We start from the raw sequence: 226,152 nt of genomic DNA, 5'->3' as shown, positions 1-226,152 counted from the left end.
ATATTTTATGAATTGCTTGGAGTTGAGCATTTGCCGTATTATGAGCATAAATTTGATACTTTGTTTTGTCTTGGTGTAATTTATCATAGAAGCGATCCTGTTAAGATGCTAAAAGATCTTAAAGTGTCTCTAAATTATGGCGGAGAGTTGTTTTTAGATACGATGTATTTAGATATGGATGGAGATTTTGCGCTTACTCCAAAGCAGACATATTCTAAAATTTCAAATATATATTTCGTTCCTACGATTAGTGCGCTCATAAACTGGTGCGAGCGTGCAAAATTTAAGGATATTGAAATTTTAGCCACTAAAGAGACTGACTTTAATGAGCAGAGAAAAACAGAGTGGATACTAGGGCAAAGTCTTGAAAATTTTCTTGATCCAAACAATCCACAATTAACCGTGGAGGGCTATCCTGCGCCAAGGCGTGTCTATTTGAAACTAAAAATTTGAGGGATTATATGAGCGATAATATTTTTGATGATAGTGTGCAAGAGAGTGTAATTTTACCGGAGGATGAAAATCCGTTTCGCAATGAACTCAAAACCTCTCCGCATATTAATTTAAATTTTAGTGGCACTGTAGTGGCTCTTGGGCCAAATCACGCTAAGACCAATTTTTTCGCAACTAGCGAGATGGTGTGTGATGCACAGGGGCTTATACATGGAGGATTTGTTTTTTCTGCTGCTAGCTATGCCGCCCTTGCATCTATAAATGAGACACACAGTGTAATAATAGGGGCTAAAATTCACTTTTATGCACCTACTATGATTAATGAGATGATCGAATTTGAGGCGCATGCGCACTTTGGAGAGAGTAAAAAAAGAGAAGTTAGAGTAGTTGGAAAAACTAAAGATATAAAGGTTTTTGAAGGAACTTTTCAAGTTGTTGTTTTGGAGGATCATATATTAAAAATTTACAAAGAAAATGTACAAAAGCAAGCTGCAGTAAGACGTGCCGAAGAGAGAGCCAAAGAATCTGGCATGAAAAATTAATATTGATATTTTATATAAATATTAATTTTTTGCTTGGTTTATAATTTAGCCAACCAATACCCCATCAATCATATCAATCCAATAGCCCATATTCTTTTGTTCGTTTTTTAGAGTAGTTTTCTCACCATGGCCAGGGTATAATATAAAATCTCCATCTATTTTCATACATCTTTCAAGACTTAACTTCATACTATGTTTTTCTGAAAAAGGAAAATCATATCTTCCTATTGAATCCATAAATAAAAAATCGCCACTAAAGATCACATCATCTACTTTTATCATACAAGTTCCCGGGGTGTGTCCTGGAAAGTGTAAAAAAGTAACATCAAAGTCCCCTAATTTAAAATGCACATCTTCAAATTTTGCTCCACCTATACCTACGGCATCATCTACAGTTTTGTATCCATACCTAAAAACGTCATTTTCTAACATAAATTTATCTTCTTTGTGAATGAAAACATCAATATTAAAAAATTTTTTTAAGCCAAAATTTGAAAAAATATGATCAAAATGGCCGTGAGTGTTAAGAATCGCAACAGGGTTAGCTGCATTTTTAATAACAAATTCATATGCTGATTCACCAGGGTCTATAATAAGGTCAATTCCGTTTTTTGACACTATATAGCAGTTTGTTTGATATTTACCACAAGTGTTACATATTATTTTCATATAGTTCTCTTTAAGAAAAATTATGACCCATATTTTATAATTTTTAACCTTAAAAGAAATTTTTCTTCAAAATTTAGTATAATGTTAATTGAAAAATTAAAGTTAAAGTGTTTAAAAAATAAAAATGGTCGCGGATTATAGCAGAATTATTCTTAAATTACAAGACTTTTTAAATAATTATTTAAAAATAAGTGGAGCAAGTAACTTTTTGGTAGGTGTCAGCGGAGGGCTTGACTCGGCTGCTGTATTAACTATTTGTGCATTATCAAAACCAATCAATACTTATGCTCTTATCATGCCAACTAAATTTTCAAATAAAAAAAATCTAGATGACGCTTTAAAACTTTGTAAAAAGCTTGATGTAAGATATAAAATAATAGATATAGAACCGATACTTCAGAGCTTCAAAAATCAAATTTCAGATGATTTGTCAAAGATGAGAATCGGAAATTTAGCAGCAAGAGTTAGGATGTGCCTCCTTTATGATTATTCCGCTAGTATTAATGCGCTAGTAATAGGTACCAGTAATAAAAGTGAGCGAATGCTTGGATATGGGACGATATATGGAGATATGGCATATGCTCTTAATCCTATTGGTGAGCTTTTTAAGACTGAAATTTTTGAATTGGCTAAATTTTTAAATATAGATGATAGTATAATAAATAAAGCTCCTTCTGCTGATCTTTGGGAAAATCAAAGCGACGAAGCTGACATAGGGTATAGTTATAATCAGATTGATATGGTATTAAAAGAGATATGTTTAAATAAAAATAAGGAAGATTTGCGTAAAATTTTTGATGAACAGCTAGTTGATACTGTATTTTCTAGAATGAGAGCAAACGAATTTAAACTTAAAATGCCGCCAATTGCGGACTTGAATATTAACTAAGGAGTTATATATGGAGGAGATTACTTTTTATAAGCCGTCAATAGATGAACATGAAATAGAAGCTATTAAAGAAGCATTAAGAGATAGTGGTGTTTCTATAGTTAAAAAACTTGAAGATAAGATAAAAAACTATTTTAATATTAAACATGCTATTGCTACAAACAACTCAGCCGCCGCTCATCACCTTGCTCTGTGTTCTATAGATTTAAAAAGGGGCGATAAAGTAATATGCTCTGTAAACTCCATACCAAGTGTCGCTCAGGCTGTTAGACATTTTGATGCCGAACCTATATTTGTAGATATTAACGAAGATGATTTTAATATAAATCCAAATTCTTTAAGAGAGGTATTAAAAGTCCATAACCATAAAAAACTAAAAGGAATCTTTGTAAACCATGTGGCGGGTCAAGCGTCTGATATGGATGAGATATATAAGATTGCCGAAGAGTATGATGTGAAAGTTTTTGATGATGTAGGGAAGGGGGCAGGGTTAAAGTATAATGATCAAAAAATAGGCTCTATAGAAAAATCTACAATATCTTGCTTTTGCGTTTATTCTAGATTATCAAATCCTATAGGAACTGCTGGATTTTTATTAACAAACGATGACGATATAGCTAGCCGCGCCAGACTTCTTAGAAACCATGCTATAGTAAACGGTATAGACAAGGATGGAAACTTAGGATATATATATGATGTTGTGGATATCGGCGTAAAATATGATTTAACGGGGCTTTGTGCCGCATATTCTATGGCTCAACTTGAAAAAAACGATAAATTTATAAAAAGACGCCAAGAAATAGCCGCAATATACGATAAAGAATTGGCCGACTGCCCTCACATCAAGACACCTATTAAAAAGCGAGATCATGTATATGTACAATATATAATAAAGGTTGATAAAAATCGCGACAGTTTCGCTAAAGAGATGCTAGAAAATGGCATTCATACCGCACTACACTATGTACCTATACATCTTTTGAGTTATTACAAAAATAAATACGGACTTAAAGTCAACGCTTATCCAAACGCCTTGAAATCTTATCAGCAGATACTCTCTCTGCCTATTTATAATGCATTAAAGGATGAAGAGGTTTATAGGGTTTGCGAGACTATAAGAGAGATAGCTAAACACCGTGTTTAAACGGTATCTGTATAGCTTTGCAGAGCGGTATTTTTATCGTCCAAATTTAGTTCAAAAGATTTTATCGATACTACTTTTGCCGATTAGTTGTCTATATTTTTTAATTATCTTTCTAAAATTTAAGCTATCGTCAAAAATAAATTTTGATATTCCTATTATTAGTGTAGGAAATTTAACTCTCGGAGGAAGTGGCAAAACACCTCTTGGTATAGCTATTGCCAATGAATTTGAAGGCGGATTTATAATTTTGCGCGGATATAAACGATCTTCAAAAGGACTTGTTAAAATTTGCATAAACGGTGAAATTTTAACAGATGTAAAAACAAGTGGCGATGAGGCTATGGAGTATTCAAAAAGTGTTCAAAATGCAAATGTAATAGTAAGTGAAAATCGTGATGAGGCTATAAAACTAGCCAAACAAATGGGCGCAAGATACATACTGCTTGATGATGGATTTTCTAAATTTTATATTAAAAAATTTGATATTTTGCTACGTCCTAAGATTGAGCCTTTTTTTAAATTTACTATTCCAAGCGGAGCCTATAGATATCCTCCAAGCTTTTATAAATTTGCTGATTTTATCGCTATTGAAGGCAGAGATTTTATCCGTCAAAGTGAAATTTTAAACTCTACAGAAAGAATGGTTTTGGTTACTGCTATAGCAAATCCTATGAGGCTTAAGCCATTTTTAAATCATTGCGTAGGGCATGAATTTTTCCCTGATCACCATAGTTTTAGCAAGATAGAACTTGAGAAAATTTTAAATAATTATAATGCAAACTCTCTTCTTGTGACCAAAAAAGATCTCGTTAAAATTGAGGACTTTAATCTTCCTTTATCAGTCATTAATCTCAAAGTCACCCTCTCTAAAGAGCTAAAAGATATTATAAAAACTTGCTTATAAGCAAGTTTTGCTATAATCCATCTAAAAAAGGATGTTTATGCAAAAAAGTATTAAAACAGCCGAGATAATCGTATCCGCACTTCCTTATATACAAAAATTTAGAGATAAAATTTTTGTCATTAAATATGGTGGCGCAGCTCAGATAGATGAAAATTTAAAAAACGACTTCGCAAGAGATGTTGTATTGTTAAGTCTTGTTGGTATAAAGGTCGTTATAGTGCATGGTGGTGGCAAAAAAATAAACTCTATCCTTGATAAGCTTGAGATAAAAAGCGAATTTGTTGATGGGCTTAGAGTAACTGATGAAGATGCCATGGAAGTCGTTGAAATGGTTTTAAGTGGGCTTATAAACAAAGAGATCACGGCACTTTTGAATAAGCACGGGGCAAAGGCTATCGGCATAAGTGGCAAAGATGCCAGCATGCTAAAGGCTAAAAAGCTTGATGATGGCAAATATGGCTTTGTCGGAGATATAACTGATGTCAAAGAAGATGTAATAACTAAGCTTTTAAGTGATAATTTTATCCCCGTGATAGCACCTATTGCGACTGACGATAACGCGAATAGTTACAATATAAACGCCGATCTTTGCGCAAGTGCAGTTGCTTCTAAGCTAAAAGCAGAAAAAATCATGTTTTTAACCGACACCAAAGGAATTTTAGATTCAGACAAAAATCTTATAAGCAAGCTCAGTGAAAATAGCATAAATGAGTTAAAAAGTTCAGGCGTCATAAGTGGAGGTATGATACCAAAGGTCGATGCTGCGCTAGAATGCGTAAAAAGCGGAGTTAAAAATGCCCACATAATTGATGGAAGGCTTCCTCACTCGATACTTTTAGAGCTATTTACAGATGAAGGCATAGGAACGATGATAAGATGAAATTTGTTCTAACTTCAACAAGTGATAAAAAGAGTGCAAAAAAGCTCGTTAAAAAACTAATAAAGCCTAAAATTGCGGCCTGTGTGAGTCTATTTAAGGCAAATAGCATATATTTTTGGAACAGTAAAATTTGTGATGAAAAAGAAAGAATCCTGCTAATAAAAACTGCTGTTAAATTTAAAAAAATAGCTAAATTTATAAAAGCTAATCATAACTATGAATTTCCTGAAATTGTAGCGTTTGATGCTGACAATGCATTCAAAAAATATAAAATTTGGATAGAAAAATCAACGAGAGGAAAGAGATGAAACTATATCAAACTAGAGCAAATAATAACGAAAATTTAAATTCAGTCGATTTTAGCGATGCTTTATTAAATCCAAGCTCGGCTTATGGCGGACTTTATGCGCCTATTGAGCTACCTAAACTGGATCAAAAATTTTTTAGTCAAGCTTGTGAGCTTAGTTATGAGCAAATAGCCCTTGAGATTATTAAAAAATTTGGTTTTGACCTTGATATTTGTGTGTTTGAAAGAGCTGTAAAGAGATATCAAAAATTTGATAAGGCGAATGAGCCTGTTGAGGTTAAAAAAATCGGAGAAAATTTATATATAAACGAGCTTTATCATGGACCTACACGCGCTTTTAAGGATATGGCTCTTCAGCCTTTTGGTCTTATTTTAAGCGAGCTGGCTAAGAGTAGAAGTGAAAACTATCTGATAATGTGTGCTACGAGTGGAGATACCGGTCCTGCAACGCTTGAAACTTTTAGTGATATGGATAATATTAAAGTGGTTTGTCTGTATCCAAAAGATGGAACCAGTGAAGTTCAAAGACTTCAGATGGTAAATTCGGCTGCAAAAAATCTAAAAGTAATAGGCATAAACGGTAATTTTGATGACGCTCAAAGAGCTCTAAAAACGCTTCTTGCAAGTCAAAATTTCAAAAACGAGCTTAAAAAATCAAATATCTCTTTAAGTGCTGCAAATTCAGTAAATTTTGGAAGAATTTTATTTCAGATTATCTACCACATTTACGCTTATGTGTATCTTTTAAAAACTAATGCGCTTAAGGATAGCGACAGCTTTGATATTATCGTTCCAAGTGGAAATTTTGGTAATGCACTAGGAGCTTACTATGCTAAAAAGATGGGTGCTAAAATTGATAAAATTAAGATAGTCTCAAACGCTAATAATATCTTAACAGAGTTTTTTACTGGTGGTGTTTATGATCTTCGAGGCAAAAGTCTCATTAAGACAATAAGCCCTGCTATGGATATTTTGATCTCCTCAAACGTTGAGCGCTTGCTTTTTGATAAATTTGGAGCAGTTAGAACAAAAGAGCTTATGCAAAATTTAGCTCAAAACGGATTTTATGAGCTAAAAGATAGTGAATTAAGCGCTTTGAAAGAGGATTTTGAAGCTGATTTTTGCAGTGATGAGACGTGTGAAAAATTTATAAAAGAGCAGACTCAAAAAGGAATCATTATAGATCCTCACACGGCGACTTGTTTCAAGATGAGTTTGAATTTAACCAGACCGACAGTGATAACTTCGACTGCTCATTGGGTTAAATTTGCACCAAGTATGTTTAAAGCTTGCAAAAATAAAGAACTAGATGATGAAAAAGAGGGGCTTGAAATCCTAGCAAATGAATTTAAGGATCTCGTTCCAGACTCTATAAAATCGTTATTTGTAAGTAAATCTACCCATAATGACATTGTAAATCAAGACGAAATAGAGAGTAAAATTTTAGACTGGATAAGAAAATGATAGTGATACCTGCCCGCCTTGCTTCTACTAGATTTCATAATAAAATTTTATGTGATATCGGTGGCGTACCGATGTTTGTGGCCACGGCAAAAAGAGTTCAAAATATTGATGAGGTAGTAATCGCAGTAGATGATGAAAGTGTGTTAAAGATAGCAAAAGATTATGGGTTTAAGGCGGTTATGACAAGCAAAGATCATCAAAGCGGAACAGACCGCATAAACGAGGCGGTTAAAATTTTAAAGCTTAGTGAAGATGAAATCATCATAAACGTTCAAGCTGACGAGCCTTTTATAGAGCCTGAAAATATCGCTAAATTTAAGAAATTTTGCCAAGAAAATAGCCAAAAAGCTTTTATGTTTTCGTGCTACAAGACGGTAAACGATGAAAATGCGGATGATAAAAATTTGGTTAAAGTTGTAACCGATAAAGACTGCTTTGCGCTGTATTTTTCTCGCTCAAGAATACCGTTTAACCGCTCGGAGTGCAAAACATATAAAGCTCATCTTGGAATTTATGGATATAGTGTTAAGGCTCTTGATGAGTTTTGCTTATTTGAAACTTCATTTTTGGAGATTGTAGAAAAGCTTGAGCAGCTAAGAGCCCTTGAAAATGGTAAAAAGATAGCCATGCTTGAGATCGAGAGCGAAAGTATAGGTATTGACTGCGAGGATGATTTAAAAAGGGCCTTGGATAAATTTTGCAAATAGCCTTTGGTGTTGATCTGAATTAACGATTTTTATTATGAAATTTGCTAAATTTTTCAAAAGGATCGTTAATGACAAATGAAAAATTTATAGAGCAGGTGAGCACCTTGGCTAAATTTTTAAAGACTCACTGCAATGATAAACACTTAGACGAAGCTAAAAAAGAGATAGGTATAGACCTGTTTTATAAGGGCGAAAATTTAAATTTCATGGTTAGCACAACGCTTTGCAAGGAGTGCGAAGAGCTCTTTAGATACACTCATCAAAGACTGCTTGAGTGTTCGCACGAGATCAAGCCAAGCTGTAGAAAATGCCCACATCCGTGTTACGAGAGGGATAGATGGAAGCAGATGGCTAAAATCATGCGGTATAGCGGAATTAAATTGGGATTGATTAAAATAAAAAATTTACTAAAATTTTGATTTGAAAATATTTTTACTGCCTAAATGTGTTTTTGAAATCTTGGTTACCCCGAGAGAAACCAAAGCATAATTTACGGCTGTTTATTTTTATTTATACTACTTTTCTAAAAAGCCATAAATACGTTACTTTAACAAAATATTAGTTTATGTTAATTTACAACTATGTATAATTATTGATAATTTTATTGTGCTACTTATTGTGCTACTTTTAGGAGTATTACTATGAAAATCAATAATTTAACTGCAACTCAAGTTAAAAAATTAAGCTACAACGGGAATGGTAAGTTCACGGCGCATTCGGTGGATAGTTCTTGCAAGCTTTATTTGTTTTGTTATCCAAGCGGCGCCAAAACATTTAAATTTAGAAAAAACAACTCTGGATATATAACAATCGATATTTACTCTCATACAACTTTGGCTGAAGCAAGAGAAAAAGCCATAGAGCTTTATAAGCAAGAATTAAAAGGGGAGCTGGATGCGCCTAAATCACAACACAAGATAAGCGAGATATTTTTTAAATGGCTAGATATTAAAATGCCTCCGCTTAAAGAGGAGGATAAAAATTACAAAAAATACATTGAGCGACGTAGAAAAATGCTCAACAAAACTACTAAATGGATATTGCGACCCTTTGGCGATAAGCCTATTTCTGAGCTTACCAAACAGGATATTATAAAACAGACTACGCAAAAAGAGCGGATGAACTACCCAACCGCTTCAAAAGTAATACCTATTTTTAGAGACTTACTGAAGTATTCAAGGGCTCAAGGGTATATTAAAGAGTATAGTTTTATTCTTGAAATTATAGACGATATGGATGCGCTCTATCCAAGAGCTAAGACGTGTCATAGGAAAGCCCCTAATGACAAAGAACGCCTAAGGCAAATCATGCAAGAGGTCAAAAAATCACAAATAAAGCCAATGATAAAAAATTTATTTTTTCTAAGTCTAATTATGGGGCAGCGACCGCACCAATTTAGAGAGCTTGAATGGAGCAGGGTAGATTTAAAAAATGGATTTTTGTTTTTTGGAGAAGATGATAATAAAACAGGATTAGACAACGTAAGAATACCTTTACCAAAGCAGGCAATCGAAATTTTAAAAACCCAAAGGAGCATTTGTGAGCCAAAAAGCGATCTTGTCTTCCAATCTAATACATTTAGCAAAAAGAGTGGCTGGCAAATTTCGTCTAATACATTAATGAAAAATATTAAAAACTTGGGTATAAACGACTTGCATGCTCACGGCTTTAGAAGTATATTATCAACATTTGCAATAAGGGCATCTGAAATAAAAAATGGAGTAAGTTGTGGTAAATTTGAAAAAAGAATAATTGATGAAGTTACGCTACATACAAAAGGTAGCGATGTAGATAGGGCATATTTTAGAGATTTCAATACAGCTGAACATTTGAGATTGTTGCAGTGGTGGGCGGATTATTTAGATGAGCTTGAAAAAATAGAAGCCTACAAGGAGTGTTAAGCCCCTTGTAGTTTTTCTGTGTCTTCCTTTAGCCATGCCAGTGGGTATCTTATGCGCCCATTAATTGTGATGTAGCGCGGTGTAAATTCCCATTTGCCAGCATTCTTTTTCATTCTCATTTTTGCTAGAATATTGCTCTTAGGGCTAAATCCTAAAAACTCTAAAGCTTCTTTTTCGGTTAAATTTCTATCATTCATAACACCTCCTTTAACTGCTCGGCATATTCTTTAGCTTCCGTAAGAGATACGGAGTTAATTATGTTCTCACATAGCCCTTTTGCTGTTTTAGCTTGTATTTTCGCTTGCTCGATAAATTCCTCAAGGGTTAAATTCTCACTACCCCAAATAAGCCCTAGTTTAGAATTGGTGCGGACTACGGCTTTGCGCTTAGGCAGTCTTGCGCTTTCTTTGGGGCGAGGGTAGTCGGTTTTCCATTGCCCGCCTTTTAAAACCATACTATCTTTATATAAAGTTGTTTGCTCGCCATAGCTTAAACCTCTCGGGTATCGTTTCATCGCTCGCCTTTTAGTGCTTTGTCGAGCTTTAGGTTTAAAAGCTCTAATGACTTAGTAAATATTTCCGAATTTTGTAGTTTTTCTATACCAATATCGGCGGCTTCTACCCCAACAATCGCGTAAATAGTGTTAGGTCGCGGGATAAGAACCGCTAAAGTTACCAAAAATATTCCAACTATTGATGCTTTCTCAAGCATCGGGACATAGGCGACTTGCTTTTCATTAAGAGGTATTTCAGAGCACATTACATGGAGCAGCCCTCCAGCTATTGTCAAAATAGCTCCAACCATTCCAATTATTTCAGCCTTTGCCGACAAATCAGAGAGTATAAGCATAAAAATTATCCAATTCATTTTAATTCCTCCAATAATTCAGGGTTTTCATAGATATTACCGATGACTTCAGTAACACAGTCGCATAAATGATATACGCCAAAGTCAAACTCGATGACATAAGCTCCTACTCGCTCGTCGAACAATACTTTGCCCGCAGTGCCGCGCATTCCTCCTATCACGATGTCACCCTCGTAAATTTCAACTCCGTTTTTGTCTTTTAAGCCGGTGTATTGCATAAGCTCTATTTTGTCAAAGGGAATGTAAAGAATATTACTTTCTTCCTCATCCCACGACATAATCTCTTCTTCTACAATATCTAAAGACATAACCTCAAAAATCTTATTATCAGTTTTTCTAATAGCTCTAAATTTAATCTCTCTCATCGCCAATCCTTATACTAATTTTGGCTGCTCGGAATCATCAGATTTAATGATTTTTCCTTTTTCATCAACCTTGCTGCCTTTTAAGTCGTTCGCATCCATAACCCGATTTAATATGTCATCAGGAGTTAGTAGCGACCCCATTTCGTGAAGCTTCTTAGCCATTGCGCCCGTAGCAAAGACAATCAGATCAGCAAGACCGTCTAAAATGTCTTGGTCGGTAGGCTTTTGTTTTCTTATATTCTTGTAAATACTGCCTGCTCTCCAGTGAAAGCTATCTGCTATAAGCCAATTTGTTGCCATACGCCTAGCATAACCTTTAACGTCGCCCTTAAACCCTAAGAGTTCATAAAGCTCCTCTAAAATAAAAGCACTTTCTCTCTCTGAATTGTAGCCTTGCTCTAGCAGTCCTCTTTCTCTATTCCATTCTACTATACGTTGTGTTGATGTCATTATTGTTCCTTTGGTAATCTAAAGCCTAAAGCGTAAAGTGGCGCTAGGGTTTTTTGTTGTGATAAAGTCATCACTGCCTGCGCCTGTTCTGTTGCGTATCTGTAATCTAGCTTGCGCCAATCGCCGTCTATGGTTTGATATTCCCAATACCAAAGGCAATCATCTACTCTTATTAATTCTTTTTCCAAGTTGTCTTCATCCATTATTACAACAGCGTTTTTATCAGTAGTTTTTATGCCTGTAAGTATGTATATTGCCTCATCTTGTTCGTATGGTTTTTTATTTGCCTTTATAACAGGTGTTTCGACAGATGTAATAACTAGTATTTTTGGATTAGATATGCCTGCTTCACGTCGGTATACAAAACTAACCCCCTCTGGATGTCTTTTTTTGCGTTTTGGCTTAATCCTGTAGTCGTAATCATCCCAATGCCACATACCAGTGTGAAGCACAAACCAGTCTTCACTTCCTTTGCGCGCATATTGTATCTCCTCGCCTCTCTCAAAGGCTTCCATTACTTCTATCATTTCTCTAGTTGTCATTTTTTGTCCTTGTGTTTTAAAAAGTAGGGCAGTGCCAAAAGACACTGCATAATTTAAGTTGTGTTGTGTATAATTAAAGTCTTGTTTTTTGTAGCCTTTTTCTGGCGGATTAGGCTACATTAAATATCTGCTTTAAAATTTCCGTGCTGTAAGTGTTTATTCTTCCATAGCGAGGGTCTATTACCGCGCCCATAAAAGCTCCTTGTTCATCGCTCAACTTTTTGGCTTTCTTGCCCAAGCTTGGGATATGATAGCCTTTTTGCGAAATACCATTTAAATTCATAAAAGCAATAAGTGTCATATAATTTTCGTTATTCAAAAGGCGATTAATATTGTGCTTAGCTTTTAATTGCTCTTTTCGTATCTCTTCGGTCTTATTCTCTAACGCTATCGTTCGCTTTTCGTGTTCAACTAATAGTGCCGCACTCTGAGCTAAAATTTCAGCTTGGGTTAGAGGGATAGTCTTTTGTTGATGAGCTTTTTGAACCTCGATAAAATATCGCCTCACCTTTTTGCCGATTTCGTTTCGCTCTAGCATAGCGATTTCTTTGCCGATGTCAATAGTTAAGATGTATTCTATTTGAGGACGACCGCCGTCTGGGTTTTCCATTTTTTTGTGGAAAACCATATAATCCACGTTTTCAACGGCATCCGTCTCATCAAGTCGCCTTTTTATCCATGTTGAAAAATCTTGTTTGCTTTCCAAAGCTTTATGTAAATCTCTAGCATTAACTGAATTAATTTCAGCACCATTAAACTCTGTTTGTAAAATCGGGATTAATTCCGTCATTTATTCTCCTTTCGGGTTTAAGATATTTAAAATTTTAGCTTTCATAGCATTATGATTTTTCGCAAATGCGTCCAAAGCGCAAAACAAATCGTAAGCGCAATCAAGCACTTTAAAACTAACCTCTTCATCGCTGTTTGTAGGCTCTATTTTATAAAGCTCCAAATACTGAAGAAACTTTTGTTGGGTGTCAGGTGTAGCACTCATAGTGTGTCCTTTTGTATTTATTTGTATTCTATTGAAATACATAGTGAAATATTACTATTTTATTTATGTATTGTCAAGTATTCTTTTGTATGCTTCTAAACTTTTTTTGTTTTTGATATACTTCTACAAAAATACAAAAGGATATTATGTGGGCATTCCTGGTGATACAAAAAAGAATAGCGAGCAAGAGCAAGACACAACCGCTAATAAAACAGAGATAATTTCTATAAGACTTGACCCTTTTACAAAAGAAAAACTTGCTTATATTTGTGATTTAGAATATCGCCCAATGGCACTACAAATTCGCAAGCTTGTTGAGGATTTTATCCGAGCTTATGAAGCACAACATGATTTGATGCCGTCTAGTAGTAGTCATGGAGATAAAAATTATCCGGGACACCCATATAATCAAGAGATCACTTTTTAGCCAAATAATCCATTAAAATCTTTCTTATGTGCATAGCCAGAGGTCTATACTCTCTGCCTGCATCCGCCTTTAATTTTTCTAGCAATTCGTCATCTAGCCTTAGACTGATTATGTTTGTCTTTTTATCTTTCATCATATCTCCTTATTTAACATCTTTCTATTAAACTCAATCGCTTTTAAAACGTCGTCTATCCTTGTAAAATCACGCTCTGGATAAGGCGCTTCAAGCAACTCTCTAACCAGCTTTTCGCCAGCTTTGATCTTTGCCTTAAAATGCTCGTCAGCGTTTGGTATTTCATCAAGCGATATGCCGTATAGGTATTCGGTTCGTTTCATTTGTAGCCCTTAAAATGGTATCGTTTCATCGCTATCGTATTTGTCTACGTCAATATCAGCGATTTTATCTTGATAAACCTCTTTCGAGGCATTATGAAAATTTTGATTTCCATACCCTCCGCTGTAGCCTTGATTGCTGTTTCCTTGCTGTTGTGGGCTGCCTAGCATTTCCATATTTTCAACTGATACGGAGTGTTTGCTTCTATTTTGACCGTTATTATCGGTCCATTGCTCTTGTCTTAATCTACCCTCAATTAGCAGCTTTGAGCCTTTGCTTAGGTATTGATTAGCTATCTCGGCAGATTTACCAAAAAACGTTATATCAATAAAGCACGTTTCCTCTCGCTTCTCGCCATTTAGCGTATATTTGCGAGTTACGGCAATAGCGGAAGAGCCTATCGCTGATCCGCTTGTAGTGTATCTTAACTCAATGTCGCGAACCAAATTCCCAACTAGAATTATTTTGTTAAACATCGCTTTCCTCCTTATGTTTATTGTAAAAATTTATTAATGCAATGCTCTCTGGTCCAAAGTTTAGTTTTGGTACATATGATTTAAAGTCAAATTGTTCCTGTAATTCTCTTTTTATTTTTGGGTGTTTTAGCATAGTGATCGTGCTATGGTCTACTTGCACAACACGCTGGGCACTCCGCCCATACATCTGCGCTATGTCTTTAAAAGGGTGAGGTTTGCATTTGTAGCCATACCTTAATGCCAAGATGTTTTCTCGATGTTCAGTAAGTGTTCCTTTTTTGCCGTATTTGCCGTTTGCAAATACTCTAGTTTCTAGTGCTTTTTCTATCAAAAAATATAATTCTTTTCGCCTTTTACCGGCACCAAGCAGTTCGTTTTTTATATCTGTGTATTCATTCTCGTTCAAAAAACTCTTTTTTGTTATATTTTGTGCCCTTAATGCCCATTTTGCGTGATATAAAACACAATCTACAGGCAGGCTAAATTCTTCCGCTATTTGTGCAATGGATTTTTTCATCTTAATATCCTTTTTGAAGTTCTTGTAGATATTTTGGCTCGTAGCCATTTTCAGCCATTATCGTTTCTAAAAAAGCGATATGGCTTAAGAAATCCACCTCTCTAAGCTTTGTATAGCTTAGTGGCGTTCCGTCTTTTTGGCGCGGGTAGTCAAAATCAAGGTGTTTTAATATCAGCTTTAGCATCTCATCGGATAAATAAAAGGGCTTAATAACCACATTTCGCTCTCTTATTGCAAGATACCTTAGCTTGTGGATTTCGGCTAATACCACACCGTGCATAAAGCGGTTAAATTGACTAGAGATTAACACACTCTAACACCCCAGCTTACAGAGCCAGCCTTTAAGTATTCATCAGGGATTATTGCTCCGCTATGTTCGCAGTAAGACTTATAGTCATAGCTTGGCTTGCGTTCGGTTTTATAGATAGTTAGCCCATAAGCTTTCATCTCTACTTCGCCCGCCTTTTCTAATACTCTTGCTTTTAGTTGCTCGATTTTGTCCTCTAGCTCTCGTTTGCGCTCCATAGCTTCAACCAACTCATCGCTCAACTCTAGCCACTCATTATCAAGATCATTGTTTTTATATGTGGCTTCAAACTCATTCCAAGCTTTTATTAGTTTTTTGATAGCCTTATCGTCACGCTCTACCTCTATGACCTCGACTTCAATCTCAAACATATCGCCGATAAAGCCGACCGCATATAAGCATTTTTTGGCTTCACTTACGTAGAATTGATGTTGTATTTGCCAAAAGTATTTCTCGCTAGGCTTGCCGTGTTCTTTGAAGTATTCATATTCGTTTCTTGAGAATTTAATCTCGCAAAAAGCGTCCGTGAATATGTCGTATCCATCTAAACTCGCACTAAATCTGCTATCTCTATCGGAGCAGATAACCACGGGCGACAAGCTAAGGTTATATTTTTGATTAACGTAATCCCTTATTTGCCCCTCGTATTCCTTACCTTGCCTCATAGCTTCATTTTGATAAACTTGCTTGCCTTGATATTTAATTTGGGCTAGTTGGTAGGGCTTATTAAACCCCACACCCATAACATCGCCCGCCTCACTAGCGTTAAATTTAGTCTTTCTATACTCTAGCCATTCAGGGCTATCTTGTTCTAGTCGTATTATCATCATCCTGCCTTTTTCATTCCGTCTAGTTTTTTAAGCAGCATACCCTTAGCCTTATCATAAGGCACAAATCTAAGCTCATAAGCCTTAAAGTAGCTCAAAAACTCGCCCATATTGGTATTGGTAGCCTCTATTAGTCCGCTAAGGTCGTTAAGCTGCTCTATCGTTAGCTCTGGGCGTTTGTTTGTGTTAGGTTGCTTGACTTCTTGTTTAGGCTCGTCTTTATCGTGTGTATTAGTGGCGTCTGCGTCTTTTGTATCATCTATGGCAAAAAGTCCGTTTAGGGCGTATTTCCTAGCGTAAGAGCTTGCCGCACCCGTAATCTGCGCCTCATCCATCCCTTTCTTGGTGTCGGCTTCTCTTGCATAAGCCGTTACGCTTGTTTCGCCGTCTTTAGTCTTTATTGTGGCGGTAGCTTTTACATAAAACCGATTGCCGATATTGACTATCTCATCGCTTACCGTCACTACTGCTTCATATTTTTCTAGTAAGGTTTTTAAGGCTTCTAAAATATCCTCACATGATCTATAAGCATAACCGCCAAACTTATTAAACTGCCCTCTTGGAGCTTTTAGCTCACATTGTATTTTACTTAGTGTGCTTATCATTTTTTACCCTCTCTATCCTAAAATTAAACCTATTGCCCGTTACTATGTAGCCCCTGCTTATCCATAGGGCTTGAAACTCTAGCCAGCTCATTACTGCCTCCTTAAATTAAACTCTTCTATCACGCTATCTCTTACGTAGTCGTCTAAGTCATCGTAAGATACATATTCTTCATAATCGCTCTTGAGCTGTCCGAGATAAAAAACCATATCCCCGACTATCTCATCTGCTTTTACTTTAAACTCTTCAAACTTAGCGTCTGCCCTAGCTTGCGTTTTGTTGTATTTCATTAAGTCGTAATCAACTCTGTCCATGTGACTCATTGGTTATCCTTTCAATAATCCTTTTTCTTTCATAAAATATTCATCGCCGTCATTTATAAAGCTTTTTACCGCACCTATCGCCGTAAAAATATGCTCCATTTGCCTTTGTATCGCGTCAAGAGCTTTAACGGATTTGCTTTCCAGCTCCTCGTTTTGTTTTTTAAGCTCTCTATACTTTCTCATATAAAACTCCATATCAAGTTTGTAGTTATGCGCGCTAGCTTTAGCATTTTTTAGCTCCTGTTGTAGCTTTTCTGTTTCGGGAAAAGTGGTGGCTTTAAATTCGTATGCTCTTAGTTGATTTTTTGCCATAGTGAGCTTGCCTTTATATGTGGCTATCTCTCTTTTATGGCGTTTTGTTTTGTTTATAAGCTCTAAATTTAATGCGTTATTTTCATCAATAAGCCTTAAATTTCGTTCTTTGGTTTCTTTAGCGGTTTTAAGTTCGGCAAGTATTGACTTTTCAAGCTCTTGCTCTGCCCATAGCCTGAATGATTTAGCTTGCGGACTGCGGATAAACATACCAAGTTTAATAATGCCTCGAAGTGTCCATTTAATCTCATTTGTGCCGAATTTGTTTGTTTCGGTAATAAAGTGGATATTTTCGACTAGCTCGTCAGCGTGTAGTTTTTTGTGGCTTCTAATGGTTGCCTCGCTAATTCCATAACGATTTGCAACATATTCATTAGTAAAAGTTTGGAAATTTAAAATTTCAACTTGTGTCGGTTGTGAAAACAAAGAATTCATCTTAAACCTTTCATTATTGAAAATATTTAAGTGAATTGTATATTATTTATGAAAGTTTGTCAAGAGTTTTTATTCGTTTTTGAAAAATTATATAAATTATACTTTCAAAAATGGTAAGATAGCGTGTTTATATTTTCAACACGCTATAACTTAGATACGATTTCGTGGGCTTTCTTTATAGCTTCTAGTTTTTCTTTTAACGACACATTTTCGAGTAAGGCGTTCAGATAAAGCTCTGCTAATCTTGGTATATCTCCGCTTTTCCATCTAGCTATTGTGCTTTCAGGTATATCCATCCTCTCCGCCAGCTCTCTTTGCGTTATTTTGAGTTCGGCGCATACGCGTTTAACTATGTTTTCTTTATCTGTCATTTTGTTTCCTTTGTTAAATTTAAAAAAAAAGAAGTTTTTGTAGTAGCGGTTATTTTCCGTTATTTGCTTGTCTTGTTTTATTTGTGAAGTATATCACCAAGCTCGGCAGTGCAGAACCTACAAGGAAAGAGAAGCCTGCCAAATCCTTGTCATTCATAAGCAGATATGCTCCAAGCCCCATAGCCGTAAGGGTAATAGTTGTGGCACTAAACCAGCCCAAAAATTGCAAAACATCCATTTTATTTTGGTGCCTGTATTGGTGCTGCATATTATCTTCCGTTAGCTTGAAAATTCTATCGGGGAAGCTAGGGTCAATTTCTGCGTAGCTTTGCATAAATTCAGGCGAAGGAATTGGTCCTTGATAGCCTTTATGCATAGCCACAAGCTGTTGCTTCTGATGTAGTGTAGGGCTTTGTTCGTCTTTATTATGCGCAGGCGGTTTGTTTGTCTTGCTTTTTTGTATCTTGCTTGACATCTTCGCTTATAACCTTTTTAAAAGCTTCACCTACGTTTTCAAAACCACTTTGTATAGTAATTTGTTTTTTTTCATCTCTATCAAAAGAGCCAAAAAGGTCGTAAGCTTTAACAACGCCAGTCGCAAAGGCGATGATTTTTTCTCCCATTTTTGTATCCTTTTGTAGTTTTAGCACATAATGATACACTAAAAACTCTTAAAAAATTACTTAAAGTATAGTTTAATGTATCTTTATTCATAGTTTTATCAAATATTCGCTAAATAAAAATAGACTAGCCTTTGGCTATCTATCGCCTGTTTTGTGTATATTTTTTTTGAGATTTTTAATACACAAGCGTTTTTGTGTATTAAAATTAATCCACTAAGCTTTTAGACTTAGAAATCTAATATTTGAAATAATGTATTTTTTGGCTTTAAAGCCTAGTAGTAGTTTTAGGAATTTCATTTTTCAACTCCTATAAATTCTGCTATTCTGATGTCAAAATGATTGACTTCGTAAAACTCTGCAAAGCCGTTTTTTATGGCTAATTCTAAATATTGCTTTGCTTGTTCCTCGTTTGTAAAAACAGCCAAAGCCTGATAGTCTTCGCTATCTTTGTCTTTAAAGCCTGCAATTATCCAGCATGTTTTCATTGTTTATCCTTTGTTTGATTTACCCATAAAGAAGCCTTTATGCAGATCACGAATTAGCTTCACCATAAAGCAGAACATAAAGGCTTTTGTATGGGTAATTGCACGGATTTTTCTACCCCTGAACGTGCGCTATCAGGGCTTAAACCGAATATGTATTTATCGCCTACATACTGACGCTTCCCGTAGCTTTTGCCTTACGTAGGCTAGGAGTGGGTCTCCTTTGTTTGGATAGTGAAAGTGTATATTAAGAACACTTAAAAACCACTTAAAAAAGTGTTTAATAAAAACACTTTTTATGTTTTTTGTTTTCTGCTATAATTTCATTAACTTTTTATTTATTAGTCCTACCGAAACAGATTTTTAACTTTAAATGATATAATTTAATTAACCTAGACTAAGGAGCGTACCTATGCAGGTAATACTTAAAAACGTAGATAGCTCATTTTTGCCTATCTTGGAAAGCTTTAAATCCATAATGCCGAATTTGCAGATAGAAAAAAGCGAGGACTGGGAAGATGAAAGAACACAAGATCAGATAAGAGTTGAGCTTGAAACGGCGGTCAATGATTATAAAAGCGGCGATATTTCTAAATTTCAAGGCTTTGATGAAGCTAAAAAACACGGCGAAGATACCCTAAGAAGACTAGGCGCGGACGTATGAAAATTATCTTTAGGCAAGAGTTTTTAACTGCGCTTGATAGTATCTTAGAATTTATCGCTAAGGATAGCTTGAATAGAGCGGTAAAATTTCATGATGAGCTTTATGGCAAGATTTACGAATTGGGCTTTATGCCTTATAAATTCAGGCAGTCGTTAAGCTTTGATGATGAAAATATCCGTGATTTTATATTTAACGGTTACGTTATCCCGTATCTTGTCGATAAGCAAAACGACACTATTGCCGTGCTCGGCGTATTTAAAGAAAATACGTTTAAAACACTTCAAATTTAACGCTTCCTCCACTCCCACGGGGCAACAGGCTCTTTATCAGCCCACAGTCCAAATTTCTTTGACACTGCGTATTCTTGGTGCTTTACATAGTCTTTTGAGTATTTAATGAAAGCCCAAGCATAGCCGTTTGATACCATCTGGGCGTTTATATCTTGTCCTTTATGAAAGACTACACCTAAAACACGCTTATATTTGTCTTTGCCTTTTTCTCTAACTTCTATGATTTGCCCTGCGATTAAATTTGCTAAGAATTTGCGTGATTTTTCGCCGTAAGCTTGTTTCTTTTCGGGTGCGTCAATGCCAAATAGTCTTACTTTAATTTGCTGTTTGTTTTGAAGTATTGTGATCGTATCGCCGTCTGATACTTTGATGACTTTACCTGAGAGGGCTAAAGCTAATGTTGGCAGTATTAACGTTAATAGTAGAATTGCTTTCACTTGCTACTCTCACTCTTTCATCGTAGTTAAAAGACTTGATAAGGCATATTGTAGCGATTAAAACCATAATAATATTAAATAGCCATATTTTAGAGCAACATCCATTTTGTGGTTTTTGCCCAAAATGAATTTCTCGAATAAGGTTAAATAGTAAGTTTAGGATATTTATTATAAAAATACCCAAGAAGCATATAATAGATACAAGCCTAAACGTGTTTGGCTTGTCTATATTTTGTAAGACCGATGATGAAAACGCAAGACCTGACACAAAAGCGAGAATAATAGCAGCAAAAATACCAAGTATGGTTATGTAGTTAGTTTGGGCTGCTTTCAACTCTTTATTGGTCTTGTTGATTTCCCCTTTCGTACTATTTATTCTCTGTTCAAATCTATTAATATTCTTTTCGGCGCGTTCAAAATCCCCTTTAAAATCAAGAATATCATTTAGTCTTATTCGTTCCAATGATATATGGTCTAGTAGTTTAAAAATATTGTCTTTTAAATAATCGCAGTCGCCATTATAGTTTTTTAAGCTTTTGCTTTCGTATATATGTCTTATATTTTCAGCTATAGTGTCTAGGCACTCTCTTTTTGTGCGACTTTGTGTTGTTAGGTATGCAGTAATCTCTGAATATTGATGTCTTTTATTCTCTTGATATATTTTTTCTAACTCTTTAACAACAGTGTCGTATTCGCTTTCTTTGAATATATATTGTGAGGCTTTAATTAAGAAGTATTTAAAGCTTGTTTCTTCAGAGTGCTCGTCGCTGGTGTGTACTGAAGTTTTGATTTGTTCGTTGTTTTCAGCTAGAAAACGAGAGAGGTCTATTCCTTTATCAGAGTTATTCATTGCCTCTCTCTAATGCTACGTGCTTCCTCTTCAATAAACACATTAGGGATTATCTCGTGAGCCCCCACCCCATCTCTATACACTCTATCCCAGGCGCCGCCTCTAGCGTGACTAAATTCGACTAATTGCCAAGATGGAACATTGGCTGCCTTGTCTATAAAATTATAAAGCATATTAGCGTCATCTTGTGGGAAATGCTCGATGTTTGCCCTAATATCCCTCACTTTTATTGGGTTAGCCACAAAAACAGCATATTTGTTATAAACCTCCTCTATGACTGGTCCATACTGCCACGCTTCAAAAAGCTCCCCATCTATTAGGTGTTTTTGCCTATTAACAAGGTAGTGCATATTGATAAAATATAAAATCTTTTGGAGCTTTAAATTACTAATAGGATTATTCATATCAATACAACGGTTTATAATGCGTGCTGCCACATCCATCGCTTTCATTTTTTTGCTCCTTTCGATAAAAATTAATAAAACTATATTAAATTTTTTGAGACATTTTGTGTCCAAAAAACACTCATTATAAAGAAATAAATTATAAAAATTTTGAAATTGTATCAAAAATTTACTGTTTTATATTGAAATTTTACCAAATTTCAGCAAAATGTTCTATAAATTCCCTGAATCCTCTTTGAATATGGAGTAGCTAGCTATTTAAAGCCCAATGCTCTCAATCTTTCTTTTCTGTTATTTTTGAGTGATTTTCTAACATCCATTACTTTTACCATTCTGATATTTGTATTCTCATCAAATTCTTTGGTTTTAAAGCTTTTGTTTATTGGTATAAATAATATTTTTTTATTTTTTGAATCTATTTTGTATGTTTTTATTGCACACTCACCGTTTATCTCATAATGAACTATATCGCCATCTAATATTTCTGCTCTAGGATCACACATCACTTCATCGCCTTCTTCAATAGTTGGCGCCATACTATCACCATTGGCAATAACCGCATACACTTCTTCATTCCAGTCTTGCTCATTACAATAAGTATATTTATTTGCTTCTTGGAGAGCATTATTTTCGGGTATGCCACAACTAGCAGAGCCGACTATCGGTATTTGTCGTAAAGGAAAGATGTTTTCAGCCCAAGAACCTATTATTAGCTCATCTATGCTAACCATAAAAAATTCTGCAAGAAGTTTTATTGTGTTCATTTCAGGATCTCTTCTTTGAGTTTCATCGGTTCTGAACCAATTTTTAATGCCATCATCGGAGTATATGACCCCTTTCTCTGCCAAATAAAACATAATATGTTTTTGTTGAATCTTCTTTTCCCTCATTAGCTCCTTGAGTCTTTTGTAGTTAAAAATCTTAGCCATAGTTAGCTCCTTTTGTAAAAAGTGTTCTATGCAAGCACTATTATAACAAAACAGCTCTAAAAAAATATGTTCTATAAAAACACTTTTTAATATCTTTTTAAGTGTTCTTAATATACACTTATGCCATGACTTATAAAGAATTACAGTTAATTTTATGGAAATACTTTAGCAAAAGTTGGACTAAGCATTTGCTTGCAAAGAACAGCAAAAAGCGTCCATCAGATGAAAAAAAATATCTCATTCAAGATAATGATGGAATTCCTGTGGAGGCGTGGAGAAACATTAGAAAATGGCTTGAAGAGCAGCAAAAACTCAAAGGAGAGTAGATGAAAGTTGCAACCATCTTTAGCGGCATAGGCGCTCCCGAGTTTGCAGTAAAAAACATCTATGGAGCAGGAGGCTTTAAAACAGTATTCGCTTGTGAGATAGATAAATTTGCACGACAAAGCTACTTAGCCAATCACGAGATAGACGAGGCTAATTTTTATCAAGACATTAACGATCTTGACGCAAAACCCTATCTAGGTAAAGTTGATATTTTAATAGGCGGCAGCCCTTGTCAAGACTTTAGCATTGCAGGACTTAGACAAGGCATAAGCGGTAAGCGAGGCTCTTTGATTTGGCAATACTACCGAATTATAAGCGAGTGTATGCCTAAGGTATTTATTTATGAAAACGTAAAAGGAATGCTAAGCGATAGAGGCGGTAGAACCTTAAAAGAGTTTTTGGAAGTTTTTAGAAATTTGGGTTACTCTTGCCATGCCGAAGTGGTTAATACTAAAAACTACGGCATCCCTCAAAACAGAGAGAGAATTTATATAACCGGCTTTTTAGATAACAAGGCGTATTACGCGTTTGCTTACGCACCGAAACAGCCATTGAGGCTAAATTTGGGCGATATGCTTGAAACTAACACGGATCATAAATATGTGTTAAGCGAAAAAACCATTCAAGGCTTTAAGAAAAAGGATAACGGCTTTCAAGGAAGCTTTACGGTTAAAAACCGCAAAGATACGGCTAATTGCATAATGTCTACCGCAGGAAGTAGAAGGACGGATAATTTTGTATGCGCAAACGAAATTAAAATAAAAGTTGTGGGCGTTCTTGATATAAAAGGCAATGATAGTAACAAAAGAGTTTATGCGGATAGCGGATTATCTCCTACGCTTACGACATCACAAGGCGGGCAAAGAACGCCAAAAATACTAGAAAAAACACAAGATTTTTGCATACGAAAACTAACGCCTAGAGAGTGTTTCAGGCTTCAAGGATTTCCAGATAGCTTTAAAATAGTTGTAAGCGATACACAAGCATATAAGCAGGCGGGTAATGCTATGAGCGTTAATGTGGTCGAGATGATAGTTAGGCAGGTTTCATCTGCCGTTAAAGGGCTTGTATGAATGTCAAATTCATTGTAACGGCTCCTTTCGGTGAATTTTTGTGAGGACTTCTATTTTGCCAAAAGGAGCTTTTAGAGTGAATATAACAAGAGGTACAAAATGATAGCTGAAACATCAAGAAAAGCATACCGAGAAATAAAGCCTTTTTTAAGTGGCAAACGTAAAGAAATTTACGAGCTGTTTAAACAACATCCAAACGGAGCTACTAGGCAAGAGATAGCACGCTGGTATCACTTAAAAGAGTGTGGCATCTGCGGTCGTGTTAATGAGCTTTTAGGAGAGGGTTATTTGAGAGTTTGTGGAGTTAAAAAAGACAAATATTCGAATAAAGACACGCAAGTTTTAAAAGCTGTTGAGAGGGTAGCCTAATGCCTAACTTCACAATATTTATAACTTGCTTTTTAATAGGCTATTTGATTTTTGAGATTATTTCATATTTTAAATTCAGGGGGTGAGTGATGAAAAAATACTACTGGTTAAAACTACAAAAAGACTTCTTTAAAGACCCGAGAATTAAAAAATTAAGACGTATAGCTGGTGGAGATACCTACACGTTGATTTATCTTGAGCTTATGCTTTTATCGCTTGAAACGGATGGAATTTTAACTTATGAGGGCATAGAGCCGACATTTGAAGCCGAGTTAAGTTTGATAATTGACGAGGATGAAACTAACATAAAAGTTGTATTAAATTTTCTTACATCACAAGGCTTAATGGAACAGTTTGAGAATAAGTTTTCTTTAAGACAAGTTTTAACACTAATAGGTTCCGAAGCCGATAGCACCGAGAGAATGAGAAGATTAAGAGCTAAGAGAAAAGAAATAGAAAACGTCACATGTGACGCTAATGTGACAAGCTGTGACGAAAACGTGACGACAGAGATAAGAGATAAGAGTAAAGAAAAAATATATAAAAAAGAAAATCCGCAAATTGAAATTTGCGAAGAAAAAAATTCTGATGAGAAATTAACCCCTAAAAAGAAATTCATAAAACCTACACTAGAAGATTTAATTTCTTACAAGCAAGAAAAAAAATTAAACGTAGATTGTGAAAGCTTTTATGACTACTATGAAGCTAAAGGCTGGATGATAGGCAGATCGCCTATGAAAGATTGGCAAGCCACTATGAGAAATTGGAGCAGAAATCAAGAAGCTTTTAAGCCACCTAAACAACAAACAGAAAAAAACTACGAAGATGACTACGAATGGAGATAGATATGAGAATGGGTGAAAAAATTTGCTTAGAGCGTCATGTTTTAGCAAGCGCTTTATTTTGTCAATGCCTAAAAGAAAATAGCGAGATTTATTACGAAGCTAAAGATGGGCTTGATGTAAATCTCTTTAGCGGCATAAGAATTCGCATAGCGGAGTTTATAAACAAGAACTTAGTCGCAGGGCAAAACTACGAGACGATAAGAGCTTTTTTAATAGCTAAGACTTATGAGGACAAAACCTTGCATGAGGAGATGTGCCAGATTTTAGCCACAAATACACTTTTAAGAGCCGGTAGTTATCAATCGGTAATCAAAGAAATAGAGGCAATTATATCCATCCAAAACATCCAAAAAGGCTTAGTATGAAAGGGCTTGATTTTTCACATTGCAGAACACCCGAAGAGTTGCAAGACGCACTAAAAGAAACCATAACACTTTTGGGGTCACACCTTGACAAGCTAACAAACTTTAACAAAAAAGACGAGTTTGAAACCCTTGAGGGCTGTTTTAAAAGACTAGATGCCACACCACCTTTAAAATTTATCCCTACAGGGCTTTATTGGCTAGATGAAAAGCTGGGAGGAGCAGGATTGGCAGAGGGTAGCTTTATCAACGTAGCAGGCGAAAGCTTTGCAGGGAAAACAACCTTTGTGCTAGAGCTACTTCAAAAACTAGGCGAAAACGACAAAGTGGCATTTTTTAGCTACGAGATGTACGAAAAGGTCTTATATCGCAAGCTTAGATTTTCAAAAACAAGCTTTAGGCGGAATCTATTCCTAATCCAAGACGAACCATATCTTGACGTGATAGAACGCAGAATAAAAGAGTTAATCAAGCAAGGCGTAAAGTTTGTTGCTATCGATAGCCGTATGAAAATTCAAACGAAAGAGAAGATGGATGATTATGTAAAAAACGTGTTTATATCTGCCACACTAAGCAGAATATGCAGAGAAACTGGCGTAATTATAATGCTAATCAACCAAATGAACGAAGCCGACCTAAAGAGTGGCAGACTTAGCCTAAAGGGCGGTAACGACCAAGTCTATGATAGCGATATGATTTTTTACTTGAAATACGATGACAAAGAAGACACTAGAGTTCTTTATTGTGCCAAAGACAGACTAACAGATAGTGGCAAGAAATGGAAAACCACGATACCAAATTTTCTAAAGAAAGAACACGGGGCAGATGATGTCGTAGAGTTTAGTGAGGAAATAGCATGATCAAAGAACTAGACGAAATTAGGCTAAAGAAAATCAACGGCTATCAATACGAAGTGAGTTTTTATAACCCTGACGGACAAAAGGCGCAAAGCACAATGCTAGTCAAAGAATATGAAGTAGGACTATTAAATAACCAGCTAAAGAAACTCAACAAGAAAATCAAGGAAGCGAATTTAAATAGCAAGCAAGGAAGTTTATTGTGATACCAAACTACGAAAATACGGTAGCTCACATGCAAGCTATAGGGCAAATACCATACGAAGAGCAAGAGCAAAAGGCTTTTGTCAAATGGCTAAGAGTTCAACGCATAAGACATATACACGTGGCAAATGAAAGAATGGCAAGCGTGCAATACAAAAAGAAACTAAAAGCTCTCGGCACTTATGCAGGCTTTCCTGATCTGATGATATTTCTACCTCACAGAATTTTATATGTCGAGATGAAACGTGCCGACAAGAAAGTAAGCAAAGTAAGCCTGGAACAAAAAGAGTGGATAGAGTTTTTAAATATGCTTGATGAGGGTTCCGCGAGGGTTTGCTACGGCTCAGGCGAAGCGATAGATTTTGTAATGAGTGAGTTGAAATAGATGGCAAGGATAACAGACGAAGCAAAAGAAAAAATTTTGGCTGATTTTCACACGGGCAAATTTAGCCAAAGAGAGCTAGCTAAAAAATATAATATTTCAAATGGATCTGTGGCTAATTTACTTAAAGGCTTAACACCAGAAAATGAGCATTTGGTCGAAGCTCAAATATCGTTATTGTCGGCTCAAAATGAAAAATCGGAAGTAGAAATGAGCAGTATTTTGAGCGCTGCAAAAGATGAAGCTTTTAATCGGGGGCTTATATTCAATGCTACTCACAAGCTAATAAAAAGAGCCACTGAAATGATAGACAAAAACACCAAGATGGACAAAGTGAATATTGGCGACGGCACACAAATTTTTGAGCCTGTAGAACTAAACCCTCTTGATTTAAAAAATTTACAAGAAGCAATTCACAAAGGTGGCGAAACGTTGGGCGTAGTTACGAAAGCGCCTACAACTCAAATCACGAATACAAACGCTCAGCAATCCACAAAGATAGTCATAGAACGCAAGGAGCTAAAGAGTGAGTGATATAAATTTAAAGCTTTCCTACACTCCACAGCAAAGAGAAGTATTTTTCGTTAATCAAAAGAGATTTACCACGATAGAAAAAGGGCGCAGGTTTGGTTTTACCAAAGGTATTGCTAATGCCTGCATTGAGTGGCTTTTGGAGGATAAAAAAATCCTTTGGGTGGATACTATCAATTCAAACCTAAAAAGATATTACGAGAGATATTTTAGACCCGAACTCAAGCAGCTCCCAAAAGAGATGTGGAGCTTTAACGCCCAAGATAAACAACTTAATATTAATACCGCTTGGCTTGATATGAGATCAGCCGAAAGACCTGAAAACATTGAGGGGTTTGGGTATGACATCGTTATTTTAAACGAGGCAGGTATTATTTTAAAAGACCCTTACCTCTGGGATAATGCTATAAGACCTATGCTACTAGACAATCCAAACTCAAGAGCTTTTATAGGAGGCGTGCCAAAAGGCAAAAATAAATTTTATGAGCTTGCAAGTCGCGGGATGAAGGACGATAAGGAATGGATTAACTATCAATTTAGCAGTTACGATAACCCTCTGCTAAAAAGAGAGGAAATCGACAAAATGATTGATGAGCTTGGCGGTATTGGTTCAGATGTAGTCAGACAAGAAATTTATGGGGAGTTTTTAGACACTACAACAAACTCACTATTTCCTCTATCGATTATCGAAAATTCTTTTAGTTTAGAATGGCAATACAACCCATCCGCTTTTGGGATTTGGGGGCTTGATGTGGCAAGAGATGGCGATGATGAAAGCGTATTATGTATTCGTGAGGGTTATCGCGTCAAGAGCTTTGATGGTTTTAGAATACAAAGCACTACAGAGCTTGCAAGAGAAATATACGGCAGATATGAGCGAGCAGAAATCAAACCGATTGCGATATTTATCGACACAATAGGGGTCGGTGCAGGAGTTTATGATCTGCTTTGTGATTTAGGACTTAGAAGCGTAGTCAGAGAAGCAAAGGCAAGTTTCAAAGCTGCAGACGAAAGGCAGTATGCTAACAAAAGAGCCGAAATGTTTTTCACACTTAAAAACAAGTTTCATCTGCTCTCAATGGACGCAAATGAAAAAATCAAAAAACAACTTCAAATGATTGAGTTTAGCTACGACAACAAAGAGCGGTATTTGATTATCCCAAAAGAAACAATCAAAAAAAACTATGGTGTGTCACCTGACTATGCCGATGCTTTAGCCTTGACGTTTTTTGATATTATCAACCCTGCTTTTGTGCGTGAAGTAGAGAGGGACTATGAAACAAACTCAGGCTGGTAATTCCCAAAATAGGGTAGATTTGGGACAACAAATCGATTATATTTATGAGCGAATAGACCCAATGCTTGTTAGGCGACTTGCGACCTTGAATGATGAAGCTATCAAAATAACAGTATCGGCTTTGATTTGCGAATTGGTGGGAGGGCTCAAAATGGTACCAACCAAGCAACATAAAATCAAAATAGCCGAAGCCTTAATCAGCCAAGGCGTATGTATGGATAGGGTGCGAGAGCTGACAGGCATAGGGAAAACAACCTTTTATCGGATAAGGAAGAAAAATGAACAAAGATGATCGTGGCACATATCTGCAAGAGCTAATTAGCCAAGCCAAGAGCGGATATGAACACTACAAAAAAATATTTGACAAGCTTAACGATGCTTATTTGCTATTACTAGAGCCGGAGCAGCTTAAAAGCCTAAAAGATAGAAACAAAAGCAAAAACTACATACCGAAGTTAAACGCTAAAGCCAAGAGAATTTATGACGGATTAACCGAAACATACTTTAATAATGATACTTTTGCCAAATTAGAGCCTTATATAAACTCAACCAATGACGTGATAGACAAATGGCAAAGCGCAATAGACCATTATTGTGAGCAAGTAAATTTATATAAGATTTTTGCACCTATCTTTTTAAAGTCCTCGTTTGTAGCTTCGAGCATCGTCAAGGTCTATTGGCAAAATAATAACTTAGCGATAGACGAGATAGACATAAATGACATTTATTTTGACCCTAACGCAAGAAATTTAAGCGATATTCGCTTCATAGCACACAAAATTTATCTTACCGCAGAGGACATAAAAGAACTAATTGACAAAAGGATATTCAAAGCCGATTATAAGCTTCTAAGTGACAAAAAGCCTTACGAAAGAATTGAATTATACGAAGTTTATGAACTCTTAAAAGGCAAATGGCAAGTTAGCACTATTTACGAAACAACTATTTTAAGGGATGGTGTGGCGTTAAAAGACGGCAACCCGTTTGTTTATGGCTATATGCTCCCACAAGTTAGAAGTACCAAAGAAGAAACCTATGTTTGTGCTTATGGCGAGCCTGCATTAGCTTCTATGATACCACTACAAGATGAATTAAACGTTACTCGCAATTCAATGACGGATGTAATCAGACAACAAACAGCACCAAAAATCCTTATGAATAAGACCGCCAACGTTTCAAGAAGCGATTTAGAGAGAGTAGGCTCGCCTGTTTATGTTGATAATCCTACGGCGGTGCAAGTGTTGCCAACTGGCGATATTGGCGGAGCTATGGCAGCCTTACAAAACATCGAAAACGAAATGAGTGAGGTAAGCGGTGTAAGCCCTCAACAAAATGGAGCTGCTACTACTAGACGAGAAACTGCGACTATGGCTTCAATAATGGCTAACGAGGGAAGCGTAAGGCTACAAGGCTACATAAGAACTTACAACGAAACTTTTTTTGAGCCGTTATTTGAGCGTATAGCTTTTCTGGTTTGGAAGTATGGCGACCCGATATTTTTTGCAGGGTTTAATCGTGGCGAAGTGCCGAGCTTTCACGTAAATTTAAATACAGGAATTGGGGCTTTAAACAAAGAGGTGCAAAAACAAAGCCTAATGGATGCAAGCCAAATCATAGGCGCGCAATTTGGTCTTTGTTTGCAAACTGGTGATCAACAAGGCGCAGAGAGGATGAAAATAGCTAATGAAAAAATCTTACTAGAGTTATTACCGCTTTATGGAATTAAAAATCCTGATGATTTTATTGGAAAGGAGAGTGAATTGAATGCTAAATTCAATCAGATTGAGCCTGCTATCCCATCTATGGGACAAGTTGCAGAGCAACCAATCCCTACAGGGTTTATGTGAGAAAAAGCCTTTTAAGGACTTTATGGGATATGTGGCAGCGCATTACACAGAGAGTATGGAAATTTGCGAAAACAAAACAAACACTGACGAGCAGAGGCTAAGGGCTCTTGATAGGCTAAAGCTGATCGAGGACTTTTTAAATTATTTAGACGACTATAAGGAGGAACAAGATGACAGAGAATGAGGCAATACTATCACTAGTAAATGAGATAAACGGCGAGGAGGAAGTCAAGGAAACACCGATAGAGCCACAAGTAGAGCAGACGCAACCTGAAACCAAAGAGCCTGCTAATGAAAATCCTTTTGATGCGGAAAAGCTAAAGGCATTAATGGCTGACGCTATGCGAAGTGTAGAGGCTCAAAAGGCAGAGCAAGCAAAAGCGGAGCAGGAAGCGCAAAAGCCTAACTTGCCACCTGAACAACAAGCGTTTTTAGATAGCTTGGGTATAGGAAACATCGGGCAAATACAAGAACAACTAAAGGCTTTTCAAGAGGCACAGGAGGCACAACTTGAAGCAAAAAGACAACAAGAGGTTTTTGATAAGAATTCTGTTGAGTTTAAAAAAGATTTTCCCACCATAAAACTTGAGGAGCTTGGGGAGTTTGCCGAGAAAAACGGCTTTTTGCCACTACTAAGTGAGGATTATTTGGGCTGGAAAGCCGTAGCTACCGCTATGATTAATCTTGCCAAATCTAACGAGAGGCCCGATGAGATAATCGGCAACAACAGGACAGGGAATGATGTAGGCGCATTTGAGCGTCAAAAAAGAGGCGAAGAAGTGAGCGATATTGAATTAGGTGCAGAGCTTCTTAAAAGCGTGGGGATGATGTATAAGGAGTAAGAAATGGACTTTTACAGTGTAGGAAAATCATTAGGTCTTATGGGGGCGCCATCTTACCAACCTACTTTTATGGATAGATTAAAAAGTGCTAGTAATTCGGCTCTTAATTGGTTAGGTGGAAGCGATAAAGCAGGCACGCCTAATATCTTGTCGGCTTTAGGCACGGCAGGGGCGATTTATGATGGTTATCAAAAACAAAAAATAGCAAATAAAGCACTTAAATATCAAAAAGAGGCGTTTGACTTTAACAAAATGCTATCAAAGAGGCAGATTGACAGAGAAAACCGAGCTAATCAAAATTTAATTAATGCTTGGAACGCTTCAAACTTCCAAAAGAGCCGTGAAGAGGAGCAGTGATGATAGAAAACATTACTTACGCTAGAGGTAGAATGGAAGCTATCAAACAACAATGGGGGCTTAAATAATGGCTTATGGAAGTGTTGCATTATGGTCTGTGCTTGTTGTTGTATTTAAATCTACATTAACAGCCTCATCGTCACTGCTATTAACTTTTTTTGCAATAAAATCAGCAGCATCACTTAGCAAATTTATGCCCAAAAGAATACTTCCAGCAATTAAGCCGTTTTGTGCGTTGTTTTCGCCTGAGAAGTCACGGTCAAGAGTGTTTAGTGATGTTCTTAAAAAGTCTTCTTGCTCATGCGCAGCACAGCCAGTCAGATATAAACACAATGCAATAGAAAGAAAATATTTCATAAACAAATCCTTTATGAAAGTATATCACATTTACAAAAAAGAGGAGCGATAATGGCATATTTTAATCCAAACAGGGTAGATTTTAACTACAACACAAATATGATTGATGCAGTTGGAGAGGTTGGGCGCTCCCTTTGGGATATTTACAAAGACAATGTAACAAAAAACCAAAATCAGATGAAGATTGATGAGGCAAAGAGGAGTAATTTGGCGAATGAGGGGATCAATCAAAACAAGTTAAATGAGACAATCAACTATCATAATAAAGATTTAGAATTGCGTGAAAAAAGTCTGCAAGCCACTAATGATTTTAGAGTCGATCAGAGAAATTTTTGGGAATGGCAAAAAAAAGAGGCTGCAAGAGCAAAAAGAGACAGCACAATTCAAAGACAAAATGAAGTTGCCGAAAGACAAAGAATAGCCGACCAAAAAGCTTATCAACAAGACTTAGAGCAAGACCAACTATTCACAATGCTTGGAGGGCAATACCCTCAAGAGTCTCAAAATTGGTCGCCATTTCAATTTAGAGCATATCGAAATGCCTATTTAAGCCCACAAGCCATTAAGAATAGGGAAGCGGCAGGGAAAGAAAGCGGCGAGACGACTGCTCTTAAGAACGCAATAGCAAAAACTCAAAGTTCTTTTAATAAGGGCTTAAACGAACTTGCTGCGCTGGATAGATTGGTTTATGCAGCAAATAGTGCTGGTGGTGGCGATGGTATATCAACTCTTGGTGGTGGATGGGACACGATTGCTTACCACAACCCTAATCTTAGCGAAAGTAGCAGAAACTACAGAGCTGCACTTAGTACGTATCAAGGGGCTTATGCAGACAATCAAAAAGGGCAAGGAAAATTCAACTATGAGAATATGGGGGAAAGGCTAACTCCTGGCTTGTTGGGTGCAGACACTGCAGCTGCTGAAATAGTATCAAGACGCAACCAAATTTTAAGCGAAATGTATCAAACTGCCATTCAGGCAAAAGAGCAGGGGTATAGAGGCGCTGATGAAATGTTGGAGCAGGTCAGAAGCTTGGCAGTTGACCCATCGAAGCTAGAAAAAATCCTTTATGGCAAAGAGCGCATAAATAGTAATTTTGGCGCAGGGATGCTTTTCAACAACTTGCAAAACGTCAGCCCAGAAAATGACATAGCAAATATGTTTTTAGAGAAGAAAAAAACACAATCCAAACAAAACAATGATGACCCATACGGACAAGCTGATGAATACGGCATCATTTATTTAAATTGAAAGGGTTAATATGAGGTTTGATTTTAACGGACAAGATGAAATAACAATAGGGTATAAGGACAGGCAACCAATAAGACTAAGAGCTAGCGGGCAAAATGTTTTTAAAAATGAAAATGGCGGACTTAGTATTGATATTGATGAGGACAAGCTACAAGGCATTAAATTAAGTGATAAATTTTCTAAAACTAGTAATTCGATAACACCATATCCATCTGCACCAAAAGCTCCTGCATGGCAAGAGCCACAAAAAAAAGACGAGAGTTTTTTGGATGGGCTTGTATATGAAGCAAAACGCTTAGGAAACGACATTAAGCGCACTGCTTCTTCCGTTTGGGAGGATAGTATATTTGGCGACTACGGCACAGGAGCAAGCACAGAGGATAAGGCGCGAAGTGACATAGCAAGGGCACAAAACACTCAAGGCTTAATAAAGAGCATTGTGCAAAGCGATGAAAGTAAGCAGGCTAATAACGAAAGGCTAGCCGACACTTACGAGAAGCTAGCACAAGAGAGAGGGTTTGATCTGGGTGCTATTGTCCGTGATGGAAAGATTTATTTTGGTAAAACAGGCGACAATGGAAAGCCTTTAGTAACCGATGTAACCCCAAACTTTACAAATCAAATCAGTGCTAATAAGGGCGAGATAGTGGGTGCTACTATAGGTGCATTTTTGCCTGGAGGAATACCTCTAAAAATAGCTGGTAGTGCGCTAGGAAGTGCAGGTGGCGCAGGTGTTGATTATGCCAATAGAGCTGAAAATTTAGGCGAAAATATAGATACACAAGCCCTTTTAATGCGTATGGGTGAAGCTGCGGTTGATGATTTAGCGGCTGGAGCTTTGGTCGGAGCTGGAGCTAAAGTAGCTAAACCTACTATTGATTTTACTGCTAAATATGGTGGCAAAGCTCTTGATTTAGCTGGCAAAGCAAGCGATTTTGGTATTTTAGGAGTTATGAAAGACACTCTTAAAGGTGTGCCAAGTGCTAATGTTGGTGGTGCTAAAAAAGTGATGCAAACAATAGCTGGCGACGAAGCAGACTTGATGTTGCAAAACTCCCAAAAAGTTGGCGGCTATAAAGTCGATAACAATAATTTTACGGATATACAAGTATTAAATAAGCCTGTAAATTTTATGAGAAAACATCTTGCGGGAACAGCTGATAAGCTAAAACTAGACAAAGTATCAGATTTTATAAACAATGCAAAAGGTGTTAATGATATTCAAAAAGAAATTGTCGATTTATCCTTAGCTGATAGTAAAGCCACAGGCAGAGTAATCAATGCTTTAAGGGGCGATACTACAGGTAAAGCGGCTCAAAATTTAGCTGAATTAGCTCAATCGGATGTTAATGCTATCAGGGAAATTTTGCCTGATGCCGGCAAGGGCGATTTAGGGCAAACTATCAAAAGTTACTATGCAAGAGTTGGCGATGACTTCAAGAAAATGGAAGAGGATATTGGGGAATTTTTAGGAGGCAAAACATCAACCTTAGATAGCAACGCAATAGACGAAGCAAAGCAGGCTATGATTAGAGGGCTTAATAAATTCGATGCAAAAACTCCAGAGGCGGCTCAACTACTAGATGTTTTGGATGGTCTCAAAAATACACCTATGACGTTTCAAGATTTGAGGGCGCTAAAAGTTGATTTTAACGAATACGCTCAAAAGATTTTCAATAAAAACCCGGCCTACAATACGATAATTGACACGTCGTCTGTTGGTAGGGTTATAGACAATGCGATTGACAATCTTATAAGTGGAACGCCTACAAAGGAATATTACAAAAATACTCTAGCCAAATATTCGGCCATGAAAGCATTACAAGACAATCCGCTCTTTAAAACAACAATAGACGGCAATGCAAGCACAAAAGAGGTTTTGGATGCAATTTTTAGCGCTGAGAAAGCTCAAGGCGACATACTTAAAGCCTTTACAAAAGAGCTTAACAAAAAAGAGTTGGCAAAATTTGAAACAGATCTGTTGTCGTCATTGTTTCAGTCTCAAATAGCAAAACGTGGCAAATTGAAACAGACTGAATTAATAGACGGAATAGGACTAAAAGAGGATTTGGAAAAAATACAGCTAAGAAGCCCGGAAGCGCAAGAGATAAAAGAGGCCATGATAAATTTGGCAAATGCTAGAGGCGATTTTGCAGTTATCTTTAGAAACCTTGAAAAAGAGTTTATCGACCCGATAAGACCAAGAGCAGGCATAGCTCAAAAAGTAGAGGGTGTTTTGCGTTCAGTGCTTATGAATAGGCTTAAACAGTCAATATTTAAATATATCGGCAAGATAGGAAACGACAGCGCCTTTGAATATCATCTACGAGAGGGATTAAAAGCCCTTAAAGTAGAGCATACTTTGGAAGCCTTTGAAAAAGCCGTTAAAGCTAGTGGTGCTAGTGACGAGATAACTGATGGCTTTGTTAAAGGACTACAAGATGTGATAAAAGAGAGGCAAAAAGAAGCCCTGCATAGCGCAAAAGGCATGCGATGGAGTAGCGTAGCACCCGAAAACTCAAAACAAACCGCAATAAAGCCAAAAGAGCCTGAATTCGTCAAAGGCGATAATTTCACAATGTCGAAAGAGGGGGAGTTAAAAACTCAAAATACTAAAACTCAAAATACTAAAACTCAAAATACTAAAACTCAAAAAAACGAAAACAAAGAAAAACGAGGCATATACAATGTTATGATTAACGGCAAAGTAAGTTCGGCTATTAGTTATGATTTAGATGCACTAGATAGGGCAATTCAGCTTCACCGTGGAAGTCGTAAAATGGGAGCAAAGCATATAGAAATAAGGCACGGGACTGACCCGAATAAAGAGGGGTATGTAAGCACTCAAGAGGTCGTAAATCTAGGGAGGAAAATACGTGAATTTCTAGCAAAACATAAAAAACCTTTTGCCGATAATAAAGGGCGACATCTTTATGAGTGGAGTGAATATGGTGTGAATTTTAGGGCTGTAATTAGCAATAAAAACACCGGCAAGCCTGACAACAACGGTCTAGCCCACTTGCCGGATAATGATATTATAACCTTTTATTCTGATAGGAATTTTAAAGAGCCTATGAAATTTAAAAACCCGGACATTGGAAGCTCAGACGACAAAAAGGGACACTTGGCAGTCGGCGGAGCCGTAGGAGCAGGTGCATTGTCAGACACGGAGGAGTTAAACCTAACCGACCTTGACAAGAAATTTATCAAAGCCTACCCAAGTGTCAAAGAGAGCTTTTTAAGGAATAAGCTAAAAGCTCAAAGAGTTGAAAAACTAAAAAAAGAGCTTTTAAATCCAAAGACTTCTTGGAAAAGAAAGACAGAAATTGTTAATCAGATTAAGAAAGAATTAGTATAGCCCCGATTAAGGGGCTATTGTCATCTTAATATCTCATTCCTTTCCATAAAGAAACGATCATTATCACTAGCGTAAGCCATAACGGCACCAAGGGCAGTATATACAGGGTCTAAGTGTTTTTGTATCTTGTCAAGAGCTAGGATTGTTTCTGTAATTTTGTCTTGATTATATTTGCGTTTGTCGATCTCTTTTTTAAGCTCATTTCTTTCTTTGCATACTGCCATATACTCGCTTGTTAGTCCGTTCCAGTCTTTAGCTAGTCCGTCCCAATCTCTTTTTAGCCTGTCATAGGCTCTTTGTAAATCTTGGGAAGCTTGAGGATTGGCTCTAGCTAATGCCAAGTCTTTACGCAAAGAAGTTATCAAAGTATTATGTTGCGTAATCTGCCCTTTATACCCCGCTATCTCTCTTTGGTGTCTTTTCGCTTTATCAATCAAGCAAGCGTTAAGATTTGCTACTTCATTGATGTATTTTTCAAATTTGAGCCTTTTTATCTCTTCCGCCATAGCGTTGAAAGCTTTTATATACTCAACTTTGAATTTGTAAGCCTTTTCGCCTGTGAAGCCCATAGCAAGTAAGACTAACCCGTCTTTTGTGATTTGATACATTGGAAGTTTGCGACCTGATTTGTCTTTGTATTCACTCACCCGAAAATTTGGGGCAGTAAAATCATCTTGTGGCAATTCCCTTATTTTCGCTATAATGTGGTCGTGTCTTTTGTTAAATACACTAGCGACACTTAAAGAGGTGGTATAAGCTTGGTCGGCTACCACCTCCAACTCTACTTCTACTTCGTTGATAACAACTAAGTTGCACATGTTTGATCCTTTGCTTGTGGTGAATTAACTAAAATAGTTATTTTGTATTGTAATTTTATCTTATTTTAATTAAATTGTCAATAGCTTTATAATTATTTTAGTTAAAATATAGTAATATTCTAATTATTTTAATTAAAAGACTACAAATGAAAAATACAGACTTTGAAAAAAAAATAGATGAATTGGGGTTAAGCAAAAAAGAATTTGTAGAGCTAGTAGGCATGCCATATCAAACGCTTATGAATTGGAAGCAAAAAGATGAAACTCCTTACTGGGTTGAGCCCTTTCTGTATCACTACGAAAAGGGCAAAAATTTAGATGAGATACTTACGATAATTAAGAAGTATTCTGAAATTATTTAATTAAACTTTCTATATCATCCGCTCTTTTGTCAATATGTTTATATACATACTCTAATGTGTCGTTTATTTCGTAGGTAATTGCTTTTTCAGCATTATCTAGCCTAAAATAAATCATTACAAGCATAACACACACAAACACTCTATAAATCCAAACCATAATAACTCCTTTTTGCTATCTTGTGTATAGCTCGTAAATATTCCCCTCTACGTCAATAGCCTCAACAACCCCTTTGTTTGTCCACATAACCTCTACTGCTTTTAAGTTGCCGTTTGTGCCCATTATTGTTCCGACCCCTGTTCTGCCACGAGTTTGAATAAGACCGTCTATTACTATTTCTCCATTTAAAGTATTAAACCCCTCTACGTTGTAATAATAGCTTCTTTCTTCAGTACTGCTACTCCAGTCATCATCATAGGTGTTTTTTCTTTGTCTATATTCATCATCTGACATCTTGGGGGTATTAAAATTAAAATAGTTTTTTGGTAACTGAAAATTTGGGGCTTCTAGTGGGGCTGGATTAAAAAAATGATCCCCCGCAAACACTATGCTAACAAGGCACAACAACGCTAATATTTTTTTCATATCCTCTCCTTTTCACAACAATAATCAAAATTCTACCACAACCAAACTTTATACTTTGATTAGTCCCAAAAGTAGGTAGATTTGGAACTTAGCTTTGCGCGAAAATCCTCTAAAAATCGCAATAGGAGGAGCACATGGCAATCACTACTACGGGCTATCAAAGCCCCGCAACCAAAAGAGAGGGGCTAAAACCCTCGATTTACGAAAAGATACTTTTAATCGGAGCAGACGAGACACCTATTCTTAGTTTAATAGGCACTTCAATGGTTAAAGGTATCGAACACAGTTGGCTAACAGATACACTGGCAGCCCCAAAGAAAAACGCACAGCTTGAGATTAGCGACTTTGAAGACACTAGAAAATCTACACTTCAAAAGACTTCAAACGCAGTGCAAATTTTCACATCAAACGTAAGTGTTTCTCGCTCAATGCAGGCGGTAGCTACTTATGGTGGTAAAGAGCTTGAAAGAGAAACGGCAAAGAGAGCAAAAGAGCATAAACTTGATATGGAATATGCCCTTTTTGGTCTTGGCAGAGGCTCGGCGCCGACAAATGCCAAGAAGTCGGTTTTTGAAGCTCCAAAAGTAAGAACAGATGGTGCAGCAGGCGAGATGGCGGGCATATTCCACTTCTTAGCAAAAGGCAAAGCTTCTTTTGATACAAACGGAGCTATCGGCATGAGAGGTAACGTTATGGCTTTTGACGCCAGTAAAAATTGGGAGGGCGCTGCGACACTATTAACAGAGGAAGTCTTGGCGCAAATCTTACAGCAAATTTGGGATAGTGGTGCAAAACCTAAAGATGTGTTTTTAGGGGCAGCCCTAAAGCCTGCTATTAATAAATTTGCTCAAAGACAATTCGGAAACGAAAAAGCTATAAATTCAAGCGTTGTTAGTCTTGATACAGACTTTGGAAAGGTCAATTTTAGACTACATAGATTTTTAAGCCCACAATACGGCTTAGGTGACTGTTTGATAGCTGGCGACTTTGAGTATATGAAAAACGGACTTTTGGTTCCAACAGAGCTAAAAGACGTAACTACATCAAAAACAGCTATCCAAAAGAGATACTACACTGAGGGATGCCTTGAGGTGCGAAATGCAGATGCATTTGCTATCGGAGTTGGCTTAAAGGCTAAATAATGTTAGTTAAAAATGCAAAGGAGATACTAGCATTTAAAACAGCGGGAGGCATTAAGCTTCCCCCTGATGAGATGTTGAGTGAGCTATTTTTTGAAGCGATTCTATATGTGTCGAACAAATGTGTTCCTAGCGAACTTTTGAGAAGCACAGATAGTACGGATAGGGTATATCGCCTTGTGGAAGGGGGGCATTTCATCTGCTACCCAGACAAGCCGAATTTCAAGTCGGAAAACGAACATTTGATGATAGATGAAGACCTGACCTACGCTGTCATCAATTACGTGGCGTTCATAATCAATCAAGACCCATTCTATCGCACTCTATCGCTTGAAACAATAGCTGATTTCAACGCAAACGAGGGGAGAGTTTTCGACTATGAATAGAGATATGGAAAAAGCTGCCGAAAACGCGAAAAAAATAAGCAAAATTGATATTTTAAAAATGTTTCAAACAATATCTGATTTTTTCAAGAGCGTGCAAAAAACTATAGAAAAAAGTGAGCTAAAGAGGTAAAAATGATAAGTATACACGAACTCAAACTAGGAAACGAAAAATTAGAGGCATTGAATTTTCTACTACAAAATATATCAGAGCTAGAAAACACACTGAAAACAATAGACGTTTCAGAGATAAGAAGCATAAATTCAAACGTGACAACGCTTTCGGACCATATAGACGAAGCAAAAAGCGATATAGACACAAAAAAAGCGGACTTTGACGAGAAATATCCTATATTAGAAAGGCTAGAATCGCAAATAGAGCCTACAACCCAAAAGATAGACGAATTCAACCAAAACAAGAGTAGTTTTGATAGTGATTTTTCTAGTTTTAGCACAAAAAATAGCGAATTTTTAGAAAAGATAGGCGACTTCAACAAAAAATACACACAAATAGACACAAAACATAGCGAGACACTGCAAAAAGCGGACGAAATAGCTAAAAATAAAAAGCTTTTTGACGTTGATTTCACAAAATTTAAGAGCGATTTTGAGGGGCTAAATACTCTTTTAAAATCGCTTGAAAAGCTAAAAACGGATGTTCAAAGTGTGCTTGATAGCGGTGTAGTGAATGACGCAAGCACTTCAAGTACGCAAACATACTCAAGCCAAAAGATAGCCGAGGTTTTAAGCGAGAAACAAAGAGAATTTGATCAAATAATACAAAGCATAAATCAAAAAATATCAAACGTATCTAATACTGCGGATAACGAAAAATCGGTTCTTGAAGCTACAAAGCTAAGCACTCCTAGAAATATAAACAAAGTAAGCTTTGACGGAACGGAGGACATAACGATCACGGACGATACAAAGCTTGGCAAAGACGAACAAGCCAAAGATAGTGCATTGCTTGAGGGCAGAGCCGCAAGCGAGTTTGCTGCTAGTACGCATAATCACGATGAAGTATATCTAGGTAAAACCGCAACCGCAGCCGATAGTGCTAAGCTTGGCGGAAGTCCTGCGGAGGACTTCATAAAAAAAGAGACAATCCCAAGTGAAATAAAGAGCTTTAGTTATCCGAGCGAGGAAGCAAGCCTTTATAGTCAGGTTAGTAAGCTTATACCATACCTAAATATCCACCATAAAAACACTGACGGAGAATACCTAGCTAACGTAACTAGCAATGAAATAGACTTTGATCTAGGTATCAATTTCATCTGCACTAAAGAAAGCTTTAACGAGGACAACATTACTTTTACTTGCTCTAATGAAAATCAAATAAGAAATCTCGGTAAGAGCGGTTTAATCTTTGTAGAAAACATTATTACAGGCTTTGATGCTAAGTTTAAGATGCTTAATCCGGAAGATTTTGAGACTAAGGGGAAGTCTTTATTTAGTTACTTTATAAGCCCTATTGATAATAAGGTTTATCTACAATTTGCGGGGAATTTAAAATGATTTACGGAAGTTCATTTAGAAAAACTTCATCGGGCTTAAAAGACTATGAGTTTTTATCCCAAGATAAAGGAGAAGGATTATACCATCAAGATAGTTCCGGGGCTATAACTCTTTTGGAGAGAGGAAATATTGTCTCGGGCGGAAGATATGCTCATTCTAGTTCTTATAAAAATATGTTTGGTAAAAGGATAAAAAGTATTTCAGGAGATGCTTTTTATGGCAGTGGTATTCAGAAAGCCGCTTTTCCCAAAGTTAAAGAGATTGGTAAAAGGGCTTTTCAGCAATGCAGGAAATTAACTAAGGTGAAGTTTCCGCTAGTGAAAGAACTTAAGGAGGATACATTTTATATGTGCAAATCATTAACTTCTGCCATATTCCCGGAAGTAACTTCCATCGGTAAAAAGTGCTTTAACAATTGTAACGTTTTGTCGGAAATATCATTCCCAAAAGTAACAACAGTAGGATTCAATGTTTTCCGAGATTCCCTAATTAGAGAGATAGATTTTCCTTTATTAACTTCAGTTGGAGGAGAAGGTTTTTATTCATGTAAAAGACTGGAAAAAGTAAAGTTACCAAACATTGAAACTATAAGCGAGAGTTGTTTTTCTTCTTGTGATAGGTTAGTTGATGTTTATCTTCCTAAAGTAAGAAGTACTGAAGATAATGCATTTTGGGGTTGTAGTGCTTTATCATCGATAACTTTGCCGGAAGTTATATCCGTTGGGAGAGCATCTTTTGTACATTGCAGGGGGTTAACTACTGTATCTCTTCCAAAAGCCAATATAATAAAGGAGTATGCTTTCCATAATTGCAATCGATTAACAGAAATCAATATCCCACTAGTTACCCTTATTGAGCAGGGAGCTTTTTTACAATGTTCTAGCCTTAGAGAACTTACATTACCAAATATTACTCAGATTAATACTAATGCTTTTTCTTCTTGTGACAACTTAAGATTAATAACTTGTAAAAAGGGAATGAGAGACATGGTTAGAACGGCTATAAGAAGCTCAAGCTTATCACAATATATTGAAATTAGGGAAATATAAAATGAAATACTACAACACAAAAACTAAAGAGACTATCTGGGAAAACCATATAGAAACAAAAAAAGGTATATTCTTCTTAGATAGCCTTACAAAAGAGCAAAGAGAAGAGTTTAGCCTTATTCCGATTGTAGAGAATAAGGCTTTAGAGCAGCCTAAAGATAAGTATCAATACATTAAAACAACCACTGAGGAGACTGAAGAAGCTTACATTATTACTGAAGAGATAGCCGATGTTGATATTGAAATGGCTAAGAGCATTAAGCTAGAGGAGCTTAAAAAGATCAGAGAATCTAAGATAGCAGAACCTCTTAACAACGTAGATGTTAGAAATGAGAAGGATATAGACAACCTAGATGGCTCTATTCGATATTTTGAAAGCTTGACAACTACAGGCAAGATTAAATGGACTATGTCAGACGATACTGACAAGGAAATGACTAAGGCTGAGCTAGAGGAAATACTTAAAAATTACGCCCTTAGAAAAGCTTTGATATTTTCACAGTATCAAGCCTATAAAACTCAAGTATCTTCAGCTTCTAGTATAGATGCTATTAAAGCTATAGTGTGGGGGTAGGATATGTTTAGAAACGATTTAGTAGTTACACATCTTGTCGGCACGGGTTCATACAGATTGAAAGAAGCTTTAATATATGTAGGTTCTGACCTTGTCGTGATACCTGCGGGCTTTATTTTTGATGGGGCAAGCGTGCCAAAGCTTTTTACAAACATATTTCCAAAATCAGGAGCTAGATACGATAGGGCGGCTTGTTTGCATGATTGGCTTTATGCTACACAAACCACCAGCAGAAAAGAAGCTGATGATTTGTTTTTGCAGGCAATGAAAGCAGACGGCGTGAATTGGATTACTCGCAAGACTATTTATAGGGCTGTGAGAATGTTTGGGTGGAGTGCGTGGAGAAAGGTGAATAGAGATGAGGCTGATAAGCTTGTTGACAGCTTGTCTTATGCTTAGCGGTTGTGTAGGTATTATCACAAAACATCAATACACATACGAAGAAGTGCGCAATATTGGCAAAGTTGCCTTTTACGGGCTGGGATTTGTTTATAGATTTTATAGAGGTCAAGATGAAAAAAATAATATTTATGGTATTGGTGGTGGTGGTGATGTCAGGATGCAAAGGGATAATAACAGGACATCAATACACCAGTGAGGAAATTTCGGATATTGCTAAATTTAGTAGCGAAAGTGCAAAGCGTGTTAGATTTGCCCTTAAGAAACCAAAAGACATAAATTCAACAGAAGTTGCAAAGTCGTTTGAGAGAATTAAAAAAATCAAAGAAAAAGTAAAAGGCTTAAAAAGTGAATGATAAAATCTGGGATTTTCTAATAAATTGGAGTGTGCCTATCTATGTATTAATACTCTCTGTTTGGGCTGGCACGGCTCACACAGTTAGAAGAATAAGACGAAAAGAAATTCCTTATTTTTCTATTCGTGAATGGGTTGGCGACATAGTCATTAGCTCATTTATAGGGATGGTAACCTTTCATCTGTGTAGATATGCAGGACTTGATGATATGCTGATGGCTTGCTGTGTAGGTATAGCCTCTCACATGGGTACAAGGGCTTTGTCATTGTTTGAAAAAGTGCTTTTAGACAAAGTTAAAGCCAAAGGCATAGACATAAAGGAGGATATGAATGCAAACTACAAAAAAATCGAATAGCGTGCTTGAAGACGTGCAGGATAAACGCACTAAGTGCGTCGTCTATACGAGGGTAATGGGCTATCACAGACCCGTAGAGAGCTTTAACGTCGGTAAAAAAGGCGAGCATAAAGAAAGAGTGAAATTTAAGGAAAGACATGAAACTAACAATACGAAGATTTAAAAATATTTTTGATGGCACGATTGGTAAATTTAGGTTAGAAAATGATGGGCAAATTTTGCTTGATGGATACTCTCTTGAGCCAAAGGGTGCAGACACTACCGAGCCAAATAGAGATAGAAGAGTTCCGCAAGGACTGTATCACATCTCTTGGCATCAAAGCGCAAGATTTAAGCGAACATTGCCACTTTTATATAACGAAGTGGTGCCAAAGAAAAGATATATCCTAATTCATGCCGGCAACTTCCCAAAAGACACTGATGGATGCATACTTTTAGGCAATAGATACGACGAAAAAGGAGTTTATCAAAGCATGAATACGCTTGAAGCCTTTATGTCTCATACAAAAGGCAAACTCTTTGAAGTAGAAATCATAAACGATGGTGTGTAAAAAATGACTCTTGATGAAGCAAAACAAAAAATTGAGGCTCTTGAAAACAAAACAAGCATTCTTAATAGTGAAATAGAGACTCTAAAATCGCTGATTAACTCTTTGACAGGAAGAGTTGTTACGATAGAAACCAATGGGTTAGGGATGCAGGTGCGAGGCATTGAGGAAAATTTAACTTTACAAAAAATAAAAGTCGCAAGGCTGGAGAGGAACAAACGAGATGGCAGATTTTAAAGAAAAACACAAAGAATGCACAATAGAGTTGCTTGGATTGAGTGTCGGAGAAAACACTCCATATAAAATAATGGTAGATTTTTTTGACCAAAAATTCGATGAATATAAAATTCCAGAGGAAAAACGTATTCAGTTTTTTGCAAATATGTTGCCAAGTATGATTATGTCTTTTACTACCTCTGCTATGCAGTTAGCATTAGACTTAGCATACAAACATCTAACTTTTGAAACAGAGCTTCAAGGGCTTCAAAAACAAAACCAAGCCTTAGATGAAAACATCAAAGGCATACAAGAGCAAACCAGAAACACAAGGCTAAAAAATGATGAGCTTGAAGAGCAAAAAGAGCTAAGAAGACAAGGACTTGAAAAACAAAATTTGCTTTTGGACGCCCAAATCCAGAAATTAAAAGATGAAACCGCTCTTGCAAAAAGCCAACAAAAGGCTATCGATAGGCAGGTTGTAGATAATAGGCTTATTAAGGTTTCAAGCATCTTAAAGGACTCCGTATCAGAAAACCACGCAGGCGGTATGGTTGTACCGGCAGAGATGATTAAATATTTCCTTGACGTGCTTCACTACACAATTAAAGACGACGTGCAAAACATCAATAAGCCTTCAAATTACACTATGACAAAGAAATGAACTACATAGGATTTGAAAACTCCTTAAACATAACTAACCCGTCAACAGCAGACGTATATGACTTTATGGCGGGTGGGCTTTTTGACGGGTATTATGCGGGCAGTTACGCATATAACGCCTTAAATTTACCCACTCCAGACTTACGAAGCTTTTTTATAAATCAATCTTTTTCACTTACGGCGGGGCTTTTAGAACTTAACGAGGATTTTTGCGAGTTTGTTTTAATGCCTATGCAGATTATGATTTTAAGAGATGAAAAGGATTATAGCTTTAATGCGTTAGTGCAGACAATAGAAAAGATTATAGAGCATAAAGATAGTTTTGGAGCAAAAAGCCAGAGAGATAAAACAGGCTTTAGCAGGTCAATAGATGGCAACGGCTACATAAAGCAAGGCAGTTTTAAAAACTTTGCTATGGAGCTAATGCACGATAGCTTTATGGAAAACCAAGTTGAAGAGCTTGGATATTCTATGTTTGGACCAATGGGCGGCGCAATAGCTGGAATGATTTATGATGGGCTGGTAAATCATAAATTTGAAGGTGCAAACATAGCTGAAGCTGTTTATGGAGAGTTTAAAAGCTTAGCCTTAAATACAGCCATAAAGTCAGGATTTAAGGCTCTAGGCACTTCAACGGGGTTAGTTGGTAGCTTTGGTTTAACGGTGGCGATAAACGCTCTTGTAAATGAGCTTTTTGAAACGGTTACAGGGCTTGATAACAGCTTTGGTTTTGGTGGGGATTTGGTAGGATTTATGAAAGATAAAGGAGTTTATCAAGAGAAGCTGGGGTTTGTAGACGGGGTTAAAAATTTGTTTGGTGCGCTTGATTTTTATAGAACGGTTGATTATACCGGAAACACGGTCGGGTATGTAGAAAATAACCGAATGTATGAATACACAAACTATCCAACCGTATCTGATGTGATAAAGGGGCGACAGTTTGAAAAGCTAGAGAGCGTTAAAGCGGAGGGCTTTAAGGAGCTTGGCACTCAAAGAGGCAAATACAACTCTAAATTTTCTACTGGTGTTAGTTTGGATAGATATGGAAACATGAGTTTTGATCTAAGTATGAGAAGAGATGTGGATGTAGGCTTTGTAGGTAAATTTCAAGATGTGCTAGACGATATTACAAGAACTAGTGTTTTTGGCGTAGCTCCTAGTCTAGATATAAAAAGTATTACTGAATCAACCGTAGTCACTCAAATAGCTATCTCTATTAGTGTCACTACAGCTACAACATCCATACAAGGCAGTGATAAAAAAATATCAAGTGCAAAAGAAAGTTTTTCGAGAAACAAAGATGGTGGGTTTAGTTTTTCAAATACACAGGCCGGTAATCTTGTAGAGGCTATGGGCAAAGTAGGCTTTGGTAAAGGGTCTTTATCAATAGCAGATATGGCTAAGGCTATGCGTTTGGCAGATAAAATAGGTAAAGAAAAGAGTGGGAGCAACAGAAGCAAAGAAAAAAGCAAGCCTGCAAGAGATAGAACCCCAACAGAGCATTCAAGAGCTCAAAGGGGGAGATCGTATAGGGCAAGACAAAGCATGAGAGAAAAAAATAAACAAAAATAGTTAGTATACAAAAATTCTATTGTGTTACTAATAGTGCTACCACATATACAAAGTGCCGAAACAAACAATATTTTAGCAAAATATCTTGTTACCCCGAGAGGATTCGAACCTCTGTTAGCTGATCCAGAGTTAGCAGTTCTACCGCTAAACTACAGGGTATTCAAAGATAGAATTATACATTAAAATTAATAAAAAAAGATTTTAAATGTATAAATTTTATGATAAATTTACAATTTAATTTTATCAAGATGAGCTATGAATTTCTTAGGTTCATAAAACCCTATAACTCTTGCGCTTTTTAGCTCATCTTCGTCTTTGTAAAATATCAGAGCAGGAGGTCCTATGAGTCCAAATTTTTTCATTAGCTCGTTATCTTCACTCGTGCCTTTTGTCACATCGACTCTTAAAAGAGTAAAATTTTCAAGCCTTTTAAGCACTGCCTCGTCTTTGAATGTTATTTCGTCAAGCTCGTTGCAGCTTACGCACCAAGTAGCATAAAAATCAATCATCACCGGCTTGTTTGAGCTTTTTATAGCGTTTTCAAGCTCATTTATGTTTGATACGCTGATAAATTTTGCCTCTTTGCCAGCAACGCTACTTGAAATTTCAAAATTTGCTAGCGGATTTAGCAGCGACTTTGCTCCCGTAAAAGAGCCGATAATGAGTATAAAAGCGTAGATAAAAAGCGTTAAAAAAGCCGCTTTTATCATCTTTTTACCTGCGCTTGTATTTTCGCTTGTGCTATCAAATGCTCCGAAAAATACGCTCATAAACACAGCCGTAACACCATACAGCAAAAACTCCACACGAGAGCCAAGTACGCGCGCACTAAGCCATATCGCCATAAATATCATGATAAAGCCAAAGAGTCTTTTTATATTATCCATCCAAATTCCCGGGCGCGGAAGCAGCTTGCCGGAACTTGCACCGATGATTAGAAGCGGTACGCCCATACCAAGCCCCATGATAAATAGAGCCGATCCGCCAAATAGCACATTTCCGCTTTGCGCTATGTAAAGTAGCACGCCTGCAAGCGGAGCTGCGACACATGGACTTGCTATGAGCGCCGATAAAAATCCCATGATAAAAATTCCGGCGACCCCGTCCTTGCTTTCAGCCTTTTTGTTAAGTAAATTTTGTATTTTTAACGGCATTTGAAACTCGTAAAGTTCAAACATCGATAAAGCAAGAGCGACAAAGACCAAGCTAAAGCCGATAAGCACGGCAGGAGTTTGAAGCATGCCGCTAAGCCCCGCGCCAAAGACGCTTGCGATGATGCCCACCACCGCGTAAGCTAGCGCCATGGCAAGCACGTATATGAGCGAGAACCAAAATCCTCGTTTTGCGCTTAATTTTTCTCCTGATTTGGATACGATAATGCTTGAAAGTATCGGTATCATAGGAAATATACAAGGGGTAAGTGAAAGTAAAATTCCATAACCAAAAAACGTAATAAGCGATAAAACAAACCCTTTGTCGCTTAAATTTTTAGCGATGCTGTCTTGCTCGGATAAGTCGCTTTCGCCAGGCAGGCTAGAGGCTACGGTCGTATCGCCATCTTTTGGAATTAACGCTATTTTGTATCCGCTTAAGCCGCTTGATACGCTGTAGTTATTTACTTGCGGTTGGTAGCAAATGCCGTTTTTGGCGCAACCTTGATACTCAAGCGCTATATTAAAGCTGTCGCTTTGATTTATCTCTTTAAGCAAACTTATAGGCACAAATAAGCTAAATTTTTCAGGATATACGTCAAAACTGCCGTCGTTTATAAAATTTGGCAAATTTAGCTGATCGTTTAGGAGTTTACCACCGCTAAGAACCTTTACAGTGTCCTTATATACGTAAATATCTTTGGCGAGATCAAATCTAAATTCGACATTTTGGCTATCGGTTTTTGCGCTCAGTCCAAAAGCTTCAGCGACCGAAAGCGGATCGCCAAATGCTGATACGATAAGTAAAAATATAGAAAAAATCGCTTTTTTAAACATATTTGTCCTTAAAAATTTCTAGTCGTATTTTACAAGAATAATATAAAGCCAGTGTTAAATATGCACTCATGCAGTGCGCTTAATTTAAATTTAAGAATCTAAAAAGTAGCATTTGATATATGAAATTTTTAAAAGGAAGCCTTATGTCAAAACACAAAAAAGAAGATAAGCATAACCACAATAAATTCGACTACGAATACGAGCTTAGAAAGCTTCAGATCGAGCTTTTGAAATTTCAAAACTATGTAAAAGAGCAGGGCTTAAGAGTGCTTATTATCGTTGAGGGGCGTGATGCGGCGGGCAAGGGCGGAAGTATAAAGCGCCTAACCGAGCATCTAAACCCGCGCGGATGTCGTATAGTCGCACTTGAAAAGCCAAGCGATGTAGAGCGCTCGCAGTGGTACTTTCAGCGGTATGTGGCGCACCTTCCAAGCGCCGGAGAGATCGTGATATTTGACCGCTCTTGGTACAATAGAGCAGGAGTTGAGCCTGTGATGGGATTTTGCACGCAAGAAGAGCATAAAGAATTCTTGCGCGAGGTGCCTAAATTTGAAGAGATGATAAAAAACTCGGGCATAATTTTCTTTAAATTTTACCTGTCGGTTTCAAAAGAGGAACAGAAAAAACGCTTCAAAGAGCGCCTTACCGATCCGCTTAAGCAGTTTAAAATTTCGCCGGTAGATGCTAAAAGCCAGGAGCTTTGGGATCAATACACTATCGCTAAATACTCCATGCTGCTTGCTTCAAACACGCCTGCTTGCCCATGGACGATAGTAGCGTCTGATAGCAAAAAGCACGCGCGGATAAATATATTTAGGCATATTTTGGCAAATGTCGAATATCCAAAAAAGATAGACGCGAAAAATTTTGAATGCGACCCTGATATCGTAAGAAGCGGCGAAGAGGAGATAAGGCTAATGGAAGTAAATTTAAAGAATGAAAATTTATCAAAAATGAATGGGTGATAAATTTACTTTTGTGTGCTAAAAATTTGCGTTATGCTTGGTATTTGCTTGCTGCCTATATCAAATTTAACCCCTCTTACATCTACATCATAAAGCGAGCTTAAATTCTCTTCGTTTAGTACTTCGCTGCTTTTGCCAAAGACGTAGCTAAGGTCGTTTTTAAGGATGAGAGTGCTGTCAGCTACGGCTAGAGCGTGGTTTGGTTGATGAGTGGTAAAGACGATGCTTGCATTGCATTGCTCTTTTAGACTGCGAATCAGCGTTAAAACCCTATCTTGATTTTTTAGATCAAGCGCGCTTGCGGGCTCATCTAAAAACATCACTTCGCTTCTGCTGGCAATCGCTCTAGCGAAGAGGACAAGCTGCTTTTGTCCGCCTGAAAGGGAGTTGAAGCTTTTATTTTTAAGATATGAAATTTCTAAGCTACAAAGTGCATCTTCGCAAATTTTGATATCCTCTTTGCTCGGCTTTGAAAAAAGCGAAATTTCACGAATCCGCCCCATCAAAACTATATCAAGCACGCTATAGTCAAACGCAACGCTAAAATTTTGCGGTAAAAAGGCAAATTTAGCCTGCGTTTTTACTTCGCCCTCTTTGAGCTTTAAAACTCCCATCATGCAAAACATAAGCGTGCTTTTGCCTTGCCCGTTTAGTCCAAGTATCGCTAGTGTTTCGCCTTTGGCAAGGGCGAAATTTAGCCTGCGAAAGAGAAATTTTTGCTCCTCGTAGTAAAATCTCGCATCTTTTATCTCAAGCAGATTTTGCATTTGACACGCTCCTTTTTAAGAGTATCGCAAAAACCGGGCTTCCGATGAGTGCTAAAAGTATGCTAAGAGGCACTTCTGCGCTGCTTATGCTTCTAGCTAAGTCATCAACAAAGAGCATAAATATCGCGCCTATGACGAAGCAAGCGGGCATCGAGCGAGTGTGGTCGCTTCCGCATATAAGCCTTGCGATGTGAGGCACGACAAAGAAAATCCCTCTTGATCTATTAAAAGAAGAAAAAGCATTTTTGTTACCTATACAAAAAGTATACCAAGGAATACACCCTGGTGTTATAATTAATAATTTGAATAATACTTCTAAAAATAAGAATGGATTAAGTTTTTTAAGTGAAATTTATCAAATACCTCAAAGAGATATGAGGTGTTATGATGAATTTATACCAAAAATTAGCCAAACAATAATGACAAAAGGCAATTGATGCAGTTAGAAAAAACTATTAAAAAACTTTGTGGGGAGTTAAAACTATCAAGTATTGAGGAAAATTTTTATGAAATATCAGTGATTGCAGCTAAGGAAAACTGGAGACATTTACAATTTCTAGAGGAGCTACTCAAAAAAGAAGTTGAGGTTAAAACGAATCGTTCAAAAGCAGTTTTAACAAAAATGGCAGGATTTCCATCTATTAAGACTTTGGAGCAATTTGACTTTACAGGTATTTTAATATGAGTAAAGAAGATACCAATCATCTTTTTCAAATTATTTCTAGAAGATACGAAAAAGGATCTATTATATTTACGTCAAATTTGGTTTTTAGTGAATGGGAAAACCTGTCTATTAATAGCAACAAAGTTATGTCGGCTATACTAGATAGAGTTATACATCATTCACATATAGTAAATATACTAGGTAATAGCTATAGGGCTAAAGAAAAAAGAGAGGAGGGGTTATTGGGCTTAGATATTTATAAGTCCAGTAAGAAAAAGTTAGATACAATTAGCAAAGTAGATTGATTTTAAGTTGCTAAATTTGTTGCCTAGTTTTAGAGTTCGTTTAATACCAAATAACGCTTTTAGCCGTTTCGTTATCGCTGCTACCAATTAAAATGCTTAAAACTTCGCTAAATTCGATGTGATACTGCCCCATCCCAAGTGAGACGAGGCAAGTTATAACCCAAATGGCAATGAGAGTGGAAAGTCTCATTTAGAGTATGATGTGCGGTAGAATTTTTGATAAAACTCCTCAATTTTCTTATCAAAATCCACACCTTTAAAATGCTCAGGATAAAGCCTTATAGCCAGCCATTCCTCGCCAAGCGCCATGGCTTCTGCCGTAGGATAGCCCCAAGCTTTGGCAAATTCAGGCATCATGTAAATTTTATCCATCTTGATAGCCGCTACGTTTGCAAGCTGAGGGTTTGACTTAAGCTCGTTTGGGACCTTCGGATAGCGCTCTTGGACAAATATCATGTCGGGATTATAAGCGATTAAATTTTCGGCTGAAATTTGCTTATATCCTTTGATATCTTTTGCAGCCACGTTTTCTCCGCCCGCTCTTGCAAACAGCACTCCCGTGTATTTGCCGCTTCCGTAAGTGGTAAGATCTGGATTTGCCATGTAAATTCTAACTTTTTTATCTATCTTTAGATTGTCCATTTTGCTTTTTAAGAAGGCTTGTTGATCTTTTACAAATTTAATGAGCTTGGCCGCTTCTTTTTCACGGTTTGCCACTTTGCCAAGTATCTCAACACCTTCATAGTAGCCCTCTGTGTAAGCTTTGGCTTTGTCTTCAAGAGTAGGATTTAGCTTGTCTTTTTCTTTATCCTCTCTTTTTGAAAAGCTGATGCCAACAACCGGTATCTTAAGCTCTTCCATTTTTGCGATATATTCGCTTGGGATGTAATTGGTTACGATAACGACATCGGGTTTTAGCTTAAGAACCGATTCGTAGTTTATGACCTTTAAGTCGCCATATCCTTAAGGCTTGGAGCAAGGCGAGCATAGTTTTTGTCAAGTGTCTTTTCCCAAGTTTCAAGCACGCCAACGACCTTATCCATGGCGTTTATTTGATTAAGCACGTTTAGGCTTTGGTGCTGAAGTACGATTGTTCGCTTAACCTCATCAGGAAGAGTCACATCTCTGCCCAGTTGATCGGTGATGATGCGATCTGCAAATAAAGATGAAGCGCAAAGCGCAAGACTTAATATAAGAGTTGAAAATTTACTCATGTTCTCTCCTTTAAATTATTAGAATATATTTTGTAAAGCTTTAAATTTAAGGGGTTAAAACTAAAAAATATAAAACTATATATTATAAATCATAATGAGTAAATTTTATATAAAAACTGAAATTTAGAAAAATTTTTGGGTTAAAAACACAAGAATGAAATTTGTATGTATCTGAGTGGAATTTTAAATTTATTGATATCTGAGTGGTGAATTTTGATGTGTAAATTCGTATAAATGCAGAGCGTGAGAGGCTAGTATAAACTAGCCCTCGATGTAGTTTTTAAGCTTTCTTCCGACTTTTGGATGTTTTAGCTTTTTGATCGCCGAGCTTTCTATCTGGCGGACACGCTCGCGAGTGACATTTAGCTCCTTGCCGATCTCTTCAAGTGTGCGATCGCTTTCATCTTCAAGTAGGCCAAATCTCATCCTAATAACTGCTTTTTCGCGCTCGTTTAACTGATCAAGAACTTCGTCGATTTGCTCCTTAAGGTCGTTTTTAAGGATGTGATCCATCGGGCTTAGCGAGCTTCTATCCTCGACAAAATCACCAAATTTGCCATCTTCTTCGTTACCGATAGGTGCTTCAAGACTGATAGGCTCTTTTGTTATCTTAATAACTTGTTTAACTTTATCCACACTTAAACCAACCTCTTTGGCGATGATGCTTACATCAGGCTCTTTTCCCTCTTCTTGTAGGTATTTGCGGTTGATTTTGTTTATCCTGTTTATAGTCTCTATCATGTGGATAGGTATGCGGATAGTGCGCGCCTGATCGGCTATCGCGCGGCTTATGGCTTGGCGTATCCACCATGTGGCGTAGGTTGAAAATTTATAGCCTTTTTTATACTCAAATTTATCAACCGCCTTCATAAGACCGATATTTCCTTCTTGGATGAGGTCTAAAAACGGCAAACCGCGGTTTGTGTAGCGCTTGGCGATACTTACGACAAGACGCAAGTTTGACTTGGCCATTCTGGTTTTTGCCTCGTCTGAAATTTTCTTACCGCGTTTTATCTGCTCTAAAATTTCTTTTAACTGGACAGGATCAAGGTCAAATCCTTGCTTGCTCGCCTCTTTTGTTTGAAATAGCTTTTTGATCTCGACATAGGTTGAAACCATCGTAGCCTCAGGCACGCGAGCGATGATATCTTCTTTGCTGAGTTTAATGATGTCTTTTAGGATGCTTTTGTGATTTTTCTTAAGCTCGTCACTAAACATCGGCAGTTTATACTCAAGTCTTTTAAGCTCTCTATCAAACTCATCATCACTCTTTAGAGCCGTTTCCATCGACTTTACGATCTCACTTATGAGCTTGCTTGTAGGACCTAGATCCATTAGCTTGTCTTTTAAAATTTTCTTTTTAAAAGCTAGTGTTAATTTAGCCAAAAGCTCGTCTTCTTGCTCGACGTCGTTTTGCTTGTTAGCCATTTTCATCCAGTCTTTTTTCGCTTTTTCAAGCGCCTTAAAGCTTTCTATAACTTTTTCGGCTCTTTTGTCCTCTTTTTTAGAAGGTTTTTTATGGGCTTCGTTTTCTTCGGACTCTTCTGCATACTCCTCTTCTTCATCCTCTTCGGCCTCATCGCTATTTTCTTCGTCATCAAAGCTTTTAAACAGCTCTTTAACGCGTCTTTCGCGGTTTATAAGAGGCTCTTTATAGTCAAGTATAAAATCAATCAAGTATGGCACCGAACAAAACGCATCGATAATGATATCTTCGCCTAGTTCGATCTTTTTGCTTATTTCAACTTCTTCGTCTTTTGTAAGAAGTGAAATTTGACCCATTTCGCGCAGATACATCCTGACAGGACTATCAGAGCGTGACCATTCAAGTAGATCATTTTCGCTTGCCAGATCAAATTCGTCCTCTAAGCTTTCGTCTTGAAGCCTCTCTCTCTCTTCGCGGCGTTTTTTAGCATCTTCGATATTTTTTAGTTTGGCGATTTCTGCTGCAGTTATGAGTTTAATTTTGTGGGTCTTGGCTAAGGCTTCTATTTTTTTTGCTATTGCACCAGTGGGTGCTTTTTCAAAAAATTTGATAAGTTTTTCGTAAGTTACATAGCCTTTGGCGTTTTCTTGAAACAGTTCTTCTATAAGTGACAACATCTCTTTTTTTGCGCTCATCAGTGGATTCCTTTGCCGCTATTTTTTACTAAAAGGAACTTATTATACTCAGATTTATTTAAATATGTCTGAAAGGTAATCTGGAACGTATCTTGCTTTATCTTGTTTTAAATATCAAATTTTAGGAAAATTTATAATGCAAAACGGATATTATCAAGCAACGGGTGCGATGGTTACGCAGTTTAACCGCCTTGATGTAATCTCAAACAATCTTGCAAACATAAACACAATCGGCTTTAAGCGTGATGATGTGGTTGTGGGGGATTTTGAGAGAATTTTTCAAGAGTTTAGAGATGTTTTACCGCTTGAAAATCACACAAAGCAGGCTGCTAAATTTTTAAACCGAACTATCGATAGAGTGCCTCAAATTTCAGAGCAGTATGTTGATTTTAGCAATAGCGGCATGAAATTTACGGGCAATACGCTTGACTTTGCTATAAAGCGAGAGGATCTGTTTTTCTTGGTTGAAACTAAAACCGGAGAGGTTAGACTTACTAAAAACGGAGCTTTTAGCCTTGATAATGAGGGTTTTTTAGTAACAAAAGAGGGCTTTAGAGTGCTTCCAAGTAATTATTTTGAAGGCGGGGCAAACGGGATACAAATCCCGCAAGAAGAGAGACTAAGTGTCGATAAAAACGGAAATATCTATGCAAATGACGAGCAGATAGCAAGATTTTACTTAGCGCAGCCAAAAGAGATAAGAAACCTTACGAAAGAGGGTGATAATCTATACGTTTTGCCTGATTTAAAGGAGCTAAGAGATCTTGGCGATGATGTAGATGCCGTCTCTCAAGGATATACTCAAATTTCAAACGTAAATGCCGTAACCGAGATGTTGGGGCTTATAGAGACAAACCGAATGGTAGATATGTATCAAAAAGTGATGAGAAGCCATATGGACGATCTTAATCAAGATGCTGTTAGTAAACTAGCTAATATTAAGGCTTAGTTTGTTTATGGTTTTTTGGAACGTATTTTGCTATTAATAAATTTTGTAAAAAACTAAAATAAGGAATTAAAGCCATGATGAGATCAATTTATTCTGCCGCTACAGGCATGATAGCGCAGCAAACCCAAATCGATGTCACTTCACATAATATTTCAAACGTAAATACAATGGGTTATAAAAAAAATAGAGCCGAATTTGCCGATCTTATGTATCAGGTTATGGAGTATGCGGGCACTTCAACCAGCTCTACGACAAAAAGCCCGACAGGTATAGAGGTTGGTCTTGGAGTGCGCCCTACTGCTATAACTAAAATTTTTTCACAAGGACATTTTAAAGAGACAAGTAACAATCTGGATATGGTAATAGCTGGTAATGGTTTTTTTCAAGTCCAACTTCCAGATGGAACTACTGCATATACAAGAAATGGAGCTTTTAAGCTTGATAGTGAAGGCACTATAGTAAATTCTGATGGATATATTTTGCTTCCTCAAATGAGTGTTCCTGCTAATGCGACACAAATTTCAGTTGGAGTCGACGGTACAATATCTGTACTTCAGCCTGGAAATACTGAAATGGTGCAAATAGGACAAATAGAGCTTGCAAATTTTATAAATCCAAGTGGACTTCATGCGCTTGGAGACAATAACTATTTGCCTACAGGATCAAGCGGTGATGTAGTGACTGGAATTGGCGGTATTGATGGATTTGGAACTATAAGACAAGGATTTGTAGAGATGAGTAATGTCCAGCTGGTTGAGGAGATGACTGATCTAATTACTGGTCAGCGTGCATACGAAGCAAATTCAAAGGCAATCACAACAAGCGATGATATGCTTCAAATCGTAAATAATCTTAAAAGGTAGATAACATAATATATTTAATCTTGATAATCGCTATAATTTTGGCTATTTGGATATTTGATGCGATATACTTCGGATCAGAAGATTATAATTCGTAAATTTAGGTATTTTAGCAATTTTTATTTTTATTAAATTAAAAAAAAATAAAGTATCAATATTAATAAAATTTTTAAGATACAAACGCTATAATTTTCTTGACAATTTTATTACAAGGAGTTAAATATGCGTTTTATCACAAAGGTGGTATTTTTCATGTTTGTTTCTGTAGTTGTGGCTTTTGCTAAGCCAACGATTTACATATTAGCAACCGGTGGAACGATAGCTGGAAGCGGTTCAGGTGCTCTTGATACGAGCTATACATCAGGAACTGTTACTGTTGATAAGCTAATTGCTGCGGTGCCTGAAATAAACAAGATTGCTACAATCAAAGGCGAGCAAATTTCAAATATCGGCTCTCAAGAGATGAATAATGAGGTTTGGTTCAAGCTTGCTAATAGAGTAAATGAGCTTTTAACTAGTGGCAAAGCTGATGGTGTAGTTATCACTCACGGAACAGACACTATGGAAGAGACTGCATACTTCTTAAATTTGGTCGTAAAAAGTGACAAGCCTATCGTAATGGTTGGTGCTATGAGAAGTAGTAGTTCACTTAGTGCAGACGGTCCTCTTAATATCTTTAACGCTGTAAATGTTGCTATCAATAAAGAAACAGCAGGCAAAGGCGTAGTGGTAACTATGAATGATGAAATTCACGCAGCTCGCGAAGTTACTAAGACAAACACTACAGGTGTTGAGACATTTAAATCTCCAAATGCAGGTAAAATAGGAACAGTATTTTATGGCAATGTAAAATACTATATGAGTCCGGTTCGCAAACACACTGTAAATTCAGCTTTTGATATCACAAAAATCAAAGAACTTCCTAGGGTAGATATCATCTATAGTCATTCAAACGACAATCCTGACTTTGCTAATATTGCTATCAAAAATGGAGCAAAAGGTATAATAAGCGCCGGTATGGGTAACGGAAATCCATTCCCTACAGTTATTGAAGTTCTTGGCGAAGGCGTTAAAAAAGGTGTAGTTGTAGTTCGTGATTCACGTGTAGGAAGTGGTGAGACTACTTTAAACGGAGAAGTTGATGACACAAAATACGGCTTTTTGGCAAGTGATAACCTAAACGCTCAAAAAGCTAGAGTATTGTTAATGCTAGCCCTTACACAAACAAACGATAAAGCAAAAATTCAAGAGTTCTTCTATACTCATTAAAATTTAGAAAAAGGCGGCGAATTTATTTTGCCGCTTTTAAATTTTTATCTTAAATTTATCCACTTTCTTTTAAAATTTTGCCAATTTTTAAACCACAAGGCTGTTTGTGAACTATCTTTTGTTTATAGCCACATTTTTTCCTATTAGTTTTATGCCTGGTATTAATATGACTTTAGCTTTAAGCATAGGTCTTAGCGTAGGCTACTTTAGGGCATTACCTATGATTTTGGGTCAGCTCTTATCTGTTGGCATTGTGGCTTTTTTATGTATTTTAGGCGCTGCTGCTATTATGATAAAGTATGAGTTTATATTTATGATTATAAAAATTTGCGGTGCTATTTATATTATCTATATTGGTACAATGCTGTTTTTTAGTAGAGGCAAACTGACTTTGCATCGATACAATGGAGAGATGAGTAAGATTTCTTTATTTATGCACGGAATGATTATTAGCATATCAAATCCTAAAGCTTGGATATTTTTTGCCGCTATTTTACCGCCGTTCATTGATAGGCAAGATCCTTTTGGAGACGGAACTTATCTGATTGTGGTATTGCTTTTGGTTATAGAATTTATATCTCTTAGTATATATGCTATTGGTGGAGCAGTCCTGAAAAGACTGCTCTTAAATCATCTTAGAATTTTAGAAGTTTTTACGGCTTTGCTAATGTGTAGTATTGGAATTTTGATGATTGCAGGCTGAATTATTCAGCTACGCAAATTTCACTATTTTTGATTGCTTTTACTGTGAAATATCCAACTATTCCTATAAAAAACAGCAAGAATATAAAAGCTAAAATTCCAAAACATAAGAAAATATCGCCTTTATTAAGCTCGTAAGCTCTTATAAACGCTATACTAGCGGCAGCGGTAGGGAAGGTAAACGCCCACCATGATAGGAAAAATTTAAGCTTCATAAAATTTTTATACATAAAAAATATAAGACCTACGAAAAATAGTGTCAAATTTAAGAGTATATGTGCAAATGCATCAAAGCTCCCGGTTAGCTTCATATAGCCTAAAAATGCCACAGCCGGAGGAGCGATAAATATAAATAGAGTAGGCATAAATTTCTGAGCTAACTGATCATGAAAGATAATTCTATAAAATATAATAGTAAATAAGACTATCCAGAAAAAGACTCCTATGGAGAAGTAATACCATAAAAATTCGCTTTTGCTTTCGCTTGCTATCACAACTATTAAATTCCCTACTATAGGTATGAACCAAGCTGGATTTGAGTGGTTGATGAGCATATTTTTGTTTATCCAAAAAGCTATCACGTAAAACGTAAAAAATGTTTGAAATATCAGCGCTATATAGAATAAAACAGAGTGTAAGGTGCCAATATCTCGCCATAAAGCTGCTAGCAAAAACAGTGATATTGCAAATGCAGCAAAGAAATTAATCTTAATTGGATGGTTTATTTCAGCCTTGATCTCTTCTTTGTATTTTATTATTTTAATGCTATAAATTATTGTGATAATGACAAATACGAGACTTGTTATTAAGCGTAAAATTTCAAATAAAAAATCGGATATTTGAACTGCTAAATTTAGTTTTTCATATGCTAATGTAAGTCCTCCGAGTCCCATTACAACGGCATATAGCATAATTGGAAAATTGGATATTTTAGAAATTTGATTTTTTGTTATGTCTACTTGATCCATACAAAATCCCTTTAATTTTTTTCGCAATATTATCCTTAATAAATCTATTTCTCAGTGATAATATCACGCTATTTAATCTTTTTAATATAGATAAAGCCTGTTTCAAATAAGAATCTTTTTAATATTTTTATATACAATACTACATTACACTCTGAAAAAGGAGAAAATATGCTAAATGAAGAAGATATTAAATTTTTAGATGATAATTTTCTTTCTCAGTTTGAAATTTGTGAAGAAGACAAAAAAATTATATTTCAAAGGAGCATGGTAAAAGTCTTTAAAAAAGATGAAATTATATACACCAAAGATGGATGCAAAGGCTTTATAATGCTAAAAAACGGAAATCTAAGAGCATATATAGCATCAAGCAACTTTAAAGAGATAACCGTTTTTAGCTTAAATAAAAATGAGTGTTGTATATTGTGTTCATCTTGTGTTAAAAATTCTTTTGAAGTAGAGATAAATTTACAGGCCTACGAAGATACTGATATTATCCTGATTCCAGTAGATGCTTATAAAATTTTAAGAGATAAATATCCAGATGTAATGAATTATACTTTAAGTCTCGTATCAACTAGATTTGCAAGTGTCATAAATGTGATGGAACAGGCTTTGTTTTTGCCTCTGGTTGAACGCATTAGAAATTTTTTAAGCCAAAATGCCAAAAATTCAAATATAAAAATCACTCACGAGCAACTTGCAAATCATATAGGAAGTGCTAGAGAGGCCGTATCAAGAGTGCTAAAAGAGATGGAAAGAGAAGGTGAAATAGTTCAAAAAAGAGGCGTAATTACTTTTAAAAATAATTAAAGTGTAACTTTGTTGCAATTCTAAATCTCTATTTTTTGATATAATTTCAATATTAAATTTGCTGAAAGCTATATGCTTTTGGTCTTTGAAAGGAATAAAATGCTAAGTAAAAAAAATAGAATCATGAGAGTTATTTTGGGTGTTTTGCTGATGGCTGGTATTTGGATTTTCTTTAAAAGCTATTGGGCTTTAATAGGATTGATACCTATCATAGTTGGCATTACAGGTTTTTGTCCTGCTTGCGCACTTCTTGGCAGATGCTCTTTGAAAAGATAAATTTAGGCTAGTTTTAGCCTAAATTTTGATATCCGCATACTTCTATAATACACTCTTTTAAAAATTTATTTGATAAATTATTTAGCTTTATTTTGCTAGAATCCATAAAATTTAAATAGGATAAGATATGAATAAAGTTTGGAAATTTGGCGACAATATCGATACAGATATAATTATTGCCGCAAGATATTTAAATACATCTGACGAGAAAGAATTAGCAAAACATATCATGGAAGATGCCGATCCTTGTTTTAGCACAAAAATTTCAAAAGGCGATATTGTAGTGGCTGGTGAAAATTTTGGTTGTGGAAGCTCCAGGGAACATGCTCCTATTGCCCTTAAAGCAGCTGGAATAGGCGCTGTAATAGCTAAGTCTTATGCGAGAATTTTTTATAGAAATAGCTTTAATACAGGTCTTTTAATCCTAGAGGTAAAAGAAACCGATGAGATAGATGAGGGTGATGAGCTTAAGATAGATGTTGATAGCGGCGTTATCTTAAACTTAACTACAAGCAAAGAGTATAAATTTAGCCCGATTCCGCCATTTATGCAAGAACTTTTAAAAAGTGGCGGATTAATAGAATATGCAAAAACGAGGATATAAAATGGCAAAAATTTATAATATAGCGGTAATAAAAGGCGATGGAATAGGTTCTGAGATAGTAGATGAAGCTCTTAAAGTTTTAGACGCTACTAGTGTAAAACATGGATTTGAGCTAAATTATAATTTTTATCTTATGGGCGGGGCTGCTATAGATATATTTGGCGAGCCTCTGCCAAGTGAGACTTTAAATGGAGCTTTATCAAGTGATGCTGTACTTTTTGGAGCAATAGGCGGTTCAAAGTGGGATAATCTTCCTAGATATAAGCGTCCGGAAAGCGGTCTGCTTAAACTACGCAAAGGACTTGGAGCCTATGCGAATTTACGCCCCGCAATGATATTTGACGAGCTTGTAGATGCTAGCACTTTAAAGCCACAAGTTCTTCAAGATGTCGATTTTATTGTAGTTCGTGAGTTAACAGGCGGTATATATTTTGGTCAACCAAGAGAAAAAAGAGATGATAGTGCATTCAATACTATGGTATATTATAAATTTGAGATTGAACGCATAGCCAAAGTTGCTTTTGATACGGCAATGCTACGTAAAAAACAGGTTTGTCTTGTAGATAAAGCAAATGTGCTTGAGACAAGCCAGCTATGGCGTGAAGTTGTAAACGAAGTATCCAAAAGTTATCCTGAGGTAAAAGTTGATTTTATGTATGTAGATAATGCCGCAATGCAGATAGTAAGAAATCCGCGCCAATTTGACGTTATTTTGACTGAGAATTTATTCGGAGATATTCTAAGTGATGAAGCCAGTATGGTATGCGGATCTATAGGACTTCTTCCAAGCGCTAGCATAGGAGGCAAGGTCGGAATTTATGAGCCTATTCATGGTTCCGCTCCTGATATTGCAGGGCAAGGAATTGCTAATCCTATTGCTACTATTTTAAGTGCCGCTATGCTTTTAAGATACTCTTTGGGTGAAAAAGAGGCTGCAAACAGTATAGAAAATGCAGTTAAAATGGCTTTGGCTGAAGGCTATAGGACAAAAGATATAGCTGATTTTGGTGCTAAAGAGATATGTACCACAAGCGAGATGGGCGGAATAATAGCTAAATTTATAGGAAAACAGTGAAAAATACTATCACAGAAGCTTTGATTTATGAAGCGCAAGGGCTTCAAGATGATGCGCTTTTAGTCTATAGAAATATTTTAAAAATTGAGCCCGGTAACAAAGAAGCTGTAAGCGCGATTAGAAGGCTTAGTGGGCTTAGAAAAAGAGATCCTAATTTAAACGAGCAGATGCGTGATTTTTTTATAAATATGAAAAGCGATGAAGAGATAATAGAATTTAAAAGGTGGCTGATAAGATTATGAAGTTAGAAGATATTGCAAAAATGGCCATAGACGAGGTTGCAGCAGAACTTAAAGAGATAAGCTCTATCGAACATCATGTGGCTAAAAATGAGCAGATTAAAGATGAGCTGGAAGTAGAAAAATTTAATATAAATGGTGAAGAGATATTTTTAAAAAATTTAAAAGAGCGAATTTCAGTACTTTTTGAAGGATTAAATGCCGTAAGTAGAGAAAATTTGGAGGATAGGTTGGAACTTACTTTGAAATTTTTAGAATTTGTACTTGCCAATGTTGAAAACAGGCTTGATAATCTCAAAACTAAATGAACTAAACTGGGCAAGAAATTTACTACGACCCTATACTAAACGTGCTTATATCGTGGGCGGTTCGGTCCGCGATATCTTTCTTGGAAAAAAAATAACTGATTTTGATATAGAAATTTACGATATCTCTCCTGATAAATTCGATGAATTAATGAGTCAATATGGAGCAAGCGGAGTTGGTAAGAGCTATTTTGTTTATAAATTAAGCGGCTTTGATCTTAGCTTGCCTCGCATGGAAAATAAAGTAGGAGAAGGACATAAAGCCTTTGATGTAAGTTATTGCAACGATGAAAAGAGCGCATCCATGAGGCGTGATTTTACTGTAAATTCTATCATGATAAATATCTTTGATGATAAAATACTTGATTTTTGGGGTGGATTAGACGATATTAAAAAAGGTGTTTTAAGGCATATTGATGACGAGAAGTTTTTCGAAGACTCACTAAGGGTTTTACGAGGAATTCAGTTTAGTGCCAGGTTTGATTTTAAAATTTCACAAAAAACACTAAATTTGATGAAAACAATAAACTTAAAAGATCTAAGCAAAGACAGAATAAGCGGTGAAATGCTAAAACTTTTTAATGCTAAATTTCAAAGTACAGGAGCTAAATACCTTTATAAGCTTGGACTTTTTAAAGAGTTGTTTGGCTTAAATTTAAATAAAAATCAGCTGATTAAGTTTCAAAAAAAACTTACAAGCGTTAGAAAATTTAAAAAAGATCAAAAAGAGTTTTTATATCTGCTTAGAGAATTTGGGTTGCAAGAGAGAGTGGTGAAGGATCTAAATTTACCAAATAGCTTTATCTCTGTTTTTAGGGAACCATTTTTTAAAGGAAGAGTGAGCGATAAAGATCTTTTACGTATCGCAATTAAGATGCCTTTAAGAGATTGGCTTGGGTTAAATTCAGCAAGCCTTGTAAGAAGAGCTAAAAAATTTGGAATATACGATAGCAGGTTTGAGCCACTTATAAATATCGATGAGATATTAAGAGCAGGCTTTAAAAATGAGGCTATAGGGGCTGAAATTTTAAGGCGACAAAATTTAGCCATAGATGAGTTTTTGAAAAATAAATTTTAATTATTATAAAAGTCCAAATTGGCTAAAATAAGAGCTTTTTAAAAGACAAAAGGCAATGAAAATGAAAAAATATATTCTTAAAATTGAGTGCCAGGATGAGAAGGGACTCATTTATAGAATTTGTGATGTGGTATTTAAATATCATCTAAATATCGAGACAAATAATGAATTTGTAGATGAAGATAATAATAGGTTTTTTATGCGAGCCTCGCTTGTAGGTAATATAAATACAGCCGAATTTATAGGCACACTTGAAGCTTTCTTGCCAAAAGGTGCGATTATAGAATGTGTGGAGGCTGCCAAAAAAGATATTATTATTTTAGCCACTAAAGAGGCGCACTGCCTTGGAGATTTATTAATAAAGCATCACAGCGGAGAGTTAAATGCCAATATCTTAGCGGTTATTGCAAATCGTGAAATTTTAAGAGAGCTGGTTGAGAAATTTAATATCCCTTTTCACTACGTCAATTCTGATGACATCGAGAGACAAGAGCATGAAAAAAGAGTGCTTGAAGCAATGAGTCAGTATAAATTTGATTACGCAGTACTTGCAAAATACATGAGAATTCTATCGCCAAATTTTGTAAAACACTATCCAAAAAAGATTATAAATATACACCACTCGTTTTTACCTGCATTTATCGGAGCTAATCCATATAAACAAGCCTATGAGCGCGGAGTAAAAATCATAGGAGCAACGGCTCACTTTGTAAATGATGATTTGGATGAAGGGCCGATTATCTCTCAAGATGTAATAAACGTAAATCATGAGATGAGTTGGCAGCAGATGCAAAAAGCCGGTAGAAACTGTGAAAAAAGCGTTCTTGCGGCAGCACTTGATCTGGCTCTTGAAGATAGGTTGTTTGTGTATAAAAACAGAGTAGTTGTCTTTTAATGTTTAATATAGTTCTGCTTAGCCCTCAAATTCCCCAAAATACAGGCTCTATAGGTAGAATGTGCGTAAATGCTAATTTAACTTTGCATATTATTAAGCCTACCGTTTTTGATTTAAGCGAGAAGGCAGTAAGGCGTGCAGGGCTTGATTATTGGAAGATTTTAAACCCTAAAATTTGGGAAAATTTAGATCAATTTTTAGAAGAGAATGCAAAATTTGAGGATAGATTTTTTTACGCTACTACAAAGTCTAAAAAATTTTACTTTGATGTTAAATTCCAGTCTGGAGATTTTTTGTTTTTTGGAGGCGAGAGTACCGGGCTTCCGATGCAGTTTATGCAAAAAAATTTCGCCAATGCCATTACTATACCGATGGGAAAGCAGGGTAGAAGCCTAAATTTGGCCACTAGCGTAGGCATAATCGCGTATGAGGCAATTAGGCAAAATATTGATAAATTTGAGTTTTAAAGAGGATTGATGAGAAAAATAATTTTGCTATGCTTTAGCTTTATCTTGGCAATCGCAGCTGAACTTAGCATAGCTACTTTTAATGTTGAAAATCTATTCGATGCTAAAAATAACGGCACTGAATATCAAGACTTTGTGATAGGAAAATCGCAGTGGAATGAAAAAACAGCTAAAGTAAAATTTGGAAATATAAAAAATATAATTAAAGAGCTTAATGCCGACATAATCGCACTTCAAGAGATAGAAAACGAGGAAATTTTAAAAGAGCTTATGCGGGCTACAGGATATCAATATTTTGCCTTTTCAAAGGACAAAAGATCTCCTATCGGACTTGGATTGATATCTAAAATAAGGCCTATTGAGACTAAAATTTTTAAAGTTCCAAACGTAAAGACAAGAGATATTGTAAAAGTCAAATTTGAGCTTGATGGACATGAATTTAGTCTATTTGTAAATCATATGCCAGCTCAAAAAAATAGCCTAAAGAGTAGAGAGAGCGCTTTTAGGTCTTTAAAAAGCGCTATACAAAATGACGAAAATGTAATATTGCTTGGGGATTTTAACACACCTTACGGTAAAGAATCACTGCTAAATGATATTTTGATAAGTAGAAACATGGTTGATCTTTGGCAGTTTATGGCAAGCGATAAGAGGTATTCGCATATAAATTTAAGGCCTATTGATCATGCAGTTGTTTCAAAGCAAATGGTTGATGGCAGTGGAATAAGTTATGTAAATGGAAGTTTTGAGGTGTATAAACAGGGTAAAAATGTTTATTCGGATCACTTTCCTTTGAAATTTAAAATAAGCACTGCCACTAAGGCTAAAATTCAAGAAAAGAATATAGACGATATATTTAAAAATCCAAAAAATACACCTTTTGTTATAAGCGGAGTGACGGTGGTTTATAAGGATAAAAAAGGTTTTGTGATAGCTAAAGACGGGCGTGGAATTTACGTATATGAGCCAAAAAACGACGATCTAGTCGGCAGTGTAATGGATGTGGTTATAAATGATGTGGGCGAATATAAGGGTATGCTCGAGGTAAAATCTCTCTACGTCTCAAAGATATATGATAAGCTTATGGATCCTAAGCTTCAAATGCTAGGCGAGGAGCGTATAAACGAGGCTAGGGCGGGAGACGTTATAAGAAGTGTGAGTGGAGAGATTAAAAGAGGCAGGCTATATACCAAATATGGAGATATTAGGATTTATAGCTCTAAGGGCAAGATGGAAGATGTAAAAAAGGCTAAATTTGAAGCGGTTAAAGTAGTGCTTTATCACAATGAGCCTCAAATTTGGATAGAGAAATGAAGATATTAGACTTTGCAATACTTTCCGCTTTTGTGCTTTTTATGATATTTTTAGTGCGTGGATTTGTTTTGCAGATGAAAGAGAGAAATGATGAGAGAAATTCAAAGAAAAAAAGTTAAAATAACAAAAAATCAAAAAAAGAGTTGGCTATGACAAAAGAGTTAATAATAGAAATTGGAGTTGAGGAGTTACCGGCCATTCCGTTTTTAAAAGAGTCTGGTAATGTCAAGGAAAAGTGGCAGGATGTTCTTAGAGAAAACAGTCTTTTTAGTGAGTGTGAATTTTACTATACGCCTCGTAGAATAGTTTTTTATCATCCTGATTTTAAGGTCAAACAAGATGATGGATTTAGTGAGTTTATAGGTGCCCCTAAACAAGTTGCCATTAAAGACGGCAAATTTACTCAGGCTGCGGTTAGCTTTGCCAATAAATGTGGGATAACCGAGAGCGAGCTCAAATTTGAAACAATAAACGGTAAAGAGGTTTTATACTATAAAAAACCTGTTGCCGGAAGACCTAGTCAAGAGCTTTTAGGTGATATGATAGAGAAATTTTTACTTAGTCTAAATTTTGGTAAGTCTATGCGCTGGGGAGATGGAAAATTTGACTTTATTCGTCCGATAAGATCTTTTCTTGTGATTTTAGGAGATGAGGTAGTTAAATTTAATAAATTTGACGTAGATAGCGGTAATTCTATATATCAACACAGAAGCATAAGCTATGACAAATTTAGCGTTAAAAACGCCAAAGACTATTTTGGTTCAATGTCAAAAATAGGCGTTATTTTGGATCAAGAAAAAAGACGCGAGAAAATTTTAAAAGAGTTTAAAGATATAGAGCAAAAAAGCGGATTTGATATAGAGATAGATGAGGATCTACTAGATGAGGTTGTGGCTATTACAGAGTATCCCACCGCTTTGATGGGTGAATTTGAGGCCGAGTTTTTGGACGTGCCAAGCGAGGCTATTATAACTTCAATGAAGGAAAATCAGCGCTATTTCCCTGTGTTTAAAAATAAAAAGCTAAGCAATCATTTTGTGGTAGTAAGCAATGCTATTGCGGATGATTACAACCTTATAATAAAAGGAAACGAAAAGGTTCTGCGCGCTCGTTTAAGTGATGCAATGTTCTTTTGGCAGAGTGATTTAAAGGCTGATTTTGGTCCTGAAAAACTAAAAAATATAACATATTTAAAAGAGCTTGGAAGTATCTATGAAAAAGAGCTAAGAGAGCTAAAAGTAGTAAAAGCATTAGCTAAAATTTACTCTAATCGCTTAAATAGTGAAGTAGGGGCTAGGTATGAGGAATTGCTTGAAATAGCGGTAATGCTAAGCAAAGCAGACCTCACAACTCAGATGGTATATGAGTTTACGGAGCTTCAAGGAGTAATGGGGTATTACTACGCAAAGGCTAAGGGTGAGAGCGAATTTATAGCAAATGCAATTAAAGAGCAGTATTTGCCAAGTGGTGAAAAGAGCGAATGTCCAAATGGTATTTTTAGCTCGGTAGTAGCGCTTGCAACCAAGATAGATACTCTAATGGGACTATTTAGCGTAGGTAAAATTCCAAGTGGCAACAAAGATCCATACGCATTAAGAAGAGCTGCGAACGGAATAATTAAAATCATACTAAATGAGAAGCTAAATTTTAATCTAAAAGAGGTTTTATCAAGTCTTGCAAATGGTTACGCAAAATTTGATCTAAAACAGCTTGAAAATTTTATATTTGACAGGCTTTACACCTTCTTTGATGCCAATGCCTCTATAATAAAAGCCTGCTTAGCAAGTGAAAAAGGCGATATTTTAGCTCAATGCGAGGCTATAAAAGCGCTTTATGAGATTAGCGAGAAGAGTGATTTTAGAGAGAATTTTAGTACATTTAAACGTCTTGCAAATATTATCAAAGATGAGAATATCGGTGTAGTAAATGAATCTCTTTTTGAAAGCGAGAAAGAAAGAAATTTAAATAGCGAATTTAAAAAAGTGGTTGCTAAAGATAGCGATTTTAAAGAGAGACTAGATGATCTGTTTGCATTAAAATCTGTTATTGATAGCTTTTTTGATAAGGTAATGATAAATGTGGATGATGCTAAAATCCGCAGCAACCGTATAGCTCTAATAGGTCAAATTTATAAAGAGTTCCTAAAAATCGCAGATATCAAAGAGATAAGTTTATAATTTTATGAGCAGATATTTATATTTAATGTAAATATCTGCTTAAATAACTTTTAGAGTTGAAGTTAGATTCGCCATTCCTTGAGCATACATTGCGGATGTTACAATAGCATCTACTCCGGTATTTGCATACTCTTTGACGTTTTTTAGATTTATCCCGCCGCTTGCCACTATGGTGATTGTTGGATTTTTTTGATTTATTAAATTTACAGCCTCTTGCAACATTGATATATCAAATTTATCACATTGCACTATATCAACATTGGCGTCTAAAAGCTTATTAAGTGTTTTTAAGTCTTCGCACTCTACGGATATTTTTTTCTCTGGCATCTTGGCTTTAAAAATTGGAATTTGAGTTAAAAACTCATCAAAATTTTTGTAAGCTTTTATATGATTTTCAAAAAACAATACACTATCGCTTAGATTGAGCCTATGTATTCCGCCTCCACCATCAAGAACAGCTTTTATGCATATTTTTTTGGCAAAAGGAAAACTTTTTCTAGTTGCTAAAATTTCACATTTTTTATTGACGCTTTTGGCAGAATTTAGCATCAAATTTGTATATGTAGAAATTTTACAAGTGTATTCAAGCAATATTTGACAAAGCTTCCAAGCCTTGTGAACATCATTATATGAACCCATGATTTTTAAAATCACGCTTTGAGATTTGGCTAGACTTTGGTTATTGTAATAAATTGTAGTTTCGCAACCTAGTAAATTCGCAATTCTAGAGGAGATATCGATGCAACTTACTACGATATCGTCTCTTGTTTTTATCTCTAAAATCGCATTTTTACCAATATTTTGAAGCGATGTAGTTAGATCAAAATACGGTATATCTTCATTGATATAGCTTAAAATTTCACTATCGCTAAAAAACATCTCTTAACTCTTTTTTGATTTGCTAAGACGTTTTTTAACTGATTGGTCTTTTTGAGCCTTTATAATCATGTTTTTAAATATTCCGTTATCGTAAAGTCCGGCATGGTACAGAGCAAAACCGACAAAGGCTATGCTTGAGGCTACATGTAGTTGTTTCATGGGTTTATTTTTCATATTTAAAGCCGTAAGGCAAGCAGTGGCCAAGGTAACGCTCATGCCAACTTTTGCTGCTTTTCTATGAGTGTTTAGATTTAAAAGTTCTCCGCTTAGCATTGTTTTATTTTCACACCTTTCATCGAATTGGCAAGCAGACCTATAGTAGTGCCGTTATGCAAAACAGCTGTCGCAATAGGATTAAATAGTCCAAATGTCGCACCTGCTAGTATAAGCGAATTTATGCCAACTGTCGCATTAAAATTCGTATTAATAAGCTTCATTGTTTTATTTGCCATATCTTTTGCTGTTACGACAGAGTAGATGTCGTCTTTTAGTAGGCTTATGTCCGCTGTAGCCTTGGCTATATCGGCTCCTTTTTGCATACTTATGCCGACATTTGCTCTCATTAGGCTTGGAGCGTCATTGATGCCGTCTCCTACAAAGGCTACTTTTTTACCCTCTTGTTTGAGTCGTTCTATTATCGTCGCTTTATCGGTAGGCAAGCAGTTGGCAAACACTCTATCTATGCCTAGCTCTTTGGCTACTTGATTTGCCTTGCTCTCGATATCACCGGTTAGCATTACCAGCTCTTTTACGCCCAGTTTTTTTAGAGCATTAAGCGCATCTTTTGCGTTTTCTCTCATTGTGTCTTTCATCGAGATAACGCCTAAAAGCTCTTTATTGTAGCCTACGTAAAGTAGAGTAAATCCATTGTCTATGGCATCTCTTATAATGTCTTCATGCTCTATAAATGATATATTTTCGTCATCTTCTAAAAAATGCCTGCTGCCTATTACGACCTCTTTGCCGTTTACATGTGTTTTGACACCGTGAGCTACTATAAATTCCACCTCATCGTGATGTATATGGTGGAATCCTACCTCGCGAGCCGCTTTTACAATAGCTTCTGCCACAGGGTGGAAGTAGTGCTCCTCTGCGCTTGCGGTTAAATTTAAAAGCTCTGCCTTGCTAAATTCTTTTTTAAAAGAATGAACTTCTACTACGCTGAGGCTTCCGTGAGTTAGCGTTCCTGTCTTATCAAATACAAATGTATCTGCACCTGCAAGAGCCTCTATAGCTTTTGCGCCCTTTATAAGCACTCCGTTTCTGCCAGCCTTTGATATACTTGATTTAAAGGCTACCGGAGTTGCTAGTTTGAGTGCGCATGAGTAATCAGCCTGTAACACCGATGCAACTCTTGTCATATCTCTGCTTAAAAGATAGGATACTCCGGCCAGAGAGAGGGTGACTGGAACTAGCTTGTCCGCTAGTTTTGTAGCTCTTAATCCGATGCTTGATTTTTCGTTTAGAGAGCTTTGAATATATTGTTTGATGCGTGCCGTAGCGGTCTCTTCTCCTACTCCTTCGGCCCAAATTTTTATTCTTCCATCCTCTACGACAGTTCCGCTCATAACGCGGTCACCACGCTCTTTTTTTACGGGTTCGGCTTCTCCTGTCATTGAAACTTGATTGACGCTAGCCTCTCCCTCTACGATATATCCATCTATACCTATACTCTCTCCAGCTCCTACTACTACGATATCACCTATCTTTACACTTTCTGTAGCTACTTTGTTAAGGGTCTTTTTGCCATCTTTTATAGTCTCTACCCATATCTCTTCTATGTTTGGTCTAGCAAGCTCTTTTATTAAATCATCGCTTCTATGAACGGCGCTTTCTTCCATATATTCGCCGATTGCGAGCATTAAATTTGTACTATTTGCTGCCATATAGTCGTGTCTAGCCAGACTTACTCCTACAGCCATGCTCTCAAGCACTTTTGAGGTCACGCCTTCGTTAATTAGCTCACTTACGCCCTCTTTAAGAAGCGGAGCGCAAGCGTACAAGCTTGTTGCAGTTTTTAGCATATTGCCGTTTATTAGCGGAGTTATAGCCATGCTTGTAACGGCTTTATATATGCCTGCTTTGCTTGGACTATTTTTTTGTTTGTTTAAATTTTTAATCTTTATGGTTTCTAAAAATTTATAAATTTCGTCAAAATTTGAATCAAACTCTACAATTATGCTTTTGGCTTTTTTGTTTAACCTGACGCTTTTTACATATTTAAATTCTGAAATTTGAGCTTCCAAAAAGCTCTCATCGCACTCTGAGGTTATATCTTCGCATATAAATCTTACGCGATTTTTACTCTTGTGCGCGATATAAATTTTATTTTTGTGACTCAATTTCAGCCTTTACGTCTTCAAATCGCTCTTTAAGCTCTTCAAATCCGGCTTGAAGCAAATTTGAACCCTTCACTATAGCTGAAAAAACTGCTTGTTGAGCCTTTTCATTTGTCAATATATAAGCTACAGCTCCGCCTATTAAAGCGCCCTTTAAAAATCCTGCAGCATTGAAATTTTCAGGAACGAAGTCTTTTAAAGCCTCGTTTATACCCTTGTCAAAAGCACTTGGAGCACCAGTTGTTTTAACTGTAGTAGTTGTTGTAGTAGTGCTTCCATCGTTGTTTATCTTATTGACGGTTTGGGTTGAATTTATATATGGGTTATTCATTTTTATTCCTCTGGATTTATTAGTTTCTCGGTTAGTATTATACCGCCAATTCCTACAGCTGCGCTTAGAGCCGCACCGATATAGTTGCCCATAACGAGTCTATTTGATGCGCTAATTGCGCAAGCCGTAGCTAAACCACCTTGAATGCTTAGTTTGATTGTCTTTTTAGTCGCTTGTTTAGAGCTTATATTGCCTTTTTTATATTCGTTATAGCTAAGCCCACCAATTGTAATTCCGGCTATTAGAGCACCGCTTATAAGGTGATCCATAGGAAGTCTTGCTGTTGAAGTTATGGCTCTCATTATTCAGCTCCGCCTGCTACTTCAGGAGTTTGAGCTGGAACTTTTTTGGCTCTTGGCGCTCTTTTTTTCTTTGTAGTCTCTTTAGCTTTTTTATCAGCCTCTATCTCTTCAGGCGCTCTTCTTGTGCGTCTTTTTTTTACCTCTTGTTTTACTTCGCTTGAGATTTTTTCAAATTTTTCTGTCGCAAATTCCTTGACGTCTTTGGCTGCTTCTTTGCCTTTTTCTAATCCACACTCTAAAGCAGATTTAACTTTTTTTCTATTATTAAAAGCAACAACAACTAATCCGCCTACTGCAAGTCCTGCTAAAAATGGTAGTGCCATCTTAAATCCTTTATTATTGGTATTGTTAAACATCTTCTTTTTCATCCTCTTTGTTGATCATTTTATTAATTAAAATTCCAGCCATTCCGCCTATCGCAAGTCCGCTAAAAAATGAGAAATGAGGGCTGTTAAGAAGCTCCACGATATCTTCTTGACTGCCTCTTCCCGAGGCTATGCGTTCAACTCTTTTACTCATCTCGGCAAATGCATTTTGGTTAAAGCCGTTAAATCCATTAAAACCAAAATTATTATTTTTTGGCTGATCGTATGCATGCTCTTGTTCGTCATTATCGTGATCATCTTCTTTTTTGTATTCTTGATCTGCTGCGTTTATCTGTCTTGTTGTACCAAGCTCTTCGTAAAGCCTCATTTTAAGTGCTGCAATATATTCGTTATGAGAGGTCGCCCATAGTCTAAAGCAGATATCTCTTAAATTTTCATCTTCTACTTTATCCGTCATCATCTCATAAAAAGCATTTAATTCTATCTCGTAATTTAATGCTTTTATAAGGCAGTTTTCAAGGCTTTGATTGCTTAAACCATCAAAATAACACTCTACCGGTTCGTTTGATTCATAACCGCTTAAAAGCATTAAGCCACTATTTTTGATAGCTAAAATTTGAGCAAAAATCGGATCTTTATCTTTTAAATTCTCATAAAGTCTAATTCCTCTAAGCTCAAATATATATGCTGCATTTATGATGCCTTTTAAATTTTTATCCTGCATATGCGCTCCTTGCAAGCTCATTTATAGTTTGAGATATTTTATCTAAATTTCTACCTGCCAATAGATCATCCCAGATATCCTTTGGAAAAATCGCTGAATCATATTCTATTGTTACAGAGCCTATTAGCTGGTTAAATTTTACATTTTTTATACCATCTATTTTTTTTATTATCTGATCTATCTTGTCTAAATTTAGATTGCTGGCTTCATCTTTTATCTTCGCACTGACTCTTACTCTAAGACGTCCAGGAGTATGATGAATCAGTGTAAAGTATGAAGTTATCTTTACAATAAGATCTGGCAATATTAAATTTGGTGCTACGCTCAAATTTTCTCCTTTTTCTTTGGCGTTATTATCGGCTTCGTATACTTAATCGTAACTTAAAGTTTTTTGCATATCGTTATCATTTTTTAATGCTAATTCTGCTTGAATTTGCGATGATTCCGGCTGTGTGAGCTATATGTATTAGCCCTGCGCCGGCAGGATTTAATACTCCAAGAGCGCCAAGTGCGGCTCCTAGCATATTTGTACTTGTTCCTATATTGTAGTTTTGTTTTACTATCTGCAGTGCAAAAGCGCTTAAATCGTGAAGTTTGACTATATCAAGAGGGCGAGAATTTGTAATGGCTATATTTGAAATCTCTATGGCAGCCTCGCTTCCTCCGCTGGCAAAAGATATTCCTATATCGGCCTTACTCATAGCCAAGGTATCATTTACACCGTCTCCTATCATCACTACTTTACCGTAGTTTTTAAGCTTCTGAATGATTTTTGCCTTATCGTCAGGCATCAAAGAGAAGTATATATCGTCAAAATCAAATTTTTTTGCAAACTCTTTAGCTACTTTTTCATCATCTCCAGTTAACAGCACAACCTTTTTACCTCGCTCTTTGAGCTCTTTTACAGTTTCTATACTGCCTGTTCTAATTTCATGCTCATATATGATAGCGCCTAAAATTTCGCCATCTTTCGCAAGATATACGATTGTGTTTTCGCTTGTAAATTTAGGAGTTTTAAATTTTTGTATTTTTACTTTATATTTTCTCATTAGATTGAGATTACCTAATAAGAACTCGCTATCTTCAAATTTAGCTTTAACTCCAAGACCTGGCAAAATTTCGCTTTTAAAATTGACATTTGCAAAGATGTTTAAGCTCTTTGCATATTCGTTAATAGAGACGGCAAGAGGATGTGTGTTGTGATGCTCTATGCTTGAAGCTATTTTAAAAAACTCCTCTTTTGTCATCTTGCCTACTAGTTTAAAGTCTGCTATCTTTGGTTTGCCTGTAGTAAGAGTTCCTGTTTTATCAAAGCAAAATATTTCGCTTTGACTGACATTTTCTAAGTACTCTCCACCTTTTATCAATATTCCGTCTTTGGCGGCTCTTGCTATTGCCGCACTTACGGCAGAACTTGCAGCAAGCACGGTAGAGCAAGGACAGCTCATTACTATCATGACGCTAAAAGCTCTTAAAAATGAACCTGTAACAAAAAATGTCCCGACACTTAAAGCCGAGCCGATTTTTAGCACTTTTTGAGCTAGTCTATCAGCGCTTAGTTCGCTTTGGCTTTTGTTTGAAAGATTTTTTTCTACTTCGCTTATAATTCTGGCTATATATGTTTCATTTCCTGTTGCGCTTACTTTTATATAAATTCTGCCTTTTTCTACCAAAGTATTAGCAAATACGCTATCGTTTTTCTTTTTGTATACGCTCTCGCTTCGTCCGTTGATTATAGCCTCGTTTACCTCCGCGCTTCCGTTGATTATAACTCCGTCGGCTACGATCTTTTCTCCGCTTCTGCATACTATTATATCGCCATCTTTTACATCTTCTAAGGAGACTTCAACTTCTAAATCGCCTTGCAATACATATGCTTTTTTGACATCCAGGCTAATTAGCTTATGAATTTCCGCACGTGACTTATTGGCAGTATATTCTTCAAAAAGCATACTTCCTCTAAGAATATAGATGATCTCAAATGCAGCCGTTACCTCACCGCCTAAAATTGCTATAAGAAGTGCAAAAGCGATAAAGCTTTGTAGGCTTATTTTTTTCTCTTTTAGTTCTTCTAGCCCCTCTTTTATAAGAGGAATTGCGGAGTATATGCTAATAGCCCCTATTGCAAGTTTAGCAAGCAGCCCAAGAGGCGTAGCCATGATATGCTCTTTTACAAAAACACCTACGGCTATCAGACTAAGAGCGCCGAAATTTAATATCTTTTTTCTCCAGCTAGATTCTGATACTAAATTTGTAGAGCAGTGCGAGCAGGCACTGCATGCTGGAACTGAAATTGCTAAAGATTTTGATTTTTCTATCTTTTTTGGGATTTTTGGGCTCTCTTTTTGCCTGGCAACCGAAAAATTTTTCTCCAGTTTTGTTAATATCTCATCTAAATTTATGATATTTTGATCAAAGTGTATTATTAACGAGTTGCAGTATTGGTTTAGTCTTATATTTTTTACTTTTTTTGATAGAATTTTATTAATTTTTTCAAAATTTTTTGGATTAAATTCCGGAGATTTGAGCCTAATTCGCCCATTTATGTGGGCTTTTATAACTATTTGTGTCATCTTTGACACTCTTTACAAATTCCATATAAGATCATCGTATGGCCTTCTATTTTAAATTTTTTATTTTCGCAGATTATATCCTGTCTATTTTCTATGGTTTCATCGTAAAAACTTACTATTTTACCGCATTTTGTGCAGATTAAGTGGTCGTGATGTGAATTTAGATTTAGCTCAAATTTTCTAATTCCACTCTTTTCAAAAGATATCCCCAGTCCAATCTCTTCTAAGAAATTTAAAAATTGATATATTGCTGTGAGGCTAATATTTTCTTTAAATTCTTGATAAAATTTCTCTTGTATATCACTAGCGCTTAAATGATCTTCGCTAGTATATAAGATTTTTAAAATTCCCTCTTTTTGCCTGGAATTCTTATGGTTAAAATCTTTTAAAAAGGTAGAAAATTTTGAGTAAAAATTTTCAAAATTTTGCATACAACTACCACTCTTTATTATAAATTTATAATCGCTATCATGATTATAATGAAATAAGCTGATTTGCGAATAAAATTACAATTTTTATATAAAATTTTTAAAAATTTTAAGAAAATTTGATAAGCGAATATAAAGGTTTTTTTGGCATAATTCCGCAAAAAAACTTTCAAAGGTAGGATAATGACATACGACGAGCTTGAGTTAGACGCCGTTTTACTTGAAGTTCTGGAGAATAGAGGTAGCTTTGAGTCTATGGATGACGAAGAGCTTTTTGAGCTTATTGAAGAGGTTGCAAAGTATACAGATGGAGATTATGAAGAGGCTTTTGAGTATATGACACAATTTTCTCCAATTAATAAAAAAAGATTTGTATCACTTTATATGGTTTAGCTTAAAGCTAAACCATAATTTTTAATTATTCAAAATATTTATTTAATATCTCTTTTAGTTTTTGAGTATATCTGCTGTCTTTAGGTGAATTGTGATAAATATCAGCGATATCGTATATTCTCTCATAGTAGTCATTTGTGTCTTGATTATTTACTACCATCATAGATGTGTTTATACTAACCCCTAAAAATACTCCCTTTGCCTTTCCTCTTTCTAATACCCATGCGGAAATTTCAGGAAGATCTGTTGAGACCCCTGTTTTTTGTCCTATCCCAAATAATGCTACATCGGCGCTAATGTCTATTGAGCCTTTACCATCAATTAAGCCAGCCCAAGATCTGCTTGATTTAAAAAGTAAAATAAGATCAACTGATTTATATCCTGCCTGTGCTCCGAGTCCAGCGCCTTTATAATCTATAAAAATAGGCGAACTCCATTCATTATCATCATTTTTGGCTACAAAAACTCCTTTACCTTCATGTCCAGATATTACAAATCCGCTTTTTACTACGCTTGGAATTATTGCTATACCTGTAATGTCTTTGAATTTCTTATTTTTGCTTACTCCAAAGTCGTTAAGTATATTTAATGATGTTTTTACCTTTTGACTTTGTGTGAAGTCAGCAAATGCAAAAGTAGAGAGCGTTAAGATGCAAAGCACAAGTTTAAATATTTTATTCATAAGCTTTTCCTTTTTTAATAATTTTTTGTTTCCTATTATATTATTTTTTTACTAAATTTAAAAAATATTTTTGAATTTTTAATATAAATATTTTTATGAAAAGTATATTTTTAATAATTTTTATATCATTTAATATTATGGCTCAGGATATAATAAACGGAGATATACAGATAGCTAAGATTGAATCGAAATTTGCCGGTACATTAACGGTGGATAGCAAGAAAAGAGAGTGGCTTAGCAATCCATCAGATGAAAATATAAAATTTACTATAGTTACTGCAGGGTATTATAAAAAGGGTGAAATAATCTTAAGAAATGATTTTAATGGAGATATAGATGAGATTATTTTTAAAGTTATTAATGGTCAATACAAAAAAGAAAAGATAAGTGTCGAGAGCTCAAAGGTTACACCTCCTAAAGAATTATTAAAAAGAATAGAGGAAGAGAGAAATGAAGCTAATAAAATTTATTCAACCAAAACCCATGGTTTAAAATTTAATACAACTTTTATGCTTCCTATGGATTCTGTTATAACAAGCGAATTTGGCACCGCAAGGGTTTTTAATGAGCTGGTTAAAAGCTATCACTCAGGAACCGATTTTCGCGCGGCTATTGGCACTCCTGTAGTGTCCAGCAATGACGGTATAGTCGTAATCGCAAAAGATAGATACTACGCTGGAGGCTCGGTTGTGATAGATCACGGAGAGGGAATTTATACTCAGTATTATCATCTAGATAAGATCGGCGTTAAGCTGGATCAAAAGGTAACAAAGGGCGAGGTTATCGGACTAAGCGGAGCTACCGGCAGAGTTAGCGGCCCTCATCTTCATTTTGGCGTTATCGTAAACTCAGTGCAGGTAAATCCGATAAATTTCATCAAAAAGATAAACGCTCTTTTTTAGTTTGACGACTTAACTTTTTCTTCACAACTTCTTTTTAAAATCTTTTCATAACTTCTAAGGAGAAAATATGAAAAGATTAAAAATCATGAGTATATTAGTTGCTTTTAAAGCCTATTTATCGGCGAAATTTGACAAGGCTCAGTCGTGCGGATTTGCCAAAATGATAAAAAACGCCGATGCTAAGACTTTGGGCGAAATTTCATTTGAGATAGATAAAAGAGCTGCCAAGCTAAGAGTTGAGGCCGAGGCTTCAAAGCAAGACTTTAAGTCCGAGTTTGATAAGAAAATAGCCTCTATAAGCCAAGACGAGCAAGTGAAATTTAAAGAAAAATTTATCGCCAGCTACAATGAAAAAGTCTTAAATTTAAGCGTTAAAGAGGCAAACGAACTGGCACTTAAGCCTATAGAAATTTAATCTAAACAATACAGAATTTGACCGAAACTACTCGGTCAAATTTGACTTTCTTATAATCTCAAATTTACATACTAAATTTAACTAAAAAGATAAATTTAAATTCACACTATAGATTATTTTATAAATTTTGCTTAACTTTTCCTTCACAACTTTTCTTTATACTTCACTTACATTTCAACACAAGGAGAGAAGATGAAAAAGTTAGGTTTAATCGCGATATTAATCGCAGGAAGTTTGTTTGCAGGCTCGATTAGCGATAGCTCAAACGAGCAGTTAAACAGTATGGTTGCGGGTGCGGACGCAAAGACGCTAAGTGAAATTTCGTTTGAAATTCATAAGCGCGCAGGCAAGCTTGATTCGCAGATAGAGGATATAAGAGGCGACTTTAGAGAGCAGATGAGACAGAAGATGTCTGCGATGAGTCCTGATGAGAGAGTAAAATTTATGCAAGAGTATAGAGCAATGATGAGGGATAAAATAGACGCTTTAAGCGTAAAAGAGGCTCGTGAAATGGGATTTTACGCCTATGGCGGAAGTCAAGGTAGCGGTCACGGCCGGCACTATAAATCAGGCAAAGGACACAAGATGAAAGCTTATCAAAACTGCAATCAAAATTTTAATTGCGGTATGAATCAAGTACAAGGAATGGGTATGAATAAAAACGGCGCGCAGGGATATGGTGCAGGCTTTGGCTGTATGTGGCAGTAAATTTATGGCTCTTGCGTCCTTTGGCTCAAGTGCTTAAAGCTAAAATTTATGCTTTATTAAAACCAAAAATAGTAATATCTCTAAATTTAGCTTAAGGAGTAATGGTGGCTAAAATTTTAGTAGTTGAAGATGAGGCGATGCTGCTTGATATGATGTGTTCGTATCTTAGAAGCGAAAATTTTGAGGTAGAGGGTGTCAAAAGCTACAATGAGGCTTTGGATCTAGCCTATGAAAATAGCTTTGACCTATGGATATTTGACGTTAAAATCATCGGCGGCAACGGCTTTGAGCTACTAAAAGAGCTAAGAGAGGCTAGAAGGCTTACTCCTTGTATATTTACCACATCTTTAAACACCATAAACGATCTTCAAAAGGGCTTTTTGAGCGGTTGTGACGACTATATCAAAAAGCCTTTTGAGCTTAAAGAGCTGCTTTTGCGCGTAAATAATATCCTTAAAAGAACATTTGTGCATAACGTAAGTGAATTTGAAATGCTTGATGAAAATTTCAGCTTTGATATGAAGCAAGGAGTGCTCTATAAGGGCGAAGAGATAGTAACCATGCCTAAAAAACAAGCCAAACTTTTAACTCTGCTGCTTAAAAACAAAGATAGATTCATAAGCAGAGATGAAATTTATGAGCAAATTTGGGACTATGACGAGAGTCCAAGCGAGCTTAGTTTGCGCGTTTATATAACCGAACTGCGCAAAATTCTTGGCAAAGAGCGTATAGTAAGCGCATCAAAGCTAGGATATAGATATGTTTAAAAAACGCCACGTTTTGCCAATATTTTTGCTCTATTTTCTAACCAGCGTTGCGTTTTTAGTATTTTTCGGCAAAGTTTTTTATGATAGAGAAAAACACTTCATAATGGACAAGGACGCATTTGATTTTAGGGATTTTAAGCGCGAACTTCAGATAAAACTTCACAACAACGGCGAGCTTGATGATGATGACTTTGACGATATGAAAGCTTATGTCGTAAATTTAAAAACGGGCGAAGTGATAGAAGATGACTTTAAGCCAAAGCAGGGAATGGGGCGTAACTACATGGACGGCGAAGAAAATGTTGTGCAGTTTAGAGTCCATGATAAAAAGGGTCAAAACGAGTATCTAGTAGCCATTAAGCGTGCTGATGTTAAGGTTAAACTCTTGGCACTCAAGGCTCAAATTTTGCTCGTTTCGCTTGGAGTTTTGGCTGCGATCTTGCTAATAGCTTATCTTATCATCAGGCTATCTCTGCGTCCACTATACGCAAAGATAGAGTTTTTAGACGGATTTATCCGCGATACGACTCACGAGATAAACACTCCTTTAAGCGTGATTTTGATGAGTATAGAGCTATTTAAAACCGATCCTGAAAAATATCTTGGCAATATCAAAACCGCCGCGCATACGATATCAAATTTATACGAAGATCTTACGATCTTAAGATTAAATAAAAAATACGAAGAGAATGAAGAGGTAAATTTAGCTCATATAGTAAGCGAGAGGCTTGAGTTTTTCTCACTAAATTTAAAGCAAAAAGGCATAAATTTAACCGCCGATATCAAGGATGTCACGCTTGTAACTTCAAAATTTAAGGTGCGAAAGATAGTTGATAACCTCTTAAGCAACGCCGTGAAATACTCAAACGAAGGCGGAGATGTAAGCGTGAAGCTTGATAAAAAAGCTCTTGTTATCACAAATAGCGGACAGGGCATAGCAAAGGAAAATTTGCCCCACATCTTTGATCTTTATACCCGCTTTGACGAGACGAGCGGTGGCTTTGGCATAGGGCTTAATATCGTTAAGAAATTTTGCGACGAGCTCAAATTTAAAGTAAGCTGCAAGAGTAGTGGCGGCATGACCGAGTTTAAAGTTGCTTTTTGAAATTTGGCTTGGCAAACATGAAATTTTCAAATTTCAACCGAATTTATAGCTTAAGCATGTAAAATACTCTTTAAATTTTAACCTTAGAGCTTTTATGGACGATTTACAAATTTTTTTAATACCTGAATATATCGGTATCGCATCTGCGGCGGTTAGCGGGTTTTTGTTTGCGGTTAAGAGAAATTGCGACTGGCTTGGCATATTTGTCTCGGCGCTACTGACGGCGCTTGGCGGAGGATTTATGAGAGATACCATAGTATCCAGACCGCTATACTCGTTTACCCACTACATGCCTTGCATTATAGTTATATCTATGCTTGTTCTCTCCGCTCTTTTTAGGATTCACAAGCGTAGCGATATAGAGAAGAAATTCCTTTTTGTAACGACAGACGCCGTGGATCTGGTAAGCTTTTCTATCGTCGGAGCGATAATCGCCTTGCAGTATGGATATAATATCTTTGGAGTTGTTATGCTTGCGCTTTGCAACGGTGTCGGCGGCGGAATTTTGCGTGATGTTTTATTTAACGAAGTTCCTTGGTTTTTAAAAACGGGTCTTTACGCGACCGTTAGTATCGTGGTTGGAGCTGTGTATTATGTCATGCATAACTTCGGGCTTAATAACATATGGTGGATAATGGGGCTTTTTGCCGTTGGAGTGGTTTTTAGACTTCTGGCGTATTATAGAGGTTGGCACCTGCCGACACTTGATTAAAAGGAGTAAAGATGTATCTTTTAAACACTTATGCAAGATTTGATTTTGGATTTGAAAGGGGCGAGGGCTCTGTGCTTTTTGACGCAAAGGGCAGAGATTATATCGATTTTGCCTCGGGTATCGGCGTAAATTCGCTCGGATACGCTCATAAAAGAATTGTAAAAACCATAAGCGAACAAGCGGGCAAGATACTTCACAGCTCAAACATATACCGCATAAAACCGCAAGAAAAGCTTGCAAAGCAGATTTCAAAAATGCTCGGCTTTAAAACCTTTAGCTTCTTTTGCAATTCCGGTGCAGAGGCAAACGAGTGCGCCATAAAGCTAGCCAGAAAGTATGGTGCGACAAATTTTAAAGAGAAGAAATTTGAGATCATAAGCCTTGCAAACTCCTTTCATGGCAGAACTCTTGCGACCTTAAAGCTAACCGGTCAAGATAAATTTCATCCCGAAATTTACGCTCCTTATATCGATGGCTTTAAATTTTACGGCAGTATCAGCGAGATAATTGAAAATATAAGCGAAAAAACCGTTGCCGTTATGATAGAGCTTGTTCAAGGCGAGGGCGGTATAAACGCACTTGATAAGAGCGAAGTAAAACGCCTCGCAAAGGTTTTAAAGGAGAAAGACTTGCTTCTTATAACCGATGAGGTGCAGTGCGGAGTATTTAGAACGGGCGAGTTTGTGACTTCTAAACTTTACGGCTTAAAGCCTGACATCATAACCTTTGCCAAAGGGCTTGGCGCTGGCGTGCCGATAGGTGTTTGCGTAAGCAAAAAAGAGATATTTGAACCAGGCGATCACGGCTCAACTTTTGGAGGCAATTTCTTAGCAACTGCTACTGCGCTAACTGCACTAGATGAGCTTAAGAAGCTTAAAAAAAGCGGCAAGATAGATAAGCAGATAGAAATTTTTAACGAAAATTTAGACGAGCTATGCGCTAAATTTCCAAAAGCTATAAAGCAAAAAGAGGGTCTTGGACTCATGCTAGGGTTAGTGCTTCATGAAGGCGTAAATTTAGCAGACATCATAAAGCTAGCCGCTAAAAACCGCGTTTTGGTGCTTAAATCAGGCACAAGTACGCTTAGATTTTTGCCGCCTTTAAATATGAAAAAAAGCGAGATAAAAGAGGGCTTTAAAAGACTTCAAAAGGCTCTTGGTGAGTATAAAATTTAGCTCGTATTTTAACGAGTGGCTAAATGAAAACTACTATAAATCCCCCGCTAGAGTAGGCAAAAGCGGGGATTTTTACACTTCCGTTAGCGTCGGACCTCTTTTTGGCGTCACGCTTGCTTATCATTTTTTAAATTTAGTTGGAAAAGGCGAATTCTCACCGCATGTAAATATCGTTGAGATAGGTGCAAACGACGGCGCCATGATGTGTGATTTTATAAGCGGAATCTTTACCTTCAGACCTGAAATTTTAAAAACGCTAAAATTTAATATCATCGAACCGCATGAAAATTTAAAAGAGATCCAAACTCAAAATTTCAAGCAAAAATTTGGTGATGAAGTATGCGTAAAACACTTTAATAGCCTTAAAGAGTGTGGGTTTAACGAGGCTTTTTTCATCTCAAACGAGCTTCTTGATTGCTTTGCTTGTGAAGTGGTGGATGGTGGTAAAATGCTTTATGTGAAAGATGATGAGCTCTTTTGGGATAGCATAAATAGCGACACTTTAGCAACTTGCAAAAAATTTGGCGTTAATAAAGGCGAAGTTATGCTTGGGCTCAAGGAGTTTGCGAATGACATTAAAAACTGTGCAAATAGGCTTAAATTCATCACTTTTGACTATGGAGATATGAGCAGGCGAGATGATATAACGCTTAGAGTTTACAAAGATCACAAGGTTTTTAGCCCTTTTGAGCTTGCAAATTTAAAAGAGTATTTCGGCATAAGCGATATAACTTATGATGTTAATTTCGCGCAGGTTGAAGAGGAGTTTGAAAGCTGCGGGCTTAAATTTAAAAGCTTTAAAAAGCATTCCGTAGCGATAGTGGAATTCGGCGGCGCAGAGGTGCTTGAATACGTGCTTAAAAACGGTGGCGAGAGCGCTTATAAAAGCTTCTTAAAACAGTTTAAGTTCCTAACTAGCCCTGAGTTTTTGGGCGAGAGATTTAAAATGATAGAGTTTGATAAGGAGATATGATGAAATTTGTAACATTTTTTGACGGCTGTGTAAAAAGTGGCATAGTAAGCCTTGATGGTTCTATCATCAGCTTTAGCGAAATGAGACTTGATTTTAGTGATTTAAATGATTTTATCTTACGAGCCGGCAAGCAAGACTATGAGCGTTTAAAAGAATTTAAGAATCATACGAGCAAGCTTAAATTTGGTGAGGCAAAGCTGCTTGCACCTATCGTAACTCCGCGTCAAGATATCATCTGCCTTGGCATAAACTACATGGAGCATGCCAAGGAGTCGGCCAAATTTAAAGGCGAGAAATTTGATGGCACGCGCGAATATCCGGTCTATTTTTCAAAGAGGGTGAATGAAATAGTCGGGCATAATGGCGAAATTTTAGCTCATGAAGATGTCACGCAAAAGCTTGATTATGAAGTAGAACTCGCGCTCATTATAAAAAAAGACGCTAAAAACGTAAGCGAGCAAGAAGCGGGCGAATATATCCTTGGATACACTATACTAAATGATTTTAGCGCGCGTGATTTGCAAATTCGTCATAAGCAGTTTTATTTCGGCAAGTCGCTTGACACTCACTGTGCGATGGGTCCTGTGGTGGTGACACCTGATGAGCTTGATAGTGCAAATTTGGATATCAAATGCTACGTAAACAATGAGCTCAGACAGAACTCAAATACTTCACAAATGATCTTTGATGAAAGGTATGTAATCGCCGAGCTAAGCCAAGCGATGACGTTAAAAGCAGGCACCATCATCTCTCTTGGCACGCCAAGTGGAGTTGGCATGGGGCTTGAGCCGCCTAAATTTCTAAAGAGCGGCGACGTGGTGCGTTGCGAGATAGAAAATATCGGAGTGCTTGAAAATATTATAAAGTAAACTTAAAAATTATATTTCAAGATCTATTGTTTATGGGTACTACTTCCAAATAAAAGTATATTAATATGGATTTGTGGTTTTATTTTAGTATAACCGCTGCGATCGCAAAACCACCGTCGTGGCTTATGCTTATGTCGGCTTCTGAGATTTTGAAGTTTTGTTTAAGTTTATCTGAAAGTTTTATCTTTGGTGCGTTTTTTTCGGTTTTGTAAATTTCTATATCAAAAAAAGAGCATTCGCTACTTATGCCACAACCTAGTGCCTTGCTAACAGCCTCTTTGGCAGCATAAAAACCAGCCATAGTGGCATCATTTTTGGCTATTTTGATTTCATCTTCACTTAAAAAGCGTTTTGCAAAAGCCTCGCCGTAACGCTTTTTAAGCTTTGAAATTCTAGAGATTACGACTATATCTATTCCTATCATTGAACAACAAAGTCGGTAAAATATATATTTTTGATATGTCCGTCAGCCAAGACCTCGTTAAGTCTATCCACTATCTCGTCTTTTAGGCGATCTTTGCCTTTTATTGTGCTAACCTCTTCAAAAGTTTTAGACGATAGAGTTCTAATGATAATATCACGAATTAAGGATTTTTTCTTATCTATTTCAGGAGTTAAGGCTTCATTGTTTAGCTCTAAATCAACCTTAGTTTTAAGAAATCTTGAGCCACTTTCACTTAATAAATTTACTATAAATTGATCCATAGGATATATAGGGCCCATATTTATATAGTCATTTGATCTTTTTGGACTATTGTTTCTTGAGGCTTGTTGAGGTTGCTGCATGGTTTGCATATCCTGTGCGTTTATTTGCTGATTATCGCTACCTCCTAAAACCAAAAATGCTATCAAACCACCGATAGCTAAAAGTAGCACTAAAACAATAATGATTATTATAAGTAAAAGGCTATTTCCTTTCTTGCCTTGCTTCTCTTCAACCTCTTGGGCCATTAAAACTCCTTTAAATTTTGGTTATAATTATACATTAATTTTAAGAAAAAAAGAAAGATGATACATAAAACTAATGCCGCCAGATTCCTAGATAGTAGAAAAATAGAGTATGAATTAATAGAATATGATGTCGATGAAAGTGATCTAAGTGCCGTAAATGTCGCCAGCAAATGCAATATTGATATCGAAAAAATTTATAAGACTATAGTGTGCGAATGTGAGCCAAAAGGATTTGTCGTAGCTTGCATTCAGGGGGATTTGAGCTTAAATTTAAAAGCTTTAGCAAAGCTTAGTGGTTATAAAAGATGTGAACTTTTAAATTTAAGAGATCTTGAAAAAGTAACAGGCTATATTAGAGGAGGCTGCTCTCCTATATCTATGAAAAAGAGTTTTGATACATTTTTTGATAACAGAGTTTTAAATCAGGATTTTATCTATATAAGTGCTGGCGTTAGAGGTAAGCAGATAAAAATAAATCCATTAAAATTGATAAATGCTATCAATGCTAAGACGGGAGATTTAATTTAGTCAATGTTAATTGTAGTGATGATAAAATTGGCAGATTTAATTTAAGGTTTAAAATTTATGCTGGAAGAAATTTTTAGAGAGTATGATATACGCGGAATTTACGAGAGAGATCTAAATGAAACAAGCGTAAAGGCTATAGGCTTAAATTTGGGTCGCGAGATGTTAAAGCGCGGAGCTAAAAACGTAAGTGTGGGATATGATGCGAGGCTTAGTGCAGAAGATATTTTTGGCTGGCTTGTTAGCGGGCTAAACGCTGCAGGCATAGATGTCTTTGATATTGGACTGCTTCCTACGCCGGTTGGATATTTTAGCGTTTTTAACGACAAATTTGACGCAAATATCATGATAACTGGCTCTCATAATCCAAAAGAATACAACGGATTTAAGATTACGATTTTTAAGGATAGCTATTTTGGTGCTGATCTTCAAAAGCTAAAAGATGAGGCTGTATCTACTATCAAGGCTAAAACGCAGATAAAAGATGATTTTAGAGCTATTAAATTTGATATCGCAAGCGAATATAAAAAATTTATTATATATCAGTTTGCGCATCTTAAAAATATGAAGCTAAAAATAGTAATGGACTGTGCAAACGGAGCCGTGGGAGCGGTGCTTCCTGAAATTTGCAAGAGCTTAAATTTAGACGCTGAAATTTTATATCCAAACCCTGACGGAAATTTTCCAAACCACCACCCTGATCCAAGCGAAGAGAAAAATTTAAAAGATATAAAAGAGGCTTTAAAAGGCGAATTTGAGATAGGATTTGGCTTTGACGGAGATGGCGATAGAATCGCAGTTCTTACCAAAAATCGCAACATAAAAGGCGATGAACTAGCCTACCTATACTCGCTTGTAATGAAAAATCCGCGAGTTTTAGGCGAAGTAAAATGTTCGCAAAATATGTATGACGAGATCGATAAAAACGGTGGCAAGAGCTTCATGGGTAAAACCGGTCATAGCAATATCAAAAAAGCCATGAAAGAGCTAAATATCGATATGGCGGCGGAAGTTAGCGGTCATATATTTTTTAAAGAGCGATATTTTGGCTTTGATGATGCCTTGTATGCTATGTTTAGGGTGCTTGAGCTTGTTCAAAAGGGCATAAATTTAGATGCTGAGCTTGAGAAACTTCCAAAAGTTTTTAGTACCGATGAGATCAAGGTAGAAACTAGTGAAAGTAAGAAATTTAAGATAATAGAAGCTTTAAAGCTTGAGCTTGCAAAAGGGGTAAAAGAGCTTCCGGAAGTAAAAGAAATCATCGATATAGATGGCGTTAGAGTAAGATTTGAAGATGGCTGGGCGCTTGTACGAGCTTCAAACACAACTCCTGTCATAGTAACCAGGTTTGAGGCTAAGAGTGAAGAGCTTGTAAAAAAGCTTCAAAGCATATTTATGAACTTGCTTGATAGTATCAAAAAAGGGATGTAGCTTATCCCTACATCCACTCTAAAACTTGCGTTATATCGCTTGTGATAAAGCATTTTAGTCCTTGGCTGTCAAGCGGCTTTGAGGGGATGATAGCGTTTTTAAATTTCTGTGTCTTGGCTTCTTTTAAGCGCTGATCGAGGTTAAAGACCTCTCTTATCTCGCCATTTAGGCTAAGCTCGCCTATAAATACACTCTCTTTGCTGATAGGACGATTTTTAAAGCTGCTTATGATAGCTGCCATTACGGCTAAATCGGCCGCCGTTTCACTTACTTTAACTCCGCCTGAAACGTTTATAAATACATCGTAATGCCCAAGCGGAATTTCTAGCTTTCGCTCAAGTAGCGCTAAAAGCATATCGAGGCGATTTTTTTCATAGCCTGTGCTACTTCGTTTAGGATAGCTGCTTTCGCATACCAAGGCTTGAATTTCAACGCTTAGTGCGCGCGAACCCTCCATTATGATAGTTATCGCCGAGCCGCTAACCGCTTTTCCTCGAGTAAAAAATTTGCTTGAGACATCATTTGCACTTACAAGTCCTTGAGTAGTCATCTCAAAAATTCCAACTTCGCTTGTTGAGCCGAAGCGATTTTTAAACCCTCTTAGTATTCTAAGCTCACGGCTTGCATCACCTTCGAAATAAAGCACTACATCAACCATGTGTTCAAGTATCCTAGGCCCTGCGATAGAGCCGTCTTTAGTAATGTGTCCGATGATAAAAATGCAGATATTTTCATTTTTGGCTAGGCGCATAAGCTCAAAAGTTATCTCGCGCACTTGCGATACTGAGCCGGGAGCTGAAGCGATCTTTTCAGAGTAAAGCGTCTGAATGGAGTCGATAACAAGCACTTTATAGTCGTTTTTTCTAACTTCAGTCATGATGTTTTCAAGTAAAATTTCAGTGAGCAAAAAAAGTCCGTCACGAACCGCGTTTAGCCTATCGGCTCTGATTTTGATCTGGCTTGCGCTCTCTTCGCCGCTTACGTAAAGGGTTTTTTTGTCTTGCGCGGATAAATTTGAGGCGATTTTTAGAAGCAAAGTTGATTTGCCGATGCCCGGGCTTCCGCCGATTAGCACTAGCGATCCTTCTACTATCCCTCCGCCAAGCACCAGATCAAGCTCTTTATCTTGTGTACTTATGCGTGAAATTTGCTCGATTTTTATATCTTTTATCTCTTTTGCGAGAGTTTGAGAGCTTGAGGCTTTTGAGATCTCGTTTAGAACTTTTATCTGAGTTTGATTAAGCTCCATAAAGCTATCCCAAGAGCCACACTCAGAGCATTTACCTACCCACTTACTCTGCTGATTTCCACATGCTTGACATTCAAAAATAGTTTTTGCTTTCGCCATTTTTATCCTTTTTGAAATTATACTTAAGATTTATAAAATTTACTATTGCTTGAAATAGCGTATAAATTTGATACAAATATCAATAAATTAACTATTTGAATTTCAAAATGAAACATAAATTAAAATTTTTTAAGAAATATTAATATAATAAATAATTTTTAAACTTAATAAAAATATAATTCATGATTAAAAGTTTTAATGGAGTGTCTTATGAAACCTGGTTTAAGTAAAAAAAAGTTTATGACTATATCTTTAACACTCTTTGCTATGTTTTTTGGAGCGGGAAATTTTATCTTTCCTCCAAATTTAGGCAAAGAGGCCGGAGATAATTTTTATATGGCTATTATGTTCTTTTGTGCTACAGCCGTATTGCTTCCAGTGCTTGGAGTAGCAGGCATAGCTAGAGCTAAGGGCTTGCAAAATTTAGTTAGGCGAATAGATCCTGTATTTGCCTTTGTATTTACTGCACTTTTATATCTTACGATAGGACCGCTTTTTGCGATACCAAGGGCTGCAAATATGCCGTTTGATATCGCTATCAAGCCTTTTGTGCCTGATGGCAGCTTACAAATTTGGTTGTTTGCATATTCGGCAGTATATTTTGCTTTAAATTACTATATCTGTCTTAATCCTTCGGCTCTTGTAAAGCTTCTTGGCAGATATCTTACTCCGCTTCTTTTATTGCTGATACTTTTGCTTTTTGGGGCGGGATTTTTATATCCGATAGGCGAATTTACCGCCCCTATGGGAGATTATGTAAATCACTCGGCATCAAAGGGATTTGTGGAGGGCTATCAGACTATGGATGCTCTTGCGTCCTTGGCTTTTGGAATTATAGTTATAAACGCCATTAAGGATGTAGGCGTAAAAAACGAGAGGCATCTAGTTGTATCTACGATAAAAGCCGGTATGATGGCGGGAATAATATTGATGGTGATATATTTGATGCTTGGTTACTTGGGTGCTACATCAGGAGAGCTTTTTAAGGATACTCCGGATATCAATGGAGCCGCTTTGCTCTCTAAAATAAGTGATCACTATTTCGGTAAAATCGGTGTCGTAATATTAGGAAGCGCATTTTTGCTAGCTTGTCTTACAACTACTTTAGGGCTTATAACTTCTGCTAGCGAGTATTTTGAGGAGCTAAGTAAAGGCAAGGTAAAATATAAAACTTGGGTAATTTTATGGTGTTTAATCGGTTTTGCGGTGGCAAATTTCGGGCTTACTACCATTATAAAAGGTAGCATTCCGGTTCTTGTGGCCATATATCCTGTATCGATAATTTTAATAATTTTATCTCTAATAAATCCGATAATAGACTCAAGCAAGATAGTTTATAGATCCTGCGTATATACTTGTATAATTATCGGAGTAGTAAACGGACTTGATATTATAAATATATCTATACCTTTTTTGACTCCTTTTGTTAAGACTATGCCGTTTTATGACTCTATGCTTGGTTGGATAGTGCCTAGCTTGGTAGTATTTGCACTTAGTTACGTGTCATATCTAATGTTTCATAAGAGAGAGGGAAGCTATTAAAAGTAAATTCGGCGATATTTTCGCCGAATTTTAACTATAAATTTCATCTACCAAAGTATCTACAAATTCCTTAGGTTCAAATTTTATCAGATCATCCATTTTTTCGCCTACGCCTATAAATAAAATAGGAAGCTCTAAGTCTCTTGCCACACCAAATAAAGCACCTCCTTTTGGAGTGCCATCAAGCTTGGTTATTATAACCCCGTCAAGCTTAACTATATCGTTAAATGCTTTTGCTTGGGCTAAACCGGCATTACCTTGTGTTCCATCCAAGATCAAAATTTTGCGGTGTGGTGCATTTTCATAGGCTTTTTGGCTTATTCTTACGATCTTGCTAAGCTCATTTGCTAAATTTGTTTGATTCTGCAAGCGACCGGCAGTATCTAGGATGACATTATCTATGTTTTTAGCTATCGCTGAGCTTATTGTATCAAAAGCTACCGCCGATGGATCATGTCCTTGCTGTGTGGCGACTATAGGTACATTTAGGCGAATCGACCACTGTCTAAGCTGCTCTATAGCGCCGGCTCTAAATGTATCACAAGCGCCTATAATAACGCTTTTATTTGAATTTTTATATAAATTTGCAAGCTTTGCTATCGTGGTTGTCTTTCCTGCTCCGTTTACGCCAAGAATAATTTCTACGAATGGCTTATCTTGTTTGACTTGAGCCAGATTTTCATATATAAAATATGTGTTTAAAATTCTTTTTAAATCATCTTTTTTTACTTCGTCTTGAGGTGGCAGATAGTATAAAATTTCCTCTACTATTTCATAATCCACATCCGCTTCTAATAAAATTTCTTCAAGTGCGTTTTTTGATATTTTTTTATCTGCGGGCTTAGATGATCTTATGGCTTCTAATGTCTTATCAAGACCTCTTTTTAAAAATCCAAACATCAGTTTATTACCTTTAATATATCATTTTCTAGCATCTCTTCCGGAACCAAGCCAACATAGTGAGTCGCGTATGCGCCATCGGCCCTATATAAAACCATATAAGGTATGCCGATAACTCCGCCAAGAGATTTTGCAAAGTTAAAATTATTTTCGCCGTATGTTACGTCAAATTTAATCTTGTATCTATTGATAAAAGCTTCTATCTCTTCTTTTGTCTTATCCTCCATAAGGACGCTTATGATTTTTAGCTTGCCTCTAAATTTATCCTGAAGGTTATTTAGATGAGGGATTTCCGCCTTGCAAGGAGGACACCAAGTAGTAAAAAAGTTAAACAAGATGGCTTGATTGTTATTTTCGACTTTTAAACCTTTTTCAAATTTTTGAAGCTGTAATTTTTGCTCGTTTGTAAGCGTAAGCTCTATATGGTCATTATTGATAGTATCTTTTTGTGCTTCTGCTTGCTTAACTTCTTTGGCTTTTGTATCGTTTTTATTGCTTTCTGTTGTATTGGTAACTATGGTTATGTTATTTTCAGTTTTAGCAGAGGTAGATGATGGTGTGCTTTTTTTCTCACCGTTTTCGCATCCGCTTATAAAAAATAGTAAAAGTGCTATAATTGAGAGTTTAAATTTCATATAATTCCTATCTTAAAGTCTTAGATTTGGGTTGAATTATATCTTAAGTATATAAAATGAGTGTTAAATTTTGAAAAAAGAAAATTTTAGAAAACATATTAAAAATAGGCTTAAAACCGAGATAAAATTTAGGGCCAGATGCTCGCATTACGGTATGTTTAAGCCGCTTTTAAAACTTCTTGAAAAATTTAATGCAAAAAGAGTATTAATCTTTAGTCCGCTTCCTAGCGAACCAAATTTGAATATTTTAAAGCGTACTTTAGTTAAGAAATGTGAAATTTTTATTCCATTTATGTCAAATCTCAACTTAAAAATGGTAAAATCAAAATTTCCGTTAGTGTGTTCTAAATTTGGCATAAAAGAGCCGCTTGGCGCTAAATTTTTCCAAAAACGGATAGACGTAGCTATTATTCCTGTTATTGGGGTTGATGGAAATATGGCTAGAATAGGGCATGGTAAAGGTTTTTATGATAGATTTTTTGGAGATTTGCCTTACCGACCTATTGTGATATTTGTTCAGATTAAAGATACTTTTATACATGAAATTATCACCGAAGATCACGATGTGCAGTGTGATTTTTATATTACCCCAAGAAAAATTTATATAAAAAGAGGAATCTATGATAGAGATTTTAGTAGGATTGGGGGCTGGTGCGGTAGGCGCTGGAGCAGGGTATCTTGTAGCAAAAAAGATAAACGACGCTAATTACAATATATTTTTAGAGCAGGCAAAAGCAAAAGCAAAAGCGATAGAATACGAGGCTGAGCTTACGCTTAAAAATTCTAAAATTTCAGTCCAAGAGGCTGAATTTGAAGCTAAAAAGAAGTATGACGATAAGACAGTCAAACTTCAAAAAGATTATGTCCAAAAATTTGATGAACTTACCAAAAGAGAGCAGGCTCTTTTAAACGAGCAAGAAATTTTAAAAGAGAGTAAAGACGAGCTTGATAAATCTAAATTGGATGCTAAAAATTTATACGAAGAGGGCTTAAGTCTAAAGAATAACTACCAAGTAAAGCTTCAAGAGGCGCTAAATATACTAGAGCATGCAGCCGGACTTACTGAGGCTGAGGCTAGAGAAGAGGTGCTAAAAAAGGTCGAGGAAAAGAGTCGTGCCGATATAGCTCATATAGTTAGAAAGCACGAAGAAGAGGCTAAAAGAGAGGCTAAAAAGAGAGTAAATTATATCCTTGCGCAGGCTACATCGAGATTTGCCGGAGAATTTGCAGCTGAGCGTTTAATAAATGTAGTAAATATTAAAAATGATGAGTTAAAGGGCAGAATCATCGGCAAAGAAGGGCGAAATATAAAAACTCTTGAGATGGTTTTGGGTGTAGATATCATTATAGATGATACTCCTCATGCGATAATTTTAAGTAGTTTTAATTTGTATCGCCGTGCGATTGCTACTAGAGTTATAGAGCTTTTGGTTGAAGATGGTAGAATTCAGCCGGCAAGAATAGAGGATATTCATAAAAAAGTTACCGAAGAATTTGAGGCTAGCATCTTAGAAGAGGGTGAAAATATCGTAATTGATCTAGGACTTAGCAAGATGAATCCTGAAATTGTTAAACTTATAGGAAAGCTTAAATTTAGAGCAAGCTACGGACAAAACGCTCTGGCGCATAGTCTTGAGGTAGCTCACCTTGCTGGAATTATCGCCGCTGAAACAGGCGGAGATGAGAAGCTTGCAAAAAGAGCTGGAATACTTCACGATATCGGCAAGGCACTTACGCATGAATACGAGGGAAGCCACGTAGATCTTGGCGCTGAAATTTGCAAACGCTATAAAGAGCATCCTGTTGTAATAAACGCAATATATGCTCACCATGGGCACGAAGAGGCTACAAGTGTAGAGAGTGCTGCTGTATGCGCGGCTGATACTCTATCGGCAGCTCGTCCAGGCGCTAGACGCGAAGTGCTTGAGAGCTTTTTAAAACGTGTTGAGGAGATAGAGGAGATAGCAAAGAGTAAAAACGGTATAAAACAAGCTTATGCTATAAATGCCGGTCGTGAGATACGCGTAATAGCAAACGCTAAGCTAATAAACGATGATGAAGCAGTGCTTGTGGCTAAAGAGATAGCCCAAGAGATCGAGGAGAAAGTGCAATATCCAGGAGAGGTAAAGGTAAATGTTATTAGAGAGGTTCGTGCTGTAGATTTCGCGAAGTAGGTGGTATGATGAAAAAAATTTTAATGTTGATTTTTGGAATTTCATTGTTGTTTTCTAATGATGAGCTTGTGCTTGACGCTTCTAATTCATTTACTCTAACAATGCGTAAAAATAGCGGAGCACCTATTAATGCACTAATGCAAAATGCAAAAGCCGTGGTTATCTTCCCTAAAGTTACTAAAGTCGGATTGATTTTGGGGGGCATGCATGGCAATGGTATTATGGTTGTGGGAAGCCCATATAGTCCTAGTGAAATTTGGCCTGTTAGTATAAGCGGTGGAAGCGTAGGTCTTCAAATAGGCTATGAAAACAGCTCTCTTGTGATTTTTATATTAAAAGAGAGTATAGTTTCTGATATTAAAGATGCCAAGATAACTTTAAAAGCCGATGCTTCATTTGCATTTGGGGAGATAGGTCAAAACTACGGTAAAATTAGTGATTTTAAATTTTCAAGCAGCATATACGCCTATGCTAGTAATGATGGATTTTTTGCAGGAGCTAGCTTTGGCGGTGCCGTGATATCAAAAAGCGATACAAATGAACTTAATAAAAATTCATACGGCTACTCTTCACTACTAAATTCTTTCTCTAAATTCTAAGGATAAAATTTGCAAGAAATGTTTACATCGCTATCCACATATGGATATGCAATTTTATTTTTATACTCTCTTGGTGGAGGAATGGTGGCTATAATAGCGGCAGGAATTTTAAGCTATGCCGGCAAGATGGATTTAGCCACAAGTATTGTTGTCGCATCTATAGCAAATGCCTTGGGCGATACAATGCTCATATATTTAAGCAGATATAACAAGCATATGATAATGCCTTATCTTAAAAATCATAAGCGAAAGATGGCGTTTTCGCACATACTTATGAAAAAATATGGAGACAGGATAATTTTTATTCAGAAATTTATATACGGTGTGAAAACCTTAGTTCCTATTGCTATAGGACTTACAAAATACTCATTTGTTAAATTTAGCATTTTAAATGTAATAAGTTCTATTGTATGGGCTGTTATTCTTGGTGTAGGAAGCTTTTATATGGGAGAAATTTTTACAAATGCCATTTCTTACTTTAGCTCTCATGGATGGATCATGCCTATAGTAATGTTTGCTCTATTTGCTTCTATTTGGATATATCTACAAAAAGTTACAAAAAAAAGAGATAGTAAACAAAAATAGTATTTTGATTAAAAATTTATACGCTTAGACTAATTTTTAGCTTAGTTTAAGCGTCATTTCTATATACTTCAATTTCCGCTTCACAGAAAGCAAGTTTTTTAATTTACTATTGTTAAACTAATTAGTCAATCTTTGAAATCTAAACAAGTGATCGATTGAGCCATCTACTTTAATAGGCTTTCTTTGGAAAGTAATTAATGTAGAAAAACTAAAAAACAATCATCTTTTAAATTAGCTTGCTAATTTAAAAGATAATAGATTATAAAATTAAAAGTTTTTTGATTAAAAACTTCATATAAATTATATGGAGAGTTTGATCCTGGCTCAGAGTGAACGCTGGCGGCGTGCCTAATACATGCAAGTCGAACGGAGATATGAGGGCTTGCTCTTATATCTTAGTGGCGCACGGGTGAGTAATGTATAGCTAATCTGCCCTACACTAGAGGACAACAGTTGGAAACGACTGCTAATACTCTATACTCCTTCTTTACATAAGTTAAGTCGGGAAAGTTTTTCGGTGTAGGATGAGGCTATATCGTATCAGCTAGTTGGTGAGGTAATGGCTCACCAAGGCTATGACGCGTAACTGGTCTGAGAGGATGATCAGTCACACTGGAACTGAGACACGGTCCAGACTCCTACGGGAGGCAGCAGTAGGGAATATTGCTCAATGGGGGAAACCCTGAAGCAGCAACGCCGCGTGGAGGATGACACTTTTCGGAGCGTAAACTCCTTTTCTTGGGAAAGAATTATGACGGTACCCAAGGAATAAGCACCGGCTAACTCCGTGCCAGCAGCCGCGGTAATACGGAGGGTGCAAGCGTTACTCGGAATCACTGGGCGTAAAGGACGCGTAGGCGGATTATCAAGTCTTGAGTGAAATCTAACGGCTTAACCGTTAAACTGCTTGAGAAACTGATAATCTAGAGTAAGGGAGAGGCAGATGGAATTCTTGGTGTAGGGGTAAAATCCGTAGAGATCAAGAAGAATACCCATTGCGAAGGCGATCTGCTGGAACTTAACTGACGCTAATGTGTGAAAGCGTGGGGAGCAAACAGGATTAGATACCCTGGTAGTCCACGCCCTAAACGATGTATACTAGTTGTTGCCAAGCTAGTCTTGGCAGTAATGCACCTAACGGATTAAGTATACCGCCTGGGGAGTACGGTCGCAAGATTAAAACTCAAAGGAATAGACGGGGACCCGCACAAGCGGTGGAGCATGTGGTTTAATTCGAAGATACGCGAAGAACCTTACCCGGACTTGATATCTAACAAATCATCTAGAGATAGAAGAGTGTCTGCTTGCAGAAATGTTAAGACAGGTGCTGCACGGCTGTCGTCAGCTCGTGTCGTGAGATGTTGGGTTAAGTCCCGCAACGAGCGCAACCCACGTATTTAGTTGCTAACGGTTAGGCCGAGCACTCTAAATAGACTGCCTTCGTAAGGAGGAGGAAGGTGTGGACGACGTCAAGTCATCATGGCCCTTATGTCCGGGGCGACACACGTGCTACAATGGCATATACAATGAGACGCAATATCGCGAGATGGAGCAAATCTATAAAATATGTCCCAGTTCGGATTGGAGTCTGCAACTCGACTCCATGAAGCCGGAATCGCTAGTAATCGTAGATCAGCCATGCTACGGTGAATACGTTCCCGGGTCTTGTACTCACCGCCCGTCACACCATGGGAGTTGATTTCACTCGAAGTCGGAATGCTAAACTAGCTACCGCCCACAGTGGAATCAGCGACTGGGGTGAAGTCGTAACAAGGTAACCGTAGGAGAACCTGCGGTTGGATCACCTCCTTTCTAGAGTACAATGAATATTCTCTCACAAGATATTCATCAAAGGAAAATTTAGATTAGCCTTATTAAACTAATCTACTCAATCATCCTTGTTTAGTTTTGAAAGATTGACAGCTAATAAATTTGTCTAATTCCTTAATTGCCTAGACAAAAACCTAAATTTGCGATTTGTGATAAATGAAGTTTAGAATAAATCCTTAATAGCTTTAGGTGGGTGCAGGGAGTGAAACTCCTGCTCGTAAATACTAGCTTTGCTAGTATGCGAAGTAAGGATGTTAAGGGGAATTAGCTCAGCTGGGAGAGCGCCTGCTTTGCACGCAGGAGGTCAGCGGTTCGATCCCGCTATTCTCCACCAAATTTAAGTGCGAAGCTATTTTTATTCTAGACAAGGAAAAGTGACCGAGTAACAAGGAGCGTAGATACACTACGTGACGAAGTTATGACCAAGCTTTGACGCAGTATAGAATGCAAAAGAGCAAGCAAGAGGGCCTATAGCTCAGCTGGTTAGAGTGCACCCCTGATAAGGGTGAGGTCACAAGTTCAAGTCTTGTTAGGCCCACCATTAATTAGCAAATAAATAAAAGTTAGTTTAACTAAACAGATATCAAGGTTTAAATCAAGTGTTCTAAAAAGAATGTTTGCTTTAGACTTTGAAAAATAGAATTATCTTCTAAATACGGCAACGCCTAAAGCGTTGGTGTGCTTTAGGTGGGTCAAGGGAGCAAAGCTCCTTGTCGCAAGTCTGACTTTGTCAGACTGAGAAGTCTAAATGTTCTTTTATTTATCATTGTTAAGAGTCACAAGCAAGTTTTTAAATAAAACAATTTTACAGGACTTGTTAAAGATTTAAATATCTTATCTCTTGAATATAATCAGTATTCAGAAGTTTAACGTCACAAGATATATGGAGTTTAAAACTTATCTATATATCAGTTAATGCTTTCCGTCTTGGGGATGAGAGTTTAAATTTGGTAATTATAAATTACCTTTAACAAGGAAGTGATGCGAATTAGAATATATTAATCTAATATAATAAAAGGTAAGCTACTAAGAGCAAGTGGTGGATGCCTTGGCTAGTAGAGGCGATGAAGGACGTGCCAGGCTGCGATAAGACTCGGGGAGCCGTCAAGGGGCTTTGATCCGGGTATTTCCGAATGGGGCAACCCAGTTAAGTGCAAACTTAACTACCTATATGGAGCGAACGTTGGGAATTGAAACATCTTAGTACCAACAGGAAAAGAAATCAAACGAGATTACGCTAGTAGCGGCGAGCGAACGCGTAAGAGGGCAAACCGTTAGTTTACTAACGGGGTTGTAGGACTGCAACATAGACTAAGCAAAGCTAATAGAACAATCTGGAAAGGTTGAGCATAGAGGGTGATACTCCCGTATATGAAAGCGATGTTTTACTTAGCAGTATCCTGAGTAGGGCGGAACACGTGATATTCTGTCTGAAGCCGGGTAGACCACTATCCAACCCTAAATACTACTACTAGACCGATAGTGCACAAGTACCGTGAGGGAAAGGTGAAAAGAACTGAGGTGATCAGAGTGAAATAGAACCTGAAACCATTTGCTTACAATCATTCAGAGCCCTATGATTTATCAGGGTGATGGACTGCCTTTTGCATAATGAGCCTGCGAGTTGTGATGTCTGGCGAGGTTAAGGAAACCCGGAGCCGTAGCGAAAGCGAGTCTTAATAGGGCGTTTAGTCAGATGTTGCAGACCCGAAACGATGTGATCTATCCATGAGCAGGTTGAAACTGGTGTAAGAGCCAGTGGAGGACCGAACCCGCTAGCGTTGAAAAGCTATGGGATGACTTGTGGATAGGGGTGAAAGGCCAATCAAACATCGTGATAGCTGGTTCTCTCCGAAATATATTTAGGTATAGCGTCATGTAGTAACACTAGGGGGTAGAGCACTGAATGGGCTAGGGCATACACCAATGTACCAAACCCTATCAAACTCCGAATACCTAGTGTGTAATCATGGCAGTCAGGCGGCGAGTGATAAAATCCGTCGTCGAGAGGGGAACAACCCAGACTAACAGCTAAGGTCCCTAAATCTCATTTAAGTGGAAAACGATGTGGAGTTACTGAAACAACCAGGAGGTTGGCTTAGAAGCAGCCATCCTTTAAAGAAAGCGTAATAGCTCACTGGTCTAGTGATTCTGCGCGGAAAATATAACGGGGCTAAAATGAGTACCGAAGCTTTAGACTTGCACTTAATCATTTATACTAGCTCGTCTTTTGAGCGTATTTAAATGAGTTTGTATTTTTCTCAATCAACAGCCTATATGGCTAGTCTCAATCAAAAAATACTTCACAACATTTAAATCCATCTCAAAATACTTCGCTTAATCCGTTCTTTTAAATTTCAGATTAAGCACTAAAATTTACAGTATAAATTTGATAGTATAAATAATTAAGTGCAAGTGGTAGGAGAGCGTTCTATTCAGCGTTGAAGGTGTACCGGTAAGGAGCGCTGGAGCGGATAGAAGTGAGCATGCAGGCATGAGTAGCGATAATTGGGGTGAGAATCCCCAACGCCGTAAACCCAAGGTTTCCTACGCGATGCTCGTCATCGTAGGGTTAGCCGGGTCCTAAGCAAAGTCCGAAAGGGGTATGCGATGGAAAATTGGTTAATATTCCAATGCCAACTATTATGTGCGATGGAAGGACGCTTAGAGTTAGAGGAGCCAGCGGATGGTAGTGCTGGTCGAAAGGTGTAGGTTAAGATCCAGGCAAATCCGGATCTTTTTAAGCCGAGACCCCACAGGCACACAAAGTTCTTCGGAACAGCGTGTGAATCCTTGATACTGTCGAGCCAAGAAAAGTTTCTAAGTTTAGTAATAGTTGCCCGTACCGTAAACCGACACAGGTGGGTGGGATGAGTATTCTAAGGCGCGTGGAAGAACTCTCTTCAAGGAACTCTGCAAAATAGCACCGTATCTTCGGTATAAGGTGTGCCTAACTTTGTTAAGGATTTACTCTGTAAGCAAAGAAGGTTACAACAAAGAGTCCCTCCCGACTGTTTACCAAAAACACAGCACTCTGCTAACTCGTAAGAGGATGTATAGGGTGTGACGCCTGCCCGGTGCTCGAAGGTTAATTGATGACGTTAGCTCTGCGAAGCGTTTGATCGAAGCCCGAGTAAACGGCGGCCGTAACTATAACGGTCCTAAGGTAGCGAAATTCCTTGTCGGTTAAATACCGACCTGCATGAATGGCGTAACGAGATGGGAGCTGTCTCGAAGAGGGATCCAGTGAAATTGTAGTGGAGGTGAAAATTCCTCCTACCCGCGGCAAGACGGAAAGACCCCGTGGACCTTTACTACAGCTTGACACTGCTATCGGGATAAAGATGTGCAGGATAGGTGGGAGGCTTTGATCTATAGACGCCAGTTTATAGTGAGCCATTGTTGAGATACCACTCTTTTTTATTCTGATAGCTAACTGGCATGAGTTATCCTCATGCAGGACAATGTCTGGTGGGTAGTTTGACTGGGGCGGTCGCCTCCCAAAATGTAACGGAGGCTTACAAAGGTTGGCTCAGAACGGTTGGAAATCGTTCGTAGAGTATAAAGGTATAAGCCAGCTTAACTGCGAGACGTACATGTCAAGCAGAGACGAAAGTCGGTCTTAGTGATCCGGTGGTTCTGTGTGGAAGGGCCATCGCTCAAAGGATAAAAGGTACCCCGGGGATAACAGGCTGATCTCCCCCAAGAGCTCACATCGACGGGGAGGTTTGGCACCTCGATGTCGGCTCATCGCATCCTGGGGCTGGAGCAGGTCCCAAGGGTATGGCTGTTCGCCATTTAAAGCGGTACGCGAGCTGGGTTCAGAACGTCGTGAGACAGTTCGGTCCCTATCTGCCGTGGGCGTAAGAAGATTGAGGAGAGTTGACCCTAGTACGAGAGGACCGGGTTGAACCAACCACTGGTGTACGAGTTGTCCTGCCAAGGGCACCGCTCGGTAGCTAAGTTGGGATGTGATAAGAGCTGAAAGCATCTAAGCTCGAAGCCAACTCCAAGATGAATCTTCTTTTAAGACCTCATAAAGACTATATGTTTGATAGGCTGGGTGTGTAATGGATGAAAGTCCTTTAGCTGACCAGTACTAATAGGTCGTCTGCTTATCTTTTAATAAGCATCACTTCCTTGTTAAGGGTAAAACCTTACAAGAGTAAAGCAGTGTTTATTTAAACTCTTGCTGACTTTAACAGTGTTAAATAAGGTTTATAACAATAAGCTTTATTTAACACTGCCCGTGACTATACAGACGAGGAAACGCCTTGCTCCATCTCGAACCAAGAAGCTAAGCTCGTCCTGGCTGATGATACTCTCCCTTACTGGGATGTTGGAAAAGTAGGTCGTTGCGGGCTTTGTTATTTATACAAAGCTACTACTTATTTAAATCACTACAATTTACTGAAACATCCATTAAGTATCTAATCTAAATAGCCATTAAAATATTTATATAAATAATATTAACACTAAGATATTTACACTAAAGAATATAATTATATGTTTGGGTTAGAATTTTAGATATTTATTTATTCTTTGGTTTTATATTATTGATTCTATCTCTGCTCTTATATTGCCTAGTTTGTTTATTTTTAATCATTCAAAATAAACTCTTATTAGTAGAAAACTATCTTCTTGCATCTTTTATAAAAAATAATATACAAAGTCTATTTAAGAAGCATTTTTATTGTAAAGGTTAATTGGTTGGTGGATTATTGCATTAGAGTTTAATAACTCAATGTAACGAATTATTAGAATGTATGTTTATGAATTATTATTTTAGATAAATGCAGGAGGATAAAATATGGCAGTTCTTGAAAAGCTAGGAGCGAAGCGAGTAGAACTCACGTAATATCAGCTCTTGTATCTAAACATTCTGAAATAAAAGGAAATATCGAATATTATAAATCAATCATCTCAAATTTACAATCTGAGCTTGAGACTATTAATAAAGCCATTATAATATTTGATCCAAACTATAATATAAATGAGATAAAAACTAAAAACATTACTAATAATAGACGTTTCTCTCGTGGAGAGCTTAGTAAAAAGATAATAGAGTGTATAAAAGAAAAACCTAGCAACGTTAAAGAGGTAACCGATTATGTATCAATTGGCAGTAATAAAAGTAGTAAAGAGGTAGTGGAGTATAGAAAGAATATCTATTCTGTAATAAGAAACATGGAAATGAGAAATATTTTAAACTCTTTTAAGGTTTATGGAATTAATCACTATAAAATATCCTAAGCTTCGAAGTCTTTCAATTAATCTTTTATTTCCTTGCCGTCCGCTTACAATTAAGAGCATGGCTATGCGTATATTATAAAAGTAGAAAGTTCGATGATTGATTTATAAAATTCTTATTGTTAAAATGAATTTGGATAGACTAATGGATTAATTTGGATGAAAGGGTATGATGAGTAACGAGATAGAACTAAAAAAACAAGGCGTCATCAAGCGCCTTACAAACAAAACTTTCAAATTTGACCCAAGGATAGCCGAGGGCTTTTATACCGCAAGATATTTTTTGAAGATAAATCTGGTTATAAAGAAAAATATAAAATAACAAATGCTTGAAATTATTTTTGTATAATTATAGTTATAAAAATATGAGGCAAATATAATAATTCTGTGAAAAATGTATTGATTTTATATATATCATTGCAAAAATATGAAAATCTTAATTTAAAGCCATTGGATAGAAAAAACAGAAGAAGAGTCAAAAGATATCATAGCCTAAAAACATCAAGTCAATTTATTGTTTCTCGCAATATAATAAGTAATTTTAAGAAGCGATCAAAATTTTGCATAAGCCATAAAAATGGATGCGTAGGAGTGCTGTTTGGAAAAGGAAAATTTGGTCTTGATATAGAAGAGATAAAGCAAAGAAATTTTAGCTCTATTTGTGAGTTTTGTTTTGCAGAAAATGAGCTAGAAATATATAAAAAATCAAAAAATATTAATACTTTTTATCAAATTTATACCACAAAAGAAGCCATATTAAAGGCTGAAAATTTAGGTTTTTCAGAGCTAAGATTAATCAATTCTTTAAATTATAAAAATTATACACACAAGAGTTTTTTGATTAGTAATAAGTATATCATTTCTATTGTTTTTAAAGGTAAAAAAGATATAATGTTAAAATTTATATAGTTAAAAGTTATTTATAGAGGGCTTATTATAGGTGAAAACATATATACATTCTAAAATAAAAAATATTATATTTTTTACTATATGTATATTTTTTATAGGATGTGTTGATAAATTTAGAAGTCCTGATTTACCAAAATTTGATAGTGTAATGTTTGAGATAATTACCGAAAGTGGATTAAAGAAGCTTTATGTATCTCATATTGATGAGAATTATAATTTTACTATGCTGGATTCACTAGGAACACCTCTTGCGAGGCGTGTCTTAAAGTCTGATGGCAAATTTGAAAGCATAGGTTTTTTGCCACCTAAAAAAGCATATAACGAGCTTTTTGTTAAAGTGCTAGATATGATAGAATTTAATAATTCCAAATCTATGTTTTTAATAGATAATGAAAATTTTAAGGTAAGAATAGTTGATATATATAAGTAAACCCTCTATGATTAGTGCAGCGGGTAAAAATAGTAATGAAAACATAGTAAATTTACAAAGTGGTAAGAGATTTTTAAGTGTTAGCAGTAGTTATAGAGAGGATAAAAAATTTATTTTAGGTATGACTACTGCCTCTCTTGCAAATTTTAATAAAAATACGCCAGAACATTTTAAAACACGTACAAATTCGTTGATATTAACTGCTCTTGATGACATAAACGATATCATATTAAGAGCTATTAAAAAATATGGTAAAAATAGAATTGGCGTGGTTATAGGTGCTACGACCAGTGGAGTAGAAGAAAATTACGAGACCTTTAAAGAGTATGCCAAGACTGGATTCTTTGATGCTAAGAAATTTAATATTAGTCGTAATACACTTGTGAATCCGTCAGAGTTTATAGCCTATCATTATGGATTAAATTCTGCAATATTTTCAATATCTACAGCCTGCACATCCGGAGTTAAGGCTATAATGCAAGCAAAAAGGCTTATAGAGGCTAATATTTGTGACGTAGTGATTTGTGGTGGCGTAGATAGCTTAAATACGCTTACGATTAACGGATTTGATTCGCTTGGAATTTTAAGCGAAAATGAGACCAATCCTTTTTCAAAAAATCGTGACGGTATTAATATAGGAGAGGGCGCAGCTCTTTTTTTAGTAAGTAGGGATGAAATTTCAAATGTAGTAGTTGCTTCTGAATATTCAAACTGTGATGCATTCCATACTACACAGCCGGATTTCAGTGCTAAAATGCAGACTATTTGTGTTAAAAGTGCACTTGATAGAGCTAAAATATCAAGTGTGGATTATATAAATTTACATGGCACAGGCACTATAGCCAATGATCAGGTGGAAGCCAAAGTCGTGCATGATATAATGCCAAATGTTCCGTCAAGCTCTATAAAGCCATCCATAGGACACACGCTCGGTGCCGCCGGCGCAATAGAGAGTGCGGTTTGTGTTATGCTTTGTCAGAATGATGAGAGTATTTTGCCGCCTCATATCTATGATGGAGTTTATGATGATAGCATTTGTCCAATAAATCTAGTAAAATTTGGACAAAAGGCAGTAGTTAAATCCGCAATGTCATTATCTTTTGCATTTGGTGGAGATAACGCAGCTATAGTTTTTAGGAGATTAAATTGAATATATCAGACCACCTTCCTCATGCTTCAAAGATTATTATGATAGATGAAGTTGTTGAATTTGGCGCAGGAAAAATTAAGACAAGAAGTGTTATTAAAGAGGATAATGGTTTTTTAAGAGACGGTAAGATAGAGATGTATAAGGCTATCGAGATTATGGCTCAAGCTCTTGGCGTATATGACTCTAAAACTCGTGAAGAGTCAGGTAAAAAATCGGGACTTGGATTTTTGCTGGGAAGTAGAAAATTTGAGATATTTATTCCTTGCTTGAGTGTTGGAGACGAGGTAGAAGTCGTATCGATCTGCTCAATTCAAGATGATAGTGGCTTTGGAGTTTATGATTGCGAGCTTTATGTAAATGGAATACTTGGCTCAAAAGCTAGTTTAAGTGTAATAAGTCCTGATGATGATTTTTTACAAAAGGTATTAAATGACTAAGAGAGTGTTGGTTACTGGCTCTAGTAGAGGTATTGGCGAGGCAGTGGCAAGAAGGCTAAAAAAAGCCGGATACGATGTAGTTTTGCACGGCAGAAGTGAAAGTGAGAAATTAATAAATTTACAAAACGAATTAAATTTAAAGAGCTTAGTCTTTGATGTCAGCGATACCGATAGTGCAAGATATAATATCCAAAGAGATATAGAGACTAACGGTGTTTATTATGGTGTAGTTTTAAATGCTGGAATTACGCGTGATAATACTTTTGCGGCAATCGAGGAAGATGATTGGTTTAATGTGATAGATACTAATTTAAATAGTTTTTATAATGTTTTAAAACCTATTATTTTGCCTATGGTTCGCACAAGAAAACCTGCTCGCATAGTAGCTATTAGTTCGGTTTCTGGTATCATAGGTAACCGAGGGCAGGTTAATTATTCTGCTAGCAAGGCAGGCATAATAGGCGCTGTAAAGGCTTTAGCCATAGAGCTTGCATCAAGAAATATTACCGTTAACTGCGTGGCACCCGGACTAATAGAGACTGATATGACGGATGGAAATTTGCCTATGGATGAAATTTTAAAGATGATTCCTGCAAAAAGAGCCGGCAAGGCCGATGAAGTAGCGCCTTTGATAGAATTTTTACTAAGTGAAGACGCGGCATATATTACTAGACAGGTTATTGGGGTAAATGGAGGATTGTGTTGAGAAGAGTTTTTGTAACCGGAATAGGAATGGTAAGTGCCTTTGGTAAGAGCTGGAGTGATATAAAACATAAATTTCAAGCTGAAAAAAATGCTGTAATATATATGGGTGAATGGGATAAATTTGTAGATTTAAACACCAGGTTAGCAGCTCCTATTATAAACTATGAGCATCCAAAAGAGTGGGACAGAAAGCAGCTTAGAAGCTTAGGCATAGTATCAAGATATAGCGTAGAGGCTGCAGGAGCGGTGCTAATAGATGCCGGGTTGATAGATGATGAGAATATAAAGGACGGTAGATTGGGAGTAGCCTGCGGTAGCTCGACAGGATCTACTGATTCTATAAGGTCTATGGCTCAGCTTTTGATAAACGGTTCGAGCGACTGCAATGCAAATACTTATATAAAGATGATGCCTCATACTACGGCTGCAAATATAGCTCTGTTTTACTCTTTAAAAGGTCGAATTATACCCACTTCTTCAGCTTGTACCAGTGGCTCTCATGCAATTGGTTATGCTTATGAGAGTATAAAATATGGAATGATAGATATGATGCTGGCGGGTGGAGCAGAGGAGCTTTGTCCTAGCGAGGCTTATGTGTTTGATACTCTTTATGCCACAAGTGTTAAAAACCAGACTCCAGAGCTATCACCATCACCTTTTGACAAAGATCGTGATGGGCTAGTGCTAGGAGAGGGTGCAGGAATGCTTTTGTTGGAGAGTGAAGAGAGCGCATTAAAAAGAGGAGCTAAAATTTATGCCGAAGTTGTTGGATTTGGTTCAAACTGCGATGGAACGCATATCACTCGTCCTCAAAGTGAAACTATGAAAGGCGCGATGATGCTTGCTTTAAAAGATGCTAATTTAAATCCTGAAAAAATCGGTTACATTAACGCTCACGCAACCGCCACAAAACACGGAGATATAGCTGAAAGCTACGCTACAAACGAGCTTTTTGGAGACAAGGTGGCGATTAGTTCTTTAAAAAGTTATCTGGGGCATACTCTTGGAGCCTGCGGTGGACTTGAGGCTATATTTAGCATAATGATGATGAATGAAGAGCATTTTTTCCCTACTATAAATTTAAAAAACGTGGATAGCGAGTGTGCCAGACTGAATTATTTAAAAGAGCAAACTTCTATTAAAACAAATTTTGTGATGAGTAACAACTTTGCATTTGGTGGAGTTAATACCTCTTTGATATTTAAAAAAATTGATTAAAAGGAGATATATTATGAAAAAGCTTATTGCTTTAGCTGTGTTTAGTGTATTTGCTCTTGGTAAGGATCAAATTTTTTATCATAATATAGCAGATGCTTTAAATTTAAAAAGGGCTTCGGAGTATGTAAGAAGTGATTTTATTATGGAGTTTTCTAAACAACACCACGAAGAGTTGAAATCAATTAAGGTCAATGGCTCTACTATAAGATATAGAGATAAGCCAGATAATATGTTTAATAAAGACTATCAAGATGAAGAACCAAAGGTTGATTATACAAAATCTTGCTATTATGCATTTTTGGCTGCGTTAAGGAATTTACAAAAGGTAGCCGAAAAAAATGGGTCTAAAACTATAGTCAATATTCAAGGAAATTTTAAAAATGAAATTTATGATAGCAGAGATAAATTTCAATGTGCTGTAGGCGGAACAAAAACTACTGTTGCTTTGAGGGCTGATTTGAAAAACTAAATCGAGGAAAGAATATGAATAAATTTTTTACAGCAATTGCTATTTTAGCATTAGGAGTCGGTTTGAGTGCGCGTGATGAAGTGCTTTATTTTTCTATAGATAATCTTTTAACTTCGCCGAAGGCCATAAGAGTGCTAAATCCTAATATAAAATTTAGCTTTGGTTCCGGAAGCAAGGGTGAGATACTGCAAAAAGATCTAATGTCTAATAAAAAGACAAATGCTTTTAATAAAAGCGATCAAGAAGCTTGTGAACGGGCGTTTTTATCAGCTCTTAAAACTTTTCAGGAAAGGGCTGTAAGAGAGGGTGGAACTAGAGTAATAAATATCACTGGATATTATAAAAAGCAACCTTTTGACTCAAAGACTCAGTTTCAGTGTGGCGCCGGTGCTTTAATGGCAGGGGTAACGTTAAGAGGCGATATAGCTAAATAATGAATTTAAGCTTTAGTGTAGATTTTTTTGATGCTATTGTTTTTGACGATTGTGAAGATACTACTCTTTTAAGATACAAGAGGGATTTTGAAATTTCACATATTCCTCCACTTGAAAGACGCAGATTAAGCAAAGCCGCTAAGTGTGCGTTCGATTTGACGAAAGAATTTAAAACCTTCGATATCCCAGTAGTTTTTAGCTCATACGCGGGAGAGATAAATAGATGTTTTGAGCTCGAAAAAACTCTTGCGGCAAATGAGCTTATATCTCCTACATCTTTTTCTTTGTCGGTTCATAATGCTCTTTCTTCACTGCTTAGTATAAGCATGAAAAATAATAGTGAAATTTCGGCTATTTCAGCCTTTGCGCCTCTTGAGTATGCTTTGATTGAAGCTAGTTTGTACTTTAACGAAGGCGTAGATAAAGTGCTTGTGATAGCATACCATGAAGCTATCAAGCAAAGCTACTACATTGAGAATTCAGCTTCTTGTATGGCAGCCCTTATAGTGAGTAGAGGTGAAAATTTAAGGCTCGCTAAGTTAGAAAAACAGAGCAAAAATGATGAAAATTTACTGATCAAATTTTTACAAAATTTTGATCCATCTAAAAAATCATCTTGGCAAAGCAGTGACAATAGTTCGACTTGGCAATGGGATTATGAACCTTAAGCATCTCTTTAAGCAGCTAGTTACCGGCACGCTATTTGCTATTTTTGGACTTATATGCATGCTTGGAAATATGATTTTTATACCAATTGTGGTTTTTAGATTGAATAAGATTAAGTTTATTCAAAATTTTGCCCGCGATACAGTTTGGATTTCGTGGAAGATTTTTATAGAGATTACGAGAGTGTTTGGCTATCTTGATTATAAATATGAAATAAAAACTAAGCTTGGAAAAAGCGCTCAGATGATAGTAGCGAATCATCCTTCGCTTTTAGATGTGGTGTTTTTGATATCTAGAGTTAGACGCGCAAATTGTGTTGTTAAAGGAGAGCTTGAAAAAAATATATTTTTGTTCGCCGCTATAAAAGCTTGTAACTATATACCGAATACGCAAAATGAAGAGCTTTTACAAAAAGCCGTAGATGCTTTGAAAAAAGGCGAGAGCTTAATAATATTTCCAGAGGGAACAAGAACCAAAGATGAGATAATTTTTCATAAGGCGGCAGCTTATATGGCTGTTAAAGGAGCCAGTGAAATGATTGCAATAGGTATAAATATGTATCCAAGGAGTCTTAGAAAAAAGGAGCCTTGGTATAAGACACCAGATGTTGTGATAAAATATGAGTTTAAGGAGCTTTTTAGCCTGAATTTGGAGGATTTTAAAAGTCAAAAACCAGATCCAATAAGGGCTAGGAAGTTGCATTTATATATGAGTGAAATTTACAAGGAGGAATTTAAAGATGCAAAATTTAATCAATGAGATCAAAGAGCTGATTATAGATAGCCTAAATTTAGAGGATATGAAGCCTAGCGATATAGATGAGAGTGCACCACTTTTTAATGATGGCTTAGGGCTTGATAGCGTAGATGCTTTGGAACTTGGATTGGCAGTTCAAAAGAGATACGGGCTCATACTTGATTCAAAAACGGCAAATTTAAAAGAGATTTTTTATAGCGTTGAGACGCTTACGAAATATATTTTTGAAAATAGGAAATAAAGATGACAAGAGATGATATTTTTCAAATTTTAAAAGATGCTTTGACCGAACTTTTCGAAATAGAAGAGGACAGAATAAAGCCAGGGACGCTCATATACGAAGATTTGCAGATAGATAGTATAGACGCTATAGATATGATTGATTATATCAAGAGAAAGACCGGATATAGGCTTATGCCTGAGGATTTTAAGAATGTAAAAACCCTTGATGATATTGTAAAAGCGGTGGCTAAGAAATTTGAAGCTTAGGGCGCTTAAATTTATCCTTACGATATTTAGCGTCATTTATCCATTTGCTATTTTTTTCGCAAGCTGTTTAAGTATATGGATACTTTGTCTGCTCGGGATTTTATGGGCGATTAGGGGATTTTTTGAAAGCGGAAATTTTAAATATATCTGCTTTTTTATAGCTGTTTTTTTTATGCTTTGTATGATTTTTAGAGGAACTAATCTAGCCTTTTTGTATCCGGTTTTAATGAGTCTTTTGTTTTTGGCTATATTTGCAAATAGCCTAAGAAATGAAGCCTTAATAACTAAGATAGCAAGGCTAAAAGAGCCAAATTTAGATCAAAATGGCGTAATATACACAAGAAAGCTAACTAAAATTTGGTGTGTATTTTTTGTAATAAACGGTGTAGTCGCATATGTATTGTCTTTGATGGAAGATAAAATTTATTGGAGCCTTTATAGTGGAGTGATATCTTATATGATAATGGGAGTGCTATTTGGCGGAGAAATTTTATATAGAAAGATTGTTTTAAAAGTATGAGAGAATTTAGTAATAAGTTACAAAACTTCAGATTTGAAGATGACGATAGAAACGTATATGTAAATGCATTGAAGTTTGCAAAAAAGATAAAAGAAAATAATATAAGAGAGATTGAAATTTATCTAAGTGATACATTTGATTTTTGCGTAGCATTTTTTGGCTCTATGATGGCGGGACTTGCACCGGATATTTTACCAAAGCCAATTTTTAGTAGCGATAAGAGCTACGTGGATAGCGAGAATTTTGGCAGCTATATTGATGTTGATTGCAATGAAGAGATTTTGCTTGGCGAGGATTGCAGATTTTTTCTAAAGACTTCAGGCTCAAGCGGAGAGAGTAAAAGGATAGAAAAAAAACTATCCGATATGATAACAGAATCAACTTATTTGGCTAAAGAATTTGGCTTTGAGAGTGATGGTATATTTTTTTCAAGTGTCTCTCATCAGCATATGTTTGGGCTTACATATAAGGTCTTTTTGCCAATCATTCTTGGCGCAAAAGTTGTTTCTAAAGAGATGAACTATTCGGAGAGAATACTTGAACTAGATCTTAAAAATCATATATTTATTACCAGTCCAGTGTTGCTTCAAGCGCTAATTAAAAGCCCAAGATCAAGCGAGATAAGAGAGCTAAAGTGGATAATAAGTGCGGGATCTGAGCTAAAAAAAACGCTTAGAGAGGAGTTAGCTAGACTTTGTAATGCAAAGATAGTCGACATATACGGCAGCACAGAGACGGGTGTAGTGGCTAGAAATTTTGGTGATGGACTTAGATTGTTTAGTGCTGTTAAAGCCAAATTTGATGAGCGTGAAGCCCTTGGCGTAAGCTCTCCTTGGTGCGAGTTTTTTCAAAGTAACGACTGGGCAGAAGTAAGCGGTGACAGACTTATATTAAAAGGAAGGATAGATCGCATAGTAAAGCTAAACGATAAGCGTGTAAGCCTGGAGAGTATCGAGAAAAAGCTATTTGAAAGCGGAATTTTAAGTGATTGCTACTGCGAAATACATCCAAATTTTAAGCGTCTAGCTGCACTTTTGGTATTAAATGAAAACGGGATACGTAAATTTAGACGATATGGTAAAAAGGGTATAGTAGCAGAGCTTTCAAATATCCTTAAAAACGAGTTTAAAAATAGTGTTAGATATTTTAAGATAGTTGATAGTCTGCCTAGAAATTCTCAAGGTAAATTTGCAAAACATGAGTTTGCAAATGTTTTGTTTAGAAGTATTTGTCCAAAATGGGAGCATAAGATATTAGAAGATGGCAAGAGTAAATTTAGCTCTGTTATGAGTGCGGAGCTTGAAATTTTCACCAATCATTTTCCCAATTTACCTCTAATTCCTGGTTTTATGCAGCTTGATTTTATTTTCGAGCTGGCAAGGTCAATAGGTATAGATTTAAGCGGTGCGTCAAGGATAGAGAATCTAAAATATATCAAATTTGTTCGTCCAAACGATAGACTTGATATATTTATAGAGAAAAAAGAGAATAGAGTATATTTTGAAATTTTTTGCAATGATGAAAAATGTTCTATGGGTAGAGTTGTTTATTAGGAAATTTGGATGAGCAAATACGCCTTTTTGATACCATTTTATAATCATCCAGAGCGCATCAATGAATTAATAGAGGCTCTAAAAGCTTATAAGCTTGATATTATTATCGTGGATGATGGCTCTGATGAAGCCAGCAAAGAGGTTTTAAAAGGGATTAAAGATATATTGCTATTAGAGCGTAAGAGTAATGGCGGCAAGGGTGCCGCTATGAAAGATGGGTTTAAGTTTGCTATTGATAATGGCTTTACTCATGTGCTTCAGGTTGATGCAGATTTTCAACATGATGTAAGCATGATAGATGAATTTTTAGAGATTAGTAATAAATTTCCTAAAGATATAATATGCGCAAACCCCATCTATGACAATACCGCTCCAAAGTCAAGGGTTTATGGAAGAAAGATTACAAATTTTTGGGTGGCTATAAATACACTGAGTCTTAAGATAAAAGATGCGATGTGCGGCTTTAGAATCTATCCTCTTAAAGAGATAGAAGAGGCTATAAAAATAAGCAAGACAAATAGGATGGAATTTGATATAGAAATCCTTGTAAACGCACATAGATGCGGGCTAAAAACTCAGTGGATAGATATAAGAGTGAGTTATCAAGAATGCGGAATATCTCATTTTAAAATGCTTAGAGATAATGCAATGATAAGTCTTATGCATGCTAGAGGATTTTTTTCTCTGCCTAAATTTATCTTTCAGGAGCTTTTTTCTAAAAACAATAGTGAGCTGTGGTGGAAGAAGAACGAGAAGTCAAATAGCTTTTTTTTAAGGCTCACATTGATTTTGACTCAATATCTGCCAGTATTTTTACTAAATTTTGTGATCAAGATAGTTGTGTTTTTTTACTATCTTACTTCTAAAGAAGAGCGTGAGAACATAGAAGAATTTAGGCGAAATTTAGCAAATTTTGCAGGCGAAAATGTGCTAAAAAACACAAGCGTATTTGGAAATTTTTATCAATTTGGTGTGGCTATTTGCGATAAATTTCGTGTATGGAAAGGCAAAATAGGCTTTCAAGAACTTGATATAGTAAATGTAGAATATGTAAAAACCGAGCTAACAAGAGCAAAAAGAGGTCAAATTTTATTGACCGCTCATCTTGGAAATATTGAAATTTGTAAAAAGCTAGCCACAAGCGTGGACGGCTTTGCAATAGTTATTTTGGCATATGACGAGAATGTTAGAAAATTTAACGATATCATAAACGAGATAAGCGGGGAAAAGATACGAATACTGCTTGTAAACGAGCTTGACGTAAGAGCTATGCTGGAGCTTAAAACCATTGTAGATAGCGGAACTCATATAGGTATAATGGGAGATCGCGTGCCGATAAACGGAGATAAATTTACAAATATAAGCTTTTTGGGAAAAGAGGCTAAATTTAATCACGGCCCATATATAATAGCCGGTATTTTGGGAGTAAAAATAAGCTCTCTTTGGTGCCAAAAGATAAATGATAAATTTAGGATAGAATTTACTAAGATAGCAGACGAGATAAAGCTTTCGAGGGATAAAGTAACTAGCGTGAGGCCTTATTTGAAAAATTATGTAAACGAGCTAGAGCATCGCTGCAAGCAGACTCCCGAGCAATGGTTTAACTTTTATGATTTTTGGAGGCAGTAGTGCAAATCTCAAAAACAACTATAATAAAAGCTCAATTTTTTGATGTGGATTCTATGAATGTCGTATGGCACGGCAATTATGTAAAATACTTAGAGACTGCACGCTGCGAGCTGCTAGACGAGATAGGCTATAACTACGAAAACATGAAAAAAGATGGCTTTGCCTTTCCTATCGTGAAACTTGATATCAAATATGTAAGGCCTGTATTTTTCGCAGATGAGATTGAGGTGGAAGCTAGATTGGTGGATTTTGAAAGCTTTTTAAAGATATCTTATCTAATTAAAAATCATAAGACCAAAGAGAAGATAAGCGTTGCCAACACCTCACAAATCGCTATAGATATGATAAATAAAGAGACTTGTACTATTATGCCGGATAGCTTTAAGGAAGCTGTCGAAAAGTACCTTAAAAGGAGTTCGGAATGAAAATTTTATTAGCTATTTTGACTACTACAATCAGCCTTTTTGCTATAAGCTCTGAGGATATAAGGGCTAATATAAAAACTCAAAATATAGATGGAAATTTCACTCAAACTAAGATTTTAGTCGGATTTCCTAATGCTTTTAAGAGCTATGGAAATTTTTCTTTGAAAGAGAGCGAGCTTATCTGGCACACTTTAAAGCCTATTAATGCAAAAGTTATCATAGGAGAGGATGGAATTTTTGAGCAAAGAGGTGAGGGTTTAGTAAAAATAGGACAAAATTTTGATAAAAAGCTCTTTTTGTCAATCGTTAAACTTGATCTGGATGAGCTTAAAAAAGAGTTTGATATCCAAATTTTAAGCCTTCAAAATGGCTGGAAAATAGATCTAAAGCCAAAAAATATTTTATTTAGGCAAATTTTTTCTTATATATCAGTATTTGGAGATAAATTTGTAGAAAAAATCGAATTGGCTGAGGTTAGCGGTGATAAGACGATAAATGAATTTTATGACATAAGATGAAAAAAATCTCGATTTTTATACTGTTTGCTTCTATTTTTTTAGTCTCCGTTTTTTATATTTTTGTGAATATAAACCGACTTGAAACCGATATTTTTTCACTTATAAATTTTAAAGATAATCAAAACGAACAGCTTGTATTAAAATCTATGCAAGATGATTTGTCAAATGAATTTTTACTTGTTTCAGACTCGAAAGAGTTTATGAAAAGCACGGAAATTTTGGCTAATAAAACCGGACTTTTTGAAAAATTTAGCGCTACTGTTGATATCGATACAAAAAAATATTTAGATGACCTTGGACGTTTAAAATTAGCTCTATTAAATAGATCTGCCGTAGATAAAATTATAAATAAGACTGATGAGTTTTTTAAAGAGAGTGCAGAAAGTTTTTTAAATCAATTTATATTTAGGCCTTTAAGCGCAAGGGATGATTTTTTCGCACTTGCGACTCACTCAAGTATGTTTGATGAAAAAATAAGATTGAATATAAGCGATATGATGCTTGAGATTAAGAGCGAAGATGGCAATTTTTTTCTCGTAAAAGCACGTTTGAAACCAAATTACGATCCAAAAGAACTTATTAAATTTTATCAAGAGTTAAAAGCGCAATCTAGTATTAAAAATTATAAAACATATATAAGCTCCGGTGCGCTTTATGGGGCTTTTGCAAAGATGGATGCCGATAAAGAGAGCTTATATATGAGTCTTATTTCTTTGGCTCTTACTAGTCTATTTTTACTGCTTGCATTTAGAAATTTCTCAATTTTTAATATCGTTTTTATAGCTATTTTTGGATTTGCCTGTGGATTTTGCGCCTCACTTTTGCTGTTTGATCAGCTTCATGTTATGGTGGTTATTATTAGCACTAGCCTCGTTGGACTAATGTTTGATTTCGCACTTCACTGGCTTGGTAAATTTAAAAATCAAAAGATACAAAGCCACAGTATACAAAGTATGCTAAAAATTTTTATACTAGGTCTTTTTATCACTATGAGTGGATATGCGGTATTTATCTTAGCTCCTCTTGAATTATTAAGACAGGTCGCGGTGTTTTCATTTTTTACACTGTTTGGAGCGTTTTTATTCACATATTTTTGCTTGCCTTTATTACTGGAGGGCAAGATTTTTTCACAGAGTATTGGATTTAGTAAAATTTTGATATGGTTTCATAGTTTTTGCATTTTATTGTCAAAGAAAATAGGATTTAAATTTTTAATATTACTATTTATTATCTCTTCTTCGTTTTTGATGATAAATTTTTCTAAAATAATTGTGAGTGATAATATTAGAGATTATTCTAATTCTCCGCAAAATTTGCTTGATGATTCCATAAAAATCGCACATATAACAGGTGCAAACGTCTCAAATTTAATGATAGTAGTTAGAGCGGACAAGGATATAGTAGCTAAAGAAAGAGCTTTGATAAAGGAGCTTAAAAATGCAAAATTGATTCAAGACTACTCGGCAATTTCAAAAATATTTTTAAGCCAAGCAGAGCAAGATAGTATAAAAGAGCTATTTAAAAAGGCTAAAATCGATAGTAAAATATCTGGTTTTTATCAAAGCTTAGGCATTGATGAGGAGCTATTAAAGGCCGAATTTAAGAGGATTGTTAATTTAAATACGCTGAGTGTTGATGAAATTTTAAGTAGCGATTTAGCAAGAGAATTTAGAAAATTTATGTTAGAGAATAAAAGTAGCATAATATATGCCGATGGATTTATAAAAAATAATCAAAGCAGCGAGATCTTAGCTAAGTATAATGCTTTTAGTGTTAATTTTGTAGATACTCTAAATCAAAATTTTACCGAGGCAAAGCACTCTGCGGTGATATTAAAGATAGCCGCATTTTGCATAGCTTTTGTGATTTTATGGTTATTTTTTGGACTTAATAAAGCTTTTATTGTAATGAGCCTTATTGCTCTTGGTGTACTTATAGTATTGTGCGGATTTGTTATTTTTAATCTTCATGTAAATATATTCGTCGTATTTGGACTCATATTGGCAAGTGCTGTTGGGATTGATTATATGATATTTGCAATGAATCAAGATTTAGTGAGTGACGAGCGTATTTTTGGTATTTTGGCCGCATCGCTGACGAGCTTTATATCATTTTTTATGCTCTCTTTTAGTTCGACAAACGCCATAAGTCTATTTGGACTTTGCGTTAGTTTGAGTATAGTTTTTTATGCATTGGCGGCTAGTATTTTAAGCGTGAAGAGCGAGTCAAGATAGCCAAATAAGCTTGCGTAAATTTAGAAAAAATAAGTATAATCACAAGAAGTGTCAGGGGAGTGTTAGCTGAGATTAGGCGCAGGCCTTAGACCCTTAAACCTGAAGCGGATAATGCCGACGTAGGAAGATGCGCTACTTCTGATGCAAATTTAACCCAAAGAAAAAATATGCTTATTATAAACGGAAAAGATGAGAGTGGCTTCATCGGAAAAAGCGTCCATGAATTCGCTTGTCAAAAAGGATTCAATAAAGAGTATATGGCTGTGGAAATCAATGGCGAGATTTTGCCGAGGGATAAATTTGACTCCAAATTCAATGATGGAGATAGAGTCGAGATAGTTTGTTTTGTAGGTGGTGGATGATGGATATTAAAGATGATTTTTTAGAGCTTGGCGGGCATAAATTTAGCTCTCGCTTTATATTGGGTTCTGGTAAGTTTTCTTTAACTTTACTTGAGGCTGCGATAAAAGACGCAAAAGCTCAGATCGTTACACTCGCGCTTCGCAGAGTAAATGAAGGCGGAAGTGAAAATATACTTGATTTTATCCCGAAGGATATTACCATCCTGCCAAACACCTCAGGAGCCAGAAACGCCGATGAAGCCGTGCGTATCGCAAAACTTGCGCGTGAGCTTGGATGTGGCGACTTCGTTAAAGTCGAGTGTATAAAAGACAGCAGATATCTGCTACCTGATAACTACGAGACGATAAAAGCGACGGAAAAACTTGCGAATTTGGGCTTTATCGTGATGCCTTACATGTATCCTGATCTAAACGTAGCGCGCGATCTTGTAAATGCAGGTGCTGCTTGCGTGATGCCTCTTGGCGCGCCTATTGGCACAAATAAAGGACTCGCCACTCGTGAATTTATCAAAATTTTAATAGACGAGATAGAACTGCCCGTGATAGTTGATGCAGGTATCGGAAACCCCGCTCAGGCTTGTGAGGCTATGCAGATGGGTTGCGCTGCCGTGATGGCAAATACGGCTATAGCCACTTCAGGAGATGTGCGAGCGATGGCAAAAGCTTTTGCACTCTCTATTGAGGCTGGCAGGCTTGCTTATCTGGCGGGGCTTGGCGAGATTAGCGAAGCGGCAAGAGCGTCTAGTCCGTTAAGCGGATTTTTGGAGTAGGGTGTGAAAAATTTTGACGTGATGAGCTATATGGACGGCATGCAGCGCATAGATAAAAGCTTGATGAATCGTGTCTTAAATTTGCGTGAAAACTACAACTATGAGGGCTATACAAAGTCTGATGTAAAAAGAGCTCTTGGTATGAGTCGTGTCGATGTAGAAGGGCTTCGTGCGCTTTTAAGTCCTGCGGCTGGCGAGTTTTTAGAAGAGATGGCGGCGCGCGCTCAAAGTGATATGAAAAGGCATTTTGGAAACGGCATTGAGCTTTTTACTCCGCTTTATATCTCAAATTTTTGTGATAGTAACTGCGTGTATTGCGGATTTAGCTCGCATAATAAAATTTCGCGCCTAAGGCTAAAGGTAGATGAGATAAAAACAGAGCTTGAAAGTATCGCAAAAAGCGGACTTAAGGACGTGCTAATCCTTACGGGTGAGAGTGCTAAGAAGCGCGATTTAAGCTATATCGGAGAAGCTTGCAAGGAGGCTTCAAAGCTATTTAGCAATGTCGGAGTTGAGATTTATCCGCTAAATTCTGACGAATACGCATACCTGCATGAGTGTGGCGTGGATTATGTGATAGTGTTTCAAGAGACTTATAGTCCCGAAAAATATGCCAAGGTTCATATCGGCGGACAAAAGATGAGCTTTGCTTACCGCTTTAACGCTCAAGAAAGAGCTCTTATGGGCGGTATGAGAGGTGTCGGATTTGCCGCCTTACTTGGGCTTGATGACTTTAGAAAAGATGCTTTTGCGACGGCGATTCATGCAAATTTCATTCAGCAAAAATACCCGCATGCAGAAATCGCTATATCCTGCCCTCGACTAAGACCTGCTAAAAATAAAAGTGAAGTAAATGCGGGCGAAGTTGATGAAAAAAGCCTTTTTCAGGTAATTTGCGCTTATAGAATTTTTCTTCCTTTTGCTAATATCACGATCTCAACGCGCGAGAATGCCAAATTTAGAAACGGTATCATAAAAGTAGCCGCTAGCAAAATTTCAGCAGGAGTTAGCGTTGGAGTCGGCACTCACTTGGATGGAGTCAAAAGAGGCGATGAGCAGTTTGAGATAGACGATACTCGTGGAGTGGATGAAATTTATAAAGATATCTTAGCTCTTAATCTGCAACCTGTGATGAGTAATCACATCTATGTTTGAGCTCATTTGTGTTACAAATAGGCACTTAAGTAGCGATTTTTTAGGAGATTTATCGCATATAGTTAGCGAAAAAAAGCCAAATGCTGTCATCTTAAGAGAAAAGGACTTGGATGAGTGCGAGTATGAACATTTGGTCTTAGAGGTGCTAAAAATCACTAAAAATTCAAGCACTAGGCTTATTTTGCATACTCATTTGGATGTTGCTTTAAGTCTTGGAATTAAAAATTTACACCTTTCTTTTGGAGAGTTTTTGAAATTTAACGAGACAAAAACGAAACGAGACTTGGTTAAAAATGAAAATTTAACTATCGGAGTTTCGGTTCATTCTCTCGACGAAGCCATTCTAGCACAAAATTTAGGTGCAAGTTATGTCATAGCAGGGCATATCTTTAAAACTAAGAGTCATGAGGGTGCACCACCTAGAGGGCTAGAATTTTTAAAAGAAATTTGTGCAAATTTAAACATCAAAACATACGCTATCGGCGGGATAAATTTCAAAAATTTAAGCCTTATAAAGGATGTTGGAGCTAGTGGAGCTTGCATGATGAGGGAGTTTTTGGAATTTGAGCCGCAGACGGCGGGAAGCTAGATTTAAGGCTAATTTATTATCATTTTAAAATTTTTATTAAGGATAATCGGTGAATAAACTTGTTTTTGTAACGTTGCTTTGGGCTTTTAGTTTTAGTTTGATAGGGGAGTTTTTAGCAGGCAGGGTAGATAGCTATTTTGCGGCATTTTCGCGCGTTTTTTTAGCGCTTTTGGTCTTTTTGCCCTTTATGAAATTTGAGGCAAAAAATGCCGCCATGTACGCTAAAATCACACTTATCGGAGCTATTCAAATAGGAGCTATGTATATCTTTTACTATAACTCGTTTTTGTATCTAAGTGTGCCTGAAGTAGCGCTTTTTACGATATTTACACCTTTTTATGTGAGCGTGGTTTATGATCTTTTCGCTAGGCGTTTGCGACCTCTTTATCTACTTAGCGTTGCGGTTGCGGTTTTGGGAGCTTTTATCATCAAATACGGCAGTATAAATAGCAGCTTTTGGCTTGGATTTTTAATGGTTCAGGGTGCGAATTTATGCTTTGGCGTTGGACAGAGTGCGTATAAATTTTTACTTGAAGATAAAGGATTTAACGAACAAAAGGGTCTTTTTGGCTGGTTTTTTGTAGGAGCTTGCTTGGTAACGGGATTTGCGTTTGGTATGTTTGGAAATTTTGAGAAAATTTCGCTTGATACGACTCAGTCTTTAGTGCTTCTATGGCTTGGGGTCGGAGCTAGCGGACTTGGGTATTTTATGTGGAACAAAGGTGCTTGCGAGGTTGATAGTGGCACTTTGGCGATCATGAATAACGCGCTTATACCTGCTGCGATCATCGTAAATTTAGTATTTTGGCATAAGGATGCAGACCTTGCGCGCCTTATCATCGGTGGAGTAGTTATATATATGTCCTTACTAATTCACAATAGAATAATCTCTTATTATCAAAAAAATATTTAGATTTTTGATAATAATGGTTTATGCTTTTTGTATATAATTTGGTTTATTTAATTTTATGGCGCATTAGTGATATGTTTCAATAATTATTGTTTTGATGATTGATTAAATTTATTTTTTATTGTGTAATATTTTATTCCATATAGATTTGTTTTTATAATTATAGAGCCTATTTGTTATATTTGGTTTTATTATAGTTTTTAGTACCCTTTTGTTTGTTTTAGATCCTAATTTGATTTGTATATGATAATCATATTTTTATAGTTTTTAATAGTATTATTTTTTATTTATATTGATATTCATATTTAATAGTTTCAAAGTGCTATTAATATATAGATTCAATAATTGTAATATTTTTGTTCTATAATATTTGCTTTTCTTTTATAGTATTTTACAGGTACTATTTTATTGCATACTTTTTTAAATCTTTTTTTGTTTTTTAGAAAACTTTATTTAAGTAACATTTTTAATCATCTACTTTATGCCACCTATCAAACTAAATATTTTTGATGCTTTTATTTTTATTTTGGATTGAATATATTGGTCAAATTATATATGATATTTAGTTGCAGTATAGAGTCAGGTTTAAAAATATTTTGATATAGTTAATTATTTGATTTATGGGTATCTTCATGATTTATCAGCCAAATTTTTGTTTTTAAACCTTCGCCGCCTGAGTATCCGCCAAGTGAGTTGCCAGCAATCACTCGGTGACAAGGGATGATGATAGGGATTTTGTTTTTGCTGTTTGCAGAGCCGACCGCACGGCAAGCTTTTTGCCTCTCTATGTTTTTAGCTAGCTCGGCATAGGTTATGGTCTTTCCGTAAGGAATTTTAAGCAGCGCTTCATATACGCTTTTTTGAAAAGGAGTACCTGAAATTTGAAATTTGCATTTAAACTCGTGCAAATTTCCATTAAAATACTCATCAAGCTCTTTTAAGCAAAGCTTTAAATTTTTATCTTTAACCTCTGTTTTTACAAATTTATCCACGAAATTTAGCTCGCAAATTCCGTTTTCATCTGCGCAAATTTCTAAGATGCCTATTGGGGATTTTAAGTGGGTTTTTTGCAAAATTACTCCTTTTGGTTTCGTATCCTTAAATTTAGCAAATTTTAGTTTAGTTTCTTATGCGTTTTTGGATAAAATAGGACTAAATAGTTAAAATTTGCAGCTTATTTATAGTAAGCAAAAGGATCGGTAATGGATTTTTTTAAAGAGTATGAAAAACACGTTGATGAAAGGGCATCGCTCGGTATTCCGCCGCTTGCTTTGAGTGCTGAGCAGACAAAGCAAGTTTGCGAGCTTTTAAAAGATGGCGATAAAAGGCAAGCCGAGCTTATAAATTTACTTGCCACTAGAGTAAATCCTGGCGTTGATGATGCGGCTAAGGTAAAGGCTGAATTTTTAAACGAGATTATAAATCACGATGTTAAGATTGCTGGCGTTGATAAGCTAAGCGCTGTAAGCATGCTAAAGCCTATGCTTGGGGGATATAGCGTGATCGTGCTTATAGCCTCGCTTCAAAATAGCGATAAAGCAGTGGCAAAGGTTGCCTGTGAGGTGCTTAAAGAGACTATTTTTGTGCATGATTATTTTAATGACGTGCTAAATTTAAGCAAAAGTAACGAATTTGCTAGGGAAGTTATAACCTCATGGGCGAATGCAGAGTGGTTTTTATCGCGTAAGCCGCTTGATGAGGTGATAAAGGCGGTTGTATTTAAGGTGCCAGGAGAAACGAACACTGATGATCTAAGCCCGGCTAGTGAGGCATTTACTCGCTCCGATATCCCGCTTCATGCTAATGCGATGCTCATTAGAAGACAGCCGGGAAGCCTTGAGAAGATAGCTGAGCTTAAAAAAAGCGGATGTGAAGTAGTTTACGCAGGCGATGTCGTGGGTACCGGCTCAAGTAGAAAAAGCGGTATCAACTCTATCCAGTGGCATTTAGGGCGAGACATTTACGGCGTGCCAAACAAAAAAACAGGCGGCATAGTTATCGGCACGACTATCGCTCCGATATTTTTTAACACCGCAGAAGATAGCGGCACACTACCTATAATCGCTGACGTAAGCTCGCTTGAGATGGGCGATGAGATAGAAATTTACCCTTATAAAGGTGAGATAGTGCGCGCGGGTAAGGTCGTAAGTCGCTTTACGCTTATGCCAAATACCCTACTTGATGAACTTAGAGCAGGCGGGCGCATACCGCTTATCATCGGTCGCGGGCTTTGCATGAAGGCTAGAGCGGCGTTAAATTTGGGAGATGAGCAGATATTTACTAAGCCTACTCAGCCTAAGGATGATGGCGAATTTGGCTTTACTCTGGCTCAAAAGATAGTAGGAAAGGCGTGCGGCATGCAAGGCGTGCGACCAAATTCTTACGTCGAGCCTTTGACTTTGACCGTAGGCAGTCAAGACACCACGGGGCCTATGACAAGAGATGAGATAAAAGAGCTTGCAAGCCTTGGATTTTCGGCCGATTTCGTGCTTCAGAGCTTTTGTCATACGGCGGCTTACCCTAAGCCAAGCGATGCGATCACGCATAAGACTTTGCCAAAATTTATGAACTCTCGCGGCGGAGTTAGCCTAAAACCAGGAGACGGCGTCATACACTCGTGGCTAAATCGCATGGTGCTTCCCGATACTCTTGGAACAGGCGGCGATAGTCATACGCGCTTTCCTATCGGCATAAGCTTTCCAGCCGGAAGCGGTCTTGTGGCGTTTGCGGCGGTGCTTGGCGTTATGCCTTTAAACATGCCCGAGTCCGTTTTAGTGCGATTTAAAGGCAGGCTTCAAAGAGGTGTTACTCTTAGGGATCTAGTAAATGCGATACCTTATTATGCGATCAAGCGCGGGCTGCTAACCATAGAAAAGAAAAATAAAAGAAACATCTTTGCGGGCAAAATTTTAGAGATCGAAGGGCTTGAGAGCCTAAAAGTAGAGCAGGCATTTGAGCTAAGCGACGCTTCGGCGGAAAGATCGTCGGCAGCTTGCGTGGTTGCTCTTGATAAAGCGCCAGTGATAGAGTATATAAGATCAAACATAACTCTCATTGAAGCGATGATAAAAGCAGGGTATGAAAGCAGGGCGACTCTTGAGCGAAGAGCTAACAAGATGCGCGAGTGGCTGGCAAATCCAACCCTTCTAAAAGCCGATAGCAATGCCAAGTACGCCGAAGTGATAGAGATAAATTTAGACGAGATAACCGAGCCGATACTTGCTTGTCCGAACGATCCCGACGATGTGGCGACTATTAGTGAAATTTTAGCCGATGAAAGACGTGCCAAGAAGATCGATGAGGTCTTTGTGGGAAGCTGTATGACAAATATCGGACACTACCGCGCTTTAGCCGAAGTGCTAAGAGGCGAGGGCGAGATACCTACGCGCCTTTGGGTTGTGCCGCCTACGAAGATGGATAAGGATAAGCTTGAACGTGAGGGGTATTATGACGTCTTTAGAAGTGTAAAAGCGCGTATAGAGGTGCCCGGTTGCTCGCTTTGTATGGGAAATCAAGCGCGAGTCGAGGATAACGCCGTTGTCTTTTCAACCTCGACTAGAAATTTTGACAACCGAATGGGGCTTGGCGCAAAGGTTTATCTTGGAAGCGCGGAACTTGCCGCGGTTTGCGCTCTACTTGGAAGACTTCCGAGCGTGGAAGAGTATATGAGGATAGTTCCTCATAAAATCGCAGGCAAAGAGGATGAAATTTACAGATATCTAAATTTTAATGAGATAGAGAATTTTAAAATTTAATTCTATTGATAGATTTGTTTAATTTAAATTTATAATTTCTTTTGATAAAATGTAGTATTTTTCTAAGGAGTTGTTATGAAAAAATCATATTTTAGAATAGGTACGCTTTTCGCTATAGGTTTTTTGTTTTTTGGCTGCAGTATGAAAGAAGCTATTATTTTAAATCCAGAAGCTAGAGCTATACCTATTTTAAGAGAAGTGCCAGCTGGTTGTGAATTTATAAGTGAAGTAGAAGGTAGAAATTCTGGTAATACTGTAGGTAAAAATATAGATAATGGTGGCTATATGTTTACTTATGAAGAAATTTATCAAAATAAAAAACAAGAAGCATATAATGACTTAAAGAATAAAACTGCTTATTTTGGTAAAAATATGAAAGCTGTCATTGTAAGAGAAAAAAGCACTTGTCAACGCCAAGGATTTTTTTCAGTAAAAATTATGGATTGCGAGGTTGGTAGACAGGCCGGATATAAAGATTTATTTTTAGATACATATGTAGTTTATGCTCATATATATAAGTGCAATTAAAACACTAATTTCAAATTTATATTTTAGGCTTCTTTATATTTTTATGAAGCCTAAAATATTTTTATAAATTTCATTCGTATTTGCTAATTTTATAATCCAAGAATACTTTTTAATATGACATAAATGATCGCTGCCGATCCACCAGCTATCGGTAGAGTTATAACCCAAGCAAGCACGATAGGCTTAACCATAGCCCAGTTTGCATCCTTATTAAAGACTCCTATTCCAAGAACAGCTCCTATTAGAATATGTGTTGATGAAACAGGAATACCAAGCTTTGTAGCAAATAGTATCACAGCGCTAGCTCCAAGCTCGGCGCTAAAACCAGTGGTTGGCAGTATCTCTGCAAGTTTAGATCCTATGGTCATGATAACTTCTTTGCCTAAAAACCAGAGTCCTACAACGAGTGCGATACCAAACGTTATCATGGCTATATTTGGAATAGGTGCAGTAGCGTTTATGCTTCCGGTTTTTAATACGTCTAAAATAGCTGCAAAAGGTCCGACAGCATTTGCTATATCGTTTGCTCCATGGGAAAAGGCAAATGATGAGGCTGTAAAAATTTGAAACCAAGAGAAAATTCTATTTGTGCTTTTTTCGGCATCGCTTTTACTCATTACATTTATCATTGCCAAGGTTGCAAGGTATGTTACTATACCTATAACACATATGATCCAGATGGTTCCTATGAGTCCTACATCAAAATTTAGATGTTTAAGCCCCTTAAATAGCATCATCGCAGATATTATAATCGCTCCTACTGCTGCTACGATAGGGATATGCTTTCTCATAGCTCTAAAGGTATCTATTGTTTTTTCGCGCTCTTTCATAGATTTTATAGCCATCTTGTATTCGCTTTTTTCAGCGTCTATATTCTCTTCGTCTATTATCGCTATTTTGCTTAATATTCTTATTTGCTCTTCTGCTGGCTTTGTTTTTAGATCTCTTAGATACTGCTCCTTGAAGCTCTTTCTCTCTTTTTTAAGCTTTTTAAGCTCAATCGTAGAAATTCTAGTCGGATTTATAATTCTTGTTTTTATATAGCTATATATCGAGTAAGATAAAATTCCTCCAAGAAGCGGAGAGATGACCCAGCTAATAGCTATCCTGCCAATACCTTGCCAAGATACCATACCCAACGCCTCTTTTCCGTCCATTGTCATAAAACCCATAGTAAGCCCAGCTCCTACAATGCCTCCTACTATAGAGTGAGTAGTTGATATCGGAAGCCCTTTTTTAGAAGCGATAAATAGCCATAATCCAGAACTTAATAGTGCTGACATCATAATAAGCACGAAAAGCATCGGGTCTATCCCGGTTTCAGGAAAGCGTATAATACCCTCTCTAATTGTCTTTGTAACCTCTCCTCCGGCGAAAATAGCTCCACTTAGCTCAAATACGGCAGCTATTATAAGAGCTTGCTTGATTGTAACCGTCTTTGCTCCTACGCTTGTTCCAAAGGAGTTTGCAACGTCGTTGCCACCGATATTAAACGCCATAAATATACCAAATATGCTGGCTATTAAAAATAGTAAGAAATGGTGAGACGGGATGTATTCGTATCCCCAGATAAAAAATCCTATAGTAGCTACTGAAAATAGAATAAATGCGAACAGATTATCGCGTGACAAGGTGACCTCCAGAATAAGTCAAAGTACAATAATTATATCTATAATTTTTTTAAAATAGCCAAAATTTAAGACATTTGCGTATAAAACATGATTTTAACTATCGCACAGTTTTATTGCAAATTTGATCGCCTCTATATAGCTTGAGGTGTCAGCAATGCCTTTATATGCGATATCAAATGCGGTTCCATGATCAACGCTTGTTCTAATTATTGGTAAATTTAGGCTTACGTTTATGCTTTTATCAAAGTAAAGCGCTTTAAGCGGTGCTAGTCCTTGGTCGTGATAGATAGCTACTAGTCTGTTTAAATTTTTAAGAGAGCTTGGATTAAAGGCTGCATCTGGAACAAGAGGGCCTATAAAAATATCTTTTTTAAAATATATGTTAGCTTTTTCTATGGCTATTTTTATTTCATTTTCTTCTTTACCGCCAAGTACTCCGTTATCGCTTGCATGAGGGTTGAAGCCTAAAACTCCTATTTTTTCAAATTTTGTGCATTTTTGAAGTGATATGAGAAATTTATAAAATTTTTTTGATTTTATCTCTTTTGACACCTTACTAAGGGCCATGTGATCAGTAAAAAGTGCCACAAAAAGTTCGTCGCATCCAAGCATCATTATCGCATCTTTTTTAAATTTATGCTTTAGATAATCTGTGTGGCCTACAAAAGGCACTTTGGCTTTACTCCAAGCTTCTTTGTTAATTGGTAGAGTTGTTATCGCGTCTACCTTGCCTTTTTTGGCTAGTTTTATGGCATTTTTAAAAGAGTCAAACGAAAATTTACCACTGTTTTTGCTAATTTTGCCGGGCTTTATATCAAAACACTTTCCGCATTCATAAAAGTTCATATCACTTGGAATGCTAAGATTTAGCTTTTTAGCAACAAGGCTTAACAAGTCTTTGTTTATGCAGTAGATTGCCGTTACAAATTTAGAAATTTCTTCATGAGCTTTTAGCACAATTTCTGGTCCTATGCCATTAATATCACCTAAGCTAATTGCTATTTTACGCACTCTATCATCTCTTTTATGGCTTGTTTAAGTCCTACAAAAACACTTCTGGCAATTATACTTTGTCCGATATTTAGCTCTTTAATTTCTGGAATAGATGCTATATCTTTTACGTTTTGATAATTCAATCCATGTCCGGCAGCTACCTTAAGGCCAAGATAATCTCCAAATTTAGCGGATTCTTTTAGCTTATCAAGCTCTAAATTTATAAGTTCTTTTAGCTCATTTCTGCTTTTTTGTAACTCTTTAATTGAGTAGTTTGTATTGGCTAGATTCGAGTTTAACATCAGATAAGTATTTGCATATGCTCCAGTATGAAGCTCTATCCAATCGGCTTTTAGCTCGTGTGCCAGCTGGACACTCTCCTCGGTTGGATCTATAAAAAGAGATACTTCTATCTCGTTTTCTTGAAGCTTTTTTATAGCTTCTTTTAATTTTGGTATTTCTAAATTTAATCCACCTTCGGTAGTTAGCTCTTCGCGCTTTTCCGGCACCAACGTAGCTCTTGAAGGTTTTAATTTTAAAACTAAATTTATTATCTCAGGGTCAACAGAACACTCTAAATTTACAGGAATTTTTGAGTGAGTAATAATATTTTTTACATCTGTTTCATTTATATGACGACGATCTTCTCTAAGATGAATAGTTATCTGATTGGCGCCTGCTAAATAGGCTTCAAAACTAGCCAGCAGAACGTCAGGATCGTTTACTTTACGTGCCTCTCTTAAAACAGCTATATGATCAATATTTACACCAAGAAGCATTTTTTGTCCTTTTTAAGACGATTATATTAAATTTTGCTTTAAATTTACAATTGTTATAATCTAAAATCAAATTTTAAAGGATAATACCATGACTATTAGAGAGCGAATTTTAGAAGATATTAAGACTGCTATGAAAGAAAAAGACAACTTCAAGCGTGATACATTAAGACTTATAAACTCTGCAATAAAACAGGTTGAGGTTGATGAGAGAGTTGAAATGAGCGATGAAAAAGTACTTGCAATACTTCAAACTCAGATTAAACGTAGAATTGACTCTGTCGAGCAGTATAAAAAAGGCGGCCGGGATGATTTGGTGCAAAATGAAGAAAACGAGATAAAGATTATCTGCGAATACATGCCAAAACAGCTAAGCGAGGATGAGCTAAGAGCCGAGATAGAAGCGATAATATATGAGCTCGGAAGCGGGGCTAATATAGGCACGGTAATGAAAATAGCAAAGGAAAAAATCGGCGCTAGAAGCGATGGCAAAAGTATAAGCGATTGTGCTAAAAAACTTCTTTCTTAAATCTATAAATTTACAAAAGAGATCTTTAAAATCTCTTTTGTAGTTAAATTATTTTTTATCGTTTGATATACTCTCTTCAACCATAGCATCAATGATCTTAAATGTATTGCTGCTAAGCTCTTTTAATTTTGTAAATCTATCTACAAATTTTGAAATATCTTTCATGGAGTAGCCATTTTCGGACTCTTGTAGATTTTTGTAAATCAAACTACTCATCTCTTCTGCCGGAAGCTTGATTTTATCATAACTTTTTGAGCCGCTAAAGTAGTTTTTGCAATCATTTTCATACCAGCTTCTCATATTATCAGATTGCCTTTGCATATCCTCGTCATTTCCTCTTTCGTTAATGACGTTATTGTATGCGGTTTGTTGATAGGTTACCTGAGTTATTTTCCCGATAATTCCTACTGTTTTATTTTCTACATATTTTGAAATTTTAGCGGTTTTTGTAGCCCCTTGGCTGAATACATTAATAGCCTCTCTAAAATTTGCAACGCTTACATTTGCAACTTGGGCTATCTGTGTTATTTTATTTGAATTATCGTTTAGCTCATTTGTCTGTTGTTGAAGTGTTTGGATGTTTATTCCTATTTCACTTGTTGCTTTTTGTGTATTTTCAGCCAGTTTTCTTACTTCATCGGCAACCACTGCAAATCCACGCCCATGCTCTCCGGCACGTGCCGCTTCTATAGCCGCATTTAAAGCTAGTAGGTTTGTTTGCTCTGCTATATCTTTAATTAGATTTACAACTGATGAAATTTCATCAGTTCTGTTTGTTAGGTTTCTTATAGCTTCGCTTGAGTCAGTTATAAGATTTTCTAAATCACTCATATTAGAACTAAGCTCGTTTACTGCTACTATGCTTTCATTAGCTCTATTTGATGTCTCCTGAGCCATTGTGGCTATCTCTGTTAAATTTTTAATGCTTTGATCAAGATCGTTTTGCACATCAACAATGCCACTATTTCCATTGCCAAGTTCACTAAATTTCTCTGACAGAACTCCTCTTGTTTTACCTTTTTGTCCTGCTTTGATGCCTTCAACGCCTTCACTCATAGACTCTGCATTGCTTTTAAACAGTCCTCTAAAGCCCTCTACGAATATATTTCTGTATACTATTCCGTTTTCTGCTGATTTTACGCATGTGCCCATCTCTCTTTGCAAAGCTTCTATTTGATCTAGAAGGTCATTGATTCCAAGTGCAATTTGTCCTATAGGTTCATTTGGATCTATGTCTAAAATTCTAGGTTCTAAAATACCGTTTCTAGCTTGTGAGATAACGCTTAAAATTTCATTATAATTTACTTTTTTACCAAAAAACATAATTTTTCCTTTTATAGTCTTTGTAGATTATTCATTAGCTCATCATAGCTTGTATTTTTTTCTTGTAAAATTTGTGCTAATAATTTTGCCGAAGCATCTATTCCACCGCTTTTTTCTGCATCCAAAAGCCTTTGATATAAAGGTATTATTATTTCAAGTGCTTTAGGATTTGGCTTTCTGCGTACAGAGTAATATCCTATGATGTTGCCTTTTTCATCGATTGATGCTGTAACATTTGCAAAAACCCAATAATAAGATCCGTCAAAGCTTTTGTTTTTGACATATGCAAAAATTTCTTGTTTATTTTTAATGTATTCCCATAAAAATTTAAAAATAATTCTTGGCATATCAGGGTGTCTTACTATATTGTGCGGTTTGCCTATAAGTTCTGAGCTTTTAGCGCCAACAATATCTGCAAAAGGCATATTGCAATATGTTATTTTTCCTTTTGTGTCTGTTTTTGAGACCAAAAAAGCATCACTGCTTACTTGACGCTCCTTTGAACTATTTGATGTATAACTCATTTTTCCTTCTTTTTAGTTTAATTTTTTACGGCATTAGCCAGATCCCACATAGGCATGAATATACCAAGTGCTAAAAATACTACCATAATAGCAATAAAACCAATTAAAATAGGCTCTATGTATGCAGAAATATTATCAACAATATCGTTAAATTTTACCTTGTAATAATCTGTTACTTTTTCCATCATTCCATCAATATTTCCGCTTTGTTCTCCTGCGCTTATCATCTGTATAAGCATGTTTTCATACAGCTTGGTATCTCTAAAGGCTTCTGTGAGGGTGATTCCTCTTTCAACTGCTATTTTTACCGTAGAGACTTTTTTGTTTATCTCTTGATTTTCAACTGTCATACTTGCTGTATCTAGAGCATCTGCTATAGGAATTCCTGATCTTACAAGCTCTGTAAATATCATATTAAATCTATTCATAGTTGAAAAAAAGATGATTTTTCCTATAAGATAAACTTTGAGCATATATTTATCGGCACCTGATCTAAAATCATCATTTTTTCTGTACATATATCTTATGGAGTAAAAGGTGGCTATAAAACCAACTAAAATATACAAACCATAATTGCTTAATGCGCTTTCAATTCCTAGTAGTATTCTTGTTGGAAGTGGTAAATTTGCGCCTAGTTGTTCAAATATCTCTTTAAATTTTGGAACAACATATACCATGATTATTAAAAAAGCTATAGCTATAGCGCATATTACTATAATAGGATATCTTATTGCTTTTTTAAATTTTTGTTGATTATCCCAAACTTCTTGTAGTATTTCAGCTAACTTTGTAAGAGACTCTGCCATATTTCCTGTGTTTTCTCCAAGTCTAATCATGGCTACAACTATATCTCCAAGTTCTGATCTAAATTTTGAAACGGAGTCAGTAAGGCTTTGTCCTTGATTTAAATCTTCATTTAGAGTTGCAAATATAAATTTTATTTTTCTGTCTTCGGTTGCATTCGCTACTTCTTTTATACTATCATGGATTGAAATTCCGGCATTAGTCATAACTCCCAACTGTCTTATCGCTGCCACTAAAATTGGTATTTTTATTTTGGTGCTTTGAAATAAATCTTGGGCTTTAGAAATCATATCTTTAAATTGTTCTTCAAGAGGGACGGTTTTTTTCTCTCCAATTTTCACTATTGCACCGGCACTTTTTAGTTTTGCAAAGTTTTTGGCTTCATTTTGATTGTTTGCTTTAAGCACTATCTTTTGGCGACGACCTTTTGACATATATTCGACTTCAAAATATTTCATATTTTAGCAACCCTTAAAATTTCATCTATTGTAGTTATTCCTCTTGCGGCCCTTATAATACCATCTTTAAACATATCTATAAACCCTTCTTCGTAGGCTATTTTTTTTATTTCCTCTTTTGTGATTCCATTTGCTATCATGCTTGCTATGGTGTCACTGATAGGCAAAATTTCACTTATCATTTCGCGCCCCATATATCCTGTTTGAGAGCATTTATCACATCCTATATGTTTGTAGAATTGATAATCTTGTGGTAAGTAACTTTCAAATTGCTCTTGCATTTTTAAAGGAAGTGTGGTTTTTTGTTTGCAGTAAGGACATAGCTTTCTAACAAGTCTTTGGGCTTCTATAGCTACTAGTGAACCACTAATTAAGTATGGCTCTATGCCCATGTCAACAATTCTTGTAACCGCACTTATTGCGTCATTAGTGTGTAGTGTAGAAAAAACTAAGTGACCTGTAAGGGCTGCTTGTATAGCTATACGAAGAGTTTCTTGATCTCTAATCTCTCCTATCATTATAACATCAGGGTCTTGACGAAGAATAGATCTAAGCGCCGAAGCAAAGTTGAGACCAACTTTTTCATTTACATGAACTTGTTGTATCATATTTAATTGGTATTCTACAGGGTCTTCTACTGTTATTATTTTAGTTTCAACACTTTTTATATCATTTAGTGCTGCATATAGCGTAGTTGTTTTTCCTGATCCTGTAGGACCAGTAACCAGTATAATTCCATAGGGGGCTTTCATCGCTTTATTAAATTTGGTAAAGCTTTCCGGATGCATTCCTAAATTTTCAAGACTAATAAGGACTTTTGACTTATCAAGAATACGTAAAACTATACTTTCACCATTCAGAATAGGCAGAGTGGAGATACGAAAATCATACTCTTTGCCAGCAATCTGAGCAGAAAAACGTCCATCTTGAGGTTTTCTTCTTTCTGCTATATCCATATTTGAAAGTAGCTTCATGCGAGAGACCATTGGTGGAAATATATCTTTGTCAAAAACAAATGTCTCTGTAAGTATGCCATCAATTCTGCTTCTAACTATGCAGTTGTTTTCTGTAGGTTCTATGTGTATGTCGCTTGCTCTGCCTAAAATAGATGTTTTTAAAATAATTTCAATAAGTTTTAATATGCCAGAGCTCTCTTCATTGCCAGAAATTGCTGTATTGGAAAGCTCTTTTCTGATGTCTGAAATTATTCCTTTAACACTTTCGCTAAGTTCTATTTTGCTTAAATGTTTGTCTATTTGAGAATGATTTGAAATTACTACCTTTAGAAGTTTTCTATTGAATATATTTTGTATCTTGTCTTGAGCTTCAATATCGAATGGATTTTTAAAAGCAACATAAACTCTTATCTCATCTTCTTTAACTGGAAGCGCTTGGTATTTTTTAAGTTGAGGCAATGATATTTTTTCAGACAATCTATAGTCTATGTCTATTGTATCAAGGTCTATATAATCTAGATTAAATTTTTTTGCAGTAAATTTTAAAAAATCTGTTAAATCTATAGTAAATTTTTCTATTATATCGGATAGTTTTATTCTTTGAGTTCTATAAAGTTCTGCAAGAATATTTATAATATTTTGTTCTGATATATCACTGCATACTTCTTTGATAGCTTGTTCAAATTTTATTTTTTCATGCAATAAAGTTTCTATATTTTGTTTTTGTTCCTCAGAAATTATATTGTTTTTAAAGGCAGTATATAAAAATAACTCGTAAACAAAATCTGCCACTTAACTCTCCTTTTTTGTATAGCTATATAATCTATATATTTAGTAAAATACTATAAATGCTATATAATTTTTATTATTGTTATAAAATTTATATAGCATTATTTTCTATATGGCTCAATAATTCTTCAATTGTTTTAGAATTTACTCTCTCGTTATAAATTCTTAAAATTCTAATAGCCTCATCTTTTTTTCCTAATTGATTTTTTGATTTTGCAAAAAATACCCAACTTCTTTCATCGTCGCTGTTCAATTCATTGGCTATGATAGACCATTTTTCACTATTCTTATAATCTCTTTTATCATAATATAATTTAGCTAATATTATAGCAAAGTTATAGCTATGTGATTTTTCAAATCTTCTTTCTAATTCATCTATTGAGATTTTAAAGTTAGAGGATTGTATTTCAAATTTTAATAATTTTCTTTTATCTTGTGTGTTTGTAGAATTGTTATTTTTAAAATCTGCATTGTTTAATTTTATATTCATAATTTTTCCATCAGGAGTTTTTATTATAATTTGTTTTTTTTTATTATGCATATTTTTAAATAGTTCATTTTGATTAATATTGATTTCATGCGACTTAATACTTGCTTGGTGATTTTTTTCTGTAAAATTTTCTGAACCTAAAGCTACAGATATTAATAATATAGCAAGTAAATATTTTGTATTATTTTTGCCATATTTTGCTTGCGTTATATAGCTTCTTTTAAAATCTATTATATTGTTTAATATCAACACTTGCAATTCCTATTTTTTAGAAAAATATATACATAATAACTTACTGTATACATAATATTCTTTGATATATTTTAATACAGCTACTTTTGTTTTAAGTTAAATTTTATATAAAATAATTATTTTTATACTATTATAAATTTTAGCCTAAAAGTATTTCTTTGTCAATATATTTTTTGGTTACATAAATATAAAGTTATGTGTAAATAAATTATTTTTTTTAAATTTGACAAATATTATTGAGTAAATGTATTGAATTCATGTTATAGATTCTATCAGCTATATACGGGAAATTTTCTATAATAAAATATTTTTTAATTTTTATTATTTAACTTTTTAAAAATAAATTTCCCGTATTTAATAAATCTGATATTATTCGTATGTAGATCTTGAAAATCCTAAATCTTTTAGTGTCTGCTTGATAGGGGTATGTGACGATATGTCAATTATCCTAGGTGTTATGATAAATACAAGCTCTGTTGTTCTAAGCTGATCTTTTGTGCTTTTAAACGCATTTCCAACAATTGGAATATCGCCTAAGAAAGGTACTTTCGTATTTTCTTTTCCTTTAGTTTGAGCTATTAAGCCACCAAGAACTATAGTATCTCCACTATTTACTTGTACTACTGTTGAAAGTTTCTTTTGAATAGTATCAGGTGCTATTTCTCTTATTGCTGTGGATTGTCTTGTATCGTCTTCGTTATACTTGAAACTACTTAATGAAGGATTAATTCTTAGCATTATTTTGTTATCATCAGAAACTTCAGGAAGTAAATTTAACAGAATTCCAATAAATACAGAGTACTGTTTGTATGTTACAGTTGTTTTGCCATTTAATGTATTATTGTTTGTGCTCTCTTCTTGAACTCTATAGTTTATATTGTCTCCAACAGATATAAGTGCTTGTTGATTATTTAGTGTTGCTATTTTTGGATTTGATACTATTTTTGTTTTTCCATTTACTTCAAGAAAGTTTATTACTCCATCTAGATTAAAAGTAAAACCTGTTGATATATTTAATTTTTGAGAAAGACCTCCTAAATTTCCTTGATCAATATTTCTATTTGACCAATGGATAGTATTGGCGGTTGTTGTGCCGTATGTATATTTTTTTATAGTGATAGGATTGCCTTCGGAATTTTTTTCTATAGTTTCTTCTAGTCCAACAGGTATAAATCTATCAAAAAGACCTGTCTTGAATCCTATGTTGAATTTGCTCCAGTCTACACCTTTTGTATATCCATTGGATAGATCAACAGATATTATAGATACATCTATTACTACTTGTTTTTTTAATCTTTTTTGCAAATCTTTTATATATTCTGATACTCTATTTATTTGAGCAACAGTTCCAGTGATTGTAATTAACCCAGCGTTGGCATTTATAATAGGATCTGGAGCTATAATATTTTCTGTTGTATTGTTTAATATGGCTTTTATTTCAGAGTCTAGATTCTCCCAGAAATTAAATTTTTCAACACTCCTAATTACATTATCTAATTTGCCTCCTCCTTTTGTAATGTCCGAAGTGTCATCATCGTCATTTTTTTCGCTGCCTACTTCAATTGGTGCAGAATCTACAGAGGCTTTAGTGATAGCCGCACCTTCTCTGATAGATGTTATATAGTCTATTTTAAATGTTTTTGTTTGCAAAGCTGATATTCTTAATATTTTTTTATCAAATGTATGGTGTAGATTTTTTTCATATAATAAAATATTAAAAATTTCACTAATAGTCATGTCTTTTATATTGATACCAGATATTTCTTCTTTGATAGCTTTGCTGGCAAACTCGTCTTTTGTAATGACGCTAAAATTACACATATCTGAAAGTTGAGTTAAGACCTCATGTATTGATACTTGTTCATTTATTTTTAAATTAAAAACTCTCGTATTACAATCATCTTGCGCATAAGTAATATGTGTGCAAAAAAGAATTATTGTTATAACTTTATTTAATTTCGATATCAACATTATTTTTTCCTTTTGTAATATTTAATTCTAAGCTATTTTCTTTATTTGTAAGTATAATACTCGATGTTTTTATTTTTTTTAGTGTGTAATCTCCTATGATTTCACCTATATTAACCCACTTATTATTAATTTTTGCCTTATTATTAAATATGGCATTTAAGTCTAAAACTTCATTGCTTAATGTATTATTATCATCATCTATTTTGACTTTTAATTGTGTTTGTCTTGAAAAAGTATCTTGTATTTTGTTTATGTTATTTTTATCTAAACCTTTTCTTGGAGTATTGATAGATTGAAACATTGTATCGTACTCTTCAATTCCTGCATCTTCAAACTCATTTTTTTTGTCAAATATTTCTTTTGGTTGGTCTTTTTCTATATTTTGATGGTCTTTTAGTGTACTATCCGCAAAAGCCATATTGCAATATATACAAATGACTAGCATTGTTATTTTATAAATTCTCATTAATATTTCATCCCCCATACATATATGCCAATAGTTCCAATAAGATTTTTTGTAGATGAACTAATGTGAATATTGTTAACGTCAACTACTAAATCAGATTCTTCTATTGAATTTATATACCCTATAATATCTTTAAAATTGCCTTCTATATCTATTTTTATATTTAATACTTGCTCTATTTTTTTGGGAGTAGGATTTTTAAACTCATTTGAAATTTTGGTTATTTTAATGTTGTTTTTATTTGCTAAAAATGCAAGATTGTCTAAAAATCTAGCCCAATTTTGCTCATTAAAAAGAAGATATGATAGTTCATATAGTTTATTGTCAAAATATTTATTTTTAAATTGTGCTATATTGAGCTCTTTATTTAAAGAGTTTAAAAGTTTTTGTTGTTCTTTAATTTTAAAATTTATATCCCCATTAACTGTAACAGAAGCTAAATAATTATTTGTATCATTTAACTTTCTTGATATTTCATCATTTTGATTAAGCACTGATTCATAGTATTGTTGTGCTTGATTCCAGGTTAAAAAATATGTTAAAAAAATGGTTATAGCGAGCGACATAAGAAATATTATTGATACTTCGGTGTCTTTTTTGCCATCAAAATAATTGTCTATTTTTGCTAAAGTACTATTTTTTTTCATTATCTTATCTCTACTGTGACGTTACTTTCATACGTTGGATTTTGTTTATTTTGATTAAAAACAATTTCTTTCGTTGTTATAGAGTATCTTATATGATTGCTTACACTCTCAATAAATTCTGTTAATTGTTTTTCGCTTTTACCAATAACCATAATAGTCATATTTTTATCTGTGTTAAAAATATGACTCATCTTTATATCTTTTTCACCTATAAGCTTACTAAGTTCATATAACACTACACTTTTCATTGGATAATTTTCTTTTTTTTCATAAATTTCGACTAATAGATTTTTTCTAAAATCTATTTTTTCGTTTTCTTCATCAAAAACTTTTTTAGTGCTTTGATATTCGTTTGCAAGTCTTGCTAATGTAGATTCTATCCTTGTTTTTTCTGCTTGAGCTATATTATATTCATCTGTTAATATGTTGGTATTTTGTTCTGTAATAAACCCATATATGTACTGATAAGATGGATATAAAAATGCTAATAAAAATCCAGCAACCATATATAGCATTAGTTTTCCACTATTTCTTTTAAATAATGGAGGAGGTCTTAAAAACAAAGAGAAGTTAAAATTGTTATCGCTTGTGTCTTTATAATCTTGTGCAAATATAGCCATAAGCGTATGAAAGCTATTTACATTAACTTCTTTTATATTTATAGACACTTTTAAACCAAATGTGGTTACGGGTATTCCTATTTTAGTTTCTAAAGAGTTATAAAATTGACTAATATCCATATCGCTTAGAATGAATAGATTTTGAATTTTTATATCATAAACTCTATTAATACTATTTAAAACATCGCTTATATAATAAGCAATTTCATCAAATATTTGAATTAAAAATTGCTCATCTCTCACATCATTTGTTCCCTTTAGGATTTTTTCAAATTTAAGTTCATCAACTCTATTTTCACGAAGTGCAGAAAATTTATCATTAATTGTTTTTATGGAATATCTTAATGCCCTAGATTGTAGATAATCCCCATTTTTATATATAGCTATAAATGAATCATCCTCTTGCATAACAAGAAAAGCATCTATATTTTCTATTGGTATTAGATTTCTATTATATATAGATGTAAAAATTAATGGTGCAGCTACGACATAATCTATATAGGATATTTTTTTTACTATATGCGAGAATGTTTTGTATATTATCTCATTTTCTACTATAAAAAGATTAAAAATCCTATTTTTGGAACCTATTTGTTCAATCTCTTTGTAGCTTATTTTATATTCTTTGGATGTGTCTAAGTCAAACTCTTCATATGCCTTTATTGTAATAAGATCTGGAATATCTTCGTCGTCTACTCCTTCTAATATTTCTATTGATCCTATCATTAAATCTTTATATTTTATATATGATATAAAAAAACTATTTTTGTTGATTTTGTTTATATTGCATTCTGAAAATTCATTGTTTAAAAAGAAATATGATGCTTGGGTGTGTGGATCTATAGATACTATGCCACTTCCAATTTTATTTTTATCTTTTATTTTTTTTAGCATACCGCAATCACTTTAAAATATAAAATAATACTTGTTATTCTAATAGAAAAAAAATAAAAAATCAATAGTTATTTATTTTATTTATTATTTTTTCACTTTTATGCCAATCTTTTTTCACGATTACTATAAGTTTTAAAAATATTTTTTTATTGGTAAACTTTGATATAGTTTTTCTAGAGCTGATTCCTATTCTTTTTAAAGTCTCTCCATTTTTGCCTATTATAATTGACTTATGCCCATCTCTGTCGGTTATTATTGTAGAAAATATATTTATAATTTCATCTTTTTCTTGGACTCTGTCTATAATTACATCAGTAGAGTAGGGAAGTTCATCGTTTAAGTTCTCATAAATAGACTCTAATATAAATTCTTTATATATCTCTTTTTCGTTTGTAGGTGTTAGAAATTGAGGGTCATAAAAATATTCATGTTCCGGTAGAAGCTTACAAATTTCATCTAATAGTGGCTTTTTGTAAGTTTGCTTTTTAACACTAAATGGAACTAGGGCTACAAATTTATCCTGAAATTTTTGATAATACGTTATCTTTTCTAGGGTGTTACCATTTGAAACCTCGTCAACTTTAGTAAGAACTAGGATATGCGGTTTTTTAGGATTTAGATTTAAAAATTTTTCGTACTCATCAGTGTTATCATGAATTGACGCTAAAAATATTATAGCATCGCAATCGCCCATAGATTTTATAGTCTCGTTTATCATTAGTTTGTTTAGAGTTTTGTTGCTTTCATGAAGGCCTGGGGTGTCGGTAAAGATAATCTGATCTTTTTCATGCATTACTATTCCGCTAATTTTTCGTCTGGTAGCATTTAGCTTATGAGAAACAATTGCTATTTTAGCGTCAAGTAAGAAATTTAAGAGCGAGCTTTTGCCCGCGTTTGTTCTACCTATTATACTAACAAAGCCTGATTTCATAATATATATCTTGCCAAATCTTGGTCTTGCACTATATTGCCAAGTCTTTCTTCTACTAGCTCTTTTGTTATCTCTATAGTTTTACCACTATTCTCATTAGCTTCAAAACTAATATCTTCTATCACTCTTTCGACCACGGTATGAAGTCTTCTGGCCCCTATGTCTTCCATTTTCTCATTTGCGCTTTGTGCTATTTTAGCTATAGCTCTTATTGCCTCATCGGTAAATTTAAGCTCTACATTTTCAGTTTTTAAAAGTGCCTCATATTGTTTTAATAGAGAATTTTTTGGCTGAGTTAAAATTTGATACAATGCATCCTCGTCAAGACTGTTTAACTCCACTCTTAAAGGAAAGCGTCCTTGAAGCTCAGGAATAAGATCGCTTGGTTTGCTTATATGAAATGCACCAGCGGCAATAAATAGTATATGATCTGTTTTTATCGTGCCAAATTTAGTAGTTACGCTAGAGCCTTCCACTATAGGTAGCAGGTCTCTTTGAACTCCTTCTTTGCTAGGATCTTGCCTGCCAGAATTTCCATAGCTTACAGCGACTTTATCAATTTCATCTATGAATATTATCCCTTCATTTTCAGCTCTTCTTAATGCCTCAGTCTTAATGCTTTCCATATCTAAAATTTTCTCGCTAGCCTCATTTTTTAGAGCTTCTTTGGCGTCTTTTACCTTCATTTCTTTTTTTATAGTCTTATTTGTAAGTCCTATTATTTTTATGAAGCTCTCTTGCATCTGCGCCATATCTGGTGGCATATTAGCGCCCGCATCAAATCCGCTTTGAGTTATCTCTATCTCTATGCTCAGGTCGTCTAAGTCCCCATTTGCAAGCTTTATCGCCATTTTTTCATAGCTTTTTTCGTAGTCTGCTTTTTTCTCTTCGCTTGCTGCTGTTGGAAGTGGCGGAAGTAGTTTTTTTATAATCTTATCTTTTATGTATTCATTTATTTTGTCGCTATTTTTTTCTCTAAATTCCGATTTGACTAAGTTTACAGCAGACATGGCAAGATCTCTTATCATAGACTCTACATCGCGCCCCACAAAGCCAACTTCTGTATATTTACTAGCTTCTACTTTAATAAAAGGAAGCCCCATCATCTTAGAGAGTCTTCTTGCTATTTCAGTTTTTCCTACACCGGTTGATCCTATCATAAGTATATTTTTTGGCATTATGTCATCTTGCATAGACTTTTCTAATTTCATTCTGCGATATCTGTTTCTTAGTGCAATTGCAATGATCTTTTTTGCGTCTTTTTGCCCTATAACATAATCATCTAAAAATTTCACTATCTCTTTTGGGGTTAAATTCATTCTTCTCTCTTTAAAATTTTAAAATTATTCTAAAATGTATGTTTTGATATTTGTATTTGTGTAGATACAAAGTTCTCCTGCTATTTTAAGACTCTCTTTTACTAGAGTCTCTTCATCTACATCGCTAAATTTATCAAGTGCGCGAGCTGCCGAAAGCGCGAAATTTCCACCACTTCCTATGGCGGCTATTTTGCCATCTTCTGGTTCTACTACATCTCCATTTCCGCTTAAAAGAAAAATTTTGTCTCGATCAAGCACTAACATCATGGCTTCTAATTTTCTTAAATACTTATCTTTGCGCCACTCTTTGCTAAATTCAATCACGGCTTTTAGCAAATCACCTTTTGTATGCTCTAGATTATTTTCAAACATATCAAACAGATTAAAAGCATCGGCAGTGCTTCCGGCAAAGCCAGCTAGAACTTTGCCGTTATAAATTTTACGAATTTTTACTGCATTGCCTTTTAATACAGTATTGCCAAAGCTAACTTGACCGTCTCCGCCGATAACAGATCTATTTTTGCCCTTGTATGCCAGAATAGTAGTAGCGTGAAACACTTATTCGCCCTCTACTTGAATTTTGAGTTTTGCGTGTATTCCATGTCCTAGCTTTACATCAACATCATAAATTCCGGTAGCTTTGAGATGCCCATCTGTGTCTATATTTTTTTTATCTACGATTAAATGGTGATTTGTTTCAAGCACATGTGCAATTTCATCTTTTGTAACCGCTCCAAATAAAGAACCGTTTGCCCCAAGTTGTTTTTTTATAAGAACAGTTACTTTTTCAAGTTGCTCTTTTAGGATGGCTAAATTTGAAAGCTCATATTTTAGCTCATCAGCTTTTCTTTTTTGTTCTGCTTCATACTGCCTTAAAACTTCAGGAGTAGCAGCTTTTGCTAAACCTTTTCCTATTAAGAAGTTATTTCCATATCCTTCTTTTACCTCTTTTATTTCTCCTGCTTTTCCTAGAGATTTTACATCTTTTATTAATAATACTTTCAAATTGTTTCCTTTATTTAAATTTTCTTCCAGCTTTTTTGCCTATTATGAAGCGAAGTGCATTTAGTTTTATAAATCCGTTTGCATCTTTTTGATCAAATACAGTGTCTTCTTCAAATGTGCAGAATGCTTCATTAAATAGATTGTCTGTTTTGCTATCTCTTCCTAATACTATTACATTTCCTTTGTATAGCTCTACTTTGACAGTGCCATTTACGTTTTCTTGACTCTTGTCTATTAATGCTTGAAGCATTAAGCGCTCAGGAGACCACCAGTAGCCGTTATAGATGAGCTCTGCATATCTTGGCATAATCTCGTCTTTGAGGTGAGCGGCTCCGCGGTCTAGTGTTATGCTTTCTATTGCGCGGTGCGCTTTTAGCATTATTGTACCGCCAGGAGTTTCGTAGCAGCCTCTACTCTTCATACCTACAGAGCGATTTTCTACTAAATCAAGCCTTCCTATACCGTGCTTTGCACCTAAGCGGTTTATCTCTGCTAAAAGTTCGGCTGGATTTAGTTTTTTGCCGTTTATGCTTACAGGATCGCCTTTTTCGTATCCTATTTCTATTATCTCACTTTCGTTTGGGGCATTTTTAGGGCTTACGCTCCATCTCCACATATCTTCTTCTGGAGCGTGGGCTGGATTTTCTAATATTAGACCCTCATAGCTTATATGAAGTAAATTTGCGTCCATTGAATATGGGCTTTTGCCAGGTTTTTTCTCTATTTTTATACCGTTTTTCTCAGCATATGCAAGTAGTTTTTCTCGGCTGTTTAGATCCCACTCTCTCCAAGGAGCAATTATAGTTAAGTTGTCACCAAGTGCGTAGTATCCAAGTTCAAAACGTACCTGATCATTTCCTTTTCCTGTAGCTCCGTGACTTACTCCATCAGCTCCTACACTATTGGCTATCTCTGCCTGACGTTTTGCTATTAATGGGCGAGCTATTGATGTTCCAAGCAGGTATTCTCCTTCATAAACAGCATTTGCTCTAAACATTGGAAATACAAAATCTCTTGCAAATTCCTCTTTTAGATCTTCTATAAAGATATTTTCAGGTTTGATTCCAAGTTCTAGCGCTTTAACTCTTGCCGGTTCAAGCTCTTCGCCTTGTCCTATGTCGGCAGTAAATGTAACAACCTCACACTGATATTCATCTTGAAGCCATTTTAAAATAATGCTTGTATCAAGACCACCAGAATAAGCCAGCACAACCTTTTTAATATCTTTTTTCATTATAAATCCTTTGAAAATTAGATTTGCAATTTTAGCTAAATTTAATTAATTTTTACTAAATATTAGATTCAAGCAAAGCTATAAATACATTGTTTAAATATATTTATTTTAGCTTGATTGAGTGCTAAATTTGCAATACCTTTATTAAATAATATGATAAATAAGTGTATTTGCTATTGTGTTTAAGAGATTTTTGGATAGAATTATTAACATGAGAGTAGATAAATTTTTAAACACAGTAAATATTACAAAACGCCGCGCGATTAGTGAGGATATGTGCAAGAGCGGTGTCGTCAGCATCAATAGCGTTGTTGCAAAACCTGCAAAAGAGGTAAAAATAGGCGACATAATAAGTATTAAATTTCTTACAAAAGAGGTCAGGTATCAAGTCTTGGCAATCCCTGTGACAAAAAGTATCCCAAAAACATCACAAAGCGAGTATGTAAAAGAGCTATGAAGAGAGAATTTATTCTAAATTTAAACGAGCTTGACGAGCTTACTAAAATTCTCCCACAAGAGGGAGTTATAATATTAAAAGGCGATCTGGCTAGCGGCAAAACTACTTTAGTAAAAGCCATCGCTAAGGCTCGTGGCATAGATTCCGATGTCACTTCTCCTACTTTTTCTGTCATGCAAGGATATGAAAATAACGTATTTCACTATGATATTTTTCAAAATGGATTTGAAGAAATTTTAAAAAATGGACTATTTGAGAATTTCTTTGAAGATGGGTTACACTTAGTAGAGTGGGGTGATGATGAGCTTGAAGAGATGCTTAAAAAATTTAATATTGCTTATGTTAAAATTTTAATTACACCTCATGAAAGAGGACGAAAATACGAGGTTTTAGGTGCATAAACTTGAGATAAAAGAGCTAAAAAAAACTATTAAAAAATCAAATATAATTAAAGGAATCTCCCTTGAGGTAAAAAGCGGAGAAGTTGTGGGTTTGCTTGGTCCAAACGGGGCTGGCAAGACGACAACTTTTTATATGATTTGCGGATTAATTACGCCAAGTAGCGGAAATATACTGCTTGATGATGTCGATATTACAAATGTTCCGCTTCATAAAAGAGCACAAATGGGTATAGGATATCTGCCTCAAGAATCTAGTATATTTAAGGATTTAAGTGTAGAGGAGAATTTGCTTCTTGGGGCTGAAATTTTATATAAAGATAATGAAGTCATAGAAAAAAAAGTAAATGATATGCTAAATCTACTAAATATTGAGCCGATTCGTCTAAGAAAGGGTGTGAGCCTAAGCGGAGGCGAGAGGAGGCGCTGTGAGATAGCAAGAAGTCTGATGATAACACCTAAATTTTTACTTCTTGATGAGCCTTTTGCTGGAGTTGATCCGATAGCTGTATTTGATATTCAAAATATAGTAAGAGATCTTAAAAATTTAGGCATAGGTGTATTAATAACCGATCATAACGTGCGTGAAACTTTGGCGATTTGCGATAGAGCGTATGTTATAAAAGACGGTTCTTTATTGGCTTTTGGAAATGCCAAAGAGGTGGCTAACGATAAACTCGTTAAAACTCATTACCTTGGCGAAGAATTCAGGCTTTTAGAATAAGTTTATGATATGTTGCGTCAAACAGAGTCGCTTGCTCTAAAAGGTAAGTTATCTGCCACTCTTAGAAGTTGGCTTCCGATATTAAGTTCAAGCATTGAAGAGTTAAAAGAGACTCTGGAGCCATTTGTTACAGACAATCCGTTTGTAACCATAGAACATAAAAATCAAAGTCATTCAAAAAAGAATTACTTTAATGAAATTTCTAAAAATTCAGTTAGTGACAGTATTGAAACCTATACTATTTTTAAAGAGAGTTTGTATGACAAACTAATACCTCAGATAGGTAAACCTCTTTTTCCTACGAAAAAGTCTCAAGATATTGCCAAAAAGATAGTAGAGTGTCTAAGTGAAGAGGGGTATTTTGAGTGGGATGATGAGGTCTTGGCAGGATTTGATAGGAGTGATATTGAAAGTGTGAGATCACGCTTTGCCTATCTTGAACCGTGTGGTGTGGGAGCAAATGATTATAAAGAGAGTTTTTTGTTTCAGCTTAATGAATTTGAAGTCGATGACGAGCTATACGAGAGTGCTAAATTTGTAATAGAAAATTTTGAAAATTTAGACAGGATTACTAAAATCAATAGGTATGATGAGGCTATTGCCATAGTGCGTAAGTTTAAAAATCCTCCTGCAATTGAGTATTTAAGCGATCAAATAGCAAAGATTCCAGATATCTTTATAAATAGTGGCAGTGCCGGAATAGAGATAAGTATAAATGATGAATTTTATCCTGAAATTTTACTTGATACTGAAGGTCTTGATGCTAAAAATGAGTTTGTAAGTAGTCGCATAAAAGAGGCGAAAGATCTCATCGATGCCCTTGATATGCGCAAAGCCACTCTTAGAAAAATAGCTTTAATGATAGTGGAATATCAATATGATTATTTTTTCGGTGGAGATATGAAGCCAATGAAGCTAAAAGATATTGCAGATGATCTTGGCAGAAATCCATCCACTATCTCTAGAGCGATTTCAAATAAATATCTACAATGTTCGCGAGGATTGATTCCTATAAAAAGCTTTTTTTCCGCAGCTATTGATGAAGAAGTCTCAAATTCTACAATTAAGGATTTTGTGGCTGATGTTGTGAAGAACGAAAATCCGAAAAAACCTCTAAGCGATCTTAAAATTTTAGAGCTTATACAATCAAAATTTGGTGTAACTATGGTAAGAAGAACCATCACAAAATACAGAAAAGCCCTAAATATAGGCAGCTCTAGTGAAAGAAAAAGAATATATATGATGCAAGGCTAGGCGCTGACAAATATCTCTTGCTCTTTAAAATACGGTTTTAAGCTCTCATAAGCATTTTGAATTTTTTCAAATTTTTCTCTATATTCTTTTTTTATTTTTTCAGACTTTTGTGCATGACGATCCGGATGATAAATTTTAACAAGCTCAAGATATTTGCTTCTAACGCCCTCAAAATCACTATTTTGCTCACATTCAAGTGTTTTAAAATGCTCTGAAAATAAGTCTGCCAAAGCTGAGAATCTGCGAACAAATTTTTGTGAATTTTGAATATTAGCTTCACGTTTAAATTTTATAAATTTATCTTTGTCATATCTAAAATATGTGCAAAAGCTCATATGTTCACTTTTATCAAAGAGCTCATCAAATCCTGATGTTTCGTTTGCACTGCTTATTTTTATGATAAGGTAATTTTGATCGTCATTTATAAAAATTTGAGATTTTTTAAATTTTTGAGCAATATAGCTTATAAAAAGAGCGTTTGATCTATCAAATCGAAATCTTGCCTCATTGCCTACAAATTCTATATCTGCAAAGATAGTAATTTTTAGAGAATTGTCTTGTTTATACAGTAGTTTAATTGTGGTGTATTCTGCAAATTTTATATTTAGTTCATCTTTATGTGTCTGGTTATAAATTTTAGTAATAAATTTAAAGAAATATTTTCGCTGAATCATCTCGTTTTCATCGTAAAATGAGATGATTTTGTCTTTTTTTCCAAGAGTTTTAGTGAAATTTTTTTTCATCATTGCTTGAAGTTCAGAAAAAAGTTTGCTATCGTTTGTTTCGATACTTAAAGATTCTAAAGTTTGCTTTATATTCATTAAACTATCTCCAAAATTGGCTATTTTTAATGAAAAGCAATTAGCGTTCCAGACCCTTCCAAATAGGCTCTTTGTCAAGATCTACATATTCTTTCAAGCCTTCATAAGGCTTATATTCATTTTTATATACCAAACTAGGGCAGTTTTTGACATAATAGCCTAAGTATATCCAGCGCAAATTTAGTCTTAACGCTAGATAAATTTGCTGGTATATAGAAAATTTTCCTAAAGATAGATCGGCAAAATCAGGATCGTAGTAAAAATAAATTGATGAAATTCCATCCTCTACAATATCTATAAGATCGACTCCGACAAGTTTTTTATCTGCATAGTAAGAGATCTCTTTACCAAAATTTCCATATCCGGCTACATAAAGATCATGGTATTTTACTAAGTCGAGCTCGTAATACTTCCACTCTCTCTTTTTTTCCATAAATTTATGATATTTTCTATATAGCCTTAGATGCTCTTCATCGACAATCGGATCTGAAATAAATATAGAGGTGTTTGTGTTTTTTTTAATTGTTCTACGAACGGATTTGCTAAATTTAAAATTTTGAGCATCAACTCTTATGCTGACGCACTCTTGGCAGTTATTACAACTTGGCTTAGAAAAATATCTGCCAAATCTCCTAAAGCCATGTTTCACCATCGCATCATTAGTGTCAAAATCGCAATCGCTTATATAACTATACTCCATCCTTGAGTCTCTGTCTTTAAGATATGGGCAAAGACTGGGAAGTGTACAGAAGGATATCGTCATATCTTTTTTATGTCGCTATCTTTGACGTATTTTAAAAACTCTTCTCTTAGCATCTCTTCTTTATGCGCTATAGCTTCTTCTTTGCTGACTGCTTGCTTTTTAGATTCTTTTTTGGGTGCTACTGTTTGCTCTTTTATCATCTCTTTTTTTATATCTCTTAGACTATCAAAAAAATCGTTCATTAAAGTTCCTCTTTTAGCTTTCTATTTTCTTTTACTTTTTGGATTGCCGCTGTTATCGCAGCTATTACCTCTTCATTGCTCTCGTTATCTTTTGTTTTCATGTTTTCAAGCAATGATGGCATCTTGGTTTCTGTATATGAAGTATCAAAAAATCCACGTCTAAAGTCACGCTCTTTGCTAATACTGAGTAAAAATGGAATTGTAGTCTTAACATCACCCTCTATAGTAAATTCGTCTAATGCGCGCTTTAGTTTATTTACTGCCAAATCGTAGCTTGTTGCTCTTACTATTAGCTTGGCTAAAATAGAGTCATAAAATGGAGGAATTTGATAATCCTTGTATAGATGGCTATCAACTCTTACGCTAGGCCCAAGAGCCGGATAATATCCTGTAATCTTTCCTGGATTTGGGATGAAATTTTGCCATGCGTCCTCAGCTGTAATACGAGCTTCTATAGCAAAGCCTTGAGTGACGACGTCGCTTTGCTGCATATGAAGGATATCTCCTGCAGCTATTCTTATCTGCATTACGATTAGATCGACACCTGTTATCTCTTCGGTTACGCCGTGCTCAACTTGAATTCTTGTGTTCATCTCCATAAAATAAAAGTTGTTATAATCATCAAGTAAAAACTCAACCGTTCCAGCGTTAGTATAATTAACCGCCTTTGCCGCCGCAACCGCCGTCACACCCATGCTTTTACGCAAATTTTCGCTGATACTTGGGCTTGGAGCTATCTCTATTATTTTTTGATGTCTTCTTTGGATAGAGCAGTCGCGCTCAGCCAAGTGGATGATATTGCCGTATTTATCGCCCACTATTTGAAATTCGATGTGGCGTGGGTTGATAACGTATTTTTCCATAAAAACTTCATCGTTATTAAAAAAGGTCTTTGCTTCTCTTTTACAACTTTCAATGCTGCTTTCAAGATCCTCCTCTTTCCATACTACGCGGATTCCTCTTCCGCCTCCGCCGCCACTTGCTTTTAGTATGACAGGATATCCTATCTTTTCAGCATATATTTTGATATTTTCCATGGGCTCATTATTTAGCTTTTCTGTGCCAGGAACTACAGGAATTCCATTTTTATTCATTAAGTAACGAGCTATGTTTTTATTGCCCATTTTGCGGATTACGTCTGCGTTTGGACCGATAAATATTAGCCCTGCGTCTTGAACTTCTTTTGCAAATTCGTAATTTTCACTTAAGAATCCATACCCTGGATGTATAGCGTCCGCTCCACACGCCTTTGCAACCTCTACGATACGCTTTGCATCAAGGTAGCCTTTGATCGGGTCAATGCCTATTTGATAGGCCTCATCCGCAACTTTTACATGCAAACAGTCTTGATCCGGCTTTGTGTAGATCGCTACGTTTTTTATATGCAAGTCTTTACATGCGCGTATTATACGGACGGCTATTTCGCCGCGGTTGGCAATTAAAATTTTATGTATCATACCTATCGCCTTTGAAAATTTTTTATAAAGATAGCATAAAGATTTTTTATCAACAATTAAATTTGCTAAAATTTAAAAACTTTGTTTTGATATGCTAATTTTAAGGAAACTTTAGTTATACTTCGAACCTTAATTAATTTAATTTGTGCGCTCGTAGCTCAGCTGGATAGAGCATTTGATTGCGGTTCAAAAGGTCAGGGATTCGAATTCCTTCGGGCGCACCATTTATCCATTTTTTAAGCTTTCCTTGTTTTTCTTTTTGTTTCATAAAGCCTCGATTTTGCCGCATTCCTAAGCATTTTTTAATTTATTATTATTCCTTTATTTTTCTTGTTTTTTCTTTCCTACCCAGTAATTTTTACTGACATTTTTACTGACATTTTGTATAATACAATTTTATGTCAGTAAAAAAGGTCTGAATATGCCTAAAATACAAGCTCCGCTTACAGATGCTACCCTTAAATCATTGAAACCGAGGGAAAAGATATATAGGATGTCTGATGGGCAAAATTTGTTTATTGCTGTTGAGCCGGGCGGACGTAAATTTTTTGTCTTTGAATACAAAAGCCCTATGACTTTAAAAATAAGAAGATACACGATGGGTAATTACCCGGAACTAACACTAGCAAAAGCAAGAGAGCTTAGGGCGGAGCTAAAGAAAAAAATATCCGAGGGTATTGATCCTATGTTCGAAAAAAGCAATACAAATAGGATATTTGAAAAAATAGCTATAGAATGGATAGAAAAGAAGTCCGGTGTAATCAAAGAGCATACCGCAAAAACTCAACTTAGGATAGCACAAAAACATCTGTTTCCATATATAGGTAAGAGGGATATATCCGGGATAAAAGCTGCCGAGATAATAATGATATTGCAAAAGATAGAGGAGTCGGAGGCGTTTGCAACATTAAAGAAGGCATTTCAGCTATGTTCGCAAATTTGGAAATTTGCAGTAGTAAGCCAAAGGGCGGCTCACAATATAATGGCCGATATAGAGTATAAATATACATTTAGAGCCGTAAAATCACAAAACTATCCGACACTTATAAGAGATAACGATATAAAGGCTTTAATCCAAGGCATTAACGAATATGGCGGAGATTATAAGACAAAAATAGCTTTAAAGCTTGCAATTTATACCGCCGCAAGATCGTTTAATATAAGAGCTGCACAGTGGAGTGAATTTGACTTGAAAAAAGATATTTGGAATATAGATATAAAAAAGATGAAGCAGGAGAGGGATTACTTCAATCTTCCCATGTCAAGACAGGTTAAATCGCTGTTGCTTGAGTATAAAAAATTTTGTATTAATAGTGATTTTTTATTTTATAGCCCCGTTAGTAAGACAAAATATATGAGTGAGAATACTTTAAATGTAGCTCTTAGAAGAATGGGCTATACAAAGGATGAGTTGGTATTTCATGGGTTTCGCTCTATGTTTAGCACTGTTTGCAATGAAAATATACATATACACGGATATAGTCCCGATATAATAGAAAAATGCTTGGCCCATAAAGAGGGCAACAGTGTCAGAGCCGCTTACAATAGAGTAAGCAACTTGACACATATGAGAGGTTTGATGCAGTGGTGGGCGGATTATTTAGATAGCCTAGCATGATTTAGATCCGCTCGGGGTTACCTTAACCGCACTGGCTATAAATTTATCAATGCTCGCTTTTGAGTATAACACAGTGCGGGGTCCTAGCTTGAATTTCTCTATGTACCCGGCGTTTACATATCGCCATAGAGTCGTATCACACCACCCGTATAGTTCTTTAACTTGTTTTGTGGTTAAAAATTCGCCGTTCATTTTAGCTCCTTTCCGTGATTTATGTCGTATAGCTCTGATTGTACGCGTCTAAGCGATCTTGTTGTCTTGATCTTTTCTTCGTCTTTAAGCCCTGTCTTTTGGATGGACATGCTTATCTCTGCTAGTTCATGTCTTGCATCGTCGATTCTTTGCATTAGTATTCTTAATGTCGGGGCAGTGTTTCTGTTTAGCATGTTTTCCCTTTCAAATATTTTCTATATAGATATAGGCTATCTGCTCGCTGGCCTGGGCATAATTTTCATATTTGCCGTCGTTTGCTCTAACAATAATCGAGCGGATAAGCTCTTCATTCTTTACCCAAAAGTTCGTTAGCGGTTCGCAAAGTCTCTTAAATTTGCGCTCGTTTGGCGGCAAAAATAGACAAAGTAAAGATAGCGCCAGCTGCGGAGCGGTTATACAGAAGTTGCCTTTCTTAACCGCTACTGCGTGATGAACTTTATCTATGATGTTCATAATGCGCTTGCTTTCGCTTTTATAAATTTGCAAGATGTCAAGCATCTCGGTTTTTAGCCTTTCAAGATCTGCGGTGATTTGCTTGGTGATGTACTTATCATCGCCATCGTCATACTCAAGCATAGAGTAGGCGATAGAAAATAGCGCGACATCTTTGAGCTCGTTTTTGGTTATCATGCTTGTTCCTTTTATATGTATTTTATAAACCTTGCAAATCTCGCAACTATTTCAGGCACTACGCTATTGCCTAATATTCCAACTCGCTCCACGTTTTCGGGAAACCCATTATCGTTTCGTATGTCTCGGATATTGTTTTTATATCCGTTTTTGTTTCGCCAAAGGTATCGACGATATATGGAAATAATTTCTTCTGATGGTTTTTGTGTGTTTCCATTTGAGAGGCAATCGAAAAGCGTTTCAACACAAAACTGTCCGATTTCGTCGGAGTAGGCAACAATATACGCTCTTTGTCTTTTATGTGGGTATCCAAAGGCATCTGCTCGTAGTAAAAAAGCTCTACATCTATATCCACGCTCCCTAAGCTCTTGCGTAAAAATTTTGAAGTATTGTTTGTTTCTGACAAGTTCGGGAGTGTTCTCAAACAAAATAAACTTTGGCTTTGTGACATTTGCTATCCTTAAAATTTCAATAAATAAACTACTTCTGCTTCCTTGTATGCCTACTCTTTTGCCGGCTAAGCTTAAGTCTTGGCAAGGAAAGCCGCCGGTAATTATGTCTATTTCTCCCAACTTATCAAGCGTAGGCTTATCAAGAGTATGGACGTCCTCAAAAATAGGCACATTAGCCCAATGTTTTTTAAGAACTTTTTGGCAATTCTTGTCTTTTTCACAAAAAGCGATAGTTTTATAAAAACCATCACTTTTATATTTTTGATTTATAGGTAGCTTGGTAAAGTCATAGTCTTGGTAGTTTGCACTCTCAAAACCTACAGAAAAACCACCGATACCGCTAAATAAATCTAAAATTTGCATTTGAGAGTCTTTTATCGCTTTAATCAAACAGTCCGTCTTTGGCTATACGAAGTTCACAATATGCCGGGTCAAACTCCCCGCCTGCAATCTTTGTGTGCCTTTCATCCGTCCAAACTCTAATCCATGCTTCCTCGTAATCAACGCTGATAACTTCGTAAAATTTATCTTGATCAGGCAAGGAGCCTAAATACGGAATTTTGGCTTCAAGCTTTTGCATGGGATACCTCTTTTTCGTAAAATCTCTTAAAAATTTCATCCTCAAAGACTACAGGTACGCCTTGCTCTTTGGCAAATTTATACTCCATGGTGATGCCTTTTGAAAAGAAAGTCGTGCGCAATTCTCCTCCTATAAAAAGCTCATCGCAGCTTCTAAGCTGGGCGAAGCATATTTGCATAGCCTCGTCGTGGCTTAAGTGCTCGCAAGTATACATGTTTGTAAGCACGGGGCTAAAAAGCTCCACGCGATCGTCTGCATAAAAAGCGTTAGCGCTTTTAAGAGCTTTTAGTGCATATAGCCTTACAACATTATCACCAAACTCTTTTAAAGCAGTATACGGCGAGCAAACATAAATTCTTTTAACATTTTTCATCAAAACCCCTTTTAAAACGGTATAACGTCATCGTCTGCGTAAGATGAGGCGTCTAAATTTGCATCCGTAGGCGGCACATCTTGACGATCACGCGGCTGTGGAGCGCTCCATACCAACTCTGCAAAAAGGTTGTTTTGCTTGATGTAAATTTTTAAAAGTTTGCCGACAATGCGTGCAAAATCAGGATTTTTAAACTTAAAATTCCTAAAATAGTGATAGACGCAATGCTCACTTTTGCCGACTCTTTTGGCTACAAAACGGGCAATGTCTTTCTCACTAGCGCCACAGCAGAGGCTAGAGCTCAGAAAGAATTTGCCGAAGCAGAGATTAAAAAGCTAACTTTAGCAGAGAAAAAAGGCGAAGTTGTACCTATTGAAAAGCTAGAAAAAGAGCTAAGCGACATAGCATCAACCTTATCAAATAAGCTTTATAATCTGCCAAACAGGGTAAAGATGAATATAGAAATTAGCGATGAGATAGAAAGCAGGCTTATATACGAGCTTGAAGAGATACTAAGAGAGCTTAAGATGCCTGAAACTTATCAAAAACACAAAAAGTTAAATGCTAGCTAGCTTTAAATTTGCTGCATCTGTTAAAAATTTAGAGCGATTTGAGCTTACGCGATCGATTGCCTCTAAAACGGATTTAGGCATAGTTAAATTTATGCGCACTTTTACATCTTCTTTTATAGGCTCATATATGCTTTCTCCGTTTTTTAAAGAGCCCTCCACATAGCACGCAAAAGCATCTTTAAGCTCTTTTATCGCCTCCGCTTCACTATCTCCCCAGCCCGCCATTAGGTTATTTTTAGTAAGCCCTAAATCGGCATATTGCGCGTAATAGTCGCCATCATCAAGTCTTTTAACTGTTATGGTATAAGGCAAATTTAGATAGTATTCAAGGTCTTTTTTCATTTTTTAGCTCCTATTTTTTCTAAAACAGCAAGAGTGTAAACCTCTTTTATAGGCTTATGTCTAGGGATTATTATGCTATCTTTGTCTTTTTTAAATTTATGGTGCGAGCCTCTTGCATGCTCTAATTCTCAGCCGAAATTTATTAAAATTTTTTGCAAATCTTCAAAGCTTGCATTTTTTGGATTATTCGCTAGTTTTGATATAAGTTTATCCAAGCTTCCCATTTAATTTCCTTGTTTATACACATAAATATACACACTTATTAATTAAAACAAGATAAATCCTGCGCCGTTATTTCACTTGAAATATCCGACCCTTTAAATCCCTTGTATAAATAAAACATTTCATTTGTTAATCTTAAATCTATGAAAGCACAAGAAAAAATCAAAAAAATAGACGAAGCCATAGATAGTGTCATAACAAATTTAAGCAACGGCATAGAGATTAAGGAGTATTGGATTGACAATATCAAAATCGTTAAACGCACTCCGCTAGAGCTCATTGATGAACTAAGGCGCATTAAAAAACTTACCATTAAAGACATGCAAAAAGACAAAAAGAGCGTTAAATATGTATTTGGCGGTAGCTATTAATGAAGATATTTAATATTTTTTCTAAGAATCAAACCAGTACAAGAGGCAAAAGCGGCTTTTTTAAACCAAAACAAAAAGTAAGCCTATTTCACTATCCAAGCCTTGAAGCACACGAGATTAACAGAGGCGAACTTATAAGGCTTATAAAAAATACAGATCCTGACAAAACAAATAAAATCTTAAGAAATCAAGCAAGAAGCCTAAGCACGGCAGTAAGCCTTGCAAGCGGCTTTTTTGATATGCTTGACTCTGAAATTTTAGGCGAGAGCGGTTTTGTGCTTGATATTGCGACACAAAATAGAAAATTAAATACTTCTATTCAAAACGCCTTTTTTGATTGGGAGCAAGAGTGCTGCCTGTACGGAGTATATGATTTTGAAGATTATGAAGAGCTAGTTTTAAATTCTTTATATAGAGATGGAGAGGCTTTTATAAGGATTATTAGAGGCGCAACGCTTAAAATCGAGCTTATTGATGCCGATGATATAGATAACGACTTTAACGATGAATCGCTAAATATAAAATGCGGCATACAAAGAGCTAGTAAATACAGCTTAACTCCCATTAGATATTACGTTAAAAAAGAGGGAAATGAAAGACTAGGCATTGACGCTAAGGATATTATACATATCATACACGACCTAAGACATCTGATAGGCGGTGTGCTAGTATCTGAAGGCAAGACATTAGAGCAGATAGCCTCAATTTTGGGACATACTTCTACAAATGTAACAAAGCGTTATTCAAAGGTTAGGCAAGAAGTAGCGGCAGAGAGTTTGTAGGATTTTTTTAAAAGAGTTAAAAAGTAAATTTAACATATTTTTTAGTATAACTTTTATAGAATATTTATAGTTTAGCCATATAAAACTTTGATTAAAAGGAAGCGTAGTGAGTTATATAAATACAGAGCATTTAGCAAAGTCGCTTGAGGTTTTGAATAAGTCTTATGAACTTATAAAACAATGCAATAAAGATTCTGTGGAATATGAAATTTATCGCAACTCTATTATTAAAGGTTTTGAAATGACTTTAGAGCAGAGCGGTAAGTTGCTAAGAAAAAAACTTGAGCCATTTTTTGCAAGCAAAAAAGCAGTAGATACTCTAAATTTCAAAGACCTTTTTAGATATGCAAATAAGCACTCTTTACTAGATAGCAACAGCGTAGAGAGATGGCTTGAATATAGAGATAACCGTAATAATACAGCACACGATTACGGCGAACATTTTGCAGATGAAACATTAAAGCTTATTGAAGAGTTTATAAAAGACGCAAAGAGACTAGAAGAGATAATTAAAAATGACTGACATATTGCTAGCACCAAAATATATAGAGCGTTTAAAAACTATATTTAAAACTCTCTGTCCATCTGTCAGTGTTTTAGCCTATGGTAGCAGAATAAAGACAAATTCTCATGATGGCAGTGACCTTGATTTAGCTATTATTAGCGAACAAAATATCAACATAGCAAAGATAAAAACTGCTATATCAGATAGCAATATACCATTTTTAGTGGATATTTTAAGTTTTAATATACTGCCACAAAATTTTAAAGATGAAATTTTAAAACAAAATGTGGTTATTTATCAAGGTGAAAAATAAACAGTAAATTTGTGCCGTATGGTTAAAAATATTCTTAATTTTTAATAACTTTTTGCAGGAGTGCATCCTAGCCGTCTATATTACTTTTATTAGCTTGAAAGTACGCCATATTTTAACACTTGCCAAGGTGGGCTAGATGGTTTGATGAGGAAACCTATGGAATAAATGGCGAAATAGTAGAAAACGGTAAAATCATACATACTGACAATGGGCATTGTGGAGTGAATGGCAGATTCCCAAAGCCTAAGAATAGAACATATTATGCAAGGCTTAGGTTGTTACTAAGAAATCGCATAGGTATTTTTGCGGCTGAAATAATGGGCTTTAAATTTAGCGAGATAGACCCTCAAACTATTGAAGTCTTGGGCGATAGAAATACTCCTGGTTATAGTGGCAGTAGGGGTAGTACTTGGGGCCTAGTTCGAGCTAAGACCTTTGATGGGCAATTACTGGTCAGTTACTTTGCAAATATAGTATGGTGTAAATGGTTTTATGTAAGAATTTATGTTGGTCATAAATTGTTTGATATAGCCAGTATTAGAACAATTGGACAAATGCAAGAGTTTATAAATAATCCAAAAAACAAAATTTATTCTAAAAGCGTTTGCACTATACACCCTATAAGGTTTATAAAGAGATGAGCTGGGTTAACATTTCTGAATTTATAGTAGGCAATAAAATATGGCTAGTGATCTTGTCGGCTCTTTTAGGTGTAATCTTTGGCATGTCTGCTTTTTATAAAATTTCTAATTTATATTTATTGGACGAGATAAGAGCGACAAACATGAAAATGATCTCAAAAGAGATAGAACTACAAACACTAAAAGGTAATTTGGATAAATGTAATTTAAATATAGAAAATCAAAACAAAAAGATGGTTCAAATTTCACAAGATAACGAGAGATTAAAAAAAATATACAGCCTATTATAAAAAAGAGATTGAAACAAAGTATATCAAGATAAAACCTCCTAGCAGCCAAAGCGAATGCATTAAAAAACTAAGCTACTACGAAGAACTTTTTAAGGAGTTGTCGCGATGAGGTTTATAAAGTCATTTGTTGATTTTGGAGATATATGCCAAAGAGAGGTTAGGAGGTTGGTCTTTGTAATACTTTTATTGTTCGCTGTTTTAATAGCTGGATGCAGCACAAAACCTCAAGTCATAACCAATGTAGAGTATAAGGAGGTTTTGGTGCCTGTAAAGTGCCAAGTTAAATTGCCTCCAAAACCCACATTTAATGAGTTGGACCTAAAAACAGCTAAGGATATAGCTAAATACTATCAAGAGTCGGAAATTTTACTTAAAGAGTGTATAGGCGACTGATGTTTAATAATATAGATAAAGATGCTTTTATTTATGCGCTTGTAGCTTTTGTTGGATTTATAGGCGGCATTTTGGGCATAGGCAGCGGAAACACAAAACTAAAGGGTAATGGATGGAGTAGATTTATATCAGGGACTGTGGCTACTCTTTCATCAATGTTAGTGTGTTTTACGGTTTATGAAATAGTATTTTTTATGTTTCATGGTGCAGGGCTTGGCATAGCGCTTGGAGGCTGGGGCGCATGGCTGGGTGCCGAATGGGCCAAGAAAAAGATGGATAAACTTTTGGACAAAAGGATAGAAAGCATATCGGAAAAAAGAGATGATGAATTTAAAGATGATAAAAGGAGAGAGTATGAAGAAGTTATACATAGACAGAACTAGAAATATTAAAGATGCAACTGTAGGAACTTTTGAACTAAAAGACGGAAGTATTACATTATTAAAGGGCGTTACGCTAGAACCCGCAGGAGAAGATACCGTTACTCCAAATAAAGATAAAAGAATACCCGAGGGAGAGTATAACGCCACATTTTATAGAAGCCCTAGATTTCAAAGGAGACTGCCGATACTTTATAATGAAAAGGTTAGCAAGGATAGGCATATTTTGATACATAACGGCAATTTTCCTGATGATACTTTAGGATGTATATTGGTAGGTAGTAGAGATGATAATACGTCTTTACTAAAGCCCATACGTATAAGAGCCAAATTTAAAGTGTTTTCGCTCATAAATTTGCCTTTAATGATGCTTGGGAATAAAAAATCATTAGGCAATATGTTACTTTTATACTCATTTAATAGATTGATTGCTTGTTTTGATAAAGGTAGAGTAAAAGTTTCACGCATTTTCATTTTTTCACTTGAAATTTGCCATACTTCTTTTTCAAAATCAAATTCACCCCATCTTGCGCTTCTTATATTAAACGGTCTAACAGCAGTGTATATGGCTAGTTTTAGAGCGAATTTAGTTTTTTATATCTCCATTGTAATTTTTAACGGCTATTAATAGTCTTTTGATGTCATCACTGCTGGTAAGTGTTGAGAAATTTTTAACCTTGCCTGATTTGAATGTGTATTGATAGTTTATGTCGGATATGATGTTATGGCTTACTTTATCTACTCCAACGGCGTATCGCCATATCTGAGAGCAAAGCATATAAATTCTGTTCATGGTCTCAAAATGCCCTGTTTTTTCTATCTTTCTTAAAATACTGATAATGTCCGCTTTTGTTATATCGTTAATCTCTTTGGAGCCTAAAAACGGGAAAAGATGCTTTTCAAGCCTTATAATTTGTTTGTCAAGCGTAGTTTTGGCAACTTTTGTAGCTTTGATGTTTAGCCACTCCATAGCTATGCTTTTAAGTGCCGTATCCGATGAGTTCTTGATGATAAGCGGGTCATCTCCGCTTGCGATCTGTTTTAAAAGCTCCATTTTGCGTTCTCTTGCCTCAGCAAGACTAAGGGTAGGGTATTCGCCTAGAGCCATTCTCCTGATTTTTTGAGTTATAGGACTTTTAAACTCAAAAGCAAAATATTTACGTCCGGTCGGACTTACAAAAAGATATAAATTTTTGCCATCTGATTTTTTATACTCTCTTTCTTTTGGTTTTAATGACTTTATTAGCTTATCTGTTAGCGGAGCGTTTATTTTAGGCATTGTTACTCTTTTTACGGATTATTTTTTATATTTTATAAAAACTCCGTTAAAAACTCCGTAAAAAAATCTAGCAAGAGATGAAAAAAGATGAAATAAAATGATTGAATATGAAAATGTATTTTTAATAAAACATCGTATTTTAGGGCTTTAATTGAAGTAAAATGAAAGGATGTGAAATGCTTTGAAAAGTATAAATGGTGCCTGAGGTCGGACTCGAACCGACACAAGGTTGCCCTTACCAGATTTTGAGTCTGGCGCGTCTACCAGTTTCACCACTCAGGCCAAAAAGAATCGTATTTTACCTAAAAGAAATAAAAAATATATTAAAAATTAGAATAAAAATAAAAAATAGATAAAGAAGAAGCCCCAATTGGAGCTTCCATGAAAAGAAATTATTTCTTTTTGCCTTTTTTGTTTGTAGTAGCAACAACTGCTTCTTTCAGCTTTTTGCCAACTTTAAATTTGACCGCTTTACTAGCAGGTACATCAATAACTTTCTTAGTTCCTGGAACTCTAGCTTTTCTTGCAGCTCTATCAGCTGTGCTAAAAGTACCAAAACCTATGAAGCTAACACTACCGCCAGCAGTAAGAGCTTCTTTGATTGTCTCTAGAGCGGCATCAACAGCTTTTAGAGAATCTTTTTTTGAAAGACCAGCCTTTTCGGCGACAGCTTGAATAAATTCAGCTTTTTTCATAGAACCATCCTTTTAAGAAGTGATATATAGGCATTTTACAACGTTTTTTGAAAAAAAACAATAGTTTTGAAACCTAAATTTCATTAAAAAATGTAGTTTTTTATAAAAAAAGTGAATTTTTTATAAAATTTGCATATAAAACTCATTTTTTAATCCATTTTTTTTGATATCAATTAGCATTAAATTCTCTAAATTCAATTTGCTTAGTTCGTCAATTGTTTCAATCCTTACTTTTGCTATTTCTCTTAAAATAATTCCTCGGTAAGCTTTGGCATAATGGCTTACAACTTTGCCATTTTTTATAAATTTAAAGGTCGTAAAAGGCTTTTTTATTTCATAAAATTTTTCATAAAATTCAGCTCTTAAGTCTAGTGTGTCATCATCTTTGAGCCAGTTATCTATTGCTAAGGAAAAATACTCTTTATAAAATTTTTCAATATTTAATTTGTCTATTTTTTCTCCCTGCTTTAGTTTGTATTGAAAAATTTCATCTCCAGCCAAAATGCCTCCGAATAAATTTGAGAATATCATTACGTTTTTATCGATAAAATTTTGGGCCTTAGTGTCTAAATTTTTATAGTTTAAGTGCTTGTAGGCTACGCCTTCATATCTTAAAACGGCTTTTATGACACTTTTTTTAAAAATATCCTCTCTTAAATTTTCGCACTCTTCTAAATTTTTAAGTCCGAATAGCTTTGATAATTCGGTTGTTGTAGCTCTTTTTAAAAATTCATTGTATTGATTTAAAATCTCGATCCTTAAATCATATAGCTCTGGAAACATAAAGCTATTTTTGTCTATAAATTTATTTGATTTTACAGCACTTTTTGCCTCGCTTGGAGAGAATAAAATTTTCATAACCGCCTCGATAAAAGTAAAATTTTAAAGTCTAATAATACTCTAAACTAAATAAATTTTTAAATTTGACGATAATTCATGAATTGGAACTTAAATTGCTTCTAAAAGTTTATAGAAATATTAGGATATAGATATGCGTATTACCAATCAATTAATGAAATTTAACGATACATACAACTACCAAGTAAATATGAAGGAACTTTATAGGCTAAATACTCAAATTTCAAGCGGATTAAAGATACAAAATTCATTTGAGAATAGCAGTATTTATAATGACGGCATGAGGCTTGATTATGAGGTTGCAACGCTAAATCAAGTTCAAGACGCGACCTCTAAGGCCGGCAGTTTTTCTCTTAATACAGATAAAGCCTTAAAAGAATTTAAAGAAAAACTTGAATTATTTAAAACAAAGCTTGTCCAAGCCGGAAATGAACATCATTCAAAAACCTCAAGGGAGGCCTTGGCAAATGATCTGCAAGGCATAAAAAACCATCTTGTAAATATCGCAAACACATCTATAAATGGACAGTTTTTATTCTCTGGAAGCGCTATTAATACAAAGCCGATAAATGGCACTACAAATCAGTATTTTGGAAATTCTCAAGAGATAAGAGTAGTAGGAGGCTCACAGGTTAAGCTAGCTTATAATATGCCAGGAGAAGAGTTATTTTTAGGTAGAGATGGTGATTATAACAAGCATATAAGCACAAATGTAATGCTAACCGATCAAAGCGTTTTAAATAGACATGATAATATAAAATATCTTAATGAAGAGAGCAAAATCAGAAATATGATCGGATTTAACTATGTTAAGGATGAGAAAACTCTATCCGATTTGGATTTTGGCGGACCTAATGCAAAATCATTTCAGAATACGACATTTTATCTACAAGGCAAAAAGCCTGACGGAACAACTTTTACAAGTAAATTCCAAATGACAGCTGACGCTTCCATAAAAGATCTCATGGAAAAAATCGGAACCGAATACGGAAATACTCCAAATAATAGAGTTGTAGATGTCACGATAAATAACGAAGGGCAATTTAATATCAAAGATCTATCAAAAGGAAATCAGGTAATAGATTTTCATATGATAGGCGTTACAAGAAAATTAGATAACGAGCAAGCTCTGACCGCTGCCAATATCAATACAGCTTCTAATCATTTTAATCCTACTAATAGTCTTAAAGACTTAGAAGCTATGGTAAATGCAAATCCAAATGACTTTGTAGTAACGGAATTTGTTAAAAGCAATTACAATGATATAAATGGTAATCAAACCAATGCTTTTGATTATGATAGGGTGAAATTTAAAAATGACGGCAGGCATGTCGTAGGTACTGTTTCTCAGATCGCAAGAAAAAGTGGAGAATTTGCGACAGATAATACTACATTAAGTGAGGTTGTCGGAACTAAAAATTTATACAATGGCGAAAGCGGAAAATATAATATTGATGGACAATCTTTGCAGATGAGTATCAAGTCAAAGCATGGTGGAAAATATACGATTAATTTGGATTTTGAAGCTGATGGAAATGCGAAAATAAGAATTACCGGAAACGATCCTGCTGGAAATGCTGTTGATTATAATTCTAGAGTCTGGGATAGCTTTTATAATGCTACTACAAATCAAGCTAATGGTATCCAAACAGCATCTAAAAATATGACATTTAAACAATTAAATGATATTATCTCATTTACAGTTAATGATAATATTCCTGCAGTTGATGATAACTTTAATGCATATAAACAGGCCATTAAAGATGCTCAAGGTAGTGTAGAGGTAAATATGGATCATAGAGGAAGAATTAAGATAACTGATAAGCAAAATACAAATACTCCTATTGAGGTTGCTATTTTTGATAGAAGAAATTCGGATATTTTTGCCGGTGATAGCACCGGTAATACTCCGGCTACTTCTCAAGGAGTTGGCTCTGTTTTTACCTTTTCTGCGAACAACGCACTTGATATAGATGTGCCAAGCGTGGATATATTTAGCGATCTTGATAATATGATAGAGGCTGTAAGACTAGGACAGTATCGTGCCGATTCAAATGGACCAGATCCTAGAAATTCTGGCATCCAAGGCGCAATAGAGAGGATAGATCATATATTTGATCACGTAAATAAGCTACATACCAAGGTAGGTGCTCTTTCTAACTCATTAAAAGACACAAATACAAGAGCAAGCATACTATCGGTAAATGTTAAAACAGTAAAATCAGAGATAGTAGATGCCGACTATGGAGAGACTTATATGCATCTTATGCAAAAAATGATGTCATATCAAGCTATGTTGCAATCTGTTGCAAAGGTTAATCAGCTAACTCTATTAAACTATATGTAAAAATACGCTATAATCAGGCTTTTATAAAGGATTTAAAATTTTAAGAGAGTCGATTTTAGTTGTTGTTATATGTTTTTTAATGTTTTTTGGAGTTGCTACCATAGCTCCTGATGCAAATTTTGTAGGGAGTTTTGGTAAAATTTTAGGTGAAACAAACTTTAAACTGTTTGGATTTATCGGCTATGTCTATCCTTTTGTTTTCATCTTCTTTGCTTACTATATTTGTAAATTCGTAAAAAGCCTTGATTGGGATTTGGCGCAGATAGTTTCTGGGGTTATACTTTTATTTTTTGCGTTTTTGATGTTTCAAGCTAATTCAAACTCCGATTATGGCGGTCTTGTTGGTAATTTTGCTATTTTAGCTTTAAAGGATATCATCGGAGTTATAGGCACATGGGTTTTTATAGCTATGATTTTTGTGTTGGCTTTTGGGCTTATTGCTCAAGAAAATATAGTGATAATATTAAAAAGAGCCTTTGTGGAACCTACAAAAAAAGAGGCTAAAAATTTAGCACAAGCTCAATATAAAGAGCCAAAACCGATTGCAAAAAAGAAAAAACGTGAAAATATAAACAATTTAAACCAAGATGAAGCAGAACAGAATTTATCTGTGAATGATGAGATTTTGGATAGTGAAGAAAAAACGCAAATTTCTACTATAAATGGAGTTGAGATTTTAAATGAGGTAGTGGAAAACAAAAAGCTACTAGATGAGCTTGATAAAGGTAAAGTGGAAAAGCCAAAAGACTTTGAGCTTCCACCACTTAAATTTCTAAACGATCCTCCAAAGCGTTCACATAATATAAATGAGGTTGAGATTGACCAAAAAATTTCAGATCTTTTGGATAAACTTCGCAAATTTAAGATAGATGGTGATGTAGTTCGCACTTACACTGGTCCTATTGTAACTACATTTGAGTTTCGTTTGGCTCCGCATATAAAAGTAAGTAAGATTTTGACACTGCAAGATGATATTGCTATGGCTCTGCGCGCTCAAACAATACGTATTCAAGCGCCAATTCCTGGCAAAGACGTAATAGGTATTGAGGTGCCAAACCAAAATATAGAAACAATATATTTAAAAGAAATTTTAGATAGTGAAATTTATAAAAATGCTTCAAGCCCTCTTACCATCGCTCTTGGCAAGGATATAGTTGGAGCACCTTTTGTAACAGATCTTAAAAAGCTTCCTCACCTTCTTATAGCAGGAACTACAGGAAGCGGTAAGAGTGTGGGCATAAACGCCATGCTTTTAAGTTTGCTTTATAGAAATAGTCCGCAGACTTTACGCCTTATGATGATAGATCCTAAGATGCTTGAATTTAGCATATATAATGATATTCCACACCTCTTAACACCGGTTATTACTCAGTCTAAGCAGGCCATAACCGCACTTGCAAATATGGTCTCTGAAATGGAGCGTAGATATACGATAATGAGCCATACTCGCACTAAAAATATCGAAAGCTACAATGAGAAGATGAAAGCAGAATGCGGAGAGCAGCTACCGTATATAGTTGTTATAATAGATGAGTTGGCTGATCTTATGATGACAAGCGGTAAGGATGTGGAAATATATATCGGTCGCTTGGCTCAAATGGCAAGAGCTAGCGGAATACACCTGATAGTGGCTACTCAGCGTCCAAGTGTGGATGTAGTAACAGGACTTATAAAGGCAAATTTGCCAAGTCGCATTAGTTATAGGGTAGGGCAAAGAGTAGACAGTAAGGTTATCCTTGATCAAATGGGTGCTGAAAGCTTACTTGGACGAGGTGATATGCTGTTTACTCCTCCTGGAAGTCCAGGTATCATACGTCTGCACGCACCTTTTGCAAGTGAAAAAGAGATAGAAAAGATAGTGGAATTTCTAAAAGCTCAACAAGATGTCGTATATGATGATAGATTTTTAGCTGAAAATGGCACGGAAGGAGTCGGTTCTACTTCTAGCGGAGCTATTGGCAGTGGCGAACTAGACGAGCTATATGATGAAGCCAAAGAGATTGTATTGAGCGAGCAAAAGACATCCATAAGCTACTTGCAGCGTCGCCTCAAAATAGGCTATAACAGGGCTGCTACTATAATAGAACAGATGGAGCATATGGGTGTGCTAAGTCCCGTTAACGCCAAAGGGCAAAGGGATATTTTATAATTTTAGTAAAAAACTCTATTTAGATAAAGTCCGTTTGGTGGAGCAGGTATACGTGTAAGAGGCTGTTGGTTTTTTATTGCTAAATTTATTAAATCAGCCCCATTTTTAAGCTTTAAAGCCTTTAATGTTGTAGCTACCATTAAACGAATTTGAGCTCTCAAAAATCCATTAGCCTTAAAAACTATGATAGTTTTTTCTTTGTGAGAGTAGCAAAATGCCTGACTTACTTCTCTTATCGGACTTTTTGTATCGCTTCCTGTCTTCATAAATGCACTAAAATCATGCTTGCCTATAAAAATTGCCAAAAGCTCATTTGCTCTATCTATATCAAATTTTGGCAAAAATGTTTGGTATTGGCTTAAAAAAGGGCTAAAATCTTCATGATTTATAATATATCTATATTGCCTAAATTTAGCGTCATATCGAGGATGAAAGCTATCATCAACTCTTAAAATTTTTTTTATATGAATATGCGGGTGAGCGTGGCGATTTATTAGATCGGCTAGTCTTTTAAAATCTTTAAAATGATCTCCGCATATAACGCTTGCAACTTGATTATTGGCGTGTACGTCTTTATCGGTTCTAGAGCTTGATGTGATCTTGTCAAAGATTCCAACATGGGCTAATGCTCTACCGAGTTCATCTTCCACCCCATTTTCGTGTGGTTGTGTTTGAGAGCCTTGAAATTTGGAGCCATCGTAGCTAAATATTAGTTTTATTTTCAATCTAATATCTTTTTAAAATCGTTTTTTTGTAAAATAGCATCGAGCTTATTAGAAATAGCAAAAATATTGATAAAATTGCTATAAAAAGCTTTGAAGATAGCATCATAATCATCGCAAAATAGGCAAATAAAACTCCAAAAGTACCAAAATATACAAAGCCTTTTTCATATCTATAAGTTACTATTCCAAAACTTAAAGCAAACAGCGTTGTTGCAACCGGAAAAAGTGCTATTAAAATATAAGTGGTAAAATCTCTAGCTTTTTGTTTGTTTGTATCGATATCACTCCAGTATTCTAAAAACGAGCGTGTTTTTGAAATTTTATTATTAGCAATGGTGCTTATTTTCATATATTTAAAATCAGCTTGGTGCCAGACATCATCTTTTATATCGTAAATTTTGCCGTTATTTAATCTAAGTTCCAAATTTGATTTATTGTTTATTATCTTTGCGTTTTCTGCGATAATTAGCCTTTGGTCATTAATTTGTGGTGAATATAAGGTTACACCCTCGTATGTAGCGCCGTTGATATCGTTTTTTTGACTTTGTATGTATATCATCCAGTTTGAAAATTTTTGCCCAAACTGAGTTGTCTTTAAATTTAGCTTGGCTATAGTTTTTTTATAATCTATAAAATTTCCATTTAGCTCAGCCGCCGTAGGGATTAAGACTATGGCTGTGATGAGTAGAAAAATCGAAACTATAGAGCTAACTAGCATAAAAAATCTAGCAATGAAATTTGGAGAGTATCCTAAAGTAAAGATCACAACACTTTCGTTTTCTTTAGATAGTCTAAAAAGTATCATCGCTAAAGATACAAAAAACGCTATAGGCATCGTAAAAAGCAGTACGCGAGGTAGCATAAATAAATATAGTTTAAAGAGTTCGAAGAAGGTTATCTCGATATAGGAGGTAATGCGTGCTATCTGTATAAAAAACGCTAACGACATTATCAGAAATAGCGTAGAAAATAGCGAAGCGAAAGTGCTTATAAAGTTAGTAAAAAGATAGCTATTCACTCTACCCATAAAGTTTTTCCAAAAGTTCTAAAAATTGAGGTTTAAGCAGATAAACAATAAGTAGCCCAAGGCTTAAAAACGGTACAAATGGTAGTTCGTGTCCTCTTTTTCTAACTATCATATATGCAGGTAGTGTCAAAAGAGCTGCTATATATATCGACATAAGTCCAAGTTTAATACCTAAAATCGCCCCCATCACTCCCGCTATAAATATATCTGCACTTCCCATAGCCTCACGCTTCATGATGAAGCTTACAGCAAGTCTAAGTAGCCAAAAAGCAAACATAAAAATTGCTGCGCTAATTAATCTATCAAAGTCACCATTCTCGCCAAATATGGGTAAAGCCCCATAAATAAGAGCTAAAATAAGACTTGTAAATAAAAGTGGATCTGGGACGGCTTTATACCGAAAGTCAATCACGCTAAGGCAAAGAAGGATAATAAAGCAGGTGCCAATTATAAATGCTGCATAAAGCTCTATTTCAATAAAATATGCAAAGAGCATTAATATACCGCTTAAAAACTCGACTAAAGGGTACTGAAAGCTAATCTTATCTTTGCAAAATCCGCATTTTCCACCTAAAAAGATCCAAGAAAGTATCGGCACATTGTGATAGAATTTAAGCGGAGTTTTACAGCTTTGGCAGTGAGATGCTGGGAAGTTTATGCTTTCGCCCTTTGGCATTCTATATATCAAAACATTTCCGAAAGATCCTATAACCGCACCTAAAATAAAAAATATCGCACCTATCATAATCCGCCAAATCTCCTATTGATTTGATAAAATTTTTGAACTATTTTTTCTAATTCCAAACTTGTAAAATCCGGCCAAAGAGTATCGGTAAATGCAAGTTCAGCATAACTTGCCTGAATAAGCATAAAATTTGAAAGTCTCTTTTCTCCACCTGTTCTAATAAGCATATCAATGTGCTCACTTTCATCTAAATTTGCCTCTAAATTAACTTCATTAATGTCTAAATTTTGCTCTTGCATTCTTTTAAGAGCTCTTAAAATTTCATCTTTGGCACCATAATTTATAGCCAAATTTAGCTTTAGCTTTTTATTGTCTTTAGTAAGTGATTCTAAATTTGAAATTTCATCTTTTAATTTATCGCTAAAAGGCATTATATCGCCGATCACATTAAAATTTATCTCATTTTTTATAAAGCTCTCTTTTTTTGAAACCAAGAATTTTAAAAGTAGATCCATTAAAAAATCAACCTCACTTTTTGGTCTACTCCAGTTTTCGGTACTAAAGGCGTATAAGCTTAAAATTTTTATATCATTTCTTATACAAAACTCGCACACGGCTTCGACTACGTTTGCGCCGGCTTCGTGTCCTTTTGTGCGTATGAGCCCTTGCTTTTTCGCCCATCTGCCATTGCCATCCATTATAATCGCCAAATGTTTTAAACTATTCAAATTATTCCTTAAAATCGATTATATAGCTGCTTTGAGTATAAATTTCATTAAACGTCCCGATATTTATATCGCACTCAAATTTCTCTTTTAAACATTTTGCAACTTTTTCAAAAGGCGTTGTTATATTTAATATTTGAGAGTTTTTTATATTAAAAAATAGCGGAGCAAAATTTGAAAATATAAGATAAATTTGAGCTTTTTCATTATCTTTTTCCATCTGAAAAATACCTAAATGCTCATTATAAAAAAACGGAATATATATGATATTTTTTTGCAAGGCAAATATCATATTTGCGTAAATTTCATAGCTCTCTTTTGTCTTGCAGGATGCTAAATTTGAAAATATATATTCATAAAACCAGTTTAAATCGTCATTTATTATCAATTTTTCTATAATACTTAATCCGTCCGCAAGTGCGCCATAGGCTTTTAAATCAGGCTTTTCGTATAGATTTTTTATCACTATATTTTCGCTTCCTGAGCCTATTTCACCCCAATATTCGCCGCCTATTTTTAGATTTTTCGTGCTCTTTGTGCTTAAAGTTTTGTTTGCAAATTTTAAATTATATCTATTAAAGCCCGTTTTTTCCATTACTTTTATACTTACTGGAAGTGAAGCGTTAAGCATGATAGCACTTTTATTTCCGCTTGCTATTTTTTGTATTTTTGATATTGAACTTATCATAAATTATAGGCCAAATTTAAGATTTCTCTTGCAATATTTTGTTTTGAATTTAGAGTTATCTCTTTAGTTTCCGATGTTGTTATAAAGCATATTTTACTTACATCCGAGCCAAATTTTACCTCATCATCTAATACATTTAAACATACCGCATCTAAATTTTTATTTTTTAACATATTTTTAGCGTTTGTCAAGGCGTTTTTTGCATCCATTTCCATCTTAAAGCCTATTTTTTTAACATTTTTAAACTCTTTTAAAGAGCCTAAAATATCTATATTTTGCCTTAAATTTAAATCCCAGTTGCTACCAAGACTCTCTTTTTTCAGCTTGCCAGTGAATTTTTCTTTTGGGATATAGTCGCTTACCGCAGCACTCATTACAAGCATATAGGCGTTTTGTAAATTTTCATCTATAGCACTTTTTAGCTCTTGAGATGTTTGAAATTTTATAGTTTGATATGGAGTTTTGTTTGTTTCAAAACTTGCTATTAGTGTTACATCAGCACTAGCGAAATAAAACTCGTCAGCAAGAGCCTTTGCCATCTTGCCGCTTGAAAAATTTGTAATAGCCCTTGCATCATCGATTTTTTCTATAGTAGCTCCGCCGGTTATTATAACTTTTTTGCCTTCAAATTTTGGCTCGTTTAAAGATTTTTTTACTTCGTAAATTATTGTTTCTGCATCAGCTAACGCGCCTTTTCCAAAATCTTTGCATGCCAAAGTTTTCTCTATCGGATCAATAAATTTAATCCCATTTGATTTTAAAAACTCAAAGCTATTTTTAGTAGAGAAATGCTCTATCATCTTTGTATTTGCCGCAGGAGCTATTAAAATAGGAGCATTTGAGGCTATGAGAGTCTGCATAAATACATTATCACAAATTCCGTTTGCAAGCTTATTTATTGTATTTACGGATGCTGGAGCGATTAAAATCAGATCCATTTTGGCATAGTTTATATGATTAAGCCCAGTTTGCCAATTTTCACTTTGGCTTGTTAAAATCGGATGATCACTAAGTGCTTCAAAGCCAAGTGAAGAGCAAAATTTAAGCGCTCCGTCGCTAAGCATCACATATACATCCGCACCTTCTTTTTTAAGTATGGATAGAATTTCAAAGGCTTTATAAAAGGCTATGGAGCCACAAACAGCTAGTAAAATTTTTTTATTTTTCATCTTTTGCGCCAAAGAATTTATAGAAAAATCCGCTTTTATTAATCTGCTTTGTTCGACTTATGGCAAGAGCACCGCTTGGGATATTTGAGGCTATTGTGCTTCCGGCTGCTATTAATACATTATCTTCTACGGTTACAGGCGCGATCAGCTGAGTATCGCTACCTATGAATACATTTTTACCTATTTTTGTTTTATGTTTTGCTTTGCCATCGTAGTTGCAAGTTATGGTTCCGCATCCTACGTTTGTGCCTTCTTCTATCTCGCAATCTCCAAGATAGCTTAAATGCCCAGCCTTTACGCCGTTTAACTTGCCGGCCTTTACCTCTACAAAATTTCCAATATGAGTATTTTTGATATGAGAATTTGGGCGAATATGCGCCAGAGGTCCGATGTCAGAGTTTTCTATCACGCTATTTTCTATCACGCTTGAACTCTTGATTTTAGAGTTTTTGATAACGCACTCTCCAATTATGCTGACGTTTTCTTCTATCTCGCACTCATCTTCAAATTTTGCCCTGCTGTCGATATAAACAGTATCGCTTAGACGCATCAGCACGCCAGCTTGCATCCATTTTTTTCTAATCTCTTTTTGCATCAAATTTTGAGCTATATCTAGCTGAAATTTATCGTTTATGCCCATAAAATTTTGTTCATCCACCAAGACGGCACTGCACTTTAAATTTAGCTTATTTGCGATTTTAATAGCATCTGTTAAATAATATTCATTCTGTGCGTTTTGGTTTTGTATGAGAGGTAAAATTTTCTTTAAAGCCTCGCTTTTAAAGCAGTAACAACCTGCGTTAACGCTTTTTATTAGCCTTTGGGTTTCGCTTGCGTCTTTTTGCTCGACTATATCTTCTATAGTGCTGCCGTTCATTATGACTCTACCGTATCCTTGAGGATTTGCTGATTCAAAGATACTTACTGCTATATCGGCATTTGCCGAGCTTAGTCTTATCAGATCGTTTGTTTTTACAAGAGGCATATCTCCGCACATTATGATTGTTTTTTCACTTGTTAGGCAAATATCTTTAAGAGCTCCTGCCGTGCCAGGGAACTCTTTTAAATTTTGCTCATAAATTTTTGTTTTTGGGAAAAATTCTTTTATTTTAGCCTCTACAATCTCTTTTTGATAGCTTAAAACCACGCTTACATCATCGCTTATTTCGTAGGCTTTTCTTAAAATATGCACTATCATAGCCTCTCCGCAAAGCTCGAAAAGCACTTTTGGCTTTGTTGATTTCATCCTTGTGCCAAGACCTGCGGCAAGCACTACCACGCCTATATTGCTCATTTTAATTCCTCGAGGTGTTTTTAAAAATTTGAAATAAATTTTATCTTGTAGTTGCTAAATAGTTGATTAACTAATATCTTAATTATTAGTATACAACTTTAATAATTATTACTAATTTTATTCAAATACAAGATAGCGCTTCTATTTCATTATCAATATATTTTATCTATATCTATAAAAATTTAAAAAAGAGCTAATATTAATCAAATTTTAACTGCTTTTCAACTAAAAGAAATTAAAATAGTAAAAAATTTTAACTGCAAAGAGGGTTTAGAATGGATTTAGGAACCGTTGTTGGTTGGATTTTGATTATGGTTTTGCTATTTGGCTCGATGGCCATAGGCGTTGGTATCGGTCCTTATATAGATATTCCATCCGTTATGATTGTTTTTGGAGGAACTGCTGGTTGTCTATTAGTTGGCTTTAAAATGGAGCAGATGAAAAAGCTGTTTACGTTTTATGGTGTTGCAGTTAAGCCAAAACTTTTTAATCTTCCTGAAATAGTTAAAAAAATGGTTGAATATTCTACGAAAGCAAGAAGAGATGGAATCTTAGCTCTTGAAAATGACGCTAACAACGAAACTGACGAATTTTTAAAAAAGGGCCTTTCTATGGCTGTAGATGGTAATGAGCCAGACGCCATTAGAGCTTTGCTTGAAATAGATATGGAGCAAACCAGCTCAAGACATTCGGATAATATTAAAATTTTTGATCAGGTGGCAGGTTTTGCAGGCTCTATGGGTATGATAGGAACGCTAATCGGACTTGTTGCGATGCTTTTAAATATGTCAGATCCTTCGGCGATTGGTCCATCTATGGCTGTTGCTTTGATAACCACTCTTTATGGAGCGATGATAGGAAACATACTAGGAGCTCCGGTGGCAAATATCCTTAGCATTCGCGATAAGGATGAAAGCCTTGCTAAAACAATAATAATCGAAGGTATTATGGCTATTCAAGCAGGTGACAACCCAAGAACTCTTGAAACAAAACTTTTATCCTTTTTGCCGCCAAAAGATAGAGTAAGTCAGTTTGATAGGTAATAAAAATGGCTAAAAAACTAATTGATCCGGCTGATTGTCCTAAATGTTTGCCGGCGTGGCTTGCATCTTTTGGTGACTTGATGTCTCTTTTACTATGTTTTTTCGTCCTTCTTCTTTCTATGAGTACTATGGATGCCAAAAAGCTTGAGGCGGCTATAGGCTCGCTTAGCGGAGCTTTGGGCGTGCTTGAAGGCGGAAGAAGACCTGACGTAGCGGCTGAGCAAAATGAAGAATTTCACTCCGCTGCAAAGCTACCAACCACCGATATACAATCAAAATTTCAGCAGACTGTAAAATCCATAAATGAGCTTTTGCATGCAAGCGGATCTCCGGAAGTATCATTTGAAGAGAGCGAGGATGGATTTATTATAAGATTGCCTGCTAGTTTGTTATTTGAAAAGGGTAAGGCAAATTTACAAAACGATGATGCGATTTTGTTTTTGAGACGAATTTCTATGGTGATAGATAAGCTTCCCGAAGATATCGTAGCAAACGTTATAGGGCATACCGATAATCAAACGCCAGATAGTCTAAGTATATATAAAAACAATTGGGAACTCTCATCCGCAAGAGCCATGAGTGTAGTTGATGAGCTTATCAAAAATGGAGTCAATCCTAAAAAACTGATGGCTTCAGCTAAAGCTGAATTTGAGCCTTTTGCTCCAAATACAACAGAGCAGGGCAGGGAGAAAAACCGCAGAGTGGAGATTCACTTCATATCTATGAATTCTAAAAACAAAGAAAAAACACAAAAAAGCATACTTGATATGCAAGGGGCTCGGTGAAAAGGATACTGATATTATTATCGGTTGCTTTTGTACTATTTGCCGAGGATACGGTGACTATTCCTACGGTAAATTTAACTCTAGCCGCCCCAGATAGCCCAGCGCAGCTCGTTACATCTTTAAACGTATTAATAGTTCTTACGATTTTAACGCTTGCGCCTTCGCTTATCTTTATGATGACCAGCTTTTTAAGGCTTATCATCGTATTTTCGTTTTTGCGCCAGGCTATGGGAACTCAGCAGATGCCACCCTCTACGGTCCTTATCTCTCTTGCGATGGTGCTTACATTTTTCATAATGGAGCCTGTTGTTAAAAAGTCTTATGATACAGCCGTAAAGCCATATTTAGACGAGCAGATTAGCTATCAGGTCGCTTTTGAAGAGGGCGTAAAGCCATTTAAAGAATTTATGATAAAAAATACAAGAGAGAAGGATCTGGCTCTATTTTTTAGGATTAGAGATCTTCCAAATCCTCAAAGCGTAGAAGATATTCCACTTACTATAGCTCTAAGCGCTTTTATGATAAGTGAGATGAAGACGGCTTTTGAGATAGCGTTTTTGTTATATCTGCCGTTTTTGGTCATAGACATGGTTGTAAGCTCGGTTTTGATGAGTATGGGTATGATGATGCTTCCACCTACTATGATATCACTGCCTTTTAAGCTACTTATCTTTGTACTTGTGGATGGATGGAATTTGCTTGTGATGAATTTAGTGCGGAGTTTTCATTAGATATTTAGTGCTAAAATTGAAAAAAGGATGGCAAAGATGGCATTTAAGTACAAATTTTATCTTCCGATTAAACATCTAAGCCATAGCGGAGCTTAGTATGAAAAAGGCTTATCTGGCGCTCGCTCTTGGCTTAAGTTTAAGCGCAAGCAGTCTAAGTGAGATCATAAATTTAGCTCACAGCTCAAATTTAGCTCAAATTTCAAGCATGCAACCTCAAAAATCACAGCTCAAGCATGAAAGCGTTCGTAGCTCTTATATGCCAAATTTAAACTTAAAAGGCGGATACAATTATCATTTGCTAGATCCTAGCATACTAACTCCAAAGCAAAGCTTACAAATTTTAGCAAGTATCGAGTTTTTGTTATATGACGGAGGCAAAAGAGAGGCGAGCTTAGCCGCGCTTAAGCATCTGCACGGAAGTGAAATTTTAAAAAATGAGGATTTTAAAAACTCTCTTGCTCTTGATATTTGCAGGCTTTACTTTAACTTTATTGCGCTAAATGAGATCATAAAAGCAAAAGAGGCTCAGATAAACTATCTTAAAAACGCCCTTGATAGGCTTGAGAAATTTTACTCCGCCGGACTTGCGGCGATTGATGAGTTTGAAGCGATCAAAGCTAAATTTCACGCTGCAAAAGTTGAATCGCTAAGCTATAAGCAAAAGCAAGATGAGATAAACAGCAAGATAAATCTGCTTACAAATGAAATTTTAACTCCTTCAAGCGGCTCCAGGATAGATGAGCCAAATTTGGCGCAGGGTTCAAGCAAAACGGCTCTTAAGGTCCTTGAAGAAGAATTTAAGGCAAGCCGTGAGGATATAAAGATCGCAGGCTCAGCTACGCTTCCTCAAATTTTCATTAAAGATACTTACTCCGTCTACCGAAACGACTTTGACAACGACTTCTCTTCGCTTGATCCTAGGTTTCAGGCTATAACGCCGTATCTTGATACGATTTTTAAGAAAAGACACAGGACAAACCAGATAACCCTTGGTTTCTCTTGGAAAATTTTTGATTTTGAAGCGACCAGCAAAGAGAAGCAGATCAAACAAATAGCGTCAAATCAAGCCGCTTTGAATTTGGAGCAAAAGAGGCTTGAAAATAGGATAAATTTGCAAAATTTAAAAAACGAATTAAATATCTTAAAAGAAAAAATTAACGCCCATGAGCTGGCACTAAAGGCCGCTAATAGCTCTTATGAAGCGGTTTTTAAAAAATATGAAGCGGGACTTAGCGGATATGTGGAGTTTTTGCAGGCATTAACGGCTAAATTTGAAGCCCAAAGCGGGCTTGAGCTGAGCAAGGATGAATACGAGATAAAAAAGGCCGAGTTTTTGTATGAAAACGGCGAGGAAATTTTAAAGCGAGTAGTAGAGCGATGAATAAAATTTTAGGAATTTTAACCACTCTTTGCCTGATACTATCTGCGCAAGAGCAAATTTATGCAAATTTTGACGTAGTGGCTAAACACAGCGCAGAGCTTGCCATAAAGAGCTTTGGTATAGTTAAAAAGGTAAATGTAGATGTTTCTGATATGGTAAAAAAGGGCGATGTCTTAGTTGAGCTTGAAAACGAGAGCGAAAAAATCGCGCTTGAAGCGGCTAAAAATGATTTAGAGCTTGCAAATTTGGCTCTTAAGCACGCTAAAGACATATTGGAACGCTTTAAAAAAGTAAAAAGCGTAACTTCTACTCAGGCTTACGAGGATGCGGAATTTGAGTTTAAGCGAGCTAGTTTAGCGGTGCAAAAGGCTAAAATCGCTATCAAAAACGCAAACGAAATGCTTGAAAACAAACTTCTTAAAGCGCCTTTTGACGGCACAATATCCAAAAGGAGCATCGAAGTAGGCGAAGGTGTAGGCGGAGTTGCTCAAAGGCTCATTGGTATATTTTCATATCCTGAAGTTAAGCTTGTGATCAGCTATGATGAGAAATTTAAAGATGTAGTAAAAGTAGGAAGCGAGTTTAAGTATAAGCTTGACGGCTCAAACGAAGAAATGGTAGGCGCTATAGCTTTAATTCATCCTAAAATAGATACGAAAACACGTAAAATTTACGCTGAAGTTTATGCGCAAGGTCTTATGCCGGGGCTTTTTGGCGAGGGATATATAACGGTGAAATAGATGTATAGATTTGCCATAAATAGACCCATAACGACGCTGATGATATTTATGTCCCTTGTTGTTTTTGGCGTCATGTCGCTACAAAGAATGCCCGTAAATCTCTTTCCCGAAATTGAAATTCCGCTCATTAAAATCACTACTTACTCGGGCGGAGATATGAATTTAATCGAGTCAAAAGTCACTAAAAAGATAGAAGATGAGATCTCTACTATTGACGGCATAGATAAAATTCACTCATACAGCTACAACAATCTAAGTGTGGTGCTTATACAGTTTGACCTTGAAAAAGATATCAACGTAGCTGCCGATGATGTGCGCGATAAGGTAAGTAAGGCGGGCGTTGACGGTAGAAGCGAGATAGAAAAGATCAAAGGAACGGGCGATAGAATTTTAAACATATTTATAAGCTCAAATAGTGGCGATGAAGTCGCTCTTATGAAGCTTGTAGATGAGAAGGTAAAGCCATTTTTACAGCGCATTGACGGGATAGGCAAGGTTGATGATACGGGATTTTTGCAGCCTCAGGTGAAAATTTACCTTGATCCTTTTAAGCTTGATAAATTCGGTTTGAATGCAAACGATGTCGTAAATTTGATCAAGACTCAAAACTTAAAAGCTCCTTTAGGCAAGCTTGAAAACCAGAATTCCGAACTCTTTTTAAAGAGCAATTTTGACGCAAGCAGCATAGATGAGCTTAAAGAGCTTAGGCTTGCAAGCGGGATATTTTTAAAAGATGTCGCACGTATAGAGCTTGATAAAAAAGATACCGATAGTATCGCCGTGATGAACGGCAAGCAAGGCGTCATGCTTGAGCTTTTAAAGATAAGCGGAGTAAATGCTTTAGCTACGATAGAAAACGTAAAAGCCAAGATAGATGAGCTAAGGCAGATCGTGGGCAGCGAGTATGAGCTAAAGATCGCCTTTGATAACAGCGAAAACATCACAAAGCACATCAGGCAGGTTGGCTTTGATATGGTGCTTGGGGTTGTTTTAACCATCTTTATAGTATTTTTCTTTCTTAGGAATTTTAGCTCTACCGTTATCTCTGCACTTTCCATACCTACGAGCATTATCGGGACGTTTTTTATTATCGATATGCTTGGATTTGATCTAAATCGCCTTACTTTGATAGCACTTACGCTTGGGATCGGAATTTTTATCGATGACGCGATAGTCGTTATAGAAAATATCTCAAAAAAGATGCAAGAGGGCGAGACAAACACGCTAAAAGCAAGTTTTGCGGGAGTGGGCGAGATAACATTTAGCGTACTTTCTATAAGTGCCGTTTTGCTTTGCGTGTTTGTGCCTATTGCGTTCATGGAAGGCATTGTGGGCAGATACTTTAACTCCTTTGCCATGAGCGTAGCGGGCGGTATCGTGGTATCGTTTTTTGTATCCATTATGCTTATACCAAGCCTTGGGGCTAGGTTTTTAAATGCGCAAGAGGGCAAATTTTTTCATCTTACGGAACCTTTTTTCGTTGCTCTTGAAAACGGCTATGCGTGGCTTTTGGCGATTATTTTAAAATTTAAAACTCTATTTGTTGTTTTAAGCCTTGCCTTGCTTGCGCTTTGTATGAGCCTTGCCATGAAAGTCGGCATGGATTTTATGCCTATTGAAGATAACGGCGAATTTGAAATTTTCATTAAAGCCCAGCCCGGAATTTCACTTGTTGCTATGAGCGAAAAATCCTCAGTCATCCTTAATGAGCTAAATAAAGACTCGCGTGTGGATTATGCCTATATGCTTGTTGGATATACCGACGCGAAAGATGCTTTTAAGGCTAAAATTTACGCTAAGTTAAAAGATATAAAAGAGCGAAAAGATAGGCAGCCTCAGATCATGGAAGAGTATAGAAAGAAGCTTAAGATCGATGATTTAAATATCAAAATTTCAGCCCTTCCTATGGTTGATGCAGGCGGAGCAAACGAGCCTGTGCAGCTGGTTATCACGGGTGATAGCTTAGAAAAACTTGATGAAATTTTATCTCAGGCTAGGAAAATTTTAGAAAGCGTTAGCGGAGTTGTCGATATAAGTAGCGACAACGAAGATAGGATAAATCAGCTTGAAATTTCGGTAAATAAAGAAAAAGCTAAACGTCTAGGCATAAACGAATATGATATCACAAGGGTGGTTTACGGCTCTTTTGGGCAAAATTTCCTCGGCTCTTTTGATGACGGTAATGACCAATACGACATCGTGCTTAGGTTTGATGACGAGTATAGAAAGGATATAACTTCGCTTGAAAAGCTGCGTATAAAAAGTGCAAGCGGCGAGAGTGTCGCGCTAAATTCGGTCGCAAATTTTAAGCTTACCAAGACTTTTTCATCAATTATGCGATTTAACAAACAGCGTCAAATCCTAATCGTGGCAAACGTCGATAACATACCGCTTGATAACGTACAAAAAGTCGTTGACGAGCAAATCCCAAGCATACTGCCTAAAGGATATGATTACCGCATGACGGGCTTTATAGAGCTAATGAATGATACGAACGAGGCGTTTATATTTACGATTAGCCTTAGTGTAATTCTCATATACATGATACTAGCCGCACTTTATGAGAGTCTTATCATGCCTTTTATCATCATGATATCTATGCCGCTTGCATTTGGCGGAGTTGCCGTGGGACTTTATCTAAGCGGAAATTCGTTTAGTCTTTTTGTGATGGTCGGAGCGATTTTGCTATTTGGAATGGTCGGCAAAAACGCCATTTTGGTTGTGGACTTTGCAAACAGATACGCAAACGAAGGCATGAATGTAAATGAAGCCATCATAAAGGCGGGCTCAAAGAGATTAAGGGCGATACTGATGACAACTTTTGCGATGATATTTGCCATGCTTCCGCTTGCTCTTTCAAGAGGAGCGGGCTATGAGGGCAACTCGCCTATGGCGATATCTATCATCTCAGGGCTCATCAGCTCTACGATCCTTACGCTATTTTTGGTGCCTGCGCTATTTGGAATAACCTATAAAATAGATAAATTTATTAGCAAAATTTACAAAAGAGATCAAATTTAAGGATCTAAAATGAGCTTTAGAGTCTTTTATATACTTATTTTTATCGGGATTTTATTTAGCGGTTGCGCCTCTTTAAGCCCTGCTAAAAATCAAAATTTGCATAGTAAATCAAATAAGAGTGAAGCCAAACAAGAGCATATCTGCAAGGATAAAACTTCAAGCGAGTGTAACGATATGGGAGTTGAATTTGAGCTTGCGGATGATTTTAAGAGTGCTGAAATTTGCTATAAAGAAGCTTGCAAGAGCGATCTTGCGGTAGCTTGCTCAAATCTTGGCTCGCTTTATCAGAGATTTGGTGATGATAAAAACGATGTGGAAGTGCTAAATCTCTTTTTAAAATCCTGCCGGCTAAACAGTAAGTATGGCTGCTATAACGCAGCAAATTCATTTAGGCTTGGCACCGAGACAGGGCATAACTTCGTGCGAGCTATAAAGCTATATGAAAAGGCCTGCATAGAGCTTAAGCACTCAAAAAGCTGCACGAATTTAGGCGGTATGCATCAGTTCTCTTTAGGGGTTGAGGGCGGCAGTAGAGATGTGGCTAGGAAGTATTATAAGATGGGTTGCGAGCTTGGCGATGAGGTAGGGTGTAAAAATTTCTCCTTGCTTGAGGATAAATTTTAGCTCCAGCTTACTTTAAAAGTCGTGTTTTGATCGATCTCGCTTTCACAGATGATGTTTAAATCGTTACTCTCGCAAACTCTCTTTACTAAATTTAGTCCTATACCAAATCCGCCTTGGTCGTTGTTAAAGCGTGTGTAGCGATCGTAAATTTTCTTTTGCTGCTCTTTACTGATACCTTCGCCGCTATTTGTGATAGCAAATTCGTTTTTGCTTAAATTTATGCTTACAAATCCGCCTATGTTTGAATATTTTATAGCGTTACTGATAAGGTTATCTATCATTCTTCTTACCTCATAGAGGTTTGCGTTTATACTCGCTTCGCTTAAATTTATTTGCGGGATGATTGAGCGTTTGGCAAAAAACGGAGCGAAATATTCAAGCCGTTCGTTAAATAGATTTTTTAAATTTATCTGCTCTTTTTTGATTGCGTCGCTTTTGCTAAAGGATAGATATGTAAGATCTTCGTAGATATTGCTTAGGCTTCTGGCTGCTAGTTCGATGTTATTGAGTCGTTTTAAATTTTTGCTGCTAAGCGTGCTTTTATCGGTTGTTTCTATACTCATCATTATTATGCTAAGAGGCGTGTTTATCTCGTGCGTTGAGTCTTTTATGAAGCGATTTAGCGCATTTATCTTGGCATGAAGCGGCTCCAAAGAAAGCTTTGCCAAGTAGTAGGCTATAACCATGATAATTGTAAGTATCAGAAGTAAATTTCCTAAAATTTTAAGCTTTAAGAGATTTAAATCGCTTCTTATATCTCTTCCTTCAAGCAGGATGTTTGCCGTTGAGAGCTCTCCGGTGGCATTGCTTTCCATGCTTTGAAGTGCTTCGTATATGACTACCTTGCCATCTTTTAAAAACGCTACGTTTTTTTTGGTATCTTGCAGACATTCAGTGTCTTGATAGATTATCTTGCCGTCTTTTGAGACTATACATGCGCTTACTTGCTTTTCTTGCATGAGTGCAGCGGCGGAATTTATGCCGTTCATACTAGCTTTCATGTAAATTCCCATTTTTATCTCTTTGAGATTTTTTACCTCGTTTGAGATAAGTGCCTCTTTTGCCATTTTGTAATCGTTTATCGAAAAATAGCTTAAAAATAGCGCGCTGGTGATTAGATAGAGGGATAAAATTTTAGATATTATCTTGGTTTTTTCAGACATAGATGTAGCCGTCACCTCGTTTATTTATGATGCTGTCCTTGCCTAAAATTTGGCGTAAAGTCCTTATATATACGCGCAAACTTTGCTCACTTGGCTCTTCGTCATAGCCCCAAATTTTATCATATATAACCTCTTTTGTAAGAAGTTTGTTTTTGTTTTGTAAAAATAGCGCTAAAAGCTCACTCTCTTTGTTTGAGATATTTACATTTTCGCCGTCTTTTTGAACTGTTTTGCTATCTATGTGAAATCTAAACCCGTCGGCAATCTCGATAAAGTCATCGTTTGTATGAGAGAAATTTCGCCTAAGTAAATTTTTGATACGCAAAAGCAACTCTTTAAGCTCGTAAGGCTTTTTGAGGTAGTCATCGCAACCGCTTTTATAGCCCACCTCAAGATCTTCTATAGTATTTAGGGAGGTCGTAAATATAGCAGGAGTATATACGTCAGCCTTCCTTAAGGACGATAGAAGCGAAAATCCATCGCCTTTAGGAATTTTAACGTCAAGTATCAAGATATCGAATTTTTGCTCATAGGCTAGATCAAGAGCGGTTTTAGCATCTATGCAAGCGGTTATCTTATAATCTCTCTCGCTTAGATACTCGGTTATCATTTCGCTTAAAATTTCATCATCTTCTACGAGCAAAATTCTTGTCATTACATTATGCCTTCAGGTTTTTTCATCTCTTTTTTCACTTCATCTTTTTTCATCATCATATCATCTTTTTTATCAGACATATCTTTTTTCATGTCGCCTTTCATCTCGTCTTTGTGCATTTTCATATCATCTTTCATCTCTTTTGCCATCGGCATATCTTTAGACATCATATCATCTTTTTTCATATCTGCCGCCATAGCGCCACCAACCATAAACATAGCGCCAAGCGCAACTAAAACTAACTTTTTCATTTTGTCTCCTTGTGATAAATTATGCTGAAATCTTAACCAAGAAGTATAAAGTGAGTGTGAAATATATAAAATTACAAAAATCCGCAGATAAAATACACCAAAGGAAGACTGATAAAGCTAAATGCAACGCCTGTGGCTACGGCTGAAACTGCAAGCTGACTGTCTAAATTCGCCTTCATTATCATAGCGCTTGCTAAAACCATCGGCGGCATGGCACACTGAAGAATTCCTATGAGCCATTTAGGGCTAAAATCAACGCTAAATATTAAAGCTATAAGGATAAATATAAGAGGAGCTACTAGCATTTTACCTGCGATTACTATTACAGTGGCTTTATATGAGCTTCTTATGCTTCTAAATCCAAGTCCGATACCGATAGCAAATAAAGCCACGGGAACCACGCTTTGACTAAAGAGATTAAGCGCGGTAAAGATAACTGAAGGAAGCTCAACACCTTTAAAAACAAGCCCTGTGATAAGTGCGATAAATGGAGGAAATTTAAGCACTTTTATAGTGTTTTGCACTAGTGAAACCTTAGCTGGCGCTCCAAAAGAGAGCACAAAAGGCCCGATGATAGATATAGGTATGGATGTTGCAAATTGGTCGTAAAATATCACCTCATTTAAAGCATCTTCTCCAAAAAAGCCCGTGATGATAGGCATACCGATAAAAATGGTGTTGCCAAACATCGCCAGTAATAAAGCACTAATGGCTGTAGCTTGGCTAAATTTAAACGCCTTACAGATAAAAAATACGACAAAAGCGGCTACAAACGAGGATAAAAAGCCTGTTAGGATTATGTTTATGAGAGTTTTATCTATACTTATGTGATAAATTTTATCAAATATCAATGCTGGCAGAGCAAAACATAGTGCGTAATCTATAAAAATACTCGCTTGCTTTTGCTCGAAAATTTTAACTTTTTTTGCAAAATATCCGGAAGCTATAAGAATAAATATTGATAGCAGGGGAGTAAGCATAATTTTCTTTATCTTTTAAATTTAAGCCAAAATTATATGGTAATGGTTATTAAATAAAAATAAAAATTCTTTTGTAAATATTAATAAAGTTAATATTTGTATATTAAAAATTTTTGAATTTAACGTATTTTTTACAAAATTTTTAATATAATACTTGATTTAAATTTAAAAATTCAAAGTAATAGTATGAAAAAAATAATCAAATTTATAATATTTTTAGCCATTCTTTCCGCCTGTTTTTATTTTGCGTATGAAAAATATTTCAAAGAAGAGAAAAAAGATGAGTTTATAACATCTGTCGCCGTTAGAGGAGATCTAAGCAAAAGCATAGATAGCAACGGCGAAATTTACGCAAACGAGCTTATCGACTTGGGTGCGCAGGTTTCAGGACAGATAAAAAAGCTATATGTAAAGCTTGGCGATAAGGTAAAAGCAGGTGACATGATAGCAGAGATCGACTCCGCAACTCAGCAAAATAACGTAGATACTAAAAGAGCTCAGCTTGGAATTTATGAAGCGAAGTTAAATAGCGCAAAGGTCGCTCTTGAGATCGCAGAGAGTAAATTTAACCGCGAAAAAGAGCTCTTTAGCAAAAACGCAACCTCAAAAGAGGAGTTTGAAAGCGCTAAAAACTCTTTTGCCGTTACAAAGGCAAACGTAAAAGAGATAGAAGCGCAGATAGCTCAGACTAAAATTTCTCTAAACACCGCTCAGATCGATCTGGGATACACTAAGATAGTTGCGCCAAAAGAGGGCACTATCGTATCGGTTCAGGTTGAAGAGGGTCAAACCGTAAATTCAAACCAGACGACGCCGACCATCGTAAATATAGCGGATCTAACGAAGCTAAAGCTAAAAATGGAGATAGCAGAGGGCGACATCACGAAGGTAAAGGTTGGCTCAAGGGTTGAGTATTCTATACTTTCAGAACCAAATAAGAAATTTTATACCGAAATTAGCTCTATCGACCCAGGGCTTACCACTCTAAGCAACGGCAAATACAGCCAAAAATCGTCATTGAGTAGTTCTAACTCCGCTTCATCTGCAATATATTACTATGCGAACGCTCTTATAGATAATCGGGATGAAATTTTGCGCATAGGCATGACAACCTTAAATGTCATCATACTTAAAAGAGTAAAAGATGCGATCATAGTGCCAAATACGGCTATCAAAAAGCAAGATTCAAGGATGGTGATAGAGGTGCTAAAAGATAACGGCTTAATAGAGACAAGAGAGGTTAAGGTGGGGCTTAGCGATAGTATAAAATCTCAAATAATAAGCGGTATAGAAGATGGCGAAAGAGTTATTACCTCAAGGAGTTCGGCCGATCAAATAAACAAGATGATAGAGCGCGAAAATAAAAGAATAAGAGGCAGGTAAAATTTGAGTTCATTAATAGAGCTTAAAAATTTAAGCAAGAAATTTAAGCTTGGTGAAAATAGTTTCGATGCTCTTAAAAATATAAATTTAAATATAAGAAAGGGCGAATTTATCGCTATTATCGGGCAGTCCGGTTCAGGCAAATCAACGCTTATGAATATCCTTGGTTGCCTTGACAGTCCGACAAGCGGAGAGTATCTTTTAAACGGGGACGATGTGGCTAAATTTGACTCGGATTCACTTGCTAATCTAAGACGTAATAAATTTGGCTTTATATTTCAAAGATATAATCTATTAGTAACTTTAAATGCGCTATCAAACGTATCACTGCCTAGCGTTTATGCGGGGCTTGAAAAAAAGGATAGAGAGGAAAGAGCGACTAAAATTTTAAGCGGATTAGGATTAGATGACAAGCTTGATTCGCTTCCAAATAAGCTAAGCGGTGGACAGCAACAGCGCGTAAGTATCGCAAGAGCGCTTATGAACGGAGGCGAGATAATCTTAGCCGATGAGCCCACAGGCGCGCTTGATAGTGCAAGCGGGCTAATGGTGATGGAAATTTTAACGAATTTACATAAGGAGGGACACACCATAATCATCGTAACTCACGATGCAAACATCGCGGCCTACGCAAATCGTATCATAGAGATAAAAGACGGTGAAATTTTAAAAGATATAGCAAAAAAAGATGAAATTTTCCCCTCTAAAACCACTAAGCTCAAACAAAAAAATGCCATAAGCTTTTACAAAGATCAGTTTATAGAGAGTTTTAAGATGTCGTTAAATTCGATATTTAGCCATAAGCTAAGATCTGTCTTAACCATGCTTGGCATCATCATCGGTATAGCCTCGGTTATCTGCGTAGTAGCTCTGGGTAAGGGCTCTCAACAGCAAATACTATCAGACATCAGAGGTATCGGCACAAATACCATAGATATATATCCCGGCAAGGGTTTTAGCGATCTTAGAGGCATAGTAAAGACTCTAACCATATCAGATACTGTAATGCTATCTCGCCAAGACTATCTTGATAGTGTTACTCCAAATACAACTGCAAGCGGTATGTTGACATATAGAAATAAATCAGCCTCGGCAAGCATGAGAGGAGGAGGTGCTCAAAGTCTTGATGTCTTGGGGCATAAATTTGAAAAAGGCAGATCTTTTAATGAAGATGAGGTAAAAAACTCCGCTTCAGTGTTAGTTATAGATCAAAATACAAAATATGAATTTTTTCAAGGAATTGATCCGATAGGAGAAACTATACTTTTTAATAAACGTCCGTTTCGTATAATAGGAGTTTTGAAATATAGTAGTAATATAGGCGACTCAAGCACGCTTAGAATTTACACTCCATACACGACTGTTATAAACAAGATAACCGGCGATAGGTTTATAAACTCCATAACAGTCAAAGTAAAAGATGAGGTGAATGCTCAGGTCGCCGAGCGAAGTCTGACTGAGGTTTTGGCTGCAAAAAGAGGAAAGAAGGACTTTTTTACAAGAAATTCGGACACCATAAAAAAGACTATAGAGAGCACGACTAGAACGATGACGCTTCTGATATCTTGCATAGCTTTTATATCGCTTCTGGTAGGCGGAATAGGGGTTATGAATATAATGCTTGTTTCAGTAACCGAGAGAACAAGGGAGATAGGCATAAGAATGGCTATCGGTGCAAGACAGGGAGATATCTTACAGCAGTTTTTAATAGAGGCGGTATTGCTGTGTGTGATCGGAGGGATAGCCGGTATAGCGGCGTCTTTTGGGATAGGATATGTGTTTAATAAATTTTCACCACAAGTTCATATGATATTTTCTAATCTTTCTATTGTAGTTGCTTTATTTACCTCTACTTTTATAGGTATAATTTTTGGCTACATGCCTGCTAGAAACGCATCCAAACTAAATCCTATAGACGCTCTTTCAAGGGAATGATATGAAAAGAATTTTGATATTTGTATTTGTGATTTTGTTTAGCGGATGTGCGGTAAAAAGCATAAATGAGGATTATAACAAGCTTATCTTGGATGAAAATTTAAGCCTAAATTTTGAGTTTGAGCAAGAGTGGTGGAAAGGGTATGAAAGAGCTGAACTAAACGAGCTTGTAAGACTTGCCTTAAAAAACAATACAAATTTGCTAAAAGTTGCGATAAGTATAAATAAAGCCTTAGCTCAAGCAGGAGTTGTAAGCGCAAATTTAATCCCGAATTTTAATGCAAATTTCACGGCTGATGTAAGTAAAAATTTAGAAGGCGATAAGCCTAGCAAAAGCTATAAAAGCGGCGTTTCGCTAAATTATGAAATCGATCTTTGGCAAAAGCTTGCAAACTCACGTGACGCTGCTCTTTGGGAGGCAAATGCTACGAAATTTGACGCCGAGGCTGCAAGGCTTGCGCTGATAAATAGCGTTGTGGATAGCTATTTTGAGATCATCTATCTAAACGAAAGTCTTGAGCTTTATGATGCCGCTCTTAAAAACTACCGCGAACTTGAAGCGATAACTAGAGCTAAATTCGAGCTTGGTAAAGGCGAAGAGCTATCTTTAAAGCAGATTCAAAGCTCGCTTTTAAATGCTCAAAACAAGGTCTTAAACGCGCAAAAAAATCTAAATTTAGCCAAACAGACTTTAAGGATATTGCTTGCCGAAAGCCCTGAATTTGAGTTTAAATTTGCCAAAATTTCACTTGAAAATATAAAATTTTTAGGTGTAAATTTAGATGCGGCGCTTTACGCTATCTCAAATCGCCCTGACCTAAAAGCGGCTATAGCTCGCATAGAAGAGAGCTTGCTAAATGTAAAAGTTAGCCAAAAGAGTTTTTATCCAAGCGTTAGCATTGCAGCTATCCTTAGCGGAAGCGGCGATCGGACAAGTGAAGCATTTTCGCTTAAATTTTTAGGCGGAAATTTAAATCTTAATTTGCCGTTTTTGAACTATTCTCGCCTTAAAAATAGCCTAAAAATTTCAGAGGCGAATTTTGAACTAGCTAAGATAAACTACTTTGAAACTTTGATAAAGTCCTTAAACGAGCTTGATACGGCGTATAAAAATTTAAAAAACGATGAGCTGCTTTTGAAAAATTACGAAAAGCAAGCCATAAATTTTAAAGAGATAAGCGAAATTTATAGGCTTAAATTTGATGCGGGCAAGGGCGAGCTAAAGGACTACTTGCAAGCTAGAAATAGCGAACTGGACGCTCGCTCTAACCTCATCTTACAGCGATATAAACTGCTGCAAGATGAGATAAATATATATAAGGCTATGGCGGGCAGGGTTAAATAAGAGCAGAAAATTAGAAGCTTTGATATTTTTGACATAGACGGCAATCAAACTTTATTCGCTCAAGAGGTGAAAAGCTTAAAAATAGATATTGCAAGAGGATTTAACTCCTCTTGGCGTAAAAATTCCTCTTAAATTCGCTAAATTTGCCCTGCATGATCGCCTCTCTCATCTGTTTCATCAAATTTAGATAGTAGTGCAGGTTGTGAAGGCTAGCTAGGCGGAAAAATGTAAGTTCGCGCGCTTTATATAGGTGATTTAAGTAGCCACGCGAGTAGTTGCGGCATGTGTAGCACGAGCACTCGTGGTCTATGGGCGCGTTGTCTTTTATAAATTTGGCCGATTTTATATTTATCTTGCCAAAGCTTGTAAACAAAGTGCCGTTTCGCGCATTTCTAGTAGGCATCACGCAGTCAAACATATCAACTCCGCGCTCCACGTTTTCTACCAGATCCTCAGGCGTTCCAACTCCCATGAGATAGCGCGGGCGGTTTGCGTCGATATATGGTATCACGCCTTCAACCGTATCATACATCTCCTCGTTGCTCTCTCCTACGCTTAAGCCACCTATGGCAAGTCCGTCAAAGTCCATGTCACACAGCGCTTCGGCGCAAAATTTACGCGCTTCGTAGTCGGTTCCACCTTGAATGATGCCAAATATATTTTGCGTTAAGCCTATGCCTTTTTGCTGGTTTGCTCTGTGGTAATCAATAGCTTCCTTAGCCCAATTTATCGTGCGTCTTATGCTAAGCTGGGCCCGCTTAGGCTCGGCAGGCAGGGCGATAAGATCATCAAGTATCATCATGATATCTGAATTTAGATCATACTGCGTATCAAGCACGCTCTTTGGCGTGAAGTAGTGAGAGCTGCCGTCGATATGGCTTTTAAAGTGGATCCCATGCTCGTCGGGCTTTGAAATTTTACTAAGAGAAAACGCCTGAAAGCCGCCGCTATCGGTTAAAAAAGAGCGGTTAAATTTGCTAAATCCATGAAGTCCGCCAAACTCTTTTACAACCTTGCTTGTCGGGCGCAGATAGAGGTGATATGTGTTTCCTAAAATGATCTTGGCGTTTAAAATTTCCATCATATCTATAGCGTCTAGGCTCTTAACGGCACCGACCGTTCCAACAGGCATAAAAACAGGAGTTTGGATGGTAGAATGAGTGGTTGTCAAAGTGCCTGCACGTGCGTTGCCGTCCGTTTTATCTATACTAAAAGTCATTTTGCTATAATATTCCTTTAAATTTGGAGTAGTTATGAAAAATATTTTGGTAATTGCAGATGGAATTGTAGCGAAACATTTCTTAGAAAGATTGTTTGTGGCTAAAAATAGCTCACATCATTATACTGTTATAACTTATAAAGACGATATTATACCTAGAAATTTAAGCTTGGAAAATTTCTCTTTTTATCGGTTTGATCCTACTAGCTTTGAAAGATTAAAAGGTGTAGTGAATGATTATTTTAGCCAGTTTATGGTAGTTGTAAATGATAGCTTTGATGCTGTAAATGTATATAAAAATTTAAGGCAAATTAGCAAGAAAACCGATATTTTGCTTATGGATATTTGGGGGCTCGAGGATAAGTGCATAGATGAAGACAAACATTTGACGATTCTTGACGAGAGAGATGTTATTACGGTTAAGCTTATTGATTCACTTCCTGATATGCCTTTGGTAGCCGATAATGTAGGACTTGGAAGAGGTGAGATAATGGAGGTTAAGGTGCCTGTAGGAAGCTCATATATGTATCGTCACGTAGCATCCATACCTCAAAAAAAGTGGCGTATAGTTATGATTTATCGTGGATCAAATTTTATGATCGCCACCCCATCATCAATGATATTGCCAAACGATACCTTGCTCATAGTCGGCGAGCCAAGCGTTCTTTTAAGCGTTTTTAGAAGTATCAAAAAAGAGACGGGGCAGTTTCCAAGCCCATTTGGATCAAATTTATACGCTCTAATAGATATGAAAAACATGAGCGAAGATGAATGCAGAAAACTTGTCGCAAGAAGTATTAAATTTAATAAACGACTCAACAATAAGCGACTTTATATCAAGGTCATAAACTCTATGATAAATGAGGTTTATGAAACTCTAAGAAGTATGAGCAATGAGTCTATAGTTGTTGAATTTAACTATTTTACCAGTAGTTGCGAGATCATAAAAGAAGATGTAACAAAGCACGATATAGGTATGCTAATAACTACAAATAGTTTTTTTGAAGCCAATAAAAGGCTGTTTTTTGACATAAAAAGGCCTATTATGACCATAGGCAAAAACAAGATAGAGGATATTTCAAAAGGCGTTGTTTTAAGTGGCGGAGAGGATATAGAGGGTCAGTCTGCGGCTATTCTTGATTGCTGCTCTCAGCTTGATATCCCTATTTCTTTATATCATTTTACTATTGGCAAGGCTAAAGACTCAAGTCTCGCAGAGCACTTTGACAACCTCTCTAGAATTTTCGGCAGAAAAGTAGAGATCATAGAGGACAGTGAAAAAAATCCGATATTAAAGCTAAAGAATGAGGAAAATTTGTTGCAGTTCATGTTATTTACTAAGAAAATGAGTAGAAAAGATCCTTTGGCGTCTATTTCAAATGACATGAATAGGCTTTATATGAGACTTAACAGTAATTATCAGATTTTTATACCAACAACTTAGTAAATTTAGATAGAATAAAATATATAAATATAGGGGATGCTTTGCAAATCGATATAAATTTAAAAGATATATCAAGAAACTATAAGGTCTATATAGATGAGCTTAAAGAGCTCAAATTTGATACGAAAGTAGCTATCGTTACTAATTCTAAAGTGGGTGGGTTACATCTTGATAGTCTGCTTGCTATTTTGAAGTGTAAAGAGAAATTTATCATTACCCTGCCTGACGGTGAAGAGTATAAAAATTTAAAGAGTATAGAAGAGATATTGGAACAGCTTTTTGTAAGCAGGCTTGATAGAGGCAGTGTGATAATAGCTCTTGGCGGTGGAGTCATAAGCGATATGGCTGGATTTGCAGCGAGTATCTATCAAAGAGGCATTAAATTTATAAATATTCCTACCACGCTTCTAGCTCAGGTCGATGCGAGTGTGGGCGGGAAAACCGGTGTAAATAATAAATTTGGCAAAAATTTAATAGGCTCTTTTTATCAGCCAATTGCCGTATATTGCGAGACAAAATTTCTAAAAACTCTTGCTAAAAGAGAATTCGCAGCAGGTGTTGCAGAGGCTATAAAAATGGCTGTTATGTTTGATAAAGATATGTTTGATTGGCTTGAAAAAACTGATTTGAGCGATAATGAAAATTTACAAAATTTGATCTTTAAAAGCGTATCTTTAAAAGCAAAAGCCGTTGAAAAAGATGAGACCGAAAAAGGCATTAGAGCTGTGCTAAATTATGGCCATACCTTTGCTCACGTTATAGAAAATGAAACCGGATATAAGAGATTTTTACACGGAGAGGCTGTGGCTATAGGTATGAATATGGCTAATTCATTGGCGGTTAAATTAGGTCTTTTAACAGATTTAGATAGAGATAGGATTAAAAATTTGCTAGTTAAATTTAATCTACCTGTAGAATATAAAATTGCAGATTTAGATGTCTTTTATGATGCGTTTTTCTTAGATAAAAAGAGCGAAAATTCAAAGATTAAATTTATTTTACCAAATGGTATAGGTGGATATGAGATAAGGCAAGATATCCCAAAAGATATTGTAATGCAAGTTTTAAGCGAGTTTAAATGAAAAAAATATTCGTTTTTTTACTATTTTTTGTATTTTCGTTTAGTAATAGTGAAGTAGCAATATCTGAATCAAACGCTACTACCGCTATCAAAGATACTGCCTTGCTCGATCTTAGGAATAAACTTATACCTATTAACGAAAAGCTTGCAGGCAATATTTGGATCACAAGGTATTCAAACTATAAAACATTTCAAAATTTAACAGATGAGCTTAAAACTATAGAGGCTATGCTTAAAAAGCAGAGCAAATCTAGCAGTAAAAGCACAATTGAGCTACAAAAAAAGCAAAACACTATCAAAGAACAGCTTGAGCTTTTAAAAGAATTTGAAAAAGCACCTTTTTCTAGCATGATAACGGCTCCTGAAATAGATAGTATGCAAAAGATCACGAACCCGATAGCTGTAATTTCTGGCTTTTCTTATATTAAGCAGCTTAGAAGCACTAAAGATGAATATAAGATACGTCTTGAGGGGCTTGATAGGATCATAGACGAGCTTAATAAGAAAGAGGAAATTTTATCTGAAATTGTAAGGCTTAGCGAAGATGAGACCTATAAAAATGAGCTGATTGATATTAGACAAGAAATTATCGAGTTTAAAGCGGCTGAAGATATTGCTCAGACTACATATAGCGTCTATGAAAAAAGGGTTATAGAGGCCATAAGTAGAGTGACCGAGGATATCAAGGCTCAAATGAAAAAGGCTATGAATATAGGGATTTTTATCCTTGTCGTTGTGGCTTTGTCGTTTTTATTTAAATTTATTATCAAAAAGACAATTACAGACAATGAGAGACTATATACTGCAAATAAATTTATAAATTTAGTAAATATAACTCTTATAATTCTGATTTTACTTTTTGCCTATATCGAAAATGTTACATATATAGTCACCGTGCTTGGTTTTGCTTCAGCTGGTATTGCTATCGCGATGAAAGATATGTTTATGAGTATGCTTGGCTGGATGGTTATAGTATTTGGCGGTAGTTTTCATGTTGGAGATAGAATCAAAGTCAGAAGAGACGGGGAAAATTTTGTAGGAGATATCATAGACATATCTCTTCTTAGAATGACTATATATGAGGATGTAACTTTTAATACCTATCAATTTAATCGCAGAGCTGGACGCATTATCTTTATACCAAATAACTATATTTTTACCGATCTTATAGCAAATTTCTCGCATCAGGGAATGAAAACCGTTTGGGATGGTATAGATATCACTCTTAGCTTTGAATCAAACCATAAAAAAGCTGTCTATATAATCAAAAATATAGTCAGAAAGTACTCTAAAGGCTATACAGACATAGCCAAAAAGCAGATGAGTAAGCTAAGAAATCAATATAGTATCAAAAATCCAAACGTAGAGCCTAGAATTTTTTCATTTATAGAGCCTCATGGGGTTAAAATTTCGGCTTGGTATATGACAAATTCTTTTGCCCCTATGGCGTTAAGAAGCACTATTAGCTCAGAAATTATAGAGAGCTTGCTAAAAGAGGATGATATAGTGATCGCATATCCTACTCAGACTCTTTATATGGATAAAAGAAGGAAGGCGAGCGATCCAAAACCTATAGAAAACAATGAAGAAATAATGTAATGCAGGCAAGAGAGAAGATATACTTTAAAACCTTTGGATGTCGCACAAATATATACGATACTGAACTTATGAAGAGTTATATAAAGGACTATGAGATCACAAATGATGAAAATGAAGCCGATATCGTAGTAATAAACTCTTGCACCGTCACAAATAGCGCAGATAGCGGCACTAGAAGCTATATAAATAGCGTTAAAAAACGCGGCGCAAAGGTAATACTCACAGGATGCGGCGCGGTTAGTAAGGGCAGGGAGCTTTTTGATAAAAGCTCTGTTTTTGGCGTTATAGGCGCAAGTAAAAAAGAAGATATAAATTCGCTTTTAAAGTTTGAAAATCCATTCTTCGAGCTTGGAAATTTAGAAAGTATCGATAAAAATATCGTCACAAACTACGAAAATCACACAAAGGCCTTTATAAAGATTCAGGAAGGGTGCGATTTTATTTGTAGCTACTGCATCATCCCTTCGGTGCGCGGCAAAGCAAGAAGTATGGATGAGGAAAGCATCTTGAAGGAAGCTAAAATTTTAGCCTCAAACGGCTACAATGAGCTTGTCTTAACAGGAACTAATATCGGTAGCTACGGCAAGGACACAAATTCATCGCTAGGAAGGCTGCTTCATAGGCTTGGCAGTATAAACGGTATAAAGCGAATTCGCCTTGGCAGTATCGAACCAAGCCAGATAGATGAGAGCTTTAGAGAAATTTTAAAAGAGAGTTGGCTGGAAAGACACCTTCATATCGCGCTTCAGCATACAAGCGAAGCAATGCTTAGGATAATGAGACGCAGAAATAGGACACTTAAAGATATCGAGCTGTTTTTGGAGCTAGCAGAGCTTGGCTTTGCACTTGGGACTGATTTTATCGTGGGACATCCCGGAGAGAGCGAGCAAATTTGGGCTGAGGCACTGGAAAATTTTAAGAAATTTCCACTTACTCACTTGCACTGCTTTGCTTACTCGCCAAGAAATAACACTCACTCGGCAACTATGAAGATCGATGTAAGCGGTAATGTGGCAAAAGAGAGGATGAGAACTCTTAAAGAGATAGTAGCGCAAAATAACCTTAAATTTAGAAACGACAACAAAGTGCCTTTAAATATCTTAGTCGAGCAGTTAAACGGCGAATTTTACGAAGGGTTTGATCAGTTTTATAATAAAGTCAAGATAAAAACAGATAGAGATATTGTCAAAGAGTGGACAATAGTGGATAAATACGATGTCAATAACGAGGCAAATTATGCAAAAATTTAAATTTAATAAGAAAAATATTATTGCTATTTTAGCGCTACTATTAATATGCTTGACGTCTATAGTGGCTTTTAAAAATCAGCCAAAAAATATTATGTATGATAGTTACGAAAAGCTACTTGATGACAATCTGATATCTGAAGCTACTATAGTGCAAAATGAAATTTTGATCACGACAAAAGGCGGGCATAAATACACTATCGTAAAAGATGGGATAGATATGAGCAAGTTAGTTCAAAAGGTACCCGTAAATGTGAAAAAAGAGCATCCTATAATAGAAGAAATTTTAGCTGTAATATTTCTTATAGCGATTGGATACGGTGTTTTATTTGTTTACGGAAGATACAAGCTAAAGAAAAAATCGGAAAACACAAGCGATGAGAAAATGGGAGTGTATGAGATTGAAAATATATTTACAAGCTCGGTTGTGCCGGCTATATCAAATGTAAGCTTTAGCGATGTGGCAGGCATAAAAGATGTGAAATTTGAACTTAGCGAGATAGTGGACTTCTTAAAAAATCCTGCCAAATACAGAAAATTTGGTATCAAAATGCCAAAAGGCGTACTTATGATAGGACCTCCCGGAGTTGGTAAGACACTTGTGGCAAAGGCTGTAGCAGGAGAGGCAAACGTGCCGTTTTTTTACCAAAGTGGAGCTGCATTTGTGCAAATTTACGTAGGAATGGGCGCAAAGAGGGTTAGAGAGCTGTTTTTAAAAGCTAAGGCTTATGCACCATCGATAATCTTTATCGACGAAATAGACGCAGTCGGTAAAGTGCGCGGCGGAAGCAGAAACGATGAGCGCGAGGCTACGCTAAATCAGCTTTTAACCGAAATGGACGGCTTTGAGGATAACTCGGGCGTCATAGTGATAGCCGCTACAAACAGGATTGAGATGATAGATGAGGCCTTGCTTCGCTCGGGTAGGTTTGATAGGAGAATTTATCTATCGATGCCTGATTTTTCAGACAGGGTCGAAATTTTAAAATCATATCTTAAAGATAAAAGCTCTAGCGTATCGCCTGAAGATATAGCTAAGATAAGTGTCGGTTTTTCGGGGGCTGCGCTTGCTACTTTAGTGAATGAAGCTGCTATAAACGCACTTAGAAATAACAAAGGCACGATAGATATGAGCGACTTTGAAAACGTGCTAAATAAAGTCTTGCTTGGCAAAAAGCGCGTGCTTAGCTATAACGACGAAGAGAAAAAAATTCAAGCCCTTTATCAAAGTGCAAAGGCACTAAGTGCGTATTGGTTTGGAGTTGAGTTTGAAAAAATTTCGCTTGTGGAAGATCATTTTAGAGCTACCGAACGCGAGATAGAGTCCAAGACTCAAATGCTTTCTCGCATAAAGGTATGTCTAGCCGGTATGAGCGCTCTAAAAGAGAGTAGGGATGACATCTTTTCAAACGCTCACAGCGATATAGCAAAGGCAAAAGAGATCGCTCAAAATATGGTTTTTGAGTATGGTATGGGCAAAACTCTAGTGCCAAATCCTGCTGATGTGGAGAGCATACTTCAAGAAGCGTATAGCGAGATATCGGAGTTCTTGCGAGGGATGAAGGCGCAAACGGAAAAAATTTGTGAGTACATCATAGCAAACGAGAGTATAGATAAGACAGCGATAAAGATAATAATACAAAGCTCTTATGAATAATTTGCAATAATATGCTAAAATCGCATATATTTTAACAATGGAGTAAAATTTATGAAGATAAAAATAGGAATTTTAACGCTTTCAGATAGAGCAAGCGAAGGTGCTTATGAAGATAAATCGGGACCTGCGATAAAAGCAGTGCTTGATGAGTGGATAACAAGTGAGCGCGAGTATATATACGAAGTAATCCCTGATGAGTTTGAACTTATAAAAGAACGACTTATAAATATGGTTGATAATCTAGGATGTAATCTGGTTTTAACCACCGGAGGAACGGGGCCTGCGGTTAGAGATGTGACTCCTGAAGCAACTGAAGCGGTATGCGAAAAGATGATGCCCGGCTTTGGTGAGCTAATGCGAGCGGCAAGCTTGAAATTTGTTCCTACGGCTATACTGTCACGCCAAACAGCAGGCATTAGAGGACGCGCCTTAATAGTAAATTTACCGGGACAGCCAAAGGCTATAAGAGAGTGCTTGGAGCCGATATTTCCTTCTATACCTTACTGTATTGATCTTATCGAGGGTGCTTATATAGAGACTGATGAAAATGTGATGAAGGTCTTTAGACCAAAGCAAAAGAAGATTTCTTAACTAATCAAAAGGAGAGCTTCAAATCTCTCCTTAATCTATTTTTTTGATTTTTTTATGTAAATATAAATTGCCGTTATGGCAGCTACTGCAACAAGCATTGCTAAGACTATATTTTTAAATAGCTCTTTATTGTAATCAGTTCCTAGATAATACCCCACAGCAAGTAAGATTGCCACCCAAATTCCTGCACCAAGTGTAGTATAAAGGCTAAATTTAAAAAGATTCATTTTAGCTAGACCTGCCGGAAGGCTTATATATTGACGAATTCCAGGGATTAGACGGCAGTTAAATGTAGAAATTTCGCCGTGTTTATTAAAGAAATTTTCAAATTTTTGCATCTTTTCTTCTGTAATTCGCACATATTTGCCGTATTTTAGTATGAGATCTCTTCCGAAAAAGTAGCATAAGTAGTAGTTAAACACCGCACCCGCTAAAGAGCCACCGGTGCCTGCTAAAAAAGCTAGGATTAGATTCATCTCACCTTTGCTTGCAAGATACCCAGCAGGTATCATAACTATCTCGCTTGGAAACGGGAAAAACGAGCTTTCTAAAAACATCATGCAAAATATGCCGACATATCCCCATTGCCCGACAGTCTCAACGATAAAATTTATAACTTCACTGAGCAAATTTAGCCTTTGTAGTAAAATTTGGATTTATATAAAAGCCTAAACTAAATGTTTAGGCTTTGGGTTGCATTAAAACGCAGGAAGAATAGCGCCTTCGTATTTACTCTCTATAAATTTTTTCACTTCAGCCGAATTTATAGCTTTATCTAAAGCTTTTATTTTTGGAGCGTTTTCATTGCCTACTTTTACAACCACGTAGTTCGTATAAGGGCTATCTTTGCTCTCAAGCGCAAGCGCATCTTTTGACGGATTTAGCTTCGCGTTTAAAGCGTAGTTTGTATTGATAACCGCGATAGTTACGTCACTTAGTGTTCTTGGAATTTGCGCTGCTTCGATCTCGCTAAATTTTAAATTTTTAGGATTTTCTACGATATCAAGCGGAGTTTTTAGAGGATTATCGTTTAGTTTGATAAGTCCTGCGCTTGCAAGCACGTCTAGTGCGCGGCTTTCGTTTGTAGGATCATTTGGTATCGCTACAGTGTCGCCGTTTTTTAGTTCGCTTAGATCTTTTATCTTAGCCGAATAAACTCCCATTGGCTCAAGGTGAACGCCTACAGTTTTAACCAGATGAGTACCTTTGTTTTTGTTAAATTCGTTTAGATATGGCAAGTGTTGAAAGAAATTTGCGTCAAGATCGCCATCTTCGGTTGCCAAATTTGGGATAGTGTAGTCGTTAAACTCTTTGATCTCAAGTTTAAACCCATCTTTTTCAAGTAGAGGTTTAACTACTTCAAGAATTTCTGCGTGAGGAACAGGCGTAGCGCCAACTATGATTGTCTTAGCTTTATCAGCCGAGCTTAAAGTTACTGCAAGTAGTGCACCAAGTAGAATTTTAGAAAATTTCATTTTTTTATCCTTTAAATTTATAAATACAGCTAATTCATTTAAAAGGATAGTATAGGCGGGAAGCTTATTAAATTTCTTTTTAAATGTTTAGCCAGAACTAAGCACTTAAAAAGAAATTTGTGCTTAGCGTTAGTCTTTCGACGACTTAAATTTTACACAACGACACATTTCGCACATATCTGATTTCATCTTCTATCCTTTCTTTCAAATTAAAATAATTTTGAGATTTTAGATAAAAAATATTTAAAAAAAAATAAAAGTAACAAAAAATGCTACTTTTTTGTTACTTTGTAGAGTAAATTTCCTATTGATTGAAAAATTTGAACCATTATGATTAGGATAACCACCGTATAAAGCATGATGTCAGGTCTAAAGCGCTGATATCCGTAGTTTATCGCTACTGCTCCAAGACCGCCTCCGCCGACCGCTCCAGCCATCGCTGAGAATCCAACGATAACTATCAAGGTAAGAGTTATGGCTGATATTATGCCGGGAAGTGCCTCAACGAACATTATCTTAAATATAATCTGCGAATTTGAGGCTCCAAAGCTTTTTGCGGCTTCGATTATGCCTTTATCAACCTCTTTTAACGCGCTTTCGATGAGCCTAGCGATAAAAGGAGCAGCACCTATGGTTAATGGAACTATCGCAGCCGTAGTGCCTATACTTGTTCCGACTATCATTTTGGTTAGCGGAAAAAGAACTATTATTAGTATTATAAACGGAAAGCTTCTAAGCGTATTTACAAGTATGTCAAGCACGAAATATAGCTTTTTGTTCGGCTTAAGTCCATCTTTATCGCTAAGCACTAAAAGCACCGCGGGGATAAGTCCAAGTGCAAATGCAAGCAGCGTGGAAACCAAGCTCATATAAAGCGTCTCGTTTATCGCAGGAAGTAAAATTCGCTCAAAGACATCAGGAAATTTAGAAAAATCTATCCTAAGCATCACGCTACCTCCCACAAGACGCCACTTTGTTTGACGTACTCTATCACTTTTGCCTCATCTTCTTTTTCTACGTTTATCACGAGTGAGCCAAGGACGTTTTCGTTTAGCTTTTCAAGCTTTCCCCAAACGATGTTAAAATCTACATTTAGAGTTCTAGCCATATGAGTGATAATGCTTTTTTGCGCTACTTCTTTTGGGAAAAACAGACGGATGTTTACTCCGCTTTGAGGCAAGATTTCAACTTCACCTAAAAACTCTTTCATCTTCTCATCCGGTTTTAAAAATAGATCCTCGATCCTACCTGAGCCTATGATTTTGCCGTGTTCTAGCAGGATCGCTCTATGTGAGGTTGATTTTACGACTTCCATTTCGTGAGTAACGATAACTATGCTTATTTTTAGCTCGCGATTGATCTTTTTTAAGAGCTCTAAGATAGAATTTGTAGTGTTTGGATCAAGAGCCGATGTCGCCTCATCGCTTAGTAAAATTTTAGGATTTAAGGCTAGCGCTCTAGCTATGGCTACACGCTGCTTTTGACCGCCACTTAGCTCGCCTGGATAGCTTTTTGATTTATTGCTTAATCCTACAAGATCAAGCAACTCACTTACTCTTTTTTGAATTTCGCTTTTTGGATATTTCCAAAATTCAAGCGGCGTTGCGACGTTTTCAAATACGTTTTTTCTAGCCATTAGCGCAAAGTGCTGAAATATCATGCCGACATCTTTTCTAAAATGTCTAAGTTCGTTTGCGCTGATATCTTTTATCTCTTTGCCATATACTTTTACAGAGCCACTTTGATAGCTCTCAAGTCCGTTTATGCAGCGAAGCAGGGTGGATTTGCCTGCGCCGCTATGTCCGACAAGTGCGAAAATTTCGCTCTCATTTACTGTAAAACTCACATCATCTATGACTTTTGTATCACCATAGTATTTAATCAAATTTGAAATTTCTATCATTAAGTTTATATGTCCTGTTATTTAAATAAAAAATAATAAATTACATAAAACCAGCTAAGAAATCCATGTATGATTGCCCATAAAATGCTTTTGTTTGCGCCCCAAGATAGAGCGACCGCAACAACAGTACCAAGTGTAAAACCACCAAATCCTAGACTTTTCATTATTATCCTTATTTAAATTTATTTGCTGAATTTTTTAAGCTCAGCTTCTACCTTTTCAAACTGGTCTTTTGCGCTTGCAAGGCCTGCTTTGTTTGTCTCTATGACATCGGTAGGGGCGTTTGCCACAAATTTTTCGTTATTAAGCATGTTTGAAAGCTTCATTATCTCTTTTTCAAGCTTGTTTTTCTGCGCGTTGAGTCTACTTATCATCGCCGACATATCAACGCCTTCAAGCGAGATAAATACCTCTAAATTTTCGCTTACGTCACATATTGCGTCATCTATCTTGTTGTTTACAAATTCGATCTGTTCGCATTTAGAAAGTAGGGCGATATACTCTTTTGCTTCGTTTAAATTTTCGCTTCTATTTAGCTTTACGTAAGCCTTTGAAATTTTAGAATTTCCAAGATCAATAGTCGCTTTTGCGCGTCTTATGGCAACTATTGCTTCGATTACTAGAGAAAAAATGCCTTCGATCTTTAAATTTTGCTCTTTTATCTCAGGATATCGCGAGATCATTATAGAGCCTGAGGTTTCCAAATTTGTGCTGCTTAGCTCGTGATATAGATATTCGCTGATAAACGGCATAAATGGACTTAGCAGCCTCATCGCCTCTTTAAATATGCTTCCAAGCTCTTTTACGCTACTTTTATCGGCTTTGCTAAGCTCAATTCCCCAGTCGCAAAACTCATCCCAGAGGAATTTGTAAAGTGCATTCGCAGCGTCGTTAAAGCGGTAGATATCTATATTTTCACGCACCTGCTTAACGCACTCGTTAAAGCGACTGTTTATATAAATTCCAAGCTTAGTTTTAAGCTCTATCTTATCAAGATCTTCAAATTTACTCTCGTTTAGTAGCAAATATTTGCTGGCGTTATAAAGCTTGTTGGTAAAATTTCTTACCAGCTTCATCTTATCTTCGCTAAGCTTTATGTCGCGTCCTTGAACAGCAAGCAGTGCCAGAGTAAAACGCAAGATATCGGCGCTATACTCCTCGATACTATCAAGCGGATCGATGACGTTTCCAAGGCTTTTACTCATCTTTCTGCCTTGCTCGTCCTTAACTAAAGCGTGCAGATAGATATCGCTAAACGGAAGCTTGCCAAGCGCGTTTTGTCCTTGAAACATCATCCTTGCAACCCAGAAAAATAGTATATCAAAGCCTGTTATCAGTAGGTTGTTTGGATAAAATTCTTTTAAATCCTCTTCAAACCATTTTTCGTTTTTAAGCTCGTCTCCATTTCCCCAGCCAAGTGTGCTAAACGACCAAAGCCCTGAGCTAAACCACGTATCAAGTACATCTTTATCTTGATGTATGTTTTTGCTTTTGCATTTTTTACATTCGGTAGGTTCGCCCTCATCGGCCCACTCATGACCGCACTCGTCGCAGTAAAAAACAGGAATTTGATGTCCCCACCAAAGCTGGCGAGATATGCACCAGTCTCTTAGCTCTCTCATCCAAGCGTTAAAGCTGTTTACCCAGTGTGCAGGGTAAAATTTAGCAAGCCCTGCGCTTACGTCGGCTATGGCTTGATCGGCGATCTCGCGCTTTACGAACCACTGTTTTGAGATGTAAGGCTCTACGACATTTTTGCAGCGGTAGCAGTAGCCTACTTGATTTTCGTAGTCTTCAATCTTTTCGATATTACCGATCTTTTTAAGCTCCGCCACGATGATATCTCTTGCTTCAAGTCTTTCAAGGCCTTTAAATTTATCGCACTGATCGTTTAGGATTCCAGCCTCATCAAAGCAGGTGATAAACTCCAAGTTATGGCGTTTGCCAACTTCATAGTCGTTCATATCGTGAGCCGGAGTAACTTTAACAAGTCCTGTTCCAAACTCCATATCCACGTGCTCGTCGGCTATGATCTCTATCTCTCGGTTGATGATAGGCAAGATTACTTTTTTACCTATCAAATGTTTATATCTTTCGTCGTTTGGATTTACCATTACGGCTGTATCGCCGAAGTAGGTTTCCGGACGAGTCGTGGCTACTACGATGTAGTCTTTGCTGTCTTTTAAAAAGTATCTGATATGATAAAGCTTGCCTTTGTTGTCTTTGTGCTCGACTTCGATATCGCTAAGCGCTCCGTCGTGCGTGCACCAGTTTATCATGTAGTTTCCGCGAACTATCGTGCCGTTTTCATAAAGCTTTACAAAGGCCTTTTTGACAGCTTTTTTAAGCCCCTCATCCATGGTAAATCTTTGGCGACTCCAAGCAGGCGTGATCCCAAGACGGCGCATCTGATGAACTATCATGCCACCGCTTTTTTCCTTCCATTGCCATACGCGATTTACAAACTCTTCGCGTCCTATGCTCTCTTTTGTTATTCCTTGAGCTAAAAGCTGCTTTTCAACGACGTTTTGAGTAGCTATACCTGCGTGATCAAGTCCCGGCTGCCAAAGCGTCTTGTAGCCGTCCATTCTTTTATATCTTGTCATTATGTCTTGAAGCGTAAAGGTAAGAGAGTGTCCTATGTGAAGCGAACCGGTTACATTTGGAGGAGGCATCATAATGCAAAATTTGCGACCTTCTTTTTGGATATCTTTGTTTGCATCAATCTCGAAATATCCGCGCTCTTCCCAAATTTTATAAAATTTTTCTTCAACCTCTTTTGCGTTGTAAAAACTCACTTCAAATCCTTTTAGGTTTGATCAAAAATGCTCGATTTTATCAGAATTTTACTAATAGGGCGATTAAATTTATAAGAGTAGATTTAAATTTAAGGTTGAAAGAGGAGGCTCTAGCTGGTAAAGCCACCTCTTTTTGGTTTATTTTACGATAAATTCTTTTTGAGCTAAATCGTAATCGTTCATGCTCTCATCATACATATTTTCGGTTATAACCGCAGGAAGCATGCATTTACCGCTCATCACAACTCGAAGCGGAGTGTAAAGAGTAAATGGCGTTTTATCTTTTTCGTTTGCAAATCCGGAATCAAGTGAATAAAAGCTAATTACTCTGTCATCTTGTATGTTTTGATGTTCTATATATAGAGTATTTTTAGTAGCCTTTGTCCTTAAATTTGGAGCTATGTTTTCGTTTATGATCTCAAAGCAAGGGCTTACCTGCTCGTTTATCACGCCGTTTCTTATGTAATCATCTGTCTTAATCATGAGTTTAGAGTATATCACGTCGTTTAACTTAAGGTTGTTGATATCTATCTCTTTGCCGTCTTTGCCGACAAATTTTCTCATGATATCAAGCCCTTTTTTATCAAATTTGTGATTTATCTCAAGCGGTTTATATGCCATACTTCTTACACTTAGATATACAGATGATCCAGATTCAGGAGTGACTGTAATTGCAGGCTTTTTAGGAGATATATCGATACTATTTAATCCGTCAAAAAGAATATCTTTGCCATCGTAGCTTATTTTAAATTTATTTCTAGATGAAGTATCTTTTATATAGGCTCTTAAAGCCATTAGAGTAAATGCACGCTCCTGAGTAGAATACATTTTATCTATATTTTTTATTAGATAGTTTGCCATCTCTTCGCTAAATGGATTTTTCTCAAAATGTCTAGCGTGAAGCAACAGTGCAAATGCAGTATTTCTCTTTCTTGAGCCAAAATTATCTGCTAGAGATTTTTCTTTACTATAAATTACATCACCTATTTGCTTAAGCGCATTTTCACTCTCTTTTTTAAGACCAACATTTTGAAGGATAGATGCCATTAAATAGGCTTCAAGAGAGGTTGAAAATTTCCTATTGTCATAAAGAGCATTGGCTGCAGATTTTTCAAGCTTATTTTGAGTGCTTAATACATAAGCTGCATATAGGGCTTGAAGATTGTCTTTTGAGCCAAAATTTATGAGCCAGATAAGCGCTTTGGACTTCACATTTTTATCAAGAGCAAATCCTGATTTTTCAAGCTCTAGAAGCGTATCTATAGCGTATATGGAGGCAAAATTATTGGTATAGCTTAACTCACCCCAATATCCGAAGCTTCCATCTGTTTTTTGCATTTTTATCAGATCTTTCATGCCGGCTACTATAAATCTCTTAATATCCGCCGCATCTATTCTTGATTTTGTGCTATTTTCATCGTTAAGCACTAAGGCGTTAAGCTCTAAAAGCTTACTTGAGCGTTGCTCTGAGCATCCGTAAGGATAGTTTATAAGCTTATCGCTATTTGCTCCAAGAAAGCTTTTTATAGAAGTTGAAGCATCTATTTTGATATCTTTAAATTCAGGGTCTAGTGTTAATGTCTTTTTTTCGCTTGCTTGAAAAGATGTCATATATGTGCTAAGCGGATATGGGTAAACTACGTCTAAATTTAATGAGTATGAGTAGCTCTCTTTGCCGTCATTTGCTTTAAATTTTAAGAATGATTTACCGGTAGAGTTTGCATCTATGGCAACGATTGTTTTTAAATTCTCGTTTGGCTTTAGAGTTATCTTCTCTTTTTCAAGTTTTGCATTTAAATTTGTATCCAAGCTAAGAGTTATCTCTTTCGTATCGTTTGTAGTATTTATAACTCTTAGGATGTAATTTATCTTATCGCCTTTTACCAAGTATGCAGTTTGTGTAGGTTTTAATATGATGTCATCTTTGACGTTAATTTCACTTATATCAAAACCAAGCTTACTTTCGCTCTTTGCTAAAACTGCTAGATTTATTTTTGAATTGAAATCCTCAGGAACCTCTACTTCAAAAGTTGCATTTCCGTTAGCATCAGCTTTTGTAGTTTGCATTTTGATATAAGTTTTTACGTTTTTCTTATCGACTGGAGTTGCAAATTTCGCCATTCTCATCTCCATTAGCGAGCTAGCCGTATCACCGCCAAAGCTTAGCACTTTACCGTCTTTTTTAAATCCGGTAATGCTGTCAAATATATCAAAATCAAGCACAGAATCCGCTATTGCTTTATTGAAGAAATCAAGAGGGCTTTTAAATTTTTGATTTGTTATCTGCAAAATTCCCTCATCTACAGCAAATAATGTAATTTCAGAATTAGGATCGGCTTTTACTTCCATCTTAAATTTAGAATTTGACCTTACTACATTTGGAGCCTTTGCTTTTACTTCCATATTTCTTTCTTTATGTTCTGCTTTGGCATAAACCTTATCGTATGCCCTAAACGGAAGTATATCACTATCGGCTACTCTTATGATGAGAGCGCTTACATATAATCCCTCAAAGTCAAAATCCAGATCAAATTTTACATTGGCTGAGTTATTTTGGATATTTAAAATTTTATGTTTTTTTACCCCGTTGCTTTCAAGTGTAACGAGTGCCATAGCGTTTTTGAGTACAGAGCTTACATCTACACTCATCACATCGCCTTTTTTATAGCTCTTTTGATTTAGTTTTATTTGAGCTTTTGCCAGTTCTTTTGTAGGAGCAAGTGAGCCGTAATCCCAGCCGCTGACATATATATTTATGCTTGAACTATGTCCGCTTATAGTATCCGTTACGACTACTTTGTAATCTCCGCTTTGAGAGAAGCTGTAAGAAAATGTATTTGTAGATTGCGATACTTTAGATATGCTTTCATAGTTTTTATTCCATCTCATCACACCTTCTTTATCTAGGTTGTAATTCCATACTCCTCTTTTTATATCTATTACTTTTTCTATTCCTTGTTTTTCTTCGCCACTTAGAGGATCTATGTTGATGAAGTTAAAATTTACATTGTTATTAACCTCTGTAAAGTCGGTATCAGCCTTAATTCCCACCATAGTTTCAAAAGGATAGATAGTTAGACTTTTACTTGCCGATATATTTTTACCATCATCATTGATATTAAAGACCAAGGTAGCACCAATTACGCTTGCAACCTTTTTTTGCCCTATAAGTGGTTTTATTATCTTTGTGCTCTTGCCGTCTTTGTCAAGCTTTATATCTTTAAATATCTGGTCAAAGTATATTTTAGAGTATTCACTATTACTAAAATTATAATTTTTATATTTATCATTTAAATACTCTTTTTGATACATATTTAGCTCTATGTTGCCTTTTAAATCACCAGCAGGAGCGCCAAATAGATAGTTGCTTTGTAGGCTAACTTCTATTAGTTCATCTTTGGTATAGGTATCTTTATTTAGAGTTATGTTATTTTTTATACGTTGAGGGGTAAAGGACTCAACTGAGAAATTTTGAGAAGTTAGTATTCTGTCTGCGAAAATAACTTCAAATTTAAACGATCCGCTAAGTTCTGAATTTACACTCTCGTCAAAATTTATCACTCCAAGCCTATCTGTCTTTACCGATTTATTGAGTATTGTTTTGTTTTGAGGATCTTTTATTTTAAGTTTTACAGGCATTTCAGATAGAGCGCTAAATAGAGCGTTTTTGATTATTATCTCTCCTTTTATTGTATCTGATGGACGAATTATATCGCTCGCAAAGTGTAAATAAGCGCTGTAAAGTTCATTTGGAGCTTTCTTTGGATAATAGCCATTTTCGTTTAAATTTTTGCCCTGAGTCAAGATTATAAATCCTTGCTCTTTGCCTATGGTTACGACAGCAGATGAAGCCTCTTCACCGATATTTTTCTTATTAAATTTAAATATGCCCTCATCGTTTGTTATTCCGTTTGCTAAAATTTCGTTTTTGTTGGAATAAATTTTTACATCCGCGTTTGCTACCACAGCATTTTGACTAAGTCTATTAGCAAATAAAAAGATCTCATCTTTAGCCAGTTTGACGCTTACGCCTATATCTGTTAAATATACTACTTTAGATGTGCTTTTTTCTTTATCGTAATATATTGTTATAAGATATACTCCATCTCCACTATCTGCGAAGTCAAGCTTGATCTTATGTTTTGAAATTTCATTTAAAGTCCCGCCAAGCTCATAGTTTTTACTTGTTACCTCTTTAACTAAAGGCGATAGGTCTTCGTTTGAAAAATTTAAGAAGTATCTATAGTTTTGATCCATTAGTTTTTCTACTACTACTTTTGCAGTGCTTGTATTGACGCTTTCTATGGCTATCTCGCCGATATTTGACATATATGGAGCATTTTGTGGATCGCTAAATTTTAAAAACGGTTTTAAATTTCCAAATTTGATTTTAAATTCAGCACTCTCTCTTAGTAATGAATACCTATCTCCAAATCCTTTTAAATATCTTATTTTATATTCTGTATTCGGTTTAAATTCATCGCTTGTGACATCAATGTAATAATAGTGATCTTGCGGTATATCTTCTTTCTCTGTATAATTCGTATACTCAATCTCGCTAACTTTAAAATTTTTAACTCCGTCTATACTTACAAATTTATGAAAATTTCCATAATCAAGCCAATTTTTTAAATATAGTCTTATGGCTAATTTTCCATTATCTAGACTAACTGCTTTAGGGGCGGTTAGAAGCATAGTTTTAGCCTCTGGATTATCCACAAACATCTCTTCTGTCGTAGGCTCTTGAGGTATTGCGTAGTTATTATCCAAATTTATTCCAGAGGTGCTTTTTAGATTATTTGATACGTCAAATATCAAATTTTCTCCGCTACTAAGTAGTTTTACATTAAAGTTATTCTTTGTTTTGCTTGTGATTTTGTATTTGATATCGTTTTTCGCTAGATTTTTTCTCTCGTAAATTTTAAAATTTTTAACAAATTCCTCTTCTTTAACTTCGTCATTAAAGCCTATCAGATAATCACTTTTAGAGTATTCTACAAATTTGTCTAATACAAAATCCCCGCTGTAAAACCCGGACGAAGTTTTATCTTTAATGCAGTTGTAATCAATACCTTTTACAAGTGGTTTTGTAAGATAAAGCGTGATATCGTTGTTTCCGTATTCGTATACTCCTTCAAGTTCTGGTGTGCATGTTAGAAGTTTTTTATGCGTCATCGTTCCAATTAGTGACGATGTAGCCTTTTTTTCGTATTTTACTCCAAAGATTAATACTCTATCATCAGGCGCTCTAAAATCACCCGTAAGAGTGAAAGCATTTAGGCTCAAACATAGCATAAGAGTAGCTGCTGTAGATCTAAATAACATCAAAACCTCCTTATTTCTATTTTTATTTCGCTTAAATTTGAATTCTCATCCAGACAACCTATTTTGTGTTCACCTTCTTTTAGAATTAGCATTTTTTCGGCTGCGTTTGTGGTCTTATTAAACTCTTCGTCATCTATTTTGTAATAAATTTCATCTCCAATATATGCGTAACATTTTAGCATAACTTTAGTTTCCTTCTCATTACTCATTATTATTTGTTCGTTAAAAGGTGAGGCTATTAGAGGCTTATGGTTTTTAAATTTATAAAAGCAGGGGCTGTCTTTTATATCTTGTTTTGAAATTTTATTGTTTTTTAGTAAGAAATCCACCTCTTCACTTCTTATACTATCGCAATCATCTTTTAGTTCAACATCGCTTATAAGCTCATCAATTTGTATATTTTTACACTCTTTAAATTTAAATGCGTCCAGACAGCTCTCTTTTTCTTCGATTCCGTTTGGAATATCGATAAAAGATAGACTCTCTTGTTGAGCTAAAATTTTAAAAATATCAAAAACAACCTTGGAGGCATCAGAAAATCCGCTTAAATTTTTAGTCTTTTTACCGTTAAAATTTCCAAACCATACCGCTATTGTGTAGTCTTGATTAACTCCTATGGCATATATATCTCTTGATCCATAACTAGTGCCGGTTTTAAAAGCGATTTGCGGGGTATCCTTTGCATATTGCCATGTAACTCCTAGGTAGCTTCTGGCTGCCTTTGATAGCATTTTTGCAGTTAGATACGCACTTTGTTCGCTTATTAGACGTTTGTTTTCTCCTACTGTTTTTCCTGCGACTTCAAGAGGTTTTAACTCCCCTTTATTGGCGTAGATTGTATATAAGTGGGCTAAATTTAATAGGCTCATTTCAGCGCTTCCTAATGATATGCTGTCGCCGTAAAATTCTTTTGTATTTTTTACTAAATTTATCTCTTTTAGCATCTCGTATAGTGAGTTTTCTTTAAGTTTGTGATTTAAATTTACAGCAGGTATATTTAGGCTAAGCGCTAAGGCCTCTGTAGCCGAAACTATGCCCAAAAATTCGTTATCGTAATTTTTTGGATTGTATTCTCTTATGAAAATTTCAGTATCTATCATCTCTTTTTTAGGGGTTATGAAGCCTTGATCAAGTCCTAATGAAAATATAAAAGGTTTTAGAGTAGAGCCTACGTTTCTACTCATAATCACTCCGTCATTTTCTCCGTCTAAAGCCTTTTCGTTATGTGAGCCAACATATGCAGCCACACTCATTGATCTATTATCTATGATTATACCGGCTGCATTTTTGGCGTTTTTATCTATCATTAAATCTGAGGCTATTTTTAGATTTGTTTCTAAAATATTTTGTAAATTTAGATTCAGATTCGAGTTTATAACTCCGTTTTTAATAGCGATTAAAGAGTATTGCTTGGCATTTAAAGGCGCATTGAAGCGTTTATTTTTAAATGGCTCGCTTCTGGCTCTTTGATATTGGCTCTTGTCTATTATTTTAGCCTTATACAGCAAAGTTACTACGCGGTTTTTTAAAGTATTTATGTTTGATTTTTTATCAAGGCGATTTGCGTTCGGATTTTTTGGGATCGTGCTAAGAAGAGCCATTTGAGCAATGCTTAGATCTTCTAAATTTTTATTAAAATAAAACCTCGCAGCCGCTGCAACGCCTTCTATATTGCCGCCATAAGGAGCGAGATTGAAATAAAATTTTAAAATTTCATCTTTTGTGTAGTGCCATTCAAGCTGAAAGGCGGTAAAAATTTCTTTTATTTTATTAGCGTATGTGCGCTCTTTTGGGCTCATCATGCGGGCTACTTGCATGGTTATCGTTGAAGCACCTATGCGGTTTTTGTGCGTTAGGTTGTGAAAAGCAGCTCTAGTCATAGAAAAAGGATTAAATCCAAAATGGTAGTAAAAGTATCTATCTTCAAAGAGTAAAACGCTATCTTTGAGCGTTTGTGGGATATTTTGCGCCTCAAAACGCCAAATTTCATCGCTACTTGGGCGCATAGAAATAATCTCGCCATTTTTATCAAACAATATCGAAGAATTTTCTCTAGTGAGCATTTTCGTATTTAAAGGGAAGGCAAAATCAAGTATTAAAAATGCCAAGAAAAGAGATGCGATAAAGATAAAACCAAATTTAGCAAATTTAATAATTTTATTCTTCATTTTAAAATTATAACAGATTTTATAGGCAAAGCTAACGTAGTTATCCTTTATTTATTAATTATGATATAAAATATCAAAAATAATTTAAAAGGATCATTTATGCAATATAGAATAGAAAAAGACACTATGGGCGAAATTCAGGTGCCAAACGATAAGTATTGGGGCGCTCAAACCGAAAGAAGTTTTGAGAATTTTAAAATAGGCGAAGAGAAGATGCCAAAAGAGGTCATCAAAGGCTTTGCGTATCTTAAAAAAGCTTGCGCCATAGTCAATCACAAGCTAAACAGGCTTGATGAGGCAAAAACTAAAGCCATATCACAAGCCTGCGATGAGATCATAGACGGCAAACTGTGCGGAAATTTCCCTCTTGTAGTCTGGCAGACAGGTTCAGGCACTCAGTCAAACATGAACCTAAATGAAGTTATCGCAAACAGAGCCACTGAAATTTTAGGCGAGAACTTTAGAGTAAAAAAACTCGTTCATCCAAACGATGACGTAAACAAGGGTCAAAGCTCAAACGACACCTATCCGACCGCGATGAGAATAGCCTTTGTGATAGAGATTCAAAAGCAGCTTTTGCCCGCTATCGACAAGCTTAAAAAGACTTTAGAGAGCAAGAGCGAGAAATTTAAAGATATAGTCAAAATAGGGCGCACGCACCTTCAAGACGCTACTCCGCTAACCCTTGGACAAGAGCTTAGCGGATATGTCGAGATGCTAAGAAAAGCGCAGCTTCAAGTAAATGACTCGATGAAATATCTTTGCGAGCTTGCTATCGGCGGAACCGCCGTAGGGACGGGACTAAATTCGCACCCTGAGTTTTCAAATTTAGTAAGCGAAGAGTTAAACAATCTAACTAAAAGCAAGTTTAAATTTATCTCTCATCCTAATAAATTTCACGGGCTTACAAGCCATGACGGCGAGGTGTTTTTAAGCGGTGCGCTTGACGGACTAGCTGCAAATTTGATGAAAATCGCAAACGACATAAGATGGCTTGCAAGCGGTCCAAGATGCGGTATAGGCGAAATTTTTATCCCTGAAAACGAGCCAGGAAGCTCCATAATGCCGGGCAAAGTAAATCCGACGCAGTGCGAAGCGATGACGATGGTATCGGTTCAGGTCATGGCAAATCACTTTGCGGTAACTCTTAGCGCCTCTCAAGGAAATTTCGAGCTAAACGTGTTTAAGCCGGTGCTTACTTATAACTTGCTTCAATCAATCAGGCTTTTAAGTGACGCGATGATAAGCTTTAACGATCATTGTGCTGTGGGGATTGAACCGAATTTAAAAGTGATAGACGGCTATTTGCACGGCTCGCTTATGCTAGTAACCGCGCTAAATCCTTATATAGGATATGAAAATGCAGCTAAAATAGCTAAAACCGCTCATCAAAACAGCACCACGCTAAAAGAAGAGGCTGTAAATTTAGGAATTTTAACAGCTGAAGAGTTTGACAAATACGTTCGTCCTGAAGAGATGACCTATCCTAAAAAATAAATTTGATTTAAATTTTACCCTTTCGCTTGATTTTTTTAACTTTTTGCGAGTGGGTAAAATTTATTTTACTTTAAATTTAGCTACAAAAAACATACAAAAAATAAAAAAGCAAATTTGGCATATTTTCAAATAAATCAAATATTTTAAATAAAAATTTCATTTAAATAAAAATCAGAGTATTTTTATCTTAAATCTTATTTTTGATAATTTATATAATAATTTTAAGTATATATTTTTATTTTAAAATAATGAAAATAGCATATTTCTAAAAAATATATTAATCAATTATTATAAAAAAAAATTAATATATTTTATAAATAATAAACAATGAGAATTAATAGTAATATTTCATCCAAGACAAAATATTATTAAAAAATTTATATTTCATTTAGTATTTTGTAAAATATTAAAGTTCTTTTTATTTTTTCTATATATATAATTATGTAAAATTTACATATTTGTTGTGGTATAAATTCATTTTTTTAAGGAGTAGGTATGAAAAATGATGTTCTTGCCAGAGTTAATGAGCGACTCAATATTCTGGCTAAGCTACCAAGAGTAAAGAATGAAGGCTCGATAAGTGAAGCTCTGAAAGCAAGTGGCTTTACTCGTCGTGACTTTATGAAGTGGGCTGGCGCAATGACAGCGTTTATGGCGCTTCCTGCGTCTATGACTCCTGTTGTGGCACGTGCGGCAGAACTTAGCGATCGCTTGCCTGTTATTTGGCTTCATATGGCTGAGTGTACAGGTTGTAGCGAGAGTTTACTTAGAACCGATACCCCTAGTATAGATAGCTTGATATTTGATTATATATCACTTGAGTATCATGAGACTATTATGGCGGCTTCTGGCTGGCAGGCTGAGGAGAATTTAGAAAGTGCTATAGAAAAGTATAAGGGTAGGTATATACTTTTAGTTGAGGGTGGCATACCTATGGGATCTACAGAAAATTATCTAACAGTAGGACCTCTTGGATACACCGGACTTCATCATGCAAAACATGCTAGCGATAATGCTGCTGCAATATTTGCAATAGGCACCTGTTCTAGCTTTGGAGGTGTTCAAGCGGCTCGTCCAAATCCTTCAAATTCACAAGCTATGAGCAAAGCTACTAGCAAACCTGTTATAAACGTTCCTGGATGCCCTCCTAGTGAAAAAAATATCGTAGGAAACGTACTGCACTATATACTATTTGGAACATTGCCATCTCTTGACGTATTTAATCGTCCAAAATGGGCCTATGGACTTAGAATTCATGACCTTTGTGAAAGACGAGGACGCTTTGACGCAGGTGAATTTGTCCAAAGATTTGGCGACGAGGGCGCAAAAGATGGATACTGCTTATATAAAGTAGGATGTAAAGGTCCATATACATTTAATAACTGCTCACGCGAGAGATTTAATCAGCATACATCTTGGCCTGTTCAAGCCGGACACGGATGTATAGGATGCTCTGAGCCTGATTTCTGGGATACCATGGGGCCATTTGAAGAGCCTATGGGAGATAGACTATTTGACACTGTTTTAGGTCTTGGTGCTGATAATGTAAGCGACAAGATAGGTATCGGTGTGCTCGCGCTTGCCGGTATAGGTATGGCTGCGCACGCTGCACTTGCTGTTTTTGCAAAAGATAAAGAAGAGAAAGAGGCATAATTATGAGTGAACAAAGAATAGTAGTAGATCCGGTTACCAGAATAGAAGGACACCTGCGCGTAGAAGTAGTGGTAGATGAAAATAATGTAGTTAAAGAAGCTTATTCAGGCTCAACACTTTGGCGTGGAATTGAGCAAATCGTAAAAGGACGCGACCCTAGAGATGCTGGATTCTTTACTCAAAGAATTTGCGGAGTTTGTACATATTCGCACTATAGAGCTGGCATAATTGCTGTTGAAAAAGCTCTTGGCATAGTTCCTCCGCTTAATGCAGAGCTTACTAGAACACTTATGAACGCAGCACTTTATCTTCACGATCACGTAGTGCATTTCTATCAACTCCACGGGCTTGACTGGGTGGATATAATTTCAGCTCTTCAGGCAGACCCTGTTAAAGCTAGTGAAGAGGCGTTTAAGTACTGCGATACTCCTTACGCAACCGGAGCTGATAAGTTAAAAGAGGTTAAAGAAAAAGTTGCGGCATTTGCTAAAAAAGGAAATCTTGGACCATTTGCTAACGCATACTGGGGACATAGCACATACAAATTTACTCCTGAGCAAAACTTGATAGTTCTTTCTCACTATTTAGAGTGCTTAAGCATCCAAAGAACAATGGCTCAAATGATGGCTATATTTGGTTCCAAAAACCCACACCCACAAAGCTTAACAGTAGGTGGCGTAACATGTGTTATGGATATTCTTAGCCCTTCAAGACTTGGCGAATATTTGACCAAATTTAAAGAAGTGTCAGAATTTGTAAATCGTGCATACTATCCTGATATAGTAATGGCTGCTAAAGCTTACGGAAACGAGCCAAGCGTATTAAATGACGTTGGAGTTGCAAATTTACTATCTTATGATGAATTTATGGTTGGAAGAAATGATAATTTATTCCAAAGCGGAATCATACTAAATGGCGACATAAGTAAGGTTTACGAAGTAGATGATATGAAGATAACAGAAGAGGCTACTCGCGCTTGGTATAAGGACGATAAACCGCTTCATCCTTATGACGGTAAAACAGAGCCAAACTACACCGGTCTAGTTGATATGAATACTCTTGACGGACATGGCAAAATGGTAGACACTAAAGTATTTAATGTCAAAGGTAAATATAGCTGGATTAAAGCTCCAAGATATGAAGGCAAGCCTATGCAAGTAGGTCCTCTTGCAAGTATTGTCGTAAACTATGCTAGAGGCAATAAGCGTGTAGTGCCTGTTGTTGATAAATTCTTAAAAGATACAGGACTTCCTCTAAGTGCAGTATTCTCAACTCTTGGTAGAACAGCAGCTCGTATGCTTGAAGCTAAGATAGTAGTAAATCACGGGCTTGAAGCGTTTAATAACCTAGTAGAAAATCTAAAAAGCGATCAAGAGACATGCGCTAAATACGTAATAGATAAAAATAAAGAGTATAAAGGTTACTTCGCAGGAAATGCTCCAAGAGGCGCTTTATCTCACTGGTGCAGAATTAAAGATGGCGTTATAACAAACTGGCAAGCAGTGGTTCCGTCAACATGGAACGCATCTCCAAAAGATGCAAATGGTGTTCGCGGTTCGTATGAAGAGTGTATAATCGGACTAAAGATAGCCGACCTAACTCAGCCACTTGAAATTATTCGTAAAATTCACTCTTATGATCCATGTATAGCGTGCGCTGTTCATGTTATGGATACTAAGGGAAATAAACTTGGCGAATACAAAATAAATCCAAATTTGTAAGGAGGATATATGTCAGGTCATAAACCGGATCGTATCAGCGAATACGAATTTTCCATAGGACTGAGACTTACGCATTGGATTAGATTTATAGCTATTGCGTTTCTTGTGATTAGCGGGTTTTATATATCTTATGTCTTTATAGCTCCGGAAGTTACTAATGAGCCTACTATTTTCTTAAATGCAAAATGGAGAGCTGCTCATCAAGTTGCCGGATTTATATTGATTGCTGTTACGGTTTTTAAAGTTTATCTATTCTTTTTTGATAAACTTAGTAGAAAAGAGCTTGCTAGTATCTATGATTTTTTTAGTCCAAAAGTTTGGATAGCGCAGATTAAATACTACATATTTTTAGGACCACATCCACATTTAAGAGGTGTTTATAACCCACTTCAATTTGCGTCTTATCTGTTCTTTTATCTTGTGCTTTTTGTCATCTGCCTAACAGGCATGGTACTTTATGTGCATGTATATCATGAAGGTCTTGGCGGACTATTTTATGAACCGATGAGATATTTTGAAGATATGATGGGAGGTCTAGCTAACGTTAGAACTATTCATAGAATCGCAATGTGGGTTATTATGATATTTGTTCCAGTTCATATTTATATGGCGGTATTTAACGCAGTTAAAGGTAAAAACGGAGCTATGGATGCCGTTGTAAGCGGCTATAAATTTGTCAAAGAAAATCACTAAATGAAGGTGCTTGTTCTTGGCATTGGTAATGTAATGTTCTCCGACGAAGGTGTCGGAGTTCATTTTACCAAAATGATTGAAAAAAACTACAAATTTACTCACTCTAAACATAGTATAAATTTCATAGACGGTGGAACCTTAGCTATAGCCTTAACACCAATAATAGCAGAATATGACTATTTGATAGTAGTTGATTGTATAAGTAGCGATGATGGCGAAAAAGGAGATGTCTATTTTTTTGATTATGAGGCTATTCCTAATAAGATATCTTGGGATGGTTCTGCTCATGAGGTTGAGATGCTTCAAACTCTTCAGATGATGGAGCTCGCAGGAGATATGCCAAAAACTAAAATTTTAGGTATTGTTCCAAATAGGATAGAGCCTATGAGCTTTGAGCTGTCAAACGAGATTCAAAAAGGTGCTTTAGTAATGGAAAAAGCCCTTCTGAAACATTTAGATGAGTTGGGATTTAGCTATGAAAAAGTGGCAAATTTTACTCTTTTGGATATGGCTAAAGAATATCAAGATAAAGGGATTTTATGATACTTTGCTTTGAGTTTGAATACTCAAATTTAAATGATAATTTGGCATTTTTTTTAGATTTTTATGCAAAATCAAGTGGTCTTGAGTACTCTATACAAAGAGAGGACTATATCCTAAGACTTTATGTCAAAGGTAAGCAAGATGAACTTTTAAAATTTTCAGATGAGATTTCTATAAGAGTTCCTCACTCAATTTTTCTTCAGGGCTCAAAAGTTTTTGTCAGTGAAGAGATGAATGGTGGGTTGATAAATTTTAAAAATACTTTACCTAATATCACTCCAGGCGTAGTTGATAAGTTTCATAATGAAAAAATTTCGGCTTGCGAAAATGGAATTTTAAGTGGTATGAAGGTAGAGGTTAAAGGTGCTTTTGTAAGTGTTGAAGAAAGTAACTTTAATGAGCTTTTAGATTTTGTTTGTGATGAAATTTTAAATAATAATCCTATAAAATTTAAAAATTTTCAAGGCACATTTGAAGTATCTAAATTTCATGAATTAAGTGAAGAATTTGATATTTTAATGGTTACAAATCTTAAAAATTTACCAAAAATTTTTATATCCAATAAAAACGAGCAAATTGCTCTTGCTAGCTATGAAAAGCCTGTAGTGGAACTAAAAACAAATGCTATATATAGACAAAACCATCCAGATTCACCAAGGTTTTTTAAGGTAGTGGCTCCAAACGATATTTTTATGTATGCATTGTGTGAAAAGCTTTTGAAAAATGGTCTAAATTTCCTTGCTGTCAAAACTAACGAACCGCAGTTTATGGCGGTTGTGCTAGAAAATAGCTATATATTTTCAAATGCTCAAATTTACTATAAAGATAAAATTAAAAAAGAGATAAATCATAGCAAAGATAGAGATCTGACAAATTTTAATCTCATAAATGAGTTTAAAAACGAAAATAGGCTAAGAGTTTTTTTGAGTAAAACCAAAGATGATGAGATTAAAATTTTTCGTAAAAATGATAGCTTTGATGTCTTAAGACTTCCTACGCCTTCTAGTTTTGAGGAGCTTTTTGACGAGATTAGCAAAGAAGAGGGCGGAGATAGACTTGTGGCAAACTATGCTTCTAGTTTTAATATTCCTACCGGAAAAATAGAGGCAAAATCCAGCTTTTTTACACTTTTTTGTATAGTAGGTAAAATTTTGGGCTTTGATGAAGATTTTAAAACAGCAGGCAAAAAACTACTTGAAAATGCTATGGATTTTAATGGAGCTAAGGGCCCAAGACTTGATTTTAAAATGGCTAATAGAAGTGAATTTAATATCATAAAATTTATAAGAAGCGGGATGAGCTTTAGACTTGCCGGAGTTGATGATAAGATATTAAGCTTTGGATATATTGAGTCGTTCGCTCATTTTTTAAGTGATTTTTGTGATACCTTAAAAGAGGATTTCTCAGTATCTGTAGTGGTTTTACAAGGCTCTTTATTTGAATACAAAACACTTTCTAATTTGGTTTTAAAGCACGTTGGAGTCGGTATAAATACAAAATTTAGCAAAGAGCTCTCACTTGAAGAGATGTTTTAGATATGAAATTTCAGGACTCGTTCAGGGCGTTGGTTTTCGCCCTTTTATTTATGGATTAGCACTTAGATTCGGCCTTTTTGGAGAGGTATATAACGACGATGAAGGTGTTAAACTAAAATTATTTGGAGAAGAGAGTAGGTTAGCTAAATTTGAAGAGGCAGTTTTTAAAGAGCTTCCGGAATTAGCAAGAATTGATAACTTCAAAAAACATCAAATAGATGAAATTTTTAGCGAATTTAAAATTATCGCTTCAAAGTCTGCCAAGAAATACGCTCCAATTCTTCCTGATTTTGCCCTTTGTAGTGATTGTGAGCGTGAATTTTATGATAAAAATAATCCAAGATATCATTATCCGTTTATAAATTGTACTAATTGCGGGCCTAGGTTTTCTATAATTAAATCGCTTCCGTATGATCGCAAAAATACCACTATGAATAGTTTTCAGATGTGCGAGTTTTGCAATAATGAATACATCGATCCTTTAAATCGCCGATACCATGCCCAACCGATATCTTGTCCAAATTGTGGCCCTAGCCTAACGTTAAAAGATAAGTTGGGTAAAATAGTAACACAAGGAAATACCAGTGTAAAAGCGGCGGCGGATTTGATTAGGGATGGTAAAATTTTAGCCATTAAAGGACTTGGTGGTTTTCATTTAGTGTGTGATGCTACTAATGAGATTGTTGTGAACGAACTTAGAATTCGCAAAAATCGCCCTAAAAAACCATTTGCAATAATGTGTAAAGATTTAAATCAAGCAAAGTTATACGCGCAAATTTCAGAGGCAGAAGAGAGGATTTTGACTTCAAATTTAAAACCAATAGTAGTTTTAAACTCAAAAGCCAAATCAAATTTATCTCAAAACATAGCTCCTAATCTGGATAAAATCGGCATATTCTTGCCTTATACTGGTGTTCATCTCTTGCTTTTTGAATATCTAAATGAACCTATTATCGCAACATCTGCCAATGTCTCTGGCGAACCGATAATATACAGAGAACAAGATCTTATCTATAAGCTTGGTGAAGTGATTGATTATTATTTGGATAATGATAGAGAAATACACTCTCCTAGCGATGATAGCATAGTATTTGTTCTTGAAGATGAGCCTATTTTTTTGCGAACCAGCAGAGGGGTAAATCCTAAATTCATAAATTCTAACTTTGGTATCAAAAAAACTGTCTTAGCCGTTGGGGCGGAGCTAAAAAATCAATTTGCAATCTATAAAGACGGTATTGTGATACTAAGCCCATATATAGGCGATCTTAAAAATATCGCGACTTTTGAACGTTTTTTAAACTTAATTGAGATTTTTAAAGATGTATACGAACTAAAATTTGATCATATAGTAGCAGATTTGCACCCGCACTTCTTAAATCTCAAATGGGCAAAAGAGCAAAATGTAAAAATTACTCAAATTAGCCATCATTATGCGCATCTACTCTCTGTAATGTTTGAAAACGAGCTAGATCCCAATATGGAGTATCTCGGCTTTTGTTTTGATGGCACTGGATACGGTGAAAATGGCGATATCTGGGGCGGAGAAGTTATGAGGATTAACGTCAAAGACTATGATAGGGTGTATAATTTTGACGAATTCTACCTAATAGGTGCAGAAAGCAGTATAAAAAATATTTGGCAAATTGCATATTCCATTATATTAAAATATAATTTAGAAGAATTTGCTCAAGATTTTTTGATTCGTTTTGATACATTAAAACTACAAAATTTAAAAAAGTTACACGAAAGAAACTTAGGTATTGTTAAAACAAGTTCTATTGGTCGTATTTTTGATGCTTTTGGAAGCGTTATATTGGGGCTTGAGACTATTAGTTACGAAGGTGAAAGCGGAATGGAGCTTGAAGCTTTGTATGATAAAAATATACAAAAAAGCTATAAATTTGAGCTGGAGAATCAAAAAATAGTTTTTAAAGAGGCTTTTAAATCAGCTTTGAAAGATGATAAAAAAACAGCCGCAACAGCTTTTATAAACGGGCTTTGTGATATTGTAACCCAAATTGCTAAAGATGACGGTAGAGATGTTTTGCTTTCTGGAGGAGTGTTTCAAAATAGAGTTTTCTTAAGAAAAATAATTAATAATTTTAAAAATAGTGGTATCAAATATTATTTTAACAAAACTCATCCAACCAACGATTCTTCGATAGCTACGGGGCAGTTGTACTATTTATTAAACAATTTATAAGATTTAAGGTCATATAATAGGTTAGAATTCACTTAAGGAGGGCGATATGGACGAGATTATCAGATTTAGCGTTTCCTTGCCGAAGCAGTTATTGGACGAGCTGGACAAGAAAGTGAACTCGCAAGGCTATGCATCAAGAAGTGAATTTACACGCGACTTGATTCGAGAAAAGATCATTATAGATAGCTGGAAAAATGCCGACGAAGATCTTATAGGAGTTTTGACGCTGATTTATACTCATCATCAAAACGATTTAGTAGTAAAAATGATGAATATAGAGCATGATGCTTGTGTAGAAATAGCCTGTACAACTCATATACATATAGATCATTATAATTGCCTAGAGACCCTCATTTTACGCGGAAAAGCAGCACAAATAGAGGAATTTTCAGCTAAGATAGCCGGACTAAAAGGGGTAAAATTCGCAAAATTAACCAAAGCGGCTGTTCCAAGCTCATAAATTTTAAAATAAGTAGCGGGTAAATTTCAATTTTACCCGCCTAAAAATTTTATTATTTTTTATTCAAGATTTATCAACTTCTTGATAAAATCGATATATTCTACTAAAGTTATTCTATTAAAAGGCTCTTATAATTTATGAAACATTTTTCTTTTAAAAAATTTGTCGAGCACGAGGCTAGCTCCGGAATCTTGCTAATTTTTGCCGCTATTATTGCAATGGTATTTCAAAATGGAATGTTAAGTGAATTTTATAACTCATTTTTGCGCATAAATGTAGGGTTTATCTTTGGCGAACTTGATATTCAAAAGCCACTTATTTTGTGGGTAAATGACGGTCTTATGTCGATATTTTTCTTTCTTTTGGGGCTTGAGTTAAAGCGTGAACTTTTAGAAGGAGAACTTAGAAATTTCTCTCAGGTGATTTTGCCGGTAATCGGAGCGATAGGTGGCATTATAGCGCCTGCTCTTATATTTTATCTTTTTAATCATTCGGACTCTTTCGCTATAAAGGGTTGGGCGATACCAACTGCTACTGATACGGCTTTTGCACTTGGCATCATTATGATACTTGGCAGGAGAGTTCCGGCAAGCCTTAAAATTTTCTTGGTTACTATGGCGATTATAGATGATGTTTGCGCAATTTTAATCATGGCAATTTTTTATAGCGGCAATTTATCTGTGATATCTATCGGTATTGCAGGTGTTGTATTATTAGGACTTCTTGCCTTAAATTTACTCAATATAAATAAAAAAGCAATATATCTAATTTTGGGCATTATTCTTTGGATAAGTGTTTTAAAATCTGGAGTGCATGCGACTTTAGCAGGTGTTGTGTCAGCATTTTTTATACCGCTTAAATTTAAAAATAGCGATAGATCGATGCTTAAAGAGATTGAACATGATCTGCATGGATATATAGCATTTTTTGTCTTGCCTGTGTTTGCCTTTGTAAATGCAGGAATTTCATTAAATGGAATTGGTGTAGAGCAGATATTTCATCCTGTATCGGTAGGTATAATAGCAGGTCTTTTTATAGGCAAACAGCTTGGGGTTTTTGTATTTTGCTTTATCGCCATAAAACTTGGCATAGCAAAACTTCCGAAATATTCTAATACGCTTCAATTTTACGGACTTTGTATATTGACAGGTATCGGATTTACTATGAGTTTATTTATCAACTCTCTTTCTTATCACGATACCCAGCAGTTTGGATATGCCGATAAACTTGCGATATTAATAGCATCTTTGATATCAGGAATCGTAGGATATGCGGTTTTATATTTTGCTGGTCGCCATAGAATAATAAGATGTGTAGAGTAATTAATGATTTTCTTAAATAAGAATTTTTTAGCAAATGAGCTTGTAAAGTGGCGTAATGAAGGGCTGATAGATAGAGTAACTTCAGAAAAAATAGCAGCTAGATATGATATAGATTTGCAAAATGTGAGCGATAAAAAGAGCTTTATTTTAAAGCTTGTGGCGTATTTATTTTTGGCTCTTTCGTTGATTACTATTGTGGGGGACAATTGGGAAGAGATACCAAGAGTTGTAAGACTTTTAATTATTATAAGCATTTTGGCTTTTGTAAATTTAAGTGCGCTTTTTATGCTAAAAAAGGGTAGAGAATCTACGGCTATCAGCTTATTTTTCTTAGGAAATTTTTGCTACGGAATAGCTATAGCATTGATAGCTCAAATTTATCATTTAGGTGAACATATGCCAAATGGAGTATTATTGTGGGCTGTTGGCGCATTTGTACTCTCAATATCTACTAAAAAATCCATTTTAATTACTCAGAGTTTAGCAATAGCCCTTCTTTGGTTCATTATGGATATCGAACTTAGAGTCTCGCATGAGTTTTTGATCTTTATAGCAATATCTTTTTATATGCTTTTAAAAGATGAATCAAAGGCGCTTACTGTGATGCTTTTTATATCTATTTTTGTCTATATTATTTGTAATATGGCAAATTTAAGCTCTTTTGAATTTTCTCAATTTATGTGGTATATAACTATAAATCAAATCGTCTTAATAGGACTTTCATACTCGCTTTTTGGTATCTCTTTATCGCTTGTGGCTCAAAAATTTAATAAGATTAAGATAGCTGTTGCATTAAGATGGATATCTTTGATTACTGGCATAGCCATACTTCTTTTTGCTATGTCTTTTATTAGCCATAGAAATTATGACTATATAGATCTAAATAACTCACTTGCTTTTTATGGCAGGATTTATGGTGTTTTACATATCGTTTTTGCCACATTTTCCTTAATTATTTTAGCCCAATTTAAAAGGTATTACGTAGCTATTCTTGCTCTGTTTTTATTGATTCTGCCTTTTGGTGTCGGATATTTTTTTGAGTATTCAAACGCTATATATTCCATACTAAGTGTTATAACCGGAGCCGTGCTAATAAAGCAAGATTATCTAAAGTTAGGATTATCAACTATATTTATAGTTGCCAATGTGAGGTATTTTGATCTAATAGGCGATTATATAGGAACAAGTTTACTGTTTTTGCTATTTGCGGTAATAGTACTTGTGGTCTCTAGAAATAAAAAGGCTATAAAAAATGAGAGTTAAAATTTTAATATTTGCCATTATTTTTCAAATTTTAAGCCTAATTGCAATGCTTACTTACGCCTATGCTCCTATTTATTTTGGCAAAGAAATTAAAGTTGATGTAACTCTTTATGATCCAAGGGATTTACTAAGAGGAAATTATGTGAGTCTGAACTATGATTTTTCGGCTTTGCCGATTAAATACGCAGACCTTCAAAAGCCAGGAACTAAAATTTATCTAGCACTAAAAGATATAAATGGTACATATGTAAAAGATGAATACAGCTTTGTAAAGCCTAAAAATCAAATATTTTTAACCGGAAGAATTTACGGAAATAGGGCAAAATTTGGAATAGAGGCATTTTTTATGCCTATTGATAAAGCCTTACAAATAGAGAGGGATATCCGCCAAAAAGGCGCTTGGGCAATCTTATCGGTAATGGATAATGGTAGCGCAAGGATAAAAGAGATAGTTTTAAAAGAGTAAAAGATAAAAATAAGCCAAATTTTAATTTAAATCAGTAGTATTGTTATTTTGAAAACACAAAAAAGGATATAACATGTGCAAAGATTGTGGATGTTCACTAGGCGGACATAATCATACTCATACCCATGCTGACGGAACGACTCACTCTCATACGCATGATCATGGTGGCGATCATGGACATAATGCCTATCATGAGCATACTCACGAAGCTCATGCTCACCCTGTGCTTGGTGAGACAAAGACCATTGAAGTAATTACTAAAATTTTATCTGAAAACGACAAAGAGGCGCAGCACAATAGAGATCATTTGGATGAGCATGGAATTTTATGTATAAATTTAATGAGTAGTCCAGGTGCTGGCAAAACCACTCTTCTTGAAGCCACTATAAAGAGTGATAAATTTAAGATCGGTGTTGTTGAGGGTGACTTAGAGACAAACCAAGATGCCGATAGGATATTAAAAGCTGGAGCCAAAGCTCATCAGATCACAACCGGGCAAACCTGTCATTTGGATGCTTTTATGGTTCATGAAGGCCTTCATCATCTGCCTTTAAACGATCTTGATCTAGTTTTTATAGAAAATGTTGGAAATTTAGTCTGTCCTGCAAGCTATGATGTAGGCTCTAACCTAAATGTTGTGCTTATCTCAGTTCCTGAAGGAAGCGATAAAGTAAGCAAATATCCAGTTATGTTTCGCTCTGCAGATCTTGTAATAATTACTAAAATTTCACTTCTTCCTCATTTTGATTTTGATGTAAAAAAAGTTATTAGTGATGCTAGAAAACTCAAT

At 35.8% G+C, this 226,152-nt stretch carries 259 protein-coding genes, 5 tRNA genes, 3 rRNA genes, 2 pseudogenes and 1 riboswitch (2 of these 270 cut by a window edge); of the genes and pseudogenes, 160 read left to right on the top strand and 109 right to left on the bottom strand.

Annotation, left to right across the window (positions count from 1 at the left end; genetic code table 11):
* Together cmoB and CDOMC_RS06355 are read left to right on the top strand one after the other, a co-directional pair.
* A protein-coding gene (gene cmoB, locus CDOMC_RS06360) for a tRNA 5-methoxyuridine(34)/uridine 5-oxyacetic acid(34) synthase CmoB (protein WP_172128826.1) crosses the window boundary here: on the top strand, positions 1–453 show its 3' portion. The gene continues 444 nt to the left of window position 1, outside the view; only the last 453 of its 897 coding nucleotides appear in the window; the start codon falls outside the window, past its left edge; it ends in the stop codon at positions 451–453.
* An 8-nt stretch (positions 454–461) separates the two neighbouring features.
* The gene (locus CDOMC_RS06355; RefSeq protein WP_172128825.1) at positions 462–995 is read left to right on the top strand and encodes a PaaI family thioesterase; all 534 of its coding nucleotides are present in this window, start codon (positions 462–464) and stop codon (positions 993–995) included.
* Positions 996–1,040: 45 nt separating this feature from the next.
* Here the strand turns inward: CDOMC_RS06355 and CDOMC_RS06350 are convergent, their stop codons facing one another.
* Positions 1,041–1,613: an MBL fold metallo-hydrolase gene (locus tag CDOMC_RS06350; protein ID WP_442861605.1), complete on the bottom strand. Its 573-nt coding sequence runs from the start codon at positions 1,611–1,613 to the stop codon at positions 1,041–1,043.
* A 175-nt stretch (positions 1,614–1,788) separates the two neighbouring features.
* On the opposite strand from CDOMC_RS06350, the gene CDOMC_RS06345 reads away from it, so the two are divergent.
* From CDOMC_RS06345 to CDOMC_RS06305, 9 genes are all read left to right on the top strand, one after another.
* The gene (locus CDOMC_RS06345) at positions 1,789–2,553 is read left to right on the top strand and encodes an NAD+ synthase (RefSeq protein ID WP_172128823.1); all 765 of its coding nucleotides are present in this window, start codon (positions 1,789–1,791) and stop codon (positions 2,551–2,553) included.
* Positions 2,554–2,563: 10 nt separating this feature from the next.
* The gene (locus CDOMC_RS06340) at positions 2,564–3,697 is read left to right on the top strand and encodes a DegT/DnrJ/EryC1/StrS family aminotransferase (RefSeq protein ID WP_172128822.1); all 1,134 of its coding nucleotides are present in this window, start codon (positions 2,564–2,566) and stop codon (positions 3,695–3,697) included.
* Positions 3,690–4,601: a tetraacyldisaccharide 4'-kinase gene (locus tag CDOMC_RS06335; RefSeq protein WP_172128821.1), complete on the top strand. Its 912-nt coding sequence runs from the start codon at positions 3,690–3,692 to the stop codon at positions 4,599–4,601. Before CDOMC_RS06340 ends, CDOMC_RS06335 begins: the two co-directional genes overlap by 8 nt.
* 37 nt (positions 4,602–4,638) lie before the next feature.
* The gene (argB, locus tag CDOMC_RS06330) at positions 4,639–5,481 is read left to right on the top strand and encodes an acetylglutamate kinase (protein ID WP_172128820.1); all 843 of its coding nucleotides are present in this window, start codon (positions 4,639–4,641) and stop codon (positions 5,479–5,481) included.
* Complete coding sequence (gene cutA / locus CDOMC_RS06325) at positions 5,478–5,789, top strand: divalent cation tolerance protein CutA (protein ID WP_172128819.1); 312 nt, start codon at positions 5,478–5,480, stop codon at positions 5,787–5,789. The genes argB and cutA overlap by 4 nt, the downstream gene beginning before the upstream one ends.
* Positions 5,786–7,252: a threonine synthase gene (thrC, locus tag CDOMC_RS06320; RefSeq protein WP_172128818.1), complete on the top strand. Its 1,467-nt coding sequence runs from the start codon at positions 5,786–5,788 to the stop codon at positions 7,250–7,252. Before cutA ends, thrC begins: the two co-directional genes overlap by 4 nt.
* Positions 7,249–7,959, top strand: coding sequence for a 3-deoxy-manno-octulosonate cytidylyltransferase (gene kdsB / locus CDOMC_RS06315; protein ID WP_172128817.1), 711 nt, complete (start codon positions 7,249–7,251; stop codon positions 7,957–7,959). Before thrC ends, kdsB begins: the two co-directional genes overlap by 4 nt.
* A 68-nt stretch (positions 7,960–8,027) precedes the next feature.
* A complete protein-coding gene (locus CDOMC_RS06310) occupies positions 8,028–8,378 on the top strand; it encodes a nitrous oxide-stimulated promoter family protein (protein WP_172128816.1) in 351 nt (116 codons plus the stop codon).
* 222 nt (positions 8,379–8,600) lie between these two features.
* Positions 8,601–9,860: a tyrosine-type recombinase/integrase gene (locus CDOMC_RS06305; RefSeq protein ID WP_172128815.1), complete on the top strand. Its 1,260-nt coding sequence runs from the start codon at positions 8,601–8,603 to the stop codon at positions 9,858–9,860.
* Here CDOMC_RS06305 and CDOMC_RS06300 read toward each other — a convergent pair.
* From CDOMC_RS06300 to CDOMC_RS06265, 8 genes are all read right to left on the bottom strand, one after another.
* On the bottom strand, positions 9,857–10,057 hold the full coding sequence (locus tag CDOMC_RS06300) for a hypothetical protein (protein ID WP_172128814.1): 201 nt from the start codon (positions 10,055–10,057) through the stop codon (positions 9,857–9,859). The two genes, CDOMC_RS06305 and CDOMC_RS06300, sit on opposite strands and share 4 nt — an antisense overlap.
* Positions 10,054–10,374, bottom strand: coding sequence for a hypothetical protein (locus CDOMC_RS06295; RefSeq protein WP_172128813.1), 321 nt, complete (start codon positions 10,372–10,374; stop codon positions 10,054–10,056). The genes CDOMC_RS06300 and CDOMC_RS06295 overlap by 4 nt, the downstream gene beginning before the upstream one ends.
* A complete protein-coding gene (locus CDOMC_RS06290; RefSeq protein WP_172128812.1) occupies positions 10,371–10,727 on the bottom strand; it encodes a hypothetical protein in 357 nt (118 codons plus the stop codon). The genes CDOMC_RS06295 and CDOMC_RS06290 overlap by 4 nt, the downstream gene beginning before the upstream one ends.
* A complete protein-coding gene (locus tag CDOMC_RS06285) occupies positions 10,724–11,092 on the bottom strand; it encodes a YopX family protein (protein ID WP_172128811.1) in 369 nt (122 codons plus the stop codon). The genes CDOMC_RS06290 and CDOMC_RS06285 overlap by 4 nt, the downstream gene beginning before the upstream one ends.
* Positions 11,093–11,101: 9 nt before the next feature.
* Positions 11,102–11,542 carry a hypothetical protein gene (locus CDOMC_RS06280; protein WP_172128810.1) on the bottom strand — a complete coding sequence of 147 codons (441 nt, stop codon included), beginning with the start codon at positions 11,540–11,542 and terminating at the stop codon, positions 11,102–11,104.
* Positions 11,542–12,084, bottom strand: a complete 543-nt coding sequence (locus CDOMC_RS06275; RefSeq protein WP_172128809.1) for a hypothetical protein — start codon at positions 12,082–12,084, stop codon at positions 11,542–11,544. The genes CDOMC_RS06280 and CDOMC_RS06275 overlap by 1 nt, the downstream gene beginning before the upstream one ends.
* 109 nt (positions 12,085–12,193) lie before the next feature.
* Positions 12,194–12,874, bottom strand: coding sequence for an antA/AntB antirepressor family protein (locus CDOMC_RS06270; protein ID WP_172128808.1), 681 nt, complete (start codon positions 12,872–12,874; stop codon positions 12,194–12,196).
* The gene (locus CDOMC_RS06265) at positions 12,875–13,078 is read right to left on the bottom strand and encodes a hypothetical protein (protein WP_172128807.1); all 204 of its coding nucleotides are present in this window, start codon (positions 13,076–13,078) and stop codon (positions 12,875–12,877) included.
* 148 nt (positions 13,079–13,226) lie between these two features.
* Here CDOMC_RS06265 and CDOMC_RS06260 point away from each other — a divergent pair, with 148 nt between their 5' ends.
* Entirely contained in the window at positions 13,227–13,505 is a 279-nt protein-coding gene (locus CDOMC_RS06260; RefSeq protein WP_172128806.1) for a hypothetical protein, read from the top strand.
* Here the strand turns inward: CDOMC_RS06260 and CDOMC_RS06255 are convergent.
* From CDOMC_RS06255 to CDOMC_RS06195, 13 genes are all read right to left on the bottom strand, one after another.
* Complete coding sequence (locus CDOMC_RS06255) at positions 13,495–13,638, bottom strand: ribbon-helix-helix protein, CopG family (RefSeq protein ID WP_172128805.1); 144 nt, start codon at positions 13,636–13,638, stop codon at positions 13,495–13,497. The two genes, CDOMC_RS06260 and CDOMC_RS06255, sit on opposite strands and share 11 nt — an antisense overlap.
* Positions 13,638–13,841: a hypothetical protein gene (locus CDOMC_RS06250; RefSeq protein WP_172128804.1), complete on the bottom strand. Its 204-nt coding sequence runs from the start codon at positions 13,839–13,841 to the stop codon at positions 13,638–13,640. The genes CDOMC_RS06255 and CDOMC_RS06250 overlap by 1 nt, the downstream gene beginning before the upstream one ends.
* Positions 13,842–13,850: 9 nt before the next feature.
* Complete coding sequence (gene ssb / locus CDOMC_RS06245; RefSeq protein ID WP_172128803.1) at positions 13,851–14,315, bottom strand: single-stranded DNA-binding protein; 465 nt, start codon at positions 14,313–14,315, stop codon at positions 13,851–13,853.
* Positions 14,308–14,832 carry a hypothetical protein gene (locus tag CDOMC_RS06240; protein ID WP_172128802.1) on the bottom strand — a complete coding sequence of 175 codons (525 nt, stop codon included), beginning with the start codon at positions 14,830–14,832 and terminating at the stop codon, positions 14,308–14,310. Before CDOMC_RS06240 ends, ssb begins: the two co-directional genes overlap by 8 nt.
* Position 14,833: 1 nt before the next feature.
* Positions 14,834–15,103 (bottom strand): hypothetical protein, encoded by a 270-nt coding sequence (locus CDOMC_RS06235; RefSeq protein ID WP_218975669.1) that lies wholly within the window; start codon positions 15,101–15,103, stop codon positions 14,834–14,836.
* Positions 15,104–15,135: 32 nt separating this feature from the next.
* Positions 15,136–15,966 carry a lambda-exonuclease family protein gene (locus CDOMC_RS06230; protein ID WP_172128800.1) on the bottom strand — a complete coding sequence of 277 codons (831 nt, stop codon included), beginning with the start codon at positions 15,964–15,966 and terminating at the stop codon, positions 15,136–15,138.
* Positions 15,966–16,571, bottom strand: a complete 606-nt coding sequence (locus CDOMC_RS06225; protein ID WP_172128799.1) for an ERF family protein — start codon at positions 16,569–16,571, stop codon at positions 15,966–15,968. Before CDOMC_RS06225 ends, CDOMC_RS06230 begins: the two co-directional genes overlap by 1 nt.
* Positions 16,572–16,661: 90 nt before the next feature.
* Complete coding sequence (locus CDOMC_RS06220) at positions 16,662–16,892, bottom strand: hypothetical protein (protein ID WP_172128798.1); 231 nt, start codon at positions 16,890–16,892, stop codon at positions 16,662–16,664.
* 3 nt (positions 16,893–16,895) lie between these two features.
* Positions 16,896–17,639, bottom strand: coding sequence for a hypothetical protein (locus CDOMC_RS06215; protein WP_172128797.1), 744 nt, complete (start codon positions 17,637–17,639; stop codon positions 16,896–16,898).
* 143 nt (positions 17,640–17,782) lie between these two features.
* Entirely contained in the window at positions 17,783–18,010 is a 228-nt protein-coding gene (locus CDOMC_RS06210) for a helix-turn-helix domain-containing protein (RefSeq protein WP_172128796.1), read from the bottom strand.
* A 49-nt stretch (positions 18,011–18,059) separates the two neighbouring features.
* The gene (locus CDOMC_RS06205; RefSeq protein ID WP_172128795.1) at positions 18,060–18,485 is read right to left on the bottom strand and encodes a hypothetical protein; all 426 of its coding nucleotides are present in this window, start codon (positions 18,483–18,485) and stop codon (positions 18,060–18,062) included.
* A complete protein-coding gene (locus CDOMC_RS06200) occupies positions 18,436–18,633 on the bottom strand; it encodes a hypothetical protein (protein ID WP_172128794.1) in 198 nt (65 codons plus the stop codon). Before CDOMC_RS06200 ends, CDOMC_RS06205 begins: the two co-directional genes overlap by 50 nt.
* Positions 18,634–18,926: 293 nt before the next feature.
* Positions 18,927–19,118: a hypothetical protein gene (locus CDOMC_RS06195; RefSeq protein WP_172128793.1), complete on the bottom strand. Its 192-nt coding sequence runs from the start codon at positions 19,116–19,118 to the stop codon at positions 18,927–18,929.
* 409 nt (positions 19,119–19,527) lie between these two features.
* Between CDOMC_RS06195 and CDOMC_RS06190 the strand changes: the two genes are divergently transcribed.
* Both CDOMC_RS06190 and CDOMC_RS06185 read left to right on the top strand, forming a co-directional pair.
* Entirely contained in the window at positions 19,528–19,779 is a 252-nt protein-coding gene (locus CDOMC_RS06190) for a hypothetical protein (protein WP_172128792.1), read from the top strand.
* Positions 19,776–20,069, top strand: a complete 294-nt coding sequence (locus CDOMC_RS06185; protein WP_172128791.1) for a type II toxin-antitoxin system RelE/ParE family toxin — start codon at positions 19,776–19,778, stop codon at positions 20,067–20,069. Before CDOMC_RS06190 ends, CDOMC_RS06185 begins: the two co-directional genes overlap by 4 nt.
* Here CDOMC_RS06185 and CDOMC_RS06180 read toward each other — a convergent pair.
* The 4 genes from CDOMC_RS06180 to CDOMC_RS06165 form a co-directional block, all read right to left on the bottom strand.
* Positions 20,066–20,506, bottom strand: a complete 441-nt coding sequence (locus tag CDOMC_RS06180; RefSeq protein ID WP_172128790.1) for a thermonuclease family protein — start codon at positions 20,504–20,506, stop codon at positions 20,066–20,068. The two genes, CDOMC_RS06185 and CDOMC_RS06180, sit on opposite strands and share 4 nt — an antisense overlap.
* A complete protein-coding gene (locus CDOMC_RS06175; RefSeq protein WP_172128789.1) occupies positions 20,445–21,356 on the bottom strand; it encodes a hypothetical protein in 912 nt (303 codons plus the stop codon). Before CDOMC_RS06175 ends, CDOMC_RS06180 begins: the two co-directional genes overlap by 62 nt.
* Positions 21,353–21,808 (bottom strand): Panacea domain-containing protein, encoded by a 456-nt coding sequence (locus CDOMC_RS06170; RefSeq protein WP_172128788.1) that lies wholly within the window; start codon positions 21,806–21,808, stop codon positions 21,353–21,355. Before CDOMC_RS06170 ends, CDOMC_RS06175 begins: the two co-directional genes overlap by 4 nt.
* Positions 21,809–22,014: 206 nt before the next feature.
* The gene (locus tag CDOMC_RS06165) at positions 22,015–22,689 is read right to left on the bottom strand and encodes an XRE family transcriptional regulator (RefSeq protein WP_172128787.1); all 675 of its coding nucleotides are present in this window, start codon (positions 22,687–22,689) and stop codon (positions 22,015–22,017) included.
* A 188-nt stretch (positions 22,690–22,877) separates the two neighbouring features.
* Here CDOMC_RS06165 and CDOMC_RS06160 point away from each other — a divergent pair, with 188 nt between their 5' ends.
* The 15 genes from CDOMC_RS06160 to CDOMC_RS06090 all read left to right on the top strand — a co-directional run bounded on the left by CDOMC_RS06160 (position 22,878) and on the right by CDOMC_RS06090 (position 31,982).
* Positions 22,878–23,015, top strand: a complete 138-nt coding sequence (locus CDOMC_RS06160) for a hypothetical protein (protein ID WP_172128786.1) — start codon at positions 22,878–22,880, stop codon at positions 23,013–23,015.
* Positions 23,016–24,089 carry a DNA cytosine methyltransferase gene (locus CDOMC_RS06155; RefSeq protein WP_172128785.1) on the top strand — a complete coding sequence of 358 codons (1,074 nt, stop codon included), beginning with the start codon at positions 23,016–23,018 and terminating at the stop codon, positions 24,087–24,089. It abuts the gene before it with no gap.
* 99 nt (positions 24,090–24,188) lie between these two features.
* Positions 24,189–24,458, top strand: a complete 270-nt coding sequence (locus tag CDOMC_RS06150; RefSeq protein WP_172128784.1) for a hypothetical protein — start codon at positions 24,189–24,191, stop codon at positions 24,456–24,458.
* Between the two features lie 89 nt (positions 24,459–24,547).
* Complete coding sequence (locus tag CDOMC_RS06145; protein WP_172128783.1) at positions 24,548–25,303, top strand: phage replisome organizer N-terminal domain-containing protein; 756 nt, start codon at positions 24,548–24,550, stop codon at positions 25,301–25,303.
* A gap of 2 nt (positions 25,304–25,305) precedes the next feature.
* On the top strand, positions 25,306–25,668 hold the full coding sequence (locus CDOMC_RS06140; RefSeq protein ID WP_172128782.1) for a hypothetical protein: 363 nt from the start codon (positions 25,306–25,308) through the stop codon (positions 25,666–25,668).
* Positions 25,665–26,525, top strand: coding sequence for an RAD55 family ATPase (locus CDOMC_RS06135; RefSeq protein ID WP_172128781.1), 861 nt, complete (start codon positions 25,665–25,667; stop codon positions 26,523–26,525). The genes CDOMC_RS06140 and CDOMC_RS06135 overlap by 4 nt, the downstream gene beginning before the upstream one ends.
* Positions 26,522–26,728 carry a hypothetical protein gene (locus tag CDOMC_RS06130; protein ID WP_172128780.1) on the top strand — a complete coding sequence of 69 codons (207 nt, stop codon included), beginning with the start codon at positions 26,522–26,524 and terminating at the stop codon, positions 26,726–26,728. Before CDOMC_RS06135 ends, CDOMC_RS06130 begins: the two co-directional genes overlap by 4 nt.
* Positions 26,725–27,111: a VRR-NUC domain-containing protein gene (locus CDOMC_RS06125; RefSeq protein ID WP_172128779.1), complete on the top strand. Its 387-nt coding sequence runs from the start codon at positions 26,725–26,727 to the stop codon at positions 27,109–27,111. Before CDOMC_RS06130 ends, CDOMC_RS06125 begins: the two co-directional genes overlap by 4 nt.
* A complete protein-coding gene (locus CDOMC_RS06120) occupies positions 27,112–27,642 on the top strand; it encodes a hypothetical protein (protein ID WP_172128778.1) in 531 nt (176 codons plus the stop codon). It abuts the gene before it with no gap.
* Complete coding sequence (locus tag CDOMC_RS06115; protein WP_172128777.1) at positions 27,635–28,936, top strand: terminase large subunit domain-containing protein; 1,302 nt, start codon at positions 27,635–27,637, stop codon at positions 28,934–28,936. The genes CDOMC_RS06120 and CDOMC_RS06115 overlap by 8 nt, the downstream gene beginning before the upstream one ends.
* Positions 28,914–29,228, top strand: coding sequence for a resolvase (locus tag CDOMC_RS06110; protein WP_172128776.1), 315 nt, complete (start codon positions 28,914–28,916; stop codon positions 29,226–29,228). The genes CDOMC_RS06115 and CDOMC_RS06110 overlap by 23 nt, the downstream gene beginning before the upstream one ends.
* Complete coding sequence (locus tag CDOMC_RS06105; RefSeq protein ID WP_185768459.1) at positions 29,215–30,783, top strand: portal protein; 1,569 nt, start codon at positions 29,215–29,217, stop codon at positions 30,781–30,783. The genes CDOMC_RS06110 and CDOMC_RS06105 overlap by 14 nt, the downstream gene beginning before the upstream one ends.
* A 22-nt stretch (positions 30,784–30,805) precedes the next feature.
* On the top strand, positions 30,806–30,967 hold the full coding sequence (locus CDOMC_RS06100) for a hypothetical protein (RefSeq protein ID WP_172128775.1): 162 nt from the start codon (positions 30,806–30,808) through the stop codon (positions 30,965–30,967).
* Positions 30,954–31,625, top strand: a complete 672-nt coding sequence (locus CDOMC_RS06095) for an HIT family hydrolase (RefSeq protein WP_172128774.1) — start codon at positions 30,954–30,956, stop codon at positions 31,623–31,625. The genes CDOMC_RS06100 and CDOMC_RS06095 overlap by 14 nt, the downstream gene beginning before the upstream one ends.
* Before the next feature lie 3 nt (positions 31,626–31,628).
* A complete protein-coding gene (locus CDOMC_RS06090) occupies positions 31,629–31,982 on the top strand; it encodes a hypothetical protein (protein WP_172128773.1) in 354 nt (117 codons plus the stop codon).
* A gap of 72 nt (positions 31,983–32,054) precedes the next feature.
* Here CDOMC_RS06090 and CDOMC_RS06085 read toward each other — a convergent pair whose 3' ends face one another.
* Positions 32,055–32,339 carry a hypothetical protein gene (locus CDOMC_RS06085; protein WP_172128772.1) on the bottom strand — a complete coding sequence of 95 codons (285 nt, stop codon included), beginning with the start codon at positions 32,337–32,339 and terminating at the stop codon, positions 32,055–32,057.
* A 51-nt stretch (positions 32,340–32,390) separates the two neighbouring features.
* On the opposite strand from CDOMC_RS06085, the gene CDOMC_RS06080 reads away from it, so the two are divergent.
* Together CDOMC_RS06080 and CDOMC_RS06075 are read left to right on the top strand one after the other, a co-directional pair.
* Positions 32,391–33,590, top strand: a complete 1,200-nt coding sequence (locus tag CDOMC_RS06080; RefSeq protein ID WP_172128771.1) for a hypothetical protein — start codon at positions 32,391–32,393, stop codon at positions 33,588–33,590.
* 10 nt (positions 33,591–33,600) lie between these two features.
* Positions 33,601–36,948, top strand: coding sequence for a hypothetical protein (locus tag CDOMC_RS06075; protein WP_172128770.1), 3,348 nt, complete (start codon positions 33,601–33,603; stop codon positions 36,946–36,948).
* Between the two features lie 20 nt (positions 36,949–36,968).
* Here the strand turns inward: CDOMC_RS06075 and CDOMC_RS06070 are convergent, their stop codons facing one another.
* Positions 36,969–37,766, bottom strand: coding sequence for a Rha family transcriptional regulator (locus tag CDOMC_RS06070; protein ID WP_172128769.1), 798 nt, complete (start codon positions 37,764–37,766; stop codon positions 36,969–36,971).
* A gap of 146 nt (positions 37,767–37,912) precedes the next feature.
* Here CDOMC_RS06070 and CDOMC_RS06065 point away from each other — a divergent pair, with 146 nt between their 5' ends.
* The gene (locus tag CDOMC_RS06065) at positions 37,913–38,128 is read left to right on the top strand and encodes a hypothetical protein (protein WP_172128768.1); all 216 of its coding nucleotides are present in this window, start codon (positions 37,913–37,915) and stop codon (positions 38,126–38,128) included.
* Here the strand turns inward: CDOMC_RS06065 and CDOMC_RS06060 are convergent.
* Complete coding sequence (locus tag CDOMC_RS06060) at positions 38,121–38,285, bottom strand: hypothetical protein (RefSeq protein ID WP_185768458.1); 165 nt, start codon at positions 38,283–38,285, stop codon at positions 38,121–38,123. The genes CDOMC_RS06065 and CDOMC_RS06060 overlap by 8 nt on opposite strands.
* Before the next feature lie 15 nt (positions 38,286–38,300).
* Entirely contained in the window at positions 38,301–38,579 is a 279-nt protein-coding gene (locus CDOMC_RS06055; protein ID WP_172128767.1) for a hypothetical protein, read from the bottom strand.
* A 266-nt stretch (positions 38,580–38,845) separates the two neighbouring features.
* Between CDOMC_RS06055 and CDOMC_RS06050 the strand changes: the two genes are divergently transcribed.
* The 14 genes from CDOMC_RS06050 to CDOMC_RS05985 all read left to right on the top strand — a co-directional run bounded on the left by CDOMC_RS06050 (position 38,846) and on the right by CDOMC_RS05985 (position 47,480).
* A complete protein-coding gene (locus tag CDOMC_RS06050) occupies positions 38,846–39,853 on the top strand; it encodes an SU10 major capsid protein (protein WP_172128766.1) in 1,008 nt (335 codons plus the stop codon).
* Positions 39,853–40,236 (top strand): hypothetical protein, encoded by a 384-nt coding sequence (locus CDOMC_RS06045; protein WP_172128765.1) that lies wholly within the window; start codon positions 39,853–39,855, stop codon positions 40,234–40,236. Before CDOMC_RS06050 ends, CDOMC_RS06045 begins: the two co-directional genes overlap by 1 nt.
* Positions 40,229–40,366 carry a hypothetical protein gene (locus CDOMC_RS06040; protein WP_172128764.1) on the top strand — a complete coding sequence of 46 codons (138 nt, stop codon included), beginning with the start codon at positions 40,229–40,231 and terminating at the stop codon, positions 40,364–40,366. Before CDOMC_RS06045 ends, CDOMC_RS06040 begins: the two co-directional genes overlap by 8 nt.
* Positions 40,367–40,368: 2 nt before the next feature.
* Positions 40,369–41,748, top strand: a complete 1,380-nt coding sequence (locus tag CDOMC_RS06035) for a hypothetical protein (protein ID WP_185768457.1) — start codon at positions 40,369–40,371, stop codon at positions 41,746–41,748.
* Positions 41,745–42,797, top strand: a complete 1,053-nt coding sequence (locus CDOMC_RS06030; protein ID WP_172128763.1) for a leucine-rich repeat domain-containing protein — start codon at positions 41,745–41,747, stop codon at positions 42,795–42,797. Before CDOMC_RS06035 ends, CDOMC_RS06030 begins: the two co-directional genes overlap by 4 nt.
* Position 42,798: 1 nt before the next feature.
* Positions 42,799–43,371 carry a DUF4376 domain-containing protein gene (locus tag CDOMC_RS06025; RefSeq protein WP_172128762.1) on the top strand — a complete coding sequence of 191 codons (573 nt, stop codon included), beginning with the start codon at positions 42,799–42,801 and terminating at the stop codon, positions 43,369–43,371.
* A gap of 3 nt (positions 43,372–43,374) precedes the next feature.
* Positions 43,375–43,770, top strand: a complete 396-nt coding sequence (locus CDOMC_RS06020; protein WP_172128761.1) for a DUF1353 domain-containing protein — start codon at positions 43,375–43,377, stop codon at positions 43,768–43,770.
* A 113-nt stretch (positions 43,771–43,883) separates the two neighbouring features.
* A complete protein-coding gene (locus tag CDOMC_RS06015) occupies positions 43,884–44,126 on the top strand; it encodes a hypothetical protein (RefSeq protein ID WP_172128760.1) in 243 nt (80 codons plus the stop codon).
* A complete protein-coding gene (locus CDOMC_RS06010) occupies positions 44,119–44,481 on the top strand; it encodes a phage holin family protein (RefSeq protein WP_218975668.1) in 363 nt (120 codons plus the stop codon). The genes CDOMC_RS06015 and CDOMC_RS06010 overlap by 8 nt, the downstream gene beginning before the upstream one ends.
* Entirely contained in the window at positions 44,456–44,644 is a 189-nt protein-coding gene (gene nrdD, locus CDOMC_RS06005; protein WP_172128759.1) for an anaerobic ribonucleoside-triphosphate reductase, read from the top strand. The genes CDOMC_RS06010 and nrdD overlap by 26 nt, the downstream gene beginning before the upstream one ends.
* Entirely contained in the window at positions 44,619–45,032 is a 414-nt protein-coding gene (locus tag CDOMC_RS06000; protein ID WP_172128758.1) for a DUF5675 family protein, read from the top strand. The genes nrdD and CDOMC_RS06000 overlap by 26 nt, the downstream gene beginning before the upstream one ends.
* 3 nt (positions 45,033–45,035) lie before the next feature.
* Positions 45,036–45,266: a hypothetical protein gene (locus CDOMC_RS05995; RefSeq protein ID WP_172128757.1), complete on the top strand. Its 231-nt coding sequence runs from the start codon at positions 45,036–45,038 to the stop codon at positions 45,264–45,266.
* A complete protein-coding gene (locus tag CDOMC_RS05990) occupies positions 45,253–45,909 on the top strand; it encodes a hypothetical protein (RefSeq protein WP_172128756.1) in 657 nt (218 codons plus the stop codon). Before CDOMC_RS05995 ends, CDOMC_RS05990 begins: the two co-directional genes overlap by 14 nt.
* A complete protein-coding gene (locus CDOMC_RS05985) occupies positions 45,906–47,480 on the top strand; it encodes a hypothetical protein (RefSeq protein WP_172128755.1) in 1,575 nt (524 codons plus the stop codon). The genes CDOMC_RS05990 and CDOMC_RS05985 overlap by 4 nt, the downstream gene beginning before the upstream one ends.
* Positions 47,481–47,568: 88 nt before the next feature.
* Here the strand turns inward: CDOMC_RS05985 and CDOMC_RS05980 are convergent.
* Both CDOMC_RS05980 and dsbD read right to left on the bottom strand, forming a co-directional pair.
* Positions 47,569–47,639 (bottom strand) — tRNA-Gln (locus CDOMC_RS05980).
* Between the two features lie 68 nt (positions 47,640–47,707).
* Positions 47,708–49,468, bottom strand: coding sequence for a protein-disulfide reductase DsbD (gene dsbD, locus CDOMC_RS05975; RefSeq protein WP_172128754.1), 1,761 nt, complete (start codon positions 49,466–49,468; stop codon positions 47,708–47,710).
* Between the two features lie 143 nt (positions 49,469–49,611).
* On the opposite strand from dsbD, the gene ppk2 reads away from it, so the two are divergent.
* Positions 49,612–50,433 carry a polyphosphate kinase 2 gene (ppk2, locus tag CDOMC_RS05970; RefSeq protein WP_172128753.1) on the top strand — a complete coding sequence of 274 codons (822 nt, stop codon included), beginning with the start codon at positions 49,612–49,614 and terminating at the stop codon, positions 50,431–50,433.
* A 5-nt stretch (positions 50,434–50,438) separates the two neighbouring features.
* Here ppk2 and CDOMC_RS05965 read toward each other — a convergent pair whose 3' ends face one another.
* A complete protein-coding gene (locus CDOMC_RS05965; RefSeq protein WP_172128752.1) occupies positions 50,439–51,200 on the bottom strand; it encodes an ABC transporter ATP-binding protein in 762 nt (253 codons plus the stop codon).
* Positions 51,184–51,399, bottom strand: coding sequence for an iron chelate uptake ABC transporter family permease subunit (locus CDOMC_RS05960; protein ID WP_236861288.1), 216 nt, complete (start codon positions 51,397–51,399; stop codon positions 51,184–51,186). The genes CDOMC_RS05965 and CDOMC_RS05960 overlap by 17 nt, the downstream gene beginning before the upstream one ends.
* Positions 51,400–51,636: 237 nt before the next feature.
* On the opposite strand from CDOMC_RS05960, the gene CDOMC_RS10190 reads away from it, so the two are divergent.
* Both CDOMC_RS10190 and CDOMC_RS10185 read left to right on the top strand, forming a co-directional pair.
* On the top strand, positions 51,637–51,885 hold the full coding sequence (locus CDOMC_RS10190) for an ATP-binding protein (protein WP_236861287.1): 249 nt from the start codon (positions 51,637–51,639) through the stop codon (positions 51,883–51,885).
* Entirely contained in the window at positions 51,882–52,169 is a 288-nt protein-coding gene (locus CDOMC_RS10185) for an ATP-binding protein (RefSeq protein WP_236861286.1), read from the top strand. Before CDOMC_RS10190 ends, CDOMC_RS10185 begins: the two co-directional genes overlap by 4 nt.
* A 40-nt stretch (positions 52,170–52,209) precedes the next feature.
* Here CDOMC_RS10185 and CDOMC_RS05950 read toward each other — a convergent pair whose 3' ends face one another.
* From CDOMC_RS05950 to rpoD, 4 genes are all read right to left on the bottom strand, one after another.
* Positions 52,210–52,359, bottom strand: coding sequence for a hypothetical protein (locus CDOMC_RS05950; RefSeq protein ID WP_185768456.1), 150 nt, complete (start codon positions 52,357–52,359; stop codon positions 52,210–52,212).
* Entirely contained in the window at positions 52,356–53,054 is a 699-nt protein-coding gene (locus CDOMC_RS05945) for an ABC transporter substrate-binding protein (RefSeq protein ID WP_236861372.1), read from the bottom strand. Before CDOMC_RS05945 ends, CDOMC_RS05950 begins: the two co-directional genes overlap by 4 nt.
* Positions 53,055–53,116: 62 nt before the next feature.
* Positions 53,117–53,383 carry a hypothetical protein gene (locus CDOMC_RS10180; RefSeq protein WP_236861285.1) on the bottom strand — a complete coding sequence of 89 codons (267 nt, stop codon included), beginning with the start codon at positions 53,381–53,383 and terminating at the stop codon, positions 53,117–53,119.
* Between the two features lie 261 nt (positions 53,384–53,644).
* The gene (gene rpoD, locus CDOMC_RS05940; protein ID WP_442861621.1) at positions 53,645–55,486 is read right to left on the bottom strand and encodes an RNA polymerase sigma factor RpoD; all 1,842 of its coding nucleotides are present in this window, start codon (positions 55,484–55,486) and stop codon (positions 53,645–53,647) included.
* Between the two features lie 154 nt (positions 55,487–55,640).
* Between rpoD and CDOMC_RS05935 the strand changes: the two genes are divergently transcribed.
* The 4 genes from CDOMC_RS05935 to CDOMC_RS05920 all read left to right on the top strand — a co-directional run bounded on the left by CDOMC_RS05935 (position 55,641) and on the right by CDOMC_RS05920 (position 59,285).
* On the top strand, positions 55,641–56,453 hold the full coding sequence (locus CDOMC_RS05935) for a flagellar hook-basal body protein (protein ID WP_172128750.1): 813 nt from the start codon (positions 55,641–55,643) through the stop codon (positions 56,451–56,453).
* Positions 56,454–56,527: 74 nt separating this feature from the next.
* Positions 56,528–57,316: a flagellar basal-body rod protein FlgG gene (flgG, locus tag CDOMC_RS05930; RefSeq protein WP_172128749.1), complete on the top strand. Its 789-nt coding sequence runs from the start codon at positions 56,528–56,530 to the stop codon at positions 57,314–57,316.
* 219 nt (positions 57,317–57,535) lie between these two features.
* A complete protein-coding gene (locus CDOMC_RS05925; protein WP_172128748.1) occupies positions 57,536–58,582 on the top strand; it encodes a type II asparaginase in 1,047 nt (348 codons plus the stop codon).
* Positions 58,583–58,688: 106 nt separating this feature from the next.
* A complete protein-coding gene (locus CDOMC_RS05920; RefSeq protein ID WP_172128747.1) occupies positions 58,689–59,285 on the top strand; it encodes a LysE family translocator in 597 nt (198 codons plus the stop codon).
* Position 59,286: 1 nt separating this feature from the next.
* On the opposite strand, the gene CDOMC_RS05915 is transcribed toward CDOMC_RS05920, so the two are convergent.
* A complete protein-coding gene (locus CDOMC_RS05915; RefSeq protein ID WP_172128746.1) occupies positions 59,287–60,252 on the bottom strand; it encodes an SLAC1 anion channel family protein in 966 nt (321 codons plus the stop codon).
* 168 nt (positions 60,253–60,420) lie between these two features.
* On the opposite strand from CDOMC_RS05915, the gene CDOMC_RS05910 reads away from it, so the two are divergent.
* The 12 genes and pseudogenes from CDOMC_RS05910 to glyS all read left to right on the top strand — a co-directional run bounded on the left by CDOMC_RS05910 (position 60,421) and on the right by glyS (position 69,492).
* The gene (locus CDOMC_RS05910) at positions 60,421–61,062 is read left to right on the top strand and encodes a Crp/Fnr family transcriptional regulator (RefSeq protein ID WP_172128745.1); all 642 of its coding nucleotides are present in this window, start codon (positions 60,421–60,423) and stop codon (positions 61,060–61,062) included.
* Between the two features lie 99 nt (positions 61,063–61,161).
* Positions 61,162–61,338 (top strand): YgaP family membrane protein, encoded by a 177-nt coding sequence (locus tag CDOMC_RS05905; protein WP_172128744.1) that lies wholly within the window; start codon positions 61,162–61,164, stop codon positions 61,336–61,338.
* Positions 61,339–61,465: 127 nt separating this feature from the next.
* Positions 61,466–61,942, top strand: a complete 477-nt coding sequence (locus tag CDOMC_RS05900) for a 3-isopropylmalate dehydratase small subunit (RefSeq protein ID WP_172128743.1) — start codon at positions 61,466–61,468, stop codon at positions 61,940–61,942.
* Between the two features lies 1 nt (position 61,943).
* Complete coding sequence (leuB, locus tag CDOMC_RS05895; protein ID WP_172128742.1) at positions 61,944–63,017, top strand: 3-isopropylmalate dehydrogenase; 1,074 nt, start codon at positions 61,944–61,946, stop codon at positions 63,015–63,017.
* Complete coding sequence (locus tag CDOMC_RS05890; RefSeq protein WP_172128741.1) at positions 63,014–63,259, top strand: hypothetical protein; 246 nt, start codon at positions 63,014–63,016, stop codon at positions 63,257–63,259. Before leuB ends, CDOMC_RS05890 begins: the two co-directional genes overlap by 4 nt.
* 137 nt (positions 63,260–63,396) lie before the next feature.
* Positions 63,397–63,564: pseudogene (locus CDOMC_RS10300) on the top strand (CiaD-like domain-containing protein); the annotation flags it as partial.
* Positions 63,527–64,639 carry a CCA tRNA nucleotidyltransferase gene (locus CDOMC_RS05880; RefSeq protein WP_172128739.1) on the top strand — a complete coding sequence of 371 codons (1,113 nt, stop codon included), beginning with the start codon at positions 63,527–63,529 and terminating at the stop codon, positions 64,637–64,639. The pseudogene CDOMC_RS10300 and the gene CDOMC_RS05880, both read left to right, overlap by 38 nt.
* 61 nt (positions 64,640–64,700) lie before the next feature.
* A complete protein-coding gene (purU, locus tag CDOMC_RS05875) occupies positions 64,701–65,534 on the top strand; it encodes a formyltetrahydrofolate deformylase (protein ID WP_172128738.1) in 834 nt (277 codons plus the stop codon).
* Positions 65,534–66,001 carry a tRNA (cytidine(34)-2'-O)-methyltransferase gene (locus CDOMC_RS05870; RefSeq protein WP_172128737.1) on the top strand — a complete coding sequence of 156 codons (468 nt, stop codon included), beginning with the start codon at positions 65,534–65,536 and terminating at the stop codon, positions 65,999–66,001. Before purU ends, CDOMC_RS05870 begins: the two co-directional genes overlap by 1 nt.
* A 9-nt stretch (positions 66,002–66,010) precedes the next feature.
* Entirely contained in the window at positions 66,011–67,315 is a 1,305-nt protein-coding gene (locus tag CDOMC_RS05865) for an endonuclease/exonuclease/phosphatase family protein (protein ID WP_172128736.1), read from the top strand.
* Positions 67,312–67,434: a hypothetical protein gene (locus CDOMC_RS10260; protein WP_257792998.1), complete on the top strand. Its 123-nt coding sequence runs from the start codon at positions 67,312–67,314 to the stop codon at positions 67,432–67,434. Before CDOMC_RS05865 ends, CDOMC_RS10260 begins: the two co-directional genes overlap by 4 nt.
* Positions 67,435–67,464: 30 nt before the next feature.
* Complete coding sequence (gene glyS, locus CDOMC_RS05860; protein WP_172128735.1) at positions 67,465–69,492, top strand: glycine--tRNA ligase subunit beta; 2,028 nt, start codon at positions 67,465–67,467, stop codon at positions 69,490–69,492.
* 39 nt (positions 69,493–69,531) lie between these two features.
* Here glyS and modD read toward each other — a convergent pair whose 3' ends face one another.
* The 10 genes from modD to CDOMC_RS05810 form a co-directional block, all read right to left on the bottom strand.
* Positions 69,532–70,371: a ModD protein gene (gene modD / locus CDOMC_RS05855; RefSeq protein WP_172128734.1), complete on the bottom strand. Its 840-nt coding sequence runs from the start codon at positions 70,369–70,371 to the stop codon at positions 69,532–69,534.
* Between the two features lie 3 nt (positions 70,372–70,374).
* Complete coding sequence (locus CDOMC_RS05850; RefSeq protein ID WP_172128732.1) at positions 70,375–70,644, bottom strand: helicase; 270 nt, start codon at positions 70,642–70,644, stop codon at positions 70,375–70,377.
* Positions 70,638–72,713 carry a heavy metal translocating P-type ATPase gene (locus tag CDOMC_RS05845; RefSeq protein WP_172128730.1) on the bottom strand — a complete coding sequence of 692 codons (2,076 nt, stop codon included), beginning with the start codon at positions 72,711–72,713 and terminating at the stop codon, positions 70,638–70,640. Before CDOMC_RS05845 ends, CDOMC_RS05850 begins: the two co-directional genes overlap by 7 nt.
* Positions 72,697–73,041 carry a YtxH domain-containing protein gene (locus tag CDOMC_RS05840; RefSeq protein WP_172128728.1) on the bottom strand — a complete coding sequence of 115 codons (345 nt, stop codon included), beginning with the start codon at positions 73,039–73,041 and terminating at the stop codon, positions 72,697–72,699. Before CDOMC_RS05840 ends, CDOMC_RS05845 begins: the two co-directional genes overlap by 17 nt.
* A 2-nt stretch (positions 73,042–73,043) precedes the next feature.
* Positions 73,044–73,343: a Cys/Met metabolism pyridoxal-phosphate-dependent enzyme gene (locus tag CDOMC_RS05835; protein ID WP_172128726.1), complete on the bottom strand. Its 300-nt coding sequence runs from the start codon at positions 73,341–73,343 to the stop codon at positions 73,044–73,046.
* Positions 73,343–73,666 (bottom strand): hypothetical protein, encoded by a 324-nt coding sequence (locus CDOMC_RS05830; protein ID WP_172128724.1) that lies wholly within the window; start codon positions 73,664–73,666, stop codon positions 73,343–73,345. Before CDOMC_RS05830 ends, CDOMC_RS05835 begins: the two co-directional genes overlap by 1 nt.
* A 25-nt stretch (positions 73,667–73,691) precedes the next feature.
* The gene (locus CDOMC_RS05825) at positions 73,692–74,393 is read right to left on the bottom strand and encodes an aminotransferase (RefSeq protein ID WP_172128722.1); all 702 of its coding nucleotides are present in this window, start codon (positions 74,391–74,393) and stop codon (positions 73,692–73,694) included.
* A complete protein-coding gene (locus CDOMC_RS05820; protein ID WP_172128720.1) occupies positions 74,383–74,721 on the bottom strand; it encodes an HMA2 domain-containing protein in 339 nt (112 codons plus the stop codon). Before CDOMC_RS05820 ends, CDOMC_RS05825 begins: the two co-directional genes overlap by 11 nt.
* A gap of 76 nt (positions 74,722–74,797) precedes the next feature.
* Positions 74,798–76,966 (bottom strand): heavy metal translocating P-type ATPase, encoded by a 2,169-nt coding sequence (locus CDOMC_RS05815; protein WP_172128718.1) that lies wholly within the window; start codon positions 76,964–76,966, stop codon positions 74,798–74,800.
* Positions 76,963–77,397: a Fur family transcriptional regulator gene (locus CDOMC_RS05810; protein WP_172128716.1), complete on the bottom strand. Its 435-nt coding sequence runs from the start codon at positions 77,395–77,397 to the stop codon at positions 76,963–76,965. Before CDOMC_RS05810 ends, CDOMC_RS05815 begins: the two co-directional genes overlap by 4 nt.
* 180 nt (positions 77,398–77,577) lie before the next feature.
* Here CDOMC_RS05810 and CDOMC_RS05805 point away from each other — a divergent pair, with 180 nt between their 5' ends.
* The gene (locus CDOMC_RS05805) at positions 77,578–77,787 is read left to right on the top strand and encodes a hypothetical protein (RefSeq protein WP_169943090.1); all 210 of its coding nucleotides are present in this window, start codon (positions 77,578–77,580) and stop codon (positions 77,785–77,787) included.
* 25 nt (positions 77,788–77,812) lie between these two features.
* Here CDOMC_RS05805 and CDOMC_RS05800 read toward each other — a convergent pair whose 3' ends face one another.
* Entirely contained in the window at positions 77,813–78,469 is a 657-nt protein-coding gene (locus tag CDOMC_RS05800; protein WP_172128714.1) for a lipid-binding SYLF domain-containing protein, read from the bottom strand.
* Positions 78,470–78,564: 95 nt separating this feature from the next.
* Between CDOMC_RS05800 and CDOMC_RS05795 the strand changes: the two genes are divergently transcribed.
* From CDOMC_RS05795 to CDOMC_RS05755, 9 genes are all read left to right on the top strand, one after another.
* Complete coding sequence (locus CDOMC_RS05795) at positions 78,565–79,371, top strand: M23 family metallopeptidase (RefSeq protein ID WP_172128712.1); 807 nt, start codon at positions 78,565–78,567, stop codon at positions 79,369–79,371.
* 67 nt (positions 79,372–79,438) lie between these two features.
* Positions 79,439–79,786: a DUF1104 domain-containing protein gene (locus CDOMC_RS05790; protein WP_172128710.1), complete on the top strand. Its 348-nt coding sequence runs from the start codon at positions 79,439–79,441 to the stop codon at positions 79,784–79,786.
* 192 nt (positions 79,787–79,978) lie between these two features.
* Positions 79,979–80,494 (top strand): DUF1104 domain-containing protein, encoded by a 516-nt coding sequence (locus CDOMC_RS05785; RefSeq protein WP_172128708.1) that lies wholly within the window; start codon positions 79,979–79,981, stop codon positions 80,492–80,494.
* Positions 80,495–80,598: 104 nt separating this feature from the next.
* Positions 80,599–81,261 (top strand): response regulator transcription factor, encoded by a 663-nt coding sequence (locus CDOMC_RS05780; RefSeq protein WP_172128706.1) that lies wholly within the window; start codon positions 80,599–80,601, stop codon positions 81,259–81,261.
* Positions 81,254–82,366 (top strand): sensor histidine kinase, encoded by a 1,113-nt coding sequence (locus CDOMC_RS05775; RefSeq protein ID WP_172128704.1) that lies wholly within the window; start codon positions 81,254–81,256, stop codon positions 82,364–82,366. Before CDOMC_RS05780 ends, CDOMC_RS05775 begins: the two co-directional genes overlap by 8 nt.
* A 94-nt stretch (positions 82,367–82,460) precedes the next feature.
* On the top strand, positions 82,461–83,078 hold the full coding sequence (locus CDOMC_RS05770; RefSeq protein ID WP_172128702.1) for a trimeric intracellular cation channel family protein: 618 nt from the start codon (positions 82,461–82,463) through the stop codon (positions 83,076–83,078).
* Between the two features lie 11 nt (positions 83,079–83,089).
* Entirely contained in the window at positions 83,090–84,253 is a 1,164-nt protein-coding gene (locus CDOMC_RS05765; RefSeq protein ID WP_172128700.1) for an acetylornithine transaminase, read from the top strand.
* Positions 84,237–85,226, top strand: coding sequence for an SAM-dependent methyltransferase (locus CDOMC_RS05760; protein WP_236861283.1), 990 nt, complete (start codon positions 84,237–84,239; stop codon positions 85,224–85,226). Before CDOMC_RS05765 ends, CDOMC_RS05760 begins: the two co-directional genes overlap by 17 nt.
* On the top strand, positions 85,226–86,095 hold the full coding sequence (locus CDOMC_RS05755; protein WP_172128698.1) for a fumarylacetoacetate hydrolase family protein: 870 nt from the start codon (positions 85,226–85,228) through the stop codon (positions 86,093–86,095). Before CDOMC_RS05760 ends, CDOMC_RS05755 begins: the two co-directional genes overlap by 1 nt.
* A gap of 79 nt (positions 86,096–86,174) precedes the next feature.
* Here the strand turns inward: CDOMC_RS05755 and acpS are convergent, their stop codons facing one another.
* Positions 86,175–86,519, bottom strand: coding sequence for a holo-ACP synthase (gene acpS / locus CDOMC_RS05750; RefSeq protein ID WP_172128696.1), 345 nt, complete (start codon positions 86,517–86,519; stop codon positions 86,175–86,177).
* Positions 86,516–87,046: a flagellar basal body-associated protein FliL gene (fliL, locus tag CDOMC_RS05745; RefSeq protein ID WP_172128694.1), complete on the bottom strand. Its 531-nt coding sequence runs from the start codon at positions 87,044–87,046 to the stop codon at positions 86,516–86,518. The genes acpS and fliL overlap by 4 nt, the downstream gene beginning before the upstream one ends.
* A gap of 57 nt (positions 87,047–87,103) precedes the next feature.
* Between fliL and ybaK the strand changes: the two genes are divergently transcribed.
* Together ybaK and CDOMC_RS05735 are read left to right on the top strand one after the other, a co-directional pair.
* Entirely contained in the window at positions 87,104–87,574 is a 471-nt protein-coding gene (ybaK, locus tag CDOMC_RS05740) for a Cys-tRNA(Pro) deacylase (protein WP_172128692.1), read from the top strand.
* A gap of 57 nt (positions 87,575–87,631) precedes the next feature.
* Positions 87,632–89,002, top strand: coding sequence for a phosphomannomutase/phosphoglucomutase (locus CDOMC_RS05735; protein ID WP_172128690.1), 1,371 nt, complete (start codon positions 87,632–87,634; stop codon positions 89,000–89,002).
* Positions 89,003–89,009: 7 nt separating this feature from the next.
* On the opposite strand, the gene radA is transcribed toward CDOMC_RS05735, so the two are convergent.
* Positions 89,010–90,350 (bottom strand): DNA repair protein RadA, encoded by a 1,341-nt coding sequence (gene radA / locus CDOMC_RS05730; protein WP_172128688.1) that lies wholly within the window; start codon positions 90,348–90,350, stop codon positions 89,010–89,012.
* A gap of 210 nt (positions 90,351–90,560) precedes the next feature.
* Here radA and brnQ point away from each other — a divergent pair, with 210 nt between their 5' ends.
* On the top strand, positions 90,561–91,892 hold the full coding sequence (gene brnQ / locus CDOMC_RS05725; RefSeq protein WP_172128686.1) for a branched-chain amino acid transport system II carrier protein: 1,332 nt from the start codon (positions 90,561–90,563) through the stop codon (positions 91,890–91,892).
* A gap of 30 nt (positions 91,893–91,922) precedes the next feature.
* Here the strand turns inward: brnQ and ftsY are convergent, their stop codons facing one another.
* Together ftsY and CDOMC_RS05715 are read right to left on the bottom strand one after the other, a co-directional pair.
* The gene (gene ftsY / locus CDOMC_RS05720) at positions 91,923–92,792 is read right to left on the bottom strand and encodes a signal recognition particle-docking protein FtsY (protein ID WP_172128684.1); all 870 of its coding nucleotides are present in this window, start codon (positions 92,790–92,792) and stop codon (positions 91,923–91,925) included.
* The gene (locus CDOMC_RS05715; RefSeq protein WP_172128682.1) at positions 92,792–93,427 is read right to left on the bottom strand and encodes a TlpA family protein disulfide reductase; all 636 of its coding nucleotides are present in this window, start codon (positions 93,425–93,427) and stop codon (positions 92,792–92,794) included. The genes ftsY and CDOMC_RS05715 overlap by 1 nt, the downstream gene beginning before the upstream one ends.
* A gap of 70 nt (positions 93,428–93,497) precedes the next feature.
* On the opposite strand from CDOMC_RS05715, the gene CDOMC_RS05710 reads away from it, so the two are divergent.
* From CDOMC_RS05710 to CDOMC_RS05550, 33 genes are all read left to right on the top strand, one after another.
* A complete protein-coding gene (locus tag CDOMC_RS05710) occupies positions 93,498–94,133 on the top strand; it encodes a 5-formyltetrahydrofolate cyclo-ligase (protein ID WP_236861282.1) in 636 nt (211 codons plus the stop codon).
* Positions 94,048–95,601 (top strand): ribonuclease Y, encoded by a 1,554-nt coding sequence (rny, locus tag CDOMC_RS05705; RefSeq protein ID WP_172128680.1) that lies wholly within the window; start codon positions 94,048–94,050, stop codon positions 95,599–95,601. Before CDOMC_RS05710 ends, rny begins: the two co-directional genes overlap by 86 nt.
* An 8-nt stretch (positions 95,602–95,609) precedes the next feature.
* Positions 95,610–96,200 (top strand): lipid-binding SYLF domain-containing protein, encoded by a 591-nt coding sequence (locus CDOMC_RS05700; RefSeq protein ID WP_172128678.1) that lies wholly within the window; start codon positions 95,610–95,612, stop codon positions 96,198–96,200.
* A gap of 9 nt (positions 96,201–96,209) precedes the next feature.
* Positions 96,210–96,785 (top strand): DedA family protein, encoded by a 576-nt coding sequence (locus tag CDOMC_RS05695; RefSeq protein ID WP_172128676.1) that lies wholly within the window; start codon positions 96,210–96,212, stop codon positions 96,783–96,785.
* Between the two features lie 301 nt (positions 96,786–97,086).
* A 16S ribosomal RNA gene (locus CDOMC_RS05690) occupies positions 97,087–98,597 on the top strand.
* A gap of 276 nt (positions 98,598–98,873) precedes the next feature.
* Positions 98,874–98,949, top strand: a tRNA-Ala gene (locus tag CDOMC_RS05685).
* Between the two features lie 130 nt (positions 98,950–99,079).
* A tRNA-Ile gene (locus CDOMC_RS05680) sits at positions 99,080–99,156 on the top strand.
* 475 nt (positions 99,157–99,631) lie between these two features.
* A 23S ribosomal RNA gene (locus tag CDOMC_RS05675) occupies positions 99,632–102,738 on the top strand.
* A gap of 122 nt (positions 102,739–102,860) precedes the next feature.
* Positions 102,861–102,979 (top strand): 5S ribosomal RNA (gene rrf / locus CDOMC_RS05670).
* The 16S, 23S and 5S rRNA genes sit together here with 2 tRNA genes alongside, the layout of an rRNA operon.
* 1,058 nt (positions 102,980–104,037) lie before the next feature.
* Positions 104,038–104,187, top strand: coding sequence for a hypothetical protein (locus CDOMC_RS05665; protein WP_172128674.1), 150 nt, complete (start codon positions 104,038–104,040; stop codon positions 104,185–104,187).
* A gap of 95 nt (positions 104,188–104,282) precedes the next feature.
* Complete coding sequence (locus CDOMC_RS05660; RefSeq protein WP_185768455.1) at positions 104,283–104,774, top strand: 4'-phosphopantetheinyl transferase family protein; 492 nt, start codon at positions 104,283–104,285, stop codon at positions 104,772–104,774.
* A 31-nt stretch (positions 104,775–104,805) separates the two neighbouring features.
* Positions 104,806–105,204 (top strand): hypothetical protein, encoded by a 399-nt coding sequence (locus CDOMC_RS05655; protein WP_236861281.1) that lies wholly within the window; start codon positions 104,806–104,808, stop codon positions 105,202–105,204.
* Positions 105,188–106,354, top strand: coding sequence for a beta-ketoacyl synthase N-terminal-like domain-containing protein (locus tag CDOMC_RS05650; RefSeq protein ID WP_172128670.1), 1,167 nt, complete (start codon positions 105,188–105,190; stop codon positions 106,352–106,354). Before CDOMC_RS05655 ends, CDOMC_RS05650 begins: the two co-directional genes overlap by 17 nt.
* Positions 106,351–106,791, top strand: coding sequence for an ApeP family dehydratase (locus tag CDOMC_RS05645; RefSeq protein WP_172128668.1), 441 nt, complete (start codon positions 106,351–106,353; stop codon positions 106,789–106,791). Before CDOMC_RS05650 ends, CDOMC_RS05645 begins: the two co-directional genes overlap by 4 nt.
* Complete coding sequence (gene fabG, locus CDOMC_RS05640; protein ID WP_172128666.1) at positions 106,784–107,497, top strand: 3-oxoacyl-ACP reductase FabG; 714 nt, start codon at positions 106,784–106,786, stop codon at positions 107,495–107,497. Before CDOMC_RS05645 ends, fabG begins: the two co-directional genes overlap by 8 nt.
* Positions 107,491–108,714 carry a beta-ketoacyl-ACP synthase gene (locus CDOMC_RS05635; RefSeq protein WP_172128664.1) on the top strand — a complete coding sequence of 408 codons (1,224 nt, stop codon included), beginning with the start codon at positions 107,491–107,493 and terminating at the stop codon, positions 108,712–108,714. Before fabG ends, CDOMC_RS05635 begins: the two co-directional genes overlap by 7 nt.
* 13 nt (positions 108,715–108,727) lie before the next feature.
* Positions 108,728–109,183 carry a hypothetical protein gene (locus tag CDOMC_RS05630; RefSeq protein ID WP_172128662.1) on the top strand — a complete coding sequence of 152 codons (456 nt, stop codon included), beginning with the start codon at positions 108,728–108,730 and terminating at the stop codon, positions 109,181–109,183.
* A 14-nt stretch (positions 109,184–109,197) separates the two neighbouring features.
* The gene (locus CDOMC_RS05625) at positions 109,198–109,617 is read left to right on the top strand and encodes an excinuclease ABC subunit A (RefSeq protein WP_172128660.1); all 420 of its coding nucleotides are present in this window, start codon (positions 109,198–109,200) and stop codon (positions 109,615–109,617) included.
* Positions 109,617–110,285, top strand: a complete 669-nt coding sequence (locus CDOMC_RS05620) for a beta-ketoacyl synthase chain length factor (RefSeq protein ID WP_172128658.1) — start codon at positions 109,617–109,619, stop codon at positions 110,283–110,285. Before CDOMC_RS05625 ends, CDOMC_RS05620 begins: the two co-directional genes overlap by 1 nt.
* On the top strand, positions 110,245–111,042 hold the full coding sequence (locus CDOMC_RS05615) for a lysophospholipid acyltransferase family protein (RefSeq protein WP_236861280.1): 798 nt from the start codon (positions 110,245–110,247) through the stop codon (positions 111,040–111,042). Before CDOMC_RS05620 ends, CDOMC_RS05615 begins: the two co-directional genes overlap by 41 nt.
* A complete protein-coding gene (locus CDOMC_RS05610; protein ID WP_170020444.1) occupies positions 111,023–111,280 on the top strand; it encodes a phosphopantetheine-binding protein in 258 nt (85 codons plus the stop codon). The genes CDOMC_RS05615 and CDOMC_RS05610 overlap by 20 nt, the downstream gene beginning before the upstream one ends.
* Before the next feature lie 2 nt (positions 111,281–111,282).
* The gene (locus CDOMC_RS05605) at positions 111,283–111,528 is read left to right on the top strand and encodes an acyl carrier protein (protein ID WP_172128656.1); all 246 of its coding nucleotides are present in this window, start codon (positions 111,283–111,285) and stop codon (positions 111,526–111,528) included.
* A 181-nt stretch (positions 111,529–111,709) separates the two neighbouring features.
* Entirely contained in the window at positions 111,710–112,048 is a 339-nt protein-coding gene (locus CDOMC_RS10175) for a hypothetical protein (protein WP_236861279.1), read from the top strand.
* Positions 112,045–113,601 carry an AMP-binding protein gene (locus CDOMC_RS05595; RefSeq protein ID WP_172128652.1) on the top strand — a complete coding sequence of 519 codons (1,557 nt, stop codon included), beginning with the start codon at positions 112,045–112,047 and terminating at the stop codon, positions 113,599–113,601. Before CDOMC_RS10175 ends, CDOMC_RS05595 begins: the two co-directional genes overlap by 4 nt.
* Positions 113,602–113,610: 9 nt before the next feature.
* Positions 113,611–115,230, top strand: a complete 1,620-nt coding sequence (locus tag CDOMC_RS05590) for a glycosyltransferase family 2 protein (protein WP_172128650.1) — start codon at positions 113,611–113,613, stop codon at positions 115,228–115,230.
* Positions 115,230–115,655 carry an acyl-CoA thioesterase gene (locus CDOMC_RS05585; RefSeq protein ID WP_170020434.1) on the top strand — a complete coding sequence of 142 codons (426 nt, stop codon included), beginning with the start codon at positions 115,230–115,232 and terminating at the stop codon, positions 115,653–115,655. Before CDOMC_RS05590 ends, CDOMC_RS05585 begins: the two co-directional genes overlap by 1 nt.
* The gene (locus CDOMC_RS05580) at positions 115,652–116,173 is read left to right on the top strand and encodes a LolA family protein (protein ID WP_172128648.1); all 522 of its coding nucleotides are present in this window, start codon (positions 115,652–115,654) and stop codon (positions 116,171–116,173) included. Before CDOMC_RS05585 ends, CDOMC_RS05580 begins: the two co-directional genes overlap by 4 nt.
* A 62-nt stretch (positions 116,174–116,235) precedes the next feature.
* The gene (locus CDOMC_RS05575; protein WP_236861278.1) at positions 116,236–118,407 is read left to right on the top strand and encodes a hypothetical protein; all 2,172 of its coding nucleotides are present in this window, start codon (positions 116,236–116,238) and stop codon (positions 118,405–118,407) included.
* A gap of 43 nt (positions 118,408–118,450) precedes the next feature.
* Positions 118,451–118,550, top strand: a riboswitch (TPP riboswitch).
* Between the two features lie 24 nt (positions 118,551–118,574).
* Positions 118,575–118,769 (top strand): sulfur carrier protein ThiS, encoded by a 195-nt coding sequence (gene thiS, locus CDOMC_RS05570; protein ID WP_172128644.1) that lies wholly within the window; start codon positions 118,575–118,577, stop codon positions 118,767–118,769.
* Positions 118,766–119,539 carry a thiazole synthase gene (locus CDOMC_RS05565; protein WP_218975667.1) on the top strand — a complete coding sequence of 258 codons (774 nt, stop codon included), beginning with the start codon at positions 118,766–118,768 and terminating at the stop codon, positions 119,537–119,539. Before thiS ends, CDOMC_RS05565 begins: the two co-directional genes overlap by 4 nt.
* Positions 119,540–119,560: 21 nt before the next feature.
* Positions 119,561–120,694, top strand: coding sequence for a 2-iminoacetate synthase ThiH (gene thiH, locus CDOMC_RS05560; protein WP_218975693.1), 1,134 nt, complete (start codon positions 119,561–119,563; stop codon positions 120,692–120,694).
* A complete protein-coding gene (locus tag CDOMC_RS05555; RefSeq protein ID WP_172128642.1) occupies positions 120,687–121,283 on the top strand; it encodes a thiamine phosphate synthase in 597 nt (198 codons plus the stop codon). The genes thiH and CDOMC_RS05555 overlap by 8 nt, the downstream gene beginning before the upstream one ends.
* Before the next feature lie 49 nt (positions 121,284–121,332).
* Positions 121,333–122,196, top strand: a complete 864-nt coding sequence (locus CDOMC_RS05550) for an EamA family transporter (RefSeq protein WP_172128640.1) — start codon at positions 121,333–121,335, stop codon at positions 122,194–122,196.
* 602 nt (positions 122,197–122,798) lie between these two features.
* Here the strand turns inward: CDOMC_RS05550 and CDOMC_RS05545 are convergent.
* Positions 122,799–123,266, bottom strand: coding sequence for a methylated-DNA--[protein]-cysteine S-methyltransferase (locus CDOMC_RS05545; protein WP_172128638.1), 468 nt, complete (start codon positions 123,264–123,266; stop codon positions 122,799–122,801).
* A gap of 129 nt (positions 123,267–123,395) precedes the next feature.
* Here CDOMC_RS05545 and CDOMC_RS05540 point away from each other — a divergent pair, with 129 nt between their 5' ends.
* Complete coding sequence (locus tag CDOMC_RS05540) at positions 123,396–125,948, top strand: bifunctional aconitate hydratase 2/2-methylisocitrate dehydratase (protein ID WP_172128636.1); 2,553 nt, start codon at positions 123,396–123,398, stop codon at positions 125,946–125,948.
* A 75-nt stretch (positions 125,949–126,023) separates the two neighbouring features.
* Complete coding sequence (locus CDOMC_RS05535) at positions 126,024–126,476, top strand: hypothetical protein (protein ID WP_172128634.1); 453 nt, start codon at positions 126,024–126,026, stop codon at positions 126,474–126,476.
* 89 nt (positions 126,477–126,565) lie between these two features.
* Here CDOMC_RS05535 and CDOMC_RS05530 read toward each other — a convergent pair whose 3' ends face one another.
* The 3 genes from CDOMC_RS05530 to CDOMC_RS05520 all read right to left on the bottom strand — a co-directional run bounded on the left by CDOMC_RS05530 (position 126,566) and on the right by CDOMC_RS05520 (position 129,879).
* Positions 126,566–128,107: an inorganic phosphate transporter gene (locus CDOMC_RS05530; protein WP_172128632.1), complete on the bottom strand. Its 1,542-nt coding sequence runs from the start codon at positions 128,105–128,107 to the stop codon at positions 126,566–126,568.
* 93 nt (positions 128,108–128,200) lie between these two features.
* Positions 128,201–129,118, bottom strand: a complete 918-nt coding sequence (gene pdxA / locus CDOMC_RS05525; protein ID WP_172128630.1) for a 4-hydroxythreonine-4-phosphate dehydrogenase — start codon at positions 129,116–129,118, stop codon at positions 128,201–128,203.
* Positions 129,106–129,879, bottom strand: a complete 774-nt coding sequence (locus CDOMC_RS05520; RefSeq protein WP_172128628.1) for a pyridoxine 5'-phosphate synthase — start codon at positions 129,877–129,879, stop codon at positions 129,106–129,108. Before CDOMC_RS05520 ends, pdxA begins: the two co-directional genes overlap by 13 nt.
* 88 nt (positions 129,880–129,967) lie before the next feature.
* On the opposite strand from CDOMC_RS05520, the gene CDOMC_RS05515 reads away from it, so the two are divergent.
* Positions 129,968–130,405, top strand: coding sequence for a GatB/YqeY domain-containing protein (locus CDOMC_RS05515; RefSeq protein WP_172128626.1), 438 nt, complete (start codon positions 129,968–129,970; stop codon positions 130,403–130,405).
* Between the two features lie 48 nt (positions 130,406–130,453).
* On the opposite strand, the gene CDOMC_RS10170 is transcribed toward CDOMC_RS05515, so the two are convergent.
* The 14 genes from CDOMC_RS10170 to CDOMC_RS05445 all read right to left on the bottom strand — a co-directional run bounded on the left by CDOMC_RS10170 (position 130,454) and on the right by CDOMC_RS05445 (position 145,088).
* Positions 130,454–131,728, bottom strand: a complete 1,275-nt coding sequence (locus CDOMC_RS10170) for a methyl-accepting chemotaxis protein (RefSeq protein ID WP_172128624.1) — start codon at positions 131,726–131,728, stop codon at positions 130,454–130,456.
* A gap of 11 nt (positions 131,729–131,739) precedes the next feature.
* Positions 131,740–132,252, bottom strand: coding sequence for a PAS domain-containing protein (locus CDOMC_RS05505; protein WP_172128622.1), 513 nt, complete (start codon positions 132,250–132,252; stop codon positions 131,740–131,742).
* A 17-nt stretch (positions 132,253–132,269) separates the two neighbouring features.
* Positions 132,270–133,514, bottom strand: a complete 1,245-nt coding sequence (locus tag CDOMC_RS05500) for a type II secretion system F family protein (protein ID WP_172128620.1) — start codon at positions 133,512–133,514, stop codon at positions 132,270–132,272.
* The gene (locus tag CDOMC_RS05495) at positions 133,511–135,262 is read right to left on the bottom strand and encodes a GspE/PulE family protein (protein ID WP_172128618.1); all 1,752 of its coding nucleotides are present in this window, start codon (positions 135,260–135,262) and stop codon (positions 133,511–133,513) included. The genes CDOMC_RS05500 and CDOMC_RS05495 overlap by 4 nt, the downstream gene beginning before the upstream one ends.
* Positions 135,263–135,350: 88 nt before the next feature.
* Complete coding sequence (locus CDOMC_RS05490; protein ID WP_172128616.1) at positions 135,351–136,001, bottom strand: hypothetical protein; 651 nt, start codon at positions 135,999–136,001, stop codon at positions 135,351–135,353.
* Positions 136,002–136,370: 369 nt separating this feature from the next.
* The gene (mshL, locus tag CDOMC_RS05485; protein WP_172128614.1) at positions 136,371–137,972 is read right to left on the bottom strand and encodes a pilus (MSHA type) biogenesis protein MshL; all 1,602 of its coding nucleotides are present in this window, start codon (positions 137,970–137,972) and stop codon (positions 136,371–136,373) included.
* On the bottom strand, positions 137,950–138,456 hold the full coding sequence (locus CDOMC_RS05480) for a hypothetical protein (protein WP_172128612.1): 507 nt from the start codon (positions 138,454–138,456) through the stop codon (positions 137,950–137,952). Before CDOMC_RS05480 ends, mshL begins: the two co-directional genes overlap by 23 nt.
* On the bottom strand, positions 138,438–139,085 hold the full coding sequence (pilO, locus tag CDOMC_RS05475) for a type 4a pilus biogenesis protein PilO (protein ID WP_172128610.1): 648 nt from the start codon (positions 139,083–139,085) through the stop codon (positions 138,438–138,440). Before pilO ends, CDOMC_RS05480 begins: the two co-directional genes overlap by 19 nt.
* Positions 139,085–140,599 (bottom strand): hypothetical protein, encoded by a 1,515-nt coding sequence (locus tag CDOMC_RS05470; RefSeq protein WP_172128608.1) that lies wholly within the window; start codon positions 140,597–140,599, stop codon positions 139,085–139,087. Before CDOMC_RS05470 ends, pilO begins: the two co-directional genes overlap by 1 nt.
* Positions 140,600–140,660: 61 nt before the next feature.
* Positions 140,661–141,530 carry a GTPase Era gene (gene era, locus CDOMC_RS05465; RefSeq protein WP_172128606.1) on the bottom strand — a complete coding sequence of 290 codons (870 nt, stop codon included), beginning with the start codon at positions 141,528–141,530 and terminating at the stop codon, positions 140,661–140,663.
* Positions 141,527–142,849, bottom strand: coding sequence for an HslU--HslV peptidase ATPase subunit (hslU, locus tag CDOMC_RS05460; protein ID WP_172128604.1), 1,323 nt, complete (start codon positions 142,847–142,849; stop codon positions 141,527–141,529). Before hslU ends, era begins: the two co-directional genes overlap by 4 nt.
* Before the next feature lie 24 nt (positions 142,850–142,873).
* Positions 142,874–143,407 carry an ATP-dependent protease subunit HslV gene (gene hslV, locus CDOMC_RS05455; RefSeq protein WP_172128602.1) on the bottom strand — a complete coding sequence of 178 codons (534 nt, stop codon included), beginning with the start codon at positions 143,405–143,407 and terminating at the stop codon, positions 142,874–142,876.
* A complete protein-coding gene (gene rplI / locus CDOMC_RS05450) occupies positions 143,408–143,854 on the bottom strand; it encodes a 50S ribosomal protein L9 (protein WP_172128600.1) in 447 nt (148 codons plus the stop codon). It lies immediately after the preceding gene.
* Positions 143,855–143,864: 10 nt separating this feature from the next.
* On the bottom strand, positions 143,865–145,088 hold the full coding sequence (locus CDOMC_RS05445; RefSeq protein WP_172128598.1) for an argininosuccinate synthase: 1,224 nt from the start codon (positions 145,086–145,088) through the stop codon (positions 143,865–143,867).
* A 211-nt stretch (positions 145,089–145,299) separates the two neighbouring features.
* Between CDOMC_RS05445 and CDOMC_RS05440 the strand changes: the two genes are divergently transcribed.
* Genes CDOMC_RS05440 through CDOMC_RS05425 form a run of 4 tightly spaced genes read left to right on the top strand, consistent with a single transcriptional unit; the run spans position 145,300 to position 147,921 of the window.
* Entirely contained in the window at positions 145,300–145,545 is a 246-nt protein-coding gene (locus CDOMC_RS05440; protein WP_172129656.1) for an RNA-binding S4 domain-containing protein, read from the top strand.
* Entirely contained in the window at positions 145,542–145,946 is a 405-nt protein-coding gene (gene tsaE / locus CDOMC_RS05435; protein WP_172128596.1) for a tRNA (adenosine(37)-N6)-threonylcarbamoyltransferase complex ATPase subunit type 1 TsaE, read from the top strand. Before CDOMC_RS05440 ends, tsaE begins: the two co-directional genes overlap by 4 nt.
* Complete coding sequence (lptB, locus tag CDOMC_RS05430) at positions 145,939–146,667, top strand: LPS export ABC transporter ATP-binding protein (protein WP_172128594.1); 729 nt, start codon at positions 145,939–145,941, stop codon at positions 146,665–146,667. Before tsaE ends, lptB begins: the two co-directional genes overlap by 8 nt.
* 9 nt (positions 146,668–146,676) lie before the next feature.
* Entirely contained in the window at positions 146,677–147,921 is a 1,245-nt protein-coding gene (locus CDOMC_RS05425) for an RNA polymerase factor sigma-54 (RefSeq protein WP_172128592.1), read from the top strand.
* Here the strand turns inward: CDOMC_RS05425 and CDOMC_RS05420 are convergent.
* Genes CDOMC_RS05420 through CDOMC_RS05405 form a run of 4 tightly spaced genes read right to left on the bottom strand, consistent with a single transcriptional unit; the run spans position 147,918 to position 151,150 of the window.
* Positions 147,918–148,742 (bottom strand): adenylosuccinate lyase, encoded by an 825-nt coding sequence (locus tag CDOMC_RS05420; RefSeq protein ID WP_172128590.1) that lies wholly within the window; start codon positions 148,740–148,742, stop codon positions 147,918–147,920. The genes CDOMC_RS05425 and CDOMC_RS05420 overlap by 4 nt on opposite strands.
* Before the next feature lie 40 nt (positions 148,743–148,782).
* Positions 148,783–149,505, bottom strand: a complete 723-nt coding sequence (locus tag CDOMC_RS05415; RefSeq protein ID WP_172128588.1) for an arginyltransferase — start codon at positions 149,503–149,505, stop codon at positions 148,783–148,785.
* On the bottom strand, positions 149,502–149,687 hold the full coding sequence (locus CDOMC_RS05410; RefSeq protein ID WP_172128586.1) for a hypothetical protein: 186 nt from the start codon (positions 149,685–149,687) through the stop codon (positions 149,502–149,504). The genes CDOMC_RS05415 and CDOMC_RS05410 overlap by 4 nt, the downstream gene beginning before the upstream one ends.
* Positions 149,687–151,150, bottom strand: a complete 1,464-nt coding sequence (locus tag CDOMC_RS05405) for an acetyl-CoA carboxylase subunit A (RefSeq protein WP_172129655.1) — start codon at positions 151,148–151,150, stop codon at positions 149,687–149,689. Before CDOMC_RS05405 ends, CDOMC_RS05410 begins: the two co-directional genes overlap by 1 nt.
* Before the next feature lie 141 nt (positions 151,151–151,291).
* Between CDOMC_RS05405 and CDOMC_RS05400 the strand changes: the two genes are divergently transcribed.
* Positions 151,292–151,368 (top strand) — tRNA-Arg (locus CDOMC_RS05400).
* A gap of 197 nt (positions 151,369–151,565) precedes the next feature.
* Entirely contained in the window at positions 151,566–152,762 is a 1,197-nt protein-coding gene (locus tag CDOMC_RS05395; RefSeq protein WP_172128584.1) for a tyrosine-type recombinase/integrase, read from the top strand.
* On the opposite strand, the gene CDOMC_RS05390 is transcribed toward CDOMC_RS05395, so the two are convergent.
* Genes CDOMC_RS05390 through CDOMC_RS05365 form a run of 6 tightly spaced genes read right to left on the bottom strand, consistent with a single transcriptional unit; the run spans position 152,754 to position 155,010 of the window.
* A complete protein-coding gene (locus tag CDOMC_RS05390) occupies positions 152,754–152,954 on the bottom strand; it encodes a helix-turn-helix transcriptional regulator (protein WP_172128582.1) in 201 nt (66 codons plus the stop codon). The genes CDOMC_RS05395 and CDOMC_RS05390 overlap by 9 nt on opposite strands.
* Positions 152,951–153,109 carry a hypothetical protein gene (locus tag CDOMC_RS05385; RefSeq protein ID WP_172128580.1) on the bottom strand — a complete coding sequence of 53 codons (159 nt, stop codon included), beginning with the start codon at positions 153,107–153,109 and terminating at the stop codon, positions 152,951–152,953. The genes CDOMC_RS05390 and CDOMC_RS05385 overlap by 4 nt, the downstream gene beginning before the upstream one ends.
* 49 nt (positions 153,110–153,158) lie before the next feature.
* Entirely contained in the window at positions 153,159–153,605 is a 447-nt protein-coding gene (locus CDOMC_RS05380; protein WP_172128242.1) for a hypothetical protein, read from the bottom strand.
* Between the two features lie 11 nt (positions 153,606–153,616).
* A complete protein-coding gene (locus CDOMC_RS05375) occupies positions 153,617–154,420 on the bottom strand; it encodes a DNA cytosine methyltransferase (RefSeq protein WP_172128578.1) in 804 nt (267 codons plus the stop codon).
* Positions 154,421–154,439: 19 nt separating this feature from the next.
* The gene (locus CDOMC_RS05370) at positions 154,440–154,637 is read right to left on the bottom strand and encodes a hypothetical protein (protein WP_172128246.1); all 198 of its coding nucleotides are present in this window, start codon (positions 154,635–154,637) and stop codon (positions 154,440–154,442) included.
* Positions 154,624–155,010: a DUF7768 domain-containing protein gene (locus tag CDOMC_RS05365; RefSeq protein ID WP_172128576.1), complete on the bottom strand. Its 387-nt coding sequence runs from the start codon at positions 155,008–155,010 to the stop codon at positions 154,624–154,626. Before CDOMC_RS05365 ends, CDOMC_RS05370 begins: the two co-directional genes overlap by 14 nt.
* A 224-nt stretch (positions 155,011–155,234) precedes the next feature.
* Between CDOMC_RS05365 and CDOMC_RS05360 the strand changes: the two genes are divergently transcribed.
* Complete coding sequence (locus CDOMC_RS05360) at positions 155,235–155,582, top strand: hypothetical protein (RefSeq protein WP_185768453.1); 348 nt, start codon at positions 155,235–155,237, stop codon at positions 155,580–155,582.
* Here CDOMC_RS05360 and CDOMC_RS05355 read toward each other — a convergent pair.
* The gene (locus tag CDOMC_RS05355) at positions 155,568–155,924 is read right to left on the bottom strand and encodes a type II toxin-antitoxin system HicB family antitoxin (protein ID WP_172128574.1); all 357 of its coding nucleotides are present in this window, start codon (positions 155,922–155,924) and stop codon (positions 155,568–155,570) included. The two genes, CDOMC_RS05360 and CDOMC_RS05355, sit on opposite strands and share 15 nt — an antisense overlap.
* Before the next feature lie 365 nt (positions 155,925–156,289).
* Between CDOMC_RS05355 and CDOMC_RS05345 the strand changes: the two genes are divergently transcribed.
* The 9 genes and pseudogenes from CDOMC_RS05345 to CDOMC_RS10350 form a co-directional block, all read left to right on the top strand.
* A complete protein-coding gene (locus tag CDOMC_RS05345; protein WP_172128572.1) occupies positions 156,290–156,517 on the top strand; it encodes a hypothetical protein in 228 nt (75 codons plus the stop codon).
* A complete protein-coding gene (locus tag CDOMC_RS05340; RefSeq protein ID WP_185768452.1) occupies positions 156,517–157,299 on the top strand; it encodes a phage portal protein in 783 nt (260 codons plus the stop codon). Before CDOMC_RS05345 ends, CDOMC_RS05340 begins: the two co-directional genes overlap by 1 nt.
* Before the next feature lie 106 nt (positions 157,300–157,405).
* Positions 157,406–157,822 (top strand): nucleotidyltransferase substrate binding protein, encoded by a 417-nt coding sequence (locus CDOMC_RS05335; RefSeq protein WP_172128570.1) that lies wholly within the window; start codon positions 157,406–157,408, stop codon positions 157,820–157,822.
* Positions 157,815–158,117, top strand: a complete 303-nt coding sequence (locus CDOMC_RS05330) for a nucleotidyltransferase domain-containing protein (protein WP_172128568.1) — start codon at positions 157,815–157,817, stop codon at positions 158,115–158,117. Before CDOMC_RS05335 ends, CDOMC_RS05330 begins: the two co-directional genes overlap by 8 nt.
* 119 nt (positions 158,118–158,236) lie before the next feature.
* Positions 158,237–158,758 (top strand): hypothetical protein, encoded by a 522-nt coding sequence (locus tag CDOMC_RS05325; RefSeq protein WP_172128566.1) that lies wholly within the window; start codon positions 158,237–158,239, stop codon positions 158,756–158,758.
* The gene (locus CDOMC_RS05320; protein ID WP_172128564.1) at positions 158,755–159,048 is read left to right on the top strand and encodes a hypothetical protein; all 294 of its coding nucleotides are present in this window, start codon (positions 158,755–158,757) and stop codon (positions 159,046–159,048) included. Before CDOMC_RS05325 ends, CDOMC_RS05320 begins: the two co-directional genes overlap by 4 nt.
* 105 nt (positions 159,049–159,153) lie before the next feature.
* Complete coding sequence (locus tag CDOMC_RS05315; RefSeq protein WP_172128562.1) at positions 159,154–159,441, top strand: hypothetical protein; 288 nt, start codon at positions 159,154–159,156, stop codon at positions 159,439–159,441.
* On the top strand, positions 159,441–159,824 hold the full coding sequence (locus tag CDOMC_RS05310; RefSeq protein WP_172128560.1) for a hypothetical protein: 384 nt from the start codon (positions 159,441–159,443) through the stop codon (positions 159,822–159,824). The genes CDOMC_RS05315 and CDOMC_RS05310 overlap by 1 nt, the downstream gene beginning before the upstream one ends.
* A pseudogene (locus CDOMC_RS10350) lies at positions 159,763–160,047 on the top strand (DUF5675 family protein); the annotation flags it as partial. The gene CDOMC_RS05310 and the pseudogene CDOMC_RS10350, both read left to right, overlap by 62 nt.
* Here CDOMC_RS10350 and CDOMC_RS10345 read toward each other — a convergent pair.
* The 5 genes from CDOMC_RS10345 to CDOMC_RS05285 all read right to left on the bottom strand — a co-directional run bounded on the left by CDOMC_RS10345 (position 160,014) and on the right by CDOMC_RS05285 (position 162,653).
* Positions 160,014–160,361, bottom strand: coding sequence for a tyrosine-type recombinase/integrase (locus CDOMC_RS10345; RefSeq protein WP_442861620.1), 348 nt, complete (start codon positions 160,359–160,361; stop codon positions 160,014–160,016). The pseudogene CDOMC_RS10350 and the gene CDOMC_RS10345 sit on opposite strands and share 34 nt — an antisense overlap.
* Positions 160,362–160,407: 46 nt before the next feature.
* Positions 160,408–161,100, bottom strand: coding sequence for a tyrosine-type recombinase/integrase (locus CDOMC_RS05300; protein ID WP_172128558.1), 693 nt, complete (start codon positions 161,098–161,100; stop codon positions 160,408–160,410).
* Between the two features lie 195 nt (positions 161,101–161,295).
* Positions 161,296–161,382: transfer RNA gene (locus CDOMC_RS05295), tRNA-Leu, on the bottom strand.
* Positions 161,383–161,492: 110 nt separating this feature from the next.
* Entirely contained in the window at positions 161,493–161,795 is a 303-nt protein-coding gene (locus CDOMC_RS05290; RefSeq protein WP_169974808.1) for an HU family DNA-binding protein, read from the bottom strand.
* Positions 161,796–161,915: 120 nt separating this feature from the next.
* Complete coding sequence (locus CDOMC_RS05285; RefSeq protein WP_172128556.1) at positions 161,916–162,653, bottom strand: YaaA family protein; 738 nt, start codon at positions 162,651–162,653, stop codon at positions 161,916–161,918.
* 133 nt (positions 162,654–162,786) lie between these two features.
* Here CDOMC_RS05285 and CDOMC_RS05280 point away from each other — a divergent pair, with 133 nt between their 5' ends.
* Positions 162,787–165,000, top strand: coding sequence for a flagellin N-terminal helical domain-containing protein (locus CDOMC_RS05280; protein ID WP_172128554.1), 2,214 nt, complete (start codon positions 162,787–162,789; stop codon positions 164,998–165,000).
* Between the two features lie 79 nt (positions 165,001–165,079).
* Positions 165,080–167,149, top strand: coding sequence for an FtsK/SpoIIIE family DNA translocase (locus tag CDOMC_RS05275; RefSeq protein WP_172128552.1), 2,070 nt, complete (start codon positions 165,080–165,082; stop codon positions 167,147–167,149).
* 2 nt (positions 167,150–167,151) lie between these two features.
* Here CDOMC_RS05275 and truA read toward each other — a convergent pair whose 3' ends face one another.
* From truA to glmU, 7 genes are read right to left on the bottom strand one after another with little or no spacing between them, the layout of a single operon-like run.
* On the bottom strand, positions 167,152–167,874 hold the full coding sequence (gene truA / locus CDOMC_RS05270; protein WP_172128550.1) for a tRNA pseudouridine(38-40) synthase TruA: 723 nt from the start codon (positions 167,872–167,874) through the stop codon (positions 167,152–167,154).
* 1 nt (position 167,875) lies between these two features.
* Positions 167,876–168,901, bottom strand: a complete 1,026-nt coding sequence (locus CDOMC_RS05265; protein ID WP_172128548.1) for an LptF/LptG family permease — start codon at positions 168,899–168,901, stop codon at positions 167,876–167,878.
* On the bottom strand, positions 168,894–169,646 hold the full coding sequence (locus tag CDOMC_RS05260; RefSeq protein ID WP_172128546.1) for a prepilin peptidase: 753 nt from the start codon (positions 169,644–169,646) through the stop codon (positions 168,894–168,896). Before CDOMC_RS05260 ends, CDOMC_RS05265 begins: the two co-directional genes overlap by 8 nt.
* A complete protein-coding gene (uppS, locus tag CDOMC_RS05255) occupies positions 169,643–170,314 on the bottom strand; it encodes a polyprenyl diphosphate synthase (RefSeq protein WP_172128544.1) in 672 nt (223 codons plus the stop codon). The genes CDOMC_RS05260 and uppS overlap by 4 nt, the downstream gene beginning before the upstream one ends.
* Position 170,315: 1 nt before the next feature.
* Positions 170,316–170,999: a hypothetical protein gene (locus CDOMC_RS05250; protein WP_172128542.1), complete on the bottom strand. Its 684-nt coding sequence runs from the start codon at positions 170,997–170,999 to the stop codon at positions 170,316–170,318.
* Positions 170,996–172,168: a bifunctional phosphopantothenoylcysteine decarboxylase/phosphopantothenate--cysteine ligase CoaBC gene (coaBC, locus tag CDOMC_RS05245; protein ID WP_172128540.1), complete on the bottom strand. Its 1,173-nt coding sequence runs from the start codon at positions 172,166–172,168 to the stop codon at positions 170,996–170,998. Before coaBC ends, CDOMC_RS05250 begins: the two co-directional genes overlap by 4 nt.
* Positions 172,158–173,462, bottom strand: a complete 1,305-nt coding sequence (glmU, locus tag CDOMC_RS05240; RefSeq protein ID WP_172128538.1) for a bifunctional UDP-N-acetylglucosamine diphosphorylase/glucosamine-1-phosphate N-acetyltransferase GlmU — start codon at positions 173,460–173,462, stop codon at positions 172,158–172,160. Before glmU ends, coaBC begins: the two co-directional genes overlap by 11 nt.
* A 275-nt stretch (positions 173,463–173,737) precedes the next feature.
* Here glmU and CDOMC_RS05235 point away from each other — a divergent pair, with 275 nt between their 5' ends.
* The 7 genes from CDOMC_RS05235 (at position 173,738) to CDOMC_RS05205 (ending at position 181,787) form a co-directional block, all read left to right on the top strand.
* Positions 173,738–174,505, top strand: coding sequence for a motility protein A (locus tag CDOMC_RS05235; RefSeq protein WP_172128536.1), 768 nt, complete (start codon positions 173,738–173,740; stop codon positions 174,503–174,505).
* A 5-nt stretch (positions 174,506–174,510) separates the two neighbouring features.
* A complete protein-coding gene (locus tag CDOMC_RS05230) occupies positions 174,511–175,290 on the top strand; it encodes a flagellar motor protein MotB (protein WP_172128534.1) in 780 nt (259 codons plus the stop codon).
* Positions 175,287–176,021, top strand: a complete 735-nt coding sequence (gene fliP, locus CDOMC_RS05225) for a flagellar type III secretion system pore protein FliP (protein ID WP_172128532.1) — start codon at positions 175,287–175,289, stop codon at positions 176,019–176,021. Before CDOMC_RS05230 ends, fliP begins: the two co-directional genes overlap by 4 nt.
* A 97-nt stretch (positions 176,022–176,118) precedes the next feature.
* Positions 176,119–177,402 carry a TolC family protein gene (locus tag CDOMC_RS05220; protein WP_172128530.1) on the top strand — a complete coding sequence of 428 codons (1,284 nt, stop codon included), beginning with the start codon at positions 176,119–176,121 and terminating at the stop codon, positions 177,400–177,402.
* A complete protein-coding gene (locus CDOMC_RS05215; protein ID WP_172128528.1) occupies positions 177,399–178,142 on the top strand; it encodes an efflux RND transporter periplasmic adaptor subunit in 744 nt (247 codons plus the stop codon). The genes CDOMC_RS05220 and CDOMC_RS05215 overlap by 4 nt, the downstream gene beginning before the upstream one ends.
* Entirely contained in the window at positions 178,143–181,163 is a 3,021-nt protein-coding gene (locus CDOMC_RS05210) for an efflux RND transporter permease subunit (protein ID WP_172128526.1), read from the top strand.
* 9 nt (positions 181,164–181,172) lie between these two features.
* The gene (locus CDOMC_RS05205) at positions 181,173–181,787 is read left to right on the top strand and encodes a tetratricopeptide repeat protein (protein ID WP_172128524.1); all 615 of its coding nucleotides are present in this window, start codon (positions 181,173–181,175) and stop codon (positions 181,785–181,787) included.
* Here the strand turns inward: CDOMC_RS05205 and CDOMC_RS05200 are convergent.
* From CDOMC_RS05200 to CDOMC_RS05185, 4 genes are all read right to left on the bottom strand, one after another.
* Positions 181,784–182,950 (bottom strand): sensor histidine kinase, encoded by a 1,167-nt coding sequence (locus CDOMC_RS05200; protein WP_172128522.1) that lies wholly within the window; start codon positions 182,948–182,950, stop codon positions 181,784–181,786. The genes CDOMC_RS05205 and CDOMC_RS05200 overlap by 4 nt on opposite strands.
* Positions 182,943–183,605: a response regulator transcription factor gene (locus tag CDOMC_RS05195; protein WP_172128520.1), complete on the bottom strand. Its 663-nt coding sequence runs from the start codon at positions 183,603–183,605 to the stop codon at positions 182,943–182,945. Before CDOMC_RS05195 ends, CDOMC_RS05200 begins: the two co-directional genes overlap by 8 nt.
* Complete coding sequence (locus CDOMC_RS05190) at positions 183,605–183,856, bottom strand: hypothetical protein (protein ID WP_172128518.1); 252 nt, start codon at positions 183,854–183,856, stop codon at positions 183,605–183,607. The genes CDOMC_RS05195 and CDOMC_RS05190 overlap by 1 nt, the downstream gene beginning before the upstream one ends.
* Positions 183,857–183,927: 71 nt before the next feature.
* On the bottom strand, positions 183,928–184,836 hold the full coding sequence (locus tag CDOMC_RS05185) for an AEC family transporter (protein ID WP_172128516.1): 909 nt from the start codon (positions 184,834–184,836) through the stop codon (positions 183,928–183,930).
* Between the two features lie 186 nt (positions 184,837–185,022).
* Between CDOMC_RS05185 and CDOMC_RS05180 the strand changes: the two genes are divergently transcribed.
* From CDOMC_RS05180 to CDOMC_RS05170, 3 genes are read left to right on the top strand one after another with little or no spacing between them, the layout of a single operon-like run.
* Positions 185,023–186,219, top strand: a complete 1,197-nt coding sequence (locus tag CDOMC_RS05180) for an efflux RND transporter periplasmic adaptor subunit (protein WP_172128514.1) — start codon at positions 185,023–185,025, stop codon at positions 186,217–186,219.
* Between the two features lie 3 nt (positions 186,220–186,222).
* A complete protein-coding gene (locus tag CDOMC_RS05175; protein ID WP_172128512.1) occupies positions 186,223–188,154 on the top strand; it encodes a MacB family efflux pump subunit in 1,932 nt (643 codons plus the stop codon).
* 1 nt (position 188,155) lies between these two features.
* Positions 188,156–189,499: a TolC family protein gene (locus tag CDOMC_RS05170; RefSeq protein WP_172128510.1), complete on the top strand. Its 1,344-nt coding sequence runs from the start codon at positions 188,156–188,158 to the stop codon at positions 189,497–189,499.
* A 100-nt stretch (positions 189,500–189,599) separates the two neighbouring features.
* Here CDOMC_RS05170 and tgt read toward each other — a convergent pair whose 3' ends face one another.
* Positions 189,600–190,718, bottom strand: coding sequence for a tRNA guanosine(34) transglycosylase Tgt (gene tgt, locus CDOMC_RS05165; protein WP_172128508.1), 1,119 nt, complete (start codon positions 190,716–190,718; stop codon positions 189,600–189,602).
* A 34-nt stretch (positions 190,719–190,752) separates the two neighbouring features.
* Here tgt and CDOMC_RS05160 point away from each other — a divergent pair, with 34 nt between their 5' ends.
* From CDOMC_RS05160 to mog, 6 genes are read left to right on the top strand one after another with little or no spacing between them, the layout of a single operon-like run.
* Positions 190,753–192,162, top strand: coding sequence for a COG3400 family protein (locus CDOMC_RS05160; protein WP_172128506.1), 1,410 nt, complete (start codon positions 190,753–190,755; stop codon positions 192,160–192,162).
* A gap of 41 nt (positions 192,163–192,203) precedes the next feature.
* A complete protein-coding gene (aroB, locus tag CDOMC_RS05155; RefSeq protein ID WP_172128504.1) occupies positions 192,204–193,244 on the top strand; it encodes a 3-dehydroquinate synthase in 1,041 nt (346 codons plus the stop codon).
* On the top strand, positions 193,241–194,842 hold the full coding sequence (locus CDOMC_RS05150; RefSeq protein ID WP_172128502.1) for a mechanosensitive ion channel family protein: 1,602 nt from the start codon (positions 193,241–193,243) through the stop codon (positions 194,840–194,842). Before aroB ends, CDOMC_RS05150 begins: the two co-directional genes overlap by 4 nt.
* On the top strand, positions 194,842–196,092 hold the full coding sequence (gene mtaB, locus CDOMC_RS05145; RefSeq protein ID WP_172128500.1) for a tRNA (N(6)-L-threonylcarbamoyladenosine(37)-C(2))-methylthiotransferase MtaB: 1,251 nt from the start codon (positions 194,842–194,844) through the stop codon (positions 196,090–196,092). Before CDOMC_RS05150 ends, mtaB begins: the two co-directional genes overlap by 1 nt.
* On the top strand, positions 196,079–197,746 hold the full coding sequence (locus tag CDOMC_RS05140) for an ATP-dependent metallopeptidase FtsH/Yme1/Tma family protein (protein WP_172128498.1): 1,668 nt from the start codon (positions 196,079–196,081) through the stop codon (positions 197,744–197,746). The genes mtaB and CDOMC_RS05140 overlap by 14 nt, the downstream gene beginning before the upstream one ends.
* 51 nt (positions 197,747–197,797) lie before the next feature.
* Positions 197,798–198,337, top strand: coding sequence for a molybdopterin adenylyltransferase (gene mog, locus CDOMC_RS05135; protein WP_172128496.1), 540 nt, complete (start codon positions 197,798–197,800; stop codon positions 198,335–198,337).
* A gap of 35 nt (positions 198,338–198,372) precedes the next feature.
* Here mog and CDOMC_RS05130 read toward each other — a convergent pair whose 3' ends face one another.
* The 8 genes from CDOMC_RS05130 to pbpC form a co-directional block, all read right to left on the bottom strand.
* Complete coding sequence (locus CDOMC_RS05130; RefSeq protein ID WP_170000777.1) at positions 198,373–198,966, bottom strand: DedA family protein; 594 nt, start codon at positions 198,964–198,966, stop codon at positions 198,373–198,375.
* Positions 198,967–199,035: 69 nt separating this feature from the next.
* Positions 199,036–199,812, bottom strand: coding sequence for a MetQ/NlpA family ABC transporter substrate-binding protein (locus CDOMC_RS05125; protein ID WP_172128494.1), 777 nt, complete (start codon positions 199,810–199,812; stop codon positions 199,036–199,038).
* A gap of 272 nt (positions 199,813–200,084) precedes the next feature.
* Positions 200,085–200,759 carry a methionine ABC transporter permease gene (locus CDOMC_RS05120; RefSeq protein WP_172128492.1) on the bottom strand — a complete coding sequence of 225 codons (675 nt, stop codon included), beginning with the start codon at positions 200,757–200,759 and terminating at the stop codon, positions 200,085–200,087.
* Positions 200,759–201,715, bottom strand: a complete 957-nt coding sequence (locus CDOMC_RS05115; protein WP_172128490.1) for a methionine ABC transporter ATP-binding protein — start codon at positions 201,713–201,715, stop codon at positions 200,759–200,761. The genes CDOMC_RS05120 and CDOMC_RS05115 overlap by 1 nt, the downstream gene beginning before the upstream one ends.
* A 17-nt stretch (positions 201,716–201,732) precedes the next feature.
* Positions 201,733–201,879, bottom strand: coding sequence for a hypothetical protein (locus CDOMC_RS05110; RefSeq protein WP_172128488.1), 147 nt, complete (start codon positions 201,877–201,879; stop codon positions 201,733–201,735).
* An 18-nt stretch (positions 201,880–201,897) separates the two neighbouring features.
* Complete coding sequence (locus tag CDOMC_RS05105; RefSeq protein ID WP_172128486.1) at positions 201,898–204,513, bottom strand: valine--tRNA ligase; 2,616 nt, start codon at positions 204,511–204,513, stop codon at positions 201,898–201,900.
* A 138-nt stretch (positions 204,514–204,651) separates the two neighbouring features.
* Entirely contained in the window at positions 204,652–209,838 is a 5,187-nt protein-coding gene (locus CDOMC_RS05100) for an alpha-2-macroglobulin family protein (protein WP_172128484.1), read from the bottom strand.
* Positions 209,838–212,006, bottom strand: a complete 2,169-nt coding sequence (pbpC, locus tag CDOMC_RS05095) for a penicillin-binding protein 1C (protein WP_172128483.1) — start codon at positions 212,004–212,006, stop codon at positions 209,838–209,840. Before pbpC ends, CDOMC_RS05100 begins: the two co-directional genes overlap by 1 nt.
* A 99-nt stretch (positions 212,007–212,105) precedes the next feature.
* Here pbpC and fumC point away from each other — a divergent pair, with 99 nt between their 5' ends.
* From fumC to hypB, 12 genes are all read left to right on the top strand, one after another.
* Positions 212,106–213,503 carry a class II fumarate hydratase gene (fumC, locus tag CDOMC_RS05090; RefSeq protein ID WP_172128482.1) on the top strand — a complete coding sequence of 466 codons (1,398 nt, stop codon included), beginning with the start codon at positions 212,106–212,108 and terminating at the stop codon, positions 213,501–213,503.
* A gap of 495 nt (positions 213,504–213,998) precedes the next feature.
* Positions 213,999–215,156, top strand: a complete 1,158-nt coding sequence (locus tag CDOMC_RS05085; protein WP_172128480.1) for a hydrogenase small subunit — start codon at positions 213,999–214,001, stop codon at positions 215,154–215,156.
* 2 nt (positions 215,157–215,158) lie between these two features.
* Complete coding sequence (locus tag CDOMC_RS05080; RefSeq protein WP_172128478.1) at positions 215,159–216,877, top strand: nickel-dependent hydrogenase large subunit; 1,719 nt, start codon at positions 215,159–215,161, stop codon at positions 216,875–216,877.
* Positions 216,878–216,886: 9 nt separating this feature from the next.
* Positions 216,887–217,570 (top strand): Ni/Fe-hydrogenase, b-type cytochrome subunit, encoded by a 684-nt coding sequence (cybH, locus tag CDOMC_RS05075; protein ID WP_172128476.1) that lies wholly within the window; start codon positions 216,887–216,889, stop codon positions 217,568–217,570.
* Complete coding sequence (locus CDOMC_RS05070; protein WP_172128474.1) at positions 217,571–218,113, top strand: HyaD/HybD family hydrogenase maturation endopeptidase; 543 nt, start codon at positions 217,571–217,573, stop codon at positions 218,111–218,113.
* The gene (locus CDOMC_RS05065; protein ID WP_172128472.1) at positions 218,110–219,648 is read left to right on the top strand and encodes a hypothetical protein; all 1,539 of its coding nucleotides are present in this window, start codon (positions 218,110–218,112) and stop codon (positions 219,646–219,648) included. Before CDOMC_RS05070 ends, CDOMC_RS05065 begins: the two co-directional genes overlap by 4 nt.
* Positions 219,632–221,851 (top strand): carbamoyltransferase HypF, encoded by a 2,220-nt coding sequence (gene hypF / locus CDOMC_RS05060; RefSeq protein ID WP_172128470.1) that lies wholly within the window; start codon positions 219,632–219,634, stop codon positions 221,849–221,851. Before CDOMC_RS05065 ends, hypF begins: the two co-directional genes overlap by 17 nt.
* Before the next feature lie 46 nt (positions 221,852–221,897).
* A complete protein-coding gene (nikR, locus tag CDOMC_RS05055; RefSeq protein ID WP_172128468.1) occupies positions 221,898–222,311 on the top strand; it encodes a nickel-responsive transcriptional regulator NikR in 414 nt (137 codons plus the stop codon).
* Positions 222,312–222,448: 137 nt separating this feature from the next.
* Positions 222,449–223,633: a Na+/H+ antiporter NhaA gene (gene nhaA / locus CDOMC_RS05050; protein WP_172128466.1), complete on the top strand. Its 1,185-nt coding sequence runs from the start codon at positions 222,449–222,451 to the stop codon at positions 223,631–223,633.
* A 3-nt stretch (positions 223,634–223,636) separates the two neighbouring features.
* On the top strand, positions 223,637–224,896 hold the full coding sequence (locus tag CDOMC_RS05045) for a DUF2157 domain-containing protein (protein ID WP_172128464.1): 1,260 nt from the start codon (positions 223,637–223,639) through the stop codon (positions 224,894–224,896).
* On the top strand, positions 224,886–225,362 hold the full coding sequence (locus tag CDOMC_RS05040; protein ID WP_172128462.1) for a GDYXXLXY domain-containing protein: 477 nt from the start codon (positions 224,886–224,888) through the stop codon (positions 225,360–225,362). Before CDOMC_RS05045 ends, CDOMC_RS05040 begins: the two co-directional genes overlap by 11 nt.
* Before the next feature lie 73 nt (positions 225,363–225,435).
* Positions 225,436–226,152 carry the 5' portion of a hydrogenase nickel incorporation protein HypB gene (gene hypB, locus CDOMC_RS05035; protein WP_172128460.1) on the top strand. Its footprint extends 93 nt past the window's final position, so 717 of the gene's 810 nt are visible here — the first part of the coding sequence; the start codon lies at positions 225,436–225,438; its stop codon lies beyond the right edge, outside the window.

Source organism: Campylobacter sp. RM16192 (genome assembly GCF_004803855.2).
Lineage (GTDB): Bacteria > Campylobacterota > Campylobacteria > Campylobacterales > Campylobacteraceae > Campylobacter_A.
This window is presented reverse-complemented; position numbering and strand designations above follow the sequence as displayed.

Excerpts from the sequence above, each read along its gene's own strand:
- CDOMC_RS06355 (WP_172128825.1), top strand. The coding sequence starts at position 462 with ATGAGCGATAATATTTTTGATGATAGTGTGCAAGAGAGTGTAATTTTA.
- CDOMC_RS06345 (WP_172128823.1), top strand. The coding sequence starts at position 1,789 with ATGGTCGCGGATTATAGCAGAATTATTCTTAAATTACAAGACTTTTTA.
- CDOMC_RS06340 (WP_172128822.1), top strand. The coding sequence starts at position 2,564 with ATGGAGGAGATTACTTTTTATAAGCCGTCAATAGATGAACATGAAATA.
- argB (WP_172128820.1), top strand. The coding sequence starts at position 4,639 with ATGCAAAAAAGTATTAAAACAGCCGAGATAATCGTATCCGCACTTCCT.
- cutA (WP_172128819.1), top strand. The coding sequence starts at position 5,478 with ATGAAATTTGTTCTAACTTCAACAAGTGATAAAAAGAGTGCAAAAAAG.
- thrC (WP_172128818.1), top strand. The coding sequence starts at position 5,786 with ATGAAACTATATCAAACTAGAGCAAATAATAACGAAAATTTAAATTCA.
- kdsB (WP_172128817.1), top strand. The coding sequence starts at position 7,249 with ATGATAGTGATACCTGCCCGCCTTGCTTCTACTAGATTTCATAATAAA.
- CDOMC_RS06310 (WP_172128816.1), top strand. The coding sequence starts at position 8,028 with ATGACAAATGAAAAATTTATAGAGCAGGTGAGCACCTTGGCTAAATTT.
- CDOMC_RS06305 (WP_172128815.1), top strand. The coding sequence starts at position 8,601 with ATGAAAATCAATAATTTAACTGCAACTCAAGTTAAAAAATTAAGCTAC.
- CDOMC_RS06300 (WP_172128814.1), bottom strand. The coding sequence starts at position 10,057 with ATGAATGATAGAAATTTAACCGAAAAAGAAGCTTTAGAGTTTTTAGGA.
- CDOMC_RS06295 (WP_172128813.1), bottom strand. The coding sequence starts at position 10,374 with ATGAAACGATACCCGAGAGGTTTAAGCTATGGCGAGCAAACAACTTTA.
- CDOMC_RS06290 (WP_172128812.1), bottom strand. The coding sequence starts at position 10,727 with ATGAATTGGATAATTTTTATGCTTATACTCTCTGATTTGTCGGCAAAG.
- CDOMC_RS06285 (WP_172128811.1), bottom strand. The coding sequence starts at position 11,092 with ATGAGAGAGATTAAATTTAGAGCTATTAGAAAAACTGATAATAAGATT.
- CDOMC_RS06280 (WP_172128810.1), bottom strand. The coding sequence starts at position 11,542 with ATGACATCAACACAACGTATAGTAGAATGGAATAGAGAAAGAGGACTG.
- CDOMC_RS06275 (WP_172128809.1), bottom strand. The coding sequence starts at position 12,084 with ATGACAACTAGAGAAATGATAGAAGTAATGGAAGCCTTTGAGAGAGGC.
- CDOMC_RS06270 (WP_172128808.1), bottom strand. The coding sequence starts at position 12,874 with ATGACGGAATTAATCCCGATTTTACAAACAGAGTTTAATGGTGCTGAA.
- CDOMC_RS06265 (WP_172128807.1), bottom strand. The coding sequence starts at position 13,078 with ATGAGTGCTACACCTGACACCCAACAAAAGTTTCTTCAGTATTTGGAG.
- CDOMC_RS06255 (WP_172128805.1), bottom strand. The coding sequence starts at position 13,638 with ATGAAAGATAAAAAGACAAACATAATCAGTCTAAGGCTAGATGACGAA.
- CDOMC_RS06250 (WP_172128804.1), bottom strand. The coding sequence starts at position 13,841 with ATGAAACGAACCGAATACCTATACGGCATATCGCTTGATGAAATACCA.
- ssb (WP_172128803.1), bottom strand. The coding sequence starts at position 14,315 with ATGTTTAACAAAATAATTCTAGTTGGGAATTTGGTTCGCGACATTGAG.
- CDOMC_RS06240 (WP_172128802.1), bottom strand. The coding sequence starts at position 14,832 with ATGAAAAAATCCATTGCACAAATAGCGGAAGAATTTAGCCTGCCTGTA.
- CDOMC_RS06230 (WP_172128800.1), bottom strand. The coding sequence starts at position 15,966 with ATGATAATACGACTAGAACAAGATAGCCCTGAATGGCTAGAGTATAGA.
- CDOMC_RS06225 (WP_172128799.1), bottom strand. The coding sequence starts at position 16,571 with ATGATAAGCACACTAAGTAAAATACAATGTGAGCTAAAAGCTCCAAGA.
- CDOMC_RS06220 (WP_172128798.1), bottom strand. The coding sequence starts at position 16,892 with ATGAGTCACATGGACAGAGTTGATTACGACTTAATGAAATACAACAAA.
- CDOMC_RS06215 (WP_172128797.1), bottom strand. The coding sequence starts at position 17,639 with ATGAATTCTTTGTTTTCACAACCGACACAAGTTGAAATTTTAAATTTC.
- CDOMC_RS06210 (WP_172128796.1), bottom strand. The coding sequence starts at position 18,010 with ATGACAGATAAAGAAAACATAGTTAAACGCGTATGCGCCGAACTCAAA.
- CDOMC_RS06205 (WP_172128795.1), bottom strand. The coding sequence starts at position 18,485 with ATGTCAAGCAAGATACAAAAAAGCAAGACAAACAAACCGCCTGCGCAT.
- CDOMC_RS06200 (WP_172128794.1), bottom strand. The coding sequence starts at position 18,633 with ATGGGAGAAAAAATCATCGCCTTTGCGACTGGCGTTGTTAAAGCTTAC.
- CDOMC_RS06195 (WP_172128793.1), bottom strand. The coding sequence starts at position 19,118 with ATGAAAACATGCTGGATAATTGCAGGCTTTAAAGACAAAGATAGCGAA.
- CDOMC_RS06190 (WP_172128792.1), top strand. The coding sequence starts at position 19,528 with ATGCAGGTAATACTTAAAAACGTAGATAGCTCATTTTTGCCTATCTTG.
- CDOMC_RS06185 (WP_172128791.1), top strand. The coding sequence starts at position 19,776 with ATGAAAATTATCTTTAGGCAAGAGTTTTTAACTGCGCTTGATAGTATC.
- CDOMC_RS06175 (WP_172128789.1), bottom strand. The coding sequence starts at position 21,356 with ATGAATAACTCTGATAAAGGAATAGACCTCTCTCGTTTTCTAGCTGAA.
- CDOMC_RS06170 (WP_172128788.1), bottom strand. The coding sequence starts at position 21,808 with ATGAAAGCGATGGATGTGGCAGCACGCATTATAAACCGTTGTATTGAT.
- CDOMC_RS06165 (WP_172128787.1), bottom strand. The coding sequence starts at position 22,689 with ATGGCTAAGATTTTTAACTACAAAAGACTCAAGGAGCTAATGAGGGAA.
- CDOMC_RS06155 (WP_172128785.1), top strand. The coding sequence starts at position 23,016 with ATGAAAGTTGCAACCATCTTTAGCGGCATAGGCGCTCCCGAGTTTGCA.
- CDOMC_RS06150 (WP_172128784.1), top strand. The coding sequence starts at position 24,189 with ATGATAGCTGAAACATCAAGAAAAGCATACCGAGAAATAAAGCCTTTT.
- CDOMC_RS06145 (WP_172128783.1), top strand. The coding sequence starts at position 24,548 with ATGAAAAAATACTACTGGTTAAAACTACAAAAAGACTTCTTTAAAGAC.
- CDOMC_RS06140 (WP_172128782.1), top strand. The coding sequence starts at position 25,306 with ATGAGAATGGGTGAAAAAATTTGCTTAGAGCGTCATGTTTTAGCAAGC.
- CDOMC_RS06135 (WP_172128781.1), top strand. The coding sequence starts at position 25,665 with ATGAAAGGGCTTGATTTTTCACATTGCAGAACACCCGAAGAGTTGCAA.
- CDOMC_RS06130 (WP_172128780.1), top strand. The coding sequence starts at position 26,522 with ATGATCAAAGAACTAGACGAAATTAGGCTAAAGAAAATCAACGGCTAT.
- CDOMC_RS06120 (WP_172128778.1), top strand. The coding sequence starts at position 27,112 with ATGGCAAGGATAACAGACGAAGCAAAAGAAAAAATTTTGGCTGATTTT.
- CDOMC_RS06110 (WP_172128776.1), top strand. The coding sequence starts at position 28,914 with ATGAAACAAACTCAGGCTGGTAATTCCCAAAATAGGGTAGATTTGGGA.
- CDOMC_RS06105 (WP_185768459.1), top strand. The coding sequence starts at position 29,215 with ATGAACAAAGATGATCGTGGCACATATCTGCAAGAGCTAATTAGCCAA.
- CDOMC_RS06100 (WP_172128775.1), top strand. The coding sequence starts at position 30,806 with ATGGGATATGTGGCAGCGCATTACACAGAGAGTATGGAAATTTGCGAA.
- CDOMC_RS06095 (WP_172128774.1), top strand. The coding sequence starts at position 30,954 with ATGACAGAGAATGAGGCAATACTATCACTAGTAAATGAGATAAACGGC.
- CDOMC_RS06090 (WP_172128773.1), top strand. The coding sequence starts at position 31,629 with ATGGACTTTTACAGTGTAGGAAAATCATTAGGTCTTATGGGGGCGCCA.
- CDOMC_RS06085 (WP_172128772.1), bottom strand. The coding sequence starts at position 32,339 with ATGAAATATTTTCTTTCTATTGCATTGTGTTTATATCTGACTGGCTGT.
- CDOMC_RS06080 (WP_172128771.1), top strand. The coding sequence starts at position 32,391 with ATGGCATATTTTAATCCAAACAGGGTAGATTTTAACTACAACACAAAT.
- CDOMC_RS06075 (WP_172128770.1), top strand. The coding sequence starts at position 33,601 with ATGAGGTTTGATTTTAACGGACAAGATGAAATAACAATAGGGTATAAG.
- CDOMC_RS06070 (WP_172128769.1), bottom strand. The coding sequence starts at position 37,766 with ATGTGCAACTTAGTTGTTATCAACGAAGTAGAAGTAGAGTTGGAGGTG.
- CDOMC_RS06065 (WP_172128768.1), top strand. The coding sequence starts at position 37,913 with ATGAAAAATACAGACTTTGAAAAAAAAATAGATGAATTGGGGTTAAGC.
- CDOMC_RS06060 (WP_185768458.1), bottom strand. The coding sequence starts at position 38,285 with ATGGTTTGGATTTATAGAGTGTTTGTGTGTGTTATGCTTGTAATGATT.
- CDOMC_RS06055 (WP_172128767.1), bottom strand. The coding sequence starts at position 38,579 with ATGTCAGATGATGAATATAGACAAAGAAAAAACACCTATGATGATGAC.
- CDOMC_RS06050 (WP_172128766.1), top strand. The coding sequence starts at position 38,846 with ATGGCAATCACTACTACGGGCTATCAAAGCCCCGCAACCAAAAGAGAG.
- CDOMC_RS06045 (WP_172128765.1), top strand. The coding sequence starts at position 39,853 with ATGTTAGTTAAAAATGCAAAGGAGATACTAGCATTTAAAACAGCGGGA.
- CDOMC_RS06040 (WP_172128764.1), top strand. The coding sequence starts at position 40,229 with ATGAATAGAGATATGGAAAAAGCTGCCGAAAACGCGAAAAAAATAAGC.
- CDOMC_RS06035 (WP_185768457.1), top strand. The coding sequence starts at position 40,369 with ATGATAAGTATACACGAACTCAAACTAGGAAACGAAAAATTAGAGGCA.
- CDOMC_RS06030 (WP_172128763.1), top strand. The coding sequence starts at position 41,745 with ATGATTTACGGAAGTTCATTTAGAAAAACTTCATCGGGCTTAAAAGAC.
- CDOMC_RS06025 (WP_172128762.1), top strand. The coding sequence starts at position 42,799 with ATGAAATACTACAACACAAAAACTAAAGAGACTATCTGGGAAAACCAT.
- CDOMC_RS06020 (WP_172128761.1), top strand. The coding sequence starts at position 43,375 with ATGTTTAGAAACGATTTAGTAGTTACACATCTTGTCGGCACGGGTTCA.
- CDOMC_RS06015 (WP_172128760.1), top strand. The coding sequence starts at position 43,884 with ATGAAAAAAATAATATTTATGGTATTGGTGGTGGTGGTGATGTCAGGA.
- nrdD (WP_172128759.1), top strand. The coding sequence starts at position 44,456 with ATGCAAACTACAAAAAAATCGAATAGCGTGCTTGAAGACGTGCAGGAT.
- CDOMC_RS06000 (WP_172128758.1), top strand. The coding sequence starts at position 44,619 with ATGAAACTAACAATACGAAGATTTAAAAATATTTTTGATGGCACGATT.
- CDOMC_RS05995 (WP_172128757.1), top strand. The coding sequence starts at position 45,036 with ATGACTCTTGATGAAGCAAAACAAAAAATTGAGGCTCTTGAAAACAAA.
- CDOMC_RS05990 (WP_172128756.1), top strand. The coding sequence starts at position 45,253 with ATGGCAGATTTTAAAGAAAAACACAAAGAATGCACAATAGAGTTGCTT.
- CDOMC_RS05985 (WP_172128755.1), top strand. The coding sequence starts at position 45,906 with ATGAACTACATAGGATTTGAAAACTCCTTAAACATAACTAACCCGTCA.
- dsbD (WP_172128754.1), bottom strand. The coding sequence starts at position 49,468 with ATGTTTAAAAAAGCGATTTTTTCTATATTTTTACTTATCGTATCAGCA.
- ppk2 (WP_172128753.1), top strand. The coding sequence starts at position 49,612 with ATGTCAAAACACAAAAAAGAAGATAAGCATAACCACAATAAATTCGAC.
- CDOMC_RS05965 (WP_172128752.1), bottom strand. The coding sequence starts at position 51,200 with ATGCAAAATCTGCTTGAGATAAAAGATGCGAGATTTTACTACGAGGAG.
- CDOMC_RS10190 (WP_236861287.1), top strand. The coding sequence starts at position 51,637 with ATGCAGTTAGAAAAAACTATTAAAAAACTTTGTGGGGAGTTAAAACTA.
- CDOMC_RS10185 (WP_236861286.1), top strand. The coding sequence starts at position 51,882 with ATGAGTAAAGAAGATACCAATCATCTTTTTCAAATTATTTCTAGAAGA.
- CDOMC_RS05950 (WP_185768456.1), bottom strand. The coding sequence starts at position 52,359 with ATGAGACTTTCCACTCTCATTGCCATTTGGGTTATAACTTGCCTCGTC.
- CDOMC_RS10180 (WP_236861285.1), bottom strand. The coding sequence starts at position 53,383 with ATGAGTAAATTTTCAACTCTTATATTAAGTCTTGCGCTTTGCGCTTCA.
- rpoD (WP_442861621.1), bottom strand. The coding sequence starts at position 55,486 with ATGTTGTCACTTATAGAAGAACTGTTTCAAGAAAACGCCAAAGGCTAT.
- CDOMC_RS05935 (WP_172128750.1), top strand. The coding sequence starts at position 55,641 with ATGCAAAACGGATATTATCAAGCAACGGGTGCGATGGTTACGCAGTTT.
- flgG (WP_172128749.1), top strand. The coding sequence starts at position 56,528 with ATGATGAGATCAATTTATTCTGCCGCTACAGGCATGATAGCGCAGCAA.
- CDOMC_RS05925 (WP_172128748.1), top strand. The coding sequence starts at position 57,536 with ATGCGTTTTATCACAAAGGTGGTATTTTTCATGTTTGTTTCTGTAGTT.
- CDOMC_RS05915 (WP_172128746.1), bottom strand. The coding sequence starts at position 60,252 with ATGGATCAAGTAGACATAACAAAAAATCAAATTTCTAAAATATCCAAT.
- CDOMC_RS05910 (WP_172128745.1), top strand. The coding sequence starts at position 60,421 with ATGCTAAATGAAGAAGATATTAAATTTTTAGATGATAATTTTCTTTCT.
- CDOMC_RS05905 (WP_172128744.1), top strand. The coding sequence starts at position 61,162 with ATGCTAAGTAAAAAAAATAGAATCATGAGAGTTATTTTGGGTGTTTTG.
- CDOMC_RS05900 (WP_172128743.1), top strand. The coding sequence starts at position 61,466 with ATGAATAAAGTTTGGAAATTTGGCGACAATATCGATACAGATATAATT.
- leuB (WP_172128742.1), top strand. The coding sequence starts at position 61,944 with ATGGCAAAAATTTATAATATAGCGGTAATAAAAGGCGATGGAATAGGT.
- CDOMC_RS05880 (WP_172128739.1), top strand. The coding sequence starts at position 63,527 with ATGTTGAAAACAGGCTTGATAATCTCAAAACTAAATGAACTAAACTGG.
- purU (WP_172128738.1), top strand. The coding sequence starts at position 64,701 with ATGAAAAAATATATTCTTAAAATTGAGTGCCAGGATGAGAAGGGACTC.
- CDOMC_RS05870 (WP_172128737.1), top strand. The coding sequence starts at position 65,534 with ATGTTTAATATAGTTCTGCTTAGCCCTCAAATTCCCCAAAATACAGGC.
- CDOMC_RS05865 (WP_172128736.1), top strand. The coding sequence starts at position 66,011 with ATGAGAAAAATAATTTTGCTATGCTTTAGCTTTATCTTGGCAATCGCA.
- CDOMC_RS10260 (WP_257792998.1), top strand. The coding sequence starts at position 67,312 with ATGAAGATATTAGACTTTGCAATACTTTCCGCTTTTGTGCTTTTTATG.
- glyS (WP_172128735.1), top strand. The coding sequence starts at position 67,465 with ATGACAAAAGAGTTAATAATAGAAATTGGAGTTGAGGAGTTACCGGCC.
- modD (WP_172128734.1), bottom strand. The coding sequence starts at position 70,371 with ATGTTTTTTAGCGATAGTGAAATTTTAAGCTATATCAATGAAGATATA.
- CDOMC_RS05850 (WP_172128732.1), bottom strand. The coding sequence starts at position 70,644 with ATGCTAAGCGGAGAACTTTTAAATCTAAACACTCATAGAAAAGCAGCA.
- CDOMC_RS05840 (WP_172128728.1), bottom strand. The coding sequence starts at position 73,041 with ATGAATAACCCATATATAAATTCAACCCAAACCGTCAATAAGATAAAC.
- CDOMC_RS05835 (WP_172128726.1), bottom strand. The coding sequence starts at position 73,343 with ATGAGAGCCATAACTTCAACAGCAAGACTTCCTATGGATCACCTTATA.
- CDOMC_RS05830 (WP_172128724.1), bottom strand. The coding sequence starts at position 73,666 with ATGGCACTACCATTTTTAGCAGGACTTGCAGTAGGCGGATTAGTTGTT.
- CDOMC_RS05825 (WP_172128722.1), bottom strand. The coding sequence starts at position 74,393 with ATGCAGGATAAAAATTTAAAAGGCATCATAAATGCAGCATATATATTT.
- CDOMC_RS05815 (WP_172128718.1), bottom strand. The coding sequence starts at position 76,966 with ATGACACAAATAGTTATAAAAGCCCACATAAATGGGCGAATTAGGCTC.
- CDOMC_RS05810 (WP_172128716.1), bottom strand. The coding sequence starts at position 77,397 with ATGCAAAATTTTGAAAATTTTTACTCAAAATTTTCTACCTTTTTAAAA.
- CDOMC_RS05805 (WP_169943090.1), top strand. The coding sequence starts at position 77,578 with ATGACATACGACGAGCTTGAGTTAGACGCCGTTTTACTTGAAGTTCTG.
- CDOMC_RS05800 (WP_172128714.1), bottom strand. The coding sequence starts at position 78,469 with ATGAATAAAATATTTAAACTTGTGCTTTGCATCTTAACGCTCTCTACT.
- CDOMC_RS05795 (WP_172128712.1), top strand. The coding sequence starts at position 78,565 with ATGAAAAGTATATTTTTAATAATTTTTATATCATTTAATATTATGGCT.
- CDOMC_RS05790 (WP_172128710.1), top strand. The coding sequence starts at position 79,439 with ATGAAAAGATTAAAAATCATGAGTATATTAGTTGCTTTTAAAGCCTAT.
- CDOMC_RS05785 (WP_172128708.1), top strand. The coding sequence starts at position 79,979 with ATGAAAAAGTTAGGTTTAATCGCGATATTAATCGCAGGAAGTTTGTTT.
- CDOMC_RS05775 (WP_172128704.1), top strand. The coding sequence starts at position 81,254 with ATGTTTAAAAAACGCCACGTTTTGCCAATATTTTTGCTCTATTTTCTA.
- CDOMC_RS05770 (WP_172128702.1), top strand. The coding sequence starts at position 82,461 with ATGGACGATTTACAAATTTTTTTAATACCTGAATATATCGGTATCGCA.
- CDOMC_RS05765 (WP_172128700.1), top strand. The coding sequence starts at position 83,090 with ATGTATCTTTTAAACACTTATGCAAGATTTGATTTTGGATTTGAAAGG.
- CDOMC_RS05755 (WP_172128698.1), top strand. The coding sequence starts at position 85,226 with ATGAAATTTGTAACATTTTTTGACGGCTGTGTAAAAAGTGGCATAGTA.
- acpS (WP_172128696.1), bottom strand. The coding sequence starts at position 86,519 with ATGATAGGAATAGATATAGTCGTAATCTCTAGAATTTCAAAGCTTAAA.
- fliL (WP_172128694.1), bottom strand. The coding sequence starts at position 87,046 with ATGGCCCAAGAGGTTGAAGAGAAGCAAGGCAAGAAAGGAAATAGCCTT.
- ybaK (WP_172128692.1), top strand. The coding sequence starts at position 87,104 with ATGATACATAAAACTAATGCCGCCAGATTCCTAGATAGTAGAAAAATA.
- CDOMC_RS05735 (WP_172128690.1), top strand. The coding sequence starts at position 87,632 with ATGCTGGAAGAAATTTTTAGAGAGTATGATATACGCGGAATTTACGAG.
- radA (WP_172128688.1), bottom strand. The coding sequence starts at position 90,350 with ATGGCGAAAGCAAAAACTATTTTTGAATGTCAAGCATGTGGAAATCAG.
- brnQ (WP_172128686.1), top strand. The coding sequence starts at position 90,561 with ATGAAACCTGGTTTAAGTAAAAAAAAGTTTATGACTATATCTTTAACA.
- ftsY (WP_172128684.1), bottom strand. The coding sequence starts at position 92,792 with ATGTTTGGATTTTTAAAAAGAGGTCTTGATAAGACATTAGAAGCCATA.
- CDOMC_RS05715 (WP_172128682.1), bottom strand. The coding sequence starts at position 93,427 with ATGAAATTTAAACTCTCAATTATAGCACTTTTACTATTTTTTATAAGC.
- rny (WP_172128680.1), top strand. The coding sequence starts at position 94,048 with ATGATAGAGATTTTAGTAGGATTGGGGGCTGGTGCGGTAGGCGCTGGA.
- CDOMC_RS05700 (WP_172128678.1), top strand. The coding sequence starts at position 95,610 with ATGAAAAAAATTTTAATGTTGATTTTTGGAATTTCATTGTTGTTTTCT.
- CDOMC_RS05665 (WP_172128674.1), top strand. The coding sequence starts at position 104,038 with ATGAGTAACGAGATAGAACTAAAAAAACAAGGCGTCATCAAGCGCCTT.
- fabG (WP_172128666.1), top strand. The coding sequence starts at position 106,784 with ATGACTAAGAGAGTGTTGGTTACTGGCTCTAGTAGAGGTATTGGCGAG.
- CDOMC_RS05630 (WP_172128662.1), top strand. The coding sequence starts at position 108,728 with ATGAAAAAGCTTATTGCTTTAGCTGTGTTTAGTGTATTTGCTCTTGGT.
- CDOMC_RS05625 (WP_172128660.1), top strand. The coding sequence starts at position 109,198 with ATGAATAAATTTTTTACAGCAATTGCTATTTTAGCATTAGGAGTCGGT.
- CDOMC_RS05620 (WP_172128658.1), top strand. The coding sequence starts at position 109,617 with ATGAATTTAAGCTTTAGTGTAGATTTTTTTGATGCTATTGTTTTTGAC.
- CDOMC_RS05610 (WP_170020444.1), top strand. The coding sequence starts at position 111,023 with ATGCAAAATTTAATCAATGAGATCAAAGAGCTGATTATAGATAGCCTA.
- CDOMC_RS05605 (WP_172128656.1), top strand. The coding sequence starts at position 111,283 with ATGACAAGAGATGATATTTTTCAAATTTTAAAAGATGCTTTGACCGAA.
- CDOMC_RS10175 (WP_236861279.1), top strand. The coding sequence starts at position 111,710 with ATGATTTTTAGAGGAACTAATCTAGCCTTTTTGTATCCGGTTTTAATG.
- CDOMC_RS05595 (WP_172128652.1), top strand. The coding sequence starts at position 112,045 with ATGAGAGAATTTAGTAATAAGTTACAAAACTTCAGATTTGAAGATGAC.
- CDOMC_RS05590 (WP_172128650.1), top strand. The coding sequence starts at position 113,611 with ATGAGCAAATACGCCTTTTTGATACCATTTTATAATCATCCAGAGCGC.
- CDOMC_RS05580 (WP_172128648.1), top strand. The coding sequence starts at position 115,652 with ATGAAAATTTTATTAGCTATTTTGACTACTACAATCAGCCTTTTTGCT.
- thiS (WP_172128644.1), top strand. The coding sequence starts at position 118,575 with ATGCTTATTATAAACGGAAAAGATGAGAGTGGCTTCATCGGAAAAAGC.
- CDOMC_RS05565 (WP_218975667.1), top strand. The coding sequence starts at position 118,766 with ATGATGGATATTAAAGATGATTTTTTAGAGCTTGGCGGGCATAAATTT.
- thiH (WP_218975693.1), top strand. The coding sequence starts at position 119,561 with ATGAGCTATATGGACGGCATGCAGCGCATAGATAAAAGCTTGATGAAT.
- CDOMC_RS05555 (WP_172128642.1), top strand. The coding sequence starts at position 120,687 with ATGTTTGAGCTCATTTGTGTTACAAATAGGCACTTAAGTAGCGATTTT.
- CDOMC_RS05540 (WP_172128636.1), top strand. The coding sequence starts at position 123,396 with ATGGATTTTTTTAAAGAGTATGAAAAACACGTTGATGAAAGGGCATCG.
- CDOMC_RS05535 (WP_172128634.1), top strand. The coding sequence starts at position 126,024 with ATGAAAAAATCATATTTTAGAATAGGTACGCTTTTCGCTATAGGTTTT.
- CDOMC_RS05520 (WP_172128628.1), bottom strand. The coding sequence starts at position 129,879 with ATGCTTCTTGGTGTAAATATTGATCATATAGCTGTTTTAAGAGAGGCA.
- CDOMC_RS05515 (WP_172128626.1), top strand. The coding sequence starts at position 129,968 with ATGACTATTAGAGAGCGAATTTTAGAAGATATTAAGACTGCTATGAAA.
- CDOMC_RS10170 (WP_172128624.1), bottom strand. The coding sequence starts at position 131,728 with ATGTTTTTTGGTAAAAAAGTAAATTATAATGAAATTTTAAGCGTTATC.
- CDOMC_RS05505 (WP_172128622.1), bottom strand. The coding sequence starts at position 132,252 with ATGAGTTATACATCAAATAGTTCAAAGGAGCGTCAAGTAAGCAGTGAT.
- CDOMC_RS05500 (WP_172128620.1), bottom strand. The coding sequence starts at position 133,514 with ATGAAATATTTTGAAGTCGAATATATGTCAAAAGGTCGTCGCCAAAAG.
- mshL (WP_172128614.1), bottom strand. The coding sequence starts at position 137,972 with ATGTTGATATCGAAATTAAATAAAGTTATAACAATAATTCTTTTTTGC.
- CDOMC_RS05480 (WP_172128612.1), bottom strand. The coding sequence starts at position 138,456 with ATGGGGGATGAAATATTAATGAGAATTTATAAAATAACAATGCTAGTC.
- pilO (WP_172128610.1), bottom strand. The coding sequence starts at position 139,085 with ATGAAAAAAAATAGTACTTTAGCAAAAATAGACAATTATTTTGATGGC.
- CDOMC_RS05470 (WP_172128608.1), bottom strand. The coding sequence starts at position 140,599 with ATGCTAAAAAAAATAAAAGATAAAAATAAAATTGGAAGTGGCATAGTA.
- era (WP_172128606.1), bottom strand. The coding sequence starts at position 141,530 with ATGAAATCAGGCTTTGTTAGTATAATAGGTAGAACAAACGCGGGCAAA.
- hslU (WP_172128604.1), bottom strand. The coding sequence starts at position 142,849 with ATGAATTTAACCCCAAAAGAGATAGTGAAATTTTTAGATGATTATGTT.
- CDOMC_RS05445 (WP_172128598.1), bottom strand. The coding sequence starts at position 145,088 with ATGAAAAAAGATATTAAAAAGGTTGTGCTGGCTTATTCTGGTGGTCTT.
- CDOMC_RS05440 (WP_172129656.1), top strand. The coding sequence starts at position 145,300 with ATGAGAGTAGATAAATTTTTAAACACAGTAAATATTACAAAACGCCGC.
- tsaE (WP_172128596.1), top strand. The coding sequence starts at position 145,542 with ATGAAGAGAGAATTTATTCTAAATTTAAACGAGCTTGACGAGCTTACT.
- CDOMC_RS05425 (WP_172128592.1), top strand. The coding sequence starts at position 146,677 with ATGTTGCGTCAAACAGAGTCGCTTGCTCTAAAAGGTAAGTTATCTGCC.
- CDOMC_RS05420 (WP_172128590.1), bottom strand. The coding sequence starts at position 148,742 with ATGAATATAAAGCAAACTTTAGAATCTTTAAGTATCGAAACAAACGAT.
- CDOMC_RS05415 (WP_172128588.1), bottom strand. The coding sequence starts at position 149,505 with ATGACGATATCCTTCTGTACACTTCCCAGTCTTTGCCCATATCTTAAA.
- CDOMC_RS05410 (WP_172128586.1), bottom strand. The coding sequence starts at position 149,687 with ATGAACGATTTTTTTGATAGTCTAAGAGATATAAAAAAAGAGATGATA.
- CDOMC_RS05395 (WP_172128584.1), top strand. The coding sequence starts at position 151,566 with ATGCCTAAAATACAAGCTCCGCTTACAGATGCTACCCTTAAATCATTG.
- CDOMC_RS05390 (WP_172128582.1), bottom strand. The coding sequence starts at position 152,954 with ATGAACGGCGAATTTTTAACCACAAAACAAGTTAAAGAACTATACGGG.
- CDOMC_RS05385 (WP_172128580.1), bottom strand. The coding sequence starts at position 153,109 with ATGCAAAGAATCGACGATGCAAGACATGAACTAGCAGAGATAAGCATG.
- CDOMC_RS05380 (WP_172128242.1), bottom strand. The coding sequence starts at position 153,605 with ATGATAACCAAAAACGAGCTCAAAGATGTCGCGCTATTTTCTATCGCC.
- CDOMC_RS05375 (WP_172128578.1), bottom strand. The coding sequence starts at position 154,420 with ATGCAAATTTTAGATTTATTTAGCGGTATCGGTGGTTTTTCTGTAGGT.
- CDOMC_RS05370 (WP_172128246.1), bottom strand. The coding sequence starts at position 154,637 with ATGCAAAAGCTTGAAGCCAAAATTCCGTATTTAGGCTCCTTGCCTGAT.
- CDOMC_RS05365 (WP_172128576.1), bottom strand. The coding sequence starts at position 155,010 with ATGAAAAATGTTAAAAGAATTTATGTTTGCTCGCCGTATACTGCTTTA.
- CDOMC_RS05360 (WP_185768453.1), top strand. The coding sequence starts at position 155,235 with ATGCTCACTTTTGCCGACTCTTTTGGCTACAAAACGGGCAATGTCTTT.
- CDOMC_RS05355 (WP_172128574.1), bottom strand. The coding sequence starts at position 155,924 with ATGAAAAAAGACCTTGAATACTATCTAAATTTGCCTTATACCATAACA.
- CDOMC_RS05345 (WP_172128572.1), top strand. The coding sequence starts at position 156,290 with ATGAAAGCACAAGAAAAAATCAAAAAAATAGACGAAGCCATAGATAGT.
- CDOMC_RS05340 (WP_185768452.1), top strand. The coding sequence starts at position 156,517 with ATGAAGATATTTAATATTTTTTCTAAGAATCAAACCAGTACAAGAGGC.
- CDOMC_RS05330 (WP_172128568.1), top strand. The coding sequence starts at position 157,815 with ATGACTGACATATTGCTAGCACCAAAATATATAGAGCGTTTAAAAACT.
- CDOMC_RS05320 (WP_172128564.1), top strand. The coding sequence starts at position 158,755 with ATGAGCTGGGTTAACATTTCTGAATTTATAGTAGGCAATAAAATATGG.
- CDOMC_RS05315 (WP_172128562.1), top strand. The coding sequence starts at position 159,154 with ATGAGGTTTATAAAGTCATTTGTTGATTTTGGAGATATATGCCAAAGA.
- CDOMC_RS05310 (WP_172128560.1), top strand. The coding sequence starts at position 159,441 with ATGTTTAATAATATAGATAAAGATGCTTTTATTTATGCGCTTGTAGCT.
- CDOMC_RS05300 (WP_172128558.1), bottom strand. The coding sequence starts at position 161,100 with ATGCCTAAAATAAACGCTCCGCTAACAGATAAGCTAATAAAGTCATTA.
- CDOMC_RS05290 (WP_169974808.1), bottom strand. The coding sequence starts at position 161,795 with ATGAAAAAAGCTGAATTTATTCAAGCTGTCGCCGAAAAGGCTGGTCTT.
- CDOMC_RS05285 (WP_172128556.1), bottom strand. The coding sequence starts at position 162,653 with ATGAAAATTTTATTCTCTCCAAGCGAGGCAAAAAGTGCTGTAAAATCA.
- CDOMC_RS05280 (WP_172128554.1), top strand. The coding sequence starts at position 162,787 with ATGCGTATTACCAATCAATTAATGAAATTTAACGATACATACAACTAC.
- CDOMC_RS05275 (WP_172128552.1), top strand. The coding sequence starts at position 165,080 with ATGTTTTTTGGAGTTGCTACCATAGCTCCTGATGCAAATTTTGTAGGG.
- CDOMC_RS05265 (WP_172128548.1), bottom strand. The coding sequence starts at position 168,901 with ATGGGTAGAGTGAATAGCTATCTTTTTACTAACTTTATAAGCACTTTC.
- CDOMC_RS05260 (WP_172128546.1), bottom strand. The coding sequence starts at position 169,646 with ATGATAGGTGCGATATTTTTTATTTTAGGTGCGGTTATAGGATCTTTC.
- CDOMC_RS05250 (WP_172128542.1), bottom strand. The coding sequence starts at position 170,999 with ATGATAAGTTCAATATCAAAAATACAAAAAATAGCAAGCGGAAATAAA.
- coaBC (WP_172128540.1), bottom strand. The coding sequence starts at position 172,168 with ATGAAAAATAAAAAAATTTTACTAGCTGTTTGTGGCTCCATAGCCTTT.
- glmU (WP_172128538.1), bottom strand. The coding sequence starts at position 173,462 with ATGAGCAATATAGGCGTGGTAGTGCTTGCCGCAGGTCTTGGCACAAGG.
- CDOMC_RS05235 (WP_172128536.1), top strand. The coding sequence starts at position 173,738 with ATGGATTTAGGAACCGTTGTTGGTTGGATTTTGATTATGGTTTTGCTA.
- CDOMC_RS05230 (WP_172128534.1), top strand. The coding sequence starts at position 174,511 with ATGGCTAAAAAACTAATTGATCCGGCTGATTGTCCTAAATGTTTGCCG.
- CDOMC_RS05220 (WP_172128530.1), top strand. The coding sequence starts at position 176,119 with ATGAAAAAGGCTTATCTGGCGCTCGCTCTTGGCTTAAGTTTAAGCGCA.
- CDOMC_RS05215 (WP_172128528.1), top strand. The coding sequence starts at position 177,399 with ATGAATAAAATTTTAGGAATTTTAACCACTCTTTGCCTGATACTATCT.
- CDOMC_RS05210 (WP_172128526.1), top strand. The coding sequence starts at position 178,143 with ATGTATAGATTTGCCATAAATAGACCCATAACGACGCTGATGATATTT.
- CDOMC_RS05205 (WP_172128524.1), top strand. The coding sequence starts at position 181,173 with ATGAGCTTTAGAGTCTTTTATATACTTATTTTTATCGGGATTTTATTT.
- CDOMC_RS05200 (WP_172128522.1), bottom strand. The coding sequence starts at position 182,950 with ATGTCTGAAAAAACCAAGATAATATCTAAAATTTTATCCCTCTATCTA.
- CDOMC_RS05195 (WP_172128520.1), bottom strand. The coding sequence starts at position 183,605 with ATGACAAGAATTTTGCTCGTAGAAGATGATGAAATTTTAAGCGAAATG.
- CDOMC_RS05190 (WP_172128518.1), bottom strand. The coding sequence starts at position 183,856 with ATGAAAAAGTTAGTTTTAGTTGCGCTTGGCGCTATGTTTATGGTTGGT.
- CDOMC_RS05185 (WP_172128516.1), bottom strand. The coding sequence starts at position 184,836 with ATGCTTACTCCCCTGCTATCAATATTTATTCTTATAGCTTCCGGATAT.
- CDOMC_RS05180 (WP_172128514.1), top strand. The coding sequence starts at position 185,023 with ATGAAAAAAATAATCAAATTTATAATATTTTTAGCCATTCTTTCCGCC.
- CDOMC_RS05170 (WP_172128510.1), top strand. The coding sequence starts at position 188,156 with ATGAAAAGAATTTTGATATTTGTATTTGTGATTTTGTTTAGCGGATGT.
- tgt (WP_172128508.1), bottom strand. The coding sequence starts at position 190,718 with ATGACTTTTAGTATAGATAAAACGGACGGCAACGCACGTGCAGGCACT.
- CDOMC_RS05160 (WP_172128506.1), top strand. The coding sequence starts at position 190,753 with ATGAAAAATATTTTGGTAATTGCAGATGGAATTGTAGCGAAACATTTC.
- CDOMC_RS05150 (WP_172128502.1), top strand. The coding sequence starts at position 193,241 with ATGAAAAAAATATTCGTTTTTTTACTATTTTTTGTATTTTCGTTTAGT.
- mtaB (WP_172128500.1), top strand. The coding sequence starts at position 194,842 with ATGCAGGCAAGAGAGAAGATATACTTTAAAACCTTTGGATGTCGCACA.
- CDOMC_RS05140 (WP_172128498.1), top strand. The coding sequence starts at position 196,079 with ATGCAAAAATTTAAATTTAATAAGAAAAATATTATTGCTATTTTAGCG.
- mog (WP_172128496.1), top strand. The coding sequence starts at position 197,798 with ATGAAGATAAAAATAGGAATTTTAACGCTTTCAGATAGAGCAAGCGAA.
- CDOMC_RS05125 (WP_172128494.1), bottom strand. The coding sequence starts at position 199,812 with ATGAAATTTTCTAAAATTCTACTTGGTGCACTACTTGCAGTAACTTTA.
- CDOMC_RS05120 (WP_172128492.1), bottom strand. The coding sequence starts at position 200,759 with ATGCTTAGGATAGATTTTTCTAAATTTCCTGATGTCTTTGAGCGAATT.
- CDOMC_RS05115 (WP_172128490.1), bottom strand. The coding sequence starts at position 201,715 with ATGATAGAAATTTCAAATTTGATTAAATACTATGGTGATACAAAAGTC.
- CDOMC_RS05110 (WP_172128488.1), bottom strand. The coding sequence starts at position 201,879 with ATGAAAAGTCTAGGATTTGGTGGTTTTACACTTGGTACTGTTGTTGCG.
- CDOMC_RS05100 (WP_172128484.1), bottom strand. The coding sequence starts at position 209,838 with ATGTTATTTAGATCTACAGCAGCTACTCTTATGCTATGTTTGAGCCTA.
- pbpC (WP_172128483.1), bottom strand. The coding sequence starts at position 212,006 with ATGAAGAATAAAATTATTAAATTTGCTAAATTTGGTTTTATCTTTATC.
- fumC (WP_172128482.1), top strand. The coding sequence starts at position 212,106 with ATGCAATATAGAATAGAAAAAGACACTATGGGCGAAATTCAGGTGCCA.
- CDOMC_RS05085 (WP_172128480.1), top strand. The coding sequence starts at position 213,999 with ATGAAAAATGATGTTCTTGCCAGAGTTAATGAGCGACTCAATATTCTG.
- CDOMC_RS05080 (WP_172128478.1), top strand. The coding sequence starts at position 215,159 with ATGAGTGAACAAAGAATAGTAGTAGATCCGGTTACCAGAATAGAAGGA.
- cybH (WP_172128476.1), top strand. The coding sequence starts at position 216,887 with ATGTCAGGTCATAAACCGGATCGTATCAGCGAATACGAATTTTCCATA.
- CDOMC_RS05070 (WP_172128474.1), top strand. The coding sequence starts at position 217,571 with ATGAAGGTGCTTGTTCTTGGCATTGGTAATGTAATGTTCTCCGACGAA.
- CDOMC_RS05065 (WP_172128472.1), top strand. The coding sequence starts at position 218,110 with ATGATACTTTGCTTTGAGTTTGAATACTCAAATTTAAATGATAATTTG.
- nikR (WP_172128468.1), top strand. The coding sequence starts at position 221,898 with ATGGACGAGATTATCAGATTTAGCGTTTCCTTGCCGAAGCAGTTATTG.
- nhaA (WP_172128466.1), top strand. The coding sequence starts at position 222,449 with ATGAAACATTTTTCTTTTAAAAAATTTGTCGAGCACGAGGCTAGCTCC.
- CDOMC_RS05045 (WP_172128464.1), top strand. The coding sequence starts at position 223,637 with ATGATTTTCTTAAATAAGAATTTTTTAGCAAATGAGCTTGTAAAGTGG.
- CDOMC_RS05040 (WP_172128462.1), top strand. The coding sequence starts at position 224,886 with ATGAGAGTTAAAATTTTAATATTTGCCATTATTTTTCAAATTTTAAGC.